This is a genomic window from Nocardia sp. NBC_01327, assembly GCF_035958815.1.
Lineage (GTDB): Bacteria > Actinomycetota > Actinomycetes > Mycobacteriales > Mycobacteriaceae > Nocardia.
On the sequence record NZ_CP108383.1, the window covers coordinates 1,384,118 to 1,614,803 of the forward strand.

General features: G+C 67.0%; 146 protein-coding genes, 1 tRNA gene and 3 pseudogenes (2 of these 150 cut by a window edge). 102 read left to right on the forward strand and 48 right to left on the reverse strand.

Features of this window, described 5'->3' with window-relative positions; translation table 11 throughout:
• A protein-coding gene (locus tag OG326_RS06175; RefSeq protein ID WP_327143638.1) for a sterol desaturase family protein crosses the window boundary here: on the reverse strand, nt 1-678 show its 5' portion. The gene continues 234 nt to the left of window position 1, outside the view; 678 of the gene's 912 nt are visible here — the first part of the coding sequence; its start codon is at nt 676-678; its stop codon lies beyond the left edge, outside the window.
• A 68-nt stretch (nt 679-746) separates the two neighbouring features.
• On the opposite strand from OG326_RS06175, the gene OG326_RS06180 reads away from it, so the two are divergent.
• Complete coding sequence (locus OG326_RS06180) at nt 747-1,430, forward strand: TetR/AcrR family transcriptional regulator (protein WP_327143639.1); 684 nt, start codon at nt 747-749, stop codon at nt 1,428-1,430.
• 45 nt (nt 1,431-1,475) lie between these two features.
• Here OG326_RS06180 and OG326_RS06185 read toward each other — a convergent pair whose 3' ends face one another.
• From OG326_RS06185 to OG326_RS06210, 6 genes are all read right to left on the reverse strand, one after another.
• Entirely contained in the window at nt 1,476-2,333 is an 858-nt protein-coding gene (locus OG326_RS06185; RefSeq protein WP_327143640.1) for an alpha/beta fold hydrolase, read from the reverse strand.
• A gap of 76 nt (nt 2,334-2,409) precedes the next feature.
• The gene (locus OG326_RS06190; RefSeq protein ID WP_327143641.1) at nt 2,410-2,808 is read right to left on the reverse strand and encodes a hypothetical protein; all 399 of its coding nucleotides are present in this window, start codon (nt 2,806-2,808) and stop codon (nt 2,410-2,412) included.
• Between the two features lie 90 nt (nt 2,809-2,898).
• Nucleotides 2,899-4,086 (reverse strand): lipase family protein, encoded by a 1,188-nt coding sequence (locus OG326_RS06195; protein ID WP_327143642.1) that lies wholly within the window; start codon nt 4,084-4,086, stop codon nt 2,899-2,901.
• Nucleotides 4,087-4,348: 262 nt separating this feature from the next.
• Nucleotides 4,349-4,421 (reverse strand) — tRNA-Arg (locus tag OG326_RS06200).
• 85 nt (nt 4,422-4,506) lie between these two features.
• Nucleotides 4,507-5,421 carry an SAM-dependent methyltransferase gene (locus OG326_RS06205; RefSeq protein ID WP_327143643.1) on the reverse strand — a complete coding sequence of 305 codons (915 nt, stop codon included), beginning with the start codon at nt 5,419-5,421 and terminating at the stop codon, nt 4,507-4,509.
• A 134-nt stretch (nt 5,422-5,555) separates the two neighbouring features.
• Nucleotides 5,556-7,025, reverse strand: coding sequence for a flavin-containing monooxygenase (locus tag OG326_RS06210; RefSeq protein WP_327143644.1), 1,470 nt, complete (start codon nt 7,023-7,025; stop codon nt 5,556-5,558).
• A 515-nt stretch (nt 7,026-7,540) separates the two neighbouring features.
• On the opposite strand from OG326_RS06210, the gene OG326_RS06215 reads away from it, so the two are divergent.
• Nucleotides 7,541-9,178, forward strand: a complete 1,638-nt coding sequence (locus OG326_RS06215) for a long-chain fatty acid--CoA ligase (RefSeq protein ID WP_327143645.1) — start codon at nt 7,541-7,543, stop codon at nt 9,176-9,178.
• Between the two features lie 151 nt (nt 9,179-9,329).
• Complete coding sequence (locus OG326_RS06220) at nt 9,330-10,949, forward strand: acyl-CoA synthetase (protein WP_327143646.1); 1,620 nt, start codon at nt 9,330-9,332, stop codon at nt 10,947-10,949.
• 33 nt (nt 10,950-10,982) lie between these two features.
• Here OG326_RS06220 and OG326_RS06225 read toward each other — a convergent pair whose 3' ends face one another.
• A complete protein-coding gene (locus OG326_RS06225) occupies nt 10,983-11,405 on the reverse strand; it encodes an EF-hand domain-containing protein (RefSeq protein WP_327143647.1) in 423 nt (140 codons plus the stop codon).
• Nucleotides 11,406-11,536: 131 nt separating this feature from the next.
• Here OG326_RS06225 and OG326_RS06230 point away from each other — a divergent pair, with 131 nt between their 5' ends.
• Complete coding sequence (locus OG326_RS06230) at nt 11,537-13,018, forward strand: serine/threonine-protein kinase (RefSeq protein ID WP_327143648.1); 1,482 nt, start codon at nt 11,537-11,539, stop codon at nt 13,016-13,018.
• Between the two features lie 53 nt (nt 13,019-13,071).
• Here OG326_RS06230 and OG326_RS06235 read toward each other — a convergent pair whose 3' ends face one another.
• Nucleotides 13,072-13,467, reverse strand: coding sequence for an SCO5389 family protein (locus tag OG326_RS06235; protein ID WP_327143649.1), 396 nt, complete (start codon nt 13,465-13,467; stop codon nt 13,072-13,074).
• A 57-nt stretch (nt 13,468-13,524) separates the two neighbouring features.
• Nucleotides 13,525-14,568 carry a nitronate monooxygenase gene (locus tag OG326_RS06240; protein ID WP_327143650.1) on the reverse strand — a complete coding sequence of 348 codons (1,044 nt, stop codon included), beginning with the start codon at nt 14,566-14,568 and terminating at the stop codon, nt 13,525-13,527.
• Nucleotides 14,569-14,727: 159 nt separating this feature from the next.
• Between OG326_RS06240 and OG326_RS06245 the strand changes: the two genes are divergently transcribed.
• The 7 genes and pseudogenes from OG326_RS06245 to OG326_RS06275 all read left to right on the forward strand — a co-directional run bounded on the left by OG326_RS06245 (nt 14,728) and on the right by OG326_RS06275 (nt 55,161).
• Nucleotides 14,728-15,606: a M23 family metallopeptidase gene (locus tag OG326_RS06245; RefSeq protein WP_327143651.1), complete on the forward strand. Its 879-nt coding sequence runs from the start codon at nt 14,728-14,730 to the stop codon at nt 15,604-15,606.
• A gap of 59 nt (nt 15,607-15,665) precedes the next feature.
• Nucleotides 15,666-16,646, forward strand: a complete 981-nt coding sequence (locus OG326_RS06250; protein ID WP_327143652.1) for a helix-turn-helix transcriptional regulator — start codon at nt 15,666-15,668, stop codon at nt 16,644-16,646.
• A 198-nt stretch (nt 16,647-16,844) separates the two neighbouring features.
• Nucleotides 16,845-24,185 carry a non-ribosomal peptide synthetase gene (locus tag OG326_RS06255; RefSeq protein WP_327143653.1) on the forward strand — a complete coding sequence of 2,447 codons (7,341 nt, stop codon included), beginning with the start codon at nt 16,845-16,847 and terminating at the stop codon, nt 24,183-24,185.
• Nucleotides 24,186-24,453: 268 nt separating this feature from the next.
• Nucleotides 24,454-38,286, forward strand: a pseudogene (locus OG326_RS06260) (amino acid adenylation domain-containing protein); the annotation flags it as partial.
• A gap of 238 nt (nt 38,287-38,524) precedes the next feature.
• Nucleotides 38,525-52,594 (forward strand): annotated as a pseudogene (locus OG326_RS06265) (non-ribosomal peptide synthetase); the annotation flags it as partial.
• A 163-nt stretch (nt 52,595-52,757) separates the two neighbouring features.
• Nucleotides 52,758-53,753, forward strand: a complete 996-nt coding sequence (locus OG326_RS06270) for an alpha/beta hydrolase (protein ID WP_327146396.1) — start codon at nt 52,758-52,760, stop codon at nt 53,751-53,753.
• Nucleotides 53,754-53,913: 160 nt separating this feature from the next.
• Complete coding sequence (locus OG326_RS06275; RefSeq protein ID WP_327143656.1) at nt 53,914-55,161, forward strand: Nramp family divalent metal transporter; 1,248 nt, start codon at nt 53,914-53,916, stop codon at nt 55,159-55,161.
• An 85-nt stretch (nt 55,162-55,246) separates the two neighbouring features.
• Here OG326_RS06275 and OG326_RS06280 read toward each other — a convergent pair whose 3' ends face one another.
• Nucleotides 55,247-56,041 carry an enoyl-CoA hydratase-related protein gene (locus tag OG326_RS06280; RefSeq protein WP_327143657.1) on the reverse strand — a complete coding sequence of 265 codons (795 nt, stop codon included), beginning with the start codon at nt 56,039-56,041 and terminating at the stop codon, nt 55,247-55,249.
• Between the two features lie 101 nt (nt 56,042-56,142).
• Between OG326_RS06280 and OG326_RS06285 the strand changes: the two genes are divergently transcribed.
• Nucleotides 56,143-57,381 (forward strand): TetR/AcrR family transcriptional regulator, encoded by a 1,239-nt coding sequence (locus OG326_RS06285; protein ID WP_327143658.1) that lies wholly within the window; start codon nt 56,143-56,145, stop codon nt 57,379-57,381.
• A gap of 168 nt (nt 57,382-57,549) precedes the next feature.
• On the opposite strand, the gene OG326_RS06290 is transcribed toward OG326_RS06285, so the two are convergent.
• Entirely contained in the window at nt 57,550-58,977 is a 1,428-nt protein-coding gene (locus OG326_RS06290; RefSeq protein WP_327143659.1) for an aldehyde dehydrogenase family protein, read from the reverse strand.
• Nucleotides 58,978-59,338: 361 nt separating this feature from the next.
• On the opposite strand from OG326_RS06290, the gene OG326_RS06295 reads away from it, so the two are divergent.
• The 4 genes from OG326_RS06295 (at nt 59,339) to OG326_RS06310 (ending at nt 63,210) form a co-directional block, all read left to right on the forward strand.
• Entirely contained in the window at nt 59,339-60,343 is a 1,005-nt protein-coding gene (locus OG326_RS06295; RefSeq protein WP_327143660.1) for an ATP-binding cassette domain-containing protein, read from the forward strand.
• Entirely contained in the window at nt 60,340-61,158 is an 819-nt protein-coding gene (locus tag OG326_RS06300) for an ABC transporter permease (protein WP_327143661.1), read from the forward strand. Before OG326_RS06295 ends, OG326_RS06300 begins: the two co-directional genes overlap by 4 nt.
• Entirely contained in the window at nt 61,155-62,024 is an 870-nt protein-coding gene (locus OG326_RS06305; RefSeq protein ID WP_327143662.1) for an ABC transporter permease, read from the forward strand. The genes OG326_RS06300 and OG326_RS06305 overlap by 4 nt, the downstream gene beginning before the upstream one ends.
• A 157-nt stretch (nt 62,025-62,181) precedes the next feature.
• Complete coding sequence (locus tag OG326_RS06310) at nt 62,182-63,210, forward strand: SDR family oxidoreductase (RefSeq protein WP_327143663.1); 1,029 nt, start codon at nt 62,182-62,184, stop codon at nt 63,208-63,210.
• A gap of 12 nt (nt 63,211-63,222) precedes the next feature.
• Here OG326_RS06310 and OG326_RS06315 read toward each other — a convergent pair whose 3' ends face one another.
• Nucleotides 63,223-64,434 (reverse strand): lycopene cyclase family protein, encoded by a 1,212-nt coding sequence (locus OG326_RS06315; RefSeq protein WP_327143664.1) that lies wholly within the window; start codon nt 64,432-64,434, stop codon nt 63,223-63,225.
• A 64-nt stretch (nt 64,435-64,498) separates the two neighbouring features.
• The gene (locus OG326_RS06320; protein ID WP_327143665.1) at nt 64,499-64,975 is read right to left on the reverse strand and encodes a hotdog fold domain-containing protein; all 477 of its coding nucleotides are present in this window, start codon (nt 64,973-64,975) and stop codon (nt 64,499-64,501) included.
• Between the two features lie 156 nt (nt 64,976-65,131).
• Here OG326_RS06320 and OG326_RS06325 point away from each other — a divergent pair, with 156 nt between their 5' ends.
• The 12 genes from OG326_RS06325 to rpsQ all read left to right on the forward strand — a co-directional run bounded on the left by OG326_RS06325 (nt 65,132) and on the right by rpsQ (nt 71,282).
• Nucleotides 65,132-65,524 carry a hypothetical protein gene (locus OG326_RS06325; protein WP_327143666.1) on the forward strand — a complete coding sequence of 131 codons (393 nt, stop codon included), beginning with the start codon at nt 65,132-65,134 and terminating at the stop codon, nt 65,522-65,524.
• Between the two features lie 485 nt (nt 65,525-66,009).
• Entirely contained in the window at nt 66,010-66,315 is a 306-nt protein-coding gene (gene rpsJ, locus OG326_RS06330; RefSeq protein WP_003938093.1) for a 30S ribosomal protein S10, read from the forward strand.
• A 14-nt stretch (nt 66,316-66,329) separates the two neighbouring features.
• A complete protein-coding gene (gene rplC, locus OG326_RS06335) occupies nt 66,330-66,995 on the forward strand; it encodes a 50S ribosomal protein L3 (RefSeq protein ID WP_297609487.1) in 666 nt (221 codons plus the stop codon).
• Nucleotides 66,992-67,663: a 50S ribosomal protein L4 gene (gene rplD / locus OG326_RS06340; RefSeq protein ID WP_327143667.1), complete on the forward strand. Its 672-nt coding sequence runs from the start codon at nt 66,992-66,994 to the stop codon at nt 67,661-67,663. Before rplC ends, rplD begins: the two co-directional genes overlap by 4 nt.
• Nucleotides 67,660-67,965, forward strand: coding sequence for a 50S ribosomal protein L23 (gene rplW, locus OG326_RS06345; protein ID WP_297609492.1), 306 nt, complete (start codon nt 67,660-67,662; stop codon nt 67,963-67,965). The genes rplD and rplW overlap by 4 nt, the downstream gene beginning before the upstream one ends.
• A 33-nt stretch (nt 67,966-67,998) precedes the next feature.
• Nucleotides 67,999-68,829 (forward strand): 50S ribosomal protein L2, encoded by an 831-nt coding sequence (gene rplB / locus OG326_RS06350; RefSeq protein ID WP_327143668.1) that lies wholly within the window; start codon nt 67,999-68,001, stop codon nt 68,827-68,829.
• Between the two features lie 14 nt (nt 68,830-68,843).
• A complete protein-coding gene (rpsS, locus tag OG326_RS06355; RefSeq protein WP_327143669.1) occupies nt 68,844-69,125 on the forward strand; it encodes a 30S ribosomal protein S19 in 282 nt (93 codons plus the stop codon).
• The gene (rplV, locus tag OG326_RS06360) at nt 69,122-69,523 is read left to right on the forward strand and encodes a 50S ribosomal protein L22 (RefSeq protein WP_327143670.1); all 402 of its coding nucleotides are present in this window, start codon (nt 69,122-69,124) and stop codon (nt 69,521-69,523) included. Before rpsS ends, rplV begins: the two co-directional genes overlap by 4 nt.
• Nucleotides 69,524-70,330: a 30S ribosomal protein S3 gene (rpsC, locus tag OG326_RS06365; protein WP_297609504.1), complete on the forward strand. Its 807-nt coding sequence runs from the start codon at nt 69,524-69,526 to the stop codon at nt 70,328-70,330.
• Nucleotides 70,331-70,333: 3 nt separating this feature from the next.
• A complete protein-coding gene (gene rplP / locus OG326_RS06370; protein ID WP_327143671.1) occupies nt 70,334-70,750 on the forward strand; it encodes a 50S ribosomal protein L16 in 417 nt (138 codons plus the stop codon).
• Nucleotides 70,750-70,989 (forward strand): 50S ribosomal protein L29, encoded by a 240-nt coding sequence (gene rpmC / locus OG326_RS06375; RefSeq protein WP_327143672.1) that lies wholly within the window; start codon nt 70,750-70,752, stop codon nt 70,987-70,989. Before rplP ends, rpmC begins: the two co-directional genes overlap by 1 nt.
• Complete coding sequence (gene rpsQ, locus OG326_RS06380) at nt 70,986-71,282, forward strand: 30S ribosomal protein S17 (protein ID WP_327143673.1); 297 nt, start codon at nt 70,986-70,988, stop codon at nt 71,280-71,282. The genes rpmC and rpsQ overlap by 4 nt, the downstream gene beginning before the upstream one ends.
• 99 nt (nt 71,283-71,381) lie before the next feature.
• On the opposite strand, the gene OG326_RS06385 is transcribed toward rpsQ, so the two are convergent.
• On the reverse strand, nt 71,382-71,804 hold the full coding sequence (locus OG326_RS06385; RefSeq protein ID WP_327143674.1) for a pyridoxamine 5'-phosphate oxidase family protein: 423 nt from the start codon (nt 71,802-71,804) through the stop codon (nt 71,382-71,384).
• 167 nt (nt 71,805-71,971) lie between these two features.
• On the opposite strand from OG326_RS06385, the gene OG326_RS06390 reads away from it, so the two are divergent.
• Nucleotides 71,972-75,346, forward strand: coding sequence for a 3-carboxy-cis,cis-muconate cycloisomerase family FAD/NAD(P)-binding protein (locus OG326_RS06390; RefSeq protein WP_327143675.1), 3,375 nt, complete (start codon nt 71,972-71,974; stop codon nt 75,344-75,346).
• A 13-nt stretch (nt 75,347-75,359) separates the two neighbouring features.
• Here the strand turns inward: OG326_RS06390 and OG326_RS06395 are convergent, their stop codons facing one another.
• Nucleotides 75,360-75,770 carry a DUF5997 family protein gene (locus tag OG326_RS06395; RefSeq protein WP_327143676.1) on the reverse strand — a complete coding sequence of 137 codons (411 nt, stop codon included), beginning with the start codon at nt 75,768-75,770 and terminating at the stop codon, nt 75,360-75,362.
• Nucleotides 75,771-75,851: 81 nt separating this feature from the next.
• Here OG326_RS06395 and OG326_RS06400 point away from each other — a divergent pair, with 81 nt between their 5' ends.
• The 4 genes from OG326_RS06400 (at nt 75,852) to OG326_RS06415 (ending at nt 80,554) form a co-directional block, all read left to right on the forward strand.
• A complete protein-coding gene (locus tag OG326_RS06400) occupies nt 75,852-76,838 on the forward strand; it encodes a LysR family transcriptional regulator (RefSeq protein ID WP_327143677.1) in 987 nt (328 codons plus the stop codon).
• Nucleotides 76,839-77,182: 344 nt separating this feature from the next.
• Nucleotides 77,183-77,734 (forward strand): EXLDI protein, encoded by a 552-nt coding sequence (locus OG326_RS06405; RefSeq protein WP_327143678.1) that lies wholly within the window; start codon nt 77,183-77,185, stop codon nt 77,732-77,734.
• Nucleotides 77,735-77,800: 66 nt separating this feature from the next.
• Complete coding sequence (locus OG326_RS06410; RefSeq protein WP_327143679.1) at nt 77,801-79,966, forward strand: MMPL family transporter; 2,166 nt, start codon at nt 77,801-77,803, stop codon at nt 79,964-79,966.
• Nucleotides 79,967-80,143: 177 nt separating this feature from the next.
• Nucleotides 80,144-80,554 (forward strand): hypothetical protein, encoded by a 411-nt coding sequence (locus tag OG326_RS06415; protein ID WP_327143680.1) that lies wholly within the window; start codon nt 80,144-80,146, stop codon nt 80,552-80,554.
• Nucleotides 80,555-80,669: 115 nt separating this feature from the next.
• Here OG326_RS06415 and OG326_RS06420 read toward each other — a convergent pair whose 3' ends face one another.
• Nucleotides 80,670-81,434: a CPBP family intramembrane glutamic endopeptidase gene (locus OG326_RS06420; protein WP_327143681.1), complete on the reverse strand. Its 765-nt coding sequence runs from the start codon at nt 81,432-81,434 to the stop codon at nt 80,670-80,672.
• 62 nt (nt 81,435-81,496) lie between these two features.
• Nucleotides 81,497-82,438 carry an RluA family pseudouridine synthase gene (locus OG326_RS06425; RefSeq protein ID WP_327143682.1) on the reverse strand — a complete coding sequence of 314 codons (942 nt, stop codon included), beginning with the start codon at nt 82,436-82,438 and terminating at the stop codon, nt 81,497-81,499.
• A 126-nt stretch (nt 82,439-82,564) separates the two neighbouring features.
• Between OG326_RS06425 and OG326_RS06430 the strand changes: the two genes are divergently transcribed.
• Together OG326_RS06430 and OG326_RS06435 are read left to right on the forward strand one after the other, a co-directional pair.
• The gene (locus OG326_RS06430; RefSeq protein ID WP_327143683.1) at nt 82,565-84,382 is read left to right on the forward strand and encodes an ABC transporter ATP-binding protein; all 1,818 of its coding nucleotides are present in this window, start codon (nt 82,565-82,567) and stop codon (nt 84,380-84,382) included.
• Nucleotides 84,379-86,115, forward strand: a complete 1,737-nt coding sequence (locus OG326_RS06435) for an ABC transporter ATP-binding protein (RefSeq protein WP_327143684.1) — start codon at nt 84,379-84,381, stop codon at nt 86,113-86,115. The genes OG326_RS06430 and OG326_RS06435 overlap by 4 nt, the downstream gene beginning before the upstream one ends.
• Nucleotides 86,116-86,201: 86 nt before the next feature.
• On the opposite strand, the gene OG326_RS06440 is transcribed toward OG326_RS06435, so the two are convergent.
• Nucleotides 86,202-86,675, reverse strand: a complete 474-nt coding sequence (locus tag OG326_RS06440; protein WP_327143685.1) for a hypothetical protein — start codon at nt 86,673-86,675, stop codon at nt 86,202-86,204.
• A gap of 148 nt (nt 86,676-86,823) precedes the next feature.
• Here OG326_RS06440 and OG326_RS06445 point away from each other — a divergent pair, with 148 nt between their 5' ends.
• The 14 genes from OG326_RS06445 to OG326_RS06510 all read left to right on the forward strand — a co-directional run bounded on the left by OG326_RS06445 (nt 86,824) and on the right by OG326_RS06510 (nt 117,684).
• Nucleotides 86,824-88,125, forward strand: a complete 1,302-nt coding sequence (locus OG326_RS06445) for a SidA/IucD/PvdA family monooxygenase (protein ID WP_327143686.1) — start codon at nt 86,824-86,826, stop codon at nt 88,123-88,125.
• Between the two features lie 39 nt (nt 88,126-88,164).
• Entirely contained in the window at nt 88,165-89,106 is a 942-nt protein-coding gene (locus tag OG326_RS06450; RefSeq protein ID WP_327143688.1) for a methionyl-tRNA formyltransferase, read from the forward strand.
• Between the two features lie 11 nt (nt 89,107-89,117).
• Nucleotides 89,118-92,594 (forward strand): non-ribosomal peptide synthetase, encoded by a 3,477-nt coding sequence (locus OG326_RS06455; protein WP_327143689.1) that lies wholly within the window; start codon nt 89,118-89,120, stop codon nt 92,592-92,594.
• Nucleotides 92,591-93,556 (forward strand): ABC transporter substrate-binding protein, encoded by a 966-nt coding sequence (locus OG326_RS06460; protein WP_327143690.1) that lies wholly within the window; start codon nt 92,591-92,593, stop codon nt 93,554-93,556. The genes OG326_RS06455 and OG326_RS06460 overlap by 4 nt, the downstream gene beginning before the upstream one ends.
• A 30-nt stretch (nt 93,557-93,586) precedes the next feature.
• Nucleotides 93,587-95,380, forward strand: coding sequence for a condensation domain-containing protein (locus OG326_RS06465; protein WP_327143691.1), 1,794 nt, complete (start codon nt 93,587-93,589; stop codon nt 95,378-95,380).
• Complete coding sequence (locus tag OG326_RS06470) at nt 95,377-99,930, forward strand: AMP-binding protein (RefSeq protein ID WP_327143692.1); 4,554 nt, start codon at nt 95,377-95,379, stop codon at nt 99,928-99,930. Before OG326_RS06465 ends, OG326_RS06470 begins: the two co-directional genes overlap by 4 nt.
• Before the next feature lie 267 nt (nt 99,931-100,197).
• Complete coding sequence (locus OG326_RS06475) at nt 100,198-103,632, forward strand: amino acid adenylation domain-containing protein (RefSeq protein WP_327143693.1); 3,435 nt, start codon at nt 100,198-100,200, stop codon at nt 103,630-103,632.
• Nucleotides 103,633-103,707: 75 nt separating this feature from the next.
• Nucleotides 103,708-109,923 (forward strand): non-ribosomal peptide synthetase, encoded by a 6,216-nt coding sequence (locus OG326_RS06480; protein ID WP_327143694.1) that lies wholly within the window; start codon nt 103,708-103,710, stop codon nt 109,921-109,923.
• Nucleotides 109,924-109,942: 19 nt separating this feature from the next.
• Nucleotides 109,943-110,707 (forward strand): thioesterase II family protein, encoded by a 765-nt coding sequence (locus OG326_RS06485; RefSeq protein WP_327143695.1) that lies wholly within the window; start codon nt 109,943-109,945, stop codon nt 110,705-110,707.
• The gene (locus OG326_RS06490; RefSeq protein WP_327143696.1) at nt 110,704-112,023 is read left to right on the forward strand and encodes a beta-ketoacyl [acyl carrier protein] synthase domain-containing protein; all 1,320 of its coding nucleotides are present in this window, start codon (nt 110,704-110,706) and stop codon (nt 112,021-112,023) included. The genes OG326_RS06485 and OG326_RS06490 overlap by 4 nt, the downstream gene beginning before the upstream one ends.
• Nucleotides 112,016-115,093, forward strand: a complete 3,078-nt coding sequence (gene nbtC / locus OG326_RS06495) for a nocobactin polyketide synthase NbtC (protein WP_327143697.1) — start codon at nt 112,016-112,018, stop codon at nt 115,091-115,093. Before OG326_RS06490 ends, nbtC begins: the two co-directional genes overlap by 8 nt.
• 64 nt (nt 115,094-115,157) lie before the next feature.
• Complete coding sequence (locus OG326_RS06500; RefSeq protein ID WP_327143698.1) at nt 115,158-116,114, forward strand: ATP-binding cassette domain-containing protein; 957 nt, start codon at nt 115,158-115,160, stop codon at nt 116,112-116,114.
• A 14-nt stretch (nt 116,115-116,128) separates the two neighbouring features.
• On the forward strand, nt 116,129-116,881 hold the full coding sequence (locus OG326_RS06505; RefSeq protein WP_327143699.1) for an ABC transporter permease: 753 nt from the start codon (nt 116,129-116,131) through the stop codon (nt 116,879-116,881).
• Nucleotides 116,878-117,684, forward strand: coding sequence for an ABC transporter permease (locus OG326_RS06510; RefSeq protein WP_327143700.1), 807 nt, complete (start codon nt 116,878-116,880; stop codon nt 117,682-117,684). The genes OG326_RS06505 and OG326_RS06510 overlap by 4 nt, the downstream gene beginning before the upstream one ends.
• Nucleotides 117,685-117,739: 55 nt before the next feature.
• Here OG326_RS06510 and OG326_RS06515 read toward each other — a convergent pair whose 3' ends face one another.
• The 3 genes from OG326_RS06515 to OG326_RS06525 form a co-directional block, all read right to left on the reverse strand.
• The gene (locus OG326_RS06515) at nt 117,740-119,866 is read right to left on the reverse strand and encodes an amylo-alpha-1,6-glucosidase (RefSeq protein ID WP_327143701.1); all 2,127 of its coding nucleotides are present in this window, start codon (nt 119,864-119,866) and stop codon (nt 117,740-117,742) included.
• A 25-nt stretch (nt 119,867-119,891) separates the two neighbouring features.
• Complete coding sequence (locus tag OG326_RS06520; protein WP_327143702.1) at nt 119,892-121,115, reverse strand: glycosyltransferase family 4 protein; 1,224 nt, start codon at nt 121,113-121,115, stop codon at nt 119,892-119,894.
• A gap of 300 nt (nt 121,116-121,415) precedes the next feature.
• Nucleotides 121,416-122,507: an AMP-binding protein gene (locus OG326_RS06525; RefSeq protein WP_327143703.1), complete on the reverse strand. Its 1,092-nt coding sequence runs from the start codon at nt 122,505-122,507 to the stop codon at nt 121,416-121,418.
• A gap of 148 nt (nt 122,508-122,655) precedes the next feature.
• Between OG326_RS06525 and OG326_RS06530 the strand changes: the two genes are divergently transcribed.
• Entirely contained in the window at nt 122,656-123,006 is a 351-nt protein-coding gene (locus OG326_RS06530) for an MmcQ/YjbR family DNA-binding protein (RefSeq protein WP_327143704.1), read from the forward strand.
• Between the two features lie 26 nt (nt 123,007-123,032).
• Here the strand turns inward: OG326_RS06530 and OG326_RS06535 are convergent.
• Nucleotides 123,033-123,194, reverse strand: a pseudogene (locus tag OG326_RS06535) (M13-type metalloendopeptidase); the annotation flags it as partial.
• Nucleotides 123,195-123,353: 159 nt separating this feature from the next.
• A complete protein-coding gene (locus OG326_RS06540) occupies nt 123,354-125,408 on the reverse strand; it encodes a M13 family metallopeptidase (protein ID WP_327143705.1) in 2,055 nt (684 codons plus the stop codon).
• A 434-nt stretch (nt 125,409-125,842) separates the two neighbouring features.
• On the opposite strand from OG326_RS06540, the gene rplN reads away from it, so the two are divergent.
• From rplN to OG326_RS06615, 15 genes are all read left to right on the forward strand, one after another.
• Complete coding sequence (gene rplN, locus OG326_RS06545; RefSeq protein ID WP_297622674.1) at nt 125,843-126,211, forward strand: 50S ribosomal protein L14; 369 nt, start codon at nt 125,843-125,845, stop codon at nt 126,209-126,211.
• A gap of 2 nt (nt 126,212-126,213) precedes the next feature.
• Complete coding sequence (gene rplX / locus OG326_RS06550) at nt 126,214-126,528, forward strand: 50S ribosomal protein L24 (RefSeq protein WP_327143706.1); 315 nt, start codon at nt 126,214-126,216, stop codon at nt 126,526-126,528.
• Between the two features lies 1 nt (nt 126,529).
• Nucleotides 126,530-127,096, forward strand: coding sequence for a 50S ribosomal protein L5 (gene rplE / locus OG326_RS06555; protein WP_153808456.1), 567 nt, complete (start codon nt 126,530-126,532; stop codon nt 127,094-127,096).
• Nucleotides 127,097-127,098: 2 nt separating this feature from the next.
• The gene (locus OG326_RS06560) at nt 127,099-127,284 is read left to right on the forward strand and encodes a type Z 30S ribosomal protein S14 (RefSeq protein WP_067695781.1); all 186 of its coding nucleotides are present in this window, start codon (nt 127,099-127,101) and stop codon (nt 127,282-127,284) included.
• Between the two features lie 382 nt (nt 127,285-127,666).
• On the forward strand, nt 127,667-128,065 hold the full coding sequence (gene rpsH / locus OG326_RS06565; protein ID WP_327143707.1) for a 30S ribosomal protein S8: 399 nt from the start codon (nt 127,667-127,669) through the stop codon (nt 128,063-128,065).
• 15 nt (nt 128,066-128,080) lie between these two features.
• Nucleotides 128,081-128,620, forward strand: coding sequence for a 50S ribosomal protein L6 (rplF, locus tag OG326_RS06570; RefSeq protein ID WP_327143708.1), 540 nt, complete (start codon nt 128,081-128,083; stop codon nt 128,618-128,620).
• Between the two features lie 3 nt (nt 128,621-128,623).
• Entirely contained in the window at nt 128,624-129,031 is a 408-nt protein-coding gene (gene rplR / locus OG326_RS06575; protein WP_297616252.1) for a 50S ribosomal protein L18, read from the forward strand.
• Nucleotides 129,032-129,062: 31 nt separating this feature from the next.
• Nucleotides 129,063-129,713 (forward strand): 30S ribosomal protein S5, encoded by a 651-nt coding sequence (rpsE, locus tag OG326_RS06580; RefSeq protein ID WP_297616249.1) that lies wholly within the window; start codon nt 129,063-129,065, stop codon nt 129,711-129,713.
• Nucleotide 129,714: 1 nt separating this feature from the next.
• Nucleotides 129,715-129,894 carry a 50S ribosomal protein L30 gene (gene rpmD, locus OG326_RS06585; protein ID WP_297616246.1) on the forward strand — a complete coding sequence of 60 codons (180 nt, stop codon included), beginning with the start codon at nt 129,715-129,717 and terminating at the stop codon, nt 129,892-129,894.
• Nucleotides 129,895-129,897: 3 nt separating this feature from the next.
• The gene (gene rplO / locus OG326_RS06590) at nt 129,898-130,341 is read left to right on the forward strand and encodes a 50S ribosomal protein L15 (RefSeq protein ID WP_327143709.1); all 444 of its coding nucleotides are present in this window, start codon (nt 129,898-129,900) and stop codon (nt 130,339-130,341) included.
• 154 nt (nt 130,342-130,495) lie between these two features.
• On the forward strand, nt 130,496-131,815 hold the full coding sequence (gene secY, locus OG326_RS06595; protein ID WP_327143710.1) for a preprotein translocase subunit SecY: 1,320 nt from the start codon (nt 130,496-130,498) through the stop codon (nt 131,813-131,815).
• Nucleotides 131,812-132,357, forward strand: coding sequence for an adenylate kinase (locus OG326_RS06600; protein ID WP_327143711.1), 546 nt, complete (start codon nt 131,812-131,814; stop codon nt 132,355-132,357). Before secY ends, OG326_RS06600 begins: the two co-directional genes overlap by 4 nt.
• On the forward strand, nt 132,358-133,158 hold the full coding sequence (map, locus tag OG326_RS06605) for a type I methionyl aminopeptidase (protein ID WP_327143713.1): 801 nt from the start codon (nt 132,358-132,360) through the stop codon (nt 133,156-133,158).
• Nucleotides 133,159-133,480: 322 nt separating this feature from the next.
• Entirely contained in the window at nt 133,481-134,461 is a 981-nt protein-coding gene (locus OG326_RS06610; RefSeq protein WP_327143714.1) for a DUF6585 family protein, read from the forward strand.
• Nucleotides 134,462-134,471: 10 nt separating this feature from the next.
• On the forward strand, nt 134,472-134,630 hold the full coding sequence (locus OG326_RS06615) for a hypothetical protein (RefSeq protein ID WP_327143715.1): 159 nt from the start codon (nt 134,472-134,474) through the stop codon (nt 134,628-134,630).
• A 156-nt stretch (nt 134,631-134,786) separates the two neighbouring features.
• Here OG326_RS06615 and dtd read toward each other — a convergent pair whose 3' ends face one another.
• A complete protein-coding gene (gene dtd / locus OG326_RS06620) occupies nt 134,787-135,230 on the reverse strand; it encodes a D-aminoacyl-tRNA deacylase (protein ID WP_327143716.1) in 444 nt (147 codons plus the stop codon).
• A gap of 123 nt (nt 135,231-135,353) precedes the next feature.
• Between dtd and OG326_RS06625 the strand changes: the two genes are divergently transcribed.
• The 12 genes from OG326_RS06625 (at nt 135,354) to OG326_RS06680 (ending at nt 170,897) form a co-directional block, all read left to right on the forward strand.
• Complete coding sequence (locus OG326_RS06625) at nt 135,354-137,279, forward strand: hypothetical protein (RefSeq protein ID WP_327143717.1); 1,926 nt, start codon at nt 135,354-135,356, stop codon at nt 137,277-137,279.
• A complete protein-coding gene (locus OG326_RS06630) occupies nt 137,276-138,067 on the forward strand; it encodes an ESX secretion-associated protein EspG (RefSeq protein WP_327143718.1) in 792 nt (263 codons plus the stop codon). The genes OG326_RS06625 and OG326_RS06630 overlap by 4 nt, the downstream gene beginning before the upstream one ends.
• Before the next feature lie 141 nt (nt 138,068-138,208).
• Nucleotides 138,209-138,523, forward strand: a complete 315-nt coding sequence (locus OG326_RS06635; RefSeq protein ID WP_327143719.1) for a hypothetical protein — start codon at nt 138,209-138,211, stop codon at nt 138,521-138,523.
• Nucleotides 138,524-138,533: 10 nt separating this feature from the next.
• On the forward strand, nt 138,534-139,019 hold the full coding sequence (locus OG326_RS06640) for a YbaB/EbfC family nucleoid-associated protein (protein WP_327143720.1): 486 nt from the start codon (nt 138,534-138,536) through the stop codon (nt 139,017-139,019).
• A gap of 28 nt (nt 139,020-139,047) precedes the next feature.
• Entirely contained in the window at nt 139,048-164,070 is a 25,023-nt protein-coding gene (locus tag OG326_RS06645) for a WXG100-like domain-containing protein (RefSeq protein ID WP_327143721.1), read from the forward strand.
• A 115-nt stretch (nt 164,071-164,185) separates the two neighbouring features.
• Nucleotides 164,186-164,449, forward strand: a complete 264-nt coding sequence (locus OG326_RS06650; RefSeq protein ID WP_327143722.1) for a hypothetical protein — start codon at nt 164,186-164,188, stop codon at nt 164,447-164,449.
• 208 nt (nt 164,450-164,657) lie between these two features.
• Nucleotides 164,658-166,202: a hypothetical protein gene (locus tag OG326_RS06655; protein WP_327143723.1), complete on the forward strand. Its 1,545-nt coding sequence runs from the start codon at nt 164,658-164,660 to the stop codon at nt 166,200-166,202.
• A 9-nt stretch (nt 166,203-166,211) separates the two neighbouring features.
• Complete coding sequence (locus tag OG326_RS06660) at nt 166,212-168,026, forward strand: hypothetical protein (protein ID WP_327143724.1); 1,815 nt, start codon at nt 166,212-166,214, stop codon at nt 168,024-168,026.
• 5 nt (nt 168,027-168,031) lie between these two features.
• Nucleotides 168,032-168,808 (forward strand): ESX secretion-associated protein EspG, encoded by a 777-nt coding sequence (locus tag OG326_RS06665; protein WP_327143725.1) that lies wholly within the window; start codon nt 168,032-168,034, stop codon nt 168,806-168,808.
• A gap of 21 nt (nt 168,809-168,829) precedes the next feature.
• Nucleotides 168,830-169,174: a hypothetical protein gene (locus OG326_RS06670; RefSeq protein ID WP_327143726.1), complete on the forward strand. Its 345-nt coding sequence runs from the start codon at nt 168,830-168,832 to the stop codon at nt 169,172-169,174.
• 167 nt (nt 169,175-169,341) lie between these two features.
• The gene (locus OG326_RS06675; protein ID WP_327143727.1) at nt 169,342-169,659 is read left to right on the forward strand and encodes a type VII secretion target; all 318 of its coding nucleotides are present in this window, start codon (nt 169,342-169,344) and stop codon (nt 169,657-169,659) included.
• Nucleotides 169,656-170,897: a hypothetical protein gene (locus tag OG326_RS06680; RefSeq protein ID WP_327143728.1), complete on the forward strand. Its 1,242-nt coding sequence runs from the start codon at nt 169,656-169,658 to the stop codon at nt 170,895-170,897. The genes OG326_RS06675 and OG326_RS06680 overlap by 4 nt, the downstream gene beginning before the upstream one ends.
• Nucleotides 170,898-170,939: 42 nt before the next feature.
• On the opposite strand, the gene OG326_RS06685 is transcribed toward OG326_RS06680, so the two are convergent.
• Both OG326_RS06685 and OG326_RS06690 read right to left on the reverse strand, forming a co-directional pair.
• Nucleotides 170,940-171,677 (reverse strand): hypothetical protein, encoded by a 738-nt coding sequence (locus tag OG326_RS06685; protein ID WP_327143729.1) that lies wholly within the window; start codon nt 171,675-171,677, stop codon nt 170,940-170,942.
• Between the two features lie 2 nt (nt 171,678-171,679).
• Complete coding sequence (locus tag OG326_RS06690) at nt 171,680-172,066, reverse strand: hypothetical protein (protein WP_327143730.1); 387 nt, start codon at nt 172,064-172,066, stop codon at nt 171,680-171,682.
• 267 nt (nt 172,067-172,333) lie between these two features.
• On the opposite strand from OG326_RS06690, the gene OG326_RS06695 reads away from it, so the two are divergent.
• Nucleotides 172,334-172,996 (forward strand): hypothetical protein, encoded by a 663-nt coding sequence (locus OG326_RS06695; protein WP_327143731.1) that lies wholly within the window; start codon nt 172,334-172,336, stop codon nt 172,994-172,996.
• Nucleotides 172,997-173,006: 10 nt separating this feature from the next.
• Here OG326_RS06695 and OG326_RS06700 read toward each other — a convergent pair whose 3' ends face one another.
• A complete protein-coding gene (locus OG326_RS06700) occupies nt 173,007-173,525 on the reverse strand; it encodes a YbaB/EbfC family nucleoid-associated protein (protein ID WP_327143732.1) in 519 nt (172 codons plus the stop codon).
• A 230-nt stretch (nt 173,526-173,755) separates the two neighbouring features.
• Here OG326_RS06700 and OG326_RS06705 point away from each other — a divergent pair, with 230 nt between their 5' ends.
• A complete protein-coding gene (locus OG326_RS06705) occupies nt 173,756-174,310 on the forward strand; it encodes a hypothetical protein (RefSeq protein WP_327143733.1) in 555 nt (184 codons plus the stop codon).
• An 89-nt stretch (nt 174,311-174,399) separates the two neighbouring features.
• The gene (locus OG326_RS06710) at nt 174,400-176,253 is read left to right on the forward strand and encodes a serine/threonine-protein kinase (RefSeq protein WP_327143734.1); all 1,854 of its coding nucleotides are present in this window, start codon (nt 174,400-174,402) and stop codon (nt 176,251-176,253) included.
• A 16-nt stretch (nt 176,254-176,269) separates the two neighbouring features.
• Here the strand turns inward: OG326_RS06710 and OG326_RS06715 are convergent, their stop codons facing one another.
• A complete protein-coding gene (locus tag OG326_RS06715; RefSeq protein WP_327143735.1) occupies nt 176,270-177,043 on the reverse strand; it encodes an ESX secretion-associated protein EspG in 774 nt (257 codons plus the stop codon).
• A complete protein-coding gene (locus OG326_RS06720) occupies nt 177,040-178,785 on the reverse strand; it encodes a hypothetical protein (RefSeq protein ID WP_327143736.1) in 1,746 nt (581 codons plus the stop codon). The genes OG326_RS06715 and OG326_RS06720 overlap by 4 nt, the downstream gene beginning before the upstream one ends.
• 575 nt (nt 178,786-179,360) lie before the next feature.
• Between OG326_RS06720 and OG326_RS06725 the strand changes: the two genes are divergently transcribed.
• Both OG326_RS06725 and OG326_RS06730 read left to right on the forward strand, forming a co-directional pair.
• Nucleotides 179,361-180,845 (forward strand): YncE family protein, encoded by a 1,485-nt coding sequence (locus OG326_RS06725; RefSeq protein WP_327143737.1) that lies wholly within the window; start codon nt 179,361-179,363, stop codon nt 180,843-180,845.
• A gap of 121 nt (nt 180,846-180,966) precedes the next feature.
• On the forward strand, nt 180,967-181,734 hold the full coding sequence (locus OG326_RS06730; RefSeq protein ID WP_327143738.1) for a hypothetical protein: 768 nt from the start codon (nt 180,967-180,969) through the stop codon (nt 181,732-181,734).
• Nucleotides 181,735-181,746: 12 nt separating this feature from the next.
• Here the strand turns inward: OG326_RS06730 and OG326_RS06735 are convergent, their stop codons facing one another.
• The 7 genes from OG326_RS06735 to OG326_RS06765 form a co-directional block, all read right to left on the reverse strand.
• Complete coding sequence (locus tag OG326_RS06735) at nt 181,747-182,535, reverse strand: hypothetical protein (RefSeq protein WP_327143739.1); 789 nt, start codon at nt 182,533-182,535, stop codon at nt 181,747-181,749.
• 56 nt (nt 182,536-182,591) lie between these two features.
• Nucleotides 182,592-182,981, reverse strand: a complete 390-nt coding sequence (locus OG326_RS06740; RefSeq protein WP_327143740.1) for a YwqJ-related putative deaminase — start codon at nt 182,979-182,981, stop codon at nt 182,592-182,594.
• Nucleotides 182,974-183,447 carry an SUKH-3 domain-containing protein gene (locus OG326_RS06745; RefSeq protein ID WP_327143741.1) on the reverse strand — a complete coding sequence of 158 codons (474 nt, stop codon included), beginning with the start codon at nt 183,445-183,447 and terminating at the stop codon, nt 182,974-182,976. The genes OG326_RS06740 and OG326_RS06745 overlap by 8 nt, the downstream gene beginning before the upstream one ends.
• A 34-nt stretch (nt 183,448-183,481) precedes the next feature.
• On the reverse strand, nt 183,482-191,242 hold the full coding sequence (locus OG326_RS06750) for a toxin glutamine deamidase domain-containing protein (protein WP_327143742.1): 7,761 nt from the start codon (nt 191,240-191,242) through the stop codon (nt 183,482-183,484).
• A gap of 59 nt (nt 191,243-191,301) precedes the next feature.
• Nucleotides 191,302-191,808 (reverse strand): YbaB/EbfC family nucleoid-associated protein, encoded by a 507-nt coding sequence (locus tag OG326_RS06755; RefSeq protein WP_327143743.1) that lies wholly within the window; start codon nt 191,806-191,808, stop codon nt 191,302-191,304.
• Nucleotides 191,809-191,822: 14 nt separating this feature from the next.
• A complete protein-coding gene (locus OG326_RS06760; RefSeq protein ID WP_327143744.1) occupies nt 191,823-192,140 on the reverse strand; it encodes a hypothetical protein in 318 nt (105 codons plus the stop codon).
• A gap of 83 nt (nt 192,141-192,223) precedes the next feature.
• The gene (locus tag OG326_RS06765) at nt 192,224-193,306 is read right to left on the reverse strand and encodes a hypothetical protein (RefSeq protein ID WP_327143745.1); all 1,083 of its coding nucleotides are present in this window, start codon (nt 193,304-193,306) and stop codon (nt 192,224-192,226) included.
• 312 nt (nt 193,307-193,618) lie between these two features.
• On the opposite strand from OG326_RS06765, the gene OG326_RS06770 reads away from it, so the two are divergent.
• The 12 genes from OG326_RS06770 (at nt 193,619) to eccB (ending at nt 203,423) form a co-directional block, all read left to right on the forward strand.
• Entirely contained in the window at nt 193,619-195,484 is a 1,866-nt protein-coding gene (locus OG326_RS06770; RefSeq protein WP_327143746.1) for a hypothetical protein, read from the forward strand.
• 8 nt (nt 195,485-195,492) lie between these two features.
• On the forward strand, nt 195,493-196,284 hold the full coding sequence (locus tag OG326_RS06775) for an ESX secretion-associated protein EspG (protein ID WP_327143747.1): 792 nt from the start codon (nt 195,493-195,495) through the stop codon (nt 196,282-196,284).
• A gap of 180 nt (nt 196,285-196,464) precedes the next feature.
• Nucleotides 196,465-196,743 carry a hypothetical protein gene (locus OG326_RS06780; RefSeq protein ID WP_327143748.1) on the forward strand — a complete coding sequence of 93 codons (279 nt, stop codon included), beginning with the start codon at nt 196,465-196,467 and terminating at the stop codon, nt 196,741-196,743.
• An 11-nt stretch (nt 196,744-196,754) separates the two neighbouring features.
• Nucleotides 196,755-197,054 (forward strand): YbaB/EbfC family nucleoid-associated protein, encoded by a 300-nt coding sequence (locus OG326_RS06785; protein ID WP_327143749.1) that lies wholly within the window; start codon nt 196,755-196,757, stop codon nt 197,052-197,054.
• Nucleotides 197,055-197,164: 110 nt separating this feature from the next.
• The gene (locus OG326_RS06790) at nt 197,165-197,476 is read left to right on the forward strand and encodes a type VII secretion target (RefSeq protein WP_327143750.1); all 312 of its coding nucleotides are present in this window, start codon (nt 197,165-197,167) and stop codon (nt 197,474-197,476) included.
• The gene (locus OG326_RS06795; RefSeq protein WP_327143751.1) at nt 197,473-198,861 is read left to right on the forward strand and encodes a hypothetical protein; all 1,389 of its coding nucleotides are present in this window, start codon (nt 197,473-197,475) and stop codon (nt 198,859-198,861) included. The genes OG326_RS06790 and OG326_RS06795 overlap by 4 nt, the downstream gene beginning before the upstream one ends.
• Before the next feature lie 42 nt (nt 198,862-198,903).
• Nucleotides 198,904-199,227: a PE family protein gene (locus tag OG326_RS06800; protein ID WP_327143752.1), complete on the forward strand. Its 324-nt coding sequence runs from the start codon at nt 198,904-198,906 to the stop codon at nt 199,225-199,227.
• Nucleotides 199,228-199,241: 14 nt separating this feature from the next.
• Entirely contained in the window at nt 199,242-200,273 is a 1,032-nt protein-coding gene (locus tag OG326_RS06805) for a PPE domain-containing protein (RefSeq protein WP_327143753.1), read from the forward strand.
• The gene (locus OG326_RS06810; RefSeq protein ID WP_327143754.1) at nt 200,270-201,058 is read left to right on the forward strand and encodes an ESX secretion-associated protein EspG; all 789 of its coding nucleotides are present in this window, start codon (nt 200,270-200,272) and stop codon (nt 201,056-201,058) included. The genes OG326_RS06805 and OG326_RS06810 overlap by 4 nt, the downstream gene beginning before the upstream one ends.
• Before the next feature lie 93 nt (nt 201,059-201,151).
• Nucleotides 201,152-201,451 carry a WXG100 family type VII secretion target gene (locus tag OG326_RS06815; RefSeq protein WP_327143755.1) on the forward strand — a complete coding sequence of 100 codons (300 nt, stop codon included), beginning with the start codon at nt 201,152-201,154 and terminating at the stop codon, nt 201,449-201,451.
• Nucleotides 201,452-201,498: 47 nt separating this feature from the next.
• Nucleotides 201,499-201,801, forward strand: a complete 303-nt coding sequence (locus tag OG326_RS06820; RefSeq protein ID WP_327143756.1) for a hypothetical protein — start codon at nt 201,499-201,501, stop codon at nt 201,799-201,801.
• Between the two features lie 122 nt (nt 201,802-201,923).
• A complete protein-coding gene (gene eccB / locus OG326_RS06825; protein WP_327146397.1) occupies nt 201,924-203,423 on the forward strand; it encodes a type VII secretion protein EccB in 1,500 nt (499 codons plus the stop codon).
• 24 nt (nt 203,424-203,447) lie between these two features.
• On the opposite strand, the gene OG326_RS06830 is transcribed toward eccB, so the two are convergent.
• Genes OG326_RS06830 through OG326_RS06840 form a run of 3 tightly spaced genes read right to left on the reverse strand, consistent with a single transcriptional unit; the run spans nt 203,448 to nt 207,529 of the window.
• Nucleotides 203,448-205,025, reverse strand: a complete 1,578-nt coding sequence (locus tag OG326_RS06830) for a serine/threonine-protein kinase (protein ID WP_327143757.1) — start codon at nt 205,023-205,025, stop codon at nt 203,448-203,450.
• Between the two features lie 9 nt (nt 205,026-205,034).
• The gene (locus OG326_RS06835; protein ID WP_327143758.1) at nt 205,035-206,330 is read right to left on the reverse strand and encodes a DUF7373 family lipoprotein; all 1,296 of its coding nucleotides are present in this window, start codon (nt 206,328-206,330) and stop codon (nt 205,035-205,037) included.
• An 8-nt stretch (nt 206,331-206,338) separates the two neighbouring features.
• Complete coding sequence (locus OG326_RS06840; RefSeq protein WP_327143759.1) at nt 206,339-207,529, reverse strand: DUF7373 family lipoprotein; 1,191 nt, start codon at nt 207,527-207,529, stop codon at nt 206,339-206,341.
• A 172-nt stretch (nt 207,530-207,701) separates the two neighbouring features.
• Here OG326_RS06840 and OG326_RS06845 point away from each other — a divergent pair, with 172 nt between their 5' ends.
• The 3 genes from OG326_RS06845 to OG326_RS06855 are packed head-to-tail and all read left to right on the forward strand — an operon-like array spanning nt 207,702 to nt 211,936.
• Entirely contained in the window at nt 207,702-209,078 is a 1,377-nt protein-coding gene (locus OG326_RS06845; protein WP_327143760.1) for a DUF7373 family lipoprotein, read from the forward strand.
• Between the two features lie 10 nt (nt 209,079-209,088).
• Nucleotides 209,089-210,345: a DUF7373 family lipoprotein gene (locus tag OG326_RS06850; RefSeq protein ID WP_327143761.1), complete on the forward strand. Its 1,257-nt coding sequence runs from the start codon at nt 209,089-209,091 to the stop codon at nt 210,343-210,345.
• Nucleotides 210,346-210,361: 16 nt separating this feature from the next.
• On the forward strand, nt 210,362-211,936 hold the full coding sequence (locus OG326_RS06855; protein WP_327143762.1) for a serine/threonine-protein kinase: 1,575 nt from the start codon (nt 210,362-210,364) through the stop codon (nt 211,934-211,936).
• A 1-nt stretch (nt 211,937) separates the two neighbouring features.
• Here the strand turns inward: OG326_RS06855 and eccE are convergent, their stop codons facing one another.
• Together eccE and eccA are read right to left on the reverse strand one after the other, a co-directional pair.
• On the reverse strand, nt 211,938-213,659 hold the full coding sequence (gene eccE, locus OG326_RS06860; protein ID WP_327143763.1) for a type VII secretion protein EccE: 1,722 nt from the start codon (nt 213,657-213,659) through the stop codon (nt 211,938-211,940).
• Nucleotides 213,660-213,671: 12 nt separating this feature from the next.
• Nucleotides 213,672-215,507, reverse strand: coding sequence for a type VII secretion AAA-ATPase EccA (eccA, locus tag OG326_RS06865; RefSeq protein WP_327143764.1), 1,836 nt, complete (start codon nt 215,505-215,507; stop codon nt 213,672-213,674).
• Between the two features lie 155 nt (nt 215,508-215,662).
• On the opposite strand from eccA, the gene eccD reads away from it, so the two are divergent.
• Genes eccD through OG326_RS06885 form a run of 4 tightly spaced genes read left to right on the forward strand, consistent with a single transcriptional unit; the run spans nt 215,663 to nt 224,432 of the window.
• Nucleotides 215,663-217,138 (forward strand): type VII secretion integral membrane protein EccD, encoded by a 1,476-nt coding sequence (gene eccD / locus OG326_RS06870; RefSeq protein ID WP_327143765.1) that lies wholly within the window; start codon nt 215,663-215,665, stop codon nt 217,136-217,138.
• Nucleotides 217,135-218,562, forward strand: a complete 1,428-nt coding sequence (gene mycP / locus OG326_RS06875) for a type VII secretion-associated serine protease mycosin (RefSeq protein ID WP_327143766.1) — start codon at nt 217,135-217,137, stop codon at nt 218,560-218,562. Before eccD ends, mycP begins: the two co-directional genes overlap by 4 nt.
• A 17-nt stretch (nt 218,563-218,579) precedes the next feature.
• Nucleotides 218,580-222,599 carry a type VII secretion protein EccCa gene (gene eccCa / locus OG326_RS06880; RefSeq protein ID WP_327143767.1) on the forward strand — a complete coding sequence of 1,340 codons (4,020 nt, stop codon included), beginning with the start codon at nt 218,580-218,582 and terminating at the stop codon, nt 222,597-222,599.
• A gap of 24 nt (nt 222,600-222,623) precedes the next feature.
• On the forward strand, nt 222,624-224,432 hold the full coding sequence (locus tag OG326_RS06885; RefSeq protein WP_327143768.1) for a serine/threonine-protein kinase: 1,809 nt from the start codon (nt 222,624-222,626) through the stop codon (nt 224,430-224,432).
• Nucleotides 224,433-224,555: 123 nt separating this feature from the next.
• On the opposite strand, the gene OG326_RS06890 is transcribed toward OG326_RS06885, so the two are convergent.
• Nucleotides 224,556-225,155, reverse strand: coding sequence for a GNAT family N-acetyltransferase (locus OG326_RS06890; RefSeq protein WP_327143769.1), 600 nt, complete (start codon nt 225,153-225,155; stop codon nt 224,556-224,558).
• Nucleotides 225,152-225,991, reverse strand: coding sequence for a GntR family transcriptional regulator (locus tag OG326_RS06895; protein ID WP_327143770.1), 840 nt, complete (start codon nt 225,989-225,991; stop codon nt 225,152-225,154). The genes OG326_RS06890 and OG326_RS06895 overlap by 4 nt, the downstream gene beginning before the upstream one ends.
• Before the next feature lie 175 nt (nt 225,992-226,166).
• On the opposite strand from OG326_RS06895, the gene OG326_RS06900 reads away from it, so the two are divergent.
• The gene (locus OG326_RS06900; RefSeq protein ID WP_327143771.1) at nt 226,167-226,673 is read left to right on the forward strand and encodes a DUF4254 domain-containing protein; all 507 of its coding nucleotides are present in this window, start codon (nt 226,167-226,169) and stop codon (nt 226,671-226,673) included.
• Nucleotides 226,674-226,741: 68 nt separating this feature from the next.
• Here OG326_RS06900 and OG326_RS06905 read toward each other — a convergent pair whose 3' ends face one another.
• The 4 genes in view from OG326_RS06905 to OG326_RS06920 are tightly spaced (at most 49 nt apart) and all read right to left on the reverse strand, a layout consistent with a single transcriptional unit that may run on beyond the window.
• The gene (locus OG326_RS06905) at nt 226,742-228,103 is read right to left on the reverse strand and encodes a flavin monoamine oxidase family protein (protein ID WP_327143772.1); all 1,362 of its coding nucleotides are present in this window, start codon (nt 228,101-228,103) and stop codon (nt 226,742-226,744) included.
• A gap of 34 nt (nt 228,104-228,137) precedes the next feature.
• On the reverse strand, nt 228,138-229,181 hold the full coding sequence (locus OG326_RS06910; protein ID WP_327143773.1) for an agmatine deiminase family protein: 1,044 nt from the start codon (nt 229,179-229,181) through the stop codon (nt 228,138-228,140).
• Nucleotides 229,181-230,146: a nitrilase-related carbon-nitrogen hydrolase gene (locus OG326_RS06915; protein ID WP_327143774.1), complete on the reverse strand. Its 966-nt coding sequence runs from the start codon at nt 230,144-230,146 to the stop codon at nt 229,181-229,183. The genes OG326_RS06910 and OG326_RS06915 overlap by 1 nt, the downstream gene beginning before the upstream one ends.
• Nucleotides 230,147-230,195: 49 nt before the next feature.
• Nucleotides 230,196-230,686, reverse strand: the final stretch of a protein-coding gene (locus tag OG326_RS06920; RefSeq protein ID WP_327143775.1) for an APC family permease. Its footprint extends 1,066 nt past the window's final position; the window shows 491 of its 1,557 coding nt (coding positions 1,067-1,557); its start codon lies beyond the right edge, outside the window; its stop codon occupies nt 230,196-230,198.

Sequence of the window (230,686 nt, forward strand, 5' to 3'; positions counted from 1 at the left end):
CCGGTCCCAGATGATGAGGATTCCGCCGTAGTTCTTGTCGAGGTACTCCGGATCACTACCGTGATGCACGCGGTGATGAGAAGGGGTGTTGAAGAGGAATTCGACGACCCGGGGGAGGCGGTCGACGCTCTCGGTATGGACGAGGAATTGACAGATCAGGTTGAGCGAGAAGCCGACGTAAATCATCCACGGCGGAATGCCCAAGAGCGGCAACGGTGTCCAGGCCAGCGTCTCGAACCAGAGGTTCCATTTCTGGCGCAGTGCGGTGGAGAAGTTGAAATGTTCGCTGGAGTGGTGTGCCTGGTGGGCCGCCCAGGCGATCCGGACGCGATGGGAAAAGCGATGGACCCCGTACCAGAGCGTATCGACGGCGAAGAAGAGCAATAGCCAGGTGTACCAGGCGTCGGCCGGAAGCTTCCACGGAACCGCCTGGTAGATGGCGCTGTAGCCGATCAGTGACGCGGCATGGAACAGGCCCGCCACGCCCAGATATCCGATCCCCATGGAGACGCTGGTCGCGGAGTCCGTCAGCGAAGCGCTTGTGGTCCGGTCTTTTCGGTGGCTCGTGTCGTGCTGGGCGACCCAGCGCAGGCCGAGATATTCGATGGCGATGAACAGGCCGAAGAACGGCAATGCCCAGACGATCGGCTCGGTGAGGTAATCGATGAGGGCATGCACGGCGTTTCCTGTTCTCGCTCCAATATGACCACGTGGTCATATATGCGAGCCGACTGTAAGCTAGGCCCGTGCGTCATGCAACCGGCCCAGGGACCAAAGGGGTGCCGCGTCTGGAGCGGGAGCGGCGAATACTGGCCGCGGCCACCCTGCGTTTCGGTACCGACGGCTATCGGCGAACCTCGTTGGAAGCCGTTGCCGCAGAGACCGATATCTCCAAGGCGCTGATCCTGAGCCTCTTCGGAAGCAAGGACGCCCTGCATCTGCGATGCGTGCAGGAGGCGGGTGAGGTGCTGGTCGCCGCCATCACCGAAGTGCTCACCGCCAGCCCGGCCGAATACATGGCGTCCGACACGCTGCGCTGCATCTTCGAGTCGCTGCGGCATCGGCGGTACGACTGGGAACTACTGCACGACACGACGGTGCTGGAGACCACCGAGGGAGGACGGGCGGCGATCACGTACCGGGCCGCGATCCGTTCGCTCGCCATGGACGGCACCTACGCACTGCTGGGTCCGCGGGGCCCGGTCGATCCGGTCGACCGGGAGATTCTCGCCGATGTGTGGCTGGGCATTCTGTCGGCCCTGGTGAGCTGGTACCAACGCCATATCGACGAGGTGAGCATCGCCGAGATGCTGCAGCGGTGTACCACGGTCGCGCAGACCGTCGGAAATGTCGCCGATATCGCAGGCCGCTCGACCGGCCGCGATGCAGTGCGAGACGGTGCCCTCGATGTGGCGCGACAGGGCCGGTAGTGCCGCGGTGGCCGGTGTGCCGCCGCGGCCCAGCCGGAAGACCGCCTAGTCCGAGCAATTCCGCCGCGCCGCAGCGGCATTCACAGGCAGGTGCTCGCGAGGCTGAACGGTCAGTGCGAACTCCTCGAGGTCGTGATTGAGCTGCTCGCGGTGCGACAGATGCAGCATGTGCGAGGCATTCTCGTAGACGACGAGCTTGCTGCCGGGGATCAGGTCCGCCGAGCGCTGTCCGCAGGTCTCCAGGGGGGCGAAGGCGTCGTGATCGCCGTGCAGGATCAATGCGGGGAGACCGATCCGGCTAGCCTCGGTCCGGAAGTCGGCTGCCAGATTGATGCGGTTGCATTCCACCGCGGCGTGCAGCGATACCCGCATCCAGTCCCGGATGGTCGCCTCCTTCTCGAGTTGCGGGATATGGCAGCCGGGCAGATCGTCTCCGAAGGACAGGCCGGCATTGTCGGTCACCCACTGGGCGTAGCCGGTGCGGAGTTGGTCCAGCAGTGCCGTCGCGACCTGCGGGTCGATGCCGAGGTGCGGGGCGGTGGCGCCGACGAGCGCGATGCGCGCGATGCGGTCGCTGCCGTGGCGGGTCAGGTACCGGATCACCTCGCCGCCGCCCATCGAGTGCCCGACCAGTGTTACGCCGGTCAATTCCAGTCGGTCCAGCAGCGCGGCCAGATCGTCTGCGAGAGTGTCGAATTCGTATCCGGTGCCCGGGTCGTCGGATCGGCCGTGCCCACGGCGGTCGTAGGCGACGGCGCGGTGTCCGTGTGCGGCCAGATGCAGCATCTGATGCTGCCACATATCGCTGCTCATCAGCATGCTGTGCACGAAAACAACGGGGCTGCCGTTGCCGTAGTCACGGTAGAAGAGTTCGGTTCCGTCAGGTGCGGAGAAATACGACATGTCAAATCCCAATTCTGTGAAAGCGTCTTATTACAAAGAGGTTTGGCGCAGTGCGGCGGGAGTGACCCGGCGTCGGCTACTGAACGGCCAGTGCTTGTACGGTGATCTGGTAGTCCTCGCGGATTCTTCCGTCGCTGTCGAGCAGCAGGAACACGCGTGCAGCCCAGGCAATTTCGCCCGTATCGGGGGTCGCCAATTGCAGGGTGAACAGGACCAGGTCGCCGTGGCGGCGGGCATCAGCGGCGTTGGCTGCGCGGTACCGGCCACTGGCGACGAATGCGTTGTGCGCCTCGGCAACTCGAGCATCGAGCTCATCGATCCCGGCGAAGTGGGCGCCCTCGACGTACTCCACGCCGCCGGCGGACCACAGCGCGGCGATGGCCCGGCGCCGCAGCTCAGCGTCCGGCTCGTTCCAGAGCGTGGTGTAGTCCTCGACGAGGAGGGTGTGGTCGGGGGAAGCCGTTGTGTTTGTCATGCCATGACGATCGGCGCTGCCACTACAGGACAGTCAAGCCCGATGCGCGGGAAAACTCTCCCGTAGCGGGAGGCTGGCTTGGACCGCGCGCTATGCACCACCGAGCGACATGGACAGCACCGTGCGTGTCGAGCAACCGTCCGGTACGCCCTGCCCGGCCAGACGGTCATCGATCCAACTCAGGGCTGCGGCAGTCGCACTGAGTGCGAGACTGACGTGCTCACTCGATTGGTCTCGCGTATAGGTGATGTGCGCCCCCGACGCGCACCACTGCGCCACCGCCTGGTCGGTCGGCGCGATGCGGACGATCTCGTCGTTCACGGCGTTGTAGAGGAACAGCGGCGCGGTCGGTGCCACGGGGCCGAAGTCCAGGTCGGCAAACGACCCCTGTACCTGCTCGAACAGCTGCGAAAAAGGGATCGTCAGGTAGTCGTCCATATGCAGGAACGCATGCTGAGACACGTTCGGCGTCATGCACTGGCTGTCACCCGCGGCTATCAGAGCTTGTCCGGCAGGGGTCAGATATTTGTCGAAAGCCGCCGCCAGATGTGGATCGGCGCGCATCATGCCCGGCAGGAGCGACGGCAGGAAACCGGCGAACGGACCGCCATCGAGCGACTCCAGGTAGTGGCTGATGGGCGCTGTCCAACCACCCATGGAAACACCGACCAGTCGTATTTCGGGAGCGTAGGTCGGTTGAACCTGTGCGGACCAACGGGTACTGAGCGACCCGCCGGAATAGCCCATCGCGGCAACCGGAGTATCGGTGCCGGACAGGCCGAGTGGCGCGAAAGCCTCGGCTGCGCGCACTCCGTCGAGCGCGGCGTAACCCGGCTGTTTCGGGGAGAACACCGACCCCTTCGGCCCCTCCCAGTCGGGGACGGAAATCGCATGACCGGAGGACAAGATCTGTTGGATCGTAATGAGATCCAGAGAGGCGTTGTACTGGTCCGGCGCTCCTTGCCGGAGCGTGAACGAGGGAGCGCACTGCGGGGCCGAGGCGTCCTCGGCGTTCTGATAGCTGATCAACCCTTTGACCTGACCGGTTCGCGGGCGCAGCACCGTCGTCACGGTCGCCGTGGGTGCGCCGTCGGTATCGGTCGTTCGATACAGCAACTGCCAGGCATCGGCGTCCTGCGCCTGGGGCCCCATCGAGGCCACCTCGACGGGTCGCGAATTCAGGATGGTGCCCGGCGCCTGTGCGTCCCAGCCCGATGGCGGGGTATAGAACGGGTCGTTCTGCGGAGTAGTCAGTGGATCGGCACTACCGACCGCCATGGGAGTGCCGGTGAAGCACAACACGGCCGAAGCCGCGATCAGAGCCGACCGCAGCTGTCCGCGCCTGACCACTGAACCCGTTGCGCTACAGGCTGATACGACACTTCTCATCATCGGACTTCCCTCCCCGGAGAGGATCGCTTCCCGCGAATCCCGCTCGAGGCAGTCAGATTACATCTCCCGGTCGGTAGGGACATCCGAACCGAGAACAAACTGGGCGCAAGTCCAACAACAATGGTCGGGCCGCAGAATGTGAGTGCGGTGCCCTCGGCAGGATTCGAACCTGCGACCTACCCTTTAGGAGAGGGTTGCTCTATCCCCTGAGCTACGAAGGCTGGACGGTGGCGCGGGGCCGACCCGAACGTCGGGGAGTCTACCTGGTCGGGGGGCGGGGGACAGCATCCCCGGGTTCGGGCGGGGTCAGGGTTTGGTGGCCACGGCGATGATGTAGTCGGCCCAGGGGCCCCAGGCGAGCAGGCCGGGGCGGCTGAAGGTGGCGCGCAGGACCGGGTTGACGCGGCGCATGTCGGGGTCGCGGAGGCGTTTGCTCAGGTAGGTGGCCAGGGGTGAATAGACGTCGCGGCGAATCGAATACACGCTGACATTCTCGAAACCGGCGGCGGTGAGCGCCTTTCGGTAGCGGGGGAGGTCGTAGGCGGTGCGTTCGGCGCCGGGGCGGTCGGAGGCGCGGATCATCAGATCGGTGACGGGGCCGGGGCGCACGGTGATGTCGGCGGTCACCAGTTTGCCGCCGGGCTGCAGGACGCGGTACGCCTCGGCGAAGAAGCGGTCGTAGGAGGGGAAGTGGAAGGCCGACTCCAGGGCGGTGACCTTGGTGCAGGAGGCGTCGGCGCGCGGCAGGTCGATGGCGGAACCGTATTCGAAGCGAATCCGGTCGGAGAGACCGAGTTCGGCGGCGCGCCGGGTGGCGATCTCGATCTGTTCGGTGGCGATATTCATGCCGATGATTTCCTTGGGGCCGAATTCGCGCGCCCACAGGAAATCCTGGTCGCCGTAACCGAATCCGACATCCAGCTGCACATCGTCCGGTCCGAGTCCGGCCTCCCGGGCGACCAGCCGGGCCAGATCGCGGCTGGCCGCGTCGAGACTCTCGGGGCGGTCGCGCCAGTAGCCGAGATTGATGAAGAGCGAATCCTCGCCGAAGAGGTTCTGCGGGCCGACGATGTCGTAGACGCGGCCGACCCGGCGGCCGGACGGCAGGAACGGCACCTTGGCCCACTCGAGGCACTCCCGCGCCCAGCGGGCCGTGCGGTCGGGCAGGGTTTCGACCGGAATGGCCGCGGTGGTCTGCGCGGGCGAAGAAGGCAGCGTCATTGAGACCCTCCGAAAGGTCGGATACGCCCCGGCGTTGTCGCCTGTGTCTCAGACGATCTAATGTCGGAGTGATGACAGTCTCAGACAGTTGAGCGGGGGAGTCAAGGGTCCGCGCACACCCCCGCCGCCGCGCGCTACCGCCGTCCGGACTGCGTCTCGTCGTAGTCGGAGGGCTTGAATGTGTGTGTCTTCCAACGGAACAGGACCGTCGCGCCGGGCCAGTTATTGGTGATGCGCCCGGACGCGTTGCGATACCAGCTGGAGCAGAAGTTCCACGGAGTGTCCTTCAGGCGGCGTTGCAGCCAGTCGTCCCAGGACTGTTCGACCTCGGCCCGCGCGGACAGGAACGTCCCGGGCTTGGGCGCCAGGTACTCCACCACCTGCCGGATGTACCGGGCCTGCGACTCCAGCATGTAGATGATCGAACCCGAGCCGACATTGGTGTTCGGCCCGTACATCATGAACAGATTCGGGAAGTCCGGCACCGAGATGCCGAGGTATGCGCGGGCGCCCTCCGCCGACCACGCATCGGCCAGCTTGCGTCCGCCGACGCCGTAGATGTTCATGGGCGCAAGGAATTCCGTGCCCTTGAAGCCGGTGCCGTAGACGATCACATCCACCGGATGCTCCACACCGTCGGCGGTGCGAATGCCGGTGGGGGTGACGGCCTCGATGGCGGTGGTCTCCACGGTCACATTGTCCTGGCCGAGCGCGGGCATGTACTCGTTGGAGAACAGGCCGCGTTTACAGCCGGCCGCGTAATCGGGAGTCAGCTTGGCGCGCAAGGCCGGATCGGGCACCTGCTTCTCGCGGTGCCGATCGGCCAGCGCGATCACCGGGGTCTTCATGGCGGGGATATCGGTGAGCGCCAGCGCCAGCACCTCGAAGAGTGACCAGATGGCGAAGCGTTCGGCCATGCGAGTGATCGGCACGTGTTTGAACAGGGCCTTGTGCATCGCGCTGTATTCGGTGTCGAACTTGGGCAGCACCCAGGCCGCCGAACGCTGGAACAGTGTCAGATGCGCGGCGAGCGGGACGATCGCCGGAATGTATTGAATGGCAGAGGCTCCCGTGCCGATGCATGCCACACGTTTGCCGGTGAGGTCGACCGAGTGATCCCACTGGGCGGAGTGGAACGCGGCGCCGGTGAAACTGTCGATGCCGGGCAGATTCGGCATGGCCGGGCGCGAGAGCTGCCCCACCGCCGGGATGAGGATATCGGCGATATGGGTGACGCCGTCGGTGGTGCGCACCCGCCAAATCCCGGCCTGCTCATCGAATTCCGCCTCGTCGACCTCGACGCCGAACTCGATCTTCGCAGGCAGGTCGTGCTTCTCCGCGACCGTGCGCATGTAGTCGTGAATATCGGCCTGATGCGAAAACCGGCGCGGCCAATCGGATTTCGGCTCGAAGGACCAGGAGTACAGCGGCGACGGGACATCGCAGGCCGCGCCCGGATAGGTGTTCTCGCGCCAGACGCCGCCCAGATCGGCCGCCTTCTCCAGGATGGTGAAGTTGGACAGCCCGTGGCGCTGCAGCTCCAGCGCCATGCCGAGTCCGGCGAATCCGGCGCCGATGATCAGGATGGACGGCTCACGATTCATAGTTCGACAGTAGAGGCATCAGCGCTGGTCAGTAAGGCATACCCGGACACTGAATCGGTATTTTCGGCCATTTCGGCCGGGTTGGCGACCGGGTGGGTAACCCGTGCCGGTGCGAATGCCGCTCACAGAAAAGCTTCTGGGACGGTGATCGCCGCCTGACCTGCGGTGCCGCACCCCGACTGGACAGCCTCCTGTCCCACTCCCTATATTCACGGAAGATCCTACTCCAATTTGCTTGTCCTGGTTAGTGATTGGCTATTCAGCGGCGCCGCAGGGGGCGTCGTTGCGACACCCGTCTTTTCCAGGACTTCGAGGCCGGCTGGTTGCCGCACAGGCGGTGGCGGGTCGGCGACAAAAACTGCGGGCGGCGAGAGTGGGGTTCGCCGCCCGCAGTTTCTTTTGCGGGCAGGTTGCCCTCAGTTGATGCCCATCCCGGCCATGTCCGAATTCAGCTATTCTGCCGAGACGTGACTCAGTTCACTCGCACGTAGGGACATGTAGGGAGCGGTTGGGAAATGTTGAGCACCATGCAGGACGAGCAGCTGTCTCTCGCGACACTGCTGCGGTACGCCTCCACCTTTCAGGGCGACAGCACCGTGTCCACCTGGACCGGGGACGGGCTTCGCACCCAGACTTACCGGGAGGTCGGCGCGGATTCGGCCCGGCTCGCCAATGCCCTGCGTGACCTGGGCATCGGCGAAGGCGACCGGGTCGGCACCTTCATGTGGAACAACAACGAGCACATGGTCGCGTACGTCGCCATCCCCGCCATGGGAGCGGTGCTGCACGCCCTGAATATTCGGTTGTTCCCCGAGCAGCTGGTGTACGTGGCCAACCACGCCGAGGACCAGGTGGTCATCGTCGACGGTTCGCTGCTGCCGATGTTCGCGCAGTATCTGCCGAATCTGAAGACGGTCCGGCATGTCATCGTCGCCAATGGCGATGCGGCGGCACTCACCGCGCCCGAGGGCGTGCAGGTGCACTCCTATGCCGAACTGCTTGCGGCGCAGCCGGACACCTTCGACTTCCCGATCGTGGACGAGCGTTCCGCGGCGGGCATGTGCTACACCTCCGGCACCACGGGCGACCCCAAGGGCGTCGTGTATTCGCACCGGTCCAACTACCTGCACGCCATGCAGGTCATCTCGCCCAACGGTATGGGCTTCGACAATTCCGACACCGTGCTCGCCATCGTGCCGCTGTTCCACGCCAATGCCTGGGGCATTCCGTACGCGGCGCTGATGTCGGGTGCGAATGTGCTCATGCCCGACCGGTTCCTGCAGCCCGCACCGCTGCTGGAGATGATGGCGGTGGCCAAGCCGACCTTCGCGGCGGCCGTGCCGACCATCTGGGGCGGTGTGCTGGCCGGGTTGCAGGCCGCGCCGCAGGACATCTCGCATCTGCGCACCTGTGTGGTGGGTGGCGCCGCGGTGCCGCCGTCCATGATGCGGGCCTTCCAGGAGCGGCACGGGGTCAAGCTGCTGCACGCCTGGGGTATGACCGAGACCTCTCCGCTCGGGTCGGTGGCGCATCCGCCCGCCGGTGTCGAGGGCGAGGAAGAGTGGGCCTACCGCTACACGCAGGGCCGCTTCCCGGCGGGCGTGCAGGCGCGTCTGGTCGCCGACGACGGGACCGTGGTGGCCAATGACGGGCAGGCGCTCGGTGAGCTCGAGGTGAAGGGGCCGTGGATCACCGGGGCGTACTACTCGCCGACCGGCGCCGAGGTCGATCCGGAGAAGTTCCACGACGGCTGGCTGCGTACCGGCGATGTCGGCAAGATCAGCGCCAATGGGTATCTGACGCTGGTGGACCGGTCCAAGGACGTCATCAAGTCCGGCGGTGAATGGATCTCCTCGGTGGATCTGGAGAACGCGGTGGTCGGTCACCCCGCCGTCTCGGAGGCCGCGGTGATCGGCGTTCCGGACGAGAAGTGGGACGAGCGTCCCCTCGTCGCGGTGGTGCTGGCCGAGGGCGCCGAGGTGAAACCCGAAGAGCTGCGCGACTTCCTGTCCGACAAGTTCGCCAAGTGGCAGCTGCCGGAGCACTGGGCCTTCATCGACGAGGTGCCCAAGACCAGTGTCGGCAAGTTCGACAAGAAGCGGCTGCGGGCGCAGTACGCCGATGGTGCGCTGACGGTCACCACGCTGTCCTGACGCTGTGCCGACGGCGCCCCGTTTCCCGGAACCGGGAGGCGGGGCGCCGCGCGCCGGGGCGATTGTCCCTCTGGCGCAGGTACGCCCGTACCGTTAGTTTGAGGGCGGATGCCTGCAGTGGGGCGGGCACAGTGGCGATCGGGGCGCTTGTATGACTCTCGGACTGATTCGTTCGGTGGGGGAGCGGGCCTATCTGGAGCTCGAGTCCGCGCGGTTGGCCCTGGGTGCGGGGCTGGTGCGGATCGAATCGCCGACCGTGCTCCTGTCCGCGGCCAACTCGCTCCTGCGCTACGGCACCCTCGCGGCCGGACTGCGGCTGTCGGCCGCCCGGTACGGCGACCGGACGGCACTGATCGACGAGCTCGGCTCACTCACCTTCGCCGAGTTGGAGGACCGGTCCAACCGGCTCGCCAATGCCTGGCGCGAGCGCGGGCTGAAACCCCGTGAGGGCGTTGCCATTCTGGCGCGCAATCACCGCGGGATCGTGGATGCGATATTCGCCGCGGCCAAGTGCGGCGCGAAAATCATTCTGCTCAATACGGACTTCGCGGGGCCGCAGATTCGGGACGTGGCCACCCGGGAGGGCACCGATCTGCTCGTCTACGACGAGGAGTACGCCGGCATGCTGGACGGGATCTCCCCGCACCGGGGCAGTTATCGGGCATGGACGGAGTCGCCCCGCGAAGACAGCCTGGAGGCGCTCATCGCCGCCGGCTCGCCGGATGCGCCGCCGTCGCCGGGAGTCGAGCCCAAGATCATTCTGCTGACCAGCGGCACCACCGGCACTCCGAAGGGTGCGCCGCGTGCGGAGCCGAAATCCCTTGCCTCACTGGGTGGCCTGCTCTCCAAGGTCCCGTTCCGGTCGGGTGAGGTGACCGAGTGCTGCGCGCCCATGTTCCATACGCTCGGATTCGCCTGCGGCATGCTGACTCTCGGCTTCGGATCCACCCTGGTGATCCGGCGGCGCTTCGATCCGCAGGTCGCCATCGACAGTGTGGCGCGCAATCACGCCAGCACCATGATCGTGGTGCCGGTCATGCTGTCGCGCATGGTGGACCTGGGTGGCAAGGGCGTCACCGGGCGCGATCTGTCCGCGCTGCGCATTATCTTCGTGGCGGGGTCGCAGCTCGGCGCGCAATTGTGCCGGGCGGTGACCGCCACCTTCGGTCCGGTCGTCTACAACCTGTACGGGTCGACGGAGGTCGCGTACGCCACCATCGCCACTCCGGAGGATCTGGCGGTGGAACCCGGCTGTGTCGGGCGGCCGGTGCTGGGTGCGCGCGTGGAAATCCTTGATGCGGACGGAAAATCCGTGCCGGTGGGGGAGACCGGGCGCATCTTCGTCGGCAATGTCATCCAGTTCGAGGGGTACACCGGCGGCGGGCACAAGGAGATCATCCGGGGCCTGATGTCCTCGGGGGACGTCGGCCACTTCGACAGTGCCGGAAGGCTTTTCATCGACGGCCGGGATGACGACATGATCGTCTCCGGTGGGGAGAACGTCTTCCCCGCCGAGGTGGAGGAGTTGCTCTACACGCACGTCGCCGTCCGGGAAGTCGCCGTGATCGGCGTTCCGGACGAGCAATTCGGTTCTCGCCTCAAGGCTTTCGTCGTGGTGCACGACGGGCAGGACTTCAGCGAGGTCGAGGTGAAGGACTTCGTGAAGTCGAATCTGGCGCGGTACAAGGTGCCGCGCGAGGTGGTCTTCCTCGAGGAGCTTCCGCGCAACCCCACCGGCAAGGTGTTGAAGCGAAAGCTCCAGGAGGCATAACCGCGGGCTGTCTCGGCCCGCCGGCAGACTGTCTCAACCTGCCAGCAGGGCCAGGAGTGCGGCGAATTCGGCCCGGGACAGGTAGCCGTCCCCGTCCAGATCCGCCTCGGCGATCAATGCCGCGGCCGAGTCGTCGCTCAGTTCGGGGCAGGTGCGGAGCAGCGATTCCAGCTCCTCCAGTTCGATCAGTTCGTTGTGATTCACATCGAACGTCTCGAAAGCCGCGTCCGCATCGGTGATCTCGACGGTCCGGCCGATCCTGGCCGCCTCGAACTCGGCCCGCGAGATCAGCCAGTCCCCATCGGTGTCGGCCGCGGCTACCAGCCGCCCCACCGCATCGGCGTCGATATCCAGGCCCAAGGCCTCGATTCCGGCGAGGATGTCGCCGCTGGAGATCAACCCGTCGCCGTCCTGATCCCACAGGTCGAAAGTGTCGGTCGGCTCGTCGGTCGCCACGGCTGCTCCTAGGAATGCTGTTTTCCGCTGTCCGGCTGCAGGATTGCGCACTCGGTGAGCAGCGGTCAAGGCCACGCGGGAATCAGCGCCGGATGGTCGTATGCTGAGCGCCTTGCGCATGGCAGGGATCGATGGGAGGACATGTGCCGGGAGAAGCCACACTGGGTCACTATCGACTCCGGAAGTTGCTCGGGCGGGGCGGCATGGGGCAGGTATGGCTGGCGGAGGACACTCGCATGGGGCGCGATGTGGCCCTCAAAGTACTACCGCCGGAACTGGTCGAGGACGAGGGCTATCAGCGGCGGTTCCAGCGGGAGGGACGGCTGGCCGCGCGGCTGCGCGGACCGCATATCGTTCCCATTCACAATTTCGGTGAACTCGACGGCCGGTTGTTCATCGATATGGAGCTCGTGGACGGCTTCGACCTCGGCCGGACCCTGGAGGCCGACGGAGCGCTGTCGCCCACGGCCGCAGTCGATGTCGTCGCGCAGGTCGCGGAGGCCCTCGATGTCGCGCATGCCGCCGGACTGATCCACCGGGATGTGAAGCCCTCCAATGTGCTCATGCTGGAGAGCGGATTCGCCTACCTGATCGACTTCGGCATCGCGCGCGGTGTCGGTTCGACCACCCTCACCGCCGTCGGCGCCGCCATCGGGACCTGGTCCTATATGGCTCCCGAACGATTCTCCGGCGCAGAGGATCTGCGCTCGGATGTGTATTCCCTGGCCTGCGTGCTCTTCGAATGCCTCACCGGTAACCGCCCCTACGGCAACACCAGCCCGCCGCAGCAGATGGCCGCGCACCTCACGGCCCCGGCGCCCCGCGCGAGCGCGCACAATCCCGCGGTGCCAACGGCTTTGGACAAGGTGATCGCCTGCGGGATGGAGAAGGATCCCGGACAGCGCTACGCGAGTGCGGGCGCACTGGCCGCGGCCGCCCGCGCGGCGGTGTCGCCGCCGAGCGCGCCACCGCCGAACATCTCCGCGCCGCGTGCCTCGCCGACTGTGCGCTGGGGGACGAGCGAGGGCTACCCGCGGGTCGAATCCGGTGCGCCCCAGGCGGGCTACGCACAGCCGCAGCAGGGATATGCGCCGCAGTGGCAGGGTGAGGTACCGCAGTGGCAGGGCGAGATGCCGCCGCGGCACGTCTACGCGACGTCCTATCAGAGCGCGCCGTCACACCAGGTCCAGCCACCGATGGCACAGGGGTATTCGCCTGTGGGGCAGGGATATCCGGCTGCTACGCCGGACTATCGGTCCGCTCCGGCGCAGGGATACACGGCGCAGGGATACGGATCGACGTCCGCACCGCAGCCGGCTTCCTACCCGCCGTATTCGCCGGCCGCGCAGTACACGAGCGAACGGCTGACGAGCTCCGCCGCCACGGATTCCGGCAAACCGGGGATCAGTCTCCGCCGCGGCCTGTGGTGGATCGTATTGTGCGTGCTCATCCTGTTTTTCGGGATGCTGGTTGTCGCCGGCTTCGCGGTGTACTTCTCGGACGATAAGTTCGGCTGGACCGGCCTGCTCGTCGCGGCCTTGATTTTCGATCTGCCATTCGGGATATTCGTGTATTTGTTCGTCAAGGACATCAAGAAGTTCCGGCGGCGGTGAGCGCGCGCATCGGCGCGACCGGGGTTGCCGGTCGCGCCGATGCGGGGTTGCGCTCAGCAGTTACGTAGTTCGGGGCTCTGGTTGAGGAGCTGGGCGCGGGTGGAGATGAAGGTGCTGTAGGTGTCGCCGCCGACTGCGGCGAGCGGGAACGCTGCCACGCGATGGCAGTTCTGGAAGGCGAGTTTCACGCCGAAATGCCGTTCCAGCCCACCGCGAATGGCGTCGGAGGCCATGGCACGCAGCAACTGGCCGCGCGCCACTTCGTCCGGCGGTGGAATGACATTGTCCGCGTATTCCTCTGCAGCACCGGAATGCAGGTCGGCAGCGACTCGGCTGACGACCTCGTAGGCGTAGGGCAGCGAAGTCCGAACACATTCGACGAACTCTTCGTCGCTGACTTCACCGCGTTCGGCTCGCTCGAGCAGTGCGGTGGGTACGTCGAGTGACATATCGCTCTCCTCATGGGATGGCGGATGGTGTCAGCCGATTCTAGATGAAAAAGGTTGTCAACAACCCTGGATTCGAATCGAAAGTGCCTTGTTCAGAGCGGTTTTCGCATCCTCGGACAGTCGCCGCACCAGCTCGCCGGCCGGTAGCTCGGCCGCCAGCGAATGTGCCTGACCTGCCCAGAGATTCACTTCGTCGGCATTGCCCGAAGCGCGGGCGGCGGCGCGCAAAGGCCCGGTGGCGTAATGGATTTCCGGATAGGCCGAGGGTGCGTCCGGGTGGTCGAGCATGAATTGGTTGCGCAATCCGCGGGCGCGGCGGCCGGTGAAGGCGCGGGTGAGCATGGTCGGGGTGTCGAGGGTGACGGCATCGCGGATCAGCGGCGCGGTGCCCGCCTCGTCGGTGCGCAGGAATGCGGTGCCGATCTGCGCGGCGGCGGCCCCGGCGACGAGCGCCGCCGCCACGGCCGCACCGGTGGCGATGCCGCCCGAGGCGACCAGGGGCAGGTCCACGGCGGCCCGCAGCAGCTGCAGCAGTGTCAGCAGCCCCAGCGGATCGGCGGTGTCCTCCTCGGGCCGGTCGGCGAAGCTGCCGCGGTGCCCGCCCGCCTCGGCGCCCTGGGCGATCAGCACATCGGCCCCGACCTCGGCGGCAATGCGCGCCTCGGCGACCGAGGTGACGGTGACCCACACCTCCGATCCGGCCTCGTGCAGTCGCGCGATCTCCTCGGCCGAGGGGCAGCCGAAGGTGCACGAAACGACCGGCACGGGATCGGTGATCAGCAGATCGAGCTTCGCGGCCCAGGCATCGGTGTCGAATCTTGGCTCACCGATGGGGAATTCGCGCGCGAGGAGATCAACGTAGTCGCCGAAACTGGTCACAGGACTAGGTGCGGACGGGTAAAACAGATTCACACCGAATGCCGCGGAGGTGAGGGTGCGTGTCAGTTTTATCCGCCCACCGAGATCGTCCGCGCCGAGATATCCGGCGGCCAGGAATCCCAGTCCGCCCGCATCGGAGACGGCAGCGGTCAATTCGGGTGTGGACGGTCCGCCCGCCATCGGGGCGAGCACGATCGGCGTATTCAGCTCGTCTAGAAGCACGCCCACAAGTGTGCGCCCCCGCCCCTTATTCGTGATCTACCGGTGGGCAGTGCCACCTGGGATTTTCGAACGCAAGGTTGCGGAATGGTCACGGGCGAGTACTGTTTCCATCACAGCGATGCCGAATCGTTACCGGAACTTCGAACTCTAGGACGAACTTTGTCGCACCACAGAGAGACGGCGAACTCCGTATCCGTTCTGGATTTGCTCGATGATTCGGGCATCCACCGCATCGGCTCGGTCGCCCGAAAGCGACATCGGGCTGAGCCTTCCACCGTCGACCGCGTCAAAGTAGCGGCCGGAGCCGCGGTCGCGGCGAGTGCCCTCATCGGCACCGCGACCCAGATGGTTCCGGCCCTCGCGCACGCCGCACCCGTCGCCCCCAATCACGAGAACAAGCCCGCGGCTCAGGATGCCGACGCCGCCGTGCTGCGCGATGCCGCACCGGCAGTCAAGCAGGCCGCCGAGGTCGCCGCCCCCATCGCGGCCCCGGCCCCCGCCGGTGACGCGCCCGTGGCGGCCCCGGCTCCCACGCCCTTCGGTCTGCAGAACCTGCCGCCGGAGATCGCGAACCCGCTGGCGCAGGCCGAGGCGACGCTCAAGGATCTGCAGCAGAAGATGGCGCCCGCCGCCGCGGTGCGCCCGACCGCCGGTGTCATCAGCTCCGGCTTCGGCGCTCGCTGGGGCACCATGCACTACGGCATCGACTTCGCCGATGCCATCGGCACTCCGATCCACTCCGTCATGGGTGGAACCGTTCTGGATGCCGGACCGGCGCAGGGCTTCGGCCTGTGGGTCCGCGTCAAGCAGGACGACGGCACCACCGCTGTCTACGGCCACGTGAACGATATGTATGTGACCCGCGGACAGCGCGTCAACACCGGCGACGTGATCGCGACTGTCGGAAATCGCGGTGATTCCACCGGTCCCCACCTGCACCTGGAGATCTGGGACGCCGCTGGAACCAAGGAAGATCCGCTCCCATGGCTGGTCAGCAAGGGCGTAATCATGCAGCAGCAGTGGGGTCCGGACCAGTAGAGCGTTCACCCGCCCCGGCGAACGGGCGCTTCCCGGACCGGCGGATGCCGGTGGGCGCGGTGACGACACTGGATGATCTCTTCGACCCTGCCTCGTTGCACGGGCGCGCCTACGCGGTGCTCGTGCAGCATCCAAGGTCGACCGCATCGGAGGTCGGCGAGCGCCTGGGCTGCCCGCCGCGCGTGGCCGAGGCCGCGCTCGAGGCGCTGTGCCATTTGGAGGCCGCGGTGCGGTTGACCGAAAGCAGCGGCACCGTGCGCTGGGACGCGCACGCTCCGGAAGCCCTGTCGGAGGCCGAGACTCGGCGCCGCACCTCCGATGTGCTGCGCATGCAGTCGGCGGCGGCCCGTCTCGGCGAGACCTTCCGATCGGTGCGGCGCACCACCGATGCCGACGGTGCGGTGGTGGCTGTCTACGAACGCCGCCAGCTGCTCGCCGATTTCGAAGATCTGCAGCACACCGCGCACACCTGCGTGAAGGTGGTGGAGCGCGGTCCGTTCCTCTCCGATGTGGAGACCGAGGAGCGGATGTTCGAGCTCAAGTCCGCGCGCATCGCCTCGGGCATCGACTACCGCACGCTGTATCAGGAGACGATCTACCAGGACGCAGAACGACTACGGCATGTCCTCGCCACCAATGCCGCAGGCGCACAGGCGCGTACGCTGCCCGATCCGCCGATGAAGCTGATCGTGGCCGACGACCGCCGGGCGGTGCTGGTACTGCACTCCGACGAGCGGCGCGGTGATCCGATGGGTGTGCGGGTCGGCCCCTCGCCCACGCTGGATCTGCTGGTGAAGACCTTCGATTCGCTGTGGTCCATGGCCACGCCGATTTCGGTGAACCCGTCCGAATCCCTCGACGAGCGCGATCGCGCCATCCTCACCCTCATGAGCATGGGCGCGACGGACGACACCATCGCGCGCCGGCTGGGGTTGTCCCGGCGGACCGTGGTGCGGCGGACCGCGAGCCTGCTGGAGCGGCTCGGTGCGAGCACCCGATTCCAGGCCGGGGTGCAGGCCACCCGACGTGGGTGGCTGTAATTGCCTGTGGTGCAGATCACAAGGCTGCAACGAAGGTCCCTGGTCACCGATACTCTCTGAGCTCGAGCCGTCATCGCGGCACCGCGCGCCCGATATGATTGCTCAGTCCGCCAGCGTGGTTCGACCACCATTATTCGTGGGTTGGCCGAAGGTCTTCGGCATGCGGACCAGCTAGACCCGAGAGGTGAATGCACTCGAATGGATACTGCCCGCCGTACAGCTCGCGGTAATCGTCGGCGTCGGTCCGGCAGCCCTCTTTTCGGGCAGCTCCTCACCGCCGCGGTCGAATCCGCGGCCGATGCCATTGCCGTCCGGTTCAATCCGACCGGCGCACCGGCCGATCAGCGTGAGATCAGCTACCGCGACCTGGACGCACACTCGTCCCAGCTGGCGCGCGAACTGATCGGGCGCGGGGTCGGCCCCGGCGATATGGTCGCCATCGGCATCACCCGGTCCATCGAATCGGTGCTCGCGGTGTGGGCCGTCGCCAAGACCGGCGCGGCGTACGTCCCCGTCGATCCGGCGTATCCGCCGGACCGCATCGACCATCTGCTGACCGATTCGGGCGCGGTGCTCGGACTGACCACGCGGGAGTACCGCGGAGCGCTCGGGACCTCCACCTACTGGATCGAATTGGACGATCCGGTGTGGACCGGGCGGATCGAAGCGCATCCCGCGCACCCCATCTCCTATGCGGACCGGGTGCGGTCGCTGACCGAACAGCATCCGGCCTATGTCATCTACACCTCCGGTTCGACGGGTAAGCCCAAGGGCGTTGTCGTCACCCACACCGGTCTCGCCGGTCTCGCCGCCGCGGAGCGCGAGCACTACGGCGTCACCTCGGATTCGCGTGTGCTGCACGTGTGTTCGCCCAGCTTCGATGTGTCGGTGCTGGAGTTGCTGCTGGCCTTCACGTCCGGCGCCACCCTGGTGGTCGCCCCCGCCGGGGTGTTCGGCGGCGTGGAGCTCGCGGACCTGCTCGGCCGCGAACGGGTCACCCATGTGCTGATCACGCCGGGTGCGCTGGAATCGGTGGATCCGTCCGGACTGGACGAGCTGAGCACCGTCGTGGTCGCCGGCGATAAGTTCGGGCCGGAGCTGGTCGGTCGCTGGGCGACCGGCAGCCGTTCCTTCTACAACGGGTACGGGCCCACCGAGGCAACGATTCTCGCGACCAGCAGCGCACCGCTGCTGCCGCACGAGGGCATCACCATCGGTTCGGCGGTGCCGGGTGTCGGTGCGTACGTGCTGGATTCGCGGCTGCGGCCGGTGCCGGACGGCGTGGTGGGCGAGCTGTACCTGTCGGGTCCCGCGCTGGCGCAGGGCTACAACCGGCGGCCGGGCCTGACCGCGGAACGCTTCGTGGCCAGTCCTTTCGGCGAGGCCACGGGTACGCCGGGCGCGCGTCTGTACCGCACCGGTGACCTGGTGAAGCGCACGGCCGCCGCGGGCGGCGACGCGGAGGCCGGCGGTGTCATCGAGTACCTGGGCCGCTCCGATTTCCAGGTGAAGATTCGCGGTCTGCGCATCGAGCTCGGCGAGATCGACAATGCGCTGACCGCGCACGCCGATGTGGATTACGCTGCGACGCTGGGCAAGACGCTGCCGTCGGGTGTGACCGCGCTGGTCTCCTATGTACTTCCGCGTCCGGGAACCACTCTCGATACCGCCGAACTGGCGAGCTTCATCGGTGAATCGCTGCCCGCGTACATGGTGCCCACGGCCATTGTGGTGCTGGACGAAATCCCGCTGACCCCGGTCGGCAAGCTCGATCGTGCCGCCCTGCCGGAGCCGGTATTCGCGGCCCGCGAGTTCCGGGCGCCGTCCACTCCCGCCGAAGAGGCTGTGGCACAGGTCTTCGCGACGCTGCTGATTCCGGACAACCCGGAGGCGCGGGTCGGCGCGGACGACGACTTCTTCGAACTCGGGGGCAATTCGCTGCTCGCGGCGCAGGCCGCGGCGCGCATCGGCACCGCGCTGGGTACCCGGGTGCCCGTGCATGTGCTGTTCGAGGCGTCGACGGTGGCGGCGCTGGCGGCGCAACTCGACGGTGGCGCGGCCGTGACCGCCGGTCCGGCGCTGGGTTCGCTGCCACGGCCGGAACGGATTCCGCTGTCCTTCGCGCAGCAGCGCATGTGGTTCCTGAACCGTTTCGATCCCGGCAGCGCGGTGGACAATATTCCGCTCGCGGTCCGGTTGAGCGGCGCCCTCGATGTCGAGGCGCTGCGTGCGGCGGCCCGGGATCTGGTGGCGCGGCACGAGGTGCTGCGCACCATCTATCCGGAGGTCGACGGCGAGGGCTACCAGCTGGTGCTGGCCGCCGACGATCCCCGTGCGGTACCGGAACTTTCGCTGCTCGATATCGGCGCGGCCGAGATTCCGGAGCGGGTCGCCGAGGTGGTCGGCGCCGGTTTCGACGTCACCACCGCACCGCCGATTCGCCTGCGACTGTTGCGGATCGCCGCGCAGGAGCATGTGCTCGTCGCCACCGTGCACCACATCTCCGGTGACGGCGTGTCCATGGGTCCGCTCGCGCGTGATCTGGTGACCGCTTACGCCGAGCGGGCCCGCGGCGGGGAACCGCAGTGGACGCCGCTCGAGGTGCAGTACGCGGACTACGCGGTGTGGCAGCGCGAGACGCTGGGCAGCGAGGACGATCCGGATTCGGTGCTGGCGCAGCAGATCGCCTTCTGGCGAGAAGCGCTGGACGATCTGCCCGACGAACTGGTGCTGCCCGCCGACCGGCCGCGGCCGCCGGTGGCCTCGTACCGCGGTGGCACCTTCGGCTTCCGGATCACCGACGAAACCTATGCGGCGGCACGGCATATGGCCGAGGCCCGCGGCACCACGCTGTTCATGGTGGTGCACGCGACGCTCGCCGTACTGCTGGCGCGACTGTCCGGCACCCGCGATATCGCCATCGGCACCCCGGTGGCGGGGCGCGGTGCGGCCGAGCTCGACGATCTCATCGGCATGTTCGTCAATACGCTGGTGCTGCGGACCGATATCGATCCCGGCACCAGCTTCGAGGATCTGCTGCATCAGGTGCGCGACACCGATATTCGGGCCTTCGGGCATGCCGACGTGCCGTTCGAGCGCCTGGTGGAACTGCTGGATCCGGCGCGCTCGCAGGCGCGCAATCCGCTGTTCCAGGTCATGCTCGCCTTCCAGAACATGGCGCCCACCCGGCTGGAACTGCCGGGGCTGAGCGTGGCGGGCGCGGATCTGCAGATACCGTTCGCCAAGTTCGATCTGCAGCTGACCATGCAGGAGTCGCACGACGAGCACGGCGACGCCGATGGTCTGGCCGGCGAATTCTCCTATGCGCTGGATCTTTTCGACGAGTCGACGGTGGCGGTCTTCGCCGAGCGGTTCGAGCGGGTGCTGGCGGCCGTGACCGCCGATCCGGGCGCCTCGGTCGGCGACATCACGGTCTTCGGCGCACGGGAACGGCAGCAGGTCGTCAGCGACTGGAACGCCACCGGATTCGATCTGGAGGCGGCCGTCGGTCTGCCGCAGGGCATTCCGGCCACGCTGGTATCGATGTTCGACGCACAGGTCGCGGCCACCCCGAATGCCGTCGCGGTGGTGTTCGAGGACGAGCGGCTCACCTACCGGGAGCTGCAGCAGCGCGCGAATCGCCTGGCTCGCCGGCTCATGATGGGCGGTTTCGCCGCCGGTCCGGAATCGACGGTGGCACTGGCCATCCGGCGTTCCACCGAACTCGTGGTGGCCATGTACGCCGTGGTCCAGGCGGGTGCGGCGTATGTGCCGATCGACCCGGATCAGCCGCTGGACCGTATCGGGCACATTCTCGATACCGCGCAGCCGCGCCTGATTCTGACCACGCGCGCAGACGATTTCACGTCGGGACGCGTGATCAATACGGCCCGGGTCGAGGATCTGGAGCAGGCCGCACAGGGTCTGAGCGCCGCGCCCATCGCCGATACCGAGCGCACGCAGCCGCTGCGGGCGGACAATACCGCCTATGTGATCTTCACATCCGGTTCGACGGGCAAGCCCAAGGGTGTGGCCGTGAGCCACCGGGCCATTGTCAATCGCCTGGTGTGGATGCAGGCGCAGTACCGCCTGACCGCCGACGACGCTGTGCTGCAGAAGACTCCGGCCACCTTCGACGTCTCGGTGTGGGAGTTCTTCTGGCCCCTGCAGGCCGGTGCGCGACTGGTGGTCGCCAAGCCCGACGGGCATCGCGATCCGGTGTATCTGGCGCAGATCATTGCCGAACAGGGCATCACCACGGCGCATTTCGTGCCGTCCATGCTGTCGGTGTTCGTGGGCACGCTCGGCGGCGCCGAGACCTCCGCGCTGCGGCTGCGGCAGGTGTTCGCCTCCGGTGAGGCGCTGCCCGGCAGCACTGCGCAGAAGGTCCGCGAGCTGACCGGCGCGCGGGTGCACAATCTGTACGGCCCGACCGAGGCCGCGGTCGACGTCACCTATCACGAGGTGACCGATGCGGACATCACCTCGGTGCCGATCGGCGCCCCGGTCTTCAATACCCAGGTGTACGTGCTGGATTCGCGACTGAACCCGGTGCCGCCGGGTGTCGCGGGCGAGCTGTATCTCGCGGGTGTGCAGCTGGCGCGCGGCTATGTGGAGCGGCCGGATCTGACCGCCGATCGGTTCGTGGCCGATCCGTTCGGCATCGGCGCGCGCATGTACCGCACCGGCGATCTGGTGAAGTGGGATGCGGCCGGTGAGCTGGAGTACCTGGGCCGCACCGACTTCCAGGTGAAGCTGCGCGGGCTGCGGATCGAGCTGGGCGAGATCGAGGCGGCGCTGCTGGCGCAGCCGGGTGTCTCGCAGGCCGTGGTCGTGGTGCGCGCCGATGCGCACACCGGCGATCAGCTCATCGGCTACGTGGTCGCCGATGTCGACGGCGAAGAGCTGAAAACAGTGCTGGCGCAGTCGCTTCCGGCTTACATGGTGCCGTCGGCGCTGCTGGTGCTCGACGAGTTCCCGCTCAATGCCTCGGGCAAGCTGGACCGGAAGGCGCTGCCCGCCCCGGTCTTCGAGGCCAAGGTGTTCCGGGCGCCGTCGACTCCCATCGAGGAGATCGTGGCCGGGGTCTTCGCCGAACTGCTCGGTGCGGACCGGGTCGGCGCGGACGACGACTTCTTCGAGCTGGGCGGTAATTCGCTCATCGCCACCCGGGCCGTGGCGCGGGTGAACGAGGCGCTCGATACGAATGTCGCGGTGCGCGAACTGTTCGAGACCTCCACGGTCGCCGGACTGGCCGCGCGCGTGGTGCCCGGTGCGGGTGTGGGCGCACGTCCGCCGCTGGTCGCGGGGGAGCGCCCCGCGCGGGTGCCGCTGTCGCTGGCGCAGCAGCGCATGTGGGTGCTGAACCAGTTCGATCCGGAGTCGGCGGCCTACAACATCCCCATGGCCATCCGCCTGCAGGGCGCGCTCTATGTTCCCGCGCTGCGGCAGGCGGTCGAGGACGTGCTGACCAGGCACGAGGTCCTGCGCACGTGGTATCCGGAATCCGCTCCGGGCGCGGCGGCGTACCAGGAGATCCTGTCGGTGGCCGAGGTGCTGCCGGACGGTCTCGAGGTCGAGCGGGCCGAGGACATCGGCGCACGGGTGGCGGAGCTGGTCTTCACCGGATTCGATGTGGCGCAGCGTGTTCCGCTGCGGGTGCGGCTGATCACCGGTGATGATCCGGACGACTACCTGCTGGTGCTGGTCGCCCATCACATCGCGGCCGACGGCGCCTCCATGGCTCCGCTGGCGCGCGATCTCATGGCCGCCTACCTGGCGCGCAGTGCGGGCCGGGAGATCGGCTGGTCGCCGCTGGCGGTGCAGTACGCCGATTTCGCGGTGTGGCAGCGCGCGGTGGTCGGTGTCGACGAGGACGAGAACTCCTTGGCCGCACAGCAATTGGCGTTCTGGCGCGAGCAGCTGGCGGACCTGCCCGCACCGAGCCTGCCGCTGGACCGGCCGCGCACCGCGGCCTCCTCCACGGCGGGCGCGTTCGCGGACTTCCGGCTGCCCACCGAGGTGCACGTCGCACTGAATCGTATTGCGCGGCAGCACAATGCCTCGCTGTTCATGGTGGTGCACGCGGCCGTGGCGGCCTGGCTGGCGCGGCTGTCGGGTAGTACCGATGTGGTCATCGGCACCGCCGTCGCCGGTCGCGGTGAACGGGCGCTGGACGATCTGGTCGGCATGTTCGTCAATACCTTGACGCTGCGCACCCCGGTCGACCTCGATGCGCCGTTCGATGTGCTGGTCGCGCAGGCCCGGGAGACCGACCTGAATGCCTTCGGCAATGCCGATGTGCCGTTCGAGCGGGTTTCCGAGGTGGCGGCCGCCGGTCGCGGCGCCGCGAATCCACTACTGCAGGTGGTGCTTTCGCTGCAGAACACCGAGACTCCGGTGCTGGAGCTGCCGGGACTGCGGGTGTCGGCCATCGATACCGAACTGGCCGCGGCGAAGTTCGATCTGCAGATCAGCATGGAGCCGCGCTCCGGCGCCGACGGCGCGCTGGGCGTGCTCGACGTGATCTTCGCCTATGCCACAGACCTTTTCGACGAGGCGACCATCGATTCGTTCGGGCAGGCGCTGGAGCGGATCCTGCTGGCCGTTGCCGCCGACCCGCACACGGTGGTCGGGGATATCGAACTGCTCGGTACACCGGGCGCCGGGGTGGCCGCCGCATCGCGCCCGACTCCCGAACCGGCGGCTCCGGCCGCGCGGGGCGCCGCGCTGACACAGGTCCTGACCACCGCGGTCGAGGACGATCCGGACGGTCCGGCACTCGTGTGGGGCGAGGAATCGGTGACCTATCAGGAACTCGACGCCCGCTCCTCGCGGCTGGCCCGGGTGCTGATCGCGCACGGCAGCGGACCGGGCGCGGGTGTGGTGGTCAGTCTGCCGCGCAGTGCGGATCAGGCCGTGGCGACCTGGGCCGTACTCAAGACCGGGGCCATGCTGGTGCCGCTCGCGGCGGCCGACGCACCGGGTCTGGACGTCAAGGTGGGTATCACCGTGGGCGCCGTGCCGGCGACGGCGTCGGGCATCGACTGGCTGGTGCTCGACGATGCGGAAGTGGCGGCTCAGGTCGCCGCCGAATCCGCGCGCCCGGTCACCTACGCCAGTCGTACACGCGCGCTGCGCGGAATCGACCCGGCGTACCTCGCCTCCGGTGGCGTCCTCACCTACGACGCACTGGCCGCCGCCGCGGATCGCGCCCGCGACACCGCCGGCATCACCTTCGAATCCCGGACCTTCCATCAGGGTTCGCAGGGTTCGGCGCTGGCCCTGGTGGAGCTGGTCGCTGCCGGCGCCGCGGGAGCCTCGTTCGTGCTCGTGGATCCGGCTACCGCCGACCTTTCCGCGGCACTGGGCGATGAGTGGGTTACCCATCTGTTCGCCGACTCGGCCGGTTTGCACGACCTGGACCCTGCCCCGCTCGAAGATTTACAAACTGTGATCCTCGCCTCGAGTGCCGATACCCAGGCATGGACGTCCACCGTGGTAGTGCTCTCGGGGCTAGCGGATGTTCACTTGAGCTGAGCTGAAGTACCGGCCGTAGTTCCTTTTCCGGTTGTATTCTCCGCGCGTTAGCGGAAAAGTCGAGCGTGCGCGCTCGGTTCTTCCGATGCGCTCGGGCGGTACGGGGAACAATGATTACGGTGGGGGACAACTTAATGGATCGGGTTGCCGGGCAGTGGCAGCACAAAATCTGGGCGGTGTGCGCATGATCGGCACAACGCGCGTACGACCTGTTCGCACGCGACATTCGCGGGTGCCGACGCTTCCGCAGCTGATGACGGCTGCGGTCGAGTCGAATCCCGAGGGGGTGGCGCTGGTTCTGGCCGACGCCGCCGGCACCCTGGCAACTCTCGGTTATGCCGCGCTCGACGAGCGATCGAGTCGATTGGCGCGCATGCTGATCGACCGCGGCATCGGCCCGGAGGACCGGGTCGCCGTCGGAATCGAGCGTTCACTGGAGTCGGTGATCGCCGTATGGGCGATCACCAAGACCGGCGCCGCCTTCGTCCCGGTGGATCCGAACTACCCGGCCGACCGGATTGCCCATATGGTGCTCGATTCCGGTGCGGTGCTGGGCCTGACCGTCGAGGCCGCCCGGTCCGATCTGCCCGGTGAGGTCGAATGGCTGACCATCGACGCCGGTGATTTCGGCGTCCGGCTGCTCGCGTACCCGTCCGATCTGGTCACCAATGCCGATCGGGTGCGGCCACTGCGGGCCGGCCATCCGGCCTATGTCATCTACACCTCGGGCTCCACCGGCACACCCAAGGGCGTGGTCGTCACGCACGCCGGGCTGGCGGCCTTTTGCGAGGTGCAGCGCGGGCGATACGGCGTCACCGCGGATTCGCGCACACTGCATTTCGCGTCACCGTCCTTCGACGCCTCGGTGCTGGAGCTGCTGCTGGCAATCGGCGGCGCGGCCACCATGGTGGTGGTATCGCCCCGGGTGTACGGCGGCGCCGACCTGACGGCGGTGCTGCGGCGCGAGCGGGTGACGCACGCCTTCGTCACGCCGGCCGCGCTGGCCTCCGTCGACCCGGCCGGGCTGGGGGAGCTGCGGGTGGTCATCACCGGCGGTGAGGCCTGTCCGCCGGATCTGGTGCAGCGCTTCGCCTCCGAGGGGCGTTCCTTCTGGAATGCCTACGGCCCCACCGAGGCCACGGTCATGACGCATATGGCCCGCCTGCTCCCGGATCGGGACGTGACCATCGGCGCGGCTATTCCCGGAGTCACCCAGTACGTGCTCGACGAGCGCCTGGCCCAGGCGCCGGTCGGTACGCCGGGTGAGCTGTATGTGGCGGGGGCGCCGCTGGCTCGTGGATATCATGGGCAGGCAGGGCTCTCCGCATCGCGGTTCGTGGCAAATCCGTTCGACACCAATGGATCTCGACTGTATCGCACCGGTGATCTGGCGCGGCTGACCGCCGCCGGTGAACTGGAGTACCTGGGCCGCAACGACTTCCAGGTCAAGATCCGCGGGTTCCGGATCGAGCTCGGTGAAATCGATGCCGTGCTGGCCGAACATCCCGCGATCGATCTGGCCGTTACCGTCGGCCATGAGCTGGCCAATGGCAGCACGGTGCTGGTCGCCTACGTGCATGCGGCCGGGACCGGAGCTGTGCAGGCGGCCGAACTGACGGCGCATGCCGAGCGCCGCCTGCCCGGGCATATGGTGCCGACCGCCATCATGGTGCTCGACGAGATCCCGCTGACCCCCGCGGGCAAGCTGGACCGTCGCGCCCTGCCGGAGCCGGACCTGCGGAGCGCGTCCTACCGTGCTCCGGAAACCGCTGTGCAGCAGGTTATCTCGGAAGTGCTGGCCGAGGTGCTGAAGAGCGACCGGGTCGGCCTCGATGACGATTTCTTCGCGCTCGGCCTGGACAGCATCACCGCGATCCAGATCGTCTCGCGCGCGCGTGCGCGCGAGGTCGCCTTCAAGCCCAGGGATCTGTTCGCCACCCGCACCCTCGCCGCGCTCGCCGAGATCGCCACTGCCGCAACAGCGCAGGCGGAGGCGGAGCCGGTGACCGGCCCGCTGGTGCGGCTCGGCGATGCCGAGCTGGCGCGAGTGCGCGAGACGTATCCGAACCTCGCCGATATCTGGCCGCTCACGCCGCTGCAGTCGGGCATGCTGTTCCACGCGCTGCTGGCGGAGTCCTCGGTCGACGCCTATATGACGCAGTTCAGCGTCGATCTCGGCGGTGATATCGATGTCGAGTTGCTGCACGCGGTCGCGCAGGCGGTGCTCGATCGGCATGTGAATCTGCGGGTGGTCTTCGCCGAGGACGCGGCGGGCAATCCGCTGCAGATCGTCCTAGACGATGTCGAAGTGCCTTGGCGCTACCTGGATCTGGCGACCAGTGAGCCGTACGGGTCCGTGAAGACGGACTGGTTGCTCGCGGCCGATATGGCGAGTCACTTCGATATGGCGACCGGGCCGCTGGTGCGATTCTCGCTGGTGCGCACCGCGCCCGAGCAGTACCGGGTGTGGGTCACCAGCCATCACATTCTGCTCGACGGCTGGTCCATGCCGCTGCTCATGCAGGACATGCTGGCCCTCTACGCGCTCGGCGGCGATGCGAAAGCGCTGCCGCAGCCGCGTTCCTACCGCGATTACCTGGCGTGGCTGGGTGCGCAGGATCAGGCCGCGGCGCGCGATGCCTGGCGCGCCGCGCTGGCCGGTCTGACCGAGCCGACACCGCTCGCCCCGGTCGATCGATCGCGCGAAATCTCCGCCGGTATAGGCGAATTGGGCTTCGATCTGCCCGCCTCGGACACCGCTGCCCTGAGTCGTGTCGCCGCAGAGACGGGTGTCACGGTCAATACGATCGTGCAGGCGGCCTGGGGTCTGCTGATCGCGCGCAGCACCGATCGTGACGATGTCGTCTTCGGTGCGACGGTATCGGGCCGCCCGCCGCAATTGGCGGGTATCGAGACCATGGTCGGCCTGTTCCTCAATGCCATTCCGGTGCGGGTGCGGCTGGCAGCGGCGGATACGCTCACCGAGGTGCTGCGGCGACTACAGGACGAGCAGGCGGCGCTGCTGGATCACCACTACCTCGGCCTGGGCGAGATCCAGGAAATCGCCGGAGTGGACGGCCTTTTCGATTCCCTGGTGGTGTTCGCCTCCTTCCCGGTCGACGGTGCGGCGCTCGACGAGGCGGCGGCGCCGATCGACGGCGTGGGCCTGCTCGGAACGGGTGCGGCCAATGGCACGCACTATCCGGTGACGGTCATGGTGCAGCCGGTCGGCGATTCGCTGCGCGTGAACGTCAAATATTTGCGCGATCTTTTCGACGAACCCGCGGCACAGGCTCTGGCGCAGCGCTTTTCGCAGCTGCTCACCCGATTCGCGGTGCAGCCGCAGGCGCGGGTGGCGGACGTGGATGCGCTCATCGAGAGCGAACGCCGTGCCCTGGCACACGTGAATGACACCGAAGTCGCTGCACTGCTGGATGATTCGACCCTGCTCACGCTGTTCGACGCGCAGGTGGCGCGGACCCCGGACGCGGTGGCGGTGATAGTCGGCGATACCACGGTGACCTACGCGGAGCTCGATGCGCGGTCGCGGCGGCTGGCGCGGGAACTGACCCTGCGCGGGGTGCGGCCGGAATCGCGGGTGGCGGTGGCCATGCGCCGCGGTATCGATCTGGTGGTCGCCCTCTACGCGGTGCTGCGGGCGGGCGGTGCGTATGTGCCGGTCGATCCGGATCATCCGGCCGAGCGCAATGAGTACGTGCTGGCGGGATCGGCTCCGGTATGCGTGCTGACCCGGACTGCCGACGGGTTCGGCACCGACTCGGGCGTACCGCTGTTCCTGGTGGACGCGGTGGCGGGTGCGGCCGAGATCGAATTCGTCGGTGCGGCGGCGGTGCGGCCGGATCATGCCGCGTATGTCATCTACACCTCGGGGTCGACCGGTCGTCCCAAGGGCGTGGTGATCACGCATCGGCAGATGGCCAATCAGTTCCGCTGGGCCCAGCGCACCTACCCGCACGGTGCGGGGGATGTGGTGTTGCACAAGACGCCGATTACGTTCGATATCTCCACGTGGGAGTTGTTCTGGCCGTTGCAGACCGGTGCGGCGGTGGTCGTCGCGGAGCCGGACGGGCATCGCGATCCGGCCTACATCGCGCGCATGATCGCCGACTACGGCGTCACCTCGGTGCATTTCGTGCCGTCCATGCTCGAGGCGTACCTCGACGGTGCGGCGACCTCGGCGGTGCCCGCCTCGGCGCAGCTGCGCTGGGTGTTCGCCGCCGGTGAGGCGCTGTCCGCCGAGACCGCCGCGAAGTCCGGTGCGGCGCTGCCGGATACGGCGCTGGTCAACTGGTACGGCCCGGCCGAGGCGACCGTGGTCACCGCGCATCCCGCGGACCGGTCGGCGGGCGTCGCGGTGCCGATCGGCAGCCCGGTCGCCAATACGCGTGTGCACGTGCTGGATCGGCAGTTGCAGCCGGTGCCGTTCGGGGCGGCGGGTGAGCTGTATGTGGCCGGTGTGCAGTTGGCGCGCGGTTACCTCGGTGCGCCCGCGCTGACGGCGGAACGCTTTGTCGCGCACTCCGGTGGTGAGCGGCTCTACCGCACCGGTGATGTGGTGCGCTGGGTGGCCGATCCCGCCGGGGCCGGTCATGCGCTGGAGTACCTGGGCCGCAGTGACTTCCAGGTCAAGCTGCGCGGTCAGCGCATCGAGCTCGGCGAGATCGAGATCGTGCTGCTGAGCCATGCCGGGGTGCATCGCGCGGCCGTCTCGCTGGTGCGCGGTGACACCGGTGACCGCCTGGTCGCCTACATCGTGCCGGAATCGGGTGTGCAGGTCGCCGATGCGGATCTGCTCGCGCACGCGCGCGAGTCGCTGCCGTCGTACATGGTGCCGTCGGCGGTCGTCCGGCTCGAGGCGATGCCGCTCAATGCCAGCGGCAAGCTGGACCGTAAAGCGCTGCCGGTGCCCGTGTTTCAGGCCCGCGCCTACCGTGCGCCGTCGACTCCGGCCGAACGCACCGTCGCCGAGGTCTTCGCGGCGGTGCTCGGTGTCGAACGGGCCGGGGCGGACGACGACTTCTTCGAACTCGGCGGCAATTCGCTCAATGCCACCCAGGTGGTGGCGCGGCTCGGCGCCGCGCTCGGAACACGGGTGCCGGTGCGCGCCGTCTTCGAAGCGCCCACCGTCGCGCAGCTCGCCGGACAGCTTGCCCAGCATGCGGATTCGGTGATCGCCCCGCTGCGGCCGAGGGAGCGCCCGGAGCGGATTCCGCTGTCGTACGCCCAGCAGCGCATGTGGTTCCTCAATCGGTTCGATCCCGGTGCGGGCATCTACAACCTGCCGACCGCGCTGCGCATCACCGGGCCGCTGGATGTGCCCGCACTGCGGGCCGCCGTGTACGACCTGGTCGACCGGCACGAAGTGCTGCGCACCGTGTACCGGGAGCACGACGGCATCGGCTACCAGGTGGTGCTGGCCGAGGGCGACCCCGAGGCGCTGCCCGCGCTGCCGCTGCGCGACGGCGCCGAGGCCGAACTCGCCGCGTACGTGACCGAGGCCGTGGTCGCCGGTTTCGACGTGAGCGCCGCACCGCCGCTGCGGCTGGGGCTGCTGCGCCTGGCCGCCGATGATCACGTGCTCGTGTGCGTGGTGCACCACATCGCGGGCGACGGCTTCTCCGCCGGACCGCTGACCCGCGATCTCGTGACCGCCTATCTGAGCCGTGTCCAGGGCCGGGAACCGGAGTGGACGCCGCTGCCGGTGCAGTACGCCGATTTCGCACTGTGGCAGCGCGAAATCCTCGGCGACGAAGCCGATTCGGCCTCCCTGCTGGCGCGTCAGCTCGACTTCTGGCGCACCACCCTGACGGGGCTCCCCGATCAGCTGGACCTGCCCGCCGATCGGCCGCGCCCCGCCATCGCCTCCGGCCACGGTGCCACCCTGACCTTCGATATCGATCCGGTGGTACACGCCGGACTGCGGCGAATGACGCAGGAGCACAACAGCACCCTGTTCATGGTGCTGCACGCGGCCTTCGCCACGGTGCTGGCCCGGTTGTCCGGTATCCGCGATATCGCGATCGGCGCGCCGATCGCCGGTCGTGGCGCGGCCGAACTGGATGATCTGATCGGCATGTTCGTCAACACCCTGGTGTTGCGCACCGATATCGATCCGGCCGCCGGTTTCAGCGAGCTGCTCGCCGCCGTCCGGCAGATCGATCTCGCCGCCTTCGAACATGCCGATGTGCCGTTCGAACGCATTGTGGAACTGCTGGATCCGCCGCGTTCGCAGGCCCGCAATCCGCTGTTCCAGGTGGCGCTGACACTGCAGAACATGACGCGCGCGGAGCTGAGCCTGCCGGGTATGACGGTGTCGTCCGTCGAGCTGGATCTTCCGGTCGCCAAATTCGACCTGGATCTCACACTGCTGGAGAGCCTCGGCGACGATGGTGCGCCGCAGGGGATTTCGGCAGCATTCAACTATGCCACCGAACTGTTCGACGATGCCACGGTGCGGTCGTTCGCAGAGCGTTTCGTGCGGGTGCTCGAGGCCGTCACCCGCAGCCCGGAGCTGCCGGTCGGTGAGCTGCCGATCCTGGACAGCGGCGAATACGCACTGCTGACCCGGATCTCGGGAGATACCGCCGCCCCGGCGCTGCTGCCGGAGCTGCTGACCGCGGGCGTGCGGCTGGGCCGGGACCGGATTGCGGTACGGAGCCGGGATCGCTCGTTCGATTACGGTGAGCTGGACGACTATTCGTCGCAGCTGGCGCGTGTGCTCATCGCGCGCGGCGCCGGGCCGGAAGCGGTGGTGGCGCTGGCCATCGGCCGCTCGTACGAGATGATCGCCGCGGTCTGGGCCGTCGCGAAGACCGGCGCCGCCTATGTGCCGGTCGATCCGGCGTATCCGGCGGACCGGATTCGGCATATGGTCACCGATTCCGCTGCGACGGTGGGTCTTACGCTCACCGCTCTCGCCGATGACCTGCCCGATGACGTGGAGTGGCTAGCACTGGACGCCCCGGCGGTCACCGATGCGTGCGCCCGGATGTCGCCCGCCGCGGTGACCGATGCGGATCGCCGTGCGCCGCTGCGGCCACAGCACCCCGCCTATGTCATCTACACCTCCGGTTCGACCGGTCTGCCGAAGGGCGTCGCGGTCACCCACGCCGGATTGGGCGGACTCGTCGAGCAGGGCGTCGAATTATGCGCTGTCACAGCGGATTCCCGCTTCCTGCACGTATGCTCGCCGAGCTTCGACCAGTCCATGGAGGAGTGGCTGTACACCTTCTCCACGGGTGCGATGCTCGTCATCGTCCCGCCGGAGGTGGTCGGCGGCCTCGAGCTGCACGAGCTGCTGCAGGCCGAGCGGGTCACGCATACGATGATCACCCCGGCCATGCTGGGCACGGTCGATCCGGCGGGGCTGGACGAGCTGCGGGTGGTCGCCACCGGTGGTGACGCGACCTCCGCCGAGCTGATCGCCAAGTGGCAGCCCGGCCGCCGCTACCTCAACAGCTACGGTCCGACCGAGGTGACGATCGGCTCGACCTACGTGAATCTCGCTGCGGGACAGCGGGTGACGATCGGCACGCCGCTGCGGGGCATCTCGGCCCTGGTACTGGACGCCCGGCTGAATCCGGTGCCGCCGGGAGTGCCCGGTGAGCTGTATCTGGCGGGTTCGGCGCTCGCGCGGGGCTACCGCAATCGCGGCGGGCTGACCGCCGAGCGCTTCGTGGCCGCGCCGTGGGGTCCGCCGGGCTCCCGGATGTACCGGTCCGGCGATCTGGTGCGCCGGGTGCCCGGGGCGGACGGCTGGGAACTGGATTTCCTGGGGCGCACGGACTTCCAGGTGAAGGTCCGCGGTTACCGCATCGAACTCGGTGAGATCGACGCGGTACTGGCCGCGCACGAGGATATCGAATTCGCGGTCACGCTCGGGCGGGAGAACGCCGCCGGCGCGACCGTGCTCGTGTCGTACGTGCTCGCGGCGCCGGGCCGCTCGGTGGACGAGGCCCGGCTGTTCGACTACGCGGGCAGGCAGCTGCCCTCCCATATGGTGCCGGCCGCGCTGGTGGTGCTCGACGAGATCCCACTGACCCCGGTCGGCAAGCTCGATCGCCGCGCGCTACCGGAACCCGAACTGGCGCAACGGGAATACCAGGAACCGTCGACCTCGCTCGAGGAGCTGGTGGCCGGGGTGTACGCCGGATTGCTCGGCGTGGCCCGCGCCGGTCGCGACGACGACTTCTTCGAACTGGGCGGAAACTCGCTCATTGCCACCCAGGTGGTGGCCCGGCTCGGCGCCGCGCTGGAGACCCGGGTCCCGGTGCGCGCCGTCTTCGAGACCCCGACGGTGCGGGCGCTGGCCGCCTTCCTCGCGGCCCAGGCGACCGGTGATCGCATTCCGCTGGTGGCCCGCCCGCGCCCGGAACTGATTCCGCTCTCGCTCGCCCAGCAGCGCATGTGGTTCGTGAACCAGCTCGAACCCGCCGCGGCGGTGTACAACATGCCGGTGGTGCTGCGGTTGACCGGTGCGCTCGACGCCACCGCCCTGCAGCAGGCTGTCGCCGATGTGGTCGCCCGGCACGAATCGCTGCGCACCGTGTACCCGGAGGTGGACGGCATCGCGCACCAGGTGGTGCTGCCCGCCGCGCAGGCCGTGCCGAGCCTGGCGCCGGAGCCGGTCGCGCAGGCGGAGCTGGTGGAGCGGATCACCGCCGAATTGTCCGCCGGATTCGATGTCACCTCCGAGGTTCCTTTGCGGGCCAAGCTGTTCCGCATCGAACCGAGCCCCGGCGAGAGGGCGGAATCGAGCCCCTCAGGGGCGGTGGAATCGAGCCTCTCAGGGGCGGTGGAATTGAGCCCCTCAGGGGCGGTGGAATCGAGCTCTTCCGGGGCGGTGGAATCGAACCCTTCCGCGCCAGCCGAACATGTCGTGATGTTCGTGGCGCACCACATCAGCGCCGACGGCTGGTCCATGGGACCGCTGGCCCGCGATGTGATGACCGCCTATCTGGCACGCACGGCGGGTGGTGCACCCGCGTGGGCGCCGCTGCCGGTGCAGTACGTCGACTACGCGCTGTGGCAGCGCGAGGTGCTGGGTACGGAATCCGATCCGGAGAGCCTGATTTCGGCGCAGGGCGCCTACTGGCGCACCGCCCTGGCGGGCATTCCGGAGGAACTGAACCTGCCCGCCGATCGGCCGCGCCCGCCGCGCCCGTCCTTCGCGGGCGGACAGGTCGCCTTCTCGATCGGCAACGAGCTGTCCGCGAGCCTGCGCGCGCTGGCCCGGGCGCAGAACGCGACCGTGTTCATGGTGGTGCACGCCGCGCTGGCGGCCTTCCTCGCGCGCATCTCCGGCACCGACGACATCGTCATCGGCACGCCGGTGGCCGGTCGTGGCGAGGCCGAACTGGACGACATGATCGGCATGTTCGTCAATACCCTGGTGCTGCGCACCCGGGTGCCCGGACAGCTGCGCTTCACCGAACTGCTCGCCGAGACCAAAGAGGCCGATCTGGCGGCCTTCGCGCACGCCGATGTGCCGTTCGAGCGACTGGTCGAGCTGCTCAATCCGGAACGCTCCACCGCGCGTAATCCGCTGTTCCAGGTGCTGCTGTCGTTCGAGAATCTCGCCGACTCCGGCTTCGAACTGCCCGGATTGCGCATCGCCGCACTGGATTCCGGCGTGACCAGCGCGCAGTTCGACCTCTCGCTCATCATGCGCGAGGCCGCGGACGGTGACGACGTCGGTATGCACGCGGTCTTCACCTTCGCCCGTGACCTTTTCGACGAGGCGTCGGTGCGGGTGTTCGCGGAGCGGTTCACGCAGCTGCTGGAAGACGTTGTGGTACAGCGGGATACGCCGATCGGCGAGCTGTCGCTGCTGGACGGCGACGAGTACGCACTGCTCACCCGGGTGCACAGCGACGGCGTCATGGAGGCGGGGCTGCTGCCGGATCTGCTCACCCGGGGACTGCGCCTCGGACGCGACCGCACCGCAATCCGCTACCGCGGTCACTCCATCACCTACGGCGAATTCGACGACTACACCTCGCAGCTGGCGCGGGTGCTCATCGCGCGCGGCGTCGGACCGGAAACGCTGGTCGCGGTCTCCTTCCCGCGGTCCTTCGAAATGGTGGCGGCGGTGCTGGCCATCACCAAGGCCGGTGGCGCGCACGTGCCCGTCGACCCGACCTATCCCGCCGACCGGGTCCGGTACATGATCGCCGATTCCGGTGCGGCGCTGGGCATCACCAGCTCCGCACACCTCGGCACGCTGCCGGGTGACGTGGAATGGCTGGCCCTGGACGATGCGGCGACCGACGCCCGGTTGATGACCGAATCGGCGGCGCCGATCACCGATGCCGATCGGATCGCGCCGCTGCGCGCGCAGCATCCGGCGTACATGATCTACACGTCCGGATCCACGGGTATGCCCAAGGGCGTCACCGTCACCCACGCCGGTCTCGGCGGTCTCGCCGACTACGCGGTGGCCTGCTACGAACTGAATTCGCAGCATCGCATGCTGCACAACTGCTCACCGAGCTTCGATCCGTCGGTGCTGGAATGGGTGTGCGCCTTCCATATGGGCGCGGTGCTGGTGATCGTGCCCTCGGAGATCATGGGCGGCCCGGAACTGGCCGAGCTGCTGCGCTCCGAGAGCGTGACGCACGCGATCCTCACCCCGGCGGTGGCGGCCACCCTCGACCCGGCCGATCAGGAGCAATTGCAGCTGCTGACCGTCGGCGGCGATGTGACCACACCGGAACTGCTGGCCAAATGGCAGCCCGGCCGGGTCTATCACAATGCCTACGGCCCCACCGAGGCCACCGTCATCTCCTCGTTCGCCCGGCTCGAAGTCGGTGACCAGATCACCATCGGCGCACCGGTGCACGGGGTTTCGGCCCTGGTGCTCGATGCCCGCCTGCACCCGGTGCCGCCGGGCGTCGCGGGTGATCTGTACCTGGCGGGCGGCGCGCTGGCGCGCGGGTACCGCAATCGGCCCGGCCTGACCTCGGAGCGATTCATCGCAAACCCCTGGGGCAGACCGGGATCGCGGATGTACCGCACCGGCGATGTGGTGCGCTGGTACGCCGATCCGGCGCTGCGGTCCGGCAATCGCGCTGTGCCGTCGGTGGAGTGGGAGCTCGACTATGTCGGCCGCTCCGACTTCCAGGTGAAGATCCGCGGCTTTCGCATCGAACTCGGCGAGATCGACGCGGTGCTCGGCGGGCACGATGCGGTGGACTTCGTGCTGACCCTCGGCCGCAAGAACCCTTCCGGCGCAACGATTCTCGTCTCCTACGTGCGGCCTGTGCCGGGCGCGACGGCGGAACCGGAGCAATTGCTCGAATATGCGGCGCGCAGTCTGCCGACGCATATGGTGCCGTCGGCGATCGTGGTGCTGGAGGAGATTCCGCTGACCCCGATCGGCAAGGTGGATCGGGCGGCGCTGCCGGAACCGGAACTGGCACAGCGGGAGTACCGCGCACCGGCCACCCCGATGGAGGAGACCGTCGCGGCCGCCTTCGCCGAGGTGCTCGGCGCCGACCGCGTGGGCAGGGACGACGATTTCTTCACCCTCGGCGGCAATTCCCTGCTGGCCACCCAGGTGGTGAGCCGGCTGCGCAAGCTGACCGGCGCGCAGGTCATGGTCGCCTGGTTCTTCACCGATCCGACCGTCGCGGGCCTGGCCGAACAGGTCTCGGCCGCGCTCGGCAGCAGTGACGACAGCGCCGCCGCCGATGCGGCGCTGCGGGTGGTACTGCCCATTCGTGCCACGGGGACGCGCACCCCGCTGTTCTGTGCGCCGCCCATGGCCGGAATGTCCTGGTGCTACGCCGGTTTGGCGGGCTACCTGCCCGACGATCAGCCGATTCTGGGTTTGCAGTCCCCGGCGCTCACCGAGGACGACTACCAGCCGCGATCGCTGACCGAGGTGGCGCGCCGCTATATCGCGGAAATGCGGGCCATCCAGCCGGAGGGCCCGTACCGGCTGCTCGGCTATTCGCTCGGCGGCGTGCTGGCCCAGGCCATCGCGACCGAACTCCGCGCCCAGGGCCAGCGCACCGATGTGCTGGCGGTGCTGGACGCCTACCCGGAGGCCGACCTGTCCGACTTCCGCAGCGCACTGCGCGACGAGTTCGCGGCGCTCGGTGTCAGCACCGACGATTTCCCCGAGGGTGATCTGCAGGATCTCGGTGACGAGGCGCTGGCCGCGCTGCACGCGGCCATTCCCGCCGACCTCGCGGTGCTCAGCCTGGAGGGGGTGCGCCGCATCTACCGGGGCGCGGTGCGGACCGTCGAACTCGGATCCTCGTATCGGCCGGACGTTTTCGACGGCGATATGGATCTCTTCCGAGCCGAGATCCGCGGCGTGGACGACTACGCGCACTCCGCGGCGGACTGGCGTGCGTTCATCACGGGGGCGATCACCGACCATCCCATTCCGTTCCTGCACCAGTTGATGGTCACGCCCGAGGCCATCGCGATCATCGGCCCGAAAGTGGCCGCCGTGCTCGAGGCCGCCGATCAGCGGACCGAGGAGGCCGGCGATACCACCGAGCCGGTCGGCGATCCTGTCGAGGAGATCGGCGAGGCAGCCGCACCGGACCCGGATCCGGTCGCCGATTGGGCTGTCACCCAGGTACTTCCGGTCATCACCAGCTCGGGGCCGCCGCCGGGTGTGACGCTGCGGACCCGCATGGATCCCGCTCCGGTCGATACGGGATCGCGGGCCCTGCCGGTCTTCGCGGCGGATCCCGTCGCCGCGCCGCGGGCCCTGCCCGTCATGGGACCGCGCCTGGCCGCGGTGGGCACGATCTCGTCGCTTCCGGCCGGTGCGGTGGAACTGCTCGAGGTCGAGCGGTCCGGCCGGGCGGTCCGGGCGATCACGCTGGAGATCGCGGCCGAGGTCTCCGGGTCGCGGGTCCGGCGCGCGGTGGCGACCCTGCTCGATCGGCATCCCGCCCTGCGCTCGCGCCTGCGGCGCGACGGGGTGGCGAGTGTGCTCGATATTCCGGCGCAGGCGAATTCCCGCGATGCGGTGGTATGGCAGGTGGATCCGTCGGTCGAGGCGGTGGGCGATCCGATCGAGGCCGTCGTCCACGCGGCCGCCGCGGAGCTGGATCCGGAGAAGGGCCGCAATATTCGCTTCGTGCTGATGCAGGGCGTTCAGGCGGATCCGAGTCTCGATCCCGCCGATCGCCCGGCGGCGGTGCTGGTCGTGGTCGCCACCGGCCTGGTCGTGGACGACACCTCGTGGCGGACCATTATCGAGGAGCTGACCGCGTCCTGGTCGGGTCATGCCGTGCCGCCTGCCGCGGACACGCATCCGGCCGAGCTCGCGGAGCAGCTCGCCGTGCGTGCCGCCGGGATATCGACCGTCAGCGAAATGGGTTGGTGGCATGCGGCTCTGGGCTCGGAGTCCCGGGGCATGGCTCTCGCGGCGGTGCTCGCCGCGGGCGCGGACCCGATCAGCCGCGGCCGGGTATCGGTGTTCATCACCGGTGAGGGCGCGGCGGCCGTCGAGGCGGTGGCCGGCAGGTACGGGTCGAATCTCGAGGAGGTACTGCTCGCCGCGCTCGCGGTGACCCTGCTGGACGACAGCGGTGCGTCGGCGCGGGCTGGGCTCGGTGCGGTGGTCCGGTTGGTCGCGGACGCGCGGGTGACCGGCGATCCCGCCGGTCACCGCACGGTCGGGGCCTTCAGCACCTCCTACCCGCTGGCACTGCGGTTGACCGGGGTGGACCTCGACGAGGTGCGCCGCGGCGGCCCGGCCGCCGGATCGGCGATCGAACAGATCCGCGACCTGTGCCGCCGGGTTCCGTCCCGAGGCGTGGGATTCGGACTGCTGCGGCATCTGAATCCCGTGACCGCCGCCGAAACGGCCGCACTGCCGGCCGGCCGCATCGCTTTCCGCTACCGCGATCTGCGCCCGGCCAGGGTGTATCCGGATCCGGTCGCCGATGACGTCTACCTCGACGTCACCGTGGACACCCTCCAGGACGGTCTCGTCGCCCGCTTCGACTTCGCGGGCGCGGTGCTGGATCTGGAGCAGATCAAGCGACTCGTAGAGGGCTGGGTACAGGCATTGGGCGGACTCGCCGACCACGGTCGCGCGAACAATCCGTAATATCGAGCGTTATCGGAGAGGCACCCCGATAACCCTGTTTCGATGTTGCAGGTCGCTCCCGGGCGGCCGTGCACGGTGATTACCGGCTGTCCCCGGCTGGCCGAGTAACACACCCCGCGCACACTCGATTCATCTCGGGGGGTGTACCGGCGGCACGAGCAACAACGGACAGGATGAGGGACATCTTCATGATTCGGGTGGTCGGCCAGCGGCACAGCGCGATTCGGGCGGTGCGCGCATGACCCGTACAGCTCGTGTACGGCCCACCCGAACCAGACGTCCCCGCGTCCCCACGCTGCCACAGCTGCTCTCGGCCGCGGTCGAGGCCAACCCGGCCGGGGTCGCCCTCGTCCTGGCCGATGCCGTGCAGGCCTATGACCAGCTCAGCTATGCCGAGCTCGATGAGCGCTCGACCCGGCTGGCCCGGCTGCTGATCGACCGCGGGGTGGGGCCCGAGGACCTGGTGGCCCTCGCCATCCCGCGCTCGGTCGAATCGGTGCTCGCCATCTGGGCGGTCGCCAAGGCGGGCGCCGGATTCGTCCCGGTCGATCCGAATTATCCGGCCGATCGCGTGCTGCACATGGTCACCGATTCGCAGGCGGTGCTGGGTCTGACCGTCGGCGGCCGGGGCGCGGAGCTGCCGGACGCGGTGACCTGGCTGGAACTGGACACCGCCGAACTCGGCGAGCAGTTGCAGAGCTATCCGGCCGAACCGGTCACCAATGCCGACCGGGTGCAGCCGCTGCGGGCCGAACATCCCGCGTACACGATCTACACCTCGGGGTCGACCGGTCTGCCCAAGGGCGTGGTCGTCTCGCATACAGGTCTGTCCGGTGTGACCGAGGAGCTGCGCGAGCGGTTCCGGGTCACGCCCGAATCCCGGGTGCTGCAGGTGGCGTCCCCGTCGTTCGACGCCTCGATCTACGAGCAGCTCATCGCGCTCGGTTCGGCGGCCACCCTGGTGGTGGCCATGCCCGAGGTCTACGGCGGCGAGGATCTGGGTGCGCTGCTGGCCCGGGAGTCGGTCAGCCATGCGGTGATCACCCCGTCGGTGCTGGCCTCCCTGGACCCGAACGGACTGGACGAACTGCGGGTCGTGGTGGCGGTCGGCGAGGCCTGCCCGCCCGAGGTGGTGCGGCGCTGGGTGACCCCGATCGCCGACGGTGAGCGCTCGCTGCTCAATGGTTACGGACCCACCGAGACCACCATCTGGACCAATAGCGCCGAATTGTCGCCGGACCGCCCGGTGACCATCGGCACGCCCATTCGCAGTGCCGTCGAGTACGTGCTGGACGAGCGGCTGCGGCCGGTCGCGCCGGGCGTGGCGGGCGAGCTGTACGTGGCCGGTGTGCTGCTGGCGCGCGGTTACCATCGGCGGCCCGGGCTCACCGCGACCAGGTTCGTGGCGAACCCGTTCGACGACAGCGGTTCCCGGCTGTACCGCACCGGCGACCTGGTGCGCTGGACGGCTGCCGGTGAACTGGAATACCTGGGGCGCAATGACTTCCAGGTGAAGATTCGCGGGCTCCGGATCGAGCTCGGGGAGATCGACGCCGTGCTCGCCGGGCACGAGTCCGTCGATTTCGCGGTGACCGTCGGGCACCAGGTGCAGGACCGCGCAACGGTTCTCGTGTCCTATGTGCACGCCGCACCGGGCGCCACCGTGGATGTGGCCGCGCTGACCGCGCTGGCCGAGACCGCGCTGCCGCCGCATATGGTGCCCGCCGGGATCACGGTGCTCGACGAGATCCCGCTGACGCCCGTCGGCAAGCTGGACCGCGCCGCACTGCCCGCGCCGGAATTGGCCGTCACGGCCTACCGGGCACCGGAAACTCCTGTGCAGCAAGTGATCTCGGAGATCTTCGCCGAGGTGCTGCGGGTCGAGCAGGTCGGGCTGGACGATGACTTCTTCGCCCTCGGCGTCGACAGCATCACCTCCATTCAGATCGTGTCCCGCGCGCGGGCACAGGGTGTGGCGTTCAAGGCCAAGGACGTCTTCGCCGCGCGCACCGTGGCGGGCCTGGCGGAGATCGCCGAATCGGTGGCGCCGGGGTCGGGCGAGCTGGAGCTGTCCACCGGTCCGCTGGTGCAGATCAGTGATGCGGATCGCGAACGGCTGCAAGAGATCTACCCGGCCATGTCGGATGTCTGGCCGCTCACGCCGCTGCAGTCGGGCATGCTCTTCCACGCGCTGCTGGCCGAATCCTCGGTCGATGCGTACATGGTGCAGTTCACCGTCGAGCTCGGCGGTGAACTCGATATTCCGCGACTGCGCGCCGCTGCGCAGGCCATGCTGGACCGGCATGTGAATCTGCGTGTCGCCTTCGCGGAGGATTCCGCGGGCAACCCGCTGCAGGTGGTCGTCGACGATCTCGAAGTGCCCTGGCGCTATATGGATCTCGGCGATCGCGAGCCGGGCGCGGCCCCCGCGCGCACCGACTGGCTGATGGCCGCCGAGATGAGCGGCCACTTCGATATGCGGTCCGCTCCGCTGCTGCGGTTCACCCTGGTGCGCACCGCGCCGGAGCGGTATCAGCTGTTCGTCACCAGCCACCACATTCTGCTCGACGGCTGGTCGCTGCCGCTGCTCATGCAGGACATGCTGGCGTTCTACGCGCTCGGCGGGGATCCGGCGCTGCTGCCGCCGGTGCGGTCCTACCGGGACTATCTGGCCTGGCTGGTCGCACAGGATCGGGACGCCGCGCGGGCGGCCTGGCGGGAGGCGCTCGCCGGATTCACCGAGCCGTCGCCGCTGGCGCCGGTCGACCGATCGCGCGAAATCTCCGCGGGCATCGGCGAATTGGGCTTCGAGCTGTCCGCCGCCCAGACCGCCGCGCTGAGCGCGGTCGCCGCCGAGACCGGTGTCACGGTGAATACCATCGTGCAGGCGGCCTGGGGTCTGCTCATCGGGCGCAGCACCGATCGTGACGATGTGGTCTTCGGTGCGACCGTCTCCGGCCGCCCGCCCCAGCTGGCCGGTATCGAGACCATGGTCGGCCTGTTCCTCAATGCCATTCCGGTGCGGGTGCGGCTCGATGCCGCCGACACCCTCGCCGATGTGCTGCGGCAGTTGCAGGACGAGCAGGCGGCACTGCTGGACCATCACTACCTCGGCCTCGGCGAGATTCAGGAAATCACCGGCATAGACGGGATTTTCGATTCGCTGGTGGTGTTCGCCTCCTTCCCGGTGGACGATGCGGCGCTGGACGAGGCGGCCGCGCCCATCGAGGGAGTGGGCCTGCTCGGCACCTCGGCGGCCAATGGCACGCACTATCCGGTGACCGTCATGGTGACGCCGGGCAAGACGCTGCGGGTCACTCTCAAGTACCTGCGCGATCTGTTCGACAACACCGCGGCGGAAGCGCTGGCGGAGCGACTCGCACTGCTGCTGGGCCGATTCGGCGCCGATCCGCGGGCGCGGGTCGCCGATGTGGACGCGCTCCTGGACAGCGAGCGCGAGGCGCTCGATACCGTCAATGCCACCGAAGTGGATGAGCTGCTCGATGATTCGACGCTGCTGACACTGTTCGACGCCCAGGCGGCGCGTACGCCCGATGCGCTCGCGGTGATGTTCGGTGACACCACGCTGACCTATGCCGAACTCGACGCGCGGTCGCGGCGGCTGGCGCAGGAACTCACGCTGCGCGGCGTCGGACCGGAGACGCGGGTCGCGGTCGCCATGCGGCGCAGCATCGACCTCGTTGTCGCTCTGTATGCCGTGCTGCGAGCCGGCGGTGCGTACGTGCCGGTCGACCCCGATCATCCGGCCGAGCGCAATGAGTACGTGCTGGCCAGCGCCGCCCCGGTATGCGTGCTGACCCGCGGCGACGATTCGTTCGAAACCGCTTCGGGTGTACCGCTTTTCTTCATCGAAGCCGTGGCGGGCGCCGACGATATCGAGTTCGTCGGTGCGGCCGCGGTACGGCCGGATCATGCGGCATACGTCATGTACACCTCCGGGTCGACCGGTCGTCCCAAGGGCGTGGTGATCACGCATCGGCAGATGGCCAATCAGTTCCGCTGGGCCCAGCGCACCTACCCGCACGGTGCGGGGGATGTGGTGTTGCACAAGACGCCGATCACGTTCGATATCTCCACGTGGGAGTTGTTCTGGCCGTTGCAGACCGGTGCGGCGGTGGTCGTCGCGGAGCCGGACGGGCATCGCGATCCGGCCTACATCGCGCGCATGATCGCCGACTACGGCGTCACCTCGGTGCATTTCGTGCCGTCCATGCTCGAGGCGTACCTCGACGGCGCGGCGACCTCGGCGGTGCCCGCCTCGGCGCAGCTGCGCTGGGTGTTCGCCGCCGGTGAGGCGCTGTCCGCCGAGACCGCCGCGAAGTCCGGTGCGGCGCTGCCGGATACGGCGCTGGTCAACTGGTACGGCCCGGCCGAGGCGACCGTGGTCACCGCGCATCCCGCGGACCGGTCGGCGGGCGTCGCGGTGCCGATCGGCAGCCCGGTCGCCAATACCCGTGTGCACGTGCTGGATCGGCAGTTGCAGCCGGTGCCGTTCGGGGCGGCGGGCGAGTTGTATGTGGCCGGTGTGCAGTTGGCGCGCGGTTACCTCGGTGCGCCCGCGCTGACGGCGGAACGCTTTGTCGCGCACGCCGGCGGGCAGCGGTTGTACCGCACCGGTGATGTGGTGCGCTGGGTGGCCGATCCGGACGTCGAGGGTTATGCGCTGGAGTATCTGGGCCGCAGTGACTTCCAGGTGAAGCTGCGCGGTCAGCGTGTCGAGCTCGGCGAGATCGAGACGGTGTTGCTGAGCCACAGTGCGGTGCATCGTGCCGCGGTGTCGCTGGTGCGGGCCGCCACGGGCGATCGACTCGTGGCCTATGTGGTGCTCGAATCCGGTGCGCGAGTGGGTGATACCGCCCTGCTGGCGCACGCCCGCGCGGCGCTGCCGTCGTACATGGTGCCCGCCACCGTGGTCCGGCTCGCGGCCATGCCGCTCAATGCCAGCGGCAAGCTGGACCGTAAAGCGCTCCCGATTCCCGAGTTCCAGGCGCGGGCCTATCGCGCCCCGTCCACCACCGCCGAACAGACCGTCGCCGAGGTGTTCGCCTCCGTGCTCGGCGCGCAGCGGGTCGGTGCGGACGACGACTTCTTCGAGCTCGGTGGCAATTCGCTCAGCGCCACCCAGGTGGTGGCCCGGCTGGGCGCCGCCATCGGCGCCCGGGTGCCGGTGCGGGCCCTGTTCGATTCGCCGACCGTGGCGGAACTCGCCGGAACACTCGGCGAGCATGTCGGCGCGCTCATCGCACCGCTGCGCGCCATGCAGCGGCCGGAACGGATTCCGCTGTCCTACGCCCAGCAGCGCATGTGGTTCCTGAACCGCTTCGATACCGGTTCGGCGACCTACAACCTGCCCACCGCGCTGCGCATCACCGGGCCGCTCGACGTGCCCGCACTGCGTGCCGCCGTGCGCGATCTGGTGGAGCGGCACGAGGTGCTGCGCACCATCTATCCGGAGCACGACGGTGTCGGGCACCAGGTGGTGCTGTCCGGCGACGATCCCGAGGCCATGCCCTCGCTGCCCATGGTGGATGCCACCGAGGCGAATCTGGTTGCCGCCGTGGCCGAGGCCGCCATCGCGGGCTTCGACGTGACCACCGCGCCGCCGCTGCGCCTGCGCCTGCTGCGGCTGGCCGCCGATGATCACGTGCTGGTGTGCGTGGTCCACCACATCGCCGGTGACGGCTTCTCCGCCGGACCGCTCACCCGCGATCTCATGACCGCGTACCTGAGCCGGCTGCAGAGCCGGGAACCGGAGTGGACGCCGCTGCCGGTGCAGTACGCCGACTACGCGCTGTGGCAGCGCGAAATCCTCGGCGAGGAAAGCGATCCCGACTCACTGCTGACCCGGCAGCTGGACCACTGGCGCACCGCGCTGGCGGGCCTGCCGGACCAGCTGGAACTGCCGGGCGACCGCCCGCGCCCCGCCGTGGCCTCCGGGCGCGGCGCCACGCTGGTGTTCGAGATCGACGCGCTCGTGCACGCCGGATTGCACAGGGTGGCGCAGGAGCACAACGCCACCCTGTTCATGGTGGTGCACGCGGCCTTCGCGGCCCTGCTGGCGCGGCTGTCGGGCACCGGTGACATCGCCATCGGCGCACCGGTCGCCGGGCGCGGTGATGCCGCGCTCGACGATCTCATCGGCATGTTCGTCAATACGCTGGTGCTGCGCGCGGAGATCGATCCGGCCGACTCCTTCGGGGAACTGCTGAATACGGTGCGCGACAGCGATATCGCCGCCTTCGGTCACGCCGATGTGCCGTTCGAGCGCCTGGTGGAGGTGCTGGACCCGGCCCGCTCGCAGGCCCGGCATCCGCTGTTCCAGACCATGCTGACCTTCCAGAACCTGGCCACCTCGGAGCTGGAACTGCCCGGCGTCTCGGTCTCGGCGGTGGAACTGGATGTGCCGCTGGCCAAGTTCGACCTGCAGCTGACCGTTGGTGAGCGCGCCGATGACGAGGGCACGCCGCAGGGCATGACCGGGCTGTTCACCTATGCCACCGATCTTTTCGACGAGGCGACGGTGCAGCATTTCGCCGACCGCTTCCGGCGGATCCTGGTCGCGGTCACGGCCGATGCGAACCGGGTGGTCGGCGATATCGACGTGCTCGGCTTCGACGAGCGCCGGAAGGTGCTCACCGACTGGAACGATACGGCGCTGGAACTGCCTGCGGGACAGTTGTTCTCGAAGTTCGAGGCGCGTGCCGTGCTGACCCCGGATGCCGCGGCGCTGCGTTATCAGGGCAGGGAGGTGTCCTACGACGAGCTGGCCTCGCGGGTGCATCGCCTGGCGCGGCATCTGATCGCCGCGGGTGTGGGGCCGGAATCGCTGGTGGCGCTGGGCATTCGGCGTTCGGTGGATCTGGTGGTCGCCGTCTACGCCGTCCTGGAGGCCGGTGGCGCCTATGTGCCGCTGGATCTGGATCAGCCCGCCGATCGTCTCGAGCACGTGCTCGAGACGGCGCGGCCCGCATGCGTACTCACCACGCGCGGTGATGATTTCGCCTACGACGGCCCGATCGCGGTCATCGATGGGATCGACCTGTCGGGCTACTCCGACGCGCCGATCCGGGATGCCGAACGCCTCGCGCCGCTGCACGGTGCGAATACCGCGTACGTCATCTTCACCTCCGGCTCGACCGGACGGCCCAAGGGCGTGGCGGTCTCGCACGCCGCCGCCGTCAATCAGATCAGCTGGATCACCGGCGAATACGCGATCGCCGCGGATGATGTGGTGCTGCTCAAGACCCCGGCCACCTTCGACGTCTCGGTGTGGGAGCTGTTCGGTCCGCTCGCCGTCGGCGCCCGCCTGGTGATCGCCACGCCCGACGGGCACCGCGATCCCGCCTATCTGGCCGAGGTGATCGCCGCCGAGCGCGTCACCATGACCTCGTTCGTGCCGTCCATGCTGAGCGCGTTCACCGACAGCGCCGACCCGGCGGCGCTCACCTCGCTGCGCGCGCTGCTGGTCGCGGGTGAGGCCTTCACCGGCGATGCGGTCGCCGCCTTCCGCCGGATCTCCGGCGCGGAACTGCACAATCTCTACGGCCCCACCGAATTCACCGTGCACGCCACCTACGCCGCTGTCGGCGAACAGGTTTCGGGTGCGGTGCCGATCGGCGCGCCGGTGTGGAACGCGCAGACGTACGTGCTCGACGCGCGGCTGCATCCGGTCGCGCCGGGTATGGCGGGTGAGCTGTATCTGGCCGGTGCGCAGCTGGCGCGCGGATACTACGGTCGCGCCGACCTGACCGCGGACCGGTTCGTGGCCGATCCGTTCGGTGAGCGTGGCGCGCGGATGTACCGCACCGGTGATCTGGTGCGGTGGACCGATCGCGGTCAGCTGGTGTACCTGGGCCGCACCGACTTCCAGGTGAAGCTGCGCGGTCTGCGGATCGAGCTCGGTGAGATCGAAGCGGCGCTCACGGCGCAGGATTCCGTCGCACGGGCGGTGGTGGTGCTGCGCGGTGACGAGCGGCTGGGTGATCAGCTCGTCGGCTACGTGGTGCCCGTCGCCGGGCGCACGGTCGATGCCTCGGATCTGAAAGCCGCACTCGCGGAACGACTTCCGGGATACATGGTGCCCGCCGCATTCGTGGTGCTGGACGAGTTCCCGGTCAATCCCTCCGGCAAGCTGGATCGCCGGGCGCTGCCCGCGCCGGATTTCGCGGCCGCGCACGAGTTCCGGGCTCCCGTCACGGAGGCCGAGCAGACCGTGGCCGAGGTGTACGCCCAGGTGCTGGGGCTCGAACAGGTCGGTCTGGACGACGATTTCTTCGCGCTCGGCGGCAATTCACTGGTCGCCACCCGGGTCATCGCCCGCGTGAACGCCGCGCTCGATACCGGTCTCGGCGTACGGGACCTGTTCGAGGCGCCGTCGGTCGCCGCACTCGCACAGCGGATTTCGGGTTCCGAGGCCGCCGCGCCGCGACCCAGGCTGGTGGCCGGACCGCGTCCCGAGCAGGTGCCGCTGTCCCTCGCGCAGCAGCGCATGTGGTTCCTGAACCAGTTCGATCCCACCTCCTCGGCCTACAACCTGCCGATCGCGCTGCGGCTCACCGGTGCGCTGGATACCGAGGCGCTGCAGCAGGCCGTCGCGGATCTGGTGCGGCGGCACGAGACGCTGCGGACCATCTACCCCGAGACCGGCGGTGCGGCACAGCAGGTGGTGCTGCCTGCCGACCAGGCGGTGCCGCAGCTCGCACTCGAGGTGATCGGCGTCGATACGGTGGCCGAGCGGGTGGGCGCACTGCTCACCGCCGGGTTCGAGGTGACGCGCGATATTCCGTTGCGGGTCAAGCTCTTCCGCCTGGACGTCGCCGAGACGATCGAGCATGTGCTGGTGCTGGTCACGCATCACATCAGCTCGGACGGCTGGTCGATGGGCCCGCTGGCCCGCGATCTGGTCATGGCCTATATGGCCCGGTCGGCACACACCGCGCCGGCCTGGGCACCGCTGCCGGTGCAGTACGCCGACTACGCGCTGTGGCAGCGTGAACTGCTCGGGTCCGAGGACGATCCGGACAGCCTGATCTCGCGGCAGACCGCCTACTGGCGGACCGAACTGGCCGGGCTGCCCGACGAATTGAACCTGCCCGCCGATCGGCCGCGCCCGCCGGTGCAGTCCTTCCGCGGTGGCAGTGTGCAATTCGCGATCGACGACGCGACACACGAGGGTCTGCAGCGGATCGCGCGGGAGCAGCACGCCACGCTGTTCATGGTCGTGCACACCGCGCTGGCCGTCTTCCTGGCCCGGCTGTCCGGGACCGATGACATCGCCATCGGCACACCCGTCGCGGGTCGTGGCGCGGCCGAGCTGGACGATGTCATCGGCATGTTCGTGAACACGCTGGTCCTGCGCACCCAGGTGCCCGGCGAGCTGCGTTTCGAGGAGCTGCTGGCCCGCACCAAGGACGCCGATCTGCGCGCCTTCGCGCACGCCGAGGTGCCGTTCGAGCGGCTGGTGGATCTGCTCAATCCGGAGCGCTCCACCGCCCGCAATCCGCTGTACCAGGTCATGCTGGCCTTCCAGAACCTGCCGGACAATGATGTCGACCTGCCCGAACTGCGCATAGCCGCACTGGAATCCGAGGTCGAGACCTCGCAGGTCGATCTGTCGCTGACCATGAGCAGCAGCGAGGCGGCGGGACTACAGGCGGCATTCACCTTCGCGCACGACCTGTTCGACTACGCCACCATCGGGGTCTTCGCCGACCGCTTCCAGCGGCTGCTCGCCGCCATCGCCGGCAGCCCCGAGACGCCCGTCGGCGATCTCGCGCTGCTCGGCGACGAGGAATATCAGCTGCTCACCCATGTGCACGGCGATGAGGTCATGGCGACCGGGCTGCTGCCCGATCTGCTGACCGCCGGTCTGCGCCTGGGCCGGGACCGGATCGCGGTGCGCTACCGCGGGCACTCCATCACCTACGGCGAGCTGGACGATTATTCGTCGCAGCTGGCGCGGGTGCTCATCGATCGCGGTGTCGGACCGGAAAAGCTTGTCGCCGTGGCCTTCCCGCGTTCGTTCGAGACGGTCGCGGCCGTGCTCGCCGTTGCCAAGGCGGGTGGTGCGCACGTACCGATCGATCCGACCTATCCGGCGGATCGGGTGCGGCACATGGTGATCGACTCCGGCGCCATTATCGGCATCACCGGCAAGGCGCATCTGGACGGTCTGCCCGAGACGCTCGAATGGCTGTGCCTGGACGATCCGGCGACCGATCAGCAGTGTGTCGCCCGCTCGGCCGCGCCCGTCACCGACGCGGATCGCCTTGCGCCACTGCGCATGCAGCATCCGGCGTACGTCATCTACACCTCGGGATCCACCGGTATGCCCAAGGGCGTCACCGTCACGCACGCCGGTGTGGGCGGACTCGCCGACTACGCGGTGGCCCGGTACGAGCTCGACCCCGGGCACCGGATGCTGCACAACTGCTCACCCAGCTTCGACCCGTCGGTGCTGGAGTGGGTATGCGCCTTCTACATCGGCGCGACCCTGGTGATCGTGCCCAAGGAGATCCTGGGCGGCGCCGAGCTCGGTGAGCTCATGCGCAGTGAGAACGTGACGCACGCGCTGCTCACCCCGGCGGTGCTGAGCACCCTCGACCCGGCCGAACAGCCGCAGCTGGTCATGCTGTCGATCGGCGGCGACGTGACCTCGCCCGAGCTGGTCACCCGTTGGAAGGCGCCGGGCCGGGTCTACCACAATGCCTACGGTCCGACCGAGACCACGATCATCTCCACCTACGCGCAGCTCACGCCGGGCCGCCACATCACCATCGGCACACCGGTGCACGGTATGTCGGCGCTGGTGCTGGACGGCCGCCTGAACCCGGTGCCGCCGGGTGTGGCGGGGGAGTTGTACCTCGCCGGTGGCGCGCTCGCGCGCGGTTACCGCAATCGGGCGGGGCTTTCGGCCGAGCGGTTCGTCGCAAACCCCTGGGGTGCACCGGGATCGCGCATGTACCGCACCGGCGATGTGGTGCGCTGGTACGCCGATCCGGCGGACCGGGGCGGCAATACCGCACTGCCGGATACGAAGTGGGAACTCGACTACGTCGGGCGCTCGGACTTCCAGGTGAAGATTCGCGGCTTCCGCATCGAACTCGGCGAGATCGACGCGGTGCTCGGCGGGCATCCGGATGTCGACTTCGCCATCACGGTCGGGCGCAAGAATGCCACCGGGGCAACGGTTCTGGTGTCGTATGTGCTCGGCAACGCCCTCGAACCGGAGCATTTGCAGGCGTACGCCGCGCTGAGCCTGCCGCCGCATATGGTGCCCACCGCGATTGTGGTGCTCGACGAGATTCCGCTCACCCCGGTCGGCAAGCTCGACCGCAAGGCGCTGCCGGAACCCGTACTGCGGCAACGTGAATACCGGGCGCCGTCCACCTCGCTGGAGGAGACCATCGCGGCCGCCTTCGCCGAGGTGCTCGACGTGGAGCGGGTCAGCGTCGACGACGATTTCTTCGCGCTCGGCGGTAATTCGCTGCTGGCCACCCAGATCGTGAGCAAGCTGCGCAAGCTGTCCGGCGCACAGGTCATGGTCGCGTGGTTCTTCGCCGATCCGACCGTCACCGGGCTCGCCGCCCGTATTGCCGCGGCGCTGGAGAACAGCCACGACTACGATTCGGCCGCCGACGGCGCGATGGCCGTGGTGCTGCCGATTCGTGCCACCGGCGCTCGAACGCCATTGTTCTGCGCGCCGCCCATGGTCGGAATGTCCTGGTGCTATGCCGGTTTGGTGGGCTTCCTGCCCGCCGATCAGCCGGTGTACGGCCTGCAGTCCCCGGCGCTCACCGAGGCCGACTATCTGCCCGCCACCCTCGAAGAGGTGGCGCGGCGGTATGTCAGCGCCATGCGCGAGGTGCAGCCGGAGGGCCCGTACCGGCTGCTCGGCTACTCCCTCGGCGGCATTCTGGCCCACGCCATTGCCACGGAACTGCAGGCCGAGGGGGAGCGGGTCGACGTACTCGCCAATCTCGACGCCTACCCCGATGCCGAATTCGCGGACTTCACCGCCGCGGTGCGGGATGAGTTCGCGGCGCTCGGCGTCGGCGAGGAAGCCTTCCCCGACGGGGATATGAGCGATCTGAGCGATGAGGCGCTGGCCGCACTGCACGCGGCCATCCCCACGGACCTCGCGGTGCTCACCGTCGAACGGCTGCGCCGGATCTACCGGGGTGCGGTGCACACCGTCGAACTCGGCTCGCAGTATCGGCCGAAGGTCTTCGACGGGCAGATGGACCTGTTCTCCGCCGAGCAGGGGCGCGGCGACGATCACCCGCACTCGCCCGACGACTGGCGGGGATTCGTCACCGGATCCATTACCGATCACGTCGTGCCGATCACGCACCAGCTGCTGACCACGGCGGAGGCGTACGCCGTCATCGGGCCGCAGCTCGCCGCACTGCTGGATCGCGAAAGCGCGCCTGTCACAGGCGAAGAAGCCGCGAAAGAGGTGACGGAGGACGCCGACTGGGCCACCACCCAGGTGCTGCCGATCATCACATTCGACGCACCGCCGGCAGGCGTGAAACTGCGCGCGGACGACGGAACACCCCCGGCTGCGGACAGCGATATCACCTCCGGCTACAGCGCTGCCTCGGATTACGTTGCCGCCGAGGAATTCCCGGCCGCCGACGCGGAAGCCTTCGTCGACAAGCTCTTCTCCGGCTTCGACACCGGCGAGATCGCCGCCTCGGCCCCGGGCTCGTCCGCCGCCGAAGAAGTCTCGGCCGCAAGGGAACTCGGAGACTCTGCCTCGGGCGCTGGTTCGGAGGCCTCCGCCGAGGAAGCTCCGCAGGTCTCGGCCGGGGGATCGCAGCGGGCTGACGGAGGAGAATCCCCGGACGCCATCGATCTGGAAGCGCAGGAGATCTCCGGCGCGGAAGTGCCGGACGCCCCCGCGCAGGTTGCGGCCGCTGCGGCCGCGCCGCCGATCATGGGTCCGCGACTCACCGCGGTGGGCAAGGTTTCTCCACTGCCCGCGGGAGCGGTGAGCCTGCTCGAGGTCGAGCCGTCCGGGCTCTGGGTTCGGGCCATCACGCTCGATATCGCCGCTGATGTCTCCGGCTCCCGGGTGCGGCGCTCGGTGCGCACCCTGCTGGACCGGCACCCGGCACTGTGGTCGCGACTGCGCCGGGACGGCGATGCGGCCGTCATGGATATTCCGGCACAGGCGAATTCGAGTGATGCCCAGGTCTGGCAGCTCGATCCCTCTGTCGAGGCGGTGGGCGATCCGATCGAAGCGGTCATCCATGCCGCCGCGGCGGAGCTGGATCCGGAGAAGGGTCGCAATATTCGCTTCGTGCTCATGGCCGGAGCACAGGCCGATCCGACCCTCGATCCGATCGACTGCCCCGCGGCCGTCCTGGTCGCGGTCGCCAACGGCCTGGTGGTGGACGACACCTCGTGGCGCACCATCATCGAGGACCTCACCGCCTCCTGGTCCGGCGGCCATGCCACGCCGCCCAGCGCGGACGCGCATCCGGTCGGCATCGCACAGGTGCTCGCCGACCGGGCCGTCGCCGCCCCGACGGTCACCGAATTGGAGTGGTGGCGCGCCTCTCTGACCTCGGCCACCGAGGGCCGGGATCCGGCCGAGGTGTTCGGCACGAGCGAGGAACCGATCGCCCGCGGCCGGGTCTCGGTCTCCATCACCGGCGAGGGCGCGGCGGCCGTCGATGCCGTGGCCCGCCGCTACGACGCCACCATCGAAGAGGTGCTGCTCGGCGCGCTCGCCGTCACCCTGCTCGACGACAGCGGCGAATCGGTCCGGCGGGCACTGGGTTCGGTGGTGCAGCTGGTCGCCGACGGGCGGGTGCCGGGCGATCCCGCCGGACATCGCACCGTGGGCGCGTTCAGCACGCCCTACCCCTTCGCGCTGCGGGTGTACGGCGTGGACTACGACGAGGTGCGGCGCGGCGGGCCCGCCGCCGGATCCGTGCTCGAGCAGATCCGCGACCGCTGCCGGGACGTGCCCGCACAGGGTGTCGGCTTCGGCCTGCTGCAGCATCTGAACCCCGACACAGCGGCCGCAATCGCCGGACTTCCGGTGGGTCGCATCGGTTTCCGCTACCGTGATCTGCGACCCGCCCGGGTGTATCCGGAGCCGGTCGCCGACGACCTCTATCTGGACGTCACGGTGGACACCACCCAGGACGGTCTCGTGGCCCGCTTCGACTTCGCGGGCGCGGTACTCGACCTGGAGCAGATCAAGCGACTCGTCGAAGGCTGGGTGCAGGCCCTGGGCGGGCTCGCCGAGCACGGTCGCGAGACCACTCCGTAATATCGCCGCTACCGCGTCGATTGCACAGGCCGTAGACCGGCACTAACGAACCACAGCGAAGGTGTGAACATTGATTCGTCGACATGTCCGGAACGGGCTTGCGGGTCGCCGGCGCGGTGCACGAGCCGCTGCCTTCCTCGCCGTCACAGCAGTTCTCACCGGCATGGTCGCCGGTGTCGGCGGTCCCACCGCGAGCGCCGACCCGATCATCGACAGCAAGAAGCTGCTCGCCGATCCGGTCGCCCCGGACGGGTCGAAGATCACCAAGGCGGAGATGAAGGACGGCCGGAACATTCGGCTGTACGTGCACTCCACGGCCATGGACGCGACCTACCCGGTCGATGTGCAGCGCCCGGCCGACGCCACCGTGCCGCAGCCGACGCTCTACCTCCTCAATGGCGCCGGCGGCGGTCAGGACGACGCCTCCTGGGTCAAGAAGACGAATATCGTCAACGGCTTCCTCGCCGACAAGAACGTCAATGTCGTGCAACCCATCGGCGGCAAGTGGAGCTACTACCAGGACTGGGACACCACCGATCCGACGCTCGGCGTCAACAAGTGGCAGACCTTCTTCACCGATGAGCTGCCCCCGCTGATCGATGCGGCCCTGGGCACCAACGGCGTGAACGCCGTGGCCGGTATCTCCACCTCGGGCACCACCGTGCTGCAGCTGCCGGAAATGCGCCCGGGCCTGTTCAAGGCCGCCGCCGCGTACAGCGGTTGCGCGCAGATGTCCGATCCGGTCGGCCAGGAATTCATGCGCCTCACCGTCGAGACCTGGGGCGGCGGCAAGCTCACCAATATGCACGGCCCGATGGATTCGCCGGAATGGGCGGCCAACGATCCGGTCGTCAATGCCGAGAAGCTGCGCGGCACTGCGCTTTACATCTCCTCCGGCAGCGGGCTGCCCGGCCAGTACGACAGCCTCGACGGGCCGTACGCGCTGCCCGGTCAGTACGGTCTGGCCAATCAGATGATCATCGGCGGGGCCATCGAGGCCGGCACCAACTACTGCAGCCACAATCTGGCGGCCAAGCTGGACTCGCTCGGCATTCCGGCCACCTACAACTTCCGCGCGACCGGCACGCACTCCTGGGGGTACTGGAACGACGAGTTCCTCAACTCCTGGCCGGTGCTGGCCAGGGGTCTCGGGATCTGATTCCCGGCCTGCCGGGGCAGTAGCTCCGAACCCTGCACGACCTGAACGCCCCGGTGAATCCGCCGGGGCGTTCGGCGTTTTCGCGGGCGCTGCTATCAGGCTGATCACTTTCTTGAAGGTAGGTCTAAACAAAAAGTTCGGTTAGCCGTAATCTAATGTTGTGAGTACCAGCCTGGCGGATACGCGCTCCAAATTCCAGCGAGCGAGATCAGCCACGGTCTTGCTCGGACCAGCTTTCGTCGCCGCCATCGCCTATGTCGATCCGGGCAATGTGGCCTCGAATATCAGCGGTGGCGCACAGTTCGGATACCTGCTGGTGTGGGTCATCGTGATGGCCAATGCCATGGCCGGGCTGGTGCAATTCCTCTCGGCCAAACTCGGCCTGGTGACCGGTATGTCACTGCCGGAGGTGGTGCGGGAGCGAGCCAGTCGCGGTGTCCGGCTGGCCTATTGGGGGCAGGCCGAAACCGTTGCCATCGCAACGGATCTCGCGGAGGTGGTCGGCGGCGCCATCGCACTCAACCTGCTGTTCCGGCTGCCGCTGCTGCTCGGCGGCGTGATCACCGGCGTGGTATCGCTGGGCCTGCTGCTGGTGCAGAATCGGCGCGGGCAGCAGCCGTTCGAACGCATCATCCTGGGCATGCTCGGCATTATCGCCATCGGATTCATTGCCTCCGTGGTGATTTCACCGCCCTCGGTCTCCTCGACCATCGGCGGGCTGGTGCCGCGCTTCGACGGCACCGAGAGCGTGCTGCTCGCCGCCGCCATGATCGGCGCGACCGTCATGCCGCACGCGGTGTACCTGCACTCCGGACTGGCCCGGGATCGGCACGGCCAGCCCGAGGCCGGTGCGGCCCGCGCCCGGCTGCTGCGCATCACCCGCTACGACGTCGGGCTGGCCATGCTGCTCGCGGGCGCGGTGAATCTGGCCATGCTGCTCATGGCCGCCTCAACGCTGCGCGGACGGCAGGACGTGGATTCCCTCGAATCCGCGCACGCCGCGGTGCAGGACACGCTCGGCCCGGCGGCCGGACTGCTGCTCGCCATCGGACTGCTCGCCTCCGGCCTGGCCTCCACCTCGGTCGGCGCCTACGCGGGGGCCATGATCATGCAGGGATTGCTGCACCACCGCATTCCGCTGCTCGTGCGCCGCGTGGTGACCCTGATTCCCGCGCTGGTGGTGCTCGGCCTCGGCGTGGATCCGACTCGGGCGCTGATCATTTCGCAGGTGGTGCTGTCGTTCGGCATTCCGTTCGCGCTGATTCCCCTGGTGCGCTTCACCACCGACCGCACGCTCATGGGTGACGACGTGAACGGGCGGATCACCACCCTGCTGGCCTGGCTGGTGGCCGCGATCATCACGGCCTTGAATGTCGCACTCATCTATCTGACCGTCGCCGGGAACTGACCGTCGCCGGGAGATAGCGGCGCTGCCGTAAAGCCCTGTCATCCCGGCCGACCCCTCGTCATCCCGGCATGCTTTCGGCCTGGATCTACTCCGCGAAAACGGCCTTGCGCTTCTGCAGCATGGCCGTCGCACCCTCGGCGAAATCGGCCCCGCGCAACAACTCAGGCTGACCGATCCCCTCTGCAGTCAGTGCGTCGTCGAGGGCCGGCAGTGCCGCGGCGTTCAGCGCGCGCTTGGTGAGTTCGAGGGCGCGGCGCGGGCCGTGTGCCAGCTTGGTGGCGGCGGCCTCGACCTTCGCGTCGAGATCCGTATCGGAGTACACGCCGGTGATCAGGCCGCGGCGCTGCGCCTCGGCGCACGGCAGGCGATCGCCCAGCAATGCCATCTCGGCGGCCAGCGGGCGACCGGCGGCCGCCGCGACCATGGCCGCCGCACCGCCGTCCGGCATGAGACCGATATTGATGAAGGCCAGCAGCAGATAGGCGTCCTCGGAGGCGTAGATCAGGTCGGCGGCCAGGGCGAAGGCGACCCCGACACCGGCGGCCGCGCCCCGCACCCGGGCGATGACCGGGATCGGCGCGTCCACGATCGCCTTGATCATCCGATTGGCCGCGACCATGGTGTCCTCGGGCGTGATTCCGCGTGCCGCCTCACCGGGACTGGCCGACAGATCGGCGCCGGTACAGAAGTCGCCGCCCTCGCCGGTGAGCACGATCACCCGCACCGCGGGATTGTCGTATGCCGAAAGCACCGTCTCGCCGAGCCCCAGCATGGTGTCGTAGTCGATGGCGTTCTTGCGCTTGGGATTGGTGATGGTGATACGCAGTACCCGGCCGTCGAGTACGGCGGTGTAGCCCGGGGTTGTCGCGGTGTTGCTCATGAATGCTCCCGGTGATGTGTTCGGCTGTGCGAATTGTGGTTAACTTAGGTGGATTCGTCCGGCACTGTCAACAGCCGGTGCCGTGGAAAAGGAGAAAGTGCATGGTCGCCGATCGCAGCGAGGTGGGACTCGCTTCCGCGCGACCTTCCGGCGAACCGGGACCCCGGCGCCGACCCAAGAATCGCAAGGCCCAGATCGTCGGCGTCGCCGCGCGGGCCTTCGCTGAGCGGGGGTATCACCCGGTCGGCGTGGACGAGATCGCCGCCGAGGTCGGCATTTCCGGGCCCGCGCTGTACCGGCACTTCAGCAATAAGTACGCCATGCTGGTCGCCGCCGCCGAGATGGGCGCGCAGCAATTGGTCGATGCCGCCCACGCCGCCGACCATCCGGAGCTGGAACCGGAACCGCGACTCACCGCACTGATCCGCGGCATTGCCGAGCACACCATCGACTGCCGGCGCGAGGGCGGACTGTACCGCTGGGAGCGGCGATATCTGGAGAGCGCCGATCGCGCGCGCATCCGGGTCATCTACGCCGATCTGCACGACACCTTCACCGCGCCCATCGCCGAGCTGTACCCCGACGCCGATCCGGCCGACAACAGTCTGCGCGCCGCGGCGGTGCTCAGCGCCATCGGCAGCGTGACCGGGCATCGCACCGCGCTGTCCAATGCGCGCCTGGTCAGCCTGCTCAACGACATCTGCTGGGACATCCTGCGCGCCGAGCTGCCGCCCGCGCCCGCACCCGCCACCGGCGACCCGATCGTGCGCGGCCTGCCCGTCATCTCCAAGCGCGAACAGCTGCTCACCGAGGCCATCCGGATCTTCGGGCGGCAGGGGTATCACGAGGCCAGCATCGAGGAGATCGGCGCCGCCGCGGGCATCAACGCCTCCAGCGTCTACCGCTACTTCAGCAGCAAATCCGATCTGCTCGCCGCCGCCTTCCACCGCACCGGCGAACGCGTGGCCATCGCCAATGCCGAGGCACTCTCGGAGGCCACCAGCCGCGCCGACGCCGCCGTGCGCATTGCCGAACGCTTCGCCCGCATGACCTTCGCCATGCCGGAGATCCTCCCGGTCTACTTCGCCGAATTCTCCAATCTGCCCGCCTCCGAACAACATCGACTCCGCTCCATCCAGCGCCAGAACGTCCTGGAATGGGCCAACCTCCTCGAAGGCGACCAAATCGAAGCCCGCTTCCGCGTCCACGCCGCCATCGGCCAGGTCATCGACGTAGGCCGCCGCCTCCGCTTCGACACCAGGCCCCAGAACCTGGCCCGCGTCCGAGCCCTGATGAGCGCCGTCCTACTCGGCTCGGCCCCCACCCCCGACGCCGAATAGCGCTACCCCCCAAGAAGACCTGTCCAGACCTGCACCACAAGGTCGTGGCCCGCCCGGTTCTGGACTGAGCGGAGCAATGCCGCGCAGCGGCGAGCGCAGGGAGGGAAGAACCGGGTAACAGGGCCACGACCCCGCCCGGAGCGAAGCGGAGGGCAAATCAAACACAGCTCAGACCTTGTGGCGGAGGCGGAAAATCGCTCTTGCCAGGCGGAGGCGCTGGGGATGGTTGTCGAAGGTGCTCAGCCCCACGGGTTCTCGGTGGCGTTTGTCGATGATCGATTGGGCGCGGGCGAATTCGAGCAGGGACTGCGGGTTGCGGATGCGGCCGGGGCCGTGGATGCCGTAGACCGGGGTGGCATTGACCGTGACCAGTTCGGTGCGCAGGTGGTCGGCGAATTCGGGGACGCTGCGGACATCGCGGGTGAAAACGGCTACGGGGAGCACTCTTTCAGGGGCGTTGACACGTTCCACCGCCTCGTCCATGGATGCGACCCGATTGACGATCAGCACCGGGCCCACCGCGTCGCCGGTAATGGCGAGGCTGATCTCCGGGACCTCGGTGAGCACCACCGGTTCGATATAGGGCTCGCGAATGGACTCCAGGCTGCCCACCACCGCGCGACCACCGCGGGTGAGTGCGTCGCGAACCTGGCGGCGCACCACATCCAGATGGGCCTCGACCACCATCGGCCCGTAGGAGGCGCGCTTGTCCGCGGCGGGCCGCAGCTTGCGGGCGTGATAGGCCACCATTTCCAGGAACGGCTCGTACACCGAGTCCGCCACGTACACGCAGTGCACACCCGCCGGATGCTGCCCGGCATTGGCCATGGCGCCGTATACCGCTGCGGCCGCGGCGGTATCGAGACGGGCGTCGACCTGGACGATCATGGCGCCGCGGCCGCCCTGCTCGATCACCAGGGGAGTGCCGGTCTGCGCGCACAGCGCGGTGACCTCGCGGGCGCCGGCGACGGACCCGGCGTAGGCGATCTTGTCCACCCGCGCCCGGCAGAGGGCGGCGGCGGTGGAGCTGTCACCGGTAACCACCTGCAGCACAGGCTGATTCGGGGACAGGCGGTTCCAGGTGTCGACCAGCCAGGCTCCGACGCCGGGGGTCAGCTCGCTCGGCTTGAACACCACGGTATTGCCCGCGGCCATGGCGGAGGCGATCGAATTCATCGGTGCGAGAACGGGATTCTGCCAGGGCCCCAGCACGCCGATCACGCCGAGCGGCAGTCGCCCGATCGAGCCGGACCGATCGCGGGGGAACCGGGCCGTGCTGCGGGTGGAGCGGCCCAGCGTCTTCTCGGCATGGCGCGCAACCCAATCCAGATGCTCCACGGCCAGCGTCACTTCGACGGCGGCGTCCATGCGCGGTTTGCCGGTCTCAGTGCTGATGAGTTCGACGAGATCGCGGGTGCCGCGTGCGATGGCGCGCTTCCAGTCCAGCAGCCAGCGTTTGCGCCCGGCGAATCCCAGTGCCGCCCACCACTGTTGCGTGGTGCGGGCCGCGCGGACGGCGCGGGTCAGCTCACCGGCGCCCATGATGGCGTAATCGCCCACGACCTCCCCGGTGCGCGGATCATACGATGTCAGCACCTTCGGTCGGCCCGCTCCGGTGCGCGCTGCCCGTGGCTGCTGCGCAGGCTCGGCCATGGTTACCCTCTCGTGGCCATGAATGTCTCCCCGCCTGTCAGCCTATTGTTCGGCGAGTACGCCCGACAAGGTGCGGAAATATCAGCAGACCGCACGGTCCGTGTCTGGATCTGCGGCTATTCGCAGACCTGTCAGTTTGTGACCAACGACACGTTTGATTGATAGCTGCTTCGGCAAAGGAACGACCACGCATAGGGACCGCCGGTAACATCACGCGCGACGGAGTGGATCATCCCCGAGGGGATGTGGGGACCCGCCGCCCGGGGCGAACTGAATTGCCCGCCCAGCCGATAGTGGAGAGTTGATGCCGAGCTTGGACAAACCGGATTCGCACACAGCGGAAGTGCGCAGCGCAGGGAGCGATCCGGCGGTATATGTCGAAGACATCCGCAAGTCGTTCGGCGAGGTGCACGCGCTGCAGGGCATCAGCTTCACCGCCGTCCGCGGCCAGGTGCTCGGCATCCTCGGCCCCAATGGCGCCGGTAAGACCACCGCGGTGAAGGTCCTTTCCACCCTGCTGCGTCCCGACTCCGGCATTGCCCGGGTCGCCGGGCACGATGTGCGCAAGGACCCCGCCGCCGTTCGCCGGTCCATCATGATGACCGGTCAGTACGCCGCCCTTGACGAAAATCTTTCCGGACGCGAGAACATCGAATTGTTCGGCAGGCTCATGGGCCTGCCCCGCAAGGCGGCCCGGCAGCGCGCCGACGATCTGCTCGAGGAATTCGATCTCACCGGCGCCGGCCGGCGCGCGGTCCGGCACTACTCCGGCGGTATGCGCCGCCGGGTCGACATCGCCTGCGGACTCGTGGTGCGACCGGAGGTGGTGTTCCTCGACGAACCCACCACCGGACTCGACCCGCGCAGCCGCCAGGGCGTGTGGGATCTGGTGACCGCGCTCAAGACCCAGGGCATCACCGTCCTGCTGACCACGCAGTACCTCGAAGAGGCCGACGTGCTCAGCGACAACATCATCGTGATCGACAAGGGCGCCGTGATCGCCGAGGGCACCGCGGACGCGCTCAAGCAGAAGACCGGCGGCAGCTACTGCGAGGTCGTCCCGCTGGACCCGACCCATCTGATCGCGGCCGCGGACGCCCTGGGCGATCTGATTCCCGAAGCCACGCGCTCCGAGATCGGCAGCGGCGATCGGCTGTCGATCCCCGCGCCGGACGGGGCCTCCACACTCGCCGAGGCGCTGCGCCGACTCGACGGCGCCGGTATCGAACTCGCGGACATCGGGCTGCGGCGGCCCTCGCTCGACGATGTGTTCCTCTCCCTCACCGGGCATTCGGGCGGCATCCAATGAGCGCGCCGGCCGCGGCCGGAGTCGCGCGCACCGATCTGTTCGCCGGGCTGCCCAAGGCCAAGCCGAACAGCCTGCAGCAGTGGCAGGCGCTCACCGGCCGCATCCTCTGGGTGATGGCCACCAAGGGTGAGCTCGCCTTCGCATCGGTCACCCCGCTGGTCATCACCCTCGGCTTCTACCTGCCGCTCAAGTACGTCATGCAGTTCCGCGGCATCGACTACGCGCAGTTCGTCATGCCGATCATCGTGCTGCAGACCATGACCGTCACCATGATGTCGAATGCGCAGATGGCCGCGTTCGAGGCCATGACCGGATTCAACACCCGAATGCAGAGCATGCCCGTCGGCAAGATGGTGCCGCTGGTCTCGCGCCTGAGCGCCGGTCTGGTGCGCTCGATCGTCTCACTGACCGCGGCCATCGGCTGGGGTCATATGATCGGCTTCCGGTTCGTGGCCGGTTGGGGACAGACCGTGCTGTTCTGCGTGTTCTCGCTCGCCGTCGGCACCGTGCTCGCCATCGGCGCCGACGCGCTCGGCTCGCTGACCAAAAATCCCGAATCGCTGAGCCAGGCCCTGACCCTGCCGACGCTGATCTTCGGCATGCTCTCCTGCGGATTCGTGCCGGAATCCGGCTTCCCGGTATGGGTTCGGCCGTTCGTGCGCAATCAGCCCATCTCCCAGTTCTCCTTCGCGCTGCGGGATATGGCCGCGCACGGGGTGACCTGGCAGGTGTTCTGGGTGCCGATGGTGTGGCTGATCGGCGCCGCGGTGTTCTTCCTGCCGGCGGCGGTCTGGGCGAGTATGAGGCGGTCATGAGTTCTGCAGTCGAAGCCCGTTCGGTCGCGGGCGATACGGAATCGTGGGCAGGACATCAGCCGCTGCCGCGCGTCGAGCAGCGGTCCGAACGGACCCTGTCGATCTGGTTGGAGCAGAGCTTCATCCAGTGCAAGCGACTGCTGATCGGCTGGGCCCGCGACCCCGCGACCACCATTCAGACCATCGCCTATCCGGCGGCCACCCTGCTCATGTTCCGTGTGGTGCTGGGTGATTCGATCACCTCGGCCACCGGTGCGCCCAGCATCTACGGCACCGTGCCGATGGTCATGCTGGTCGCGGCCATGGCGGGCTCGGTGGTCTCGGCGCTCGGCTTCAAGGTGGAGAAGGCGACCGGATTGCTCGGCCGCTTCTGGACCATGCCCGTGCACCGCGCCGCCGGACTCACCGGACGCCTGCTGGCCGAGGCGATCCGCGTGCTGCTCACCTCGCTGATCGTGCTCGCGGTGGGTGTCTGCCTGGGCTTCCGATTCTGGTACGGCGCGGCCGCGGGCATTGCCATGCTGGGGATTCCGATCATTTTCGGCATCGGGTTCGCGGTGCTGGTGACGGCGCTCGCCACCATTACCGAGGGCATCATGCTGGTGCAGGTCATCGGTGTCATCAATAGCCTGCTCATGTTCTTCAACTCCGGTTTCGTGCCGGTCTTCGCGTACCCCACGTGGTTGCAGATGACCGTCCAGAACCAGCCCATGAGTACGGCCATCGATGCCATGCGCGGGTTGTCCTTCGACGGGCCGATCGCGGTGCCGCTGATGAAGACCGTCGCGTGGGCGGTCGGCATGGTGGTGGTGTTCGGTTATCCGGCGATTCGCGGCTATCGCAAGGCGGCCGAAACCGGCGCCTGAGCTTCTGCCTCCGCGGGGCGGTATCCGGTACTCCGGGTACCGCCCCGTTGCTGTTGCGGGGTGGTTGCCGACCGTGAAAATGCGTCCCGCATGCGAGTTTTGGGTGTTATGCGGTACCGCGGTCCGAGTGTGGTGTGCGTCACGCTAGGGTGTGCGCATGGCTTACCTGGTTACCGGGGCAACTGGGTTCATCGGGCGGTTTCTGATTCCCGAACTTCTCAAACGCGGCGAAGACGTTCATGTGCTCGTACGCCCCGGCGAAGACTCGATACTGCGTTTCAACCGATGCCTGCGCGCCTGGGACGACGAGGACCGCGTGCGGCCGGTGCGCGGCGACCTGAGCGCGCCCGGAATCGGCATCGACCCGAGCTGGATTGCCGCGCACCGGGGTTCGATCGAGCACGTGTTCCACCTGGCCGGCGGACTGGACTCCGTCATGCCCGGCGGCGGGACGCGGCGCGTCGCCGAACTGGCCGGGGAACTGGAAGCCGGGCTGCTGCACCATGTTTCGACCGTGCGGGTGGCGGGCGGCTGGGACGGGCTCTTCACCGAGGACATGTTCGACGTCGGACAGCCGCTGCCCGCGCCCTATCAGCGCGCCATGCTCCAGGCCGAACAGGCCGTGCGGGACCAGGACCGGGTGCCGTGGCGGATCTATCGGCCGTCCATCGTCATCGGGCACTCGCGCACCGGGGAAATCGACCGGATCGACGGGCCCTACTACTTCTTCCGGCTGCTGCGCATGGCCGCGCAACTGCCGCGCATCCTGCCGGTGGTGTCGCCGAAACTGGGCGATACCAATATGGTTCCGGTCGATTTCGTGGCGCGCGCGCTCGACCACATCGCGCACCGGCCCGGGGGCGGGGGTAGCACCTACCACCTCGTGGATCCGCGGGAACAGAGTGTGGCCGACGTCTTCAACCTCTTCGCCGACGAGGCGGGCGCGCCGCATCTCATGGAGGTCATGCCCAAGCAGACCCTCGATATGACGCTGCGGGTACCCGGTATGGGATGGATGCTGCGGCAGGTCGGGGTGCCCATGGATGTGATCGCGCACAGTGAGATCGGCTGCCGGTTCGACTCCCGGCACACCGCGGACGCGCTCGCCGGAACCGATATCAGGGTGCCGCCGCTGGCGGGGTACGGGTCGGTGATCTGGAAGTACTGGATCGAGAACTGGGTCTGAGACCCACCGCTCTCACGGGGTGGCGGTGCCCTCGGGCGCCGCCGGAGAGTTTCGCGGCTCCGGCCGGCCGTAATCCCAACCCACCCAGCGGTTTCGGTGCGTCCAGCCGACCAGGTCGTAGCGCCAGTGGAACGGCCAGGTGCGGGCCACCGTCAGGAACAGTCCCGCACCGAGCGCGGCGAAATCGTCGTGCGCGGAGAGCAGCGCGCGCTGCTGTCGCGGTGAGCCGGTGAAGAACGCCTCGAACATGGAGATCGACTGCGGCGTGGTCAGCCGGCCCAGCCCGTACACGCCGCGCATCCGCATCCAGTACACCAGCCGCGCCTGCCACGGCCACAGCGCTTCGACCGGATCGTCGCCGCGCTGCAGCGCGGCGAGCGCGATATCGACCTGCGAGAGCGAATCGGCCACACAGTAACCGGTGATGGGATGCATCTGCCCGCCGCGCGAACCGAACGGAATCACCTGTCCGCGACCGGTTTTCGGCGGCATATCGTCCAGTGGATAGTGCGCGGCCTCGCTCGGCTCGTCACCGCGTAGTCGAATGCCGTGTGCCGCAAGCCGATTCAGGGTACGGCGGCGTAGCTCGTGCTGCGGCATGCCGCCCCGCAATCCCAGGCTGGTCTCCTCGAAGATGACCGTCCCGTCGCCGAGCGGCACCGCGTACAGAAACGACGGCGGCTCGTCCGGACCCGCGCCGTTCTCGCCGCGCCAGTCCAGCAGCAGGCCCTCGCCCGGAGTGACCATGGGCGCGGCGACGTCCTCGTCCACGAAAATGCCGTGCGCGCTGGCGGTCCGGCGCTGTCCCGGCGACGCCTGCCCCCGGGTGTCGAACACCGTGGCGGCCCGCACCTCGGTGCCGTCGGCCAACTCCACCCGATGCGCCTCGACCACGTGCGCCCGCCCGGTGATCACCGTGGCGTCGTCCAGCGGGAGCGCATCCCGCAACCCCTGCTTCGACAGCACGCAGTACGGCCGCGCGATCCGATGCTCGCTCTGCGTCCACACCACCGGCGCCTCGATCCGGCTGGCAATCACGTTGCGCGGCAACCACTCCGGCAACTCGTCGATCCAGCACGAATAGGTGGGCCCCCACAGCCGCTCCGGCCGCGGATCCACCGCGACCACCCGCAACCCCGCCACCACGGCCCGATGCGCCAGCGCCCGCCCCGTAGGCCCGAGCCCCACCACACAAACATCGGCAGCCCCGCCGACCTCACTCATACCCGCATTCAAACAGCCCCACCCCACCCCGCCACCCTCCCACCCCCGGATGGCGGGGCCGGTGCTACTTCGGGGTGATCCAGGTGGTGATGTCGGCGTGGACGACCTCCGCACCGGACTTGTCGTAGATGGAGACGGGGACGATGAGGTTCTGGCCCTCGGTGATGGCCGAGAAGTCCGGCAGTTCGGGGAGTTCGGCTACGGCGCGCAGGCCGGAATTGGCCTTCGCCAGGTACTGGACGTTCATGGCCTTGGGAATCCAGCGGTGCGTACCGGGGACGGTGGCCTCCGACAGCATGCCCATGGCGACCTCGGCGAGGTTGCAGGCGGCGATGGCATGGAAGGTGCCCAGGTGATTGTGGATACCGAACCACTTGGGCGCGGTCACCTCGCACAGACCGGGCTCGAGCCGCACGACGTTCGGCAGCACGGTGCCGAAGTAGGGGACGCGCGCGACCATGCCGAGGGAGAACAGGGTGTGGCCGAGCCGATTGTCCGGCAGTTTCTTCCAGCCGCGGTAGGTGGCGGTCTCTTTCGTCATGCCGCGTATCTTACTCAGAAGTAAGTTATCCGGAAGTAGGGTGCGCCCGATGCCATCGAAACGAGCACTTGCTTGGTAATTTGAATCGCTGCGCGCGGAGCGCGGCTGGGGCCGGCGCCACATCGCCGGCTGTCGGGGGATAGGAACTCTCACTACATGCGCATTCGTACCGCTGCCGCCGCACTGGGCATCACCCTGGCGGGAGCCGCTTTCGCCACCATCGCGGGCGCCGGATCGGCCTCGGCGATCACGCCGCTCAGCGACCCGGGTCACGGCATCTACCTCGTCGTACTCTTCGACCAGGGTGACACCGTCGCCCTGAACAACAGCCCCATCCCGGGCGTGCTCGACCAGCTCGCACCGGACGGGCGGACAACCATGTTGATCGATCCGGCCTCGCGCCTGCCGCGCGATGACAACAATGTCTACGCGACCGTCCCCGATGTCGTCTCCGAGGCGGCCAGGCAGCACGGCGAATTCGGCTTCGGCTGGTACGACCCCAATGTCAACTGGGGCAATCCGGTTCGGGTCATCCAGGTTCTGCCCTGATCCACCGGCTGCGGGCGCCCATCGGCGCCCGCAGCCGTCCGGTTCCTCCGGAAACGGGTGTGACCAGCGCCATCCGAGCACGGACGGGGAGGGGGCGATTTGAAGTCACCCATAGCCCTGGTGCATACTATTCAGGTTGCCCGGACCGGGTTGTGTCTTTCTTCGGAATAGATGCAGGTGGTGGCGGGTGAGAAGGACACTCTTGCACCCCGCTGATGACAGCGGCGGTGCGTCCGGGACAAAGATTCTTCCGGCCAAGTGGGATTCGATTCCAGGGCCGAAGAATGAGCGGATGGGCGACACGCCCGACCGCGTGGACCGGAAGAACCATGACAGATGAACAGCGGCGATGGATCGGGCCCACACGTGGCCTCGGTCGTGTGGTGGCTGATGCGTCTTCGTGTGTTCGGACTGTGCAAATGAGGGTGCTTCGAGAGCGAAAGCTCTTGGGGCACAAACGTTAAGCGGAGAAAAGGACACTCAGCGTGGCGGGACAGAAGATCCGCATCAGGCTCAAGGCCTACGACCATGAGGCGATCGACGCGTCTGCGCGCAAGATCGTCGAGACGGTGACCCGCACGGGCGCTCGTGTCGTTGGCCCGGTGCCGTTGCCCACCGAAAAGAACGTGTACTGCGTCATCCGTTCGCCGCACAAGTACAAAGACTCGCGCGAGCACTTCGAGATGCGTACTCACAAGCGGCTGATTGACATCCTCGACCCCACGCCGAAGACGGTCGACGCGCTTATGCGCATCGATCTTCCGGCCAGTGTCGACGTCAACATTCAGTGACGGGGATTCCAGATATGACTGACAACAAGAGCAGGCCGGCTGCCGGCATCCTGGGAACCAAGCTCGGTATGACCCAGGTCTTCGACGAGAAGAACCGCGTTGTTCCGGTGACCGTCGTCAAGGCCGGTCCGAACGTCGTGACCCAGATCCGCACCGCCGAGCGTGATGGCTACGCCGCCATCCAGATCGCCTACGGCGCCATCGACCCGCGCAAGGTGAACAAGCCGGTTTCCGGCCAGTTCTCCAAGGCCGGTGTCACCCCTCGCCGCCACATCACGGAGATCCGCGTCGCTGACGTCGCCTCCTTCGAGGTCGGCCAGGAAATCGGCGCGGAGGCCTTCGCCGAAGGCAGCTTCGTCGACGTGACGGGCACCTCCAAGGGCAAGGGCTTCGCCGGCACCATGAAGCGTCACGGCTTCAAGGGCCAGGGCGCCTCCCACGGTGCGCAGGCTGTGCACCGCCGGCCGGGTTCCATCGGTGGTTGCTCCACCCCGGGTCGCGTGTTCAAGGGCATGCGCATGTCCGGCCGGATGGGTAACGACCGCGTCACCACGCAGAACCTCACGGTCCACAAGGTGGATGCCGAGAACGGTCTGCTGCTGATCAAGGGTGCGATCCCGGGCCGTCGCGGCCACGTCGTGATCGTCAAGAGTGCAGTGAAGGGTGGTGCCCGGGCATGAGCACCGAGACCAAGACCAACCTGACGCTCCCGGTCAAGGCCGCTGGCGGCAAGACCGAGGGCACCGTCGAGCTCCCCGCGGAGATCTTCGACGTGACCGCCAATATCGCGCTGATGCACCAGGTTGTCGTGGCCCAGCAGGCCGCGGCTCGCCAGGGCACGCACTCGACCAAGACCCGCGGTGAAGTCCGCGGTGGTGGTCGTAAGCCGTACCGGCAGAAGGGCACCGGCCGCGCCCGTCAGGGCTCGACCCGTGCACCGCAGTTCGTCGGCGGTGGCACCGTCCACGGCCCGCAGCCGCGCGATTACACCCAGCGCCTGCCCAAGAAGATGAAGGTCGCCGCACTGCGTGGCGCTCTCTCCGACCGGGCCCGCAACGAGCGCATCCACGTGATCACCGAACTGGTCCCGGGTCAGACCCCGTCGACCAAGATCGCCAAGACCTTCCTTGCCGAGCTTTCGAGCCGCAAGCAGCTCCTGGTCGTCGTCGGTCGCGAGGACATCGCCACGTGGAAGAGCGTTGCGAACCTGGAGAACGTGCACCCGATCGCTCCCGATCAGCTGAACACCTACGACGTGCTGAAGGCCGATGAGGTCATCTTCTCCGTCGAGGCGCTCAATGCCTTCGTGCACGGCCCCGCCGAAGCTGCACAGGAGGAGAGCAAGTGACCACGATCGCCGACCCCCGCGACATTCTGCTGGCGCCGGTCATCTCCGAGAAGTCCTACGGACTGATCGAAGAGGGTACCTACACCTTCATCGTGCACCCGGACTCCAACAAGACGCAGATCAAGATCGCCGTCGAGAAGGTCTTCGGCGTCACGGTGACCAGCGTCAACACTGCTAACCGTCAGGGCAAGCGCAAGCGGACCAAGGCCGGTTACGGAAAGCGCAAGAACACCAAGCGCGCGCTCGTGACCCTCTCGGCCGACAGCAAGCCCATCGAGATCTTCGGAGGCCCGGTCGCGTAAGCGCCTGGGAATCCAGAAAGTAGAGAAGAACTCATGGCAATTCGTAAATACAAGCCGACTACCCCGGGTCGTCGTGGCGCCTCGGTCTCGGATTTCGCCGAGATCACCCGCTCCACCCCCGAGAAGTCGCTGCTGCGTCCGCTCACCAAGACCGGTGGCCGTAACGCTCAGGGCCGCATCACCACTCGTCACAAGGGTGGCGGCCACAAGCGTGCCTACCGTCTGATCGACTTCCGTCGGATGGACAAGGACGGCGTGCCGGCCAAGGTCGCTCACATCGAGTACGACCCCAACCGCACCGCCAATATCGCCCTCCTGCACTTCGCGGACGGCGAGAAGCGCTACATCATCGCGCCCAAGGGCATTGCCCAGGGCACGAAGATCGAGTCCGGCGCGGGCGCCGACATCAAGCCGGGCAACAACCTGCCGATGCGCAACATCCCGACCGGTACCACCATTCACGCGGTGGAGCTGCGTCCGGGTGGCGGCGCCAAGCTGGCTCGTTCCGCCGGTATGAGCATTCAGCTGCTGGGTAAGGAAGGCGCCTACGCCGTCCTGCGTATGCCCTCCGGTGAAATCCGTCGCGTCGATGTGCGCTGCCGCGCCACCATCGGCGAGGTCGGCAATGCCGAGCAGTCGAACATCAACTGGGGCAAGGCCGGCCGTATGCGGTGGAAGGGCGTTCGCCCGACCGTCCGTGGTGTCGTCATGAACCCGGTCGACCACCCGCACGGTGGTGGTGAAGGTAAGACCTCCGGTGGTCGCCACCCGGTCTCGCCGTGGGGTAAGCCGGAAGGCCGTACCCGCAAGCCCAACCGTCCCAGCGACAAGCTCATCGTCCGCCGCCGCGGCAAGAAGCGTTAAGGAGGAGGTTAAAGATGCCACGCAGCCTCAAGAAGGGCCCGTTCGTAGACGATCACCTCCTCAAGAAGGTGGACGTTCAGAACGAGAAGGGCACGAAGCAGGTCATCAAGACCTGGTCGCGTCGTTCGACCATCATTCCCGATTTCATCGGGCACACGTTCTCGGTGCACGACGGCCGCAAGCACGTTCCGGTCTTCGTCTCGGACAACATGGTCGGGCACAAGCTCGGTGAGTTCGCGCCGACCAGGACGTTCAAGAGCCACGTCAAGGACGATCGGAAGAGCAAGCGGCGATGAGCACTGAAACTCAGAACCAGACTGCGCGCGCCACTGCCAAGCACGTGCGCGTGACGCCGATGAAGGCTCGTCGTGTTGTGGACCTGGTCCGCGGCAAGCGAGTCGAGGACGCGCTGAACATTCTGCGGTTCGCCCCGCAGGCTGCCAGCGAGCCGGTCGCCAAGGTGGTGGCTTCGGCCGCGGCCAACGCCGAGAACAACCTCGGTCTGAACCCGGCCACCCTGGTCATCTCGACGGCATTCGTCGACGAGGGCGCGACCATGAAGCGTTTCCAGCCGCGGGCCCAGGGCCGTGCGTTCCGGATTCGCAAGCGCACCAGCCACATCACCATCGAGGTCGAGAGCGTGCCTGAGCTCAGCACTGCCCCTCGCAACCGCCGGAAGGGAGGGGCAAAGTAAATGGGACAGAAAATTAATCCCCATGGCTTCCGCCTCGGTATCACGACCGACTGGAAGTCGCGTTGGTACGCCGATAAGCAGTACAAGGAATACGTCGGCGAAGACGTCAAGATCCGCAAGCTCCTCGCCACCGGCATGGAGCGGGCCGGCATCTCGAAGGTCGAGATCGAGCGCACCCGTGACCGTGTGCGTGTGGATATCCACACCGCGCGTCCGGGCATCGTCATCGGCCGCCGCGGCGCCGAGGCCGACCGTATCCGTGCCGAGCTGGAGAAGCTCACCGGCAAGCAGGTGCAGCTGAACATCCTCGAGGTCAAGAACCCCGAATCGGATGCGCAGCTCGTTGCTCAGGGTGTTGCCGAGCAGCTGTCGAACCGTGTGGCGTTCCGTCGTGCGATGCGTAAGGCCATTCAGTCGGCCATGCGTTCGCCGAACGTCAAGGGCATCCGCGTGCAGTGCTCGGGCCGCCTCGGTGGCGCCGAAATGTCGCGCTCGGAGTTCTACCGCGAAGGCCGTGTGCCCCTGCACACCCTTCGTGCGGACATCGACTACGGCCTGTACGAGGCCCGCACCACCTTCGGCCGTATCGGCGTGAAGGTGTGGATCTACAAGGGCGACATCGTCGGTGGCAAGCGTGAGGTCACTGCGACCGCCGCGCCGGCCGGCGACCGTGATCGTCCGCGTCGTGAGCGGCCGAGCCGCCCGCGTCGCTCGGGTGCCCAGGGCACCACTGCCACCAGTACTGAGGCCGGGCGTGCCGCGACTGCGGTCGCAGAGGCTCCGGCAGAGACGACCCAGGAGGGCTGACCTATGTTGATGCCTCGCAAGGTCAAGCACCGTAAGCAGCATCACCCGGGCCGTTCGGGCATGTCCAAGGGCGGCACGGCGGTTACCTTCGGTGAGTTCGGCATCCAGGCTCTGGAGCCGGCCTACGTGACCAACCGCCAGATCGAGTCGGCGCGTATCGCGATGACCCGCCACATCAAGCGTGGCGGCAAGATCTGGATCAACATCTACCCCGATCGCCCGCTCACGAAGAAGCCGGCCGAAACCCGCATGGGTTCCGGTAAGGGTTCTCCGGAGTGGTGGATCGCGAACGTGAAGCCGGGACGGATCATGTTCGAGATGTCTTACCCGAATGAGGAGACCGCTCGTGAGGCCCTGCGCCGCGCGATGCACAAGCTCCCCATGAAGTGCAGGATCGTGACGCGAGAGGAGCAGTTCTGATGGCTACCGGAACTCCGGCTGCAGAGCTGCGCGAGCTGACTGAGGACGAGCTCGTCGCGAAACTGCGTGAAGGCAAGGAAGAGCTGTTCAACCTGCGCTTCCAGATGGCGACGGGCCAGTTGCAGAACAACCGTCGTCTGCGTGTGGTCCGCCACGAGATCGCGCGCCTCTACACGGTTATGCGTGAGCGTGAGCTCGGGCTGGCCACCGGTCCTGAAGGCAAGGGAGATGCGGCATGAGTGACGCAAAAGGCCCGGCCAAGACGCCGGCAAAGGTTGAGGAGCGGGGCCAGCGCAAGATCCGCAAGGGCTACGTTGTCTCCGACAAGATGACCAAGACCATCGTGGTCGAGCTGGAGAATCGCGTGAAGCACAAGCTTTACGGCAAGATCATCCGCACCACCTCGAAGGTCAAGGCCCACGACGAGAACGAGAGCGCCAATGTCGGCGACCTCGTGCAGCTGATGGAGACCCGTCCGCTGTCCGCCACCAAGCGCTGGCGTCTGGTCGAGGTCCTGGAGCGGGCGAAGTAATTCACCCCTCCACGGCTGACAAGTCGTAAAACGAAGGCCCGCTTCCCTTTTGGGACGCGGGCCTTCGTCGTTTCCGGGAACGGGGTCAGCCCGGACCGGTCAGAACGAGCCCATATCGGCCGATAGCCAGTGTTCGGGATTCATGAAGACCGCGGACTGCGGGCCGATGGAGTCGGCGTACTTCAGGTAGCCCTCGACCTTGTCGGCGGGCAGATAGCGCGCGGCCATTTCGTGGTGCTGCTCATCGGTCATCGGGGTGACCCGGGTGATAGGACCCTCGACAGTCACGTAGCGGACGGTAGGTTCGAGGACTTCGACCATGAGGCTGAAGCGCCCGGATTCCTGCAGCAGCCGCATCTTCTGCGATTCGGGCCCGGTCAGCACCCACAGCTCACCGCCGGGCGAGTACTGGTACCAGATGGGCACGGTCAGGGGTGCGCGTCCCGGCCGGTTGTTCACGGCCAGCGCCCCGATATGTGGTTGTGCGAGGAAACTCTGTCGTTCTTCCAACGTCAGTGCCATGCCTCCCACGGTACCGAGGGGGTACGACGTTCCTGTTTCTCCAACACGCAGAGCCCTGTTTCTCCAACACGCAGAGCGCAATACTGCGTTCGGCGTTTCGCGAGGAAGAGCGTATTCCGTACCGCGCGTTCTTGTATGGGATCGGTGACCTCGCTACTCTCGGCGACGTGCCCGCTACCGGGCGCGGATCTGCGGGCGCGATCGGTGAGTGGATGCTCGACAATGTGGTTCGGATTGCGATCGTCGGAATGGGACCTCGCGGTCTGAATGTCTGTGAACGAATTTGTGCCAATGCTCGGCAGCTCGGTAATTCGGCGGGCGTCGAGCTGATTCTGCTGGACTCGAAACAGGTTGGCACCGGGGCGGTCTGGCGCACCGACCAGCCCGCCCAACTGCTGATGAATACGGTGTCCGAGCAGGTCACGGTGTTCACCGATGACACCGTCGAGATGGCGGGTCCGGTCGATCGCGGTCCGAGTCTGCACGAATGGGCCAATTTCATTGCCAAGATCGGCAATTTCGCCGGACTGCCCGCGCGGGCTTATCGAGAAGCGCTCCGGATGCGCGCGGAAAGCTATCCGCCACGCTACTTCTACGGCCATTATCTGCGCTGGGCATTCGAACGAACGCGCGACCGCTATGCCGAATGGGTGCATGTGCGCGAAATTGTGGCTACCGCAGTGGATTTGCGAGACGGCCCGGGCGGACTGCAGGAACTGGAGTTGAGCACGGGGGAGCGCGTACGCGGTCTGCACGCCGTGGTGCTCACCCAGGGCCACCTGGGGGAGGAGCAGCCGGAAGTGCCCGGCTCCCTGCCGGATTCGGCGCGCCGGCTCGGGCTCGGTTACGTGCCGCCCGCGAATGCCGCCGATATCGACGTGGACGCGATTCCGGCGTCCGATCCCGTGCTCATCCGCGGCCTGGGGCTCACCTTCTTCGACTATCTGGTGCTGCTGACCGCAGGACGCGGCGGTGTCTTCAAGGAGTGCGATACCGGACTGGAGTACGTGGCATCGGGCCGCGAACCGGTCATTATCGCGGGCTGCCGCCGGGGCATCCCGCATCATGCCCGCGGCGAGAACCAGAAGGGCGTGGACGGCCGGTACGCGCCGCTGCTGTTGAACCCCGCGCGTATCGACCGATTGCGCAGTCGCTCACGGAAATTGGGCGATGTCTCCTTCCGCCGGGATGTGTGGCCGCTGATCGCCCGCGAGGTCGAATCGGTGTACTACGCGGCGCTGCTGTCCGAGCAGCTGAGCCCGCAGCGGCTGGAGTCCTTCCGGGATCGGTATCTGACCGTGCCCACCGATCAGGACGCCGCGGAGTTGTTGCAGCGCTTCCATATTCGGCAGCAGGAGCGGTGGAACTGGGGCAGCCTGGTGGATCCGACGGGCGGCCGCCGCTTCGATCGGCCCGGCGATTTTCACGACTGGCTGCTGGCCTATCTGGATGCCGATGTGCACGAGGCCCGCCTGGGCAATGTCCGGGGTCCGGTGAAGGCGGCGCTGGATGTGCTGCGGGATCTGCGCAATGAGGTCCGGCTCGTGGTCGACTACGGCGGTATCGCGGGGTCGTCGTATCGGGACGATCTGGATCGCTGGTACACGCCGATGAACGCTTTCCTCTCGATCGGCCCGCCCGCCAGCCGCATTGCCGAACTGGCGGCGCTCATCCGGGCGGGCATCGTGCGGGTGGTCGGCCCCGGCATGCAGGTGGATATCGATGCCGAGCGCGGGCTTTTCGTCGCCGGTTCACCGCAGGTGCGTGGATCGCAGGTGCAGGGCCGCTATCTGATAGACGCCTGGCTGCCCGCGCCGGATCTGCGCCGCACGGCGGACCCGCTGCTGCGGAATATGCTGGGCCGCAATGATGTGCGCGGTTATGCGATCGGTTCACCGGACGGCAGCAGCTATCGGACCGGCGGCCTCACCATCGCCCCGCACACCCATCACCTGGTGGACGGCGAGGGCCGAATCCACCCGCGCCGCTACGCCTTCGGTGTTCCCACCGAGTCCGTCCGCTGGGTGACCGCGGCGGGCCCGCGCCCCGGCGTCAATTCCGTCACCCTCGCCGACGGCGACGGCATCGCCCGCGAAATCCTCACCACCCACCGCTACGGCGAGCATGCGAATACTCCTGAAAGGCACGACGATATGGCGATCGAATGCGGGCTGCTGTCTCCGGTGAGCGTCGGCGTCCCGGTGGAATCCCTGCTGGGCGACGATGCCTGGATCGAGGCCATGCTGGAGGTGGAGCTCGCGCTGACCCGCGCCGAGGCCCGGCTCGGCATGGTTCCGGACAGTGTCGCCGAGCATATGGCGATCGCGGTGCGCGAGCACGAGTTCAGCGCCCGCGATATCGCCGAAGCCGCACGGGGAGCGGCCAATCCGGTGGTCACCTTCGTGGAGCGACTGCACCGCGCGGTCGCCGATATCGACCCGGTGAGCGCGAACTACGTGCACTACGGCTCGACCAGTCAGGACATTCTGGATACGGCGACCATGGTGATCGCCGCGCGGGTGCTGTCGATCATCATCACCGATCTCAACACCATGCTCGGCTCCCTCGCCGAATTGGCGCGCCGCCACCGCGATACGCCGATTGCGGGGCGGACGCTGGCCATGCAGGCCGTGCCGACCACCTTCGGCGCCAAGGTGGCGGTGTGGATGCAGGGCCTGCTCGACGCTCGCGACCGGCTGTGCCAGGTGCGGACCGGTCTGCCGGTGCAATTGGGCGGTGCGGCAGGCACTTTGGCGTCGTATATCGAATGCGCGCGCTGTGCGGATTCGGCGCTGTCGCAGGCGCCCGCGGGTGAGATCGTGGAGCGTCTCACCGAGGAGTTCGCGGCCGAACTCTCGCTCACCGTCACCGCGGCTCCCTGGCATACGGTGCGCACCCCGATCGCCGATCTGGCCGGTGCGCTGGCGCTCACCTCGGGCGTGCTCGGCAAGCTCGCGGTGGATGTGATCTCCCAGTCCCGCACCGAGATCGCCGAACTGTGCGAACCCTCGGCCGAGGGGCGCGGCGAATCCTCGGCCATGCCGCAGAAGCGAAATCCGGTACTGAGCACCATGATTCGTGCCGCAGCCCTCCAGGTGCCGGGCCTGGCCTCGACACTCTTCGGTGCGCTGCTCGCCGAGGACGAACGCCCGGCCGGTTCCTGGCATGCCGAATGGCAGCCGCTGCGCGAGTGCCTGCTGCTGGTCGGCGGCGCGGCGCATACCGCGGTGGAGCTGGCCGCCGGCCTGATCGCGGACGCCGATCGGATGACCACGAATCTCACGCTCACCGACGGCCAGATCGTGTCCGAGCGCCTCTCGATCCGCCTGGCCCCGCTGCTCGGTAAGCCGGTCGCGAAGAAGACGCTGCAGGCGGCCGCGTACGAATCGCAGTCCACGGCGCGCCCGCTGGCCGACATCCTGGCCGAATGCCCGGATATCGCCGTGCATCTCGGCCGGCCGGAGCTGGCCGAACTCCTGCGCCCCGAAAACTATCTCGGCGCAGCCCCGGATCTGGTCGATCGGGTGCTGCGCCGGATGTGAGTGTGTGCCGGTACTACCAGTTCTTGGCCGGGCGGTTGGTGGCCGCGCGCCGTTCGGCGTCCTTGGCCTTGACGCGCTCGGCTTCCTTGCGCACCTCGGCGAAGTTCTCCCGCTCCTTCACCAGCCATTCCGGCGGTGCGGCGATGAGGGCGTCGATCTCGGCGCTGGTCAGCGCGTCCTCGACCCCGGCGCGGCCCAGCCCGGAGTTCGAGATGCCGAGTTTGCGGGCGACCACATCGCGCGGGAAGGGCCCGTCGGCGCGCAGGTCGAGCAGCCACTGCGGCGGATTGGTGCGCAGCTCTTCGAGCTGTGCGCGGGTGACGGGTGAGTTCCGGAACTCCTCGGGGGTTGCGGGGAGGTAGATGCCGAGTTTGGCCGCCGCGGTCAGCGGCTTCATGTTCTGGGGTTTCTTGTCCGGGCTCACATGATGAGGGTATCGGTCGGGGAGAGGCGAACTGGCCGCGCGGTGCAATAACCTGGCTCGCGGTGCAATAACCTGGGTGGAATGAGCCGGTTCGAGTCGATCGATATCCCGCGTCTGCGCTGGTTCGCCGCGGTTGCGGAACAGTTGCACTTCGCGCGCGCGGCGCAGAGCCTGGGCATTGCCCGCCAGCGCCTGAGCCGGACGATCATCGAGTTGGAGGAGGAGCTCGGCACCAAATTGTTCGTGCCGGGTGCGCAGCCGACCCAGCTCACCACCGACGGCGAGGAGCTGCTGGTGGCGGCCCGGGAGCTGATCGCGAATGCCCCGGAGCCCGAACCGGTGGCGGCCGACGAGGGTGAACGCCTGCGGGTCGGGTTTGTGCCCGGGGTGACCGTCACCAAATGGGATCGGATCTGGCGCGAGCGTTTTCCCGAGATTCCCGTCGAGATGATCCCGGTCCCGATGCGCGAGCAGGATGTGGCGCTGCGGGACGGCCGCGTCGATATGTGCTTCGTCCGCCTCCCGATCGATCGCGACGGGATCAGCGCCATCCCGCTCTACCGCGAATTGCCGGTGGTGGTGGTGCCCAAGGATCATCCGCTGTCGGTCTTCGACCAGGTGAGCATGGCCGAGCTGACCGAAGAGCGCATGCAGGACGCCACCGACCTCGACGAGGCGGCCATGACCATGGAGCTGGTGGCGGCGGTCAGCGGTGCGGCCATCGTGCCGCATTCCATTGCGCGCCTGCACAGTCGCAAGGATCTGGTCTACCGGACCATGACCGGTGTGCCGGAAACCGAGATTGTGCTGGCCTGGCCGGATGCGCAGACCACCGAACTGGTCGAGGAGTTCGTCGGCGTGGTGCGCGGGCGTTCGGCGCGCAGTTCGCGGTCGCCGTCGGGGCAGGAGGCGGCCAAGCCGCGGCGGGCCGCGGGTCCGGGCAAGAAGCCGGCCGCCGGTGCGAAGAAGTCCGCCGGGGGCGCCAAGAAACCGGCAGCGAAGCAGACCGGCGCCAAGGCGAAATCGGGTGGCGCCGTGAAGAAGCCGGGCAAGCGGCGCGGAAAGTAGTAGCGGCCGAAGCTGTTCCGAGGGCCTGTCTCCCGAGCGGGAGGCGGGCCCTTTGTCATGCCCGGTTGTGACGTCCGGGGTGAAGTCGGGGGATTTCTCAGGGTGAAGTCAGGGTTGCGCTATACGTATACGTCTACTTATAGTGATTTCAGGTGGTGGGAAGCTCGGCCGCTGCGGATCCGGTAGTCGGGAACCGTTGAAGCACAGCGAATTTCGAACCCGCTGTGGGTTGATGTAGAAGCATGCTCATATGCGCATCCACTAATGATAGTCCGTCAACCTACGGTTGACTTCAATTGGATAGTCAACCTACTGTTGACGAATGACCGGAACTGGAGCAGATCATGGACATCGATATGCAGAAGCCCGCCGACGACGATGCGGCCCCCGGCACCGCGGTGACGCAAACCCTGCCTGACGACATGCTGGAGATCGAGGTGCGCGTCGGCCCCGGCGGCACCCGCACCCAGAGCTTCGTCGGCCGCCTGCTGGCGAAATCGCAGCAGGTCACCACGGCCGGCGCCGAGAATGTGCGGATCTACCAGAGCCGCAAGGGCAAGCTGGTGGTGCACCGCCACTACCTGGACTGGTCGGACTTCTCGACGGCGACCAAGCACGCCTACGAGGGCACGAAGGACCAGTTCAATGCCAAGCGGGAAGAGTTCGCCGCCGCCCGCCGGAATGCCGATGGGTCGCATGTTCCGCTGATCGCCAACTGGGCCGGGGAATTCAAGCACTGGCGCGAACTGGTCGGTATCGGCCAGGATGGCTATGGCGACTACACACTCGAAATCGTGGATTCGCTGGGGGAGTTGCGTGACCGGGTGCCTGCCAAGGCGTACCGGACAGTTGCCGATGCGGTGGAAAACCCGTCTGCGCAGTTTCTCGACATCTAAGCACCGATAGAGCTCTGTCAGCACAGATTCCGCACGCGGTCGAAACCTTGAAAGGACTTCCCCCGCATGTTTTCCCGACTGGGACGCTTCGTCGTCAAACAGCCGTGGCTGGTCATCGGCGTCTGGCTGATCGCCATCATCGCGGTGGTGGCCACGGCGCCCAAGCTCACCGCCACCACCGACCAATCCGACTTCCTGCCTTCGCATTACGAGTCCATCCAGGCGATGGAGTTGCAGCAGAAGGCATTTCCCAACAGCAATACTCCGGCCGCGCTCATCGTCTTCGAGCGCACCGACGGCGCACCGCTGACCGACAGTGACGTGGCCACGGTGCAGGCCGCCGCGGGCAAGCTGGGCGATCTGCACCTGAAGGACGTCCTCGGGGTGCAGGCGGCGCCGGCGGCGGACAATCGCTCGATTCAGATTGCCGCGGTGGCGATGACGAAGGTCACCAGCCAGGGCGACACCAAGCAGACCGATGCGGTCAAGGCGCTGCGCACGGCCCTGAAGGATCAGGTCAACGGCACCGACCTGAAGGCGGGTGTCACCGGCGCCGCGGCTCAGCAGCTGGACCAGCAGGAATCCGGTAACAATGCGCTGGCCATCATCGGCATCGCCACCATCGCGCTGATTCTGATTCTGCTGCTGGTGATCTTCCGCAGTCCGGTGATCGCCTTCCTGCCGATCATTGTGATCGGTGTGGTCTCGCTCGGCGTCAATGGCCTGATTGCCATGGTGAGCAAGGCTTTCGACCTCAAGGTCGATTCGTCCGTGCAGTCACTGCTGATCGTGGTGCTGTTCGGTGTCGGCACCGACTACATCCTGTTCCTGATGTTCCGCTACCGGGAGCGCCTGCGTGCCGGTGAGGATCCCAAGACCGCCATGGTCAGCGCGGTCACCCGGGTCGGCGAGGCGATCAGCTCGGCCGCGGCCGCGGTGATCATCGCCTTCGGCGCGCTCATGCTGTCGACCCTGGGCATGTTCCGTTCGCTCGGACCGGCGCTGGCGATCGCCGTCGCGGTGGCGCTGCTGGCGGGCCTGACGCTGGTTCCTGCGATTGTTTCGCTGTTGGGCACCAAGGTGTTCTGGCCGTCGAAGGCCTGGAAGCAGGAGCCGACGGGTGCGCGGTTCGCGGCGGTCGGTGCGGCGCTGGGCAAGCGGCCCGGTGTGTTCGCGGTGGCCTCCGGCGGTGTGCTGCTCGCGCTCGGCATTGTGGCGTTCGGCTTCAATCCGACCTTCGATCTGAGTTCGAGTTCGACCTCCGATACCTCCGAATCCACGGTCTACAGCAAGGAATTGCTGAAGGGTGAGCCCGCGGGCACCACGCAGCCGTCGCAGGTCTACCTGCGCACCGATGGTGCGGAGCTGACCACCGAGCAGTTGACCGCCTACCGTCAGGCGCTGACCGGCGTCTCCGGTGTGGGTCAGGTGTCGGAGCCGAAGCTGTCGACCGACAAGTCGGTGGCCGAGTACCAGGTGACGCTCAATGACACTCCGGAGTCGGATGCCGCACTGAAGACGGTGAAGGGCCCGCTGCGCGATATCGCGCATTCGGCCGCGCCGCCGGGATCCACGGCCGTGGTGGGCGGTATGACCTCGGTGTTCGTCGACTTCAAGGCTGCTATGAACCGGGATTACTCGGTGGTGTTCCCGGTGGCCGCGGTGCTCATCATGCTGGTGCTGGGTTTGCTGCTGCGCAGTCTGGTGGCGCCCTGGTATCTGATCGCGTCGGTCTTCCTCGGCTTCGCGGCCACGCTCGGTGCGGCCGTGCTGGTTTTCCAGCACATCCAGGGGAATTCGGGCTTGATCTTCACCTTGCCGCTGATCATGTATCTGTTCGTGGTCGCCCTCGGGACCGACTACAACATCCTCATGGTGGCCCGATTGCGGGAGGAGGCCCGCGAGGGCCACGATCCGCACAAGGCCGCGGCCGAGGCGGTCAGGCACACCGGTCCGACGATCGCCGCCGCCGGTCTCATCCTGGCGGGCACCTTCGCCTCGATGATGCTGGCGGGCAATACCGCGCTCTCGCAGATGGGTTTCGCCATCTCGGTGGGCATCGGTATCGCGGCCTTCGTCATGGCGATGTTCTTCACGCCGTCGGTGACCGCGCTGATCGGCCGCCGGGCCTGGTGGCCGGGTCACGGCGGGGACGCCGATCCGGCGATCTCGCTGGAGAAGCAGGAGTGGGACGACCCGCGGTGGTCGCAGCCTGATTCGGCGCGGCGGTAGTCGCGAATCTGTTCCGCAGGCCGGCCGGGCCCGTCTCCTTTTCAGGGGGCGGGCCTGGCCTTTTGCTATCGCCGGCAAGGTCTGACAGAAACACGTTTCAGTTTTTTCCCGAAAGTGCCACCGCCCGAACTGGACAACCGATATGGTTCGCCGGACCGTACAGCAAGGGAGTTTCGCATGACCATGACCGTGAACAAGCACATCGCCCGGCGGGCCGGCGTCGGCGTCACCGCCCTGGCCGCGATGGCCTGTTCGGCGGCCCTGACGGCGCCCTACGCGTCGGCGGCTCCCACCGGCCTGTCGGTCAATGCCAGCAATGTCTACGCCGCCTGCACCTACCAGGTGACCGCGACCTACGACAGCTGGATCCAGGTCTGGTTCTACGACAACGGCCTGGTCATCGGCGGTAGCCCGATCAACCCGTCGAACGGCACCGCCACCATCCAGTGGACCCCCAAGGGCGCCGGCACCCACACCCTGTCCACCCTGCAGGGTTCGGCATGGGAGCTCAAGGTCAATGTCCTGCAGCCCACCCTGACCGGCAGCGCCACCTGTGGTGCGGGCCCGCTGGGCTTCCTGGGCTCCTGATACTCGATTCGGTCGCGGCCCGACCGCACCGAATCGTCCCCGGGCCGGCTGATGCCAATCCTCTGTTCCCTAGTCAGCCGGTCCGGCCCCTCCGAAGTGCTTGCGCCGCTGTGGTTCAGCGCATGGTCGTATGCCAGACCACGGCGGCGGCGAGTGCGCCCGCGCCGTTCAGCGACCAGTGCAGTGCGATGGGTGCGAGCAGGCTGCCGCTGCGGCGCCGCAGCCAGGTGAAGACGACTCCGGCTGCGGCCGTTGCCAATACGGCGAGCATGATTCCGGCGATCTGCCCGGCGACACCACCGCCGAGGAAACTGCTCAGTCCCTTGTTGCCACTGGTGAGACCCAGTGACGAGGCCACATGCCAGAGGCCGAAAAGCAGTGATCCGGTGGCGAATACGCCGCGCGCACCGATTGCGCGATCGAGCGTGCCGTGCAGTACGCCGCGGAACGCGAGCTCTTCCGGAATGGCCGTCTGCAGTGGAATGACGATCATGGACGCGATGAGCGCACCGGAGATGGTGGCGTACCGATCGGCCAGGAAGAACGGCCGGGTGATCGGCAGGATCGCGCCGATGGCGACCGCCCCGAGCACGATGCCCACCGCGGCCAGCGCCCAGATGGTGCCGCGCCGCCACTGTCGCGGATCGAGCCCGAGCTCGCCCCAGCCCAGTCCGCGGCGGCGGACCAGGGCCAGCAGCACAAGCGCGGCTACCGGCACCGTGACAATGCTGGCCCAGCTGGTGGTGAAGTGCGCAATGAGATTTGTGCAGATCAAGACCACGACAACGACCGCTACGTCGATGTAGGCGTGCAGGCGAAGGCGCAGTGGCGCGGGTGCGTCGGGAAGCACAGCGACCGCACCGTTATCTGATCGAGACATCCCGGCCAGCGTACGCCGGGATTCTGAGAACGGGCCTCGAATGTGGTCGAGGCCGCTGGATCTCAGGCCCGGATTCCGCGTTCCCAGCCCACGGGGTCGTTCCAGGCCTGCAGCGTGCGGCGGGTTTCGAAGCGGCGCGGAACCTTGGTGATCGGATCGGTGAATTCGAGAGCACAGGCCAGCAATTGCAGCGGCCGGCTGAAATCGCCGACCGGTTTGTCGGTGAGTTCCGGATAGAAATCGTCGCCGAGGATCGGGAGGCCGAGCCCGTTCATATGCAGTCGCAGCTGATGGGTGCGACCGGTCCTGGGCCGCAGCCGATACCGCGCGAGCCCGTCGCGTTCTTCGATCAGTTCGACCCGGGTCTCGGCATTGGGTTCGCCGGGCTCCTCGAACGCGCGCAGCACCTGCCGCTCCTTGACGATTCGGCTGATGATCGTGCGCGGCAGTTCGAGCTCCGGGTCGAAGCGGGCGATGGCCTCGTATTCCTTGTGCACCACGCGTTTGTGGAACATGGTCTGGTACGCGCCGCGGCGTGCGGGATTGACGATGAACAGCACCAGTCCGGCGGTGACCCGGTCCAGCCGGTGCGCGGGCACCAGATCCGGGAGGTCGAGTTCGCGCCGCAGGCGGACCAGTGCGGTCTGCAGAATGTGCTGTCCCCGCGGAATTGTCGACAGGAAGTGCGGTTTGTCGATGACGAGCAGATCGTCGTCGCGGTGCACGATGCCGATCTCGAACGGTACGTCGGTCTCGACCGGCAGATCCCGGTGGAACCAGATCGCGCCGCCGGGCACATAGGCGGCGTCCGGGGCGATGGGTCCGGCCAGATCCACGATGCCGCCCTCGCGCAGCAGTTCGTCGATGCGCGCGGCGGGTACCCGCGGCAGCCGCTCGACGAGGTGGTCGCGAATGGTCGCCCACTCGCCGTCCTCGGGCAGCCGCAATCGTGCCGGGTCCAACCCGTGCCGTTTGGGTAGCGGCGGCTGCTGCCTGCGTCTCACCTGGAAGACCCTAGTCGTGCGGACGCGGCGCGCCTTCCTCGGATAGCGAAGTTAGCCTAACCTATCCTGCAATGCCTCTTTGTGTGAGGATGGGGCCATTACGACGATGGTGGAGGAGCAGATCTGATGACGGTGGAGGCCGAATCGCCGCCCGACAAGGCCGAGGTGAAAGCCCGGCGCCGACGAGAAGCCGCCGCCCGCAAGGAGATTCTCGCTCCGGTCGCGGGCACGCTCACGGTGGCGAGCCTGATCATGGCCATCGCCTCGGTCTGCGCGGTGGTTCCGTTCATTCTGATCGTCGAGGCGTGCCGGGAGCTGCCGGCCACCACGATCGACACCGATCGGGTGTGGCGACTGCTGCTCATCGCCGTGCTGGTGCTGGTGGTCCGGGCGCTGTTGCAGGCGGCGGCGCTGACCTGGTCGCATCTGACCGACGCCCGCTACCAGCTGACCCTGCGCCGATTGCTCGCCGACAAGCTGACCCGGGTTCCGCTGGGCTGGTTCGGTATTCGCACCTCGGCCGAGGTGAAGAAGTACCTCCAGGACGATGTGGAGGCGCTGCACTATCTGGTCGCGCACGCGCGGCTGGATTTCATCGGCTCGGTGACCGTGCCGCTGGTGACGCTCGTCTACCTCTTCACCGTCGATTGGCGCCTGACCCTGGTGCTGCTGGTGCCGCTGGTGATCTACGTGCTGTGCATGAAGAAGATGCTGGACGAGCCCGGCCGCGAACGCATGCTGGTCTACAACGCCGCCGAACAGCGCACCCGCGAGGCGACCGTCGAATTCGTGGACGGTATCCAGGTGGTGCGGGCCTTCGGCCGGGCGGGCAAGGCGCACAGCGTCTTCCAGGACGCGGTGGATCATCAGACCGATAGTCTGCGGCGGCTGAAGATGCCGATCCTGTCGGTGCAGTCGCTGTCGGAGGCGGTGGTCGCGCCGGTGTTCGTCATGCTGCTGGTGGTGCTCGCGGGCCTGACCGGTGTGGGCGCCGGCTGGGTGGCCCCGGTCGATGTGCTGCCGTTCCTGCTGGTCGGGCTGGGTCTGGGCAGTTCGCTGCTGGGCCTCGGCTACGGCGCGCAGGCGCTGCGGGCCGCCGGTGATGCGGCACTGCGGCTGCACGAGCTGATGGCGACCCCCGAATTGGCCTCCAGTGCACCGGAATCGGAGACCGAACCGGCCGCGGCTCCGGCCGGACTGGTGCGTTTCGAGAATGTGAGCTTCGGCTACCGCGCCGATCATCAGGTGCTGCGCGGCCTCGATCTGGAGCTGGCTCCGGGCACGCTCACCGCACTGGTCGGCCCGAGCGGTTCGGGCAAGTCCACGCTCGCCAAGCTGCTGCCGCGCTTCTATGACATCGATGCGGGCCGAATCTCCATCGGCGGCCGCGATATTCGCGACTTCACCACCGAAGAGCTGTACCGCACCGTCGGATTCGTCTTCCAGGACGTGCGCCTGATTCGTGGCAGCGTGCGCGAGAATCTACTGCTCGCCAGCCCGGACGCCGATGACGCCGCGCTGGAGCGGGCGGCCCGCGCCGCTCAGATCCACGAGCGGATTCTCACCCTGCCGCGCGGCTACGACTCCGAGATCGGCGTGGACGCCACCCTGTCCGGCGGTGAGGCGCAACGGCTTTCCATCGCCCGCGCACTACTGGCCGACACCCCCGTGCTGGTGCTGGACGAGGCCACCGCCTTCGCCGACCCGGAATCGGAAGCGGCGGTGCAGGATGCGCTGGCCGCCCTGGTGGCCGGACGCACGGTGCTGGTGATCGCGCACCGCTTGCACACCATCACCGGTGTGGATCGAATCCTGGTGCTGGAGAACGGAACCCTGGTCGAACAGGGTGATCACGTGAGTCTGCGCGGGGCCGGCGGTCTCTATCAGCAGCTGTGGGAGATCAATGAGGCGGCGCTGGACGTGGTCATGGAGGGAACACGATGATTCGCAAGGTTTTCGCGCTGGTGCCGCGCGAGTTCGCCGCGCTGACACCGAAACTGCTGGCCGCCATCACACTGCAGGCGCTGCTGCAGGCCGCGGCGTACGTACTGCTGGTGCCGGTGCTCGAGGCGCTGTTCGACGGCAATACCGCGAGCGCCTGGCGCTGGACGATAGCGCTGGCCGCCGCGGTGGCGGGTCAGGTCGGCTTCAGCTTCCTGCAGTCGGTGCTGGGCCTGCGCATCGGTGTGGGCATGTCGCACGGACTGCAGACCCGGCTCGGCGATCATCTGAATGCCTTGCCGCTGGGCTGGTTCGAGACGCAGAACGCCGGTGCGCTGTCGCGGCTGGTCGTCGAGAATGTGCGTGAGGTGCAGGGCCTGATCGCGTATCTGCTGGCCAAAATGCTGACCGGCGCCATCGTGCCGCTGGGCGTCGCGGTGGGAATGCTGTTCGTGGACTGGCGGATATCGCTCGCCATGCTGCTGGCCGCACCGGTGCTGTATCTGGTGAACCTGTGGGCCAATCGCTCCTACACCGCCTCCGATGCGCAATTGCACGAGGCGTCGGGCGAAGCCAATGCCCGGGTGCTGGAATTCGCGCAGGCGCAGCCGGTGCTGCGGTCCTTCGGCGCCGTGGGCTCGGGGAACAAGGCGCTGGATACGGCGCTGGCCCGGCAGCGTAAGGCCGCCACCGGTCTGCTGTTCGCGAGTGTGCCGGGCCTGATCGTGTTCTCGCTGTGTGTGCAGGCGGTCTTCCTGGTGCTGGTGTACCTGGTGGTCGGGCAGGTGACCGGCGGCAGTATTTCGGCGGCGGCGGCCATCGCGCTGATCGCGGTGAGCAGCCGTTTCATCGAACCGCTGAATCAGGCCGCGCAGCTGGGCACGGCGCTGCGTTCGGCGGCGGCCGCGGCGGACCGGGTGACCACCCTGCTCGCCGAACCGGCACTGCCGCAGCCGGATTCCGAGGTGACCCCGGGCACGCCGAGCGTGGTGTTCGAGGATGTCAGCTTCGCCTACCGGACCGGCGCGCAGGTGCTGTCGGAGGTGTCGTTCACGGTCCCGGCCGGTACCACCACCGCGATTGTCGGGCCGAGCGGCGCGGGCAAGACCACGGTCCTGCGCCTGGCCGCTCGTTTCCATGACGCCGATTCCGGCCGAGTCCTGGTGAGCGGCCACGATGTTCGCGATCAGCCGTCACACACGCTGCTGGGCCAGCTGTCGCTGGTGTTCCAGAACGTCTATCTCTTCAATCGTTCGGTGCTGGAGAACATTCGGGCCGGACGCCTGGACGCCACCGATGAGCAGGTGCGCGGCGCGGCCGCGGCGGCCCGGGTGGACGAGATCGCCGAACGCCTGCCGGAGGGCTGGGACACCACCGTCGGCGAGGGCGGCGCGGCGCTGTCCGGCGGTGAGCGCCAGCGGGTTTCGATCGCGCGCGCCCTGCTCAAGGACGCACCGGTGGTGCTGCTGGACGAGGCCACCAGTGCCCTCGATCCGCAGAACGAGGCGGTGGTGGTGCGCGGTGTGCATCAGCTGACCCGCGACCGCACGGTCATCGTGGTGGCGCATCGCCTGGCCACCATCGCGCACGCGGATCAGATCCTGTTCATGGAGGCGGGCCGCATTGCCGAGCGCGGCACGCACGAGGAGCTGCTGGCACTCGACGGCCGCTATGCCGCCTTCTGGAACGAGCGCAGTCGTGCGGCGGGCTGGCGACTGGAATCAGTGCACGCGTAACGGCTTTCGCGAGCAGCGCTGTGAAACACGCATGAGCCCCGGACATTCCGTGGAATGTCCGGGGCTTGCTGCTGTGGCAGTGTGAATTACAGGTTGCAGGACAGTCCCGCGTAGTACGCCACGGAGCACTCGGATTCGCGAGTCAGCTTCCAGGTGCCGTCGATCTCACGCCAGCCCATTTCGATATTGGGGAAGGTGCCGTAGCCGTCGACGCTCACCTGCAGATTGGCGGTGGTGGTGTCGCCGTTGCTGTTCACCGGTCCGGCGAGCTGCCAGCGCAGGCTCGGGACGGTATTGATGACCCCGCCGACCTGATCGAGCAGCGGCAGACCGGCCTCGCCCGCCTCCAGTTCGTTGGCGCGCGCACCGCGGTCGGCGCCGGTGTTCAGCACCAGCCGCAGCTTCGACTGCAGATCGCCGAGGCCGGGCTGCGCGGTGCGCAGGGGTGCGACCAGCGGGGCGGCCTGGGCCGGTGCGACGGCTGCCACGTTGAACCCGCCGATGAGGGCGGCGGCAGCGAAAACCGCTGCTCCCAGCTTCTTTCGGGTGGTGTTGATCATGTGTTCATCCAATCGTTCACATCGGTGAGCCGCCGACGGCGCTCTGGCGGTTACTAAGCAATATAAGGTAAGCCTATGCAAACATGGGAGGGGACCTGGCGGCTGTGACGCGATCGCCAGTCGTTCGTCGAGGAAAGTGAGTGAACCGGTGCAGACTCTTCTGGTTGTCGGCGCGGGGCCGAAAGCCCTTGCGGTAGCCGCCAAAGCGCATGTCCTGCGGAAACTGGGCCTGCCCGCACCGCGGGTGGTGGTCGTCGAGCCGCATGCGGTGGGCGGAAACTGGCTGCCCAGCGGCGGCTGGACCGACGGCAGGCACCGGCTCGGCACCAGCCCCGAGAAGGATGTGGGTTTCCCGTACCACTCGACCTGGGCGCGTGGCCGCAATCGTGAGATCAACGAGGCCATGCACGCTTTCAGCTGGACCTCCTTCCTGGTGGACCAGGGCGGCTACGCGGAGTGGATCGATCGCGGCCGGCCGAGCCCGCATCATCACGTCTGGGCCAAGTACCTGCAGTGGGTCGGGCATCGGATCGAGCTGGAAGTGGTGTCCGGAAGGGTGAATTCGATCTCACCCGCGGCCGACGGCTGGCTGGTGTCGGTGCTCGGCGAGGACGGGGTGCTCACCCAGCTGGACGCGGATGAGCTCATGATCACCGGCCCGGGCCGCAGTACCCGCGCCCTCGCCGATCATCCGAAAGTGCTGAGCATCTCCGAGTTCTGGGAGCTCGCGGGCAAGCGCGCGCTGCCGGTGTCCTCGCGGGTGGCGGTGATCGGCGGTGGTGAGACCGCGGGTTCGGCGCTGGACGAGCTGGTCTGCCACGACATGCTGACGGTCTCGGTGATCTCGCCGATGGCCACGCTCTACACCCGTGGTGAGAGCTATTTCGAGAATTCGCTCTACAGCGATCCTGGCAAGTGGGCCGGGCTGAATCTGGAGCAGCGCCGGGATGTCATCCGCCGCACCGATCGTGGTGTGTTCTCGGTGCGGGTGCAGGAGAGCCTGCTGGGCGATAACCGCGTCCATCATCTGCAGGGCCGGGTCATGCGGGTGGCCGATCGCAACGAGGGCGTCGAACTGACGCTGCGCAATCCCCTGCGCGCGGATCAGGTGCACGCCTTCGATCTGGTGGTGGATGCGACCGGCGGGCAGCCGCTGTGGTTCCTGGAGCTGTTCGACGCCGATGCCGCGGATCTGCTGGAGCTGGCGGTGGGCGGTCCGCTCACGCAGGCCCGGGTGGAGGCGGCGATCGGCTACGACCTGGCCGTATCGAATCTGGAGTCCAAGCTCTACCTGCCGAATCTGGCCGCGCTGACCCAGGGTCCGGGCTTCCCGAATCTCAGCTGCCTCGGCGAACTTTCGGATCGGGTGCTGCGGCCGGCGGTCGGCGGCGCGGAAGTGGCCGCGCGTGCGGCGGTGTCCGGGGCGGAACCCCTTCGGCTCAATCGGTAGGCTAGGCTAGCCTTACTTAACGGAGATGAGGTTCGGTTCATGCGTATCGTGTCGTTCGGCTTCCAGACGTGGGGCCGCAAAACCCTTCAGGCCCTGATCGATTCGGAGCACGAGGTGGTGCTCGCGGTCACCCATCCGGCGAGCGAATCGTCCTATAAGGCGATCTGGAACGATTCGGTCGAGGAACTGGCCCGCGAGCACGGCATTCCGGTGCATCTCACCGAGCGCGCCGATGCCGCGACCATCGATCTGGTCAAGCGCGCCGAACCCGATGTGATCGTGGTGAACAGCTGGTACACCTGGATGCCCGCCGAGCTGTACAGCCTGCCGCCCTACGGCACACTGAATCTGCACGATTCGCTGCTGCCCAAGTTCACCGGATTCTCGCCGGTGCTGTGGGCATTGATCAGCGGCGTCGAGGAATTCGGGCTCACCGTGCACCGCATGGACGAGCAGCTCGACACCGGCGACATCCTGGTACAGCACAGGCTCCCGATCCCCGCGGGCGCGACCGGCACCGAACTGGTGCTGGCCGGAATGGAATTGATTCCGGGCGCGGTGAACGAGGCGCTGGCCGCGCTGGTCTCGGGCGATCCGCGGTGGACGCCGCAGAACAAGGCCGAGCGCACCTACTTTCACAAGCGGTCCGATCGGGACAGCCGCATCGACTGGTCGTCGGACGCGGTAGATCTGGAGCGTTTCGTGCGGGCGCTGTCCGCGCCGTATCCGCGGGCCTTCTCGCACTACCGGGGTGAGCGCGTCGAGGTGCTCGCCGCGTCGATCTCCGAGGCGAGCTACGGCGGCACCGTCGGACGCGTGGTCGTGCAGGAGGGCGGCGGCGTCGTGGTGTGCGGTCCGAATGCGTTGCGCGGGAACAATCGTGGCCTGGTGATCACCCGGGTGCGCACCGCCGACGGCGTCGAGCGTGACGGCGCCGAATTCTTCGTGCGCGGCGGCTATCTCACCGACGCTCCCGAATGAGACCCGGCGTCATGTCGACCAGGGCCGATGAGACCGCGGAGCAGGTGCGCCGCGCCTTGGCTCCGGGCCAGCGCCGCGCCTGGTTCCTGCAGCATCGCGCACCGGCGGACGCCAGCCTCAATGTCGGTATCACCTATCGGCTGACCGGAGCCCTGGACGCCGGCCTGCTGCGGGCCGCGGTCGGCGAGGTGGTGGCACGGCACGAGATCCTGCGCACCGTCTACGGCGCCGCCGCCGACGGCGAGCCCTTCCAAGCCGCCCTCGCCGACCCCGAAATCGCCTGGCAGGAAGACGATCTCGCCGACCTGCCGTCCCCGAGCCGCGCCCGCCGCGCCGAGGTCCTGATCCGCCGCGTACTCGGCGAACCCTTCGACCCCTCCGCCGCGCCCCCGATCCGTTTCGCACTGATCCGCACGGGCGCAGACGAATTCGCCTTCGTCCTGGTAACGCATGCGCTCTGCTGGGACGACGAATCCTGGGAGATCTTCTCCCGCGAACTGACCCACGCCTACAACGGCATACTCCCCACCGGCCCCGCGACCCAGTACGCAGATCTGACTGTCGGCCACATCGATTCGCGCCCACCGCGCCCAGCCACCACCTTGCCGAGTGCAGCGGAGGTAAGTTCGGCTGAACCAAGTGCTGCGAACGCTGCCTCATCGAGTGCCATCGATTCGCGCCCACCGCACCCGGCCACCACCCTGCCGAGTGCAGCGGACGTAAGTTCGGCTGAACCAAGTGCTGCGAGCGCTGCCTCATCGAATGTCGTAGGCGCGAGCCCGGCTTCATCGAGTGCCGCGGGCGTGAGCGCTGTGCTGCCGAGTGCCGCGGGCGTGAGCGCTGCGGGCACGAGTGGCTCCGGTCCGGATGCCGGAAACCTCGGCGTCGTGGACTCCGGGTCCGAGGGCTCGGACGCCGCGGGGATCGATTACTGGCGGGCGGAGCTTTCGCCGCTGCCGGAGCCGCTGGATCTGCCGAGTGGCAGTGCACCGGCGCCCCGATCCGCGGCCGCGCGGCGATCGGTGCGGGAACTGCCCGGCGAATTGCTTTCCAGTGTTGATGATTTCGCACGGCAGGCGGGCACGACAGCGTTGCCCGTGCTGCTGGCCGCGTTCGATGTGCTGGTGCGCCGCTATACCGGTGCGGCGGATTTCCTGGTGTCGGTGCCGGTCACCACCCGTGACCAGCACGCGGCGGCGGACAGTCCGACCGCGCCCATCGGCTACTTCGGCAATACCGTGCTCTTGCGCGCCGACCTCGACGATCATCTGTCATTCGCGGATCTTGTTGCCGTCGTGCGGGGTTCGTGGGAGCGGGCGCATCGGCATCGTGCGGTCGGCATCGACGAGGTGGTGCGGGCGGTCAATCCCGATCGCACGGCGGACCGGGACGGACTGGATCAGCTGGTGCGGCTCGGTTTCGGGGTGCGCACCGCTGCCCCCGGGCCCGCGCTGGACGGCGTCGTCGCGGCGCGACTGGATCTGGGCAGCCCGGTGCCACGAGTGCCCCTGCGGCTCACCGTGGTTCGGGACGGCGCGGGTGCGTACCTGGAGGCCGAGTATCCGTCCGGCCGGTTCACGCCCGAGCTCATCGAGCAGCTGCTCACCCACTATCTGCGATTGCTCGCCGAGGCTACGGCTGCTCCCGGGCGACCGATCGGCGAGCTCGATCTGCTGGGCCCGGCCGAACAGGCTCGGCTGCTGGAACTTTCCCGTGGTGAGCAGACTCCGGTCGTGCCGACCACTGTCGTCGCGTTGTTCGAAGAGCGCGCGCAACTGCACGCGACAGCACTCGCGCTGGTCGCTCCCGGTGACACCGAGACCGTGCAGCTCACCTACCGCGAGCTCAACCGTCGCGCGAATCGCCTGGCGCACTGGCTGATCGGCCAGGGTGTGGGCGCCGAGGATCTGGTGGCGCTGCGACTGTCGAACTCTGTGGAGTTCGTGGTGGCGGTGCTCGCGGTGCTCAAGTCCGGCGCGGCCTATCTGCCGATCGATCCGGCGTATCCGGACGAGCGCATCGATTACCTGATCGCCGACGCCCTCCCGAGCATGATCCTGGGCCGGGTCGAAGTGGATGCCGCCGAAGAGGTCGCCTCCGGTGCCGCCGAACATGATCCGTCCGATGCCGATCGGGTGCGCCCGCTGCGCCCGGGCAATCTGGCCTATGTCATCTACACCTCCGGTTCGACCGGTCAGCCCAAGGGTGTTCCGGTCGCGCACGAGGCGATCGCCGATCATCTGGTCGGCTTCCGCGCCCAGTGGGGGATGACCGCCGACGACCGTCTCCTGCAATCGTCGTCGGTGAGCTTCGACGCGTCGCTGCTGGATGTCTTCGTCACCCTGACTCTCGGTGCGCGCCTGATCATTCCGCGTCCCGGCGGTTTCTCCGATCTCGCCTACATCGCGGATCTGGTGACCCGTTTCGAGGTCACCGTGCTGCATATGGTGCCGTCCCTGCTGCGCACCTTCCTGTCGCTGCCGCAGGTGAGTGATTGGCGCTCACTGCGTTTCGTCCCGGTGGGCGGTGAGGCGCTGCCCGGTGAGATCGCCGATCGGCTCACCGGTGTCCTGGATGCCGAACTGCGTAATCACTACGGCCCCACCGAAGCGGTGGTCAGCGCCACGCATATGCCGGTGGAGGGCCCGCAGGGCAATCGCATCGTGCCGATCGGCCGCCCGAACCGCAATGTGGATCTCTACCTGCTGGACGAGCGGCTGCGCCTGGTGCCGCCCGGCGTGGTCGGCGAAATCTATCTCGGCGGTGCGCAATTGGCGCGCGGCTATCTGGATCGCGGTGCGGCGACGGCCGAGCGTTTCCTCGCCGATCCTTTCACCGCGGGCGCACGGCTCTACCGCACCGGTGATCTGGCCCGCCGCACTCTCGACGGTGCGGTCGAATTCATCGGCCGCGCGGACGAACAGGTGAAGGTGCGCGGCTACCGGATCGAACCGGGCGAGGTGCAGGCCGCGCTCACCGGTGATCCCGAGATCCGCGACTGCGTGGTGGCGGTGATCGGTGATGCCGCGACCGGGCCCATGCTCGCGGCCTACCTGGTACCGGAATCCGCTGCGCCGGATGTGATTCGGGTGCGGGCGCGCGCGGCCGCCGTGCTGCCGGAGTACATGGTGCCGACGGCGTACGCGGTGATCGACGCGATACCCCTGACCGAGCACGGCAAGCTGGACCGCCGCGCCCTGCCCGCACCGGTGTGCGTGACCGCGCGCCCGTATCGGGAGCCGGTGACCGCCGCCGAGATCCGGCTGGCGGCCCTGTTCGGGCAGCTGTTCGACCGCGACCGGATCGGTGCGGATGATTCGTTCTTCGAACTCGGCGGGCATTCGCTGCTGGCCAATCAGCTGGTGGCGCGCATTCGCGCCGAGTTCGGTTTCGAGATCGATGTGCGGGCGGTGTTCGACACCCCGGCCGTGAGCGGGCTGGCCGCGGTACTGGAGGCGACCGCCCGAGATGAGGAGTGCAGGAAATGAACACCCGAGGATGGCTGCGCCGCAGCGGTTTCGCCCTGCTGGCGATGGGACTGGTGGCCGGCACGGCCGCCTGTGGTTCCGGCGACTCCGGCGATGATTCCGGTGCGCTGACGATCAAGCACGTCATGGGGGAGACCAAGATCGACGGCACCCCGTCCCGCGTGGTGGCGTTCGGCCCGCAGTGGCTGGACGCGACGGTCGCGCTGGGCGTGACGCCCGTGGGCTATCTGGTGCCGGGGATGACGGCGACCACGAAGGTGCCGTGGGAGCCTCCGCTTCCGGCTTCGGCCAAGAGCATCGATATGACGGGCGACTATCTCGAGCAGATCGCCGCGCTGAACCCGGATCTGATTCTGGCGCCGGCCTATATGGCCGATCGGACCATGTACGACAAGCTGTCGAAGCTGGCCCCGACCATCGATTCGCTCTCCTCCGCGCAGATCGATCCGTGGCAGGACCAGGTGACCGCGCTGGGCAAGGTGCTGCGCAAGGAGCCCGAGGCGGCCAAGGTGATCGCGGATGTGGACGGCAAGATCGATGCGGTGGCCGCGAAGCATCCGGCCTTGAAGGGCAAGACCTTCCTGACCTGCATGCTCACCGGCCCGTCGCAGCTCATGGTGCTGGCCGATCCCAAGGACGGCTCCGCCGAGCTCTTCACCCGCCTGGGCATGACCATGCCGGAGAAGCTCGTCAAGGAGGCCCCCACCGGTGGCCGGTTGTCGCTCTCGCCGGAACGCCTGAGCGACCTGACCTCCGATCTGCTGGTCTGTGGCGCCATGCCCAGCCTGGAGTCGAAGTTCAAGCAGCTGCCGGGTTACGCCGATCTCCCGGCGGTGCGCAGCGGCGGTATCTCCTTCGTCGATGTGGTCGCCATCAATGCCATCAATCAGCCGACCGCGCTGTCGGTGCCGTACGTGCTGCAGACGCTGGAGCCGGCGTTCGCGAATATCGCCGGTAGCTAGACCACCGGTAGCCAGGAAGGACCTCACGTCATGACGCTCGATACCCACGCCGTACCCGCCGCACCGGCGCGCTCCGCCGAGCGCGGGCTGCCGCTGTCCCCGGCCCAGCAGGCGGCCTTGCTGCCGGAACGGCTGGCCCGGATCGCGGCCGCCAATGTGTATGTGGCTCTGGAGATTCCGGCCGAGCTCGCCGACGTCGTGGCGGCGCGGGCCGTCGAGGTGACGGCCGCGCACGACCTCCTGCGCGCGGTCTACCCGGATGATCGCCGGGTGCCGTATCAGCGTGTGGAATCGGCCCCGGCGACAGTGGCCGAGATCGTCGAGATCGCCGACGCCGCACTCCCGGCTGCTCTACTGGCCGACGCCGGTCACGCCTTCGATCTGGTGCGCGAGTTCCCGATTCGAATCCGGCTGTACCGGCTCGCCGATCACGCGGTGCTCTCCCTCGCGGCCCATCCCGTCGCCGCCGACGACCGCACCATGGAACTCCTGGTCACCGCCCTCTGCTCGAACGAGCCGGTGCGTGCCACCGCGCAGTACCGCGATTTCGCCGCCGAGCAGATGAAATCCCTGGCCGCCGAGAACGATTCGCTGACCTACTGGAAACAGCGACTGGCGGACCTGCCCGAACAACTGCTGCTCGTGGGCGAACGTCCCGCCCTCCCACGCAGCACCCGCGCCGTCGTCCAGATCCCAACCTCCGTCATCCCGGCGCGGGTTCGGCCGGGATCCACGCCGGATGCGCTCGAACAGGTTTCGGTGGATCCCGGCCAAGAGCATGCCGGGATGACGGGGGGACGTGGCGACTCCGAGGCGGATCCTGCCGCCGTGTCCGCCGAGCCTCTCTCGATAATGGCGGCGCTGGTGGCCGCCGCGCTGCGGGAGCTCGGGGCAGAAGCCGATATTCCGATCGGCGTCGCTACCGAAGCGCGGTCCGAGAGTGCCGCCGATGTCCTCGGCAATTTCGCCAATTATCTTGTGCTGCGGGTTGATTCGCCGCGTACCGGGGCGCCGTCACAGCTGGTTGCCGATGCCGCGCGGATTCTCAGTGAGGCCCGTGCGCATGCCGGTACCCGCATCGAACGGCTCACCCATCAGCTGCGCGGCCCGGGCGGCGCGGCCAAGGGCGGCCTGTTCCAGGTGCAGCTCGCGGTGCGTCCGAGTGCGCTCGAATTCGATGCTGCCGGTGGCAGGGTTCGGGAGATCGCTCGTGCGGCGGCCCGTCCGCACGGGGTGGACCTGATCGTCGATGTGGTCGCGACCGCGGATGGCTGGACCGTGACCGTCGATCTGGCGGAGGCCCTGTCCCGGCGCTATGCGGCGGGGGAGTTCGCGCAGCTGCTGCGCGCGACGGCCGAATCCTGGTCGGCCGCACCGGATACCGCGCTCGATTCGGCCGAAGCGCCGGAGCCGTGCGACTGGTTCGTGCCCGATGCCGAGGCCGGGGAGCTGGATCCGTACGCGATCTCCGGACTCGGTGGCCCGCCGCGGACCGATGCGGAGCGGGCGGTCGCCGCCGTGCTGCGCGAGGTGCTGGAGCTGGACGAGGAGGACGAGGTCGGTCGCGAGGACAATTTCTTCGCCCTCGGCGGCGACAGTGTGGCCGCACTGCGCTTTGTCACCCTGCTCGCCGAGCAGGGCCATATCGTCGATGTGCAGAAGGTGTTCGAATTCCCGGCCGTGCACGAGATCGCCGCGAGCCTGACCGCTGAGAACGCCACCGCCGCAGCACCTGCCGAGCCGGCCGCCGTCGCCCCGATGGCGGCCTCCGGCCTCGACGCGGCCGCCCTGCAGGCCCTGGCCGGGAAGCTTGCCGGCCGGTGAGCGTGGAGATTCTCGATATCGTCGCGCTGTCCCCGCTGCAGCGCGGCCTGTACTCGGTCAGCGTCGCCTCGGGCGCGGTCGATCCGTATCTGGTCACCTTCGCGGTGCGCATCGAGGGCCTGCCCGAATTGGCCACGCTGCATACGGCTTTCGATCAGCTGCTGGAGCGCTACCCGCATCTGGGCGGTGCGGTGCTGACCGACGGTCTGCCGCATCCGGTGCTGGTCACCACCTCCGGCGGCCGCATCGGCTGGCGCGAGCTGGATCTGCGCTCGGCCGCCGACCCGGAAGCCGCGGCCCGGCAACTGTATTGGGACGAGGGCCGCCGCCGCGTCGATCTGGATCGCGGCCCGCTGTTCCGGGTCGTCGCCGCGCGGGTGGGGGAGGACGCCTACGAACTCGTCTGCACCGCACACCACATCATTATCGACGGCTGGTCGATCCCCCTGCTGTTCGCGGATCTCATAGCGCTGCACAGCGGTATGGGCGCGGCGCTCCCGCCAGCCCCGCCGCTGCGCGAGCACGCCGCCTGGCTCGCCACCCGCGATACCGCCGCCTCCCTCGAGGCGTGGCGCCGGGCCCTCGCCGGTCTCGCGCCCATGTCCATGCTCGCCGCGCCCGCCCCCGCCGATATCCCGGCACTGGGCGAGGCCCGCTTCGACCGCGCCGCCACCGATCGCGTGACGGCGTGGGCGCGCAGTCGCGGCCTGACCCTCAATACGGTCCTCCAAATGGCCTGGGCCCGAGTGCTTTCCGGCCTCACCGGCCGCGACGACGTGGTCTTCGGCCAGACCACCTCCGGCCGCGACGCCTCGCTCCCCAATGCCGAACGCCTGGTGGGCGCACTGGTCACCACCATCCCGGTCCGGGTCCGCATGGACGATCGCGCCCCCGCCGATATCGGCGCCGCCCTGCAACGCGAAGTGGCGCAGCTGCGCGCCCACGAATACCTCGGAATTGCCGAGATCACCCGCCACACCGGCGGCAGCCAGCTCTTCGACACCCTCCTGGTCTTCGAGAACACCCCCATGGGCGCGGTCACCGCCGATATGCCCATGGGCGGCGGCGCCCGCCTCATGCCCCGCCGAGTCGATTCCCCCAGCCACTACCCGATCGCCGTAGTCCCGATTGTCGAACAGGGCGAACTCATCACCCGGGTGGAAATCCGCCCGGACCTGGTCTCCCGCTTCGACCCCGACCGCCTGGCCCGCCGCATGCTCGCGGTCGTCCGCCGCCTGGTCGACGCCGACACCGCCTGCAGTGTCGACCTCCTCCTCGACGACGAACCCGCCGCCCTGACCACCGAGCCCCCGCAGCTATCCGCGCAGACCGACATGTCCGCAAAGCCCGGCGACTCGGGGCAGACATTCCCCGTCATCCCGGCACGCTTTCGGCCGGGATCCACATCTGAAGTACTCCAAGACAATTCGGGGGATTCGGGCCAAACGCATGCCGGAATGACGGGGTCGGGATCCGCATCTGCACTACTCCACGACGATTCGGGGGATTTGGGTCAAAGGCACGCCGGGATGACGGGGGGCTCCGCCGAGCTGGTATCCGGCAAGTCGGTGTCGACAGGCCTGGTGTCGGATGTACTGCTCGCCGCAGCGGCGCGTTCCGCGGATTCGATCGCCGTCATCGATGCCGAAGGCGAGCACTCCTTCGCCGACTTCGGCGCCGCTGTACGCACTCTGGCCGCTGATCTCCGCGCGAACGGCCTGCGGCCGGGCGACTCCGTGGCCGTGGTGCTCCCACGTGACCGCCGAGTTCTGCACGCCCCCTTCGCCATTGCCCACGCGGGCGGTGTCTGCGTGCACGTCGATCCGGCAACTCCGCCCGATCGGCTGGCCTACCTCCTGGAAACCTCCGGCGCGAGACTGGTGCTCGCCGACGAAGCGCTGGTGGACGTCCTGGTGCAGGTGCGCGCGCAGGGCATCGACTGTGTGCACGGCATCCCCACCGCCGCGGGCGAATTGCGTTTCCTCGGGCCCGCGCCCGAACCGGCCGCCCCGGCCCCGCGTGCGGTCACCACGGCGGATTCTCCGTTCTATGTCATCTTCACCTCGGGCACCACAGGTCGCCCGAAAGGTGTTGTGGTGCCCCATCGCGCACTGCTCAACCACTGGGCCAATCACGAGCGCCGCATCTTCGCCCCGGCCGCGGTGCAGGTCGGCAGGCAGCTGCGGATCGGCCACGGCTGGTCCACCGGTTTCGATGCCGCCTGGCAGCCGACCGTCGCCCTGCTCAGCGGCCATACCGTCGTCATGCTGGGCGAGCACGTCCGCACCGATGCCGAGCAGATCGCCGCCGCCATCACCCGGCACGGCATCGACATCTTCGACACCTCCCCGTCGATGTTGCCGCGCCTCATCGCATTCGGGCTCTTCACCGAACGTGACGGTGTCGAGCACTGCCCGCTGGCCGTGCTCGCCCTCGGCGGCGAAGCCATCAACCCCGATACCTGGAAGCGCCTGCAGGGCCTGCCGGACACCCGCGTCATCAACTTCTACGGTCCGACGGAGACCACGGTGGAAGCGCTGATGGCCGATGTGCACGACCATGTTTCGCCGACCATCGGCCGCACCTTCGACGGTATGACCGCCGAGGTGCTCGATCACCGGCTGCGCCCCGTGCCGCCGGGCGGCCAGGGCGAGCTCTACCTGTCGGGCCCGCAACTCGCCCTCGGCTACCTGGGCCGTCCGGCCACCACCGCCGCGACCTTCGTCGCCGGACCGTCCGGAAGGCGTTATCGCACCGGCGATCTGGTGCGCCGCGCCACCGACGGCACCCTCGTCTACGAGGGCCGCATCGACAGCCAGGTCAAGATCAACGGCTACCGGGTGGAACCGGATGAGGCCGCCGTGGTGCTGCGCGAACTCGACGGCGTCGAGCATGCCGCGGTCCTGGCCTACACCGATAACGGCCGGACCCGCCTGGGCGCACTCGTGGTCAGCGACGTGCCGGTCCCGCAGCTGCGCATCGGCCTCTCGCAGCGCCTGCCGCGCTTCCTGGTCCCGACCCGCATCGTCCCGGTCCCCGAGATCCCGTTGAACCGCAACGACAAACTCGATGTGCACGCGGCCACCGCCCTGCTCACCGCACAGGTGACCGGATCCGGCGGCAGCGCTCCGGCCACCGGCACCGAGCGCACCCTGCTCGGCGTGATCTCCGCTCTCGGCGCGGCGGGCGCCGGCCCCGGCATCACCGACAGCCTGGTCGATCTCGGCATCGACAGCATCGGCGTCATCGATCTCGTATCCCGTTTGCGCGGTGCGGGTTTCCGCGTGGCGGCCCGGGACGTCCTGGCCGCCGGAGATCTTCGCGAGCTCGCCGCCCGGCTGGACGAACTCGCCGTCGCGGGGGAGGACCGCCCCGAGGCAGCGGTCACGCCCGCCGGTACCGTGCTGCCGCTGACGGCACTGGCCCGCGAGATCATCGCCAATGGCGACTATCGCTATCTGGCGCAGTCCCAGGTGATTTCACTGCCGGACGACACCTCGCCCGACGACGTGGTGGCACGGCTGACCGCGCTCGCCACCGCCCATCCGACCCTGCGCTCGCGCCTGGTCCTCGGCCCGGACGAGATCCCCGCCCTGATCGCCGACGAACTGCCACCGTCCTCGGTATGGCTCGAAACCGTCGACGGGACCGGCTCGGCGGCAACCTATCTGGCCGATACGGTCGCCCGCCTGGATCCGGAGTCGGGCCGCATGCTCGCGGCCACGGTACTGGCCGGACCGCAGCGCCGGCTGCTGCTGTCCATCCACCACCTGGCCGTGGACGTGGTGTCCTGGCTGATCCTGGTGGACGATCTGCGCCGCCTGGAACAGGGCGACGCACCCCTCAATGAGGAGCCCACCGAGGAAACGGTCACGGCCGCAGTCACTTCCGGAACCGAGATCCTCGGCACACCGCTGGCGGGCCGCCTCACCGATCCGTCCACGGACCGCGCGGGCAAGGTCACACAGCGCATTGTGGAGCTGGGCCCGGACCGGACCGAACGGCTGTTGTCGGCAGGCACGGAGTCGGGCGTCCCGCTCGAGGACGCACTGATCCTGGCCTGTGCCCGCACCTTCCCCGATATCGCCGATGCCGACGGCCGCATCGCGATCACCAGGGAGTCGCACGGTCGCCCCGACGAGGATGATTCCCGCCGGGTCGGCTGGTTCACCGTCGAGGAGACGGTGCTGGTCCCGGCCGACGACCGAGCGGCGGGCCGTCCCGATCTGTCGGAGCGCACCTTCGCCGCCCGCGGCCAATTGCGCATCAATCATCTGGGCCGCTTCGATGTGCTCCAGTTCGGCAGCGGCCCTTGGTCGCCCGCACCGCTGTCGGAGTTCACCGGCGAGTTCGGCGTCGCAGCGCATCCGGATCTGCCGCTGCGCTTCAGCGTGGACATCACCACGGCGGTGGTGCCGCGCGACGGCAGACCGTCCCTGGTCGCCCAGTTCGACGTGAATTCAGCAGTACTCGACGAGCTATCGGTAGACACCCGGGCAGATCGCTGGGCAGCACTGCTCTCCGAGCTCGTCGAGTCCCACGCCCGCTGAAAGCGACCACACAGCCCGTGTCTGATCCGCGCAGCCCCCGCAAGGGCTGTGGGGGTGGGACGCGGGCTGTTTCGTCGATGGAACAGCCCGTGTCCGGTGGCCCCATCGGCGTATTCGCTTGTCAGAGCGGTGCAACCAATCATTTAGGTTAGCCAAACCACACCACTATTCCGCGCCCGGTGGTATGAGCTACCATCCTCGTAAGGTTAGGCAAGCCTACCTTTGGTGTCTCGACCGAGGCCGACCGTTCGCTGGATGAGGAGTTCGATGCTCGACAAGGCTGAGATTCGCGTGCTCGTGGCGGCGGCGCTGGAGGTCGCGCCCGAATCGATCGGTGACGACGCCGATCTCGTGAGCCTGGGGATGCATTCGATGCTGCTCATGCATCTGTCCGCCAAGTGGCGTAAGCAGGGCTACGAGGTACGCAGCTCGGCCCTGGCCCTGGAGCCGACCATCGACGCCTGGACCGCCCTGGTGAACGCCGGTCGTGTCGAGACCGCCCCCGCGCCCGCCCCGGTCGTCGAATCCGCCACGCCGGGCGAGGAATTCGCCCTGGCCACCATGCAGCATGCCTACTGGATGGGCCGCCGCCAGGATCAGGCCCTCGGCGGCGTCGCCGCCCACCTGTACGTCGAATTCGACGGCGACGGTCTCGATCCGGAGCGACTGCGCCGCGCGGTGACCCGCCTGGTGCACCGGCACGAGCAGCTGCGCGCCCGCTTCACCGACAGCGGCACCCAGCAGACCCTGCCCGAACCGCTGCGCCCGGTCTTCGAGGCCGTCACCCTGAGCGCGGACGCCGAAACCGTCGAGCTGGAACGCATTCGCCAGCTCAAGAGCCATCAGCGCATGGATGTCGAGGCCGCGCAGGTCATCGATATCGCACTGTCGCTGCTCTCCGGCGGCGGCCACCGCCTGCACGTCGATGTCGATATGCTCGCCGCCGACGCGCAGAGCTACCGCCGTATTCTCGAGGACCTCGCCACCCTGTACGAGACGGACGCGGACCTCACCACCTCGCTCGACTACACCTTCCGCGATTACCTTGCCGCGAAAGACGCTGCCGCCCCGGATAATTCGGCCGACCGCGCCTGGTGGTCCGAGCGCCTCGGTGAGCTGCCCGATATCCCCGCCCTGCCGGTGCTCCCCGAGGAGCAGCGACGCGACCCGAGTCGCAGTGTGCGCCTGCACCATTGGTTCGATCCGCAGGCCAAGCAGCGCCTGCACCAGGCCGCGCACAGCCACGGCGTGACCCCCGCGATCGCGCTGGCCACGGTGTTCTCCGAGGCCATCGCCCGCTGGTCGGCCCGCCAGCGCTTCCTGCTCAATGTGCCGCTGTTCAACCGGGAACCGCTGCACGACAGTATCGACCAGGTCGTCGGTGACTTCACCAATTCCGTGCTGGTCGACGTGGACGCCGAACGCCGGGAATCCATGGTCGAGCGTGCCCGGCGCCTGCAGCGCGAATTGCACACCTGCGCCGCGAATTCGCAGTACGAGGGCCTGGACGTCCTGCGCGATCTGGGCCGCCTGCGTGGCGCGCCGGTGACCCCGTCGGTGGTGTTCACCTCCGGTCTCGACCTCGGTGAACTGTTCTCCGAGCGGGTTCTTCAGGTCTTCGGTGCACCGGTGTGGATCATTTCGCAGGGCCCGCAGGTGGATCTGGACGCCCAGGTGGTCGAGCTGAACGGCGGCCTGCTGGTGAACTGGGATATCCGCCGGGACGCCCTGCCCGCCGGTGTCGCCGAGGCCATGTTCACCGAATTCCGTTCGCTGCTCGATGCTCTGGTGGCGCCCGAGGCCGACTGGCACGCCGATCTGTCCATCGCCCTGCCGCCCGCCCAGCGGGCCGTGCGCGCGGCGGTCAATGCCACCGATACCGATCTGGGCGGCGCACGCACCCTGCACGAGGCGTTCTTCGCACTGGCACAGCGGCATCCGGACCGCCCGGCCCTGCGCCGGCGCGGCGGCATCGGCACCTACGCCGAACTGGCCGGACAGGCGCTCGCCGTGGGCCATGCGCTGACCACCGCCGGGGTGCGCCCCGGCGATACGGTCGCGGTCATCGTGCCCAAGGGGCACCGGCAGATTCCCGCCGTCCTCGGTGTACTCGCCGCGGGCGCGACCTACCTGCCGATCAGCACCGAGCAGCCGCGGGTGCGCCGCGACCGCATTCTGGAGCGCGGTGGCGTCCGGGTCGCCCTCGTCGGAACCGAGACCGAACTGCCCGCGCAGGTCACCGCGGTATCCCTGGACGAGGCGAGCGCCGGGCCCCGCCTGGACGCGCCGCACATCCCGTCCGCCGAGGCCGTCGCCTATGTCCTGTTCACCTCCGGCTCCACCGGCGAGCCGAAGGGCGTCGAGGTGAGCCACCGCGCCGCCGCCAATACGCTCGACGCCCTCACCGCGTACTTCGGCCTGGGCGCGGACGATCACACCATCGGACTGTCCGCCCTGGAATTCGATCTGTCGGTCTTCGACATCTTCGCCCCGCTGGCGCTGGGCGGCGCCGTGGTCGCGGTCGAGGCCGATATCGAACGCGATGCGGCGGCCTGGGCCGAGCTGATCGCGGAATCCGGTGTGACCGTGGTGAACTGCGCTCCCGGCCTGATCACCATGCTGCTCGATACCGCCGCCCCCGAACAGCTGCGTTCGGTGCGCGTGGTCATCACCGGTGGCGACCGCGTGAAATCCCAGCAGGGACACCGCTTCCGGGAACTGGTTCCGGGCGTGCGCTTCGCCGGTCTGGGCGGCACCACCGAAACCGCCATCCACTCCACCGTGTACGAGGTCACCGACGACTACCCGGCCGACTGGGCCAATGTCCCCTACGGCACGCCGATGGCCAATGTGCGCTGCCGCGTGGTGAACAGCCGCGGCGAGGACTGCCCGGACTGGGTGGTGGGGGAGCTGTGGATCGGCGGTCTCAGTGTGGCCGACGGCTACCGCGGCGATCCGGAGCGCACCGCCGACCGCTTTGTCACGGTCGACGGCATTCGCTGGTACCGCACCGGCGATCTGGCGCGCTACCTGCCCGACGGCACCCTGGACTTCCTGGGCCGAGCCGATCACCAGGTGAAGATTCGCGGCTTCCGGGTCGAGCTCGGCGAGGTGGAATCCGCCCTCGCCGACCAGCCGGGCATCGGCGAAGCCGTTGCCCTGGTGACGACTTCGGGCCGATTGGCCGCCGTGGCCGCGGCGAGCGACGGTGTCACCGCCGAGCGCATCACCGCCGGACTGCGGGAACTGCTTCCCGCGCATATGATTCCGGACATCCTGGAGCTGGTTCCCGCGATTCCCCTCACCAGCAACGGCAAACTGGATCGTGCCGCCATTCGCCGCATGGTGGCCGCCGGTGACGACAGCGAGCGCTATGCCTATGTCGCACCGGAGAATCCGCTGGAGGCGGCGGTCGAGTACATCGCCGCTCAGGTACTCGGCATCGAGAAGCTCGGCGCGACAGCAGATTTCTTCGATGTGGGCGGCAATTCGATTCTCGCCACCACACTGACCGCGAAACTGCGCGGATTGCTCGCCGTCGACAGAGCCGGTGTCACCGCGGTACTGGAGGGCCGCACGGTACGCGGCATCTGCACCGCCCTGCTCGCCGCGGAGCCCACACCGGACCGACTGGATCAGGTGGCCCGGATTCTGCTCGAGCTCGCCGAGATTCCGCTCCCGGAGCCGGTGGGCGCGCACTGATCGGTCCGGCCCCTGGAATGTCGGCCCGGCCCCCGGAATCTGCAGGCTCGAAGTACAAGGATTGGTTCTCACCTGATGAAGTCGCTGGAAGACCTACAGGCAGCAATGGCGGCCCGGCTCGCACAGGCCGGCCTGGCGGCCGCCCCGACGGTTCCGGTGCGCCGCGATCCGGCGCGCGCCGCCCTGTCCTTCGGGCAGCGCTACGTCTGGGCGCATCAGCAGATCGCGCCCGGCAGCGCCGCCTACAACCTCTGCCTGGCACTGACTTTCGACGGTGACGTCGACGGCCCGGCGCTGCGCCGGGCGTTCCTGGCGCTGGTGGCCAAGCACGAGGTGCTGCGCACCACCTACCACAATGACGAGCAGGGCGAGCCCTACCAGCGCATTCACCCCGAGCTATCTCCCCGCCTGACCGATATCGACCTCACCGGGCTCGATCCGGCGGCCGCCGATGCCCGGCTCGCGGAACTCACCCGCGCCGCCGCGCACGAGACCTTCGATCTGTCCGGCGAGTCCTCCCTGCGCATCACCTTCGCCCGCACCCGCCCCGATCGGCTGGTGGCGGTCGTGGTCATCCAGCACATCGCGTGGGACGGCATGACACTGCCGGCGCTCTCCCGTGATGTGGAGGACTTCTACCGGCAGGCGCGCACCGGCGAGATCCGGATCGAACCGCTGCGCCTGCAGGTCGCCGACTTCGCCGAATGGGAACAGGACCGCTACCGCGCCGACGACCACAGCGCCGATATCGGCTTCTGGGAGAGCCAGTTCGACGGCGAGGTCCCCGAACTCCAGCTGCCCTACGACCGCCGGCCGGTCACGGTCACCGAACGCGGCGACCGCTTCGACCGCCTGCTCGGCGAGCGCGCGGATGCGAACCTGCGGCGGCTGAGCACACAATTGCGCAGCACCCCGTTCTCGGTGTTCCTGGCCGCCTACTATCTCGCGCTGCGCCGGACCACCGGCCACCGCGACATCGTGGTCGGCACCACGGTCGCCAATCGCGAGGAATCCGGTCAGGAACTGTTGATCGGCAACCTCAGCAATATGATCCCGCTGCACTTCACCGGCACGGGCGCTGACACCTTCGCACAGCTGGTGGATCAGGTGCGCGGCACCACCACGGAAGCGTTCCGGCACAAGCACTTTCCGCAGGAGGGCATCGTCCGCGCGGCCAACAGCGCCACCGGACATGTCGGCTCCAAACTCTTCGACACCATGGTGCTGTTCCTGCACCAGAAGATCGACGGCCCGCAGCTGCCCGGCGCGGTCACCAGCTGGGAACTGATCGACAATGGCGGCGCCCTGCTGCCGCTGGTGGTCGAGACCTTCATGCACGCCGACCGCACCGACGTCCAGATCACCTATCGCACCGACCTTTTCGATCTCGGCACCATCGAGCGCCTGCACGAGTACATCGATCAGATCCTGGCCGCCGCCACCCCCGGCGCCGCGCTGTCCGCACTGGAAACGCTGTCCGCCTCCGATCGCGCCCGCCTGGATTCCTGGTCGTACGGCGACAGCGTGGACATCGCCTCCGGCACCGTCGACGCCATGATCCGAACCTCGGCGCGGGAGCATCCGACCCGGGTAGCGGTGGTATTCGAGGACATCGAACTCACCTACGCCGAATTCGATTCCCGCGTCAACGGACTCACCCGCCTGCTGCTGGAACGCGGTGTCCGCAACGGTGATCGAGTCGGCGTCTACGCCGAGCGCAGCGAATGGCTCCCCGTCGTCTTCGCCGCCGTCCTGCGCGCCGGTGCGGTCTACGTACCGGCCGATCCCAGCTACCCCCTCGACCGCATCGAGTACATGCTCGGCGACTCCGCGCTCACACTGATGATCACCACGATCTCAGCAGAATCCCCCCGTCATCCCGGCGCGCTTCTGGCCGGGATCCACAGCAACGGGTCATCCACTCACGGTGTGGATCCCGGCCACAGGCATGCCGGGATGACGGGAGATGCCGGGATGACGGGGATCTCTCTCGTGGATCTCGCCGACCCCGCCGTCCAGGCCGAACTGGCTGCCGCCGACGGCACGCCGGTGCGCGCCGACGAGTTGGCGCGGCCCATCCACCCGCTCGATGCCTGCTACCTGCTCTACACCTCCGGCACCACCGGCCGCCCCAAGGGTGTGGTGATCAATCACCGCGCCGTCGCCAATCACGTGCAGTGGATGCGCGATTACCTGGGCTTCGGCGAGGAACGCATTCTCCAGAAGGCCCCCATCGGCTTCGACGTCTCGGTCTTCGAACTGGTGAACGCCCTGTGCACCGGTTCTGCGACGGTGCTCCCGCATCCGGAGTGGTGGCAGGCCGATGTCGAGGCGCTCGCCGGAATCATCGACCGGCACAAGGTGACTCAGCTGTCCCTGGTGCCGAGCGTCACCCGCGCCTTCCTGGACGCCGCTCCGGATCCGGCCCGGCTGCAGTCCATGCGCTATGTCTACCTGGGCGGCGAATCGGTGCCGCCCGCCCTCGTCGAGGAGGCGAGCCGGGTCTTCGGCGGCACCGTGCTCGGCCTGTACGGTCCGACCGAGGCCGCCATGGACCTGACCCACGAGGACTTCGCGGGCACCCAGGGCAGTGATGAGATCCGGTCCGCGCTCATCGGTGTCCCCGAGGCGAATTCGTCGGTCTTCGTGCTCGACGAACAGCTGCGGCAGGTCCCGCCCGGCGTCACCGGTGAGCTGTACCTGGCCGGCGTCCAGCTGGCGCAGGGCTATCACAATCGGCCCGGCCTCAGCGCCGCGACCTTTGTGGCCAGCCCCTTCAGCAACGAATCCGGCGCACGCATGTACCGCACCGGCGATATCGTGCGCTGGAATTCGCGCGGACGGCTGGAATACCTGGGCCGCGTGGACGATCAGGTGAAGATCCGCGGCCACCGCATCGAACTCGGCGAGGTCGGCACCACCCTGCGCCGCATGCCCGGCATCGGCTCGGCCGCGGCCGTCACCCTGACCCGCGGCAATGACGCGGTACTGGTGGCCTACTACGTGGCCGAGCCGGATTCGGTGTGCGCCACCGATTCCGAGACCGCCACGGCCGGGCGTATTCGCTCCTACCTGGCCGAACGCCTGCCGGACTACATGATCCCGTCCGCGCTGGTGCGCCTGGCCGCCCTGCCGCTCACCGCCAACGGCAAGCTGGACCGCCGCGCCCTGCCGGAGCCGGATCTCGGCGGCAGCACCGGTCGTGGCCGCGCCCTGAGTCAGGGCCCGGAGGAACTGGTTGCCGAGGTGGTCCGCCAGGTGCTCGGCCTGAACGAGGATCTCGGTCTCGCGGCCGATGACGACTTCCTCGCTCTCGGAGGCGATTCCATCACCGCCATCCGCATGGCCTCCGCCCTCAAGAAGCGCGGCCTCGCCATCACCACCAGCGCCCTGTTCGACGCCCGCACCATTGCCGCCATCGCCGCCGCCACCGAGCCCCTCACCGATGCCGCCGCCCCCGCCCTGATCGACGCGGGCGCGGCCACGGGCTGGATACCGCTGCAGCCGATCGCCGCCATGCTGGTCGAAAAGGTCGGCGAATACACCGGATACAGCCAGGCCACCGCCGTGGTGACCCCGCCGGGCGCCACCGCGGCCGCACTCACCTCCGTCCTGCGCGATCTGCTCGATCGGCATCCGCTGCTGCGCGCCCGCCTCGATACGGGACCGGACGGCGTACCCGCGTACTACGTTCCGGAGGCCGGAGAACCGCAGCCGTCGCTCGAGCTCACCGAGGTCGAAATCGCCACGGAGGACTGGGATCTCGCCGTCGCCGAGCTGCTGCAGGAGCAGGTGCACGCCGTCGGCGCCGGGCTGGATCCCGCCGCCGGCCGCATGATCGGCGCGGTCTGGGCCCGCACCCCCGAGGACCGTGCCACCGGCCGCCTGCTGCTGGTCGTGCACCACCTGGTGGTGGACGGCGTCTCCTGGCGCATCCTGCACGACGATCTGCGCCAGCTCTGGCAGGACGGCGTGCTCGCCCCGGAGACCGGCACCTCGGTGAAGACCTGGAATACCAACCTGGTTCGCTACGCACAGGGCGAAACCCTGGCCGCCGAGCTACCCCGCTGGCGGGAGATCGCCGAGAGCGCGGACCCGCTGCTGGGCCATCGCGCCTTCGATCCGGCGGTGGACACCGTCGCGACCCTGCACGAGGTCACCGCCGAACTCGATGCCGAGGACACCCGCTTCCTCACCACCACCGGCGCGCAGACCTTCGGCTGCGATTTCCTCGACATCCAGGTGGCCGCGCTCGCCGTCGCCGTGCACCGCTTCCGGCGCTCGCACGACCGGGACGCCGACACCGTCTCGCTCACCATGGAGCGCCACGGCCGCGCCGAAACCCTGTTCGCCGGAGCCGATCTCGCCAATACCGTGGGGTGGTTCACCAGCGCCTACCCGGTGGCGCTGCGGGTGCTGCACGGCGGCGAGGCCGAGGTGGTGGCCGCGGTGAAGGCGGTCAAGGAGCAGCTGCTCGCGGTGCCGGAGTCCGGTATCGGCTGGGGACTGCTGCGCTGGCTCGAGCCCGAGGCGCGTGCGCAGCTGGAAGTGCCTGCCGCACCGCAGATCAGCTTCAACTACATGGGTCGCTTCGCCGTCGCCGGAGCTCCCGGCACCGCCGAAGCCTGGGATGCGGCGCCGGAATTCGGCTATCTCGGCGGTCATGCCGATCCGGCCATGCCGGTCGCCGCGGTGCTCGATGTGAACACCGTGACCATCACCGACGGCGATCAGGCGACGCTGCGCGCCTCCTTCCGATTCCCGGCGGGAGTGCTCGCCGACGGCGAGGTGCACGAACTGGCAGACCTGTGGACCGGTGCACTGCACGATCTGGCGAAGACGGTGCGCGACAACCCCGTTCGCCAGTTCACCCCCAGCGATGTGCTGGCCCGCGAGGTCAGCCAGCTCGACCTGGACCGCTGGCAGGGCCTCTACGGCGCCTTCGCCGATGTGCACCCGCTCGCGCCCATGCAGGCCGGGTTGTACTTCACCGCGCTGGGCTCGGGCGGTAAGGATTTCTACAATGTGCAGACAATGATCGCCGTGCGCGGCGATCTGGAGTTACCGCGCTTGACGACCGCGCTGGACACCGTGCTCAATCGCTATCCCAATCTGCGCGTGGCGATTTCGGTCTCGCACGCCGGACAGCCGTACGCGATTGTGAACGAGCGCATGACCTTCCAGGTCCGCGAGGTCGACTTCGCGCAGCTGCCGGATGCGCAGCAGCGGCTGCGGGATTTCCTGCTCTCGGATCAGGGCGAGCAGTTCGATCTCTCGCGCGGACCGCTCAGCCGGGCCACGGTCGTGCATCTGCCCGAATCGGTGCACATGCTGGTGCTCACCTCGCACCATCTGCTCACCGACGGCTGGTCCGGACAGCTGCTGCCGCAGGAGATCTTCGCCGCGTACACCACCGCCGGGGCCGCCGCACCGCTCGGCGATCCGAATACCTTCGCCACCTTCCTGCGCCTGACCCAGGACCGCGAGGCCGCCACCGAGGCCGCCTGGTCGGGCTATCTGGACGGCGTCCAGCCCTGCCTGGTCGCACCCAACCGGGTGCCCGAGGGCGGTGGCGTCCCCACCGGCCGCTCGGCCGCCATCGACCCCGCGGTGGTCGGACGCCTCACCGAACTCGCCGCCGACCTGGGCACCACCTTCAGCGTCATCTGCCAGCTGGCCTGGGCCAATGTGCTGCGCTACGTCACCGGCGCGGACACCGCGGTATTCGGTGAGGTGGTCTCGGGCCGTCCTGCCGACCTCGACGAGGTCGACAATGCCATCGGCTGCTTCGCCAATACCATTCCGGTCGCGGTCGGCCTGCGCGGCGAAGCGACCTGGCGCGAGCACCTGGCCGAGATCCAGCACCGCCGGGTGGAACTCATGGAGTTCCACCAGTACCGCCTCACCTCGGCCATTCGCGCGACGGGCATGCGCAAGATCTTCGACAGCATGTTCGTCTTCCAGTCCTACCCGCCCGGCCGGGACGAGCTGGAAAGCCTGCTGGCACAGGAGAATCTGGAGCTGGTGACCTTCGAGGGCGGCGGCGCGACCGATAACGCCCTGCTGGTCATGATCTTCCCCGCCAATTCGCTGCTGCCCGCCGACGGTGTGCAGGCGGTGGTCTTCTACGCCGAGGACTCCTTCGACGCGACCGAGGCCGAAATCATCGAAGCCGCCTTCCACGACACCCTTCGCGCCATTGCCGACGCCCCGGACGATCGGGTCGACGCCGCCGCGGTCCTCGGCGATGAGGACCACGGCCTGCTGGTCATGCGCCGGATGTGGTTATGAGAAACAGGAGTAGAGACCTATGAGCAACACCCTCGGATGGATTCGGAAGTTCCATCGCCCGAGCGCGGCGGGCAACCCACCGCTGGTGATCTGCCCGCACGCCGGCGGCGGGGCCTCCACCTACCGCCCGTTCTCCAAGCCGCTGAGCGAGAACTTCGATGTCGCGGTCTTCCAGTACCCGGGCCGCCAGGACCGCGCCCGCGAAGCCGCGCTGGCTTCGGTGCCGGAGATCGCGCTCGGCGCATTCGAGGAATTCGCCCGCTCACCGATGAATCGGGGCGAGGCCGTCACGGTGTACGGCCACAGCATGGGTTCGGTGGTGGCCTTCGAATTCGCGCGCCTGGCCGAATCCGCCGGAATCCCAGTGCGGCTGCTCGCGGTATCCGGTGCGGTCGCACCGTGGCGCGTGATCGATATGCCCTCGCACCCGACCGAGGACGAACAGCTGCTCGACCATGTCGGCGGGCTGCAGGGCACCGGTGCCGACGTGCTGGCCAATCGCGAGCTCATGCGCATGGCGCTGCCCGCGCTCAAGGCCGATTACGCCGCCTTCGACGCCTACACCTGCGCGAAGGACGTCACGCTGGACGCCCCGCTGCACGCCATGGGCGGCAGTGACGACGAATTCGTCTCCATCGGCGATCTGTACGGCTGGCAGCAGCACACCCCGCACGAACTGCAGGTCACCATGTTCGACGGTGGCCACTTCTTCCTGCACGACCATGTCGCCGCCATTGCGGAAACCCTGTCCGCCGAACCGATTCGGGAGCCGGTGGCGCGATGAGCACGATCGATAACGACCCCATCGTCATCACCGGTATGGCCGTCGAGGCCCCCGGTGGCATCGAAACCCTCGGGCAGTACTGGACGGCGCTGGCCGAATCCCGGGATCTGCTCGGCCCTTTCCCGCGCGATCGCGGCTGGCCCCTGGACCGCCTGCTGAATCTGGCGGCCACCGAGGGCTGGGGCGAGGTTCGGGATGCGGGCGGATTCCTCGACGGCGCAGCCGATTTCGATCCGCTGTTCTTCGGCATCACCCCGCGCGAAGCGGTCGCCATGGATCCGCAGCAGCGGGTGGCGCTGCGGGTGGCCTGGCGCGCACTCGAGAACGCGGGCATCAATCCCGCCGCCCTCGGTGACGGCGACGAAATCGGCTGCTACATGGGCGCTTCGGCCACCGAATACGGTCCGCACGGCGCGGAGGTCAACGAGCACAGCGGTTATCGGGCCGCCGGTTCGGCGCTGGGCGCGGTCGCCGGGCGCATCTCCAACTGCCTGGGTCTGGGCGGACCGTCGGTGGTGGTGGACGTGGCCTGCGCATCCTCGCTGGCCGCAGTGCATCTGGCCGCCTCGGGCATTCGCAATGGCGACTGCGAGTGGGCGCTGGCCGGTGCGGCCTGCGTCATGGGTTCTCCCGGAGCGTTTTTCGAATTCTCCAAGAACAATGCGCTCGCCGCGGACGGCCGGTGCAAGCCGTACTCCGACAATGCACTCGGCACCCTGTGGGGCGAAGGCGTCGGAGTTGTCGTGCTGGAACGGGAATCGCGCGCTCGTGCGCACGGGCACCGGATCTATGCCCGCCTGCTGGGCTCCCGCGTCAACCACAACGGCAAGGGCGCGCCCATCGCGGTGCCCAGCGCCGCCGCGCAGGAACGCCTGGTCCGCGCGACCGTGGCCGCCGCGGGCATCGAGCCCGGTCTCGTCGACATGATCGAGGGCCACGGCACCGGCACCGCCGTCGGCGACCCGCTGGAATTGACCGCGCTGCAGGAGGTCTACGGCGCCGCCCGCCCGGACGGCACCGGCCCGCTGCTCGGCTCGGTCAAATCCAATCTGGGTCACGCCCAGGCCGCCGCGGGCATGCTCGGTCTGATCAAGGTCCTGCTCAGCGGTCTGCACGGGCAGATCGCCCCCACCCGCCACGCGGACAATCCCACCACCCGCGTCGACTGGGACGCCGGGAGCCTGCGCCTGGCGGCGAAGCTGACCGACTGGGAGCCGCGCGACGGGGTTCGCTACGCCGCGGTGTCCTCCTTCGGCGTCAGCGGCACCAATGCGCATGCCGTACTGGCCATGCCCGTGGAAGGAACCCATGCCTGACTATCGACTTCCCGACGGCAGCACCCCGATCCCGCTGTCCTCCGACGCCGCCGATTCGCTGCGCCGCGAGGCCGCCGCCCTGGCCGCCTATCTGGAGGAGCGGCCGGATGTCACCCCGGATGCGGTGGCGGACATGCTCTTCCGCACCCGCGCTCCGCGCCGCCATCGTGCGCTGATCATGGTCACCGGCCGGGATCAGCTGCTCGACGCGCTGTACGCCGTCGCCGAGGGCCGCCCGCATCAGGCCGTGGTGGCAGGTGACCGCGCCGCCACCGCCCGCCGCATCGGCTACGTCTTCCCGGGTCAGGGCAGTCAGCGACCCGGCATGGGTCTGCTCTACTACCGCCATTCGCCGGTGTTCCGCACCGCTGTCGATGACTGCGATGCGAAATTCCAGGAGCTGCACGGGATTTCGCCGCTGGCCTATCTGCTGGACGAGACCGGGCAGTTCGGCGACGAGGTGGAGGTCGTCCAGCCCGCACTGTTCATGCAGATGCTCGGCCTCGCGGCCATGTGGCGCGCTGCCGGGGTGGAACCGGCCGTGACCGTCGGGCACAGCCAGGGCGAGATCGCCGCCGCCGTGGTCTCCGGCATCATCTCGCTCGCCGACGGCATTCGTGTTGTCACGCTGCGCGCGAATCTCGTCGGATCGCTGGAACGCGACAATGATTGGGCCGGGCAGTGGGCCATGGCCGTCCTGGGCGTGGACCGCGACGAATGCGAGGCGCTGCTGGCCCGCAATTCCGGCTGGGCCGAACTGGCCGTGGTCAATTCCGCACACGTGCTGGCCATCTCCGGTGAGCGCGGGGCGGTATCCGAACTGGTCGAAGCGCTGACCGCACAGGGCAAATTCGCCAAGGAGATCCGCGTCGCCTACCCGGCGCACACCTCCTTCGTCAGCAAGTTTCGCGGTGACCTCGAAGGCACGCTGCAGGACACCCTCGACTCGCCCGTTTTCGCACCCACCGAGATCGACTGCCTCGGTGCGACTCTCGGCACCGCCGTCACTCCGGACCTGCCGGTCAGCGAGTACTGGTACTGGAATCTGCGCAATCGGGTCCGCTTCGATCTCGCCGTCGCCGAGGCGGCGGCGCGCGATATCGACATCTTCCTCGAGATCGCCGACCATCCCGCCCTCATGCTCGCCATGCAGGAGACGCTGTCGGGTGTCGGTGCGCGGCAGGACTTCCGGACCATCGGCACCTCCCGGCGCACCGCCGTCGACCTGGGTGAATTCACCAAGAACCTGGCTCAGGTCGCGGTGCTGGACACCGGGTTCCCGTGGGAATTGCTGCGGGACAGCAGCAGTGACATCGTGCGGCTGCCCCTGCTGGACTTCCCCAATACCCAGACCAATCCCAAGCAGCTGTGGGCCCCGTTCCGCTATCGGGCAGAACTCTCCGCGGCAGTTCAAAGCGGCTCTGCCGCAGCGCAATCCGAGGTGCCGGACGGCACCGTACCGCCGCAGCGACTGGCCGAACGCTGGGTGCGGCTGGAGCGGCGCAAGCTGGTTCCGCCGCGCACCCTGGCCGTCATCGACCACACCGGTCGCTGCGGTGAGCTCGCCGATGCCATCGAAACCTCGGCGGCGCGGCACGGCGCGGCGGTGGTCGGCGCCGACAGCGGCGCGTCCTACGAAACAGCGGTCATCCTGCTGCCCCGCCCCGCCGACGGCGAAATCTCGACTGCGGTCAGGGAATCGGCTGATTTTGTCGGCGATCGCCGGTGGCTGCCCGAACTCGACGGCGTCCGCGACGTCTGGCTGGTGACCATCGGTGGTGAGCGGGTGCTCGACACCGAGGCCCCGGATATCGCACACGCCGCCGCGCAGGCCGGATTCCGCTGCCTCGCCCCGGAATACCCGGGCGTGGGCTTCCGGCATCTGGATCTGGAAGTGGGACAGTCGCTTCCGGAGGCCGCCAAGGCAGTGCTCGGCGCGATCCATACCTCCGGTGAGCCCGAACTGGCCGCCCGCGCGGGCGGCTGGTACGCCAAACGGCTGGTCCTCGACGAGACCCCCGAGGACTGCGCGCTCACCGCCGCGGAGCTGGCCGAGGTCGTGATCATCGGCGGCACCGGCAAACTCGGCCTGGACTGCGCCGCCGATTTCGCCAGGTCCGGAGCCCGGCGCATCACCCTGATCAGCCGCTCCGGCGGTTCCTCGGCCGCCGTGCAGCGGGTGCGCGAGCTGTCCGGACTCGGTGCGGCGATCGAGATCCGTCAGTGCGACGTGACCGACGACAGTGCGGTCCGCGGGCTCGGCGACGCCTTCCGCGATACGCCCGTGAGCCTGGTCGTGCACGCCGCCGTCGACTACGACGCCGCGGCCGCCGAACTCACTCCCGAAACAGTGCACGCCGCAGCCGAATCCAAGGTGATCGCCCTGGACCGCCTGATCCGCGAACTCCCGCTCACGCCGGATGCCCGGGTGGTGCTGTGCTCCTCGCTCTCGGCCACCATCGGCGGGCGCGGGCACGCGGTCTACGCCGCGGTCAATCGCATGCTCGACGCCGCCGCCACCGGATACCGCCGCGACGGCATCGGCGTCACCTCCGTGCAGTGGGGTCTGTGGCGCGCGGTCGGCGCCGATCACACCGAGGCGCTGGCACGGATCAGCGGCACCGGCCTGCTGCCCATGGAACCCGCGGCGGCCATTGCCGCAGGCTTCTCCGCACCGGGCAACAGCATTGTGGTGGCCGCCGAATGGTCCACGCTGCGTGCGATTTTCGCGCTCTTCGGCCAGGATCCGCTCTTCGCCGAACTGCCGGACGAGCCAGTGCGCACGGCGGTCGCGCCGGCGCCCGAGACGCCGGAACCCGAGGCGGCACCGGTGGCTGTGCCGGTGGCCCAGGACATTTCCGGGCACGTCCGCGATGCCCTGCGCTTTGTCATGGGCATGGACGCCACCGAACCCATCGACGGCTCCATGCCGCTGGTGGCGCTCGGCCTGGACTCGCTGCAGGCACTGGATCTGCGCAAGCGCATCGAGGCCGATCTGCAGCGCGATCTGCCCGTCACGGCCATTCTCGGCGGCGCGTCACTGGACGAAGTGGTCTCGCTGCTCGGCTAGCCCGCACCATCCGTAATGCCAAGGGAGCAGGGGGAATTCGAAGAATATGAGGACGGAGAACACGGTGCCGGAACCGGATGACGCAATCGTCGTCGAGTCCGTGGAAAAGTCGTTCGGGACGGTGAAAGCCCTGCGGGGCATTAGTTTCACCGTGCCCGCGGGCACGGTGCTGGGGGTGCTCGGGCCCAATGGCGCGGGGAAGACCACCACGGTCTCGGTGCTGTCCACCCTGGTGCGACCGGATGCCGGGCGCGCGCTGGTGGCCGGATACGACGTGGTCCGCCAGCCCACCGAGGTGCGCGCCTCCATCATGCTGACCGGCCAGTACGCCGCGCTCGACGAGGTGCTGACCGGTCGGGAGAATCTGGTGCTGTTCGGACGGCTGCTCGGGCTGCACCGCAAGCAAGCGAAGGTGCGCGCCGACGAACTCCTCGAACAGTTCGCGCTCACCGAGGCCGCCGACCGCCGGGTCGGGCAGTACTCCGGCGGTATGCGGCGGCGCATCGACATCGCCTGCGGTCTGGTGCGCCCGCCGCGCGTGGTCTTCCTCGACGAGCCGACCACCGGGCTGGACCCGGTCAGCCGGCAGAGCCTGTGGGCGCTGGTGCGCGAACTCAAGCAGCAGGGCGTCACGGTACTGCTCACCACGCAGTACCTGGAGGAGGCGGATGCGCTGAGCGACAACATCATTGTGGTCGACCAGGGCACCGTCATCGCCGAGGGCACCGCCGATCAGCTCAAGGCCCGCTCCGGTTCCAGCTACTGCGAGGTCGTCCCGGTCGACGCCGCCGATGTGCCGCGACTGGTCACCGCACTGGCCGGACTGGGCGAGGTCACCGTTCCCGATTCCGCGGACCGGGTGGCGCTGCCCGCCCCGGACGGCGCGGCCACGCTGACCGAGGCCCTGCACCGCATCACCGGCAGCGGCATCGAATTGATCGATATCGCGCTGCGCCGCCCCTCACTCGACGAGGTCTTCATCGAACTGACCAAGCCTGCCCCGGTGGAGTCCCCGGCATGAATCAGGCTCCGATCATGCGTATTCCAGCCGGGCTGCAGTGGACCGCCCTGAGCGAGCGCGGTATTCGCGCCGCCTTCCGCGAAGGCGATGTGGTGCTGGCCCTGGCCGCGCCGGTGGTCATCTACATCTGCTTCTACATTCCGCTGCGGAAGTCCATGCTGGCGGCCGGAATCGACTTCGCCCAGTATCTGCTGCCGCTGACCGCGGTCTACGCCATGTTCTTCACCGCCATGTTCGCCGGTGACCGCGCCGGGCGGGAGCAGACGGGCGGTATGGCCACCCGACTGCGCTCGCTGCCGGTGCACCCGTGGGTACCGGTGGCGGCCCGCATGTCCGCGAATCTGGTGCGCGGCTGCGCCGCCCTCATCAGTGCGCTGGTCGTGGGCATCGCCTTCGGCTTCCGATTCCACGACACCGCAACGGCATCGGTGTTCGTCTCGGTGGCACTGGCCTTCGGAACCGCGGTGGTGATCGGCGCGGATGCGCTCGGCACCGCCACCCGCAATCCGGAACTCGGCGCCACGGTGCTGTTCGTCCCGCAATTGCTGCTGGTCATGACGTCCACGGGATTCGTTCCCGCCGAAGGCTTCCCGGGCTGGATCCAGGGCTGGGTGCGCAATCAACCGGTCTCCCAGGTGACCGCCGCACTGCGCGGCCTGGCCGACGGCCGGTACCCGCCGGAACTCTGGGTGGCCGCGCTGTGGATCGGCGGACTGCTGATCGTCGGTGCGGTACTGGCGATTCGAGCCGAAGGGCGGCGGGCATGAGCACGGAAACCACGGCGACAGCACCGCTTCCGGCCGGTTCCGGATCCCTGCTGAGCCAATCGCTCATCGAAACCGGACGGCTGCTGCGGCGCTGGACTCGGCAGCAGGAGGTCATGACCAGCACCCTGATGCTGCCGGTCCTGCTGCTGCTCATGTTCGATCTGGTGCTCAAGCGCTCGCTGGGCGCGGCCGCCGGGGTCGATCCGATCTACGGATTCGTGCCCATGATCGCCATTGCCGGAGCCATGTACGGCGCGATGGGCACCGGTCTGTCGCTCTACGGCGAACGGCAGAGCGGCCTGCTGCGCCGCTTCTGGGTGCTGCCCATTCACCGTTCGACGAGCATGCTCGGCCGCCTGCTCGCCGAATGCGTGCGCGCCGCGGTTGTCACCCTCGTCGTCGTGGCCATCGGCATGCTGCTCGGCCTGCGCTTCCAGCAGGGCTGGCCCGGATTCTTCGGCGTGCTGGCGGTGCCGGTCATCGTCATCGCCGGTTTCACCCCGGCGGTGATCCTGGTCGGCGTCAGCCGAATCGGTGACAAGGTCGTGCAACTCGCCGCGATCGTGGTGCTCATCGCCATGTTCTTCAATTCGGGCTTCGTGCCGCTGGACAACTACCCGGACGTCATTCAGCCGATCGTCCGCGCCCAGCCCATGAGCTGCGCCATCGAGGCCATGCGCGGTTTCGTGCTGGGCGGCCCGATCGCGACGCCGCTGCTGCAGACCGTCGCCTGGTCGGCCGGTCTGGCCGCCGTATTCGGCGTCCTCGCCGTCCGCGGCTACCGCGCCGCCGCCGAGAGCTGACAGCACCGGCGGGCTCTGTCCGAGCCCGCCGGTGCTGTGTCTCGATACTGCTGTGTCAGTGCGTGATCAGCTGCCAATCATCGGGCAGATTCGAGGTCGTGACCCGATCTCCCTCCACCACCAGATCGATCATCGCGCCCCCCAGCCGCAGATCGGTGAGTTCGACCCGGCCCCAGCGCGCGGGCAGATGCGGCAGCACCGTGAGCGAGCGGCGCGGCACATCCGGATCCAGCCCGAGGAACGACCGGACCAGCAGCAGCGGCGCCGCGCTGGCCCAGGCCTGCGGGGAGCAGGAGGTCGGGTAGGGGACCGGCGCCGCGAACTTGGATCGCGGGAAACCGCAGAACAATTCGGGCAGTCGGCCACCGAAGGCCCCGGCCGCGTCGAGCAGGCCCTCGGCCAGACGGGTGGCCAGGTCGACGGCCCCGGGAATATGGCGATAGCGCAGCAGTCCGGCCACCGCGATGGCGGTGTCGTGCGGCCACACCGAACCATTGTGGTAACTCATCGGATTGAACGCACCCATGCTGGAAGACAAAGTGCGCAAACCGAATCCGGTATCCATATCGTCCGAGGCGAGATGCCGGATCACCTCGGTGGCATGCTCGTCCGAGACGATGCCCGACCACAGGCAGTGCCCGATATTGCTGGTGAGCGAATCCAGCCGCCGCTTATTGCCGTCCACAGCCACTGCGAACCAGCCCTTTTCGGGCAGCCAGAAGGCTTCCGCGAATTTGGTCCGCAATTCGGCCGCGCGGTCGCGCAGATGCTCGGCGGTGGTGCCGTCACCGAACTCCTCGGCCAGCTCGGCGCGAGCCTGCAGCGCGGCATACACGTAACCCTGCACTTCGCACAGTGCGATCGGCGGTTCCGGCAGATGTCCGGCGGCATCGTTGATGCCGTCGAAACTGTCCTTCCAGCCCTGATTGATCAGGCCGCGATCGGTGGCGCGGCGGTACTCCACGAAGCCGTCGCCGTCGCGGTCCCCGTAGTCGGCGATCCACTCGAGCGCGGCGTCGGCGGCGGGCAGCAGCGCCTGCACCGCGTCGGCATCGGCGCCCCAGCGCCGCGCCTGCGCCAGCAGCATGACAAAAAGCGGTGTGGCATCGATGGTTCCGTAATAGGTCTCACCGCCGAGCACCTGCCCACTGGCCGGGCCGCGCCGCATTTCGTGCATGATGCGGCCCGGCTCCTCCTCCGTGAGCGGATCCTCGTGCTGCCCCTGCATCTCCGCCAGCTGCTGCATGGTGCCGAGCGCCAGGCCGACATCGAGCGGCAGCGCCATCCATGCGGTGAGCAGCGAATCGCGGCCGAACAGGGTCATGAACCACGGCGCACCGGCGGCCACGAAGGGCCGCCCGCCGCGCGCGGCATCGTGAATCTGCAAGGCGCCCAGGTCGCTTTCGGTGCGCTGCAGCACCAGGGCGAGCTGCGGATCGGCCGCGGTGATATTGGCGGCGGTATCGCGCCAGGCGCGCATATTGCGGCTCGGCTCACTGAATTCGAACTCCTCACCGGCCCGCAGCGGAGAGTGTGCGGGCTGAGTGCCGAGTGTCGGCTGTGCCACGATCTCGGTCTTCCAGCTGCCGCCGGCGGGCACCACCGCCCGCCAGGACAGCGAACCCGGCAGCACCACAGGCGCTTCCGAGGAGGACACCGACAATCCGCGCGATCGATCCGAGCGGTCTGTTAGTAGCAACTCCGTGTCCGCGACCAGGATCTCGGCCCGCGCGCTGGCCGTGCGGCCCTCCTTCACCGCGAACAGATCCACGAAATCCGCGTCGATATGCAATTGCAGGTCGACAGCGGTGGTTTCGCGCCCCAGATTCTCCACCGTGATGGTTTCGCGGAGCCCGTCCGCGACCAGCCGCTCCCGCACGATGAGCACGGTGCTGTCCGCTGCGCCGGCCCGTGGGGGCCGGCGCAGTATGAACCGGGCGGTGAAGGCCTCCGGGCTCAATACCGACAGCGGCTCCGGCCGCTGTCCGTCCAATCGCAGTTCCCACCGGGAGATGACGCGCGCATCCCGGTGGAACAAACCGTACGGGGTGCCCGGCTCCACATCCCCGAGCCGATCCGACAGGCAGAAGGTGCTGCCCGCCACCAGCGTCACCGCACCACCGGAGCCGCCCAGCGCGGACGGCTCACCGGCGTTCAGTGCGGCTGGAACCTCTTCGTTCAATGCAGACCCTTCCTCATATGGGCTTTCAGGTAATAGCGGTGCGGCTCACCTTGATCGGCGCCGCGCGTCCCGGACCGGTACCGGCGCCGCGTGCGGGAGCCGGTAGCGATTGATGTGCGGCATTGGCGGACCAGCCGTGCGGCGTCGCGGCGCGCGCGGTGCGCTGCGGTTTGTGCGCCCCGACGATCCGCCGGTAGATGTCCTCGTAGCCCCGGCCGAGCGTGTCCGCACCGAAATTCGCGATCACGTGATCACGCATGGCCAGCGGATCGTAGGTCTGGACTTCCTTGATGGCCGTGGCCAATTCGGACGGATCGTCGCAGATGCGACCGGTGACGCCGTCGACGATCACCTCGGCGACAGCGCCGCCGCGCAGCGCCACCACGGGGGTGCCGCAGACCATCGCCTCGATCATCACCATGCCGAACGGTTCCTCCCAGAGCACCGGGAACAGCAGAGCGCGCGCCCCCGCGAGCAGTCTGCGTTTGGCGGCGGCATCGGCCATACCGAACATGTGATCGCGCTCGGTCAGCAATGGCTTTACCGCACTGTCGAAATAGCGCAGTTCGGGCGGTTCCGCACACTTTCCGGCGAGTACCAGCGGAATATCGGCGGCATGCGCCGCCTCCAACGCCAGATGCGGCGCCTTTTCCTCGGTGAACCGACCCAGGAAGAGAGCGTAGTCCTCTTTCTCCGGCTGATAGGGCCAATCTTCCACACGCAACGCATTGTGTACGCGGCCAACCCAATTCAGGTCCGGAGCGAGCGACCGCTGCCGGTCACTGATGGCCACCAGATGCGCATCACTGCCCAGTTCGCTGTAGTAGATGTACGGATCGCCGTTCACCGGCCCGTGCACGGTGACCACCATCGGCAGTCCGAGATCCCGGTACACCGGCATATTGAGCGGTCCGGCGAAGGTGTGATCGTGCACCAGATCCAGGCCGTCGGTCACCGCCAGTCGTTCCAGCGCGCGCCGAACCTTCAAGGCGTGCAGGACTTCCGGAAACGGATCACCCAACCGGTCGGCTTGTATCCGATCCCACAGCGGCAGCAGCCGCCCCTTGGTCCCGTTCTCGCCCGCGCCGAGCAGTGTGACGTGGTGACCGCGCTCGACGAGGGCGTCCACCAGATCGGCGACCACGGCCTCCACGCCGCCGTACGCCTTCGGCGGAATATCGAAATACGGGGGAACCACCATCGCAATGCGAAGTCGCTGGTTCGGTGCTGATTCGAATGTGGCGCTCATAGCCACTCCTTCCGGAACACAACCATCGGCGCCCCGGGGTTATGCGGGCGTCGACCTGGCGACCATGGCCGGGGAAAATTCCGTCCGGTGCGCTCGACTCGGCAGCACCGCATGCGGATTCGGCGTGGACGACTCCAGCACCGTTGGGGAGGACGTCACCGTCAGGAACGGTGAGAACCAAGTTCGAGGGCACCCGGGCGCTTCCTCGCGCCCGGTGGCCACTGGGTGAGTTCCACGATATCGCCGGAGATCACCCGTTCAGGGCAGATCGCGATGTTCCGTTGTTTATTCGCGCAAAGTTCAGGCCGCGTAGTCGACTTCGTCGTCCGTGACCGGAATGATTCGATCGGTCACGGCGGAAGCGACTGTCATATCGACGGATTCGGCCGGGTCGAAGACCAGCCAGCCCTCGGCCGTCCAGCGGCCGCGGGCCTCGGTGCGGGTCAGGCGACCACCGGGGACGAACGGGTCGGCCACGAATCCCGTGGCGGATTCGGCCGCCAGCGCCGCGCCGCCGAGATAGACCGCACCGGAGATCCCCGGCGCGACCGGCCGCAGCGCCGCATCCAGCACCAGGACCCGGGCGCCGGGAATCGGCCGGACCCGGCCCGAGCCGTCGAGCGGCCCGCGTGCGGCGACACCGGCGTATTCGGGTGCGGTATAGGCGAATCCGGCCACCGAACCGGCGGCAATGGCGCGAAGCAGACCGGAAAGTATTACCGGGCAGTCGGTTCCGGTGACATCCCAGCGCCGCACCGTCGGCAGCGCGGGCGCGGGCAGATCCGCCAGCCCGGTCAGAGTGCGCGCATCGGCCACCACATGGGTCGCCGCGCAGGTGGCGATGAGTTCGGCCAGGGCCGCCGGCGCCCGGCGCTGTGCCTCGGTGGCCAGTACCAGGGTCGCACCGTCGGCGAGCGCGGCGAGCAGTTCGACCGCGGCGTCGGCACAATCCCAGCGGGTGGCGAACAGGCGGACGTCGGCGGAACCGAAGGCGCGATCGACGCGGCATTCGCGGTGCGCGGCGACCACGGCGCGGCGATCGTCCGCGGCGGCGGCCAGCGCATCGGCGGTCAGGCCGATGCCCGAATCGCCGAGCACGAGGGTGGAATCATTGTTCGCGGCGGCGGCGATTTCGCAGAGCAGCCGGGCCAGCCCGTCCAGTGAGGGCCCGGCGGAGCCGATGACGCCGCCGTCCAGGCGATCGAAGAGTTCGGCATAGGTGAGGATGTGCCCGCCGTAGCGCACGGCCGTCCGCAATACCGGCACGCGGCGCCCGTATTCGATCAGGCTCTCCACGGACGGGACGTCGTAGAGGTCGACTCCGTTGGCCCATTCGTCCACCAGCCGAAGACGCTCGACGGTGGACATGCTCTCCGGCACCAAACGCTCCATTGCTCAATCTCCCGAACGCGTACTTATGCAACCCTAACCTAATCGACCGGGATTGCGATAGACCGCCCCTTCCGGGATCGAACCGGCAACAGCTTTCGCGAGGCCGCCCGCAACCGGGCTGTCGTACTCGGCTGGGAAGATCGCGGGCATGACGGTGAGCGCGGATGAGGTTCGGGCGGCGGTGCTCGCGCTGCCACAGGTGCGGGAGCTGTTCGAGTGGGGGATGCCCACGTTCCGGGTGGCGGGGAAGCTGTTCCTGACCCTGCCGGAGGCGGAGACATCGATGGCGGTGCGCTGCCCGATGGCCGATCGGGACGAGCTGGTACTGGCCGAGCCGGACAAATTCTGGGTGGCCGGGCACGAGGCGTACAGCGCATGGGTGCGAGTGCGGCTGCACGCCCTCGACGACCTCGCGGAACTGGAGGCCATCGTGGTGGATTCCTGGCGGCTGGCCGCGCCGGCGCAGCTGGTGGAACAGCATTTCGCCGACCCAGCCTGAGCCGCAACAGTTTTCGGTCGCCGCCGTCAGAAGGTGACGCGCTGATCCTCCGGAAGGAAGAGCTTGTCGCCCTCCTTCACACCGAATGTGGCATAGAACTCCGCCCGATTGCGCACCACCTGATTGCCCCGGCACTCACCGGGGGAGTGCACATCCTCCAGACGGTTCGCGGTCGCCTCCCCGGTGGACTTGTCCCGCCAATTGCGTCTGCGGCGTCATGCCCCACTTCGGCTTGCCAGCGCGACCGCGGCGGGCGCCGGCCCCAGCGCGACCAGGAATGCTCGTCGATCGAACCGGACCGGACCCGACGTCACGTGTTCCCCTGTCAGATGGTGGGGTGTTCTCGGCTAGAGGGTCACACGCTGATCCGGTGGCAGGAACTCCTTATCGGTCTCCTGCACCCCGTACGTGGTGTAGAAATCGGCGAGATTGCGCACCACCTGATTGCACCGGAACTCCGCGGGGGAGTGCGGATCACCGGTGATCTGCTGTTCGGTCGACTCCTGGGTCTGCTTGGTGCGCCAGGTCCGCCCCCAGGACTCGAACATCGGCTTGAAGTCGGGAGTGTCTGTGCCGCTCCGCTTTTCGAGCAGGCGGTAGGCCGACAGCGAAATCTCCAGCCCGCGCAGATCGGCCAGATTCTCGCCGACCGTCAGCTCTCCGTTCACATGCTTGTCCGCGGGCAGCCCCTCCGGCACCAGGGCGCTGTACTGCGCGATGAGCGCCGTGGTCTTGGCCTCGAACGCCGTCTTGTCCTCCGGCGTCCACCAGTCGTGCAGATTCCCGTCGCCGTCGTACTTCGCGCCCTGATCGTCGAATCCGTGACCGATCTCGTGCCCGATAACCGCCCCGCCCGCACCGTAATTCACGGCAGGCTGCGCATCCTTGTCGAAGAACGGCGGCTGCAGGAAGGCGGCCGGGAAGACGATCTCATTGCCGCTGGCGTCGTAGTAGGCGTTCACCGTCTGCGGCGACATGCTCCATTCGGATTTGTCCACAGGCGTCCCCAGCCTGCCGAACATGCGTTTCGTGCCGAATGCGTCCACCGCGCGCAGGGATTCGACGAGTTTGCCGCGGGTGATCGTGACCGACGAGTAGTCCTCCCACTTGTCCGGATAGCCGATCTTGGCATTGATCTTCTCCAGCTTGGCGATGGCCGCGGCCCGGGTGGGCGGCGACATCCAGCTGGAATTGGTGAAATTGTCCTTGTACGCGGCCCGCAGATCGTCCACCATGGCCAGCGCCTGCTTCTTGGCATCGGCCGGAAAGTGCTTGTCCACGTATAGCTTCCCGAGCGGATCGCCGAGATTCGAGCTCACCGTCGCCACCGCCGACTTCCACCGCTCCGGCCGCTGCTGCATCCCGCCCAGCACCCTGCCGAAGAAATCAAAATTCGGATCGGCCACGGCCTTGGGCAGATACGGCGCGAACGCACGCACCACACCGAGTTTCAGATACTCCCGCCAGGCGGCGATATCCACCTGCTGCCACAGCTGCCCGGCGGCGGTGATGAACGACGGCTGCCCGGCATTGACGTTCGCGAACAGCTCCTTCGGCCGGTCGGTACAGCCCGACAGCCACGGATCCCAGTCGAATTCCGGTGCCAGCGCGGTCAATTCGGCCCAGCTGCGCGGATTGTAGGAGGCATCGGTATCGCGCAACCGCACATTGTCCCACTGCCCCGCCGCGATGCGGCCCTCCAGCGCGACCACTCGATCGGCCAGCGCGGCCGGATCGGCGAATCCGGCGCCGGCGGCGATCTTCTCCATGAAGGTGCGGTACGCGGCCAGCTTGCCGGCATTCTCGGGCTTCGAGTAGTACTGCTGGTCCAGCCCGGTCCCCGCCTGATTCACCTGGGGGAGATAGGCGGTGGAGTTCTTGGGATCCACGCCCACGCCCAGCCCGATCAGCCCCACCCCGGGCAGGGAACCCATGACGTGCGCCAGATCGGCCTTGGTGGCCGCGGTATCGATCTTCGTGAACAGATCGTCGAGCGGAGTCGTGCCGAGCCGCTCGATATCGGTCTCATCGAGTCGCGCATCGTAGAGATCGCGGATCTGCTGCGCCTCGGTCTCGGACTTCGGATTGTGAATGCCCTGGATGATGTCGCGCAGCTGCCCCTCGATCCGGTCCTCGACCTCGTCGAAGGTGCCGAACCGGGTCTTGTCCGGCGGTAACCGGTAGTCCCGCAACCACTTACCGTTCATGAAGCGATACAGATCATCCTGCGGCCGGATCGCCGGATCCGAACCCGCCATATCCGGGCCGGTCAGCGGAGTGGAGGTGCCCGAATTCGAGGCTTCCGAATCGGAACAGGCGGGCAGCAGCGCAGTGGCGGGCAACACCCCCAGCGCAATCAGGAACTTACGGCGATCGAGAGCGAAGGGGCGCTCGGAGGTCAACGCTGAATCTCCTCTACCGGATGGTCGGACGATTGCTCGAACATTGCTCGCTCTCGACGCTAGTAGACCGTCCTGAGCAATACCTGAAACAACATCCACTCCAAGGTCGTGGCCCGCCCGGGTCTGGACTGACGGAGCGGGGGAGCGAAGCGGAGGAGCGGAGGAGGGAAGGCCCGGGTAACAGGGCCGCGACCCCGCCGGAGCGAAGCGGAGGCAGAAAATACAGCCCCGGTTTGGGCTCCACCTGGGGTTTGGCTACACTTGACCGGTTGCCCGCGGGAGCTATGCCCGCAATCCGGCCGCGAACCCCCTGTGGTTGCCCGATCTCGATCGAGCAAAACCGCAGGCAGGCGCGCGTTTCGGTGGCTAACTGACCATGCGCGTCCGGGTCGGCAATCCGGCGTGTATTTCGTCCAGGTCTAGGAGGAGCTGAAGTGATTCAGCAAGAGTCGCGACTGCGCGTCGCCGACAACACGGGTGCCAAGGAAATCCTTTGCATCCGCGTGCTCGGTGGTTCGTCGCGTCGCTATGCCGGTATCGGCGACATCATCGTCGCCACCGTGAAGGACGCCATCCCCGGTGGCAACGTCAAGAAGGGCGAGGTCGTCAAGGCCGTCGTCGTTCGCACCACCAAGGAGCGTCGTCGCCCGGATGGTTCGTACATCCGTTTCGACGAGAACGCCGCGGTGCTGATCAAGCCGGATCACGATCCGCGCGGCACCCGCATCTTCGGCCCGGTCGGCCGTGAGCTGCGCGAGAAGAAGTTCATGAAGATCGTTTCGCTGGCCCCGGAGGTGCTCTAGCCATGAAGGTGCACAAGGGCGACACCGTGATCGTCGTTTCGGGCAAGGACAAGGGCGCCAAGGGCAAGGTCATTCAGGCCTACCCCGCGACCGGCAAGGTCCTCGTCGAAGGCGTGAACCGGATCAAGAAGCACGTCGCGAACTCCGCGAACCAGCGTGGCGCCAGCTCCGGCGGCATCGTGACCCAGGAAGCGCCGATCCAGGCCTCCAACGTGATGGTTGTGGACTCGGACGGCAAGCCGACCCGCGTCGGCTTCCGCACCGATGACAACGGCAAGCGGGTTCGTATCTCCCGTCGCAACGGGAAGGACATCTGAGATGACTTCTACTGAGAACAAGGTGCAGCCGCGCCTCAAGGCGCGCTACCGCGCCGAGATCAAGGACGCGCTCAACAGCGAGTTCAACTACGCCAACGTGATGCAGATCCCGGGCGTCGTCAAGGTCGTCGTGAACATGGGTGTCGGCGACGCCGCCCGTGACGCGAAGCTGATCAACGGCGCCGTCGCGGACCTGACCCTGATCACGGGCCAGAAGCCGGAAATCCGGAAGGCCACGAAGTCCATCGCGCAGTTCAAGCTGCGTGAGGGCATGCCGATCGGCGCGAAGGTCACCCTTCGTGGCGACCGCATGTGGGAGTTCCTGGATCGCCTGATCTCCATCGCGCTGCCCCGTATCCGCGACTTCCGCGGCCTTTCGCCGAAGCAGTTCGACGGCAACGGCAACTACACGTTCGGCCTCAGCGAGCAGTCGATGTTCCACGAGATCGACGTGGACCGCATCGATCGTCCGCGTGGTATGGACATCACCGTGGTGACGACCGCGACCAATAACGAAGAAGGCCGCGCCCTGCTCAAGCACCTCGGCTTCCCGTTCAAGGAGAACTGAGAATGGCCAAGAAAGCCCTCGTCAACAAGGCCAACGCCAAGCCGAAGTTCGCGGTGCGCGCCTACACCCGCTGCCAGCGCTGCGGCCGCCCGCACGCTGTCTACCGCAAGTTCGGCCTCTGCCGCATCTGCCTCCGTGAGATGGCCCACCGCGGCGAACTCCCGGGCGTGCACAAGTCCTCCTGGTGAGCTGAGCTCCCCTAGAGACTGACTCGTTCTGAACCGCAGGCCCCCTCCCGAAGCAATTCGGAAGGGGGCCTGCGGTTTTCGCTATCCACATCAGCTATGGCGCAGCCGAGTGCGACGAAATCGCTACGCCCGGGGAATCGAGCCGAAAGTGAGCTCACGCACCCCGGTTTGGTGAGCTCAGAGGGTTTGTCTACACTAGGACGGTTGCTCGGGCACCCCTATGCCCGCATGCGTTCGCGTGCGGTGCGTTGTTCCGAGCCGCAGTGAATGATCCGGCCGGCGCGCTGCCGACCGGACCGCCCCGAATTGTCGTAGGCCCACGACCGCCGATCTCTGACGGTGCTGAATGGGAACCGCGGCGAGAAAGGTACCGGTCAAACACATGACCATGACTGACCCAATCGCAGACTTCTTGACCCGTCTGCGCAACGCCAATTCGGCGTACCACGACCAGGTGAAGGCTCCGCACTCGAAGATCAAGGTGAACATCGCCGAGATCCTCAAGCGTGAGGGCTACATCGCCGACTACCGCATCGAAGATGCGACCGTCGGCAAGGCGCTTGTCGTCGACCTCAAGTACGGCCCGAGCCGTGAGCGCAGCCTTCAGGGTGTGCGTCGCGTTTCCAAGCCGGGTCTGCGCGTGTACGCGAAGTCCACCAACCTGCCCAAGGTGCTCGGCGGCCTCGGCGTGGCGATCATCTCCACGTCCGCTGGTCTGCTCACGGACCGTCAGGCCAAGCAGCAGAGTGTAGGCGGGGAAGTCCTCGCCTACGTCTGGTAAGGGAGGTAGGAACCAATGTCGCGTATCGGTAAGAAGCCGATTCCCGTTCCCGCCGGCGTCGAGATCACCATCGACGGCCAGAACGTCGCGGTCAAGGGCCCCAAGGGCACCCTGTCGCACGTGGTCGCCGAGCCGATCGTCGTCACCAAGGCGGAGTCCGGTGAGCTCGAGGTCGTTCGTCCGAACGACGAGCGTCAGAACCGCTCGCTCCACGGCCTGACCCGCACCCTGATCGCCAACATGATCGTCGGTGTGACCACAGGCTACGAGAAGAAGATGGAAATCTTCGGCGTCGGTTACCGCGTGCAGGCCAAGGGCTCGAACCTCGAGTTCGCCCTGGGCTACAGCCACGCTGTCCCGATCGAGGCTCCTGAGGGCATCACCTTCGCGGTCGAGGCTCCCACCAAGTTCTCGGTGTCGGGCATCGACAAGCAGAAGGTCGGCCAGATCGCAGCGGTTATTCACGGCCTGCGCAAGCCCGACCCGTACAAGGGCAAGGGCATCCGCTACGCCGGCGAGGTCGTTCGCCGCAAGGTCGGAAAGACGGGTAAGTAAGCAATGGCACAAACAGCAAACCAGAAGGCTCGGCGTAAGCCGGTCGGTACGGATGCCTCGACCGCGCGTCGTCTCTCCAAGACGCGCCGCCACTTCCGTCTGCGCAAGAAGATCGAAGGAACCACCGTGCGCCCGCGCCTGGTGGTCAACCGTTCTGCGCGCCACATCCACGCTCAGCTGATCGACGACTCGGTGGGTAAGACCATCGCGTTCGCCTCGACCACCGAAGCCGATGTGCGTGCCGCCGAGGGTGACAAGTCCGCCAAGGGCGCCAAGGTCGGCGAGCTCATCGCCGCCCGCGCCAAGGCTGCCGGCATCGAAGCCGTCGTGTTCGACCGTGGTGGTCACGACTACCACGGCCGTATCGCGGCGCTCGCGGATGCCGCCCGTGAAGGTGGGCTGAAGTTCTGATGATCAACTCTGCGAACGGAAGGAACGTCTGATGCCGGGACGTCAACGGCGTGACGGCGGAAACAACGGTCCCGCCGGTAACAACAACAGTGGTCCCAACGCTGGTGGCAATGACCGCGACAACCGTGGCCGTGGCCGCGGTGGCCGCGATCAGGCCCCTGCCGAGAAGACCAACCAGCTCGAGCGCGTAGTCGCGATCAACCGCGTCTCCAAGGTCGTGAAGGGTGGTCGTCGCTTCAGCTTCACCGCCCTCGTGATCGTCGGTGACGGCAACGGTCTGGTCGGCGTCGGCTACGGCAAGGCCAAGGAAGTTCCCGCGGCCATCCAGAAGGGTGTCGAGGAGGCTCGCAAGAGCTTCTTCCGCGTTCCGATGATCGGCTCCACCATCGTCCACCCGGTTCAGGGTGAGGCGGCGGCCGGTGTGGTCATGCTGCGTCCGGCTTCGCCCGGTACCGGTGTGATCGCCGGTGGCGCGGCGCGTGCCGTGCTGGAGTGCGCTGGCATCCACGACATTCTGGCGAAGTCGCTCGGTAGCGATAACGCCATCAACGTTGTGCACGCCACCGTTGCTGCCCTCAAGATGCTGCAGCGCCCGGAGGAGGTGGCCGCTCGTCGTGGTCTGCCCCTCGAGGATGTGGCGCCTGCGGGCATGCTGCGTGCGCGTGCGGGACAGGGAGTCTGACATGGCAGATCTCAAGGTGACCCAAACTAAGAGCTCCATTGGCGCCCTGCGGAACCAGCGCGAGTCGCTGCGGACCCTCGGCCTGCGTGGCATTCGCCAGGAAGTTGTCCGTGAGGACAACGCGCAGAACCGTGGTCTGATCAACGTCGTGCGCCACCTCGTTCAGGTTGAGGAGGTTTAACGCATGACCATCAAGTTGCACCACCTGCGTCCTGCCCCCGGTTCCAAGACCGAGAAGACCCGTCTGGGTCGCGGTGAAGGTTCCAAGGGCAAGACCGCGGGCCGCGGTACCAAGGGTACGAAGGCTCGCAAGAATGTTCCGGTCCGCTTCGAGGGTGGACAGATGCCGCTGCATATGCGTCTGCCCAAGCTCAAGGGCTTCAAGAACCCGTTCCGCACCGAGTACCAGGTCGTGAACGTGTCCGATATCGCCCGCGTGTTCCCCGAGGGCGGCACCATCGGCAAGGCCGAGCTCGTCGCCTCGGGTCTCGTTCGCAAGAACGAGCTCGTGAAGGTGCTCGGCGAGGGCGAAATCGGTGTGGCCGTTCAGGTCTCCGCCGATAAGTTCTCCGGTTCCGCCACGGCGAAGATCGCCGCGGCCGGTGGCACTGCCACCGCACTGGCCTGACGGTAGCCTGAAACAGCAGAGACACCGGACGAGTCGCGAGCTCGTCCGGTGTCACTGTTAGAGTTCAAGTGTTGTCTGCCAACACCGTCATGGGGATTCGGCGTTTCCGTCGTTGTAGCCATGGCCTGACCTATGTCGTTCGCCAGGAGGATCTGTGCTTTCCGCCTTCGTGTCGGCTTTCCGGACCCCGGACTTACGGCGGAAGATTCTCTTCACGCTGGGGCTGATCGCCCTCTACCGGCTGGGTGCATCTCTGCCCTCCCCGGGCGTCAGTTACAAAAATGTCCAAGACTGTGTGGCGCTGGTCAACGGCGGCGATTCCGCCGGCATCTATCAGCTCATCAATCTCTTCTCCGGCGGCGCGCTACTGCAGCTTTCCGTGTTCGCGATCGGCATCATGCCGTACATCACCGCGAGCATCATTATCCAGCTGCTGACCGTTGTGATCCCGCGGTTCGAGGAACTGCGAAAAGAAGGCCAATCGGGTCAGAACAAAATGACCCAGTACACCCGCTATCTGGCTGTCGCGCTGGCGATCCTGCAGTCGACCGGTCTGGTCGCGCTGGCTTCCCGCGGTCAGCTGCTGCGCGGGTGCCCCAAAGACATTCTCGATGACACCTCCGTCTTCGGCATGATCATCATCGTGCTGGTCATGACCGCCGGTGCGTCCCTGGTCATGTGGTTCGGCGAGCAGATCACCGAGCGCGGCGTCGGTAACGGCATGTCGCTCTTGATCTTCGCCGGTATCGCCGCTCGTATCCCGTCCGAGGGCAAGACGATCTACGACGGCCGCGGCTGGGGAGTCACCGCCATGGTGGCCGCCGCCGCACTTGTCGTGATCGTCGGCGTCATCTTCGTGGAGCAGGGCCAGCGCCGAATTCCGGTGCAGTACGCCAAACGCGTGGTGGGCCGGAAGATGTACGGCGGTTCGTCGACCTATCTGCCGCTGAAGGTCAATCAGGCCGGTGTCATCCCGGTGATCTTCGCGTCCTCTCTGCTCTATCTGCCGAACCTGTTGGCGCAGTTGACCCAGAAGAATTCGGGCAATCCCGCCGAGTGGCAGCAGCTCATCCAGAAGTACCTGGTCAATCCGAGCAACCCGGTGTACGTCGCGATCTACTTCGCGCTCATCGTGTTCTTCACCTACTTCTATGTCGCGATCACCTTCAACCCGGAGGAACGCGCGGACGAAATGAAGAAGTTCGGTGGCTTCATCCCCGGCTATCGCCCGGGTAAGCCCACCGCGGACTACCTCAACTACGTCCTCAGCCGGATCACCCTGCCCGGTTCGATCTACCTCGGTGCTGTCGCCGTCCTGCCGAACCTGCTGCTGGGTCTCGGCACCAACACCGGCGTACAGAGCCTGCCGTTCGGTGGCACCGCGGTGTTGATCATTGTGAGCGTCGGCCTCGATACGGTGAAACAGATCGAGAGCCAGTTGATGAATCGAAATTACGAAGGGTTCCTCAAGTGAGAGTTGTTCTGCTCGGGCCGCCCGGTGCCGGCAAAGGCACCCAGGCCGTTCTACTGTCGGAAAAGCTGGGTGTACCGCACATCTCCACCGGGGATCTGTTCCGCGCGAACATCGGCCAGCAGACTCCGCTGGGCCGCGAAGCCCAGAAGTACATGGACGCAGGCGATCTGGTTCCCAGCGATGTGACCAACCGTATGGTCGAGGCCCGCATCGCCGAGCCGGACGCCACCAACGGCTTTGTGCTGGACGGCTATCCGCGCACCGTGGATCAGGCCGATGCCCTGGAGCGCATGCTCAAGGAGTCGAACCTGGCGATCGACGCCGTGATCTGCTTCGTGGTTCCGGAGGACGTCGTGGTCGAGCGCATGCTGGCCCGCGGCCGCGGCGACGACACCGAAGAGACCATCCGCAACCGCATGCGTGTGTACCGCGAGGAGACCGAACCGCTGCTCGATCACTATGACGGCCTGGTCGTCACGGTGGAGGGCGTCGGCGAGATCGAAGACGTGAACACGCGCGCACTCGCGGCGCTGGGTCGCTGAATGGTCTTCGGCCGTAAGAACAAGAAGGTGGTGCCGTTCCGCACCGCCGGTGAACTGGACGCCATGGCGGCGGCCGGCGCTATCGTCGGCCGTGCTCTGGTGGCAGTGCGCGCCGCCGCCAAGCCCGGGGTTTCCACCCTGGAATTGGACGAGGTCGCCGAACAGCTCATCCGCGAATCCGGAGCCATCCCCTCGTTCAAGGGCTATCACGGTTTCCCGGGATCGATCTGCTCCTCGGTGAACGATCGTGTCGTGCACGGCATCCCGTCCAAGGACGATGTGCTGGCCGAGGGCGATCTGGTCTCCATCGACTGCGGCGCGATTCTCGAAGGCTGGCACGGCGATTCGGCGTGGACCTTCGGCGTGGGAAACATCATCGAGGCCGATCGCCTACTCAGTGAGGCGACCCGGCTGTCGATGGAAGCGGGCATTGCGGTCATGCTTCCCGGCAATCGACTGACGGATGTGTCACACGCCATCGCGCTGGGCACCCAGGCGGCCGAAGCCGATCACGGTCGCGCCTACGGCATTGTCGACGGCTACGGCGGTCACGCCATCGGCCGTGAAATGCATATGGACCCGTTCCTCCCCAATGAGGGCGCGCCCGGCAAGGGCCCGCAACTCGTGGTCGGTTCGGTCCTGGCCATCGAGCCCATGCTCACCCTCGGCACCACGGAAACCAAGACCCTGGACGACGATTGGACCGTCGTCACCACCGACGGCACCCGCGCCGCCCACTGGGAACACACGGTCGCCGTGACCGAAGACGGCCCGCGCATCCTGACCCTCCGCCCGGAGTAGTCACCCGCGCAACCACTTCCGCACCCGCCCCGGCTCAGCCGGGGCGGGTGCGTTCGTCTGCGTCCCCGGTGCGAATCGGCGTCCCCGGTGCGACCCGGCCGAGCCGGACAGCCCGTCTCCCATCCCTGCAACAGGTATCAGGGCTGTGTGAACCGGACACGTGCTGCGCCGTCGTTGAATTGCGCCGTCCCTGAAATGCGCCGGGTCGAACGGCCGGTGATGCCGACCTGCTGTGCGTCCTCACTGAAACAGTCCCGTTCCTTTTGCGGAGGTAACGCGGGCCGGATAGTTTGAGCCCGAATGTGATCGACCGAGGAGGGGCATGTCCGGCGACGATGCCAGCGGCGCGAACCGTGATCCGGAACGGTTGCGGCGCATTGCCGAGACGGCCCACGCCCATGGTCTCGGCAGGCACCGCAGGGGGTACCTCGCGGCGAAAGGCGATGCGCGGCTTGATCTGTACGAGAACGGGTGCACCGTCATCGTCGGCAGGCAGGTGCGGGTGGCGCGGTACGACTCGACCGAGGTGCGGCAGAAGATCGTTCGGATGCACCGCAACGGGGTGCACACGCACACCTCGTACGAGTATCGGATCACCGATATCCGCGGTGCGGAGATGAAGGTGACCGAGGCGATCACGGGCCCGGGGGAGTGGGGCCCGCAATTGGTGGAGGCGGTTGCCGTGCGGCAGGCCGACGGTGCGAGCGACGCCGTGCGGGCCGGTCATCGGGTGCAGTTCGGGCCGTGGTGGATTTCCGCCCGCGAGATCGGGGCAGGAAGGAAAACCCTTGCCCTGCAGGAGCTTCGCGCATTCCGAGTGCACCAGGGCCAGGCGGTCATCGAGGCCGGTGAGCAGACCCGCGTCACCCAGGGCGTCGATGAGATCCCCAACTTCCTGGTGTTCCGGCACGTGCTCCGGCAGGTGTGCCCGGACCTGCCGGAGTCGGCGGGAAAAGTCTTCGGCCGACGCCGCATGGTGCGCCAGATGAACCAGTTGATCGCCGTCGCCGCGGTGGCCGCCTTCGGTCTGGCCTGTATGGTCGGCTGGCCGGTGGAGAAGGCGGAGCTGTGCGGGAAGCTGTCCAGACTGCAGGCGGCGCGCTCCGAATTGACCGGTCAGCTCAAGGATTTGCGCAATGCGGCGGCGAACTACCGGGGCGCCGATCAGGCCGGCGTCCGCGCCGACAGCGATAAGCTGAGCAAATTCACCTCCTCCGGATTCCACTGGCTGAAAGCGCAGGATCTGGACGGCGCCACCACTTCGATTCGCACTGTCTGCCAGGCGAATTCATTCTCGAAGTAGGGCCGCACCGATGAACCGTGATCTGCAAAGCCTGCTGCTGGGCGCCGGCACCCTGACCCTCGGCATTCTGGCCATGGTCCTCACCACCAGCTGGATATGGCCGATCGTCATTCTGGTGCTCGGCGTCATCGGCGTAATCCTCGCCCTGATCACCCCGGCCCGCGATTGAGCACGTCAGACGAATAACGTCAGCCGACCCGAATGTGCCTGACCCCCACCAGCGCCCGCCGCGGTCTGTGTCTTACCGCCTCCGAACGGCCCATTGATCCACAGCAGCATGCCCGCCACCCTAGCGAGGGTCGGGCGTGGTCGCCGTTCGCGCAGTTCAGCCTTCGAGCAGCAGTGTCACAGGCCCGTCATTGATCAGCTCCACATGCATATGCGCCCCGAAGCGTCCGGTCGCCACCGTGGCTCCCAGCTCGCGCAGAGTAGCCGCGAAGACCTCGACCAGCGGTTCGGCGACCGCGCCGGGCGCCGCGGCATTCCATGAGGGCCGCCGCCCCTTGGCGGTGTCGGCATACAGCGTGAACTGACTGATCACCAGAATCGGCGCACCCAGATCGGCGGCCGATCGTTCACCGTCGAGTATGCGCAGCCGGAACAGCTTGTCTGCCAGAGCTTTCGCCGTGGCCTCGCCGTCACCGTGCGTCACTCCGACCAGCGCGACCAGCCCGTGCGGCGCACCGTGCGCGGCCGGATCGATCCGCCCCACCACCTCATCGCCGACCGTCACCTGCGCCGAACTCACCCGCTGCACCAGTACCCGCACAACTGCCGATCATCGCAGATGATGTTTCTCAGACGTTGAATTTCCTTGCGCGCCATCGGTAGTTTACGAACGTACGGTGTGCTGGCAGGCACAGCTGAAACGGGCGGAGCGGCATAGTTACCGATGGCACCTGACATTAAAGACCTCACGGCATGGGCGGGCCTGCGAACTTCGGCGGGGGCGTCCGCGGACCCGCTGCTCTTCGATCCCAAGGCGGCTACGCAGGCGATTCAGGCGTGCGCCGACATGATCGGCGCCATGCGCAAGTTCCGCAAGATGGCGACCGACGGCAAGCTCAACAGCATGGATCCGATCGGCGATTTGACCTCGGGCTCGCTGCTCGCCTCGGCGTACAGCAATCACGGCACCGAACTGCTGGATTCGATCGACGCCCACATCACGATCCTCACGGATATGGCGGAGACGTTCCGGGCCGCGTCCAAGTCGTATCTGGCGGCGGACAATGCCTCGAAGGAACAGTTCCAGGCCGCGGACCTGGACAAGATCCAGATGCCCACGACTCCGGCGGCGCTGGACTACAAGGCGCCGCAGAAGGCCGCGCCGGGCGCCTACGAGGAGCAGAGCCTGCCCAAGGGACTCCAGAACTACTCGGGCGCCAAGGAATCCGTTCCCATTCACCTGGAGAACAAGGATTCGATGAGCTGGGAGCAGCTCTACGATCTGGGGCAGTCACTGGCTCCCGATACCTATTCCAATGCGGGCGAGCTGTGGAAGTCGATGTCCGGCTGGGTGGATGACAAGCTCGGCACTTTCGGGAACCAGATGCAGTCGCTCAACAAGTACTGGTCGGGTGGCGGTTTCGATCAGGCGCAGGCGGCGATCACGGCCTATGCCGGACAGGTCGAACCGCTCCGGAACACCATGGAGCTGCTGGGCGAGAGCATGCATTACACCTCGGCGTGGATGTCCTCCACCCAGTTCTCCATGCCGACGCAGCGGAAGCAGCCCTGGAATTGCGATAAGAGTGGGGCGCTGCACGATGAGCAGCACTACTTCGATCGCGACTACCTGCAGCCGCTGAAGTCGACGGCCGCGGTGATACCGGTGGTGTCGAATCCGATTCCGGTGGCCAAGCCCGGGGCGATTCCGGCCAACGATCCGGGTAAAGATCCTGGCAAGGACCCGGGTAAAGATCCAGGAAAGGACCCGGGCAAAAATCCTGGCACCGATCCTGGCAAAGATCCCGGAACGGATCCGGGGAAGGATCCCGGCACGAATCCCGGGAAAGATCCGGGCACGAATCCCGGCGCCAATCCCGGGGCGGGCCCGGGAACCTCACCCGGCTCCGCGCCGAAGTCGAATGTTGCCGCGCCGAAGCTCCCGGCCAGCCTCGCGTCCGATCCGAATGCCAATCCGGCCGCGACCACCGACCCGAACGCCGCTCAGCCGCAGGCCACCGTTCCCGCCTACACGAATCCGGCGGCGACCACCCCGGCTGTGACGGCGACCCCGGTGTCCGCCGGTACCTCGACGTCGGACAGCGGCCAGGGCCTCTCGACGCTCACCAGTCTGCTGAGCAGTCTGGCCAGCGCGGGATCGACTGTGATGCAGCAGCTTCCGACGCTGCTCACGCAGCTCGACTCCGCACTGCAGACGGGCAATACCTCCGAGCTTTCGCAATTGCTCGGAGTGTCCCAGGACAAGGTGACGGCGGCCCTCGCGCAAATTCAGCAGTCGCCCGACAAGCTGGCAGAGTTGTCGCAGCTGATGGGCCTGACGTCCGCGCCGGATGCGGCGGTGCCCGCCGCGGGACTGCCCGCCGATGTCACCTCCTCCGGCGCGGCGCTGGCGACGCCCGACGCCGCACAGGTGACAGGCGCACCCTCGCTGACCAATCTGTTCCCGCGCGCGGGCATCGACGGCAGCCTGGTACAGCCGGTTTTCGGTGTGACAGCGGGGCTTTCGGACGGCGTCCTGTCCGATTCCGTGACGTCGGGTGCGGATGCGGAAGTCCCGCCGGTCGACTTCCTCAGTGCACTGAGCCATATCGGTGAGGCGCCGGCCGACATTCCGGCGGTCGAGGCATGAGGTGGGAGTTCACCGACGTCGAATTCAAGGTGCTGTGCAATCGGTACCGGTCCGGGGCGATGCCCTCGCCCTTCCTGTACCTCAGTCGCACACCGCTGCTCGACGACTATCTGCGTGAGCTCGCGGAGATCGGGGACGCTCTCGACGAGCGGCTGGAGCCAGGTTTCGCCGCGGTCTTCGATACGGTCGCGCGCCCAGAAGTCTTCGTCGGCATGCACGGCTGGCGGGACAGCGATATCGACAATCCGAAAACGCACCTGCGGGTGCACGGGGTGCGGAGCGGCAGGCGGGCCTGCGTTCTCACGCAGCAGCCGGGTGAAACGGTGGATCACGGTGGGGCGGTGACCCTCATCGAATGTGAACCCGAGGAACTTCCCGGCCTCCTGGTCGCGCAATTGCCCGAGGTCGAGGCCGGGCGATTGCCCGAGATCTCGATCGTCACCGAACCGCCCGAACCGGATCCGTACGCCAATTCCCGTTCCGCGGCTTTCGACAGTTTCGACGACACCACCGAAAGCCGCAGTCTCACTTTCCTGTCCACGCCGGCGGAGCTGACCGGCGCGCTGCAGGTCCTGCAGGGCCGCTCCAAATACGGTCCGCGCGGTATCGCGGAATCGACCGTGGTGTGGCGTGACCTGCCCGGTGACGGTCGCTACCTGATCGACCTGGACAGCCCGGCCCGCTCGGCGGTGGGTGTGACCACCCGCCGGTTCGCCGATCACCTCGAGCGGACCATCGACCGCATCCTGTGGCATATGGAAGCCCGGGGCGAAGAAGAAGAGCACTGACGCCGGTGCGGTGACCGCCGCACCGTTCTGCCTCCTGCTCGAATCAGCACTCGCCGTTCATATTCCAGCTACTGACTGGTTGCTCTGACCTGACAGGCTCGCTCTGCTCACAGTGCGTCGGAGTAGCGGAGGTGGCTTGTTGTGGCTGACCGGCTGAAGGCTTATTCGGATCTGCTGACTACCGCGGCCGCGAAGACCGGCGCCGTTCGGGACAGCATCGACACCGTGGTCAAGACGCTGACCGCCAGCGCTGACGGGCGCGGCGAGCCCTGGGGCAACGACAGTCTCGGCAAGAACTTCGCCGACGGGGCCAACGGCTACCTCAAGAGTCGCGAGAACATTATCGACGGCGCCAACAATATGGCCGGTACGTTCGACAACTTCTCCAAGGGCCAGACCGATGCGGCGGCGCAGCTGACCAGTATGGATCAGGGCAATAGCGACGGCTTCAAGTGAGTTCTGCGCTATGAGCAACGAATTCGCCAAGGCCAACCTCGCCGACATTCTGGAGGGCTTCGCCGACCAGATGCAGACCATCACCAAGCTGCAGCGTGAGCGCGCGGCCCTGACGGCGTCCGCGACCGTCCGGGGTAAGCGGGTGACGGTGACGGTGAATGCCGACGGCACGCTGATCGAGGTCAAATTCGGTTCCGGCATAGAGGATCTGGAGTATCCGGAGATCGCCAAGGCCGTAGTGGAGGCCGCGCAGCAGGCGTCGGCGGAGGTGGCCCAGCGCGGTCGCGAGGTGATGGCGCCGGTATCGAAGAACCGGGATCGCCTGCCCAAGTTGACCGATCTGATTCCGGGTATGCCCGATCTGAGCCGCGAGCTGGCTGTGCCGGAGCCACCGGTGGTATCGACCGCACCGCCGAAGGCGCCGGAACGCACTGCGGCACAGCAGGATTCCACGGCATCCCAGCGCACCGGCGGGGCCACCGACCGCGGATGGTGATCTCGCGCGGTGAGGTGATCGATCCGCCATGATCGAACTGCCCTCGGAACTCGAATGGCTGGGCTACCTCGTCGGCATGGAATGGCCGCAGGGCAATGAAGACGAGATGTGGGGCCTGGCGGGTGACTGGCGTACCGCCGGTGCCGGCCTGCTCAATACGCTTTCCCAGGTCGATGATGCGCGCTATGCGACGCTCGCCTCCTATCCGGACGGTGACGGCGTCCAGGCGATGGCCGATGCCTTCGATCTGCTGAGCGGCAAGACCAAACAGGACGGCAGTACCTCCATTCCGGATCTGGCGGGGTACTTCAGTCAGATCGGTGATTCGGTCGATCAGACCGGGACCCAGGTCCAATACACCAAGGTCATGTTCTATTCGTCGCTGGTGCTGATGGCGGCGGATTTCGCTGCGGCGTGGATCTTTCCGCCCACCGCGCCCGCCGTGGAGGCGGCGGTCACGGCGATGACCCGGGTCGCCGTGCGCATCATCGGCGAAGAGGCCGTGGCCGCCATCAAGGGGTTCGTCGGCAGGCTGCTCGCCTCGAGCCTGGTGAAATTCCTGGTCAAGCACGTGGCGATCAATATGGCGCTCGGCACCGTTCAGGATCTCGGCATCCAGGCGTGGCAGGTGTCGGAGGGGCACCGCTCGGGCGTCAACTGGACGCAGGTCGGCGTCACCGCGATCAGCTCGGGGGCTGGCGGTGCGGTGGCCGGTCCGGCGGGTGAGGCGCTGGGTGGTGCGCTCGGCAAGGCGGGTGTCAATCATCTGCTGGCCGGGGCGATCACGGGTCTGGGCGCCGGGGCCATCGGCTCCGTCGGCGGATTCGCCGCGGGCACCGCCGCGCAGTTCGGCTTCGACTGGGCGCAGCACGGCTGGGACAAGGCGACGGAGAACCTCGCCGCGACCAAATTCGATCCGCGCATGCTCACCCAGGGTCTGTCGAACGGTGCGATGTCGGGCATGAATCATGCTGCCGCGCACAGCTTTATGGAGCCCCGCGTCGCCAATATGCGCGCGGGCATCCCCGATATGTCGAATATCGGCTACCGCCCGGATATTTCGAGCCTCACCGACCACGGCGTCCCTGGCGAACACCTCGGCGCCGCCCCCGATTCGACCCTCGGCAGCGATGGCAGCGCCCCGCGGCCCGACGTCAGCGCCGCACCGGATTCCCGTGCAGGTGCCCCCGCGGACCAGGGCGGATCCGCCGACACCCGAAGCGCCGCACCGGATTCCCACTCCCCAGCGTCCGACGGCACCGGTGCGGCCAACGACGGCCGGGCCGCCGCTGCCCCCGACGGCAGCGGAACCTCGGGTCGAGCCGACTCACCCGACGGCACAACACATCCCGCCGGTGCACCGGACGGCGCCACGCATCCGGCAGGCGCTCCCGATACCAGCGCCAACGCCGCGCACTCTCCGGCCGACGCTTCCCAGCCGTCCGCGCCCGAGCCGTCCGCGCCGATCGCAACGATAGAAACCACACCCGCCGCCGCGCCGAGTGCGCCCGCAGGTGGTGAAACCTCCAGTTCTGCAAGCTCTTCCGCGCAACCCGTCACGTCCGGCTCAACCGCCGCACCCGCCTCGGCGGCGCCTGCCTCGCAGACCTCTCCCTCCTCGACAACCGGCGGAGGAACGACCACAGCCTCGGACTCGACCAGCCGCGCCGCATCGGCAGGCGGCGACTCGTCCTCGGGTGGCGATTCGACCACCCGCGCGGCCGCCGCCGAGCCGGCCGCACCCGGCGCCGACTCGACTCTCCGCGCGGCATCGACCTCCGGAGCGGACACGACCTCCGGCACGGAAACCAGCACCGGCACAGACTCGGCCACACGTGCGGCCGCAGTCCCGGCAGCAGCACCCGACTCGTCCGCCCACCTGGCGACCACAACGGCCGATGCCCCGGCCTCGGGCGCAGCGACCACGTCCCCGGGCGCGGCAACCTCCGCCGCCGCGACCTCCAGCGGCACAACGACTTCCAGCGCCACGAGCGGCTCCGGCGCCCCCCAGCACGTGGCAAGCCCATCGGATTCACGCAGCGCAGCCCCAGACACGGCCCGCCCCAGCGACACCCGCCCCGCCGCCCCCGCCGACAGCCCCCGCACCGCCCCCGACTCCCGTGCCACAACCCCCCGAGCCGGTGACGCAACCCGCACCGACTCCTCCCGCCCAGCATCGGACCCCCGCTCTCCCGACGCCCGCACAGCCCCCACCCGCGCCGCCGACCCGGCACCCGCCTCCCTCAGGCCCGCAGCCGACACCACGATCGCGAGCACCGATGCACCCGATTCCGCGGCCCCGCATCGGGACAATGCCGCCGAAAGCCCGCTCCCCGCACCAGAATCCGATCTCACGACCTCGCCGAATGTCACGGACCCCGAGGCCCCGCGCACCGATGCACCGGATTCGTCGACCGAGCACACCGGTGCCGCCGACACCCATACGCGGCCCACCGATCCGAACACCGGCACCGACTCCGATCCATCGCGGAATGCCGACTCGAACGTTGCCCGAACAGCATCGGACGACGCTTCCGATCCCCAGGCCCGCAACTCCGCCGAACCGGACGCCCCACAGCAGAACACCGGCGAAGGCCCAGCCTCCCGAGCAGCCGAGCACGACAACGCGCCACCGAAGCCGGAGCAGGACGCAGGCCCCCACGCGCCTGAAGCAGAGGATCTCAGCGGCGCCGAGCCGAAGGCGGACGAAGCCTCAGCTACCCGAGGGCCTGAGGCCGATGACACCCACAGCGCGGAGCCGAAGCATGACGAAGGCTCAGCGGCACGGGGGCCGGAGGCTGACGACACCCATCGCGCGCAGCCGAGGGCCGACGAGGGCGCAGATACCCGCGATGACGTTCGCGGGGTGCAGCCGAAGGGTGAGGACGTCATCGGTGAGCGCGCGTCCGAGGGCGACGAGGCTTCTGATGCGGAGCCGAAGGCGGATGACCGGGCAGGCTCGCATGTACCCGAGGCCGATGAGGCCCATGATGTGCAGCCTCGGCCGGACGGGGCTGAGGCGCGGCGCACGGATGAGGTTCCTGCCGATGAGGCGGATCCAGGTGCGGGCCACGAGAATTCGAGCCGTCCGGTGGATGATCGGGCAGATGCCGAGAACGGTTCTCGCGCAGATGCTTCGGATGCGGGCCGGGACAGGGCGGCGGGTGGTGCGGAGCGGGATCCGGCGAAGCAGCCGCCGTTGGACGTCGCCGCACCCGAGGCGCCCGCACCGCATCCGACCGGCGCCGACGACTCGAATTCGAGGGTGCTTCGGCCCGAAGAAGATCCGGCACACAAGACCCGCGATGACGAGGCGCAGCACCCGGACGACCCGAATATCGCGCTGCTCGCCCCGATTCCGCTGGGCGACAGCCCGGCCGCCCGCCCACTGGGTGACAGCCCGGCCCGTGGGACCGGCCCGGGGGAGCGACCGGCTCACCCGTCGGCCGAGGACGGCGAGCCGGGCCGTAGTCCGTCGGAACCCGAGACCACCGGCGCCCGAAAGCCCGAGTCCCGGGCCGGTCTCCCGGAGCGCGGCGATGGCGCCACCGCCCATCCGGGCAAGGTCTCCGAGCCCGATGGTCCCGCACACCAGTCGGATTCGACAGATCGCGAACCCGCGAAGTCGAAGCGCGGCCGCTGCGCCGAGCTGTCTCTGCGAATGCTGCGCGAGCTCACCGGCAATGAGTCGATTCGCATGCCTGCTCGCACCATCGGTCCCGAGGGCATGTCGGCCCGGGAGCTGGTCGCGGCCGCGGGCGGCAGACTCCGCTCGTTCGACGATCACGATGCCATCGCCGCCCGGCTGCGCGAGCTGGGCCCGGGCGCCTCGGCCCTGATGGTCGACCACTACACCGGCCCCGCCGACGAGCACGGCGTCGGCGCGCATGCCTACCTGCTGGTCAATGACGGTGGCACCCTGATGGTCCGGGATCCGCACCTCGGCACCGATCACGGCTATCCGCCGGTGACGCCGCGCGAAACGCAGGGCACGCACGCCATCCTGTTCGACTCCGACGGCAAGGCCGTCGACCCCCTGAAGGACCAGGTCCGGCACGCCCTGGACCCGAGCCTGTTCGCCCACCCCGCCGCCCAGCCCGCCGACTCCCAGGCAGCCCAGCAGCAGCGCCTGCGTGACCTGTTCAACGCCCTGGACACGGACGGCAACCTCCGTGAATCCAGCCCGGTGCTCGCCGAACTGCACCGCCGTCTGGATGCACTCCTGGACCCCTCCGACAGCGCCCCTCGCTCCGAGCCCGTCCGCCCCTCCGATCCGTCGGAAAGTCCCCGCCCGGAGAGCGGTCCGATCAGCGACCCGGAAGCTGCTTCACCGCAGCGGGATTCGCGCCCCGACCCGAAATCCGACGTGTCCCAGCGTGATCTGGCAGAGGAAGCAGCCGGTGCGCCCGCCGACCGGCCGGGCGCCGATGCCGAACATTCGCGCACGCCCCGTGCGGATGAGGACCCAGCCCGGGAGCACCCGTCCGATTCGATCCGCGATGAGCCCCGGCGAGATGCCGAGCCGTCCCCCGCGAAGCCCGCCGAGGAAGCTCGTCCCGAGCACTCGCGCTCGGACGACGCGAATCCGGACGACGGAAGTCGAGCCCGGCAGCACTCCGACGAGGTGCGTCCCGGCGAACAGGTGCTCGGCGAAAAGCGGGCTACCGCACCGGATTCCGTGCGTGGCCCGGCAGACGAGGCGCACTCGGCCTCGCCGGATGGGGTGCGACCCGATGATGCGCGCCAGGCTGACCAGCACGCTGACGACGCGCGTACGCCCCCGCGCCCGGCGCCGGAGACGCGCCCGCAGGCACTGCGCGCCGATGCCCCGCACGCCGACGAAGCACGTCCGGACCGCAGGCCCGCAGACGAGTCACGCACCGGCAGTCCGGTCGATGAGCCGGCGAATGTCGATGCGATGCGGTCGGAGGATCGCGGAGATGCGCGGGCCTCGGGAGATGCCGGCCGGGCGACCACCGCCGCCGAGAAGGCTGCCGCGGAGAAGGCCGCCGCGAGGGAAGCGGAGCCGTCGAAGGCTGCGGCCGTGAAGGCCGAGGCCGATGCGAGTGCCCGCGCCGAAGCTCGAAGCAAGACAGAGCATCTCGAGGATGGCCACTGGGTTTCGGAGGAGCCGCCGGAGTGGGCCGCTCATCCGGACGACGAGTGGTCGCACCTGAATCCGCGGCAGGTCGCGGACCAACTGCGCGAGCGCTGGAACCTGGAGGTCACCGGCTTCGACGATCCCCGCCTGCACCCGGATGCGGTGCGCGAGATCGCCCGCGCCGTCGACGATATGCTCCGCCGCTTCGATGCCATCGATCTGCGCGGCTTGGAGATCGCTGAGGCTTCGGAGAAGGTCTCCGCCGCGGCGCGCAGGAAGTTCGATCCGGTCACCGGCCGGCTGTACACCAAAAAGATCATCGTGAATATCGACCGTGTGATCAGGCCGGACGAGTTCGCCGCCAAGACGGCGAGCTCCGAGACGAGCAAGTTCAATGTCCGCGGATCCAGTACCCGCCCGTTCTACGCGACAGTGATCCACGAGTTGGGTCATGCGATGGACAATGCGGGTCAGCGCACGGCGCATGCCGGTGTGGCGGACGCCCTGGCCAATCACTACCGGGCGCTGCCCAGCGAGACAAAACCACCCACGTTCTCCGCGTTCCTGTCGGAGTTGTCCGGCTACAGCTTCAGCGAGCGTGGTCTCAACCATCCAGAGGCGCTGGCGGAGTCGTTCACCGATGTCATCCTGAACGGTGAGCACGCCGCCGAGCCCGCTAAGGCGCTCTATCAGCTGTTGGTCACCGCCGCCGACAATGAGCGCCCCGCCCCCCACTCATCCACCTCAACGGCAACCCTCGACCTGGGCCGCCCGGCATCACCCCCCGCCGACACCCCCCGTGCCCGCCCGCTCACCGAGCCCCCGAACCTGCCCGCCGACCCGCCGCATTCCGGTGCCGAGTCCCCGCGTCCGCTTGCTGATTCGCCGAGTCCTGCCGCCGAGTCGCCGCGTCCGCTTGCTGATTCGCCGAGTCCTGCCGCCGAGTCGCCGCGTCCGCTTGCTGATTCGCCGAGTCCTGCCGCCGAGTCGCCGCGTCCGCTTGCTGATTCGCCGAGTCCTGCCGCCGAGTCGCCGCGTCCGCTTGCTGATTCGCCGAGTCCTGCCGCCGAGTCGCCGCGTCCGCTTGCTGATTCGCCGAGTCCTGCCGCCGAGTCGCCGCGTCCGCTTGCTGATTCGCCGAGTCCTGCCGCCGAGTCGCCGCGTCCGCTTGCTGATTCGCCGAGTCCTGCCGCCGAGTCCCCGCGTCCGCCCGCCGAAACCCCAGGCGCAGTCGAATCGCCGCGTCCTGCTGCCGAATCGCCGCGTTCCGGTGCGGATCTGCCAGCCTCTGCCGCCGATTCGTCTCCGGGCGAGCGTCCCGCCGCGGCGGTTCCGTCGTCGGATGGCACGGCGGATCTGGGTCCTGTTGTTCGCGAGGAGCATTCGCCTCTCGGCCAGCACGTCCCGGAGCCTGATCATGCAGCCGCAGGTGCGAGTTCGGAGCCGTCGAAGCCGGAGCGTGCGTCCGACAGTGGGGTGTCGCCGGAGCACAGCGCCGTGCGGGACCTCGTATCCGGTCCCGAAGCTCCCCCCGAAGCATGGCTGTCCCACGCCCCCGATCCGAACCTGGTCGCGGTCGGGGAAGTGCTCGCGCACACCGAGTCCGGCCGTGCGGTGCTGGAAGCCATGCAGCGGGAGGGTGTCTCGATCCGCTTCGTCGATAGCGAAGGCGGCCCGCACGGTGGCGATTCGTTCGATCCGGCGACGCGCGAGCTGGTCATCGACACTCACGGCCGCGGTGAACTGGAGCAGGCGGCAGCCATTGCCGCCGCAGGCGCGCGCATAGACGCCGCGTCATCGGAGTCCGGCCGCTCCGATCCGCTGCGCACCGCGGCCGAATCCTTCGGCCGGGAAGCGGAATTCATTCGCGAACTGCGCGAAGCCGGTTACGACCCGACCGGTGGCCCGATGCATAATCCGGTGGACGTCACCTACGCCGATTCCGTGCGCGACACCTATCTGCGCGCGAGTGACGCCGCCGCGCAGGAGGCCCGCGCGCACAATCCCGGCCTCACCGACGAGGACGCCCGCCGGGTCGCGCGTTTCGCCGGTGTGCGGGCGCTGCTGGCCGATGAGCGCTTCACCGGCGGTGCGGACCACGAGGCCCCGCTCGCGCCGAAGTACGACCACTCCCCGCCACACGAGCCGGTACCCGTCGCCGATCGCCCGCAGCCCGCACCCGAATCACAGTCGCGCACAACCGATCCCGAAGCGCCGAGCGCTGCGGACAGGCAGCGCGCCATCACCGATCTGGACGATCTGCGCGCGGCCGCGTGGGGAGACAAGCTCAGTTCGAACATCTCCCGCTGGGCCTATGAGACTCTCCTCCGGCACGGTGTCGATATCCGTTTCAGTAGCGATCCGGCAGCCTCCATCGGCCAGGCGAAGAACGGCCGCCCCGAGCACGGCGACCTGACCGGTTACGACCATGCGACGAATACCGTTGTGCTGCCCTTCTCTTCGTCCCCGCACGATCATGTGGCCGAACTGGTGCACGCCGCGGCGCAGGTGGAGCTGCGAGCCCGGGTCGAGGGACCGCTGGAGCGTTTCGCGCTGACCCGCGACGACTATGTTCGCACCATGCTGACCAGGGACGCGGAGAGCCGCGCTCTGGGGTACGAGCACAATCGCCAGGTCGCCGAGGCGCAGAAGGGTAGAAGTCCACGTCCACGGGATCCGCTGGAACGCGCCTATCTGGATGCCCGCAAAAGCGCGCGTGATGCCGCACAAGACGCCTACGGGCTGACCGGAAGCACCTACAACGGAATCGAATCCGCCGCCTACCGTGCCGGTGTTCGCGAGGTCACGGCTCGATTCATCGCGGACGGCCCCCATGCCGGCGGTCGTGATCGGGCGGCCGTACACGGCGCGGAATGGGATAGGGCGCACGGAATTCCGCCCTCCCATGATTCTCCGCCCGTGCTGCGGCAGATCCGCGACACCCCGCAGGCGCATGAGCGGCAGGCGCGGGAGTACGCCACGGAGATCGAGCGCTTGCGCGCGATCCGCGAGGCGGGTACGCCCCTCCCGGTCAGCCCGATCGAACGGGCCTACACCGATGCGTACGACCGCGTGATGCGACGCCCGCCCAGTTCCGGTGACCCGGGGCATGCCGCACATGAGGCCGGGGTGCGGGCGGTGCGGCGTTATGTGGACAAGACGAAGCTGGCCCATGCGGAGGCCATCGCAGATGTGGTCCGTGCCTTCGGCGAGCAGCGGGAGATGCGCTGGGGCACACCGGTTCCGAAGAACGACCTCGGTCACTTCGCGGAGCCGCAGGGGCATCACGATCCGGCCCCGCCGACCGCGGCCGAGGGCAACGAATTGGCCGCCCGCGCAGCGGAAGCGGAGGCGCAGCTCCGCAAGCCCGCCGATGTGCAGCGGCTGACCCGCCATGTCATCACCATTCCGAATGACCTCGGATACGGTCGCCGCATGGTCGTTTTCGCCACCGAGGGCGATCATATGCGGGTCTTGCAGGAGCTGGCCGCCGCGCACCCGAAGCTCAGCAATGTGCTGTGGGACAGGACATTCAGTCTCGACTACCGCCAGGTGTCGCCGGATGGTGAAGGCGGCGTACATGTGGAGAAGATCAACTGGCCGCAAGCCGAAGGTCCGATGCGCGCTCCTTACGCGGCGGACGCCATCAACGAGATGGTCTCGCACTATCTGCGGTACCGCGCGGACGGCAGCGTCACCATGGGGTTCGGCGAGTGGATGCGGCAGCTCGGGCCCGAGTCCTTCACTTCGCCTCCCCGCCCGCGGTTCTCGCTGGGGCGCAGACTCGGCCCGGACAGTGAGATCCGCCTGTCGGATCGGTTCGTCAGCGACGGCCATCGCTTGGCGGATCGGGATCCGTCGATCACCCACCCGCACCCGGCGGCCGTAGCCCGCGATCTCGCCACTCGCAAACTCGCCATGCCGCCGCAGTGGAAGGACGGCAGTCCGGACACGGCTCGGTTGTACGGTACCGACCGCTACCGCAACCAGAGTTTCAAGGTCGGCGGCGTCGATTTGCATATGTGGCTGGAGCGTGACGGCGAGGGCGGCTGGCGGGTGCCGCGGCCGAACGGTGCCGGCGGCCTGTCGGATACGCTCGGAGCCCGTTTCGGCCATCTCACCGATACCGATCCGGTGCGCTTGGTGGACAATATCCGCCGCACCCTGCTGGATGGTTCGATCCCACTGGATCCGACCGCGCAACCCGAATCCCCCCGGGGACTGTGGAAGCGCATGACGGACCGGCTGGAAGACGAGGGCGGCTCCGTCGACTACGCACTGCAGGAACCCGACTCGGGCGCCCCCGCCCCCGATGAAGAGCCCCGTCCGGAACCCGCCGGCGCCGCACCGGCCGTCGCGCCGGGGGAGGGGAGTGAGCCGCATTCGGCGGAGACCCAACCGCTGCCGGTCCCGGTGCACGAGGGCGAGGTGCCGCTGCCGGTGCAGCCCGCGCAGGCGTCGCCGGCGCTGCGCGCGGTCGCGGATTTCCTGCACGATGTACCGCTCGAACCGAACGCGCGTCCGCACACTGTGGACGATGCGGCCTATGCGTTCCGGCTCGGGGAGGACCTGGGACTGTCAGACGCCCTCTCCTTCCAGCAGGACCCGCTGGGCGCGCTGCAGAAGCTGGCCGAACTCGCCCATGACAACGGCTATTTCAACGATCCGGAGTCGGTGCTGCCGCCCCGGCCGCCGAATACCGGCGCGGATGAACCGCAGCTGAAGTCGCTCGCCGAGACGCAGGCCGATCTCGCCGCCGCGCTCGGAGTGCCCGACGACGAGCTGACGCCGCAGCGGCTCCCGGAAAAGGCCGGTGACCTGCAGTACCGAAATGCCATGCACGCCGGCGCAGTGGAGGCGCTCGCGGATGTGCTGCACCGGATCGATCACACCACCGACCCCGAGCAGCATTCCGCGCTGATCGCCGCCCGGGACGAGTGGGCCCGCATTCTCGACGTGCGCGCCGATCAGCTCGAGCCCGCGAACCGCGACGCGACCATCACCGACCTCATGCGTGAAAACGCCCGGCACGCAGCGGATGTCGCGGATCTTCTGGCCATCACGCTGCACACCCCGGATCCGGCCGACGGTGCGCGCCTGGTGTTCGAGTCCGGCGGCGAACGCGTGCACCTGCGTACCACCGAGAGCCCGGAGGGCGTCCGCGGCGCGAAAATCGTTGAGCGCCCGAAACTTCCGGAGGCTCCCGCGCGCCCCAGCTCGAACGAGCCGCCTCGCGGTTTCATGAAGAAGTTGTGGCACGACTTCAGGAGTGGGCACCCGGGGCACAACCCGAAGTACCCCTCCGGTTCCGGCAATGACAGCAAGGGCCAGACCATGCTGGCCATGGAGGTCGGTTACGCGGCCCATGACATTCACTACGTGCACGACAACCTGCTGGAGCTGAAGGACAAGTTCAATCCGGCGCGCATTCTCAAGGAGTCGGCGACGCTGTGGCAGGCGCGCGAAAGGATGCCGCTGCTCAAGCATTTGACCGGCCGCATCCTCGATCGTGCCGGCGAGTTGGTCCCCATGCCGACTCGCGACAGCGGTGAGTACGAGCCGTGGAAGACCGAGGCCGACCCGACGCAGTTCACCAACCCGAAGCTGCGCGCCGAAGCCGAGGAACTGATTCGGACGGGCGGCCGTCCACTCGGCTCGGAGGATATCGAAAATTCTGCACCGCAACCGAATACGGAGGAACCGCACCAGGCCCCGCCCGAGAAGGAAGGCTTGGAGGCGCCGCCGGAAAAGCAGTGGGACCGAGATTTGCCCGAACCCCTCGTCGCCGCCGTCGCCGCCCGTGACGCCGCATTGGCGGATCTGGTGCGTGTGGCCGAGGAGCACCGAATCCCGCTGACCGACGAAGATCATGCGACCCTGAACCACGCGGTCGACGCCGCCACCTATGAGCTCATGCGCCGTGCGGGTGCGATCGAGGCGCTGCGCGATGTGGCCGTGCGCTACAACGTCGAGGACGGAGTCGTCCCCTTCAGTCGCGAGATCAGCATGTCCGACAAGGATCCGCTGGGCCGCTACGCGCGCGAGAAGCTTGCCGCCTACCATGCGGCGCTCGCCGAAAAGCGCGCGGATGCCGCACTGCTCGCGCCGACCGAGGCGGAAGCCCGGTATCTGGAGAGCCTTGCGAAGAAGGCGCCGCCGGTCACGGCGCTCGACTATCCGGGCGTGAACAATGGCGGCGAACCCGCCCACTTCTTCGATGAGCCAGGCGCGGACTTCAGTGCCGGAGAATTCTTCGAGGAGTCCCTGCACCGCGATCAGATGCGTGAGGAGCGCTCCAACTTCGCGCAGCTGCTGGGTGTCAGCCTGGACGATCTGTCACCGGAAAGACTGGCGCACACCATTTCCGACCTGCGTATGCAGGTGCGTGACGATGCCGTCGGACTCACCGAACTGTCCGGGTCCGTTGAGCACTTCCGCACGCTCGACGATGCCATGCACACCACCTTCGACGAGTTCGCCGCCAGCAGATCACGGTCCTGGATCGATGATCAGGGCGGCATCATGGTGGATCGTGGGATCGGCCTGGCGCCGGGCGATGTCGGTGGACCGAAGCGCCTGGTGGTGATTCGCGGTGAGGCCGACCACGATACGCGGCTCGCCGACGCGCTGGCCGCTCATCCGGATCTGGCCGCCGCGGTGAATCGCGGAGATCTCCGAATCGACTACCGCGAAATCAGTGTCGATGCTCAGGGCAAGGTAGGCGTCCGGCCCCTGGAGTCGCCGCAGGCGCATGTCCATGAGGTGGTCGTCGACGGTCGCACGGAGAAGTTCGTGCTCCTGCGTGACGGCGACGAACCGATGCGAATCGTGCGACCGGCCGCCGAACCCGTTGCGCCGCATGCCGAGACGAATACCGAGCCGGCAGCACCGCGCGATCCGGACGAGGTGCGCGAGGAGCGCAATGCCGTCGCGAAGCGCCTGTCGGTGTACACCATGGATCTCGGCCCCGAATTCCTGGCGGGCACGATCGAAGATCTGCGGCACGACAATGCCCTGCGGGCCGCGCAGATCGAGGGCATGGCGGATTTCATCCGCAGCAGCGATGCCATCGACAACTTCCACGCGCTCAATCAGAAGATCAACGATCTGGCGCATCGTCTCGGCGTCGACCCGGGCGAGCTGACGCCGCGGCGGGTGGCCGAGCGGCTGGCGGATCCGAGTTCGCGTGAGCCGCACGGCAACCGGCGCGTGCGATGGGCGCAGTCCGATCGCGAGTACGCGCGGCAGGTGGTCAAGGATGTCCAGGGGTACGGGGAGGCGCTGGCCAAGGTGGCCGGTGCGAAAGAGGTGCTCGCGGCCCGCGACCGCCTCGTGGAGCGGCTCGGTGTCGATCCGGAAGAGCTCTACGGCAATAAGCACTTCAAGGACAAGCTCGGCGAAATCGCCGGGTACAAACCGGATTCGAAGTTCACCGACCCGCGGCACCTGGAACGCGTAATCCATGATGCGGTGCGCGACGGCGATCCTTCCCATGTGGTGGCGGCGCTCACCGAGTATGTCGGCGCCCTCGGCAAGATCGATCCGTTCCACTCCGACCTGCGATTCGACCCCGCCACCGATCCGCGCGCCGCGGACGGTGTGCTGCCCATCCACAAAGAGGATGCGCCGGCGCTGCTGCGGCAGTTGATGAGCGAATCCCTCGGCGAGCCACCGGTTTCCGATAATCCGTCGGGGGCGGCGAGTGCGTGGGCCAGGTTGCTCGGCGTCGATGCCCGCGATGAGGCCAAGTACGTCAAGATCTATACCGATCGGCTGCCGGGCCTGCATGATCGAGTGACGCCGGAGCAGTTCCACGAGGTGCTGCGATCGCTGGACCGCGGCCTGAACTCCGAAGAGGCGCACGCGGTTTACCGCGACAGCATGAGCGACCCGAGTAAGGCGCTGACCTCCGAGGAGCTCACCAAACTGGTGAACGGGGTGCAAACCGCCCGGCGCGCCGATGTTTACGAGTCGTATCGCGACGGCAAGATCGATAAGGAAGAGCGGCTCAAGCCGGCGGAGCTGGGTGCGGTCGTCACATCCCTGCGCGAAGAGATCCAGGTCCGCGAAGCCGATATCAAGGAACTGGAGCGGCTGGCCGGTGAGCACAACGATCTCACCACACCGCCGAAACCCACACCGCCGCTGCGTGATCCGCGTGCAGTGGTCTCCGATCTCGCTCACGCGCGCCACGAGCTCCAGCTGGCAGCCGCGGCGCGCGAGGATGCCGTCGGGCGTATGTACACCGAGCACAGCCGTTCGCTGCGTGACAGCGATCTGACGCCCGAGCATCTGCCCGGCACTGTCGACTACCTGGAGAACCGCAGTCGGCTCGAGGGCGGTGAGCTGCCGGACAATGCCCAGCGCATCGCCGATCTGCGCGAGGCGGCGGGGAACTACACCGAGGCCGACGCCCGGGTGGCCGCGCTGGAATCCGAGCTGCACAGGTCGATGGATGAGGCCGCGCGTACCGGCGACAGCCCCGTCGAGGTCTGGCAGCGCGAAGTGGCCAGTGCCCGTGCGGATCTCGAAGCGACCATCGCGGCTACCCCCGGTATGGCGGGCAGGGATGTCGACCGGGTGATCGGGCAGATCGACCGCCTGTCGCGCATGCCCCTCGAACAGGGCGAAATCTGGACCCACGAATTGATCCCGGTGCGCGATGCGGTGCAGCGCTTCCACGCGGCTCAGGAATTGCTGTCCCACGCCCAGGACGAAGCGGTTGCCGCCGCCCGGGGCGCTGAGACTCCGGAGCAGACCGTCGATCGCGAAATCGGCTCTGCCCAGCATGATCTCGCAGCGGCAGAGGCGGCCCGCGATGCCGCGATGGTCGGTGTTCCGGTCACCGAGGCCGACCTGACTCGGGATTGGGTGAAGGACACTCGGGACGAGCTGGGTGACACCCCCCGCTCCGAGCTGTCCGCGCCCGACCGCGCCCGTCTGGACCTGGCCGATGCCGCAGACCGCTACCACCGGGCCGAAGACCGCCTCGAGCGCTGGAACGTCGAGCAGCAGCGTCTCGCCGCCGACGCCGCACCGGCCGAAACCCGGCAGGCCGCCGCCGAACGCGCCCGCACCGAGGCCCGAGCAGCCCTGCGCGAGGCCATCACCACGCTCTTCACCGACGCCGGCCTGCACACCACCGAAGCCGATCTCGGCCCCGCCCACTTCGACGAGAACATGGCCGATCTCGAAGGCCGCACCATCGCCGTCAAACACCCCGGCGCCCCCGGCGCCACCCACGTCCCCGACGCCCCCGCGGCCCTCCGCGCTCTCCGCGCCGCGGCCGAACGCACCCTCCGCGCCGACGAATACGCCGACTGGATAGCCCAGAACTACCCCGACAACCCCACCGCCCCCGACCCGCGTCTCGGCGGTCAGGGCTGGGAGCCCCTCGGCCCGTCCGATCCGCCCCGCCCGACTTCTCCGCCCGACCCGCGTCTCGGTGGTCAGGGCTGGGAGCCGTTGGGTCCGTCTGATCCGCCCCGCCCGACTTCTCCGCCCGACCCGCGTCTCGGTGGTCAGGGCTGGGAGCCGTTGGGTCCGTCTGATCCGCCCCGCCCGACTTCTCCGCCCGACCCGCGTCTCGGTGGTCAGGGCTGGGAGCCGTTGGGTCCGTCCGATCCGCCCCGCCCGATCTCCCCGCCCGACCCCCGCCTCGGCGGTCAAGGGTGGGAGCCGCTCGGCCCCGCCGACCCGACTCACCCCGCCACTCCGCCGGACCCGCGCCTGGGCGGTCAAGGTTGGGAACCGCTGGCGTCGACGGATCCGACTCACCCTGCCGCCCCGCGTGATCCGCAGGCCGGCGGCAATGGCGAAAAGCCGCCCGGCTCTCGCCCTCCCGCCCCAGGCTCCTCGGCCGAGCCGCCCGCCGACGAACCTCGCGGGTCCGAGCCCGAGGCTGCCGCCGAGCCGGCCCCGAGCGCGTGGCTCGAAGAGCAATTGCGCATCCAGGACGAGTGGACCGCGCGCATGGATGCGCAGCGGGATGCTTGGCGTGCGCGCCTCGACGATCAGAATCGCATCGACTCCGGCGAAAGTCCCACTGACGGTGGCGAACCCGACCCGGCCGCAGACCCCCGCCGCGCAGGCCCCGAGGCTCCCGCTGAACCGCCGCCGAGCTCCTGGCTCGAGGAACAGTTGCGCATCCAGCAGGAGTGGAGCGCCAATATGGAGGCGCAGCGCACCGCCTGGCGCGCGGGACTCGATGACGCGACCGCCACCGGTTCGGGCGACCCTGAGCAGCGGCAGGCCGGCGCCGACCCCGACTCCACCGGTATGGAGCAGCGCCCCGTGGAGCCTGAGGCCGCAGCCGAGCCGTCGCCGAGCGAATGGCTCGAAGAGCAATTGCGCATCCAGGAGGAGTGGAATGCGCGGATGGAGGAGCAGCGCGCCGCCTGGCTGGCCGGACTCGACGACCAAACCGATACCGGCACAGGCGAAGCCGAACGCCCACAGGCTGCCGCATCGGAGCCCGGCACCGAACCGAAATCTGGCGTCAAACCAGGGCAAGGCGCTGAACCCGAGCCTGGTGCCGAACCGAATGCTGGCGTCAAACCAGGGCAAGGCGCTGAACCCGAGCCTGGTGCCGAACCGAATGCTGGCGCTGACCCGCGGCCGGTGGAGCCGGAGGCTGCCTCGGACCCGGCGCGGAGTGCGTGGCTCGAGGAGCAGCTGCGTATTCAGGACGAGTGGAACGCTCGCATGGAGGCGGAGCGGGCTGCCTGGCGTGCGGGCCTCGACGATCAGGGCCGCCCCGATTTCGGTGACGAGCCTGGGGATGAGGGCGAGCCTGGGTCCGGTGCACAGCCGCGACCGGAGGATCCCGATTCGGGCAAACCTCCGGGCGCGCCCGCGGCTCGCGAGCCCGATGCGGAGCACGCTCCCGAGACTGCCGCGGCAGGTGACGGGGAACCGCCGAATGACGGCCCGCCCCTGCGGCAGGCATCCGATCCCGATGACCCGGACACCTGGTACGAGCGCATGCAGGCCGAGCAGGCGGACTGGGACGCCCGCATGGACGCCGAGCGCGCCGACTGGCTGCACGAAATAGCCGATCAGGAGGTGCCCGGCAGCGACGAGGAGCGCCTGGCCCGCTTCGAAGCCGAAAACGCCGACTGGCTCGCCCGCATCTCCGCCGACCGCGCGGACTGGCTGTGGGAGATGGCCGGCGGCCGCCCCGACCCGGTACCGGAGCACCTCGAGTCCACGGAAACCGAAGCCCCGGAACCAGATTCGGCTACCCCCGGCCCCACCGCGCCGGATCCCCGTCTAGGCGGCCAGGGCTGGGAGCCATTGGATCCCACTGCCCCTGTCGCGCCCCGTGATCCGCGCCTCGGCGGTCAGGGCCGGGAGCCGCTGGGCCCCGGCGATCCGGCAACCGCCGAGGCGGCTCCGGAGGTGGGAACTGCGGTCGAGCCGCACTCCGAGCAGAACGCGCCGGTCCTGCCGTCCGAGGGAGAGACGCGACCGCTTCCGGTAATGCCTGCCGAGGCGTCGCCTGCCTTGCGTGCGATGGCGGACTTCCTACGCGATGTTCCGGTCGATCCGAGCGACCGCCCGCGCACCAACGACGAGCGTGCCTATGCGGGCAGGCTCGCCGAGGCCCTGGGGATCTGGGATGAGCTGTCCCGCCAGCCCGATCCACTCGGCGCCCTGCAGAAACTGGCCGAACTAGCCCACCAGCAAGGCCATTTCGACGATCCCGAGGCGGGCCTGCCGCCCCGGCAGCCGAGCGCCGGACCGCAGGATCCGCGCCTGATGTCCCTCTCGGAACTGCGCGAAGAACTGGCTCGCCGCTTCGGCCTGTCCGACGATGACCTGACTCCGGCGCGCCTGGCCGAGATCGCCGGAGACATGCAGCACCGAAATGCCTTGCGCGCCGGTGCCGTCGAGGCCCTCGCGGATGTGCTGCACGACCTCGATCACGCCGTCGACCCCGAGCATCGCGCCATGCTGACCGAGGTCCGGGACGAGTGGGCGCGCATTCTCGGCGTAGACCCCGCGCAACTCGACCTCGCGCAGCGCGACCCCGCACACCGCACCGCCATCCTCACCGAGCTCCAGCACGAAACCCTGCGCCGCGCGGCAGATGTCGCCGACCTGCTGGCCGCCACCTTCCACACCCCCGATCCCGACGCCGGTCCGCACCTGGTCCTGGAGCTCGACGGTGAGCGCGTGCACCTGCGTATCACCGAGGACCCGGACGGCGTGCGCCGCGCGGAAGTGGTTGAGCGGCCGAAGCTTCCGGCCGAACCCGCCACGCCCGCAGCGAAGGCGGTGGAGCCGCGCCCCGGACTGCTGCGCAGACTCTGGGGCAGGCTCAAGGACGGATTCCCCGGCCACACACCGAAATACCCCTCCGGATCGGGCAATGACAGCAGCTACCAGACCGCGATCGCCAAGGATATCGGCTATCTGCTCCACAACCACGAGCTGTCTCATCTCGACAGCATCAACCCGGCCCGCATCATCAAGGAGACCGCGACGCTGTGGAAGGCGCGCGAGGATCTCCCGATCCTCGGACGTCTGACCGCGCGGATCGCCGATATCTCTCCCGATGCCATCCCCATGCACACGCGTGACGGCCTCGAGTACAAGCCGTGGGCCACCGAGGCCGATCCGAAGCTGCGCGCCGAGGTCGAGGAGAGTCTGCGCCTGGCCGGTATGCCGATCGAGGCCGACTACCCCGAAAACCCAGCTCCGCCACCAGATTCGGAGCAGCCGAAACTGGCCTCACCGCCCGAACGGGACTGGGGCGATAATCTGCCCGAACCGCTGGTGTCCGCCATCGACGCCCGCGACGACGCACTGGCGGACCTGGTGCGCCTGGCCGGGCAGCACGGAATAGAACTCACCAGCGCCGACCACGCGACCCTGCACGGTGCGGTGAACGCCGCAACCTACGAACTCATGCGCCGCGCCGGTGCGATCGAGGCGCTGCGTGATGTCGCCCACCGCTACAACACCGAAGACGGCCGCGTCCCCTTCAGTCGCGAGATCAACTTCTTCGACAAGGACCCGCTGGGCCGCTATCTGCGAGAGTTCCGGGCCTCCGATTTGGCGGACCGGGCGCAGGCTCGGGTGGACCAGGCGCGCGCCGAGGGCCGCCCGCAGCACGAGATCGACCGTCTGGAGCGGCTGGCGCAGAAATCGCGTGCCTCGCTGCTCAATTGGGAGGGTGTGAACAACGGCGGTGAACCCGCCCGCAATTTCGATGATCCGGATGAAGAGCTCTCCACCAAAAAGGAAGGCCAGCTCTTCGAGGATGCCCTGCACCGCGATCAGATTCGCGATGAGCGCTCGAACTGGGCGCAGCTGCTCGGCGTAAGCCTCGACGATCTGTCGCCGGAGAAGCTCGCGCACACCATTTCCGACCTGCGCATGCAGGTGCGTGATGATGCGGACGGCCTGACCGAGTTCTCCGATGCCGTCAACCATTTTGTCGACCTCGACTCCGTGGCCCGCGAGCACGCCCTGGAATTCGTCGACGGCGCCGCGGACACCTGGATCGCCGGCGAGGGCGGCGTCATGCTCGACCACGGAATCGGTCTGGCGCCGGGTGATGACGTCGGCGGGCCACACCGCCTGGTGGTGATTCGCGGCGACTCCGATCACGATGTGCGATTGGCGGATGCGCTGGCCGCGCACCCGGATCTGGCCGCCGCGGTCAATCGCGGAGATCTCCGAATCGACTACCGCGTCATTGGTGTGGACGATCAGGGCACGGTGCGGGTGATCGATCTCGAGTCGCCGCAGGCGCGCTACTCCGAGGTCGACCAAAACGGTCGCACCGATAAGTTCGTGCTGTTGCGCGAGGGCGACGGCCCGCTGCGGGTCGTGCAGGCGACACCCGAATCCGTCGCACCGCATGTCGAGCCCGACTCCGGACCGGCCGCGCCACGCGACCCGGCGGTGGTTGCCGCGGAGCGCAATGCGGTCGCGGCCCGCCTGTCGCTCGAGATGATGGAACTCGGCCCGAAGGCTTTACCGGGCACCGTCGAGGCCCTGCGGCACGACAATGCCCTGCGCGCCGCGCAGATCGAGGGCATGGCGGATTTCATCCGCAGCAGCGATGCCATCGACAACTTCCACGACCTCGACCGGACGCTGAAGAATCTGGCGAGCCGCCTGGGCCTGGACCCGGAGGAGCTCACGCCGCAGCGCCTGGCCGAGGCCATGGCCGATCCGGGCGTGCGGAAGGTGCGCCGCCTGCAGGCGGTCGAGGATCTGCTGAAGTACGCCAAGGCTTTACGCGAAGCGACGGATCCGAAGGCCGTCCTCGATGCGCGCAATCGCCTCGCCGAGCGACTGGGCGTCGATCCGGAAAAGCTGTACTCCGCCAAGCATGTCAAGGACGATCGCGGCGAGATCGTCGGCTACGAACCGGATCCGAAGGGCACCGACCCGAAGGCGCTGCTGCACGCGATCAACGATGTACTGCAACGCGCCGGCGAGCGTCCCGAACTGCTCGCCGCCCTGGCCGAATACGCCGGTGCGCTGGGCGAACTCGATCCATTCCGGGAGGGTCTGCAATACGACCCCGCCACCGATCCACGCGCCGCCGATGGCGTGCTGCCCCTTCACGATGCGGACGCCCCGGCGCTGCTGCGGCGTTTGATGAGCGAATCCCTTGGCGAGCCACCGGTTTCCGACAATCCCTCGCAGGCGGCGAGCGCATGGTCGCAGCTGCTGGGCGTTGATCTCAACGACGACCCGCGCTGTATAGCGATCTACGAGAAGAACCTGGTCGGCTTGCACGACCGCTTATCGCCCGAGCAGTTCGGCAAGGTGCTGCAGGCGCTGCACGACGCGGATACGAAGGCGGCGTACCAGGCCTACCGCGACAGTGTGAGCGATCCGAGCAAGCTGCTCACCTCCGAGGAGCTCACCACCGTTGTCGAGCAGGTGCGCAATGTGCGGTACGCCGAGGTCTACGAGCTCTACCGCGACGGCAAGATCGACAAGCACGAGCGGCTCACCCCGGCGAAGCTGGCCGAGGCGGTCGACTCCCTGCGAGCGGAGGTGCGTGCCCGGGAAGCGGATATCAATGACCTCGAGCGCCTCGCCGGTGAGCACAACGACCTGACCACGCCGCCGGAACCCGCGCCGCCGCAGCGTGATCCGCGCCAGGTGGCGGCCGATCTCGCCACCGCGCGGCATGAACTCCAGCTGGCCCGCGACGCTCGCGACCAGGCCGTCGGACGAATGTATCTGGAGCAGAACCGCGCACTGCACGACAGCGACCTGACCCCGGGACGCCTGCCCGGCACTCTCGATTATCTGGAGAACCGCGCCCGGGTCGAGGGTGGTGAGCTGCCGAACAATGACCGCCGCATCGAGGACCTGCGCGCGGCCGCGGAGAACCACACCGGCGCCGAGGCCCGGGTGGCGGCGCTGGAGTCCGAGCTGCGCGCCACCGTGGCGGACCTCGGCGGCACCGGCGACACTCCCGTGGAGGTCTGGCAGCGCGAAGTCGCCGGTGCCCGAGCGGATCTCGAAGCGGCCATCGCGGCGACGCCCCGGATGGCCGGTAGCGATATCGACCGGGTGATCAGCCAGATCGACCAGATGTCCCGCATGCCCCTCGACCCGGATCAGATCTGGACGGACGAACTCGTCCCGGTCCGCGATGCGGTTCAGCGCTACCAGGTGGCCCAGGAGTTCCTCGCCCATGCGGAGAACGACGCGGTCGCCGCCGCCCGCGCGAGCGAGACGCCGGAGCAGACCGCCGCCCGCGAGATCAATTCCGCACAGCATGATCTCGCCGCCGCCGAGGCCGCCCGCGCTGCCGCCATGATCGGCGTCCCGGTCGCCGAGTCCGACCTGACCCGCGACTGGGTCACTCACACCCGCCAGGACCTGGGCGACACCCCACGCTCCCAGATGTCCCCGGCCGACCGCGCCCGCGCCGAATTGGCCGATGCCGCAGACCGATACCACCGGGCCCAAGACCGCATTACCCGCTGGGAAGTGGAACAGCAGCGGCTCGCCGACGCGGCCACCCCGCACGAAACCCCGCAGGCCGCCGCGGAACGCAACCGCACCGAGGCCCGAAATGCCCTGCGCGAGGCCATCACCAACCTCTTCGAGGTCACCGGCCTGCACACCGAAGAATCCGCACTGACCCCCGCCGCGCTCGCCGACACCATGGCGGACCTGCAAGGCCACACCATCCGCCTGAACGGCGAAGGCGACCCCCACAGTGCCTTCGAAAGACTCCGATCCGCCGCCGAACGCCTCCACCACGCAGACGAATTCGCCGACTGGACAGCCCAGCACCTCCCCGACCCCACCCCCGACCCCGACATCAACCCGGACGACCCCACCGGCGGCCTCCCCGCCACCCCACCCCACCCCGGCAACGACCCAGCCGCCCCCGCCGCCGCCCCCAAACCCGCGACCCAACCTGAGCCCGCTGCTGAGCCGAAGTCCGAGGCCGAGTCCGAGCCCGCTGTTGAGCCGAAGTCCGGGGCCGAGTCCGAGCCTGTTGTTGAGCCGAAGTCCGGGGCCGAGCCCGAGCCTGTTGTTGAGCCGAAGTCCGCAGCCGAGCCCGAGCGCGTTGCTGAGCCTGCCCCCGGGCCCAAGCCTGGCGATCGTTCGCGCCCGGGCGAGAACTCGGCTGTGACGGAGCCGGGCGGACCGGGGGAGAGGGGCGAATCAGCTTCGGGTGCAGGGGATCCGGCGTCGGTTGTCGTTCCTCCGGTGGTGCAGCATGGGTCCGGGGCAGACGGCGCCTGGACCGAGGTGGGTCCGGCGCGTACGCATGAACCGACCACGCCACTGATCGGTGCGGCGCTGGCAGACCTGGCCACCGATATCAGGACGGCCGCTGAGTCGGGTCGGGCGGCAGTGGACCGGCTCGGTGAGCTGGCGCGCGGGCTGGGCATCGACCCCGCAGGCCACAGCGCGCGCGATCTGGAGCGTGCGATCACCGGCGCTCTCGACGCCGAGGCCGCACGCCTCGAGGAGGTGATGAAGCGCGAGAACATTCCCAAGCACCTCATGGTCCAGTACTTCGACGAGCGCGCGGCCGCACAGCAGCGCTCCGGCGAACTGGCCGCCCTGCGCGCCTCGATGCTGAACGAATCGGCGCGCTACCACGCGGCTCGCAGTAATGAGGCGCGGCTGCGAGAAGACGCCGACAACCTCGCCGCCAACGATGTACTGGCGGCCGCCCACGCGCGCGTGCAGGGCCCGGGCGTCGGACTGGCCGCCGATCCCACCCGTGTCCTCGTCGTCTCACCCCTCGACGACCCGCACGCCATCCTCGGCACCGACCTCCGCACATCCCTTGCCGCCCAAGGCATCCCCGTCGAGTACTACCGCATCCACGTCTCCGATGCGGACGGCTCCGTCACCGTCGTCGAGATCCGTCCCCCCGACGACCCGGGCGCCGCCCCCGACCCGGCCCGCCCCGCACCCCCGAACCAGCCCCCCGCACCGGCATCGCCGCACGACCCGACCTCCGCACGCGGCGCCGTTCCCGCCGCTGTGCCTGTGGAAGGTCACCGACCGCGAGTCGATCCGAGCGATGAAAGTGCGCTGCCCACACCAGGTTCGCCGACCCGTCCGGGCGAGGTGACCGGTGCGGCCGCAGATCAGCCGGGCGGCACCGGCGACCCCGACACGTCCGGCGACCCCGACACGTCCGGCGATTCGTCCCCGGATCGTGAGTCGCCCGGTGGCGCAGCAGCCGAATCTCCGATTTCTGTAGACGATTACGACGGTGCGGTGCTGTTCGAGGGCAATCTGCCCGACAACGACGACGCGCTCTACCGAGGCGTCCCGCGCCTGCTTCCGGACGGTTCGGTGAACCCCGCCTACCTCGACGGTCTGCGCGGTGTGGTCGCCGCTCGCGGTGAGCTCGACCTCGACTACGACGGCCACACCTCACACCTCGGCGCGCGGAGCGATTCCACCTCGTGGAGCCGAACCCGCAGCACCGCAGAGCTTTTCGCCCACGGTGACGGCCTGGTCATGGAATGGCGCACCGGTGCGCCCCCCGAGGGCGCCACCTGGCGCTTCAAACCGATCTACGACCTCCCCGACGGCTTCGCCCAGGTCCTGATCCAAGGCACCCTCACCGACGCCCGCGCCGTCCGCCACCTCCCCGCAGCCCCCGCCCCGGAACTCGCCCCCGCCCACCCCGAATCCCCGCCCCCCGCAAAGAACTTCACGCCCCCCGCCACTGACCCGCGCCCCGCCACTGACCCGCGCCCCGCCACTGACCTGCGCCCCGCCACTGACCTGCGCCCCGCCACTGACCTGCGCCCCGCCACTGACCTGCCCCCCGCCACCGACCTGCCCCCAGCCCACCCCGCCCCCGACCAGGCGTCCGCCCCGGTCGACCCGGACGCGTTGCCTGCCACCAGCGACAAGCCCGACGATTCCGGGAGTGGCGCGGATTCGGATGACTCTGGTTCGGGTGAGCCGCCCCGCACCCGCGGTGGGGACGACGGTCAGGGCGGTGGCCCAGAGGAGCCGGGTCCCGGTGATGCCGGGCGTCCGCATGATCCGGATTACGCGAATTGGCGCTCGCACGTGCCCGTTGTGCCGCACCCGTTCAATCCCGAGTTCCCGGATTACACCCCGACCCCGCCGATGCAGCTCGCGCCGTGGACACTTCCGCCGGACCCGCAGCCCCCCGTGCCGCCGCAACCGCCGGTGCCGCCGCAACCTCCCGTTCAGCCGCATCCGCCGGTTCACCCACATCCGCCGCTGCCGCCGACCACGCCCGCGCCGCAGACCCCGCCACGGGTACCTATGCCGCAGCCGCCGGTTCAGCCGCAGCCGCCGATTCAGCCGCAGCCCCCGGTTCAACCGCAGCCCCCGGTTACACCGCCCCCCGTTTCGCCGCCGCCGGTGTCCCCGCCTCCGGCGCCGCCGACCGGCACGTGGCCGCCGGGGATTCCGGTGCCGCCGACCGGCACGTGGCCGCCGGGGATTCCGGTGCCGCCGACCGGCACGTGGCCGCCGGGGATTCCGGTGCCGCCGACCGGCACGTGGCCGCCGGGGATTCCGGTGCCGCCGACCGGTACCTGGCCGCCCGGTATGCCGCAACCGCCGGAGCCCACGTGGCCGCCGGGTGAATCGCTGCCGCCCGGTGGTTCCGTGCCCCCCGGCAGTTCCCTGCCGCCCGGAGTGTCGCCGCCGAATAGTGGAGCGCCACAGCCCAATCAGCCGGGTTCACCCGTTCTGCCGGGAATGCCTGGCGATCCGGGCGTGCAGGGCGGTCAGCCGACGCCTGGAAGCCCGGGGTACCCGCCGAACGGAACGACCCCGTTCGACCCCGGCGCTCCGTGGTTGTCGCAGCCCCAGAACCCGCCATTGTCAACAACTCCGGGAACGAACCCGTGGGATTCGACGGGTTCCGGCGATCCGTTCCATCCGGGCGGTGCAGCGGATCTCAATGGCGCCCAGAACGGTACGGGTAGTCCGTCACAGGGTTCCCCGGGCGCGCCGATGATGCCTGGCCAGCCCCCGCACGCCCCGAACGGCAATGGCCGCTCGAACCCCCGTGGCGGCCAGCGGTTCCCGCGTGCCTCCGCACCGGCGAACGGCGGTCAGATCTATCTGCGTTCGCATTCCGGTTTCGGTGAGTGCGCCACCTTGGATCCGGCGACGGGCACCTTGCAGAAGGCCGCTCCCGGCATCGCGGCACCGGGCGGCGTCTACGACAGTGTGGACGGTCTGCAGGTCATCTTCTACCGCAACACCCAGGGCAGTCTTGTAGTGCGCGTGGGGGATCAGGCGATCGAGGTGGACCGGCTCGGCGCGGAGGCGCGCTGGGAGCGCACCGGCCAGGGTTTCAACCGGCTACAGGTGATGGTGGCCGGTACCCCGCACTGCGAGCTGCGATATCGCGCGGTAGCCGCGGATGCCGACCTGGGCCTGCTCATCCGGGATGTGCTGGCGGACCCGGCCCGCCGTGCCGGCATCTTCGCCTGACATCACCGCCCGGCACCGCGGCGAGTGTTCGCTGATCCTTACGGTTCTCGCAACCGTACGGCTGCCCGAGATATGTGATGCTGGCAGTCGAGTTCCATCGTGAAGGAGGTTGATCGTGCGCGAGGACTACCCGACCGACGACGAGTTGCGGCAGAACTTCGATGCCGTGCTGGCCGAGGTGCTGGACGGGCAGGGCCTGCGCACGGCAACGGGCCTGGATTCGCTGACCGAAGACGCCCTGCTGGCGATCGACAAGGTCCACCCGAACGTCTCGCCCGAGCTGATCGCCGCTGCCCGTGCCAGTTTCGCCGGGCAGATGGACGGCAGCCACGCTGCCCTCTGGGAGGAGGAGCTGGCTCGCAGATTGGCCGAGGACTGAAGTCGGAGAACATCTTCCGCCACGTCGGGCGGCCGTCCACCTGCGGTGAATTCGCCGATATTTCCGGATTCGGCAACCTCATGGTCGGCCGGGATATGTGATGCTGGCATGCGGTGTGTCGACAGCCGAGGAGGATGGACGTGCGCAGAGGCCGCTCGATGCCACGCGCCGGGGCGTGCAGACGACCCTCGAGAGGAGCCGATCGCGTATGACCACGTCGCAGGATTCCAGCGAAACCCGTACCGGTGGGGCCGATTTCCGGGATATCGCTCCCGCTGATTCGATCGTGTCCGAGCCGGAACTCGAATCCGCCCCCGATGTCGGCTTCAATATCTCCGCCGCTGGCGTGGTCACAGACGGCATCGATCCCGCGGAGCAGTCCCGCCAATTGGCGCATCAGATCGCGCGCGAACTGATGTCGATCGCCCCCGAGGGCTGGCACCGCGTGGACGCCGCGTTCGCACTGACGGTGACCGGCCGCCTGTCCCGCGTGATATTCCACGACGACCGGCAGCGGCAAGCGCGAATCATGCCCTCCCCGGAGGTGCTTTCGCTGGTCACCGCGCATCGCGAGGTCGCGGCCCAGCTCGGTGACGGCCCCTGGTGGCGTCTGGAGCTGTCGCTGACCGCGGCCGGTGAGCTCGATGTCGACCACGACTACGGTGATGACCCCTTCCCGGACGATCAAATGTTCGCCCCCCAGGACTACCTGGCGGACCTCGAGGCCTATCCGCGCGCGAACCTGCCCACCTGGCTGGGCGCCTATGTGCGCCACGACAATCGGCAATCCCGCACCCCGAAGCAGGCGGCCGTCGCCGCCCGCGCGGATCGTGACTCGGCTGTCCTGCCGACGCTGTCCGAGGACGATTTCCCGGATTTCCCCGTGCTGTGGTCCCGGTGGTCCGCCATCGGCGCGGCCTTCGCGGCGGTCGGCTCGGACTGGGGTCCGCGCGTGCTGCCGTCCTTCGGCTGGTTCGAAGGCTCCCGCCGCTCCGGCTCCTCGCTCTACGCTCTGCCGGGCGGTCGCGCGGTGCTCTCCGGCGGCGTATGGGCCGCTCCGGAACTGACGGCCGCCTACAACGGCAGAGCGTCCCTGCCGCGTCTCTACGCGGGTGCGCCGGAGTGGGTGGCCAATTCGGTTCTGAACACCCGCGCCGCCGGCGGCCTGCTCACCTTCTGCTACTGGTGGGAGGGCGGACGCTGGTATCGCGGCGAATCCCCGCCCGCGGCCGATCTCGCCGCCGCGGTCCCCGGTATCTGGACCGCCGCCACGGTCACCGACGTGATCGCCGGTCTGGTCGCTGACGCCCCGACGGCCGGACAGCGCTCCGCCGTAGCCGAATTCGTCGCCGCCGCGGATCGCGGCGATGTCACCGATGCGCTACTCGCCGAAACATTCGGTCCCGCAGCCGATCTCGACGAGGCCCGCTATCAGCTGACCCTGGCCGGCGTAATGCGCACCGGCCCCGGCCCGCTGCTCGAGGCCGAAGCGCTGGCTGTGGTGCGCAATCACCCGGATATCGCGAGCACCCAGGGGTTTCCGCTGGATCGGCTTCGCGCCGAACGACTTTCGGTCGGATGGCTGGTGTACGTTCCCACCGAACCCGGTGCGATAGTGCTCTCCCGCGCGCTCTTCTACGTCGCGGATGACGGGGTGGTGGAGTCCGCCACCTCGGCGACCCCGCCGTCGGTGTATCTGCCCGACTTCGAACAGCGCTTCCGCCGACGGCAAACGACGAGTTGGACGAGTTAGGAGCGGGACATGGGTACTGAGTCCGTCAACCCCTGGCTTGGGACCGCGCAGGCGGCGCACGACGGCACGCTGTCACTCGACAAGGGTGCGGCGACGAAGGCCGCCGGCTACGCGGCGGACCTGTCGCACTCACTGACCATGACCAAGCAGTGGGTCTTCGTGGTCAAGGAGCACAAGGGTTTCAGCGATAACGGCTATCTGCCGAAGGCGGTGGCGCTCGCGGGCCGTTTCGATACCGAGGGCGGCCGCCTCGCCACGATCATCGACCACTACATCACCCTGGTGGACGCGCTCGGCGACACCCTGGTGACGGCGGGCAAGCTGTACGACGCCACGGAGGAGGATTCGACCACCGCCTTCAACGACTTCAAGCGGACCTCCGACGGCAACTACCCGGTCCTGAACCTGACGCCGAACGGCAAGGCCGCCATCCCGACCTGGAGTCAGCCGACGGCGGATGCCGCTTTCGACAAGAACAGCGGATACGGCGGTCTGAAGGGCATCGGCAAGAGCGATCTCGCGCACTACACCGATGCGATCGGCGCCGAGGATCCGACGGGTCACGGCGGTCAGTGGTTCTACGAGGTCGGAGTCGGCATCAATCCGCAGACGGTGGCCGATCGCAGCGATGACTGGAAGACCATGGCCGGTTGGATCTCCAGGGATTTCAACAATCTCGATACCCTCATGGGGGGATTCGAGAAGGACAAGTCGTGGACCGGCGCCGGCGCCAAGGGTGCGGTCGCGGCGGTCACGCAGTTCAAGACCCAGGCCGATGATCTCGTCACCGAGATGCGCCTGATGTCGTCGAATCTGGACTTCACCGCCGGCTTCCTGCGCAATACCAAGGCCGCGCTGCCCGAGGGCTGGGACGGCGACAAACTGAACGGCACTCCGACCGAAGACGCCGTGGTCAAGGTGGCGATAGCCGGTTTCAAGGCCTGGTACATCCCCGGAATGCCGCACGCCAGCACCGCGATTCCGAAGCTGACCGATCCTACCGCGCCGCCGCCCAGCCTGCAGACGCCGCCGACCTACCAGCCCAGGACCGGGCCGGGCAGTCAGCCGTCGACCGGGCCGGGTTCCTCGCCCGGAGCCGGTCCGTCGGCGATGCCGTCGCTGGGCGGTCAGTTGCAGAGCCTTTCGAACGCGGCATTGACCGCCAAAGAGGCGAAACTCCAGACGGATCCGAGCAAAAATGATCCGGGCAAGACCGACCCCGGCAAGACCGACCCCGGCAAGACTGATCCGGGTACCTCCGGCCAGCCGGATCCAGGTCAGTCGGACTCCGGTCAGAACACCAATCCCGCTGCGGCGAGCCAGGACTCGAGTTCGCAGGCGTCCCAGCTGCAAAGCGCCCTGCAGCAGGCCGCCCAGAGCATGCAGTCGGCACAGACGAGCACCGCGCAGCAGCAACAGCAGCAGACCCAGGATCAGCTGAAAGATATGTCCCTGGCCGGAATGCCCAATCTGCTCAATCAGCTGTCCAAGGATCTGCCGGGTGGCGGCGGGCCCGGCGGTGGCCCCGGCGGCCTCGGCGTGGCCCCGCTCAAGGAACTCAATTCACGCCTGTTCCCGCGAGCTGCCGTCGCCATCGAATCCGCGGACGCGGCCATTGCCCGGGCCGGAATCGCCGCGAGCGCCGCGACGGCATCGCCGATGGGCGGTATGGGCGGTGGTATGGGCGGTATGGGACACGGCGCCGGCGGCCAGGGCGGTCAGGGCAAGGAGCACAAGCGCGCCGAATTCCTCGACTCGACCGAGGCTCTGGAAACCGCCATGGGTGAGGCGCCGATCGTGGCGAAGCCCGTGGTGGAGGGCTGACTTCGGTGCAACGATCCTGGACCCTCACCGATCTGGAATTCCTGGTCCTGTGGGAGGAACTCGGCGAGGAATTCCTGCCGATTCCGCTCATGTACGCCAGCCGCACCGAGTGGTGGGACGACCATCTGGCGAATGTGGCGCGCGCCAAAGACGCGCTGCGCGACCGGGATCCGGCGCTGGCCGAGGTGCTGCCCGTACTGCGCATGCCCGACGTCCGGGTCGAGGTGCGCGGCTGGGACGGCCGTGACCGCACCAGCCCCGAGGCCAGCATTCGCATGCTCGGCATCCGATCCGGTGATTTCGGCTACCTGGTGGTGCAGCACCCCGGCGAAACGGTCCGGCACAGTGCGGGATTCACCGTGACCGAATTCGACGCCGGTGAGCTGGCGGCGCAGATCGTCGCCGCGCTGCCGGACACCGCCGCGGGTCGCGGCCGCGAGATCGTACTGGCCGAATCCGAGCACACCGACGAGTTCGACTACGGCTACGGCCTGTCCCCGGCGCACGAAACCATGGAGGGCACGGTGATCGACCGCGCCTCCGACTTCCTGGCGGCCCCCGCGCCGAGCATGGGCACCATCGATGTGGTGCAGGGCCGCTCACGATTCGGCCCGCGCGGCATCATCCGATTCCAGCTGGAGTGGCGCGATCTGATCGATGACGGCCGCTATGTCGTCACCGCGGATTTCCCGCCCGTCGCCGCACCCGCCGACCGCAAGCGCATGACCGCGGCCGTGGACACCCGTATCACCGAGGTGCTCATGGCCATCGAGGACGAATGAGTGTGAAAGGCAGGTATCTCAGTGCAATCGGATAATGCTCCGTTCCCGACCGAGTTCACCCTCGCCTCCCGCACGGGAGCGGTGGTGGTGTGCACCACCGAACAGGGCCTGCCGCTGGGCCTCAGCGTCGAGCGGGACCAGTTGCGCACCGATCCCGAGGCTCTGGCCGGTGAGATTCTGCGCCTGTGCAAGCAGTCTGCCAATCGAGCGGGTCTGCAGCGCCGTGAGCAGCTGCGGGCCGCGGGTCTGGCGCCGGAGCTGCTGGCCCTGACCGGCCTGCCGACCGTCGCCGAGGTGACCCGTCAGGAGTACGTCGAGGAGCAGAATTACGAGACCGAACCGGACAGTTGGTTGCGGCCCATCTAAAGTAGACGAAAGCTGCAGTGCGGCAGGCTGATACCGATTCCCGGGCATAACCTGGGGAACACCGGTTGTTCACCGAACAGGTCCGGAGTTGGTGAACACTTTCCTATGTCCGCCGAATCTTCGCTCTGTATAGTTCATTTCGAGTTGATCTTCACGATGGGGGTCTCATGAGCAACCTCGTTGCAACGCCCGACGCGATCCGCCACTACGGTGACGCCTCGGCCGCGATGGCATCGACGATCGCCGGCGCCGCCGGGGCCGATCAGGTCGCCACCGTCGCGGCCCTGGTTCCGGTCTTCGGCCTGATCGGCCAGGATTTCCTGCTGAGTTTCGCGGGCGCGCAGGGCAATCACTTCGCCTCGACCGCCGAGCTCGCCGCCGTGCACGCCGGCACCGCGGTCACCGCCCACGAGGCGGCCGCGAGCTACGACGGTGTCGAGGAGCAGTCCAGCGTCGACTTCATCGCACTGTCGAAGGAGTCATGAGCACGCCGGAGGTGCCGGGCTTACCCGATACCACCGTGGCGGATGTGCTGCGCGGCACCGCACTCGGTCCGATGCTGGACCGCCCGATCAATGACATTCTGCGCGATATGGGCGTGTCGGCGCTGCCCCAGCTGCCGCCCGCACCGCCGCTTCCCGGTCTCCCGCCGCTGCCGGTGATCGACCTGTCCGCGCTCACCCGCCCGCTCACCGATCTGGCCCAGTCCTTCGGCACCGGCCAGATCAGCGGTGCGAGCGTGGATCCCATGCAGGTGCTCTCGGGAGTATCGAGCGCTCTGCAGCAGGTCGTCTCGATGGCCTCGTCCCTCATGTCCGTGGCCTCCGGCCTCTGGCAGGGTCAGGGCGCCACCGGCGCGGCCGACAAAGGCGCTGCGGCACAGTCGGATGCGCTCGAGTTGCAGACCCAGAATGTGCAGCAGAAGACCGTACTGGGCGGCGCGGCGACCACGGTCGGCGTTGGCGCGGCCCAGATGGCGGCGATCATCACGAAATTCGTCACGGCGGTCACCGTGTCCGCGCCCTTCCTGGTGACCCCGCCCGGCCAGGCCTTCCTGCTGTCGATGGCCAGCGAGACCGCCGCCGAGGCAACGGCCGTGGTCGCGCACACCCGCGCCCAATTGACCGTGCACAGCGCCAATATGGCCGTGGCGGGTCAGAAGGTGGCGGTCACCAATGCGCCCACGGGAGTCGATTCGCTCTCCCAGGTCACCCAGCTGCTCAGCGGCCTCGGGACGCTGGCGAGCTCGGCCGGTTCCGGTGCGCAGCAGCTGCAATCGATTGCGCAGACGCTCACCACCCAGCCCGTGGACGACACCACCGCACCCGTCGATCAGCCGATCACCACGTCCGGCGGCATCGCGCCCGGCGGCGCCGTCCCGATCGGCGGTGGCATGGGCGGCGTAGCGGGCCCAGCCCAGCTCGGTCAGTGGACCGGCACCCGCTCCACCGCCGCACCCGGCGGATCCCCGGCGCCGGCCGCCGAACCGGTGGCCGCACAGCGCGCCGCCACCACCGGCCCCGGCATGGCGCCCCCGATGGGCGCCGCGGGCGCCGGTTTGGCGCCCCGCGACGGGGACGCCGACGGCGACGGTGATATCCGCAGCAACCTGGTGACCGGTGAACACGGCGACGATGTAGTCGGTGAGCTCGGCAATACCGGTGTTCCGGTGGTCGGCGCGACCGGATCGGCTGCGCCGCGAGTTCCCACCGCCAACCTCTGACAACCCGGCGCGCAGGCGGATTCGATTCGCCTGCGCCCGGATTCAGTAGCGAATGATCTCGCCCCGATTGATGAGTTGTTCGCGGTGGTCACCCTCGATATCGAGATAGGGGCATTCGGCCGTCCCCTCGCGTAACGCGGCATCGGTATCCCCGGGTGCGATCCACAGCAGCCTTCCGGCCTCGAGCCAGGGGCGCAGGTCGAAATCGTGTTCGCTGGGTTTGGGTACGTGCTCGCTCGAATCCCGTTCCAGCCCACGCGGATCGTGGATCTCATTGGTTCGGCTGCCCCAGACATTCTCCAGCGCAATGTCCTCGGGACGCTTATTGCCGAAATAGGTGATCGCCCAACCGGTATGGCGGCCGATCGGCGCTTGCGACAGCACCGCGCGCACCTCGGGATCCTCCAGCAGGCGCGGGACGACATAGGGCGCGGCCGGACCCGGCATGGCGTGGAAAGGCGCGGCGGTCACCGGCTCGGCGAGGCGTACCGCGCCCTCCATGGTGAGCCAGCTGAACGGCAATCCGGCGACGTGCCGGCGAATGGGCTGGTCCCAATCCCAGTACCAGCCATCCAGATCGACCGTGTCCAGCGGCCAGCGCACCACCGCATCGGTGAACGGGCAGCGGGCGACAATCACCTCGGGCAGTTGCCTGCGGTATTCGTCCTGCAGGTCGAACACCCGATAGATGGCGTCCTTCCCCTCCGGGGTGTATCCGACCTTCCGATACAGCGTGTGCAGCCGATTGCCCTCGTCGAGCAGGGCCAGTCTGTCCCGCATGCTCAGCCGCCGGTAATGATTCGGACCGCCAGCTCCTTGGCAGCCTCGTCGACCGCGCCGAGCTCGCAACCGCGCCCCATAATGTGCCGCACCAGCTCACCCTCCGGCGGCAGCCCGTGTTTGCGCAGATAGTGCGGTACCGCGCCCGACCAGATCCACACCCCGTCGGTACGAAAGTTCAGCGGCACATCCCGCTCCTGCGGCGCGAATTCATCCACCTCGAAACTGCGCGCCGCCAGCACCACCGGCGCCGCCTCCAGATAGGCCAGCACCTCGTCCTGGAACCAGGGCACGATCGCCGCCCGATCGCCGGCCAGCGGCCGCCCGTCCGCGTCCCGCCCCTCGTACACCCGCGCCAGTCGCAGCGCTTCCCCGGATCGCTCAACCATGGAGCGCAGCATATTCGATGCCGCTGATCGCTATTCGGGTTCGACGTCGCCTGCCCAGAGATCGACTGTGCCGCAAGACCGCCGGCCGGATCGATGCGGATTGTGCATGAAAGCCGCTGGCACACGCCATCTCTCCGTCGGACGGGGACCGCCGAGGGTTCACGTGATTGCCGTCCGGAGGGGGTGGCAACTCCTTCCGAACCGTGGTGGTCCATAGTCCGACCAGGCATTCGGCAGGTGATAGTGTCCCGCCAGAAGGGAGTTCGCATGGGTGAGATACCGGGCGCGAGGGCGGAACTGGACCGCCTGGGCCGAGTGCTGCGTACCCAGGTGGTCGCGCTCATCGAACAGCTCACGCCGGGCGCGGACCTCATGCTGCTCTTCCTCAGCGAACCGACCGTCTCCGAGTGGTCCGAACCGGTGAAATACCGCTATTCGACCACCTTCCGGGGGCAGCGACCCGAATCGGTCGGCGCCGCCGACACCGTCCGCCGCGGCGCCGCCATGCTGGCCGACGCCGGGTGGGAGGTATCGGAATCGCGGGAGGTGAACCGCACCCTCGTCACCGGCTACCGCGACGGCAGCACCATCGAACTTCGCGTTCCCGACCACACGCCCACCGTGCTGTACAGCGCGAGCTCACCGGCGCTGGTCCTGTCCACGCCGCAGGAGGCCGAGCAGACGGACCCGTCCCGCACCTCGGACACCGTCACCGCGGGCTACGTGCTCTGCTACGAATGCGACGGCCTGGGCGTCTGCCCCGAATGCGGTGGGCGCGGCTGGCTTCCCGATGCGGCCGCCGGACAACGCAAATGCCCCGAATGCGCGGGGGAGCGGGTCTGCCCGATCTGCCGTGGGGCCGGGCAGCTGGCCGTCTCGCAATTGCAGCCGTTCCAGCGCGGCTACTACCCCGAGCTGGGCTCCGGCTAGTTCGAGCAGTTCACCAACCCCGGCTCGTGGGCCCACCACTGTCCTGCGCCGACTGCCAGTCCTCATAGTCCACGGCGTCACTGAATTCCGGCGCCGGTTCGGCCCGCTGTGCCAGCCGCTCCCGCGCATTCGGCGGCGCCAGCGATACCGGCGGTGGTGTCGGCGCTTCGGCCTGCAGGTCGGGCATACCGTCGAAGAGTTCCGACAGTCTCGGCATCTTCGCGCGCTGATCGCTGATCGGCCGCAGCAATTCCTCGGTCTTGCGCCGCACATCCGCCGCAGCATTCTGCGCTGCGGTCGTCACCGCCTTCCCGATTTCCTCGAGGGACAGCTCACCGGCATCGGAGGCGAAATGCGTAGCGATCACCACACAATCGGCATTCACGGTGACGGTGACCCGCCCACTGGCCGCACTGGCGCTACCTGTCAGCTGCACCCGCTGCCGAGACACCTCGGCGATGGCGCGCATCTGCCGGGAGAACCCCTCCAGAATCGACGCCGACTCGGCTTCCCCACGGTCCCTAGACATTTCGGCTGATCGATCGCGCTTCGGCCTGAAGTCTTCCAGTCATCGCGAGCCCTCCCGAATCCACCGGTGTCTCCGCCGCTTTTAGCACAGCGAGATCGACTCTGCCACAGCAGCATAGTGAGCACAATATGAACAGCAGACTGCCGCAGCGCATCATCCTCCACCGCTGTTCCGCGCGTTGTCTAAGCTCGACTACGCAATACGGCCTGACAGGTAGCAAAGGAGTCGCAGTGCCAGATCTCCCACCCCTGGCCCGAACCAACGCCGAAGCCCGCCTCTACCTGACCCTGCAACCGTGCCCCACCTGCGGCAGCACCCGCTGCACCTTCCGCAGCGCGGTCATCACCGTCGACGGCGTCCTGGCCAGCCGCTACACCGGCGAATGTCATGAATGCCATGCGCAGCGCGCCTACGAATTCCTGCTCCCCGAGGAAGTCCTCCCACCCCCCAGCGGCACAGTGCAATTCGGCAGAGACAACCCCTCCGAACTCCTGGACCCCGGCGTCTGGCTCTGGTACGCGGACGTCTGCATCCGCCAAGTACCCTCCGAAACAGCCGATCTCGATGAGCGGTCACTTCGCGCGGGCCGCCATGCCCTGGCCACCGCCCTCGCCGCAACAGACGAGGCCCTGAAGTTCATCCCGGCACACGCTGACCGAGTTCCCCTCTCCGCCTTCACCTCCGCCGACGGCCTGGCGATGCACGAACGTGAGCCCGGCCGGTTCACCCGCTCCCGCCTGGAAGCTGTCCGCGCCACCTACGCCACCTCCCTGGCCCACTGGTAGCCCGTACCTCCGGATCGCTCACATCCGGCCGGTCACGGTGCTCGTTTATGCTGTCCGGGCAGTGCGTAGATCGACATGCAAGGGGGACCGTGGTGCAGCTGGGCGTGGGCCAGTCGTTCGCGGAATACACGCTCGACGGCCTTCTCGGGCAAGGGGGAATGGGCCGCGTCTATCTTGCGCGCCACCCGCGATTGCCCCGCCAGGTCGCGCTCAAACTGCTGGCGCCGGAGGTCTCGGCCGATCAGGAAGTACGCCGCCGCTTCGAGCAGGAGGCGAATGCGATTGCCCGCCTGGATCATCCGAGCATTGTCGGAGTGCACGATCGCGGCATGATCGACGGCCAGCTGTGGATCGCCATGCAGTACGTCGCCGGCACCGACGCCTCGCGACTGAATCCCCGTGAGGTATCGGTGCCGCGTGCTCTGCGCATCATCGCCGAAACCGCATCGGCACTGGACTTCGCACACAGCCGCGGCGTCCTGCACCGTGATGTGAAACCCGCGAACATTCTGCTGTCCGCCGCCGACACCGGCCGCGAAGAGCGCGCAATCCTGACCGATTTCGGCATCGCGCGGCTGCTGGATTCGAACACCCAGCTGACCGCGACCGGAACCTTCGCCGCCACACTCGCTTTCGCGGCTCCCGAACTCTTGTCCGGCGAGGCCGTAGACCATCGCGCCGACCAATACTCGCTGGGCTGCACACTTTTCACGATTCTGGCCGGACACCCGCCGTTCGCCAGCGCCAATCCGGGGCAGGTCGTCGCCGGACACCTGAGCAAGTCGCTGCCCCGCCTCGGCAGCATGCGAACCGATGTCCCACCGTTTTTGGACGATGTAATCGCCCGCGCCACCGCCAAGCGGCGCGAGGACCGATTCGCCAGCTGCACGGAATTCGCCGTTGCGGCGTTCGCGGCGCTATCAGGCCACGCACCGCCGGTCGCTCCCAGCGCTCCGACGGTGGTCTGGCCTCAGTCGACCAATCCCTATCAACCAGGCGGACATGATCATCCGGCGCCGCCCGAGTACGTCCCCGGTCCTCGAACGGGGCTGCGGCCCGCCGCGATTGCCGCCGCGGTGTTCGCCGCCGCGGCGGCATTCATCGCGACAGCGGGCGCGATCAGGCTGTACACCCTCTACGCCGATCAAAAAGCCAGAATTGCCGCCGTGAATGCCGCGGGACACAACGCCAACACCAACTACAACCCGCTCACGTACCTGGGTGTCGGCACCATAACCGCGGCAGTGGTGGCACTGCTGCTGTTCGCCGGAGTCGGTCAAATACTCGCCCGCAAACACTCCGGCCGCGTATTCATCGTGCTGGGCGCCGTCCTCTACACACTGGGCGCACTTCTCGGCCGAACCACCGATAACCGCCCCTTCGAGATCTACGGCCTGGCCATCGAAACCGCCGTGTGCGTCCTGGGCGCAATTCTCGCCATCATCGCCGCCGGATACGCCCTCGCGCCGTCGGCGGTGTCCGTCACCGACCCAGCCCAAATAGCCAGTGTCCCTGTGCGATCGAGAGTCCTTCTCATTGCAACGGGATGTGCCGCCATAGTCTGCGCGATCCTCGCGGCCTTCGTCACCTACGGCTTCTCCAACCAAATCACGTACTCGCCCAAACCCATCACCTGCCGAGTGCTGATGGTCGCCGCGGCGGTAATGACCCTGCTGCTCTTCGCCGGAGGCATTGCCCTGCTGGCCCGAATCCCCGCCGGCCGATTCATGGTCGCCGCGGGCGGCACCGGATTGCTCGGCACAGCCGCCACCGAACTGATCACCCGCCACGTATCGACCCTCCCGCTGGAGGTGATGGGCGCGGAAATCCTCCCGTACTTCCAAGAACCCCTGGCAACGGTGATTTACGGTGCCGTGGCGGCTCTTTCGCTACTGGTCACCGTATCCGCCCTGTCCAAGGTGACGGGAAACGCACTTCGTTGAGGAGTGATCCGCACGGTCAGCCGCATTCGTCATCGATCCGCCGAATGATCGCTGCGATGTAATCCTCGAGCACAGCGATGAATCGTGGTTCGTCCACCGCGAGAGCCTGTTCCGGGTCCGAGGTGAGGGCGTACCGGCCGTCGTCGACGAGATCCCGGAAGCGAACCTCGAAGCGAGCGATACCGCGGGGACCGAAGGCCGATCTGCCCTGGACGATGTGGACAATGCCCGCCGTCGTGAACGGAGTTTCGAGGAATTCGGCGCTTCGCGATATCACGGTATCCGATCGCGCGGCGATGCCGGAATGCCCGAAGTCGTAGTCCAGGTTCTCATCCCGGGAGACGAGGGCTACATCTCCCCGGCGGCCGCGCGGAGCAGGCGGCATGGCCGCGGCGACGGCATCGGTGAGCTGAAGCGGGTCGCACTCGACAACGGTGTACCCGCCGCGACGCCAATACGTCGCACCCGGAAGCTGGCTTATCACATACCCTTTCGCGCCCTTCCTGACTGCGCGCAGGCGAATCTGGGAGCCCGCGCCCCACGGTTCCTGCTCGCTCCACCCGTACGCGGTCAGGTAGAGGTCGGGTCGGAAGAGCGTGTCGAAGACCCGGTGAAAGTCGCTGTCCAGCTTGTGGTTCAAGCGCACACGCGCCTCCCGCAGTTCGCGGTGGAACTCTTCCGCGGTCCTGGTCGCCGACGTGAAGACAAACGGTTCGGGCGGCTCTTCTCCCGCCTGATCCATCCACAGGACGTAGAACTCGGCTTCGGTGAACTGCCAGGACGCTGTCATTGCTCGGCAACCGGTGCGATGTCGTCGGACAGCTCTCCGAGCACCTCACCGAGATGTGTACCGGCTGTGAGGATATCGGCACGCTCGTCCGTCGAATCGGTAGTGGTCGCCGCCAACCCGGCGCTCGGAGTAGTGACGATTGTCGAGTCGTCCGTCGTCACCGGACCGGCAGCGCGGGGGAAGAGTTGAGAATTCGGCGGCGTGCCGACCAGGTTGCTGACGGTCGCGGGGCCTCCGCTGCCGGACGACCCTCCGGAGGGGCTGCCACCGCCCGGAATCAGGCCCAGCTGCTGTAGTTGCTGGTTGACCACATTCTGAGCCGTGTCGGCGCTGTTCTTCAGACCGTCTTGCACGTCCGTCGTGGCCTTCTGCACCGCCGATTCCGCGGCTTGGACGCCCGCCTGTATCACCGTGCCGGCCTGTGTGACCAGAGATTGGAGGGTCGGGTCGGTGGTTGTGCTGTCCGTTTTCGTGTCCGTTGTCGTATCGGGACTGGTCGGATTCGAGTTCGTGGCATCGTTCGAAGTATCGCCGCCCTGAGAGGGATTCCCCTGCTGCGCCGGAGCGGTATCGACCTTCGTCGTCGTCGCGGGCACCGCGATCGACGCATTCGGGTCGGGCAGGATGGGAATGTTGGCGCTGGAATCCTTCACGCCCGCGACATAGTAGGTCTCCCACGCCTGCCGCATGGCCTTCATCGCCTGTTCGACCTCTGCCTTGTGCGAGGTATCCGGGTAGGTGTCGGCAATGCTCTTGTGCGGCAGGAAGTTCTGCAGGTTCGTGAGCCAGCTCCGAGCAGAGGTGAGATTGGTGCTCATGTACTCCATCGAGCCGGTCAGAGCGCCCAGATTCTCGAGATACTTCTGGACCGCGGTTTTCGCTATCTTCGCGGCCGGTGACGCCCACACCCCTTCATCGGCCGTGGCCGATCCCTGATAGTCCTGCAGGTACTTCTGGGTGGCACTGCGGAAATTATTCGACTGCGACCCCAAATAGGTCTGGGCCGTGAGCCAGTCCTGCGCCAGATTCCCGAGCTGATCGCCGATCCGCTGCCCATTGACGTAGTCCCAATGATTATGAAAGTCGTCCCACTCGTATTGCGCGCTGTACTCCGGCTCGACCCCCGACGAGTCGAGCGCCACCTGGTCCTTGGCTCCGGCGAGCACAGCCGGCTGTTGCGTGCCAGGCTGCGAACCCGCCTGCGCTGCCAGTCCGGGTTGCCCGCCGGGTTGCGTAGCCAATCCAGGTTGTCCGGCGGGCTGCACAGCCAGTCCCGGCTGCCCGGTCGCGGATACCGCCAGAGTCTGCTCCCCGCCTGCCTGCACCGCCAGACCAGGCTGCCCACTGACAGAACGGTACTTCTGAAAGGCAAGGGCCGCTTGCTGATCGGTGAACGTCCCATTCTTGAACACATCCGCCGACGCCTGATCGACACCGGTGAATATCTGCCCGGCCGCCCCGAACGACTCACCCATGGTGGTGAGAACCTGCCTGTGATCCTTCAACACCGTATCGATCAGATTCCTGGCGACAGCATTGAACTTGTCAGCCAACTTGGCCCCCGACCCCCGCTGATTCAGCGGCTGCACGTCTTTCGCCCGCTGAAACACCCCGATAGCCGACTCCACCGCGGACAGCATGCTCGCGCACTGCTGAGCCATCGTGCTCGCCGCGGTCGCATCAAAGAAAATCCCCGCGTGGGCATCATTCCGCAGCCCGGTCAGGGCGTTATCCTCACCCATCCCACTCCCTCCTTAGGATCTGCTCGCATCCAGATCACTAATGGCGCAAGGCCCGCGATGGCACCACACCGAGCCACGGAACACTCACCCGCCCGCTGCCACCGAGCGGATAGTGCACTGCCGGAGCAGTTCTCAGCCCGCCGCTGACGATATCGGCAGCGGCGGCTGTCCGCTACGGGATGCGGGTCAACCGGTTCTGCTCTTGGAAGGGTGATCCGCCAGACCAGGAGGGCGTGTCCTGGATTCATGCCGCTGAATCAGCGGTGCAATGAGAACGCAGCCCCTGCTCGGCGTTTTCGGTTAGCCCCGGCAGTTCCCCTCGAGTTATCGTCCCGACCGAGCAGGCATGATCGCGAGGGGGAATGATGCATCAGTCGTATCAACAGGATCCGGCCCACGGATCGTGGGGACCTACACCGCGGCAAGACTTCTCGTCGCTTGCTCCTGCACCCCCGTTGGATGTGAGTGTCGTTGCCGACCATTCGACAGCGTCGCGCCTGAGCAGGGCATCCGTACTGGGCCGTTGGCGCTCACCGAGAACCTGGATTTTTGTAGCCTCGATCCCACTGCTCGTCATGATCCGGGCAATCATCTTGGTCATCCTGAACGCGGCACACTCCGGATCCGGTCTTGTGGGCGCTCTGGGCACGTATTTCGCGCTGCTGCTGGTCACGATCATTATCGCTGTCCCGGTGACTGCCATCCGCCTGATGCGCCCGATCCCGCAGATCGTCGCGTACTCCTCCGCCGGTTCCACGCTTGCGGTTCGCTACAACCGGGACTCACTGGACCTCGCTCTCTCCATCGGCACAACGTCGATTGCCTACAGTCAAATCAAGGACTTCTTCACGATCGGTGATGCGGTCTACCTACGGGCTCATCGCGCGAAGCCGATCACACTGCCGCGACAGCTGTTTCCCGATCAGGCGTTGGCAATTATGGGGCGCCCGTTCGGCAGCCACTTCGTGTCGGTGTTGTCGAGTCCCGGTCAGGCATCGAAGCGGAAGCGCACCACCGTTATCGCAAGTGTGGCCACGCTCGTGGTCGTTACTGCGACGACCATGGCGATTGTCGTGTGGCAACACAGTGACAGTGGAGAAGGTTCGAGCCCGGCACCGACCATTCGTGCCAGCGTGCCTATCGGTCATGTCGCGCTGGGTATGACCGCCTATGGGGATACCGCCTATGTCACCAGCCCGGGCGGTGCGCTGTCGGTGATCGATACCGCCACAATGACAATCAAGTCTGTCATCCCGCTCGGCGCGGACCCTTACGGTGTCGTCTTCGATCCTGAGACGCGCAACGTCTATGTAGCGGGCTACGGTGCCGACGGTACGGGTTGGGTCAGTGTCATCGACGCGAACGTGAATGCCGTCCGGACCACAATCCCACTGCGGGCCTCATCCACGGGGCGCATCGCTATCGATCCGGATATGCACAGCGTCTACGTAATAGGCCATCGGCAGAACCACACGGACGGTGCGCTCGATGTCATCGACACCACCTCCAATACCGTGGTGACCGAGGTCCCGCTCGATGCTTCAGCCGATGCATTGGCTGTGAATACCGCTACCCATGCCGTTTACGTCGGCAGTGATGGTCCCGGCATGGTGATTGTCCTGGACGGTGCGAGCAGAAGAGTAACCACTAAGTTCCCCTTCGGAACACTGATCCGCGGCATGGCTGTCGACCCCGATGCTCATACCCTCTACGTGATGGGTGATGTGGACCAAAACCTGGACGGCCCAAGGACATTGAAAGTCTTGGATACCTTGTCCGGCGCGGTCCGCGCCACGCTCCCGCTCGATCCGGTTGCCGGCGGAATAGCAGTTGATCCCGCGACCCACCGTGTCTATGTTTTCGAAGAGCAGTCGAACGAAAAAGGGATCTCCGTCGAGGCGCATGTGCGGATACTGGATGCGAATACCAACTCTGTCACCGCCAAGGTCACGGTCAGTTCCGGGGAAAAGTTCCTAGGGGCAGGCCCCATAGCTGTAGACCCAGCAACCCACCGTGCCTATGCACTCGACGCCTCCACGATCTCCGCGATCGGCCCTTGACCAGAAGCCCCGGCCGCGCGGAGTCTGAACAGCATGGGCCGTCGGGGATAATCGCTGGTGAAGAAGGTTGCCACTGAAGTGCCGACCGGTCCTCGAAACGACGAGTAGGGAATAAGGGCTGATGAGTGTTTCCGATGAAGCGCTGATTTCCGAGCGTGCCGAGTTGATACGGCAGAACCAGCAACTGTCCGACGAGGCGCGAAGCCTTGACGGGGTACGCGACCTCGATGGTGCTCGAGCTGCGCGGCGTCGATCTTCGGATGTGAAGAAGCTGTACACGAAGATTCTGCCCGACGTCATCGTGGCCCGCTGCCCTGAGACCGGAGAACTGGTGCGGTACCCGATCGACATCGTCGGTCTGGATGGCTGGTTCTGGGACTTCAACAACCCGTGGCGGCGTATCTCGCATCTGCCGGCCTCGTGGCTGACCATGTGCGGAGCGATACGGCTCCATGAACCGGTCGCGTTCGCGCCCTTCATGTGCAGACCGGGCCCGGGAGTTCCGTTTGTGATTCCGCGAATCCTGGACCATGACGGCGTGCGTGCCGTGATCAATGAGATTCCGGTTGGTCTACACACCGGATGGGCGATCAGCTATTTCGGGCCGCGCCCGCAGGGGACGAAGCTGGAGAACACCTGGGGTGCGAACGTCTACGACATTTTCGCCGACGACGGCGCCTGGCTCGGCGTAGGTGAACACGAATCTCCGGTCGAGGAATATGATTTCGACCTCGAACCCTGGCTCGAGTCAGAGAAGCTGTTGTGGATCGCACCCGGAGATCCGGATGCTCGGTTGCGCACAGGCACGGCCGATTGCCCCTATGTCGGCGTCGAGGGCGAGCATCGAAAAGCGGGAATCGTCCGCGGCGAGCTGAGGCGTCGCCGCTGAAGCTCTGCTGAGTCAGGCCTGCTCGGCCAGCTGGCGGAGCGCGGAAAGGCTGGCAGCGTGCTGGTTCGGAGTGGATTGCTCGATCACACCGAAAGTCCCTGCCGCATGAGCCGGCAAGGCGCGGCATTGGCGGAGCGCTTCGAGGGCCGGTAGGCCTGCCATGTGCGCAGAGATCAAGCGCGAGCGCCACAACCCTCCGGCAACCATGCTCGCTCTGCCTATCCCGCTACGAGGCAGGTATCCGGCAGCATCATCCTCGGTGTCCGAGGCCCACACATATCCGACAACCGTGCCGTTCAACGTGACGGGAAGAAAAGTGACAGCCGAGACGGTGTCGGGGTTGTACGTGGTTGTAGGAGCAGAGACGAGCGGGCCCCAACCTTGCGAACGATCCTCGGGCGCTCCACTGGGGAAGGTTCCGTCCTGCACCCACGGACCTTTGCCCAGCGGCGCCTCAGGATTCAGGCGAAGCGCCAATTCCTGAATGGTTGACGCATCCGCTTGCTCGGCATCGGCGGCGACTCCGCCGAATTGCGGGTCAATCGCCCCTCCTATTTGCTGTCTGATCGCTTCTACCGCGGTCAGCCCAAGTCCGTAGGAATCGGCAAGCTTGTTGTACCAGTAGATCGAAGACTTCACTCGGTTGATATCGATTGCCAGATGCGGCAGAAATCCTGCTGCCTTTCCGTTCTCCGAACCCCACAGGTATCCGACGAGTTGGTCTCCGAGGGTGACCGGCAAGTAATGAACGGGCAGTCGCGTCCAAACCTCGTAGTTCGGTGGATTCGTTTGTGAGTTCATCGGCAACCTTCACGAAAGGTGATGTGGGGCATCAAGAGACGGCGATAGAGTGGTGATTACTCCGAAAGGACCTGCACACCCAGGGTGTTCAGCAATGCCGTGCAGATCTCACACGGTTGTGTCAGCTGGCCGTGTTCTGGGTTGCCGCCGGGCCGGATCTTCTTCGAGACGATGACTGCGCCTCTGAAGTGTTGTGCCGCGTCGTCCAGGGAAGAGAATCTTCCGTCGGCGCGACCGGAGTCGAGACCCCAAAGCTGGTCCGATACCAATGCAAGCTCTGCGCAGTTGCCCGGGAAGCGCTGCGCAGGGGAGGTCAACTGGGCCTTGATGAACGCTTCGACCGCCGGGTGATGATTCGGCTTCCCCTCGCCGAACATGCTGGTCTGGCTGAATATCTTTCCCTTTATGAGCAAGGACGACGCGGTTGCTGGAAAGGTCTCAGGCAAAGTACGCCTCCGCATCGGTCAGTACTGTTCCCGAGAGTATCGACGCAAACGCCTCGTGTGGAGTCTCTCCCAGATAGTAGCCACCGGTGTGATGAAGGTAGAAGAATCGGCCGGTATCGTCGATGAGCCAGATGCCGTACTCGTAGGTCTCGGCTCCAACCGGAAACAGCTGCCGATTCAGACCGGTGGCGAGCTCGATGAAATCCTCGGCATCGCCGTCATATCCGACTGTGGGATCGAACATCAAGACGGCATCGGGGGACTTGCCATGCAATGGCAGCTCCAGTTCGCCATATGAATGGATGAAACGAGTTGCCGCGTCGTGCGCGACAAGTTGTGTGCCTTGACGCGAAGCATCCTCGATCCTCACCTGGATGAGCTCGTCTGCCGTCGAGCCGATGTCCCGCGTGGGAAACCATCCAGCATCGGTGAGCCACTGGTCGATTTCGCTGGGTTCGAAGTTCACAGCCGCGGTATTCCTTTCGGCATCACTGGGGGCATCAGATCGGTTCGATTCCGAGTTCCGGAAGGATGTACTTACAGGTATCACAAGGTTCCAGGTACTCGTTGTGGCGGCGCAGCACAGTGCCCGTCCTCCTTTGAATCAGCGTTCCCACTGTGCGGGTATGGATCTGGCTCCCTTCCAACAGAGCCCTCGCGCCGGCAAGGCTCGTTATTCTCCCACCGTCGCCTTCCAGCATCGTCAGTCGGTCGCTGATCAGCGCGATTTCGGCGCACTTGCCATGACCGCCTCCGATCTTGTCGATTCGACCGGCGCTGTGGTCGGCCTTGATGTTGTCGAGGAGATGCTGAACGACCGGATGAGTACTGGGCATCAGCTGATTGCCAATTTTTGTCATGCTGGTGTGCGCCGTCAGAATGCCGTCGTGCAGCAGTGTTCCGGCGCAACCGTCCTTGATCCTGTGCTGCCCCTTCGGAATAATCTGCCGGTTGGCGGCCTCTGCCTCCGCCGCCGTCATCGAAGGTTTGAGCGCGTCGTCCGCAAGTTCGTGGGCCCGGTGTTGCAGCGCGGCAACCTGTTCGTCATGGCTCAGGTTCGAAACGTCCTCGACCGGTAGCCGATAATGCCTCATGTCACCAGCTGCAGATCCGTGCCACGACGGCTGCGGTTCCAGTGGCTCACCTCGGTGCCCGCTTTCGTCTGCGATCCCGGCACGGTCTCTCGCGTCGTCACCGAGGCCGACTGTGTGTTTGTCGTCTTCGTGGGTGCCGGGCGCGAATCCGTCAGTGGATGCTGTGGTTTTGGTGCCGTCGGGGTGGTGGGTTTCCCATTCGCCGTCGGGTGGGATGCGGGGTCGTCGGGTGCCGTCGGGGTGGGTTTCGGCGGTGCTGGTGTACAGGCGGCCGTGGGTGTCGGACCAGGCAGGTTTCGTGGGGGCAAGAACATCTACGCCGAGATGCTGGGCCAGTCGGGTGGCGAACCCGTTGGTGCCTGCATCGCAGCCGATAAGGCGGATGGGAGTGCGGCCGTCCCAATTGGATTGGCGGAGGAGATTGCCGAATTCCTCTGGGGTGTAGGTGCGATCGCCGATGCGGGCCAGGCCGTCCTCTGTGATGTGCACATCGGCGGTGAAATGGGTGGGATCTTCGGGGATACGGGCCGCCAGATCTGCGAGAACAGCATCGTCCGGATGGAACGATGCGCCGGCTGCGGTTTCCGTGGTGGGGTTGTCGTAGAGTTCGGCGGTCGACTGCGTGTGAGGCTCATGCGTCAATAGCGCCTTGCCGTTGTCTGCCAGATACTTCTTGAACGCGGGATCATGATCACCGAGCAAACGCCAGGGGGTGGCTGCCGCTTCGAGATCCATCAGCCCGATGCGGTCGAGAACCTGTGCGAAATCATGTCGCAGACCAGATAATTCGCCCTGGCGAGCGGGATCCGACATCGAGTGCACGATCTCGGTGGCCAGAGATCGTATTTCTTCGAAGCGTCCCTGAAGATGAGTGGTCAACGACGTCGGGCGATCATTCGGAAGTGTGGCCGCCGGGTCGGGACCGAGCTGCTCGTCGCCCAGCTGGAACGGGATGTGGTGATCGTCCGGCGCATCGACAGCGCGAGTCGTCTGGGTGTCGGGATGGGTGCCCTCGAGACCGGGGCTCTCTTCTGGATGCACCTTCTCGGCAGGTCGGGAGGGCGGGGACTCATGATCTGGTGCACGGTCAGTAGAGGATTCATGAGCGTAGTCGGCATCTACAACGACACCCTTGATCAGATATTCGACGCCCGCGTAGCCGGGTCCCTCCGGATTCTCGATGACGTCGGTGATCAGGTATCGAGTTCCACGCTGCAGTATGAATTCGTTCTCCGGCCCGGCGGCGCTCCGGTCGCCGATCCATACTCCCTTCGAGCCGGTGGGAACCTCGAGTTCCATTCGCACTTTGCTATTGAAGTCCTCCGGTGGGGTCTTCCCCAAAGAGGTTGACATGTAAGCACGTTCGGTCTGGATGGTATTGATGAGCTGCTGCGGATTCTTGCCGTCCAGAACAGTGCCGTGCTGATCGATCGCCAGATGGTCGATACCGTCGAGGGTCACGCCTCGAGTGATTTCGAAGCCCTCTGGAGTAGAACGACCTGTTGCCTGATCCAGCAGATCTATGTGATTCTGCAGAACCTCGGCGGTCGGAACGGTGCCGAAGGTATCGCGCATCATGACGATCTTGTCGGCTTGGAACCAGAGCTCGTCCAGCCGCTTGTACGGATACGGCTCGCTCAACACGCTGTCGATGGCAGCGCGGAGCGGCGGATCGAGGTTCGGATGTTGCATAACGGCATCGAGCATCTCGATCGACGGTGGCATCAGTTTGCCGCCGGTCAAGCGCATCAACTGCTGCTGGTGTCCGTAGTCCTCGAAGAAGCTGTTGAGCAGTTCGGGCGGGTCGGGGTGGCGAAGGAATTCATTGATCCACGGACTCTTTGTGTAGAGCTGTACCTCGCGAAACTCATTTCCTGACAAGGTATTACGGATGGGCCCGAGAACACTTTCGCCGTACGTCCGGCCCTCTTCGTTCGTATCGAAGTGGTGGACCTCGCCGCGGTCGCGTGCATCGTCGCCGGTGAGGCCGTGCTTATCTCCGTCTTGGGTACCCGGTGCGAAGCCATCCTGTGTCGCTGTGGTTTTGGTGCCGTCGGGGTGGTGGGTTTCCCATTCGCCGTCGGGTGGGATGCGGGGTCGTCGGGTGCCGTCGGGGTGGGTTTCGGCGGTGCTGGTGTACAGGCGGCCGTGGGTGTCGGACCAGGCAGGTTTCGTGGGGGCAAGAACGTCGGCGCCGAGGTGGGTCGCGAGTCGGCTGGCGAACCCGTTGGTGCCTGCATCGCAGCCGATAAGGCGGATGGGGGTATTGCCGTCCCAGCCCGATTGGCGGAGGAGGTTGCCGAATTCCTCTGGGGTGTAGGTGCGGTCGCCGATGCGGGCGAGGCCGTCCTCGGTGATGTGGACGTCGGCGGTGAAATGTGTGGGATCCGCAGGGACCCGTCCGGCCAGATCGGTCAGGATTGCGTCATCAGGGTGAAAGGAAGCGCCAGCGTCGGTTGCTGTGGCGGAGTGGGTAGTTCCGTCGACAACGTCCTGGACCGGAGTCGAGGCGTCGACCAGTATCGGATCAGAGTCCGGGCTGAAGCGGATAAGGGGCTCTTTGCCGGGTTGGTGCTTGTCGATGATGGTTTGGTAAATACCCTCGTGGACAGGCGGATCCATCTCGGGCCAATAGGTGTGAGCGCCGTGCATAACGCCCATGTCCTCGTTGACCATGTGGTTGACGATGTCCCAATATTCGTCACGAGACAGCTTGTCTCCATTGGGCTTTCGGATATCGAAGATATCGTGATCACCAGTGAGCGGCCGGTACTCGCCGGTGTTGTAGTCGCGGCCGTACACCACTTTGTCCCGGACTTCGAAGTCCCCGTTGTGGGCATGCTCGGCCATGGGGTCGCGGAATTCGTTCCATTCGTTCAGACGCTGCGCGTATCGATTGCCGATCTCGTCCGCAAGGTGGGCGGGTACCTCCTCGAGTGCCGGCATCTTCGGTTCGAAGTAGCCCACCAGACCGACATGTTCTTCAGGCGCCCCCAGATAGACATCCAGGTCGCTGATGGTCTTGGCTTTGATGTACTTCGACTTGGGCATCGCCCCCTGTTCGAGCCAATGGACCGCGCTCGGCGTTGTGGGGCGTACATCGATGACGTAGTCGAACTGTTCGCAAATCCCTTGGAAGGCGCGCTGGTTGCGCTCCGGCATGCCGTACTCGGTGACGAGTTCGTCCATCGAGACCGGTCGGGGAATCTCTTCCTCGCTACTGTGCGTGACGTGCGCGTCCTCCTCGGACACGTGCGGGGCCTGCGCAGCTTCTTCGGTGTGCCGCTGGTACTCCGGAGCCGTGGGACGGTGATCGCGTCCGCCGGGCTCGCTGCGTGGCGAGGTCTCGGGACCTTCCTGGCCGGTGGAGTGTGGTGAATCCCCCAGGCCCGCCCGCGTTTCGTGGACGTGCTGGGACTGCGAGTCGGCGGGCGCGCCGGCAGGGTGAGGCTCCGGCGCCTGGACCTCGTTGTCGGGACGCGTCTCGTCGGGCAATTTCTGCCCAAGTTCGGCAGGGTGTGTCCCTGGATCGGTTTGCTCTAGTACGTGATGGTCCCCTGTTCCGGCCAAGTCTGATTCACGTGCCACTGCCTCCGTGCCCAGGCCATCGCTCGCGTGAAGGGCTCCGGGCCGTTCAGCAGGCTCGTGCGGGGCTGCCGTGTCCTCTTGTTGATGATCAACCGATGCTCGAGGGTCTGTACTGGGGTTTGACTCAGGGACGTCGCGGTCACCTGATACTCGATCTCCCGGTCCGTCTCCTCTATCCGCTGGAGTGTCACCGTCCAGCGATGAGGATAAATCTGTTCGCCCGGTACTGGTTTCCCCGTCCGAATCGCTTCGTCGTACTGCTCGCCGATCGTTATCGGATGCAGGCTCGGGTGAACGGTCACCACTCCCGTTCGGGCGTTGACCACCAGGTTTGCTTGACCCGGAGTCGGCGGTGGGTTCCCCTCCAACTGTTTCGGGTGACAAACCCAGCCGTACTCGGTCGGGGAGATGCTGAATTTCAGGTCCGGCCGCAGGATGCGGGCCAGATACTCCTCCACTTGGTCCTGTGTGCGGTACTGCTCCGGCACCGGTGATGCCTCCGTTCGGCGCGTTCGGGTCGAGGGCAGTGAACCAGACCCCCGTGGAGTGGTTGGTCATACTGGGTGGCGGCGTTTCCGAGATCGTCCGCTGCTGTGGATCCCACCATAAGGGACCGGCCGCATCCTTCGGGAAGACGACGACGGTGGCATGCGCGCCGCCGCCTGCCCAACTGTTGACGATGAGTGCGGCGGATCCCTCGCCCATTTGGGCAATGTGGTCGTGAAGCCATGAGAATTGTTGCGGGACAGACGTATCGGGATGGTTGTAGCCCCAAGTACTGAAGGCACCACCGAGCCAGTGGAGCGCCCGGTCGTTGCCGGCCTGCTCGGGACCCCTGCTGTCGATAGTGCCGTCGGGTAGCAGGTCGGGCCAACGTGGATGGGCGACTTGCGGATCGCCCAGGAACGACGACAAGGCGGCGAGGCTGTTATCGAGACAGTTATTACTGCGGCCGGTTTCGTGGGGACCGCCGTCGTTGATGAGGTCGCCGTAGGGATTGGTACGAGGGTCTGCGTGGACGAGGAACTTATCGCCGTCGCGCAGTGCGTCTTCAACTGCCCACTGATGCTCGGGAAACTCCAGGTCATCCAAGTAGTGCTCGGTGATAACCCGCGTCTGGGGTAGTCCGGTGACATGGCTTTCGGTGTTGGCGATGGCGATGTCGTTGCTGATTCGGCGTACATCGATCTCGTCGAGGGTGTGGCCGCCGCCGGTGTCGCTCGACAATCCGAGGTGCTCACGCAGATGCTCCGCCAACACATCCGGCGGGGTTTCTCGATTCCACACATGCGGATCCGTGGTCTCATGCGGGTTGCCGATGGATGCCTTCAGATGAGCCTCGGCGGGGTCATCGACGAATTCGAGCTCGACATGGAGACGGTCACCGCTGAGCAATCGATCGCCGGTGTTGAAAACACGATCCGCGGTGGCATGCAGGGAACCGGTGATTTCGCGCAGGTGTTCCGGGGAGACATTCCCGACCTCGTCGAGATGCACCTTGACGGTGAGCGTCGTGAGCTTATCGTCTGGTCCGTAGCTGAAGCGGCGTGTCTCGTATGCCGGTTGGGCGCTGGGCGATCCGCTGTCCCCGGGCGTGACGTCGGTGGCTTTGCTCGCTTCGGCGTTCTGTTCCTTGTAGAAGTCCTCGAACTCGGTTCGAGCCTTGGCGAGGGCAGGATCAGCCTCGACACCTGTGACTTTGTCGATACGGCGACGAATCTCCAGAGGATGTTCGGCACTTGGATGCGGCGGTGTGCTGAAGATGACTGCTGGCTCGATCTGGTTGGCTGGGTCGTACCCCGCGAGGTGATCGGGTGCAGGGTTGTTCGGATCTGTTCCAGACAGCGACTGATCGTTCTTGGCCGGATGGGTTCCAGGTTCCTGGGGGATATCGCCACGCGGTTCAAGTGGGCGCGCGGGTGACGTTGGTCCGTCGGGCGTAGTCGGTGTACTACCGGTGGGCGCCTGTTCGGGGGTAACTTCACGCGCTGAATGCTGCTCGGGAGCCAGCTCCGGCGAGAGCGTGGTCGGCCCGGGTGCGGTGCCAGCCACCCGTGCCGCAGGTTCGGAGCCGACTTGCCGCACTTCGGATTCCGGGGTAACTGCGATTGGTCGTGCTTCGAGCGCGCGATTCGCGACCACAGGCCTGTCCTGCGTTCCGGCTACGATCTTCGGACTGCTGTCTGCGGTGCTCAGGTTCGGCGCCGCGCGTGCTGGGCTTTCTGCAGGCGATGGTCGACTGGGTGCGACTTCTCGGGGTGCGGCGGCCGTATCGGCCGCGCGCTCGGGCACCGTTGCAGGGCGGGCGGATTGGTCCACCGGCGCTGACCGGACGGGGTTCTCCGCCGGCCGTACGGCATCAGCCGGTCGATTCTGCTCGGGAGTATTGGCGCGGGACTCCGAGAGATTCTGCGGTGCATTCGAATTCGGTGCCTCGGCCCGCTTGTCGGTTTCTGCGGCGGGCGCGACTTCTTTCGCCGGTTGCTGGTCGTGGTCGTGCGTGTTTGCCAGGTTGGGTTGGTCGTGCTTGAGATCGGCCTCCGGGTTGGGTTCACGTGGTGTGCCATCGGTGGGCGAGGTTTTAGTCGATACGTTGCTCGGATCCTGCGTTGCGGGGGAGCCGCCATGTCCTTTTCCGGCACTGTGCATGCCACCGAGGGCGCCCATTCCGAGTCCGCCTGCGAGGAGTTGCATGTGGAGTGTCTTGTCGACGTCACCCCAGTTGCCTTTGTCGTAGCGCTGAACTCCGAGTCCGGCCCCGTACATGCCGAGCGCGCCCACCACACCACCCGCACCCCCGGCGGCGAATCCTCCCAACCTGGACGGGAGCTGGGGCAGGGTCTTTTTCAGGAAGCCCTCTGTGAGGCTGTGGACAGGAGCGCCGGCCAATCCTCCTGCGCCCCATTCGAGACTGGTTTGGAAGGTCTGCTTCAGGTCGAAGCCGTCGTCGCGATGACCCATCTCGATCTGGATCGCCTGGATACCTGCGTCGAGCCCCGCCCCCATCCCGCCGGCGATCAGAGCACCCTTGCCCAGATTCAGTGCGGCCGGGACGATTCGCTTGCTCAGCGGAATGACGACCTCACGTGAGAGCGGCTTGGCCAGGGATTCCAATGCGGCCCGGCTGGCAAGCGCGGCAATCCGTTTCATCATCGATTCCGCGAATACCGCCAGCCCCTCTTTGGCGATGGCGAGATAGGCCGGAACGAGCACGTCGCCGTACAGAGATGCCATGAGTGATCCCACGGTCCAGAGCGTGAGGAGCGCGAACGCCTCCTCCTGGATCTTGGTGTACTCGATTGTCGTTGCGGTGGAGCGGGTGTCGTGACCGAGTGAATGAAGGTTCTCCACCAGCTTCTGGATGGAGTAGTCCTTGTTATCGAACAGCGTGGCGAACTCCGCGGAGACCTGTTCGGCGCCAGCGCTTTGGTAGTACTGCGGAACAGCACCCGTGACCTGTCTCAGGTCAGGTTCGAGCCTCTCGAGATCGGTCGCCGCCTTGTTCCAGGCATCGCCGAGTGCGAAGAGCGATTCTTCATCGCCTTTGGGGTAGGCGCTTCCGAAGTTGAGGGCCTCCATGAGCCAACCTGGAAGAAAATCCCCGGCCGCAGTCCAACCTGACACAAATTATCCGTTCTTCACCAGTCAGGTGCTGCGATGCCCGATGGCTTATCGCGCTCCCATTCTTCGACATCCGTGAACTGCGGCGCGGATTCGGTATCAGGAGCCTCGCGGTCGGGCGACCCGGGCGGTGCGGTCGATACGCTGGGCGGAGTCGGGATCATGGCCTGGATATCCGGCATAGCGGGGAAGAGCTCAGAGAGCGTCGGAACTTTGGATTGCTCCTGCTGCAACGCCGCCATGATCTGTTGCGACTTCTGCCGGACAAGGTCGGCTGCGGCCTGAGTCGCGCTGGTCACCGCAGAGGCGATCTCAGAGTAGGTGAGATCGTCTATGTCGTCGGTGAATTCGGTCTTGATCACGACCCCGTCGGCGTTGACCGTAATGGTCACGCGCCGACCACCAGCCGGTGCTGTTGCGGTCAGTCGGGAACGCTCCTGCTGAGCGCGTGCGACTGACGCGAATCCACTTTGGACCATGTCGACCAGCCCCGCCAGCCGCGACTTCTCCGCCTCGTTCGCCATGTTTGCCGGGTCCGTCAGGCTTGGAAAGCGTCGGTATTGTCGGCTTCCGTGGTGTCGAAGGTTGCCGCACCGTCCCGCAAACCGCTTGAATACTGTCGCAGCCGTGTAGCTCTGGCGCTCAGTACCCCTTCAAGGGTAGGTGCACGCTTTGTGTAGCCGCTGTCGCCCTCGGCGAAAGGCTTGCCGAATTCGTCGTCTCCCCACGAGCCGGCGTAGCCCGCAGCAGCTGCTGAGAGCGTCGTCAGAATCGCGTCGATCTGAGTGGCAACACCATCCAGCCCGCTTGCGGTAGCACGCATTCCAGCTACCTCGACCTCGACTTTGCCTGCCATGTCAAACCCCCCGGCGTGATGATCTATGCAAACTTCCAAGGATCATATACGCAGTAGACGACCGCCACACAGACGAACCTGTCTCAATCAGCTTGTGTAGGGGGCGATGTCACGACACCAGCCAGCATCATCTGGTAGAAGGCGCTGTTGATGTCGAATATGTCACTGTCGATCGCCCGCGCCAGTAGCGGCCTTGTGACCGAGCCGATCTCTGCGGCGGCCACCAGATCGGTGACAGCGGTTCGATCTGTTACGCCGTCCACCTGCTCGACCGCATCGGCAGCAGTTTCGCTGGTCCACACTTTGGGCAGCCCAGCACTCAGCATGTCCGGCTCTGGTGATTCGCCGCGGTACCACGCAGTGCCGTCCCACCAATAGCAGAACGAGAGCAAGCCATTCGCCGAACGAGGATTGAGTACGGGATCGGCCACCCAGTCCGGTGCGCCGCGATAGAGCGACGGCATCGGTGCGCCGTCGTTGTATGCCTCGTCCAACTGCGGCGCATTCCACACTCCACCTGACAGCACGGCTCGACCTCCAGGCAGCCGATACAGGGTCGAACCGCTTCGTGAGCTTCCTTCGAACCAGCCGAGCGCAGCCGTAATTCGTGGTCCCCAAGATGAGTTCGCACCCACACAGGCGCCGGAAATCACGGACCACCGCGCCCACAGCAGGTGAAGAGGCGGCAATTCGGCCGAAACGGGAAGCGCCGCTATCCCGCTGGCGCGGTCGGCCGCCGCCTGGGTGAACGCAGCACCTGGTGTACGGACGTGGCGGCCTTCATGGCCGATGTATGCCGCGAGCCAGACCGGTAGACGCTTACGCGGATAGGTGGCCAGATCGGCCTGATAGGCCAGCGCGGGGAACAGGTGTCCATCAGGGAAAGGCTCTGCACCGTAGTCGTATTCGACCTCCATGTCACCGGCGTTCGTCAGCACTACCAGAAACCGCCACCAAGGCCCGTCGCCTTGCGACGCCGATCGGTGTCGATGTTCCCGCAACAGCTCGATCACCCTCGCTGACGGCCGAACGCGCGCGACCCGATCTTCGTCGGAGACAACCAGCTCCGCTGTCTCATCGGAGACTGTCAATGCGAAGGCGGCATCGAGGCGATGCCAGCCGTGTGTCAGCAGGCCTCTGAGCTCGACGGCGATCAGATCGTCCAAATCTATCGGTATCGGGACAGCCTCGGATTCCGGCACTGGAGCAGGCTCTGCTAGCGCGAACCCCACGTCTGGAGACATATGGAGTGCTGCGCTGGACTTGGAATCAGCGGGATCGATGCCAACTTGCAGTCGGTGGCTGGACTCGTCGTGCACCGGTCGACCGTACTGCGCGACAGCGCCCACCGGATAGGTTGGTGTAGGGCGTACCAGTGGCGACGGGTGCCGCTGGTACGGCAAGATGGGGCGCGACTGCAGCCTGATGGTCCAGGTTTGTTCCGGTGTGCAAGAGTCGTGAGTGGGGAGGTCGCGAAAGTGGGCGGCGACAATACACCTTCAACAGTTTCGTTCGATCCGGCGGTGGCTAATAGTGCGCTGGCTGCGTGTGGAGACTTGATCGGTCAGATATTGAAGATCAAGGAAACCTTGAATTCCACCAACGATATTTCGGACTTCGCGGGTCCTATTGGCGTGTTCGACTCGGGGCACCTCTGGGCTGAAGGTTATCGGAAGCTCGGCGCGGAGATGACCGATATCCTTGAAACTCAACACCAGATAGTGGCAGGTCTGGCCAACGCTTTCAAGACTTCGGTGAAGCTGTTCAAGTATGCCGAAGATACTTCTGTTGATGATTTCTTGAATGCTGCGGTCAACGACAAGCCCAGCGATAAGCTTCTGGTGGATAAGCCGACTTCGGATGCAATACTGAAGAATGTTCCTAAGGTGGATCCGGTAGAGAAATGGCAGAAGAGCGGTGGTAAAAGCCCGTCCAACCGTAAGGTTCATGCCTACGATTACGACACCGATTTCAAGCCACCGGCCTCGTCGGATCCCAGTAGGGTTGCAATATGGCCTGAGAATCCATTCTCGAAGAGTTGGAACGATCTTTATCAGCTTGGGCAGAGCATAGTCCCTTCCAGGGTCCCTGCTATTGCTGCAGACTGGGGACTGATGAAGGATGATTTGAACAAGGCTGTCGATAACTTCGAAGCAGTAGTAAATGAACACAAGTTCAGGGACGTCTGGAGTAGTTGGTCGGCAACGCAGGCACTTGCCGCTGTCGATAAATTCAAGACCGATGCGCGGGCCCTGACGGCGAAGTTGGGAGACGTCGAGACGGGTCTTTACAAGGCTGCTGGTCAACTGAATTCAACCCGGGAACGCATGCCCACGACTCCAGATCAGCCGAAGATTGCATCCAATAATCACGGCCGATATATGGCGACCGATAAAAATAGAACCTTTTCCGAGGCCACCTCTGATGCGGTAGCGCTGGACCTGATAAGTGATTATCAGTTTGCGTGCGAATCATATTACATTGCCGGTATTGAAGGTTATAACGGGACGCTTGTGGCATTGCCGAAGCCGGAAATGCCGAATTTTCCCACTGTGCCCGTGATCGAAACTAAAGTGGATACTAAGGTTGACACCAAGGTGGATCCGAAAACCACAACTACCGGAGGCTCTCCGAGCGCTGAAGATAGTTCCGCAAAGACTACTTCCCTCCCGGTGAATGACAATCCAGATAAAGACAAAATAACGGACGATTCTAATAAACAGGTTCAGAATCAGGATCCAGCGAAGACGACCACGACCTCTGATCAAACCCTCTCGACCGTAGCCTCAACGATTTCCTCGGCGGTGCAGTCTCTCGCGCAGCAAGGAACGTCGTTGGCCGAGTCGTTGGCGTCGACGGCTTCAACATTGATCCAAGATTTGCAGAAGGCCACCACTACGACACAGACGACGCAGACAGCGCAGGACACGGCGCAGCAACTCGAGCAGCAGCTCGCCGCGTTGACGAATTTGCAAACCAATCCGATCGATGCAGGTTCGCCAGGCGGTGGTTCGCCCGCGTCGCCGGGCGGAGGTAGCCCGGTTGCAACTGTCACCAGTGACAAGAACCCGCAAAGTCGTCTCTTCCCGCGGGCCGGTCTCGCTACGGCCGGAAGTAGCGAGGAGGTGTCAACCGCACGGGCCGGATTGGCGGCGACCGGAACGAGCACCACATCGGGTACCGGTACCACCGGTTCTTCCGGTTCTCCGATGGGGTCGGCAGGGCAGGGCGCGAGTCAGGGTGCGGGTAAGGAACATAAGCGCGCTGAATACTTGAGGGCCGGTGCGCACCTTGACGAGCTGTTCGAGGCGCCTGCCGCAGTTGTCCCGGTCGCCGAGAAATGAGCGCTTCCTTGCATTTCGAAGATCTCGAGTTTGTCGTGCTGTGGGAGCAGATCACTGGTGACCGTATGCCGCCGCCGTTCATTTTCACCAGTCGTACGCCTATGTACTACGACTTCCTACGTGAGAAGCGCAGTGCGGCCGAGCGTGTGGAAGCTAGGTGGGATGGTGCCCTCGGCAATCTGGCGGAGGTGATGGCTGAGCCGGATATCCGCATTGTCGTCAACGGCTTCGACGGTCGTGACCTGAAGCATGCTGACGGTCGAGTCCGCATGATGGCGCTCCGTCGAGCTGGTCGCGGCTATCTACTGAAGCAGCTTCCGGGCGAAACCTATGTGCACAGCGGGGGATTCACGGCGGTGGAATGCGATCCACTGTCACTGGCGGAAGCCGTGGTCGACGCGTTGCCTGAAGTCGGAGCTGGACGGCAGGCGGATGTGAAACTGGATGGGACCCAAGGCAGTGACTATGCCGACGACGATATTGGGCGAACAATCATCGACGACGTTTTCGAGGACGCAGCAGTCCAGCGCACAAAGAGGTTTCTCAACTCCTCCGTAGTCTGTGCGGGCACTATCGAAGTCATCCAGGGGCACTCCAAGTTTGGGCCCCGCGGAATCACCGAACATCTGCTCGAGTGGAGAGATCTCGAGGACGATGGTCGGTACGTCATCGGGGGAGAGCCGCCGTTCATAGCGGCTGCAGTTGATTCGTCGCGTTTGACCAATGCAATCAACGTTCGGGTGGCTGCGGTCGTCAGGGCGATCCGGGACGAGCGTGGGATACTCAGCGGTTCCGAGTAGGTCCATGTCTGCGCGACGGCCGTCGAATACAGCTGGTGCCCTGGAGCATCGTATGGTATCTCTACGCATAGCTAACTGGGAGGGGAGCTTTCAATGACCGACGCGGGGGCGGCAGGGTCGGACGCTGCTGAGCAAGGGTGGGCTTCGGTTGGGGCGGCTACGCCTTCCGGGTCGATTCGGGTGAAGACCACCGAGCAAGGTCTGCCGCTGGCTGTGAAGGTTGATCCGGCTGAGCTGCATCGGGATCCATCGCAGTTGGCTGGGGAATTGCTGCGGCTGTGTCAGCGGGCTGCTGCTCGGGCGGGACTGGCGCGGCGGAAGCAGATGGAAGCGGCTGGCATGAGTGCGGCCGCTCTGGCGGCCACCGGTTTGCCCACTGAAGCTGAAGTCGCTCGGCAAGAGATTGTCGAGGAGCAGGACTACGATACGGAGCCGCAGAGCTGGCTTCGGACTGTGTGAGGAGGGGACACGTGGTCGGGTCTATGGATGAGCTCGAGGAACGGGTCAAGCGGCAGCTGTACAGGTTTCAGGATCTTGCGGAGCAGATGGCGGCGGTTCGGGGGCGGGAGACGTCCGAGGACGGCGCTGTGATGGCCGAGGTGGACGGGAACGGGGCGCTGCAGGATCTGCAGTTCAGCCATGCTGTTTCGCGGATGTCTCCGGAGGAATTCGAACGGGTCGTGGTGGCGACGGCGGCCGCGGCTGCGCGCGAGGCGTTCACGCGGCGGGCCGAAGTGGTCGATCGGTTCAATGAGGAGATGTCCGGTTAAGCCGGTCTGTTAACGCAATCTTGAACCAGAGTTTGCGTCATGTGCTCTGGCACAACCAATTTCGTGCTTGTAATATCTGTCAAGATCGATGCACCTGGGAGGGACCAGCGATGGCTGATTACGTGAAGGCGGACTTCGGACCCATCTTGGAGTACGGCACCACGCATGCGGGGATTGCGGCGCAGGTCGCAGGGGCAGCCGCGGCGGACTCGGCCGGTGCCATGGCTTCGGCAATCCCGATGTTCGGGCTGATCGCGCAGGATTTCCTGCTCGCATTCGCCGGCGCACAGGGTTCCTATCTGTCATCGGCAGCGGAAATCGCTGCGGTGCACGGGGAAACCGCGGTCAGCGCGCTCTCGGCGGTCGGCGCGTACTCCACCACCGAACTGGCCTCAGCGACAAGCTTCCTCAGCGCCCTGTGACTGAATCTGTCGGCTCGGTCACCGCGACACCGAACCCCACCGTTCTGGACGTACTGCGTACCAGTCCGGTTGGGGCGCTGGTGGATACGCCGGTATCGGATGTGATCAGCGGGCTGGGACTGCCGCAATTGCCGCAGCTTCCCGCGATCAGCCTGCCGGATCTGTCCGGGCTGCAGATGCCGACGCTGCCGACGATCGATCTGTCGACGCTCATCCAGCCGGTGATCAGTCTGCTGTCCGCATTCGGTACCGGCGCGGCGAGCATGGGCACCGAGCTCATTTCGATCTTCTCCTCGGTCGCGAAGGCGCTCACCTCGGCGGTGGACTCCAGTCAGCAAGCGACGAGCGCGGTTTCGAGCAGCTGGCAGGGTGATGCGGCGAAGTCCGCTGAGAACAAGAGCCACCAGGTCGAGTCCGACGCTCCGAAGGTTGTCGCACAGGGCGATCAGCTGAAGGCGATCCTGCTCGAGGCCGAACGAGTGGTCGCGGAGGGCTATGCCGAAATCAGCGGGGTCATTTCGGGATTCATCAGCTCGGTGATCGCCGGCGGTGTCTTTCTGTTCTCCCCGCCGGGCATCCCGTTCCTGATCACTCTGGCAACGAATGCGATCACCGACGCCGGTGTCATCGCCGCCCGAACCCGGGGCGAGCTGACGGTGAACACCGCCCAGGTTGTCTCGGCCGGAATGAAGATCCCGATCACCGGCGCGCCCAATGTCGGGGATCTCGCCAATCTGGCGAACCAGGTCACCCAGGCGGTACAGCCGTTCCTGAGCGTCGGTTCGACGGCCGTCGAGAAGGTCGCCGAAAAGGGCGGCGAGGTGGTGTCTTCCAGCTCGTCGGCGCTCAGCAGCGTCGGTACGGCCGGTCAGCAGCTCGTCAGCGCCCTGACCACATCGAACACCAATACCGATACATCCACGACAGCCAACAAGACCACCACCACAACCAACACCGATAAGACGACCGACGGAAAACCGCTCGACACCACCACCGTGAAGACGGATGATTCGACCGGCGGGGGCGGCGGGGGGATTCCGAACGGCATGCCGATGGGGGCGGGGCTGGGATCGAATCCGCTGAATCCCTCTTCTGGAGCAAAGCTTCCGACGGCCGAGGGGCTCGGTTCCGGTTCGCCGATCTCGCGTGCAGGAGCACAAACCGAACCTGTTCAGTCCCGCTCCACCACGAGCATGCCTGGCATGTCCTCGGGCGCGGGTCTGGCGAACAAAAACGGAGACGAAGAATCGAGCGGTGAGCGTACCGCTCTGGTCACCGGCGCACACGGCGACGAAGTGGTCGGCGTTATCGAAGGCGTTTCCATCCCGGTGGTCGGCGCGGTCGAGGCCGTCGACGAGCCACCGGACAAAGCGCTCACGCTCTGACGGTGAATATGCAGTGAATGCAGGGGATAGAGGAGGATTGGCATGAGCACCAATGAATTCGAGGGCGTGCGTTTCGACGCCACGACCGCATTGCAGGCCGCCACCCAGCTCGATGCGCTGGCCGACCGGATCTCCGGTGGGATGACGGTCGAGCAGGCGAAGCTCGATATCGCACCCGCGGGTGCGGACGAGGTCTCCGTGCGGGCGGCGCAGACGCTGAACTCGGTCGCCGCCTCATTCCAGACGTCCGGTGGCGCCGGCGTGGACGAGGTCCGCAAGCTGGCCTCCGCGCTGCGCGCGCAGGCCGGTCAATTCGGGCAGGTCGAGGAGCAGAGCGCCCTCGGCTTCGCATCACCGACGGTCTGACCGGACCGTATTCGATGCTGGAAACGACGAAACCCGGCTTCACCGGGACGGTCTGGGAAGCCAGACCGCCCGAGCAGCTGGCCCGAGACCTGGTGACGGGGGCGGGCGCAGTGCCCGCCGCCGAGGCCGGTCTGGCTTGGGCGCGCCTCAGCGCGGGTTTCGGCGCAGCCGCACTCGAATACGAACATATCCTCGAAATCCTCGACAGCGCTTGGGAATCGAAGAACAGCAAGCCGTTCATCGAACGCATTCGGGCGCTGCGCGACTGGCTGGCTTCCTCGGCGGCGGATGCGGCGGCTAATGCCGCGCAGGCCGAAGCGCACGCTGCCGCATACGAAATCGCGAAATTGGCGATGCCGGATGCGAATGACGTCGAGCAGATCAAGCACCTCAAGGAGCTGCTCGAGCAGCTGGGCACGGCGGTCGGAGCGCCTATGCTGGCCCAGGTCGCCCAGACCGATACCGCCGCGGATGAGGCGAAAGCCGTTGCGGCGCGGGTGATGCGCACGTACGAGGCGGCGACGGAATCGCTCGCGACGCCGTGGGAGCATCAGGCTCCGCCCGAGATCACCGCGGGGATGGACACCGGAGGCAATCAGGTGCAGGCGGTGGACCCGGATGCGGGCGCCACCACTCCCGAGATGCCCGGCATGCCGGGGTTCCCGATCGGGCCGATCGACATCGCTCCGATCAAGACGGAGTTCCGAGTGCGCGGCAATGCTCAAGAGAATGAGGGCATCTCGGAAAAGGTTGTGACACAACCGGTCACGGTGCAAACAGGCTCCTCGATGCCGATGGCTCCCGCCGCGGCGGCCGGCGGCGGGGACGGCGAAGACGAACACGTCACCCGCTCCGGACTTGCCGGCGCTCCCAGTGATGCCGAACTGGGGCTCACCTCGGGCATGCAGGTCGCACCCGCGGTGCTGGGTGGAGTCGATCCGAACGCACAGCGCGTGCCGGTGGATATCGCGTTCAATGCCGCGAGCACCGGAGTCGAAAGCGCGAAAGCCGCCGCGCCTGCGACGGGTGAGGGAGCTTCAGCATGACGACTCTCACCAATGACAGCGTGGTCACACTCGCCGCGCAGCTCGGCGTGCAGACCCTGCCGCTGGTCTTATCGGTAGGGCCGCAACAGGATTCGTACGACGAACTGGCCCTTGCGCACGAGCAAGCGCGCGCCGAGCTGCTTGCCGCTCGCGTTCTGGATCCCCGCGGTGATGTCGAACCGGGCATAGCCACAGCGCTGTTCGTGCTCGCGCAGCCGGATCGTGAACTGGCAGTGCGTATTTTCACCGGCGACGGTCAGGTGCGGGTATGCCTGGCACGGCGCGGTGAAGAGCATGTGCTGGCGGTCCGGCGAGGCGACAGTATCGAGATCCGATCCCTGTGGTCGGACGGATCGGGTGAATCACTCGCCCGCCCGGTACTCGATGCCCTCGGTCCCCACCCGCCCGCGGACGTCGCCAGCTTCAGCGCCCTGTCTTCGGACCTGGCCGAACGCTTCGACACCGCAATGACTTCGGAGGATTACGCGAGCTCCGTCTACAGCCTCGGCGTCCCCGACACCGATGCCACGCTCTACGGCCTCGCACTCTCCTCCTGCCATTCCTACGCCGAAGCGGTGGCCTACGCCTACGCCGACGGCGTCACAGACCGATCACCCGGAGCCGTCGTGGTGTACGACACCGCACGAGGCCGCATTGTGGCCGCCCCGGGGGTCGCACCGGATCAGCAAGTCTGGTCCACGTTGACACCGGGCAGTGATCACCGTGTCGCGCAAGCGATTGCGGGGCTGATCGAATCGCTGCCTGGGGGGAGGTGGCTGCCGTGATCCGCGTATGACCAGGGCAGTCGGTCCATTCCACAATCGGTGATGCTCAGTCGCATCACCTGCTGATCCCACGAATAGGCAGAGGTACAGACGATGGTTGCATCCGAACACGAAGTTGCCCAAAAGGCGCAGACCCACATGGCCGACGTGGTTACCACGATCAAGGCCATCCTCGACAAGGTTACCCAGTCCGTGGACGCCGCACGGAAGGGCTGGCAGGGCGATGCGAACGCGTCGTTCGTCACCGCTACCTCGAACTGGGATGGCGAAGCTGCGCGGCTGAACGGAATCCTCAACGACATGCAGGACAAGGTCGGCCAGGGCACCATCCACTTCCGGAACATGGACTCCGAGAACGAATCCGGTTTCAAGACCCTGACCAATCTCGTCTGATCTGACTCAGCCGACCGCACCGCTTCGATACTCGAGAAGGAACTGACGTGCTTTACGACGCAAATACGATGAACGAACTGGCCAGCACGCTGAAGGACTACTACGGCCAGCTGCAGATGTCGAGCAGCGACCTGCAGGATGCCTCCAAGCAGCTGCAGGCCGCGTGGACGAATGAGAACACCGGCCAGTCGAACTCGGCGTGGACCGCCTTCGCGGCAGTCAAGGGCAAGTGGGACAACGAGTTCGGCGACACCATGACGACTCTCAACCGCGTCGCCGCGGAGGTCGAGAACGCGCTCGGCCGCGCGCTCGGCGCCGACCAGAAGATCGGCGACGGTTTCACCTCCTGAGGAGAACGAACAGCTCGACGCAGCGCACTCCTCCGCACGGAGGAGTGCGCTGCTGTCGGATGTCGCCCGGTATTCTCATGCGTGAAGATCTTGCTCCCACGGAGGATTAGTTGCCAGCCCAATTGACCACTCGTGCCCAGGTCAATGGGTACCGTTTCCTGCTGCGGCGTCTCGACCACGCGCTGATTCGCCGCGATGTGCGTATGCTGCATGATCCGATGCGATCGCAATTTCGGTCGCTGATGGTCGGCGCGGTACTGGCCCTTCTGGTTGTGGCGGGCGCGACCATCCTGGCTTTCATCAAGCCGCAGGGCTCTATCGGCGATGCAAATATCGTGATGGGCAAGGACAGCGGCGCACTCTATGTCGTGGTGCGGGACAAAGACGACAAAACCAAGATGACAATGCACCCGGTGCTGAATCTGGCCTCCGCACGCCTGATTTCGGGAACCAACGAGAGTCCGACATCGGTCAAGGACAGCAAACTCAATTCGGTACCGCGCGGCCCGATACTGGGTATTCCAGGGGCTCCGGCGGCTCTCCCCGGTTCCAGCCAAGGCGATCGATCACAGTGGACGCTGTGCGATGCCGTGCAGCTGTCGGCCACCGGCGGCTCAGCTTCCTCGGCGGGTTCGATAACCACCGCCATCGCGGGTGGACTCGAACTCAGTGCACGGATCAAGCCTGCCGACGCCGGCACGGCGCTCTTTGTTCGCAAGGGCGACAAGACGTATCTGATCTACGATGGCAAGCGCGCTGAGGTCGACTCGCAGAACACCGTCATGACTCGCTCCCTGAACCTGACGGGACAGCGCCCGAGGCCGGCGACAACCGGTCTGCTGGGTGCCGCTATCGAAGTGCCGCCGCTGGTTTCGCCGACGATTCCGAACGCGGGCTCGTCCGGCCCAGGTCGGCTCAACGGCATGCCGGTAGGCGGTGTAATCAGCGTCGCAGGGCTCGGCAGTGTGGATAAATCGGAGCTTTACGTTGTGCTTTCCGATGGCGTACAACGTATTTCGGCATTCACCGCCCAGATGATCCGAAACTCCAACTCGCAGGGCATGGACGAGATCAAGTCGGTGCCGCCGGATCTGCTCGACGGCATCCCGGTGGTGCACTCGCTGCCGGTCGACGACTTCCCGGCCGCGGTACCGAAGATCATTTCCGCGGAGGACAATCCGATTGCCTGTATCTCCTGGTCGAAGACCAAGGCGACCGGTTTGATGGAATCCGATGCGGCCGAGGGCCCCACCGACCGCTCCGCGATCTCGGTGCTCGTTGGCACCCGGCTCCCTCTATCTGAATCCGCAGTACCGGTTACGCTGGCTACTGCCGACGGCACGGGCGACCGCATCGACAATGTCTACGTCCCGCCCAGCAGCGGTGAATTCGTCCGTTCCACCGGCCTGGAACCGGGCAGTCTGCGCCGGGACAGCCTTTTCTATGTGGCAGACAATGGAATCCGCTACGGCATACCGGATCTGCAGACCGCCCAGATTCTCGGTCTGGGCACCACGCCCCGGCTCGCTCCGTGGTCGGTTATCGGGCAGCTCGTTACCGGGCCCACCCTGAGCAAGGCGGATGCGCTGGTCAGTCGCGATGCGCTGCCGACTGGCCAATGACGTTGGCCGGCAGACGAGTTCGGATTATTTTACGGTTGCGTGCAGGATCGGGAGCAGCTTTTCGAGCAGCACTTTTTCTGAGCCTGTCGACCACTCCGTCAACGCGGCAACGGCCTGCGGATCATCGAGGACGATGACAGTGGCAGTGCTGGCGGTGACGGCGGCCGGAAGATTCACAAGGCTGCCGCCGCCCGCATCGGCATCACTACGCACGGCTAGTACATAGCCTGTGTCCACTCCGGACATCGCGTCATACTGAGGAAATGTTCCGGAGTTGGCTGGCCGGGGGTTGGGCTCATTACCCTGACTGTTGAACTTCGGGTTGTAGGTGAATCCCAGATCCTCGAAGAACTTTGCCTGAGGGCCTGGTTTCAAGTCGACGCTCATCGAGGGGTCCTGGCCGTGCTGGCCCCAGATATTAACGGCCCCGATGAATTTCCCGGCAAAGGCGGGATTCTGTGCACGAGCCTCGGATACCGACGTCGGGGCGACTACACCCGATGCGGTGGAAGCCGCAGAATTGTGCTGTGTGGCCCACACTCCCACACCTGTGGCCAGAGCGATCGCCGTCGCGGCAACCGTCCCTATGAGTACTCCACGCCGGGGGTGGTTCGGTTTCGAATCGACCGAGTCGCCCGATTCAGCGAAATCATCGTTTGCTGAGTCGTTCCCAGTCCGAGCTCGGAGTGCCGATGGTTCACTCGCACCGATCACGGCGGGTCGATGCTGTGGCACGGTGTCCATCGAGAGGTCGGAAACCCCGTATTCGAGAACAGATTTCAAAGCGGCGGTGAAGTCGTGACAGGTCTCGAACCGGTCCGCCGGGTTCTTAGCCATGGCCACGGCGAGCACTTTGTCGATATCGGCGGGCAGTGTGGGGTCTACGGCAGTGAGCCGAGGCGGAGGCTCGTGCAGGTGTCCGATCATCACCATGGCCGGTTGGTTTCCCGGATAAGGGTTTTGGCCGGTGGCGAGTCGGAAGAACGAGCAGGCGAGGCTGTATATATCGGCGCGATGGTTCAGCCGCTCCCCGCTCAGTTGTTCAGGTGAAGCGTAGGCGATAGTAGCGACGAAGGCGCCGGCCTGAGTGAGCTCATTCGTGTCGTCAGTGGATTTGGCTACACCGAAATCGGTGAGTAGTACCCGCTCTTCGCCGTGGTCACCGGTTGAGAGCAGGAAGTTCGCAGGCTTGACATCACGGTGCAGCAGACCGCGGCGATGCGCGTGATCGAGTCCCCGGCCGACTTCGGTCGTGATGTGCAGCGCGCGCCACGGCGTCATCGAGGTCGACTTCTGCGCGGCGGCATCCGCCGCGTCGATACCGTTGACGTACTGCATGGCGATCCACAATTGGCCGTGGTCCTCGCCGCGGTTGTAGATCGAGACGATATTCGGATGGTCCAGTGCGGAAGCCAGATTCGCCTCACGCTCGAAGCGCGCACGGTACTCGTCGTTGGTGCTGAACTGCGGGCTGAGCACTTTGAGTGCATCCCAGCGCGGGAGTTCCGGGTGCTTGGCCAGATACACCGTGCCCATGCCACCTGTGCCCAGCACGCGTTCGATGCGGTAGCCGCCGACGATGGAGCCCGGTCCGATACTCATGTGGATTCCTTACAGGTACTGACTGTTGGCCAGCAGGGCATACTGTGCGGCGGCACGCTGATGGACATCCGCCAACTGCGCGCCGGCGACGCGTGCGACGTAGCGGTCGTAGCGCAGAGTGCAGATGAAGCGGTCGGGCTCGTCCCAGTAGTTGTTGTAGCTGTCGCGCTTAGGCTTCGGGTTCTCGGCGCAGGCGACGTCGGGGACGTTCGCGGGCTTGTCTGCCGTACCGGTCATGAGGCCGTTGATTCCAGCCCATAAAGCGGTAGCGGCCTTCGTGTCAGGGGTTCGCAGTAGTAGCGCACCTTTCTGGGCAGTGGCAATTCGATCCACTCTGTTGTCGTCGAGCAGTCGCTTCCAGGCGACTTGATCATCGACATAGTGCAGGTAACCGCGAGGTGTCCGGGTCGCTTCGGCGTCCGCGTCTGGACGAAGGAGTTTGTCGGGGTGCAGGGTTCGGCGCAGCATTGCGTAGGGGTCGTAGTCCAGGAACAACACTTCCCTGGCAGACAGCGGAGGAGTTTGGTCGAGCAGCGGTACTTGCGCGGCATACACCTTCTCGATGAGATCCTTCAGCCCGGCGAGCTCAGGTTTCGGCAGCTGAACGAATACATTTACGACATACTGGCCGTAGGCGAGGGTGGCAACCATCGATGGAATGCCCTGCCGCCAATGAGCTTTAGCGCTCGGATACTTGTCCAGGGTGATATGCGTGTTCAGGTCGGCTGCCACGTCGAAGTCGGCTGCCTCCATTTGTGTGGCGGCCGACTCGGCCTCTTGCGCGCTCGGGAACTGCAGCGCGGTGATATTGAAGGAGGTGGCATCAGGATCCGTATGCCCACCACCGAAAGGATGAAAGATGCCGTAGGCACTTGGGTCGCCGGTGTCGGGCAATGGACGAGTGCTGGCCGATGCGCTGTAGCCGAACATCATGTTATTGCGCTCCGCCACCGGCTCGGTCACACTCGCAAGCACAGAAGATATCGACCCCAATGTGGTGATGGACCATTGCATGACGCCATGGGCAAAACTGGGATCGACGTCCGGACCTGTTGCGACTGCGTCCGCCAGCCGCGCGACCGCGAGTTGCTCCCCACTGAGAGCCTCGTGCCGGTACGTGCCTCGGAGGTCGGCAGGGATGGTCGGATAGGTACCGACCGCGAGCTTCCGCACGTCGATCTCGCCTGCGACAGCCGTTCCGTCCGTACTGCTCCCACAGCTGGCGAGCACTGCTGAAGTCAAGACGAACGCGAGTGCGCTGAAAGCCACTCCGGCAGTGCGGCGGCGATTGCTGAAGAACTCCACTGCTGCCCCTATTTGCTGTTGGCGAGAATCGCGTACTGCGCCGAAATACGCTGATACAGATCTTGTTGCTGATCGGACCAGATTTCGATGGCATAGCGCTGGTAGGCGACGTAGCAATGAAAGTTGGGAACGAATGGTCTACGTTCGTAGTATTTGCTGCATCGCGCCGTCGGCAGTCCGGGCGGTGGGTCGACTCGCTGCTGGAATCTATCGATAGAGATCTCATCGACGTAGGTTTGAGCGGCTGCGGCGTCACGAGTGCGCACCAGTCTTCCGGCACCGTAACTCACGAAATCCACCCCGGCTTTTTCGAATCGCGCCGGGGCTCTGTCGGGATCGTCGACCTTGTGCAGGGCCCCGTGCCGGTCAAGTGTTCCGTCGAAGGGGTAAGCGGTGTTGTCCCCCGTCGGCAGTGGCAACGTCAGCCGGAGCATGCCTTGCGGGTCGGTTGGAAGGGACGCCAGTTTATCCGGGAAGGTCGGCTGGAAGGACTTCAGCCGGTCGGCCGTGACGGTGATCGCCTTATCGGAGAGCGCCCGCAGACTAGCTTGGTCGGATACTTTCAGAGCGCTGTTCGCCTGATCGCTGACGAGGGTGATAATGACGAATTGTCCTGTCGCATACCAGGACGCGAGCTCCTGATACTTGGGGATCCAGGAGAGGTGCGCGGTCGGGTACTGAGTGGATTGTGCTGGCTCAGTGCTGTCGTTCGTGCCGAAACGATTGTCGAACCCGCTTCGAGCGAGGGCCGTTGCGGCTGAGCCGGCGGCGTCTGCGGTATCGAAGATCATGACGGCATCCGTGAGTTCGGTCGCGATGTAGCTGTCGTCGTTCGACTGTCCCGAAGTGGAGAAGCCCGCGACCAATCCTGCCGTGTTGGCCGAGAAATCAGTGATGTTGAAATAGCCGAATACCGGGTCACCGGCGAAGGATTCGACATCCACGAAGGGGTGGGTAAAGGAGGAGTGGTACCGCAGTGATGGGTCGACCTCCTGTGGCAGCGGCATGATGTTGCCCAGTCGTAGAGCCTCCATAGTCCGGGCTGTGCGTGCCGGATCTTTGAACACCCGATCCTGCGGCCTCGACGAGTAGCTGCCCACATTGAGCTTGCTCAGATCGACCGGATTCTCCGCAGCCGCAACCGATTCGGAGCCACACCCCGAACTCGCCAGTACGGCAATCGTGAAAACCGCACCCATCGTGGTGCGTAGTCGCAATCGGGCCGACCCCCGCCGGTTCCCCAAGCCGTGCCGCATCTACTGCCCGCCCCCACTGATACCGCTTGCTGATCTTCCCTCGTTCTAGTGTGCAAAGTGTACTGGTCGTACGGTTCGACTGTGCGCCCGTCAAGGTCGCCCCGGCTGCCCTTGGATGGCGGAACCCACACCGATCACGATAGATTCGCCCCGTCTGCTCACGACACGGTGGAGTCCATCGCGCTGTGCCGGCGACGCTGTGCATTATGGGGCGAGGCTGTCGGGGCGGCGCCGCTGGACCGGTTCTTGCTGGTCCGGTACTGGTACGTCGATTGCTTGGAGGCAGTTCGTGGGGGCGTTACGGGGGAGTCTGACGGCTCTGTTGATGGCGGTTGCGCTGGCGGCAACTACGTCGTGCGGGTCCGATTCCGGTGCCGCAGCGGCGGAACCGCCGGTTGATCTCGGCAAGCTCGACGTGGGCAGCTTTCGATCCGCGCCTGAGGACTACGCGCCGCCGCAACCGGTATTCGTGGCGCGGGTCTTCCAGGCGGAGCGGTTGGGTGATCTGATGCCGCTGCCCTCGGAGATCGACGCGGGCTTGAAACTCAACGATTCGACTGACGTGCATGCCTTCCTGGCACCCAGTGACGGCGGGCACAACAGTCCGATGTTCGGGTGGGTGAAGCCGGACGGGTTCGATGACCTGGCAAAGGGTTTCATCGCAGGCTTCGCTACCACAGGCGAAACCGAAGAGGTCGGTTATCGCCTATCCGTATCTGCGCTGATGTTCGAGACCGATGTGCAAGCGCGAGCGGCGCAGGCCGCTCTGGCGCAGCGCGGCCCGGATGCCGGGGCAAGTTCGTTTGCGCAGGCCAGGTCGCCGAGTCATCCGGATGCGAATGCCTACTGGATTCCTGATGTGCAGGCGCTCGTTTCCTTCTATGCAACAGGCAAATTGGTGCTCGTCACTACGGTCCAGGACCAGGAGAACGTCACGCTGAAGGTCTCGGATCAGGGATTGCTGGAGTCGCTCGCGGACAAGGCGATCACGGTCACCTCCGAGAAAGTGAAGTCGTTCGAGCCGACGCCTGCCGCGAAACTTGCCGGTACGCCGCTGGATCCCGATGGGTTGCTGCGGATTTCGCTGCGGCGGCCGAAGGGCGATTCGTTCATGAATATGCCCGGCGTATACGGCGCACACGGCTACCTGCAGCTGCGCGAGGACCCCGATAAAACCGGCCGGACCTTCGAGCGGTACGGAGTCGATCGGGTCGTCTCCGATGCGGGCTTACTGCTGCGTACTCGAGATGCCAAGTCCGCCAAGGAATATTTCGACAACGAACTATCCGACAAACACCTGGTCACGGCCGACTCGCCACCAGGTCTGCCCAATGCGCGGTGCCAGAAGTATCACGGACCCGAATACGGTGCGATCCCGTACTACTGCACTGTGACGTTCGGCCGATATGTGGCGCAGATGTGGGGCGAGCAGCTACCCGAGGTGCACCAGCGCATTTCCGCCCAGTACGCCATTCTCGCCCGGAACAAGTAGGCGGTACCCGATGAAAACGCATGCTCGTCGATTCTGGTTACTCGCGCTCGTAGCCCTGTCCACTGCCCTGCTTACCGGCTGCGGCAGTGTTTCGGGGACGCCGGTGGCCGGTGAGATCGATATCAGGAAACTGGATATCGGCACCTACCCGATCGATCCGTTCGACTATCGCGCGAACTACAATCCGACGCCGGATAACAACCAGGCCCTCGCCATTATGCGACTGGCCGATCATGTCGCAGACGGGCTGGAGATCGATCCGAGCCTGAAATTCGGGCGCAGTGGGCGGGCGATCACGCAGATTTCGGATATCGACTTTCTGATCAGCGAGGCCGAGGTCCCAGCGGTCGATCGAAACCATATGACGTTCGGCTTCTCGATGTCCGCGTCTACGGCGGAAGCCGCTCCGGACAACAGTTCGCTGCAGCGCGATGTCAATAAGGACGAGGACGGAACCGCGGCAGCAGACGGTACGATCGTGGATCTCAGCGTCATACAGTTCCCGGATGCCGGATCGGCCACCAAGGCCGCCCAGGAGATGGATGCGGCGGACTTCGCGGTGGCGGATACCAATGTCGCGGTCAGTCTGGATGGGTATCCAGATGCGAAAGCCCACTGGCGGCCCGGTATTCCGACGTTGGGTGCGACCCTGGCGCACGGCAGCTATGTGATCGCCACCTTCGTGAAGAGTCCCGCGCCCGATCTCGGCCCACTGACGGATATGACCAGGAAGGCGCTGGCCGCCGAGCTGCCGCTACTGGACCAACTGCCGCCGCTTTCTGCCCGCGACCTGCTGCATTTCAGGCCGGATGCGGATGCGCAGGCGATGTTCCGCCGGACCCTGCACCCGGAGGACGACCAGTTCCTGGCTATTGGGCATGACAGTGTTCTCATCCCGCGTGGCTTTCTGCACAGGGCCTCACAGCCGGAGGTCTGGCGGGACCTGATGGGTGCCGCCCGAGTCGACAAGGTGTCCGAAACTGCCGAGGGCACACAGCTGATGCGAGTTCCGGACCGTGCCGCAGCGAAGAAGCTCGAAGACGGTTACGGGTTGCTGTTCAAGAACAACACCGATGCGCCGCCCGGTGTACCGGACTCGTTCTGCCACGAATCCTCGGTCGATGCCGGCGGCAACCCGAAGACCCGGTTCTCGTGCGTCGTGCGATACGACCGCTACGTAGGTCGCGTGTTCAGTGCGCAACTGCAAGACGCACATCAGCGCGCTGCGGCGCAGTACGCGCTGCTGACCAATAGTGCGTGGATGTAGAGCGGGAGCAGGATTCATGAATATCGGGCCGGGGGCAATCGTCGGCGGTTATCGCATCGAGCGTGTGCTTGGCGCGGGCGGTATGGGGACGGTGTATCTCGGCAAGCACCCGAGTCTGCCGCGGTGGGATGCCTTGAAGGTGCTCAGCGACGAGATGACTCGGGACGCGGAGTTCCGGGCGCGATTCGAGCGGGAGGCCAATCTGGCCTCCGGCCTTGATCATCCGAATATCGTCTCGGTGTACAACCGCGGTGCCGATCACGGGCAGCTCTGGATTGCCATGCAATTCGTGGACGGCACCGATGCGTCGGCAGCCATGAAGCGGTATCCGGCAGGCATGACGCCGGAGCGAGCGCTGCGGATAGTCACAGAGGTGGGACGGGGCCTGGATCACGCGCACCGCCGTGGGTTGCTGCACCGTGATATCAAGCCCGCGAACTTCCTGCTCTCGGCGGTCGACCTCTCGGCCGTCGACGGTGATGAAGAACGTGTGCTACTCACCGATTTCGGTGTCGCCAAGTCCATGCAGGACACCAGCGAACTCACTGCGGCCGGGGAGTTCGTCGCCACCATCGCCTATGCCGCGCCTGAGCAATTGTCAGGCGGGGAGCTGAGTAGGCACACCGACATCTACAGCTTGGCGTGCTCGTTCTACAAACTGCTTACCGGACGTAATCCCTATCCGGGAACGCAAGCGGCGCTGGTGATGACGGGGCATCTGTACGAGCCTCCGCCGCGCATCACCATCGTCCTTCCGGGGTTGCCGCCCGCCCTGGACCAGGTACTCGCGATCGCGATGGCAAAAGATCCGGCCCGGCGCTTCGACACCTGCCGCGAATTCACCCACGCACTCGAACTCGCACTCCGGTACGGGGTATCGCCGGCATCGGCCGCTACCCGACCTGAAAGGGTTTCCTCAGGCGGAAACCATTCGACCGCAACTCCATTCGACGCCGAAGCGCTGAAGGTCCGGGTGAAACCGGGTGCCCGGAAAAAGCGATTGATCGCGCTCGTTGCCGCTGCGGCGGCATTGGCGCTCGTTGCCGGGATCGGTCTGTGGGCTGTTCGAGGTTATGACTCCGGCGAGCCGGGTTCGACGGCTGCGCCGACGGCCACGACCGTTGCCGCGCCGGGGAACGTGGCGGAGGCGCGGCAGCAGAATCCGGCGTTCCTCGGGAAAATAATTGCAGCAGTGGACATCACGGGTGAAGGAGGCTACGAAGCGACGGTTGCCGTGCATCTGAAGCCCAGCCCGCAGGCTGCTTTTTTCGAAGCTCTCGGTTTCGTCTACAACAATACGTGCGTGCGTAATGGGAACGAGCCGACGCCACGTGTGATGGTGAAAGATCCGGCGGGGGATCCGACTCTGCTCAGTCAACTCGACTCCGGCTACTTGCTCGCGGTACGCAGCGACACGTCCGCCGGTGGCGGTGGACTGGTGAATTTGCCCTTGGAAGTCACCATGCGGCATGCCACGGTGCTGGTGCTCGACGACCCCAAAGCAATTGATGCCCTGCGCAATTGGACTGATGCCTCCGAGCGGATCCTGCTCGACAAGCTGCTGCCCGTATTGCGCAAGGGCGTCAAATGATTCAGCGGTAGCTGATGTCGCCGCCGATGTAGTGCTGTTCCGTCGGGGTGGTGACCAGCTGCGCCGTGGTTCTCCGCGCCGGGGTGTGGACCGTGACGGTGTGTGGTGCGTCGGGGTGCTGGACGATTGTTACGTCGGCGTCGGGCTGGTAGTTCGGGGGGAGGGTTTCGTGGAGGGTGATGACGGTGGCCGAGCCGGGTGGGGCGGTGGAGGGGACGCCGTCGAAGACGATGACGGTGGCGGCGGGGTTGGGGGCGCGGGAGGTCATGACGCTGTTGCGGGAGCTGTGGGTGACCGAGGAGGCCAGGGAGAGGGCGTGGGTGGCACCGACATTGGTGACCATGTTCTGCCAGGCCCAGGGGCGGGCGGTGTGGACTACGGCGCCGGCGCCGAGGGCGATGGCGCGGAGGATGACCTGTTGGGCCAGGTGCAGGTCGGAGATGATGTCGATGCGGCGGGAACCGTTGCCGATGAGGGGTACTGCGATTCCACGGCCGGTGGCGTCGGCCCCGATGAGCTGGCCGCAGCCGGCTGTGGGCACCGCGATATCGGCCAGGGCGCTCACCGGGCCGCGGTGGGTGCGGGTCTGCAGTTCCTGGGCGCCGAACGCGAGAGTGTCTGTGAGCGCCCATAGTTGGCGCTGGGGGAGTTCGCGGAGGCCGAGGACGGGCGGCTCGTCGAAGGACTGGGGGGTGTCGTAGCGGACTCGGGCGTCGACTTCGATGAACTCGTCCTGGCGGTCGGGCGTGGTGGACGGGGCGGGGCGCAAGCGCACGGTGACCGTGGTGGCCAGGCTGCGTACCGACCAGACCGAGGCCAGGCCGTCCGCGGTGAAGAGCGCGGGGTCGACCTGGAAGCTGGTGAGGTGAACACCATTGTGTTCGAGGTACTTCGGGGTTTCCACGAATTCGTTGAGCGGGATGCCCCGGGTCAATTCGCGGGTGGCGGCGGTCATTTCGGACGTGGTGAGCACCGAAGCCGTAATGCCGCGAGCAGCAAGGCGATTGGCGACGCGGCGGGTGGCGACGATGGCCGCGCGCAGTGCGCCCTCCGGGCCGCCGCCGCGGTTGTGCACAGCCTTGGTATTGGTCAGCGGGTTCAGGCGCAGCACCAGCCACACCGTGCGGTGTGCGATAGCCGGTAGCGGGCCCAGGATTTCGTCGTACAGGCGGCCCAGCGGCGCGATGCTGGCGGCGTAGCCCGAGAGCACGGCCTCGGTGCCCGCCGTGCGGGTACCCGTGCTGATCACATCGGCCGAATCCAGCTCGACATCGTATTGCCTGAGGCAGGAGGCGATTTCGGCCAGCGGCAGCAGCTGATCGGTGCTCAGTGAGCCGCGACGCAGCAGGGTCAGGGTGTCGGGCGGGGTGTCGATGCGCAGCATGGTGGTGAGCAGCGTTCCGTCCCAGCGCAATCCGTAGCTGCCGCCGTCGGGCAGCGGGACGTCGAACTGGGTCGACTCGTCCACCGCGCGGTGGCCGAACTGCCGCCAGCGGAAGGCCACCCAGCTGCCCAGGCGCAGGCCGATCGGCTTGCGGCGCACCGGGGCCAGCCCGATCACGACGGGCAGTCCGCCCGCCAAAGCTATTGCCCACCATGGTGTATGGCAGGCGACGGCGATCAGCGAGGCCAGTACCCCCACCAGCGCCACCGGTATGACCAGGCGCAGCGGTAGCGCCCGGAACAACCAGAGTTCATCCGAACGCAGTTCGGGATTGGTCACAGCGAGCCCCCCTCAGTCTGTGGCAGATGACAGGCCGAGCGAGGTGAGCAGCGTGGTCAGCGCGGCCTTCATATCGGGGGCTTCGATGCGCATGAGCGCGGCCTCGTCGATCTCGCTCAGGTCGATCGACTCGTCATTGGCGAGCCGGAATTCGCGTTCTTCCTCAGCGGCTTCGATGAGGTTGCGGATGAAACGGCCGTTGCCGGCCATATCCACACCGCGGCGGGACAGCCCGCTCTGATCGGTGCTCTCCAGGTCGTACAGCTTCTGGCAGGTGTGCACCAGCTGCTGCAGCGCGCCCTCGGACAGCTCCGAATCGCGCGAATTGGCAATGACCTGACCGATTTCGCCGAGTTCGGGCGCGGTGTAGGACGGGAATTGCAGGCGCTTGGAGAAGCGGGACGCCAGACCGTCATTGGCGGCCAGGAAGCGATCGATCTCGCCGTCATAGCCGGCGATGATGACCACCAGGCGCGAGCGGTCGTTCTCCATGCGGGCCAGCAGCGTGTCCACGGCCTCGCGGCCGAAGGCGTCACCGCCCGAAAGTCCGGTCTGGATCAGCGTGTACGCCTCGTCGATGAAGAGCACGCCGTCCATGGCGGTATCGATCAGCTTGTCGGTCTTGATCGCGGTCGAGCCGAGGTGCTGGCCGACGAAGTCGGAGCGCTTGGTCTCGACGACCTTCTCGGTCTTGAGAATTCCCAGGCCGCAATAGATTTTGGCGACCACGCGGGCAATGGTGGTCTTACCGGTTCCGGGCGGGCCGGTGAAGGCCAGGTGCTGACCGCGCGCGGAGCTCGACAGGCCCTTCTCGGCACGGATGCGCGCGAGCTGCGCACTCGATTGCAGCTTGGCCACCTGGGTTTTCACCGCGGTGAGGCCGATCTGCCTATCCAGTTCGGCGCGCGCCTCGGCCAGGATCGTCTTGGCGCGGTCCTCGTTCTCGGCCTGCTTCTTCTCCTCCAGCGATGCGGCGGTGGCCGGATCCCACTTATCGGTGCGGGCGTCGATCACCTCCTTGGAGGTGATGGTGATGCGATAGGTGCGGTCGCGCATGGCGGCGGTATTGGCATCGAAATCCGGTGCCTGCGAGTACACCTTCTCGAACAGCGACTGCGCCTCGTCGGCCTCGCCGTTCTCGCGCAGGCACAGGCCGCGGCAGAACATGGCGGCGGTGCGGGCCGCCGGAATCGGACCGGCCTCGGCCTTTTCCATGCGGCGAATGGCCTCGCCGAACAGTCCCAATTGCGCACAGGCTGTGCCGACCATCACATGTGCGCCAGCGGCCAGATAGGGATCTTCCCAGGCGTCCGATCCGGCGAGCACCGTCATGACGTCCGGCCAGCGCTGGGTGTTGTAGTGCAGGATGCCGCGTACGTAAGAGCTGACCCGGCCGTCGATTTCGAAGTCCGGTTCGCCCGCTCGCGCGCGGCGGTGCTTGGCCAGCTCGTCGAGCACGATCTCGGCCTCGTCGAACTGCTTGTCGGTAATGAGATGTGCGGCGTAGGCGAGCCAGATTTCGGTGAAACTGGACAGCGGGTAATCGATGTAGAGGCCCGGCAGGAAACGTCCAGCAAGCACCCGCGGCGGCAGCCCCAACCGGCGCTGCTCCCGGGCCAGCGAGGTGGTGCTGGTCTTGTACAGGTTGTACAGAACGTCCTTGGTTACCTCACCGGCTACGGCCCGGCCGAGCCAGGCGTCGCACATGGTGGGGTCCCACTCGGTGGCGCGTTGAAAGGCCAGCTTCGCGTACTCGAGGTCCTTGTTGGACTCCTGCCCGTCGATGCTCAACCCCAGAGAGAGCACCCCCGCGTCGAAGGCGCGTTGTGCCTGGCGAGTATCGATCATCGTAGTCGAACCCCGAATTCGTTGAACCTGGTTAGGCTTTCGTTCACAATCCCCACCCACCCGTGCGGATCGCACAGTAGCGGACAGTCGGATACATTATGGTTAACCGCCCTGGGGCGGCAACTGTTACTAAGGGTGAGGGAGCAGTTCAACACGTGACCGCACAGTCGATCAGCGGCTTGGGCGCCGCTGAACCCGAATTGTGCCGAGTGTCCGTCATCGGGGGGAATACCCAGCTCGACGTCGGTCTGCCGGCAAACGCACCGATCGCCGCTTTCATCGGCGATCTGGTGCAGCTCATCGAATCTCGCAATCCGGATCCGACCGGAGGCGAGGAGGGGGGAACACCGCTGCAGCCGCAGCATTGGACGCTGGCCAAACTCGGTCGCGACATGATCGCGCCCAGCCAGACGCTCAATGACGCTGAGGTCTATGACGGCGAGCTGCTCGTGCTGCGATCCGTCGCCGCCAAGGAAGCGCCCGCGCTCTTCGACGATGTGATCGACGCGGTATCCCGGCTCACCACAGAGGAATTCCGTGGCTGGTCGGCCGGCGCCGCGCGCTGGACCGGACTGTCCGCCGCGATTGTGGCCGTGGTGTTCGCGCTGGTGCTCGGTGCGATATCGCGTGGTGCGGGCGATAATTTCGTCGCACCGATCATGCTGCTCGGCGTGGGGGTCGGCGCCTTGGTCGCGGCCGTGATCGCCCAACGCAAATACGCTGATGAGCTGACCGCGACAGTGCTCATGCTGTGCTTGCTGCTGCTCACCTTCGGTGGCGCCGCGCTGGCGGTGCCGGGCTCGCTCGGCAGTCCGCATGTGCTGCTGGGCGCTTCGGCCGCGCTGCTGGTCGCCATCATCGGTTATCGGATGGTCCGGGCGGGCGCGGCGATTGTCGCGGCGGTGGTCACCACCGCCGTATTCCTCGGCGTGGCCGCCGCGGTTCGCATGGTCTGGGACACCGACCTGCCGAAACTCGCTGCGGGCGTGCTGGTTGCCTCGATCGTGCTGCTGTCGATGGTGCCTCGACTGGCCGCCATGCTGGCCAGGCTCCCGGTGCCGCCGGTGCCGTCCGCGGGTGAGGCCATCGATCCCGCCGACCACGAACCGCGGCCGACCATCGAGGGCATCGGGGCCATCGGCGCGACCGTACTGCCGTCGGCGCACGGGCTCGGATTGCGTGCTCGCACCGCCAATCACTTCCAGACCGGCATGGTGGTGGGCAGCGCCATCGGCGCGACCGCCGGTGCGCTCGGGGCCGCTGATCCGCTCGGTGCGGCGCGCTGGCAGGGCATTGCGCTCGCGGTGGTCGTCACCATCATCCTGTGCCTGCGGGGCCGCGCCTTCGCGGATCTCACGCAGGCCTGCGTCCTGATCGCCGGTGGCTGTGCCACTTTCATCGCACTCGTGGTGCTGCTGGCACTCGACGATTCCGGCAATTTGCTCGTCTCGGCCGGACTGCTGCTCGCCTTCGCCATAGGCGCGATCGTGTTCGGCGTGATCGGTCCGCACATCGAGGTGACCCCGGTGACCCGGCGCTTGAACGAGATCTTCGAATACGGCCTGATCGTATCGATCGTCCCGCTGGTGCTGTGGCTCGCCGATGTCTACTCGATGGCGCGCAACATATGAGATCGCTCTCCGGAAGCTGGGCGCGAATACTGTGCGCCGCAGCCGTTCTCGGTGTTGCGCTGCTGAGCCCGCAGGGGACGGCGACGGCGCGGCCGCTGGAGACGGTGGCGCCGCCGACGGTGGATCTGGGCGCACTGGGACAGGCGCAGGCGCTCAGCACCAAGCCCGCGCCGCTGGTGACCACCCAGCAGGGGCAGACCTGCGCCGAACCCGCGCTGAACGGTGTCGCGCCGCGCGATGAACCGGTGTCGCAGCGTGTGCTCGATCTGTCCGCGGCATGGCAGTTCAGCCGGGGCGCGGGGCAGAAGGTCGCGGTCATCGACACCGGTGTGAACCGGCATCCGCGGTTGCCCGGTCTGCAGGCCGGCGGTGACTATGTCTCGTCCGATAGCGACGGCACAGTCGACTGTGATGGGCACGGCACCTTCGTCGCCGGCATCATCGCCGCACAGCCCAGCGCGGACGATGCCTTCGTCGGCGTCGCGCCGGATGCGCAGATTCTCGCCATCCGGCAGTTCAGTGAGGCCTACAAGGCCAAAGACGCGAACACCGACTCACAGCCCGGCGCCATCAGCACGTCCGGATACGGCAATATGCTCACCCTCGCGGCGGCCGTGGTGCGTGCGGTCGATATGGGCGCGACGGTCATCAATATCTCCGAAGTCGCCTGTTCCGCAGCGGGAAACGACAATGCCGACGGCGCGCTCGGGGCCGCTACCCGCTACGCCTACGAACGCAATGTGGTGGTGGTGGTCGCTGCCGGAAATGTGGACAGCAGCACCGGATGCGGAACGCAGAATGACGAAAACGGCTGGGGCAAGGTGAAAACCGTGGCCAGTCCGGCCTGGTTCAATCCGTATGTGCTGACGGTCGGATCGGTCGACCCGGACGGCAGTCCGTCGAAGTTCACGCTGTACGGGCCGTGGGTGGATGTGGCTGCGGTGGGTCGCAATATCACTTCGCTCGACAGCAAGCCCGGTGGTACCGGCCTGGTCAATGCTGTGGTGGGCCAGTCGGGTTTGGCGCCGATCAACGGCACCAGTTTCGCCGCACCCTATGTGGCCGGGCTCGCCGCTCTCGTCCGCGCCAAATTTCCGGATATGACCGCACAGCAGGTCATGGATCGGATCACCCGCACCGCGCACGGTCCCGGCACCGGGCGCGACGATCGCATCGGGTACGGACTCATCGATCCGCTCGCCGCCCTGACCGCACAGCTGCCCGACCAACCGGTGAGCGCCGGAGCCGATAAGGCCCGAGCCTTCCCCGCGCCCGAGAAGCCGGCAGGGCCCGCACGGCTGCCGCGCCTCGTCGCCACCATCGGGTCCATCGTCTGCCTCGCCGCGCTGGGAATCGGTCTCGCACTGTCGATTCCATTCCGCCGCGCACGCCGCGACGACGAGCTGCCCGACCTCGACTCGTAACGACCGGAGAAACACTCATGGCTACCGAAGGTTTCGTCCGCAGACCCCGCATCGCCCCGCCGCGCGCGCCCGGCGGCGAGATGGCGCTCACCCCGCCGCCGGAAATCCCACGGGCGGTGTCGGGTTCGCTGCTCAGCAAGCTGATGCCGGTGGTGATGATCGTCGCCATGATCGGCATGATCGGGATGATGGCCATGATGGGTAAATCCATCCTGTCCAACCCGATGATGATGATGTTCCCGATGATGATGATCATGTCGATGGCCGGCATGTTCATGGGTAAGAGCGGCGGCGCCAAGAGCGCCGGTGAGCTGAACGAGGAGCGCAAGGACTACTTCCGCTATCTCGACCAGACTCGGCGGGAAGTGCGGCGTACCGCGCTCAAGCAGCTCGAGACGCTGGTCTGGAGTCATCCCGAGCCCGCCGACCTGCTCTCGGTAGTCGGCACGCGGCGCATGTGGGAGCGGCGGCCCAATGATCCGGACTTCGGGCATGTGCGGGTCGGGATCGGAACGCACCGGCTCGCAGCGAAACTCGCGCGGCCGGAGACCGGGCCGCTGGAGGATCTGGAGCCGGTGTCCACTGTGGCTTTGCGCCGATTCGTGCGCACCCACTCCGTGGTGCATCATCTGCCGACCGCGGTATCGCTGCGGGCGTTCCCCGCGATCAATGTCGAGGGACCGGCGGCGGATACGCGAAGCATGGTGTGGGCCATGCTGATCGAGCTCACCGCGTTCCACGGGCCGGACCACGTCGCCGTCGCGATCGTATGCGCCGATCCGGATTCGGCGAACTGGTCCTGGGCGAAATGGCTTCCGCACCTGCAACATACGTCGCAGCGCGACGGTATGGGCGCGGCGCGCATGATCTACCGCTCGCTCGGCGAGCTGGAGACGGCGCTCGCCGACGACCTGCTCGAGCGCGGGCGGTTCATGCGCAATCCGCAGCCGACAGCGGGGCGTTTGCATCTGGTCGTGATTATCGACGACGGATATGTGAGCGGCACCGAGCGGCTCATCAGTGAATCCGGGCTGGACGCGGTCACGGTGATCGACCTCAGCTCGTCCGAGAACAGCCTTGCCGCGCGCCGTGGGCTGCAATTGGTCGCCTCCGGCGGGGATGTCTTCGCCAAGAGCGCCGCCGGTACCGAGAAGTTCGCCACTGCCGACCAGGTGAGTCTGGCGGAGGCGGAGGCCTTCTCGCGCAGCCTCGCCCGCTTCCGCATTGCCACCGCCGCACAGATCGTCAGCCTCGGCGACAACACCAGTACCAGCGATCCGGGCCTCATGTCACTGCTGAAGATTCCGGACGCCGCGCAGATCGATCCGGCCAAGGTGTGGCGGCCGCGTCAGGGTCGCGAGCGACTGCGGGTGCCGATCGGCATCACACCCGACGGCACGCCCGTCGAGATCGATATCAAGGAATCGGCCGAGAACGGTATGGGGCCGCACGGCCTGTGCATCGGCGCCACCGGTTCGGGTAAGTCGGAATTCCTTCGCACCCTGCTGCTTTCGATGGTCGCCACGCACTCGCCGGATCAGCTGAACCTGGTGCTGGTCGACTTCAAGGGTGGCGCGACATTCCTCGGTATGGATCCGCTGCCGCATGTCGCGGCCGTCATCACCAACCTCGAGGAAGAGCTCTCCCTCGTCGACCGTATGCGCGACGCGCTCGCCGGTGAGATGAACCGCCGTCAGGAATTGCTGCGCACCGCGGGCAATTTCGCGAATGTCACCGAATACGAGAAGGCGCGCTCCGCCGGGGTGCCGCTGGACCCGCTACCCGCACTCTTCGTCGTCATCGACGAGTTCTCCGAATTGCTCTCGCAGAAGCCGGATTTCGCCGACCTGTTCGTCATGATCGGCCGCCTCGGCCGGTCGCTGCACGTGCACCTTCTGCTCGCCTCGCAGCGGCTGGAGGAGAACAAGATGCGCGGACTCGACTCACACCTGTCCTACCGGATCGGCCTGCGCACGTTCTCCGCCAATGAATCCCGCGCCGTGCTGGGCATCACCGATGCCTACCACCTGCCGGGTATCCCGGGCTCGGGCTACCTGAAGAGCGACTCCTCGGATCCCTTGCGGTTCAACGCGACCTACGTCTCCGGGCCCTATGTCGCACCGCGCACCGCCCGGCAGGCGGACGGCCGCGAGGTCGCCGAGGCGCCGCCGCGCGAATTCACCGCCGGACCGGTCGAGATGCTGGCGCTGCCGGAAACCCCGTTCGATCCGCTGGATCTGCTGCCGCCTCCGCCGCCCGCCGCCGACGAGGGTATTCCGGACAGCCTGCTGCAGGTCGTGGTCAAGCGACTGACCGGACACGGCCGTCCCGCCCACGAGGTGTGGCTGCCGCCGCTGGAGGAATCGCCCACCGTCGATATGCTGCTGCCGGATCCGGACTGGCGGTCGTCGGTCAACCGGCACGGCCAGCTGTGGATGCCGATCGGCATCATCGACAAGCCGTACGAGCAGCGTCGTGATGTGCTGACCATCAATCTCGGTGGCGCACAGGGCAATGTGGCGGTGGTCGGCGGTCCGCAGGCCGGTAAATCCACCGCGCTGCGCACCATCGTCATGGCCGCCGCGGCCACCCATACCCCGGAGCAGGTGCAGTTCTTCTGCATCGATCTCGGTGGTGGCAGCATGGCCGGTCTGGTCGGCCTGCCGCACGTCGGCTCGGTCGCCAGCAAACTCGACTCCGACCGGGCGCGGCGCACCATTGCCGAACTCGCCACCCTGCTGCTGCAGCGTGAGGAACGCTTCGCCCAGCTCGGCATCGAATCCATGACCGAGTTCCGGCGGCGCAAGCATGCCGCTCTGGCCGCGGGCGCGACCGACGACCCGGTGCTGGCCGATAAGTTCGGTGACGTATTCCTGGTGATCGACGGCTGGGCCGCCTTCCGCGAGGAGTTCGACACGCTGGAGGGCCAGGTCAACGGCCTTGCCGCACAGGGTCTCTCGTACGGTATCCACGTGGTGCTCGGCGCCAACCGGTGGGCCGAGATCCGGCCCGCGATCAAGGATATGATCGGCACCCGCGTCGAACTGCGGCTCGGCGATCCGTCCGACTCCGAGATGGGCCGGCGGGTGGCGATCAATGTGCCGCTGAACCGGCCGGGTCGCGGCCTCACCGCCGATCAGCTGCATCTGCTGATCGCCCTGCCGCGCTTGGATTCCGATACCGATCCGCAGACGCTGGCCGAAGGCGTGAATGCCGCCAAGACGCAGATGACCGCGATGTACGGTGACCGCCGCGCTCCCGATGTTCGTATGCTGCCACTGAACATTCCGCGCGAGCAGGTACTGCAGCTGGCCCGCGCCCGCGGCATCCAGCCGAGCGCCACCAAGATTGTCGTCGGCATCGGCGAGGCCGAATTGGCGCCGCTGGTACTGGATTTCGGCTCAGATCCGCATCTCATGGCCTTCGCGGACGTGGAGAGCGGCAAGACCACGCTGCTGCGCAATATCATTCGCGGCATCGCCGAGAACTCCACCGCCGATCAGGCTCGCGTCATCCTCATCGATTACCGCCGCACCCTGCTGGGCACGCTCGAAGGCGATCAGCTCGCCGGGTATTCGACGTCCTCGCAGACCTGCGGCGCCATGATCCAAGAGGTCGTGAACTACCTGTCCAAGCGCATCCCCGGTTCCGACATCACACCGCAGCAGCTCCGCGACCGCAGCTGGTGGACCGGGCCGGAGATCTACATCATCATCGACGACTACGACATGGTCGCCACCGGCGGACTCCAGAATCCACTGGGCCCCCTGGTCGAATACCTGCCCCAGGCCCGCGATATCGGCATGCACGTGATCATCACCCGCCGCACCGGCGGCGTCTCCCGCGCCCTCTACGACGGAGTCCTGGGCGTCATGAAGAACATGTCCGTAGACGCTCTGGTCATGTCCGGCCCCCGCGACGAAGGCAAGATCATCGGCGACGTCCGCCCCTCGAAACTGCCCCCCGGCCGTGGCATCCTGGTCTCCCGCAGCCGCGGCCAGGAAATGGTCCAGATCGCCGAGCTTCCCGGTCTGTAGTGTGCCGGGGAGGAAGGGGCACACGTGATCATCGGGACCGGATCGATCCTTGGCGGCTATCGCATCGAGCGCACGCTCGGTAGCGGGGGGATGGGGACGGTCTATTTGGCTGAACATCCCTCGTTGGCGCGGTATGTGGCGCTGAAGGTGCTGTGGCCGCAGTTGGCGTTCGATCCGGAGTATCGGGCTCGGTTCGAGCGGGAGGCGAAACTCGCTGCGGGGCTGGATCATCCGAATGTGGTGGCGGTCCAGAACAAGGGGGAGGATCGGGGATATCTGTGGATCGCGCTGCAGTATGTGAACGGGACGGATGCCGCTACCGCGCTGGAGCTCGAACCGGAGGCGATGACCGCTGATCGGGCGCTTCGGATTGTGGGGGAGATCGGTAAGGGGCTTGACTACGCCCATCGGAGTGGGCTGCTGCACCGGGATGTGAAACCTGCCAACTTCTTGCTCGCGCCGCAGGAGAGCGGGCAGGAGCGGGTGCTGCTGGCGGACTTCGGGATTGCCAAGCCTTCGGATGACGACGGCCAGTTGACCCGTACGGGGACCTTTCTGGCGACTGTGGCCTATGCGTCGCCGGAGCAGCTGTCCGGGGAACCGCTCGATTCCCGCAGCGATGTCTACAGTCTCGGGTGCTCGTTCTACCGGCTCTTGACCGGCGAAAACCCTTATCGCGGAGCGCAACCGCTGGCTGTGATGATGGGGCATATCAATGCGCCGCCGCCGCGGATCTCCGATGTGCGGCCTGATCTGCCTGCTGAGCTCGATGATGTGCTGGCCCGCGTGCTGGCCAAGAATCCGGGCGAACGGTATGACGATTGCGCGCAATTCGTCGAGGCGGCGGGCGTGGCGCTCGGTCGGATGGGAGCCCCAGCTGCCGGGTATGCCGACGACAACGCGTACGGCGACAACGGCTATCGGGATAACAACGGGTACGGCGAGGCCAAGGGGTACGGCGAGACGAAGGGCTATGGCGAGACGAAGGGCTATGGCGAGACGAAGGGGTACGGCGAGACGAAGGGGTACGGCGAGACCAAGGTGAGTACCGCGTCGTGGCCGGTCGCCGGTACGTCGCGGCTGGAACCCGGCGCGAGCGCGACGCGCCGGGAATCACGCGATGGGTTCGGCGCCGCCGCTGCGGCCGCGTCTGTCGGTCCGGACTCGCACACACGCGATTCCGTGCGGAAGGAGCTCGGCGGCAAGCGGTCTCAGCGGGCGCCGTGGAAGGTCGTCAGCGCGGTATTCACCGGCGGGATCGTGGTCCTGGCAGTCGCGGTGCTCGCGATCAACCATTCCGGCAAGACCGACGGTGGCGTCCGGCATGCGGCGGCGCCGGCCACTGTTGCCGCACCGCCCCCGACCACGTACGCACCCGTCGCACCTGCCGCGCCGACTACGACGGCAATGGCCGCGGCGCAGCTGCAGGATCCGTGCCAACTGGTCACGCCGGAGTTGCGGCGGCGGTCGGACCTCGGCGAATCCAGCGATCCGACAACCACATCGGAGGATCGCACCTGTAGTTGGGAGACGTCGGGCAAGCCGCACGTCACTGCGAAGGTGTCGATCAGCACGGAATTCATGCAGGCCGATCCGGGCTCACGGAATGTTCGGGTCGGGACCGGGGTCAGCGGACGAGAGACCTCGCATGAGCGTGACGGCGACGGGCACGGTGATGATCGGGGCTTCGCGGTCTGCTTCGTGCAGTGGCCGACCTCCTACGGGCACATCCGCGTCACCATGGCGGGGCGCGCGGGCGCTACCGGCACCGACGACTTGTGCAGTGCCGCCGAGGATCTGGCCGACGGGATCTTCGACAACGTCAAGCGATGATCTGGCGGCGCGGCAGCCCGTGAGCTGGGGCAGTGACATCCCGCGTGAGCTGGGGGCGGCGACATCCCGCGTGAGCTGGGCCAGTGACACCTCGCATGAGCTCGAGCGAGGTCATCTCGTGCGTCAGGCGATGTCGGCCCGCGTGAGCTGCGGGTGTGCCGTGAGGGGGAGGGGCTCGGGGTGGAGCTTGCGGGTGGAAAGCCAGCTGGCGGTTGGCCGTTCGAAGAGCGCGCCCGACGGGCCGGTGGCTTCGGGCCCGGCGAAGCGGGCTTGGCGGAAGCCCGCCCGGATGTAGTAGTCGTGCAGCCCGCCATTGGTGGTCCAGGCATCCAGGCGGACCCAGTCACGGTTGCTGTGCGCAGCCAGGGTCGCGGCATGCTCCAGGAGGGCATGGCCGATGCGGTGACCGGCGAAGCGGAGGTCCACGATCATGTAGTGCACGATCACCGCCTCGGCGATCTCGCCGGGCGACCAAAGGCCTTCGTCCGCACGGTCGTTCACGGTGATGGTGCCGGCGGTCTCGCCATCGATCTCGGCCATCCACGTTTCGCCATTGCGGACGGCGCGGGCCACGGACCGGACGAAGGTCTCGATGGGCAGACCTCGGCCGGCCCGGGTCCACTGATCGCTACCGCGGGCTGCCAGCCAGCTGGTGCGTTGGAGCCGGAACCGGGTGATGGTTCCTATGTCTGAATGATGAGCCGGGCGTAGATGCGGTGTCATGGTGAGCCGGGTAGCAGGGAACTCTCGAAGGAGTGGGAATTGCCGGGCGGCGGTGGGGCGCCGAGAGTTTTGCGAATGATATCCGTACCTGGGTCGTCGCCCAGCTCGTAAGCCAGACGGTTGCGGGCCGCCGTGGATCGATGGCGGGTGACGCGGGTGATGCGTTCATGGTTTGCGCCGATCCGCAGGTGATCGAGCAGGATGGTTCCGGGCCCGACACCGAGCACGGCCGCCTCCTCAGCAGTGGCTGGGCGCGCGACGACGGTATCCCGATGCGCGGTTTCCGCGAAACCACGCTCGGCGAGTCGGCGTGTCGTGCCCTCCGGAATGTCGTGGGGCACGTCGATTCCGGTGGCCTCCGCCAGATCTCGCGGGTAGAAGCTGACCTCCCACGACCACGGCTCATTGTCCAGATACTGCATGACCGTGCGTGAGACCACCCACGCATCACGCTCCACACCCAGCCAGTGCGCGACCTCCGGGCTCGCCGGTTCCATGCGGGCGCTGAACTGTTTGGACGGCTCCCGGCCGGCCGCCCGCGCGATCTCCACGAAGATATCGTGGGCAGCACGGGGCCGGTCGGGGCGAATGTGGTTGGTGACAACCGATTCCAGCACCTCCTGGCTGCGCACGATGGTGCCGCGGGAAGTTGCTGTGTACACCAGGTTTTCGGCAACCAGGAGCTGAATCGCATTGCGAGCGGTGGTGATCGAGACCTGCATCTGATCGGCCAGCTCATTGTGGCTTGGTAGTCGATCGCCCGGGTTCCACTTGCCGGCGCGGATCTCCTCGCGGAGGAGGTCTGCGATCCGTTGGTATCTCGGACCGTCCGCCATCTCGCTCCTCGGTTGTTGCTTCAAGGCCCCGAAGTCTACTCCGGGTGCCGAATCGCCGTGTAAGGCTTGACAGGCACATTCTGAGGTTTATTGTAATGAACGTCCTGAATGCGGTGTTGTACGTCGATGAACGTGAGGCAGCGTGGCTGGTTCGGAGACATCTAATACGGTCGTTGTGGCATTGCCCGACATGTCCGATCAGTATGCGGACGTCGGTTCACAAGCGCTAACGTCCGGCCTATTGCCGACTTCGGACCTACTTTTGCGCGCTTGCCGTGGTCATCGCGTCGTCGGCGGACCCCTGCTGTGGTTCGCCCACGATCTCGCGGTGCTGCACGAGCGGCGCGTGGTGGGACGTGGCGGCACCGGGCCGGAAACCGATCCGACCGCCATTATCGAGAACAAGCGGCGGCGCATCGAATTGGTGATGGCCATTGACGATTGGATCGTGCGCTCCGTGCCCCAGCATCGGCTGGGCGCCACGTTGCACACCGAAACGGTCGGATCGGTCATAGATAGATTGGCCGAGGCGTCTATTCGCGCACACCACGCGTTGATGACCCTCGACGCCAATGATGAAATGCTGCACGGCACTTGGCATCATTTGGCCGAATTGTCCGATGCCTACGATGATCTCGTGCGTGATGTGCTCGCCGGAAGGCGTCGGCTTCCCGCTTGGTAGGCGGAAATGAAAACGCGGTCCGGACCCGAGGGTGGTCCGGACCGCGTTTTCTGTTTTCAGTGTGCCGATCAGGACGGGCGTGCTGCCACAATGGCGCCGGCGGCTCGGCGGCCCATGCGGATCGCGCCGTCCACGTGCTGGAAGCCGTGGCCCGCGAGGTCCGAACAGGCGAAGTGCAGGGGGCCGACCGGGTCGCGATGGTCGTGGCCGTAGCGGGTCATACCGCCGAGGTCGAAGCTGACGCCGTAGGCGCCGCGCGTCCATTCCTCTGCGCCCCAGTCGGATTCGTAGTAGACGGCGGGGTCGGCGGCCTCGGGGCCCAGGTAGCGGACCAGGCAGTCCAGTGCGGCCTGCTTGCGCTGGGCGGCGTCCATGGCGAAGTACGCGTCGGCCTGCTCGTGGGCGATGAATCCGACCAGCGCGCCGTTGTCCATGCCGTGGTTGGTGTTGTCGTAGATCTCCGAGACCATATCGGTATCACTGAAACCTGTTCCAGATAAACCGTTTTCGCGCCAGAACGGGGTCGGATAGACCGCGTGCACCTTGACCACGAATCCGAAGGACATGTGCTGGTACATCTGGTGACGACGGCGCGGCAGCGGCGGGTCGAAGCTGATGCACGAGTACAGGTTCGGCGGTACCGCCAGAATGACCTGGCCCGCGCGGACCTCGAGATCGCCGTCGGCGAAGACGGTGACGTCGTTGTCGGACCACTGAATACGCCGTGCCGGGGAGTTCAGGTGCAGATCATCGCCGATCACCTCGGCCAGTCGCTGCGATACCTGCTGCATACCGCCGACGACGCGCTTGTCGAGCATGAAGGTGTCGGTCGCCAGATTGGTGAAAGAGCCCTGGGCGGCGGCCATGTGGAGCGCCTGCAGGGTCGAGAAGGTGTGCGCCGGTTTGGTCAGCATGGCGCCGGCGACGTAGAAGGCGACCGTCTCGCGGGCGTACTCGTCCGCGGACTGCCCCTCCAGCCAGATGCTGAAGGGCACCGAATCCAGTTCTGCCGCTCGGGGATGCGCCCACGGCTCTTCCGCGCCGACCGCCGCGGCCAGCTCGTCCAGCAGTCCCAGCAGCCGGTCGATCTCCTTCGAGGTCGCCTCGGGCGCGGGGAAGACATCACCGGTGAAGCGGTGCCGGACGCCGTCCGCCGCCAGGTACACCGACTCGCCGTCGCGATAGCGGGAGAAGGTCTTCAGACCGAGCTCCTGCACCAATTCCAGTGCGGCGGTGTGATGCGGGGACAGCCACTGGCCGCCGATCTCGATCATCGCGCCGTCGATCTCGCCGGTCCGGGTGCGGCCGCCGACGCGCTCGCGCGCCTCGAGCACGGCCACCGACAGCCCGGCCCGGTGCAGTTCCACGGCGGCGGTCAGACCGGACGGTCCGGCGCCGATGACAACAACGTCACGGGTGATGACAGGCACGAAATCTCCTTGCTATTCCGGTTTACGGGACTGATCAGCGAACGGGCAGCGGCTCGTTCTGGGTAATGCAGTGGATACCGCCGCCACGGGCGAAGATGGGCCGGGCGTCCACGGTGACGATGGTGCGGCCGGGATAGACCTCGGCCAGTACCGCGGCCGCCTCGGCATCGTTCGGATCGTCGAACCCGCACAGGATGACCGCGTTATCGCACACGTAGTGATTGATATAGCTGTAGTCGACGAAACCCTCCTCGTCGCGGAGGGCGCGCGGTGCGGGGACCGGAACGACCTCGAAAGGCCTTCCGGTGGAAGCGGTCTCGGCGGCGAAGAGCTTCATGATCTCGTCGCTGAGCGCGTGATCGGGATGGGCCGGATCGCGCTGATCGTGCACCAGGACCACACCCGGGGCCGGCAGCGCGGCGACGATATCGGAGTGCCCGCGGGTGCCGAAGCGCTGCGAATCGCGCCACAGTCCGCGCGGCAGCCAGAGCGCCGTGTCGATGCCGATGGTGCGCCGCAGTTCGGCCTCCACCTGCTCCCTGGTCAGTCCCGGATTGCGGTAGGGATCCAGCTGCACCGTCTCGGTGACGATGACCGTCCCCGCGCCGTCCACCTGGATGCCGCCGCCCTCGTTCACGAGCGGTGACTCGATGACCGGCACCCCGGCCGCCGCGGCGACCACCGTGCCGATCTGCCGGTCATTGTCCCAGCGGGCCCAATCCTGTTGGCCCCAGCCATTGAACACCCAGTCGACGGCCGCGACGGAACCGTCGGCGGCATGCACGAAGGTCGGGCCGATATCGCGCATCCAGGCATCGTCGAGCGGGGCTTCGACGATATCGATTGCGCCGGAGAGCATTCGGCGGGCCGCCGCGGTATCGGCGGGATCTACCACCATCGAGACCGGTTCGAACTGCGCGACGGCGTGCGCCACGGCGGTCCACGCCGTGCGGGCCTCATCGACGGCCTCGGGCGTCGCGGTGATTTCCGAACCCACCGGGGGAAAGGCCATCCAGGTGCGGCGGTGCGGCGCGTGCTCGGCGGGCATGCGCCACTGGGCGATTCCGTCCGGTGCCATCACGCCTGCCCGAACGGGTTCGCGTGATCCACCGGCGCGGTCAGGCGAGCGTAGGTGTCGGGACGGCGGGTATCGAGGAACGGGAACAGGGCCAGCCAGTCCTTGCGCTGATCGAGGTCCAGATCGGCGACCAGCACCGCGGATTCGTCGCGCGGCGCCTGCACCAGGATGCGGCCGTACGGATCGGAGATGAAAGAGGAACCGTAGAAGGTGATTTCGCCTTCGTCGCCGAAGCGGTTGGGCACCACCATGAAGGTGCCCGCGGTAATCCCGTTGCCCACGATCACGTGCTGCCACAGCGGCTGGGTGTCGAAGGCCGGGAAGCTGGGCTCGGAACCGATGGCGGTCGGGTAGACGATGAGGTCCGCCCCGGCCAGCGAGTACATGCGCGCGACCTCCGGGAACCATTCGTCCCAGCAGGTCGGCATGCCGATGCGGGCGTCGCCGAGATCCGGATGGCTGTGCGGGCGATAGGCCTCGTCGGTGGCGGGACCGGCCCGGAAGTAGGTGTCCTCGTAGTACCCGTCGCTGATCGGAATGTGCACCTTGCGCGTGCGGCCGACCAGTTCTCCGCTGGGGGACACCAGGATCGCGGTGTTGTATCCCAGGCCGTCGCCCTGCTCGGCGCGCTCGTACAGCGAGGCGTGCACGAAGATGCCGTGCTCGATCGCCGCCTTCGCCGCGAAGGTGAAGGTGGGGCCGCCGGTCAGCTCCTCGGCGTTCGCGCCCGGATTCTCGCCGCCGCGCACGAACGCCGGGTACTTGCTCAGGGTGATCTCGGGCAGGAAGACCACCTTGGCTCCGGCCGCGGCCGCTTGGGCTATGCCCTCGAGCAGTTCGGCCTGCAGGGCCGCGGCATCGTCCTGCCAGTGGTGCTGGACCAGGGCGACCCGCAGCGGCGGGCGCACCGGATCGGCGACTCGCGCATGCGAGACCGGCGGTTCGAAACAGGTGATGACGTTCACGGCTACTCCGGATCTGATCGTCGAAGTGGTTGGGCGGAAGCGGGTTTCGCTACAGCGTGCTCAGGTGCGGTTCGGCGGGCGCGGGCATGGGATCGCCGGAGATCGCCCGGGGGAGGGTCTGCCCGCGGAAGTACTCCGGCTGCCGCCAGCGCATGATCAGCATCAGCACCGCGCCCAGCGCGAGAATCCCGAAGCCCAGGTAGAACACCAGGCCGATGCCGAAAATCGATGCGCCACTGCCGACTTCGGGCTTGAGGCTCTCGCGCACCGAGATGGTGAAGACCACCAGCAGCATGGTGCCGCCGAGCAGCGGGAACAGCAGCTTGAACATGAAGTCCCGCGCCGAGGCGAACCACTGCCTGCGGAAGTACCAGACGCAGGCGAAGGCCGTGATGCCGTAGTACCAGCAGATCATGATGCCCAGGGCGGCAATGGTATCCAGCAGCACATGCTGCGAGAGCAGTGCGGTCACCGCGTAGAAACCGCCCGCGACCACCGCGGCGACCGCGGTCCCGAAGCGCGGCACCTGATACGTCGGAT

Excerpts from the sequence above, each read along its gene's own strand:
- OG326_RS06530 (WP_327143704.1), top strand. The coding sequence starts at position 122,656 with ATGACGGTGAGCGCGGATGAGGTTCGGGCGGCGGTGCTCGCGCTGCCA.
- OG326_RS06435 (WP_327143684.1), top strand. The coding sequence starts at position 84,379 with ATGATTCGCAAGGTTTTCGCGCTGGTGCCGCGCGAGTTCGCCGCGCTG.
- OG326_RS06640 (WP_327143720.1), top strand. The coding sequence starts at position 138,534 with ATGAGCAACGAATTCGCCAAGGCCAACCTCGCCGACATTCTGGAGGGC.
- OG326_RS06655 (WP_327143723.1), top strand. The coding sequence starts at position 164,658 with ATGACCACGTCGCAGGATTCCAGCGAAACCCGTACCGGTGGGGCCGAT.
- OG326_RS06430 (WP_327143683.1), top strand. The coding sequence starts at position 82,565 with ATGACGGTGGAGGCCGAATCGCCGCCCGACAAGGCCGAGGTGAAAGCC.
- OG326_RS06220 (WP_327143646.1), top strand. The coding sequence starts at position 9,330 with ATGACTCTCGGACTGATTCGTTCGGTGGGGGAGCGGGCCTATCTGGAG.
- rplF (WP_327143708.1), top strand. The coding sequence starts at position 128,081 with ATGTCGCGTATCGGTAAGAAGCCGATTCCCGTTCCCGCCGGCGTCGAG.
- OG326_RS06270 (WP_327146396.1), top strand. The coding sequence starts at position 52,758 with ATGGTCGCCGGTGTCGGCGGTCCCACCGCGAGCGCCGACCCGATCATC.
- OG326_RS06205 (WP_327143643.1), bottom strand. The coding sequence starts at position 5,421 with ATGACGCTGCCTTCTTCGCCCGCGCAGACCACCGCGGCCATTCCGGTC.
- rpmD (WP_297616246.1), top strand. The coding sequence starts at position 129,715 with ATGGCAGATCTCAAGGTGACCCAAACTAAGAGCTCCATTGGCGCCCTG.
- OG326_RS06850 (WP_327143761.1), top strand. The coding sequence starts at position 209,089 with ATGAAAACGCATGCTCGTCGATTCTGGTTACTCGCGCTCGTAGCCCTG.
- rplD (WP_327143667.1), top strand. The coding sequence starts at position 66,992 with ATGAGCACCGAGACCAAGACCAACCTGACGCTCCCGGTCAAGGCCGCT.
- OG326_RS06520 (WP_327143702.1), bottom strand. The coding sequence starts at position 121,115 with ATGAGCGCCACATTCGAATCAGCACCGAACCAGCGACTTCGCATTGCG.
- OG326_RS06750 (WP_327143742.1), bottom strand. The coding sequence starts at position 191,242 with ATGGAGGCCCTCAACTTCGGAAGCGCCTACCCCAAAGGCGATGAAGAA.
- OG326_RS06185 (WP_327143640.1), bottom strand. The coding sequence starts at position 2,333 with ATGTCGTATTTCTCCGCACCTGACGGAACCGAACTCTTCTACCGTGAC.
- OG326_RS06325 (WP_327143666.1), top strand. The coding sequence starts at position 65,132 with ATGCGCATTCGTACCGCTGCCGCCGCACTGGGCATCACCCTGGCGGGA.
- mycP (WP_327143766.1), top strand. The coding sequence starts at position 217,135 with ATGAGATCGCTCTCCGGAAGCTGGGCGCGAATACTGTGCGCCGCAGCC.
- OG326_RS06440 (WP_327143685.1), bottom strand. The coding sequence starts at position 86,675 with ATGATCAACACCACCCGAAAGAAGCTGGGAGCAGCGGTTTTCGCTGCC.
- OG326_RS06810 (WP_327143754.1), top strand. The coding sequence starts at position 200,270 with ATGACGACTCTCACCAATGACAGCGTGGTCACACTCGCCGCGCAGCTC.
- OG326_RS06690 (WP_327143730.1), bottom strand. The coding sequence starts at position 172,066 with ATGGTTGAGCGATCCGGGGAAGCGCTGCGACTGGCGCGGGTGTACGAG.
- OG326_RS06300 (WP_327143661.1), top strand. The coding sequence starts at position 60,340 with ATGAGCGCGCCGGCCGCGGCCGGAGTCGCGCGCACCGATCTGTTCGCC.
- eccCa (WP_327143767.1), top strand. The coding sequence starts at position 218,580 with ATGGCTACCGAAGGTTTCGTCCGCAGACCCCGCATCGCCCCGCCGCGC.
- OG326_RS06485 (WP_327143695.1), top strand. The coding sequence starts at position 109,943 with ATGAGCAACACCCTCGGATGGATTCGGAAGTTCCATCGCCCGAGCGCG.
- OG326_RS06890 (WP_327143769.1), bottom strand. The coding sequence starts at position 225,155 with ATGACACCGCATCTACGCCCGGCTCATCATTCAGACATAGGAACCATC.
- OG326_RS06610 (WP_327143714.1), top strand. The coding sequence starts at position 133,481 with ATGTCCGGCGACGATGCCAGCGGCGCGAACCGTGATCCGGAACGGTTG.
- OG326_RS06760 (WP_327143744.1), bottom strand. The coding sequence starts at position 192,140 with ATGGCAGGCAAAGTCGAGGTCGAGGTAGCTGGAATGCGTGCTACCGCA.
- OG326_RS06560 (WP_067695781.1), top strand. The coding sequence starts at position 127,099 with ATGGCCAAGAAAGCCCTCGTCAACAAGGCCAACGCCAAGCCGAAGTTC.
- rplE (WP_153808456.1), top strand. The coding sequence starts at position 126,530 with ATGACTTCTACTGAGAACAAGGTGCAGCCGCGCCTCAAGGCGCGCTAC.
- OG326_RS06415 (WP_327143680.1), top strand. The coding sequence starts at position 80,144 with ATGACCATGACCGTGAACAAGCACATCGCCCGGCGGGCCGGCGTCGGC.
- OG326_RS06320 (WP_327143665.1), bottom strand. The coding sequence starts at position 64,975 with ATGACGAAAGAGACCGCCACCTACCGCGGCTGGAAGAAACTGCCGGAC.
- OG326_RS06315 (WP_327143664.1), bottom strand. The coding sequence starts at position 64,434 with ATGAGTGAGGTCGGCGGGGCTGCCGATGTTTGTGTGGTGGGGCTCGGG.
- rpsC (WP_297609504.1), top strand. The coding sequence starts at position 69,524 with ATGGGACAGAAAATTAATCCCCATGGCTTCCGCCTCGGTATCACGACC.
- rpsH (WP_327143707.1), top strand. The coding sequence starts at position 127,667 with ATGACCATGACTGACCCAATCGCAGACTTCTTGACCCGTCTGCGCAAC.
- OG326_RS06730 (WP_327143738.1), top strand. The coding sequence starts at position 180,967 with ATGAGTGTTTCCGATGAAGCGCTGATTTCCGAGCGTGCCGAGTTGATA.
- OG326_RS06215 (WP_327143645.1), top strand. The coding sequence starts at position 7,541 with ATGTTGAGCACCATGCAGGACGAGCAGCTGTCTCTCGCGACACTGCTG.
- OG326_RS06855 (WP_327143762.1), top strand. The coding sequence starts at position 210,362 with ATGAATATCGGGCCGGGGGCAATCGTCGGCGGTTATCGCATCGAGCGT.
- OG326_RS06420 (WP_327143681.1), bottom strand. The coding sequence starts at position 81,434 with ATGTCTCGATCAGATAACGGTGCGGTCGCTGTGCTTCCCGACGCACCC.
- OG326_RS06680 (WP_327143728.1), top strand. The coding sequence starts at position 169,656 with ATGAGCACGCCGGAGGTGCCGGGCTTACCCGATACCACCGTGGCGGAT.
- OG326_RS06190 (WP_327143641.1), bottom strand. The coding sequence starts at position 2,808 with ATGACAAACACAACGGCTTCCCCCGACCACACCCTCCTCGTCGAGGAC.
- OG326_RS06490 (WP_327143696.1), top strand. The coding sequence starts at position 110,704 with ATGAGCACGATCGATAACGACCCCATCGTCATCACCGGTATGGCCGTC.
- OG326_RS06840 (WP_327143759.1), bottom strand. The coding sequence starts at position 207,529 with ATGGGTGCGGTTTTCACGATTGCCGTACTGGCGAGTTCGGGGTGTGGC.
- eccA (WP_327143764.1), bottom strand. The coding sequence starts at position 215,507 with ATGATCGATACTCGCCAGGCACAACGCGCCTTCGACGCGGGGGTGCTC.
- OG326_RS06845 (WP_327143760.1), top strand. The coding sequence starts at position 207,702 with ATGGCGGAACCCACACCGATCACGATAGATTCGCCCCGTCTGCTCACG.
- OG326_RS06525 (WP_327143703.1), bottom strand. The coding sequence starts at position 122,507 with ATGGAGCGTTTGGTGCCGGAGAGCATGTCCACCGTCGAGCGTCTTCGG.
- rplX (WP_327143706.1), top strand. The coding sequence starts at position 126,214 with ATGAAGGTGCACAAGGGCGACACCGTGATCGTCGTTTCGGGCAAGGAC.
- OG326_RS06505 (WP_327143699.1), top strand. The coding sequence starts at position 116,129 with ATGCGTATTCCAGCCGGGCTGCAGTGGACCGCCCTGAGCGAGCGCGGT.
- OG326_RS06715 (WP_327143735.1), bottom strand. The coding sequence starts at position 177,043 with ATGACAGCGTCCTGGCAGTTCACCGAAGCCGAGTTCTACGTCCTGTGG.
- OG326_RS06660 (WP_327143724.1), top strand. The coding sequence starts at position 166,212 with ATGGGTACTGAGTCCGTCAACCCCTGGCTTGGGACCGCGCAGGCGGCG.
- OG326_RS06805 (WP_327143753.1), top strand. The coding sequence starts at position 199,242 with ATGCTGGAAACGACGAAACCCGGCTTCACCGGGACGGTCTGGGAAGCC.
- OG326_RS06645 (WP_327143721.1), top strand. The coding sequence starts at position 139,048 with ATGATCGAACTGCCCTCGGAACTCGAATGGCTGGGCTACCTCGTCGGC.
- OG326_RS06310 (WP_327143663.1), top strand. The coding sequence starts at position 62,182 with ATGGCTTACCTGGTTACCGGGGCAACTGGGTTCATCGGGCGGTTTCTG.
- OG326_RS06480 (WP_327143694.1), top strand. The coding sequence starts at position 103,708 with ATGAAGTCGCTGGAAGACCTACAGGCAGCAATGGCGGCCCGGCTCGCA.
- OG326_RS06385 (WP_327143674.1), bottom strand. The coding sequence starts at position 71,804 with ATGGCACTGACGTTGGAAGAACGACAGAGTTTCCTCGCACAACCACAT.
- OG326_RS06285 (WP_327143658.1), top strand. The coding sequence starts at position 56,143 with ATGGTCGCCGATCGCAGCGAGGTGGGACTCGCTTCCGCGCGACCTTCC.
- rplB (WP_327143668.1), top strand. The coding sequence starts at position 67,999 with ATGGCAATTCGTAAATACAAGCCGACTACCCCGGGTCGTCGTGGCGCC.
- rpsS (WP_327143669.1), top strand. The coding sequence starts at position 68,844 with ATGCCACGCAGCCTCAAGAAGGGCCCGTTCGTAGACGATCACCTCCTC.
- OG326_RS06235 (WP_327143649.1), bottom strand. The coding sequence starts at position 13,467 with ATGTCACTCGACGTACCCACCGCACTGCTCGAGCGAGCCGAACGCGGT.
- OG326_RS06695 (WP_327143731.1), top strand. The coding sequence starts at position 172,334 with ATGGGTGAGATACCGGGCGCGAGGGCGGAACTGGACCGCCTGGGCCGA.
- rpsE (WP_297616249.1), top strand. The coding sequence starts at position 129,063 with ATGCCGGGACGTCAACGGCGTGACGGCGGAAACAACGGTCCCGCCGGT.
- OG326_RS06210 (WP_327143644.1), bottom strand. The coding sequence starts at position 7,025 with ATGAATCGTGAGCCGTCCATCCTGATCATCGGCGCCGGATTCGCCGGA.
- rplO (WP_327143709.1), top strand. The coding sequence starts at position 129,898 with ATGACCATCAAGTTGCACCACCTGCGTCCTGCCCCCGGTTCCAAGACC.
- OG326_RS06755 (WP_327143743.1), bottom strand. The coding sequence starts at position 191,808 with ATGGCGAACGAGGCGGAGAAGTCGCGGCTGGCGGGGCTGGTCGACATG.
- OG326_RS06195 (WP_327143642.1), bottom strand. The coding sequence starts at position 4,086 with ATGGCGGTCGGTAGTGCCGATCCACTGACTACTCCGCAGAACGACCCG.
- OG326_RS06465 (WP_327143691.1), top strand. The coding sequence starts at position 93,587 with ATGACGCTCGATACCCACGCCGTACCCGCCGCACCGGCGCGCTCCGCC.
- OG326_RS06405 (WP_327143678.1), top strand. The coding sequence starts at position 77,183 with ATGGACATCGATATGCAGAAGCCCGCCGACGACGATGCGGCCCCCGGC.
- OG326_RS06615 (WP_327143715.1), top strand. The coding sequence starts at position 134,472 with ATGAACCGTGATCTGCAAAGCCTGCTGCTGGGCGCCGGCACCCTGACC.
- OG326_RS06685 (WP_327143729.1), bottom strand. The coding sequence starts at position 171,677 with ATGCGGGACAGACTGGCCCTGCTCGACGAGGGCAATCGGCTGCACACG.
- OG326_RS06895 (WP_327143770.1), bottom strand. The coding sequence starts at position 225,991 with ATGGCGGACGGTCCGAGATACCAACGGATCGCAGACCTCCTCCGCGAG.
- OG326_RS06830 (WP_327143757.1), bottom strand. The coding sequence starts at position 205,025 with ATGAGTATCGGACCGGGCTCCATCGTCGGCGGCTACCGCATCGAACGC.
- rplC (WP_297609487.1), top strand. The coding sequence starts at position 66,330 with ATGACTGACAACAAGAGCAGGCCGGCTGCCGGCATCCTGGGAACCAAG.
- OG326_RS06700 (WP_327143732.1), bottom strand. The coding sequence starts at position 173,525 with ATGTCTAGGGACCGTGGGGAAGCCGAGTCGGCGTCGATTCTGGAGGGG.
- OG326_RS06790 (WP_327143750.1), top strand. The coding sequence starts at position 197,165 with ATGGCTGATTACGTGAAGGCGGACTTCGGACCCATCTTGGAGTACGGC.
- nbtC (WP_327143697.1), top strand. The coding sequence starts at position 112,016 with ATGCCTGACTATCGACTTCCCGACGGCAGCACCCCGATCCCGCTGTCC.
- OG326_RS06675 (WP_327143727.1), top strand. The coding sequence starts at position 169,342 with ATGAGCAACCTCGTTGCAACGCCCGACGCGATCCGCCACTACGGTGAC.
- rpsQ (WP_327143673.1), top strand. The coding sequence starts at position 70,986 with ATGAGTGACGCAAAAGGCCCGGCCAAGACGCCGGCAAAGGTTGAGGAG.
- OG326_RS06720 (WP_327143736.1), bottom strand. The coding sequence starts at position 178,785 with ATGGGTGAGGATAACGCCCTGACCGGGCTGCGGAATGATGCCCACGCG.
- OG326_RS06410 (WP_327143679.1), top strand. The coding sequence starts at position 77,801 with ATGTTTTCCCGACTGGGACGCTTCGTCGTCAAACAGCCGTGGCTGGTC.
- OG326_RS06295 (WP_327143660.1), top strand. The coding sequence starts at position 59,339 with ATGCCGAGCTTGGACAAACCGGATTCGCACACAGCGGAAGTGCGCAGC.
- OG326_RS06305 (WP_327143662.1), top strand. The coding sequence starts at position 61,155 with ATGAGTTCTGCAGTCGAAGCCCGTTCGGTCGCGGGCGATACGGAATCG.
- OG326_RS06455 (WP_327143689.1), top strand. The coding sequence starts at position 89,118 with ATGTCGACCAGGGCCGATGAGACCGCGGAGCAGGTGCGCCGCGCCTTG.
- OG326_RS06280 (WP_327143657.1), bottom strand. The coding sequence starts at position 56,041 with ATGAGCAACACCGCGACAACCCCGGGCTACACCGCCGTACTCGACGGC.
- OG326_RS06400 (WP_327143677.1), top strand. The coding sequence starts at position 75,852 with ATGAGCCGGTTCGAGTCGATCGATATCCCGCGTCTGCGCTGGTTCGCC.
- OG326_RS06800 (WP_327143752.1), top strand. The coding sequence starts at position 198,904 with ATGAGCACCAATGAATTCGAGGGCGTGCGTTTCGACGCCACGACCGCA.
- rplP (WP_327143671.1), top strand. The coding sequence starts at position 70,334 with ATGTTGATGCCTCGCAAGGTCAAGCACCGTAAGCAGCATCACCCGGGC.
- OG326_RS06625 (WP_327143717.1), top strand. The coding sequence starts at position 135,354 with ATGGCACCTGACATTAAAGACCTCACGGCATGGGCGGGCCTGCGAACT.
- rplR (WP_297616252.1), top strand. The coding sequence starts at position 128,624 with ATGGCACAAACAGCAAACCAGAAGGCTCGGCGTAAGCCGGTCGGTACG.
- OG326_RS06735 (WP_327143739.1), bottom strand. The coding sequence starts at position 182,535 with ATGAACTCACAAACGAATCCACCGAACTACGAGGTTTGGACGCGACTG.
- rplV (WP_327143670.1), top strand. The coding sequence starts at position 69,122 with ATGAGCACTGAAACTCAGAACCAGACTGCGCGCGCCACTGCCAAGCAC.
- OG326_RS06450 (WP_327143688.1), top strand. The coding sequence starts at position 88,165 with ATGCGTATCGTGTCGTTCGGCTTCCAGACGTGGGGCCGCAAAACCCTT.
- OG326_RS06630 (WP_327143718.1), top strand. The coding sequence starts at position 137,276 with ATGAGGTGGGAGTTCACCGACGTCGAATTCAAGGTGCTGTGCAATCGG.
- OG326_RS06510 (WP_327143700.1), top strand. The coding sequence starts at position 116,878 with ATGAGCACGGAAACCACGGCGACAGCACCGCTTCCGGCCGGTTCCGGA.
- OG326_RS06475 (WP_327143693.1), top strand. The coding sequence starts at position 100,198 with ATGCTCGACAAGGCTGAGATTCGCGTGCTCGTGGCGGCGGCGCTGGAG.
- OG326_RS06815 (WP_327143755.1), top strand. The coding sequence starts at position 201,152 with ATGGTTGCATCCGAACACGAAGTTGCCCAAAAGGCGCAGACCCACATG.
- map (WP_327143713.1), top strand. The coding sequence starts at position 132,358 with ATGGTCTTCGGCCGTAAGAACAAGAAGGTGGTGCCGTTCCGCACCGCC.
- OG326_RS06230 (WP_327143648.1), top strand. The coding sequence starts at position 11,537 with ATGGGAGGACATGTGCCGGGAGAAGCCACACTGGGTCACTATCGACTC.
- OG326_RS06725 (WP_327143737.1), top strand. The coding sequence starts at position 179,361 with ATGATCCGGGCAATCATCTTGGTCATCCTGAACGCGGCACACTCCGGA.
- rpmC (WP_327143672.1), top strand. The coding sequence starts at position 70,750 with ATGGCTACCGGAACTCCGGCTGCAGAGCTGCGCGAGCTGACTGAGGAC.
- OG326_RS06910 (WP_327143773.1), bottom strand. The coding sequence starts at position 229,181 with ATGGCACCGGACGGAATCGCCCAGTGGCGCATGCCCGCCGAGCACGCG.
- OG326_RS06255 (WP_327143653.1), top strand. The coding sequence starts at position 16,845 with ATGGATACTGCCCGCCGTACAGCTCGCGGTAATCGTCGGCGTCGGTCC.
- OG326_RS06460 (WP_327143690.1), top strand. The coding sequence starts at position 92,591 with ATGAACACCCGAGGATGGCTGCGCCGCAGCGGTTTCGCCCTGCTGGCG.